The following is a 230,686-nucleotide window of genomic DNA, read 5'->3' as shown; positions in this document are numbered from 1 at the left end:
GTGATGAAATTCCTCAATAAGCTGCAAGGTTTTGATGCCGAGATGGTGAAATTGGTAGACACGCTAGCATGAGGTGCTAGTGCCTTTGGTGTGAGGGTTCGAGTCCCTCTCTCGGCACCATGTATTTACAAACTTGTAAATCACTTGTTTGCGAGTATAATGCTCAGCAAGTCGGACGCGGGGTGGAGCAGCTTGGTAGCTCGTCGGGCTCATAACCCGAAGGTCGTCGGTTCAAATCCGGCCCCCGCAACCAATCTCTTTCTTTGAATAAGAAATCGAGGGTTGGCAAGTTTGCGTAGTACTAACCACACTACGAGTTAAGGATAGCATTTTTATCTATTCTTAACGTATCAGGGTCCAGCAGCATAAAACCCCGACTATCGGGGTTTTTTGTTATCTGAGTTTTTTAAAAATCTCAGATTGCTGCTTGGTTTTTTGATTGGGCTCTGAGCCCTTTTTTTGTTTCTGGAGTGGTTTAAATGACTGGTTTAGAAAGACAACTTACTGAAATGCTTGAAGCTCCTGTTGAGGCGTCGGGCTATGAGTTGGTTGGATTAGAATTCATTCGAGCAGGCGCGCACTCAACGCTACGCATCTATATTGACCATGAAAATGGCATTAACGTGGACGACTGTGCAGAAGTTAGCCACCAAGTAAGTGCGGTACTAGACGTTGAAGATCCAATTTCTGTTGCTTACAGCCTAGAAGTGTCTTCTCCAGGTTTAGAAAGACCGCTTTTCAAAGCAGCACATTACGAGCAATTTATTGGTCACGAGGTCAGCATCGTTTTGAAAATGGCTGTAGCAAACCGTCGCAAGTGGAAAGGTATTATCCACAGCGTTGATGGCGAAACAGTGACAGTTACTGTTGAAGGCCAGCAAGAAGAGTTTGCTTTAAGTAATATTTCAAAAGCTAACCTGATCCCTAAATTTTAGTTCCCTAAAAAAGTTTAAGCTTAGAGGCTAAATACAATGAGTAAAGAAATTTTAGCGGTAGCAGAAGCGGTATCGAACGAAAAAGCGGTACCTCGTGAGCGTATCTTTGAAGCTCTTGAGATTGCTCTAGCAACTTCTACAAAGAAAAAATACGAAATCGAAATCGACGTACGTGTTGCTATTGACCGTAAAACGGGTGAATTCGTGACTTACCGTCGCTGGTTGGTGGTAGACAATGTTGAAAACCCAACCAAAGAGATCTCTCTAGAAGCTGCACAATATGACGATGATTCAGTTGAGCTAGGCGATTACGTAGAAGACGAGATCCAATCAGTAACGTTTGACCGTATTACGACTCAAACTGCTAAGCAAGTTATCGTACAAAAAGTTCGTGAAGCTGAGCGTGCACAAATCGTTGAGCAGTTCATTGATAACGAAGGTGACCTAATCACTGGTGTTGTTAAGAAAGTAAACCGCGACACTATCGTACTTGATCTAGGTAACAACGCAGAAGCGGTAATCCTGCGTGATGACCAACTTCCTCGTGAAAACTTCCGTCCAGGTGACCGTGTTCGTGGTCTTCTGTACAAGGTTGCTCCAGAAGCGCGTGGTTTCCAACTGTTCATCACTCGCTCTAAGCCTGAAATGCTAGCAGAGCTATTCCGTGTTGAAGTGCCTGAAATTGCTGAAGACATCATCGAGCTTAAAGGCGCGGCGCGTGATCCAGGTTCTCGTGCGAAGATCGCAGTGAAAACTAACGACAAGCGTATTGACCCTGTTGGTGCGTGTGTTGGTATGCGTGGTGCACGTGTACAAGCGGTTTCTGGCGAGCTTGGCGGTGAGCGTATCGATATCGTACTTTGGGATGATAACCCAGCTCAGTTCGTAATCAACGCAATGGCTCCAGCTGATGTTGCATCTATCATCGTTGATGAAGATGCGCACGCAATGGATATCGCGGTTGAAGCAGATAACCTAGCACAAGCTATCGGTCGTAATGGCCAAAACGTTCGCCTTGCGTCTCAACTGACTGGTTGGGAGCTGAACGTAATGACAGTAGCTGATCTTCAGAAGAAACACGCTGAAGAATCACAAGCGTCTATCGAAAACTTCATGAAGTACCTTGATATCGAAGAGGACTTCGCACAGCTACTTGTTGAAGAAGGTTTCTCAACATTAGAAGAAGTTGCTTACGTACCAGTAAACGAGCTACTTGAAGTCGATGGCCTGAATGAAGAGCTAATCGAAGAGCTACGTGGTCGTGCGAAAGATGCACTAACAACAATCGCATTAGCGCAAGAAGAGTCTTTTGAAGGTCTGGAGCCGGCAGAAGATCTACTAGGACTTGAAGGTCTTGAGCGTGAAATGGCATTTAAATTGGCAGCAAAAGGTGTAGCAACACTTGAAGATCTTGCTGACCAAGGCATTGACGATTTAGAAGGTATTGAAGGCCTGACCGAAGAGCGTGCAGGTGAGCTAATTATGGCCGCACGTAACATCTGTTGGTTCGGCGAAGAAGCATAATTCAGCAAGGAGGAAGCGGCATGACACAATTAACAGTTAAAGCACTGAGTGATGAGATTGGTACGCCAGTCGACCGCTTGATTGAACAACTTGCTGACGCTGGCATTAAAAAGGCGAGCTCTGACAATGTTACTGATGAAGAGAAGCAGCAGCTTCTCTCTCATCTGAAAAAAGAACACGGTGATAAGTCTGGCGATTCAGAGCCTACTCGCCTTACGCTACAGCGTAAAACTCGTAGTACACTTAGTGTAAACGCGGGTGGTGGTAAGAGTAAGAATGTTCAGGTTGAGGTGCGCAAGAAACGTACATACGTGAAGCGCAGCACAATTGAAGATGAAGCGAAACGTGACGCTGAAGAAGCGGCAAAACGTGAAGCAGAAGAAGCAGCAAAACGCGCAGCTGAAGAAGCCGCAAAGCGTGAAGCTGAAGAAGCTGCAAAACGTGAAGCTGAAGAAGCTGCAAAACGTGACGCTGAAGAAAAAGCGAAACGTGAAGCTGAAGAAAAAGCGAAACGAGACGTTGATACGAATGCACAACGTGAAGCTGAAGAAAAAGCGAAACGTGATGCTGAAGAGAAAATTAAGCAAGAAGCAGCGCGAAAAGAGGCCGACGAGCTTAAACGTCGTCAGGAAGAAGAAGCTAAGCGTAAGGCTGAAGAGGAAAGTCAGCGCAAGCTTGAAGAAGCTCGCGAATTGGCTGAAAAGAATAAAGAGCGTTGGTCTGCTGCAGAAGAGAAAAAGGGTGATATGGAAGATACAGATTACCATGTAACGACTTCACGATACGCACGTGAAGCGGAAGATGAAGCAGATCGCAAAGAAGAAGCTGGTCGTCGTAAGAAGAAGAAAAAACCTTCTCAAAAGGATGATCAAGCTCGTAATGGTGGTCGTACCCAACGTGGCGGTAAAGGTGGTCGTAAAGGCAAGCTAGCTAAGCCAACATCAATGCAGCATGGCTTTGATAAGTCAGCAACAGTTGCTAAACAAGATGTTGTGATTGGTGAAACTATCGTCCTATCAGAACTTGCTAACAAGATGTCTGTGAAAGCAACAGAAGTTATCAAAGTGATGATGAAGATGGGCGCAATGGCGACTATCAACCAAGTTATCGATCAAGAAACAGCTCAGCTTGTGGCTGAAGAAATGGGTCACAAAGTTGTTCTTCGTAAAGAGAACGAGCTAGAAGAAGCGGTTCTATCTGACCGTGACACGAATGCAGAAGCTGTTCCTCGTGCTCCAGTTGTAACTATCATGGGTCACGTAGACCACGGTAAAACATCAACACTGGACTACATCCGTCGTACACACGTTGCTTCAGGCGAAGCGGGTGGTATTACTCAGCACATCGGTGCATACCACGTTGAAACTGAAAACGGCATGATCACGTTCCTTGATACTCCTGGACACGCGGCGTTTACTGCAATGCGTGCTCGTGGTGCTCAAGCGACAGATATCGTTGTACTTGTTGTTGCAGCAGATGATGGCGTAATGCCACAGACAGTAGAAGCTATCCAGCACGCGAAAGCGGCAGGCGTACCTTTGATTGTTGCAGTGAACAAGATCGATAAAGAAGATGCTAACCCAGACAACGTTAAGAATGAGCTAGCTCAATACGACGTAATCCCTGAAGAGTGGGGCGGTGAGAACATGTTCGTTCACATCTCTGCAAAACAGGGTACAAACATCGACGGTCTACTAGAAGCAATCCTTCTACAATCTGAAGTTCTCGAACTTACAGCAGTAAAAGAAGGCATGGCATCTGGCGTAGTTGTTGAATCACGTCTAGATAAAGGTCGTGGTCCAGTAGCAACAGTACTTGTTCAGTCTGGTACGCTAAACAAAGGCGATATCGTTCTTTGTGGTCAGGAATACGGTCGTGTTCGTGCTATGCGTGACGAACTAGGTCAAGAAATCACAGAAGCTGGCCCGTCTATCCCAGTTGAGATCCTAGGTCTTTCTGGTGTGCCTGCATCAGGTGACGAAGCAACAGTAGTACGTGACGAGCGTAAAGCGCGTGAAGTTGCAAACTACCGTGCTGGTAAGTTCCGTGAAGTGAAACTTGCTCGTCAGCAGAAATCTAAACTAGAGAACATGTTCTCTAACATGACTGCTGGTGAAGTTGCTGAACTGAACGTAGTTCTGAAAGCTGACGTACAAGGTTCTGTTGAAGCTATCGCAGACTCACTACTTAAACTGTCAACTGACGAAGTTAAAGTGAACATCGTTGGTTCAGGTGTTGGTGGTATTACTGAGACTGACGTAGTACTAGCAGAAGCTTCAAATGCAATCATTCTAGGCTTTAACGTACGTGCTGATGCATCTGCTCGTCGTGCGGTTGAAGCAGCAGCTGTTGACCTACGTTACTACTCAATCATTTACCAATTGATTGATGAAGTGAAACAGGCAATGGGCGGTATGCTTGCTCCAGAATTCAAGCAAGAGATCATTGGTCTTGCTGAAGTACGTGACGTATTTAAGTCACCGAAACTGGGCGCAATCGCTGGCTGTATGGTTACTGAAGGTCTGATTAAGCGTAACAACCCTATCCGTGTTCTACGTGATAACGTTGTTATCTACGAAGGTGAACTAGAGTCACTACGTCGCTTTAAAGATGACGTTCAAGAAGTTAAGAATGGCTACGAGTGTGGTATCGGCGTTAAGAACTACAACGATGTTCGCGTTGGCGACCAAATCGAAGTATTCGAAATCGTTGAAATCAAACGTACTCTAGACTAATTGACTAAGATTACTCATATTGTCTTTGATAGATAAGTAGTAATTGGTTGTTGAATACACCATGGGGGGCTGGCTTAGACCAACCCCCCATTCTTTCTATATAAGAGAAAAGATATGTCAAAAGAATTTAGCCGCACGCAGCGCGTTTCACAGCAGCTGCAAAAAGAACTTGCCATGATCCTGCAGCGTGAAGTTCGTGATTCACGTTTGGGTATGGTTACTATTTCAGATGTTGAAGTATCTCGTGACCTTGCTTATGCCAAAGTATTCGTTACTTTCCTATGTGTAGGCGAGCAAACTCCAGAATCATGTCTAGCGGCGCTCCGTGAGCATGAAGTGCATATTCGCATGATGCTAGGGAAGCGTATTCGTCTGCGCCTTACTCCAGAAATTCGCTTCCACTACGACAATACTCTTGTTGAAGGTATGCGCATGTCTAACCTTGTGTCTGAAGTGGTTAGTGCAGATAAGCAAAAGCAAAAAGATTCTGGTCGTGAGGACGAAGAATAATGGCTCGTCGTCGTAAAGGTCGTCCAATCAATGGCGTTATCCTGTTAGATAAACCGACAGGTATCTCATCTAATGATGCGTTGCAAAAAGTGAAGCGCATTTACTTTGCTGAAAAAGCGGGTCATACGGGTGCATTGGATCCTCTAGCGACGGGCATGTTGCCGATCTGTTTGGGAGAGGCAACAAAGTTTTCTCAGTTCCTATTGGATTCAGACAAACGCTACCGAGTGATCGCGAAACTGGGTGAACGTACCAACACATCAGATTCTGATGGTGAAGTCGTAGAAACTCGTCCGGTCGATGTGGATCTTGAGAAGCTAGAAGCGTGCATTGACAAATTCCGTGGTGAATCGGATCAAGTACCTTCAATGTTTTCAGCGTTGAAATACCAAGGTAAGCCGTTGTACGAGTATGCGCGTAAAGGAATCGAAGTTCCGCGCGAATCTCGTAAAATCACGGTCTACGAAATCATCCTTCATCGTTTTGAAGGTGATGAAGTCGAGATGGAAGTACACTGTTCAAAAGGTACATACATTCGAACCATCGTCGATGACCTTGGTGAAATGTTAGGCTGTGGCGCTCATGTCACTATGCTTCGCCGTACTGGTGTTGCTAAGTACCCATATGAGAAGATGGTTACGCTTGAGCAACTTAACGAGTTACTGGAGCAAGCACACCGCCAAGAGGTCGCGCCACGTGAGCTTTTGGATCCGCTGCTTATGCCAATGGACACAGCGGTAGAAGATCTACCAGAAGTGAACCTGATACCAGAGCTTGCGGACATGGTTCAACATGGTCAACCGGTTCAAGTAAGTGGTGCTCCTACCGAAGGTTCTCTTCGCCTTACCATGGGAGAAGAGCGCTTATTCATCGGTGTTGGCGAGATGAACAACGACGGAAAAATCGCACCAAAACGTTTGGTGGTTTTTCGTGACGAAGAGTAATTTCGCACTACTTGAAAAATACCGGCCTTAGCGCCGGTATTTTTTATTGCGTGAATGCAGAAACTTCCCTATAATTCGCGCTTCTCGTGTCGGCTGAATCAGAGATTGGCTGGCACAAATATTAACTTACTCTTATTAGGAGAGAATTATGTCTCTGAATGCAGAAACTAAAGCAGCAATCGTAGCAGAATACGCACAATCTGAAGGCGACACTGGTTCACCAGAAGTTCAAGTAGCTCTACTTACAGCTTCTATCAACCACCTACAAGGTCACTTCAAAGCGCACAAAGGCGATCACCACAGCCGTCGTGGTCTTCTACGTATGGTTTCTCGTCGTCGTAAGCTTCTAGATTACCTAAAAGGTAAAAACCTAGCTCGCTACCAAGACCTAATCAAGCGTCTAGGCCTACGTCGCTAATCAGCGACTGCTTAGCAGTTTGTCGAAAAAGGGGCTTTATGCCCCTTTTTTGTTGCCTAAATTTAGCCAAATCATCCTTAAGCCGTTATAATACTGGCGGCTTAATCTTTTGATGCGGTTCTAGATAAGTGAATGGTCACTGTTTAGAACAGTACATCAGATTTTTCACTAAACTCTTTGCATTACAGTCAACCTCGTCGACCAAAAGGTCGCGGCTATTAAAAAGAAATTTGTTTGAGTTTCTTTTCACTAGTCGCGATTCGTAATGCCTTGAGTGTTTATTAACACACCTAAGCGGCTGATTGTCAGCGCGTTTAGAAACAAGGAATAACAATGTTCGAAAAACCAGTTGTTAAAACGTTCCAGTACGGTAACCACACGGTTACTCTAGAAACTGGCGTTATCGCACGTCAAGCTACAGCAGCAGTTATGGTTACAATGGACGATACAGCAGTATTCGTTTCAGTTGTAGGTAAGAAAGAAGCAGTTGCTGGTCAAGACTTCTTCCCTCTAACAGTAAACTACCAAGAGCGTACTTACGCTGCAGGTAAAATCCCTGGTGGTTTCTTCAAGCGTGAAGGTCGTCCATCTGAAGGCGAAACGCTAACAGCTCGTCTAATCGACCGTCCAATCCGTCCGCTATTCCCGGATGCATTCAAAAACGAAGTACAAGTTATTGCTACGGTTGTTTCTGTAAACCCTGACGTTCAACCAGATATCCCAACAATGATTGGTACGTCTGCGGCACTAGCTATCTCTGGTATTCCGTTTAATGGTCCTATCGGTGCAGCACGTGTTGGTCACATCGACGGTCAACTTGTTCTTAACCCAAGCCAAACTGAACTAGATGCATCTCGTTTGGATCTTGTTGTTGCGGGTACAGAGTCTGCAGTACTGATGGTTGAGTCAGAAGCTGACAACCTAACTGAAGAAGAAATGCTAGCAGCGGTTGTTTACGGTCACGATCAACAACAAGTTGTGATCAACGCAATCAACGAATTTAAAGCTGAAGTTGCAACTCCAGCTTGGGATTGGGTTGCTCCAGAAGAGAACACAGTACTTAAGAACAAGATTGCTGAACTAGCAGAAGCTAAGCTTGTTGAAGCTTACCAAATCACTGAGAAGATGGCTCGTTACGACCGTATCCACGCGATCGCAGCAGAAGTTAACGAAGTGCTACTAGCTGAAGATCCAGAAGCGGACACGAAAGAAATCCACACTATCTTCCATGACCTAGAGAAGACAGTTGTACGTCGTAGCATCATCGCGGGTAACCCACGTATCGATGGTCGTGAGAAAGACATGGTTCGTGCGCTAGATGTACGTACTGGTATTCTTCCACGTACTCACGGTTCTGCTCTATTCACTCGTGGTGAAACTCAGGCGATCGTTACAGCAACTCTTGGTACGCAGCGTGACGCGCAAATCATTGATGAGCTGACAGGTGAGCGTAAAGATCACTTCCTACTACACTACAACTTCCCTCCATACTGTGTAGGTGAAACTGGTTTTGTAGGTTCTCCAAAGCGTCGTGAAATCGGCCACGGTAAACTAGCTAAGCGTGGTATCGCAGCAGTAATGCCATCTGTTGACGAGTTCCCATACACAGTTCGCGTTGTATCAGAAATCACTGAATCTAACGGTTCATCTTCAATGGCTTCTGTATGTGGTACTTCTCTGGCTCTTATGGATGCTGGTGTGCCAATCAAGTCTTCTGTTGCGGGTATCGCAATGGGTCTTGTTAAAGAAGGCGACGATTTCGTTGTTCTTTCTGACATCCTTGGTGACGAAGACCACCTAGGTGACATGGACTTTAAAGTAGCAGGTACTAACACTGGTGTTACTGCACTTCAAATGGACATCAAGATCGAAGGTATCACTAAAGAAATCATGCAAATTGCGCTTAACCAAGCACAAGGTGCACGTAAGCACATCCTATCTGTAATGGATGAAGCGATTTCTGGTGCTCGTGATGATATCTCTGAGTTCGCTCCGCGTATTCATACAATGAAGATCAGCGCTGAGAAGATCAAAGACGTTATCGGTAAAGGTGGTGCAGTTATCCGTGCTCTAACTGAAGAGACGGGTACAACTATCGAAATCGAAGACGACGGTACGATTAAAATTGCAGCGACTGAAGGAGCAGCAGCGAAAGAAGCGATCCGTCGCATTGAAGAGATCACTGCTGAAGTTGAAGTTGGCCGTATCTACACTGGTAAAGTGGCACGTCTGGCGGACTTTGGTGCATTCGTAACAGTACTTCCAGGTAAAGATGGTCTAGTGCATATTTCTCAAATCGCAGAAAAACGTGTTGAGAAAGTGTCAGACTACCTAACTGAAGGTCAGGAAGTTCAAGTTAAAGTTCTTGAAATCGACCGTCAGGGACGTGTACGTCTAAGCATGAAAGAAGCAGTAGAAAAGCCAGCTGAAGAAGCAGCGGCTGAAGCACCTGCTGCTAAAGACGAGTAATCTAATACTCGACTTTCGGTCTTTTATTAGCTTAAGGGCCTGAAAGCATGCTATAAAAGGGGAGCAATTTTGCTCCCCTTTTTTTGTTTTGTTTCGAGGCGTTTACCCTCAGGTGAGGCAATTTATTCTACTATTGCATATAAAGATAAGGCATAAGAGAAACAGACTCGGAGCAGTCCAAATTAGGAGTATCAATTAGTGAAATGGTTTCAAACCGCAAGTTTATGTGTTGCTATCGCGCTGACCGGTTGTGCAAATACTTCTCAGCAATCGGCCATGCAGTGGGTTTACCCACCAATGGCGGTACCTCTGCAACCTAGCGTGCAGCAAGAGGTGCAAATTGCGCGTTTATCTCAGCTGCTTCAGCGCCCTGATCTGAGTGATGAAGTTCGTGCAAAAATGCACTATGAGCGCGGCAATTACTATGACAGTGTTGGCTTACGTGACCTTGCTCGTTTGGATTTCAACCAATCTTTACAATTGAACCCTGCTCAACCTGATATCTTCAATCTATTAGGGGTTTACTTTACTCAGGTTGGAGAGTTTGATGCCGCTTATGAAGCCTTTGATTCAACCTTAGAGCTGGCTCCTGATAACACGTATGCCGAAAGAAACCGTGCTATCGCATTGTATTATGGCGGCCGGATTGAACTCGCTCTGGAAGACATGAATAAGCACTACGAAGAGATGCCAAGCGATCCATTTCGTGCGTTGTGGCTTTACATCATTGAAGCTGAACAGGATCCGGAGCAAGCAAAAGTGAATCTGAAGAAGCACTATAAACGAGATCGAAGTGAAGAGTGGGGATGGGTCTTAGTGGCCATTATGCTGCGTGACGTTTCAGATGAGCAAGCGCTGAAATTGATCATGGATGGTACACGAGAAAACTACCGTCTTGCTGAGCGACTCACGGAGACTTACTTTTATTTAGGGAAGCGTCATCAGTTGCAAGGCGATTTGGCGAGTGCAATATCACTGTATAAATTGGCGATATCCTTCAACGTTTATGATTACGTGGAGCACCGGTACTCATTTCTCGAGTTAGCTCAGATTTATGAGCAGTTGCAGCAGGACAGGATGGCTAAGCTCAAAGCTGAGCAACAACCAGATAACTAGTCTAAAGCCGCTCACTGAGCGGTTTTTTGATGCTGGTGTGATTCGACGAATGTTCTTTTTCGGTAAGTAAAGGCGAGTGTCTTCTCTGGTTAGTCTTGCGTGATTAGAACCCATCACATTAGCTGTTCGTGTTTTGTTATACATGTGTTTGTCCAGACAGAACAAAATAATTATTAATATTAATCGGTTAGCTTTGCTAACTGCTGGTGGTTGTTATGCAAGGCTCGATATATAGACAGTTTTGGAAGTACACGATTCCAACCGTTGCTGCTATGTTGGTGAATGGTTTGTATCAAGTGATCGACGGCATTTTTATTGGCCGCTATGTTGGTGCTGATGGGCTGGCCGGAATTAACGTAGCGTGGCCTGTGATTGGTACAATCTTAGGCGTCGGCATGATGGCTGGCGTCGGCACGGGGGCTCTTGTTTCCATCAAACGTGGTGAACAAGACCAAGACGGTGCCAAACGCATTTTATCTACCGGGTTATTATTGCTCGCCGCATTGATGCCAGTCGTTGCGGCGGTTCTTTTCTACTTTGCGGACGATTTTATTCGTTGGCAAGGAGCGCAAGGTCAAGTATACGAGCTCGGTCTACAGTACTTACAAATATTAATTGTGTCGTGCATATTCACGCTTGGATCGATCGCAGCGCCATTTTTATTGAGAAACGATGATAGCCCTAACTTAGCCACGATACTGATGGTGACAGGTGCTGCGATAAACATCTCGCTAGATTATGTCTTTATTGCTTGGTTGGGGTGGGAGTTGACTGGTGCTGCCATTGCAACTGCGTTGGCACAGATGGTCGTTACGGTTCTTGGTATTGGTTACTTCTTCAGTTCCAAAGCCAAGCTGCGCTTACGTTTTAGCGATCTGCAAGTACAGCTTGATATTGTGCCTAAGGTCGTGATGATCGGAAGCTCGAGCTTTTTTATGTACGCTTACGGCTCGATCATGGTGGCACTGCATAATTCGTTGTTTGCTCAATATGGCAGTGCGTTATTGATTGGTGCGTATGCGATTCTCGGTTATATCGTCACGGTTTATTTCTTAGTTGCAGAGGGCATTGCTAATGGCATGCAGCCTCTGGTGAGCTATAACCATGGGGCGCGTAATCCGCAAAATATTCGTAAGCTGCTAAAGATAGCCATGGGCACCGCGGTGCTGGGAGGCTTTGCTTTTGTTACCTTGTTGAACGTTTTCCCTTATGAGGTCGTTTCTGTCTTTAATAGCTCGGATCAGCAGTTAATTGAAAGTGCAGTGATGGGTATCCGCTTTCACATGTTTGCCTTGTTCTTAGACGGTTTCTTAATGGTCTCGGCCGCGTATTATCAGTCGATGAATAAAGGCAGTAAAGCGATGTTCATTACAGTTGGTAATATTATGGTTCAGCTACCATTTCTGTTTATCATGCCTAAAATATTCGGCGTGGTGGGGATTTGGATTGCCTTCCCATTGTCTAACATTGCGTTAAGTTTGGTCGTAATGAGTATGTTGTGGCGTGATGTGAAGAAGTTGCTTAGTGAGAGCCCAGTTGAACCTAGCTTGCAATCGTCTTGACAGAAACAAGCAAAATAAAGCGAGGCATTGACCTCGCTTTATGTATATCTAGAGTCAGATATTTTTGACGTCCAGACCTGCTAGTTGGTGCCAGTAGCCATTGCATTGACGGTCTTCGAGTTTCTGAGGTTTTTCGCCCTGTTCATTGGCACGGAATTGATCTAATTCCGATAGAGTGCTGATACCAAGTGGGCTAAGTCGTACCACATCCACTAATCCCTGCATGCCAGGTAAGTCATTGATTAAGTTGTAGCAGTAACCAGATTGAGTTTGGATACCATTAAGGTTGAAAACTTCCTGACCCTCTTGGCTGCTTACCTGAATGCCTGTCGGGTACTTAATGCAGCAGGTCTCGCAATCGTCTTTTGCACGGTTTTCAGCGCGCGCCGTAAAGCAACGAGCCGAGTAGGCCAGTGGCAGATAGCCATGGCTGAACACTTCCACTTCAAATTTATTGCGGATACCAAGACTCTCACATTGCGCTAATGTATCACGTAACCAATCACGCGACAGTTCCACAGGCATACACCAGCGCGTCATACCCTGTTTGAGAAATAGGTTCAGTGTATGGGCATTGTAGGTATTAATCGCCGGGCCAACAACAAACGGCACTCGGTGCTCTGAGGCTAGCTGAACCGCAGAAACATCATTGGCCTCAATCGCGAAATCACCATTATCGATGTATTTCTTCATGATGTTGACTTCACTTGGTGCTTCTAACAGCGCCATGGTTGAGAGCACGACCTGTTTTCCGGCAGCGGAGAGTTCTTTTGCGATATCAAACCAATGGGCTGGTTTCATTTCTCGTCGTTTAGAGCAGACCGTTTCACCTAGATAGATGATGTCCGCAGTACTCTCTTTTGCTTGCTGATAGAACGCTTCCACATCTTGTTTTGGCCAGAAATAGAGTAATGGACCAAGTGCGTATTTCATTGAATTTTCCATTTTTACCTCTACTGCCATTGGCGGTGATAAGCGCCTAATGTGGTTTGCGTGCCTTCTGATACGTTAGCTAACGTTGCATTCCAGGCTTCTTCCACTTGGTACGCGGCAGGGTTTGCCTGATAACGGTCAATCGCAGCTCGCCAAGTGCGAGTTACTTGTTCTACGTAAGCAGGGCTTCGCTGACGGCCTTCAATTTTTACTGACGCAACATTGGCTGCAAACAGTTCCGGAAGCATAGACAGCGTATTCAGGCTGGTTGGCTCTTCCAGTGCGTGGTAGCGCTTTTTCTCACCTTCGATTTCCGCTTCAAAGCGGCCTTTACATAAGGTCGGATAACCCGCGTTTTCCCCTTCGCTGTAACGGTCAATCAGAATGTTATTGAGTCGCGATTCCAAACCTTGCTCGGTCTCTTGCCAGCGTACGTATTTTGCTGGTGAGCAAGCGCCAACGGTATTCGGTGATTCACCCGTCATGTACGACGATAAATAACAGCGGCCTTCAGACATGATGCATAAACTACCAAAGGCAAACACTTCTAGCTCTACATCGCTTGTGATATTACGCGATAACTGTTTAACCTGATGAATAGACAGGACTCGTGGCAGTACGACACGTTTAACGTTGAAATTCTGTTTATAGAACTCAATGGCTGCCACATTGGTGGCTGAGGCTTGTACTGATAGATGAAGCTCTAACTCTGGGTATTTTCGCGCCGCATACTCCAATACCGCGATGTCAGCGACGATAAGAGCATCAACGCCCAATGATGCGGCGTTGTCTACGGCATTTGTCCAGCGTTCAAAACCATTTGGATGGGCAAATGTGTTGAGCGCTACGTGGATTTTTTTGTTGCGGTCGTGAACGTATTGCACCGCTTTCTCTAGCTTCTTGCCATGAAAGTTTAATCCAGCAAAGTGACGTGCATTGGTATCGTCTTTAAAGCCGATGTACACGGCATCTGCGCCACAATCAATAGCAGTCTTTAATGCAGGCAGGTTGCCCGCAGGACACAAGAGTTCCATATGCTCATAATCATTGAGAAAAAGGTGTTCGCATTTTATGAAGGATTATGAATAGCAAAATTGACCTAAGTTAGGTTTAGCTCAATAAACTCAATATTTACTCTTTGGGAGTAACGAGTTAATTCTTGTGACGACGATTTTGTACAAAGAGCTCTTCAATTTCGTGTTTAGGTTGCGGGCGGTAAAAGTGGAAGCCCTGAATCGAGTGACATTGCAGGTTTGAAAGCAACGTCGCTTGCTGATGGGTTTCGACCCCTTCCGCGACCACGGATAAATCTAAGGATTTACCCAGGTTGATAATGTTTTCGATAACGGTTACTTGCTTAGGCAGTGTGTCAATATCACTAATAAAAGCGCGGTCTATTTTGAGTTCATCAATAGGGAAGCGGGCTAGGTAAGAGAGAGACGAGTACCCGGTTCCAAAGTCATCAATCGACAGGGCAAACCCCAGTTTTTTGATGGCGTTTAGCATTTGCAATGTATGTTCACTGTCGCTCATTACGGCGCTTTCTGTAAGCTCAAACGTAATACAGCTTGGATCGAGCTCTGTGGTGCGCAGTAACTTTTCCATAAAGTCGATAAGTTGTGGGTTGCCAAACTGCTCGGGAGATAAGTTAATCGCGACGCGTCCTGGCAATACACTTTGCTGCTTCCAGCGTTTTACTGTATTGAAAACATCACGCATCACCACTCGTCCAAGGTGCTCGATCAACCCAGCTCGTTCGGCGACGGGAATAAATGCGCCAGGGCTAATATAGCCCTCAACCGGGTGTTTCCAGCGCACCAGTGCTTCTGCACCGTTGATACTAAAATCGCGCGCGTTTACTTTTGGTTGATACCAGACTTCCAAACCATTTTGCTGTAGTGCTTTTTGTAGCTCAATTTCCAGCCACAAACGCATGCGCGCTTCTTTATTCATTTGATCGTTGAATTTGATCAGTCGGTTTCGCCCGCGATCTTTCGCCTCGTACATCGCAGTATCGGCGTTTTGCAGTAAAACTCTGGCATCTTGGCCATCTTCTGGATAGCGGACACTGCCAATTGAACAAGCAAGACGTTTGCTAAAGTGATGTAGATCGAAAGGCTGGTTGATCAGAGAGATAATGCGATCCGACAGAATTTCAGCCATTCGCGCATTTTCAGGCTCCGGTAACAGAATACCGAATTCATCACTCCCCAGGTGCCCAAGAATTGCCTGACTTGGTAATAATCGCTTCAGGCGTGCTGAGACCTCTTGGATCACTTTGTCACCAATATGATGGCCCAGTGAATCATTGATATTTTTAAAGTTATCGATATCCAGATAGAAGAGCAGTAGTGGTGTCTGCTTTTTGATCAGTTGTTCCAGGCGTTTAGTAAAACCAAAACGGTTGTACAACTTGGTCAGGGAGTCAATATTCGCATCTTCACCCAAAGACGCCGATAAATTCTTGGGTGCAGTGTCGGCATCCTGAATCAAAATGATTTGTGAGGCACTACCCAGAATGGCCGTTGAATCAGCATGAAGCTGTACTTTACGCTCAAACCCACATCGCGCGCTGGTTAGGCAAATAAAAGGTTTATCAGAAATCAGTGTACTTAAAGGGTGGCCGAAGACTTTTTTAGTATTTTCATCAATGAACAAACGGCTAAGCTTTTCGCCAAGCAGATCATGCGGTGAGTTTATCCCGAGCAACCTTGCCGATGCTGGATTCGCCGAAATAATTACATCTTCTTCGATAAGTAATAAACCATCGGGCAAAAGTTGGGTGAGTTTGGCAAACTTGCTCTCTGACTCTTCTAGGGAGCGGACAAGAATTTGTTTCTCTGAGGTATCGACAGCATGAAAAACCACATGCCGGATTTCATTACCCTCATATACAGGCGACAAACTAAAATGCAGGCTGGTTTCTAGATCCGTTTCATCCAGAGTAATCTCGGCTTCTATATGCGTACCATCGAAAGCGCGTTGATAATAAGGCGCTAGCTTTTTATAGAACTGCTCTCCCAAAACGTGAACATCGTTGAGTCCGATGATCTCTGCATTACTCAATCCGGCGATATCACAATAGCGATCACTCACCATTCGATAATTGTGTTTTTTATCAAGGATGGCGAAAAAGAAAGGGCTATTTGAGGTTAGCGTGGCAAACCAATGTTGTAATTGCTGGGAAGGCATTAGGTTGTTACCGATCTCCGATGAGCCAGATTGCTCGCCCGTTTTAAACGTGCTAGTTGAAAAAAGTCGCTACGGTGACGTTCAACGAGTTAACCGACCACCATTCGTTAAGTCATTGACTTATTTGAATTGCGTTGTTAATTGCCACCAAAATACGGTCGTTCACTATAACTTTGAAAATAGAGTTGTTAAAGCGTTTATCTCATTGTTCTCATCAATAATACACGTAAGGTCAAAAAACGAAGCATTTTTGGTCATCTGAAAACAAGCTGTTTATTGATGCATAACAGGAATCAGTTTCACACAATTGCTTAATATGATCGCCCTGATGATAAAGTAACGGATAATGAACGTGTTAAACAAGATTCGCAGTCAACTAGTCAAGAACGCAGCCAATATCTTGCGCTCTCCAGTCCAGTTATTACCTCAAACGGTTCAGAAAAAAGCCCTACTTGAAGGTTTGAAAATGATATTCAAAGAGGCGCTGGAAGATGGCGATTTTGAATTTCTGGAAGATAAGTGGTTAAAAGTTGCGATTAAAGACTTGAATTTAGCATGGTACATCAGCTATCAAGATGAAAACTTACTTGTTGCTGAAAAACCAGTTCAGGAAGATGTGAGTTTTAGTGGTAATCTAAACGACCTAGTATTAATTGCTGGTCGTAAAGAAGACCCTGATACGTTGTTCTTCCAACGTCGCCTTTCTATTGAAGGGGACACTGAGCTTGGCTTAGAAGTGAAAAACTTAATGGACAGTGTGGACTTAGAGCAGTTACCAAAAGCCATGCAAGTCGCTCTGAATCAATTGGCGGATTTTGTCCAAAAAGGAGTTCAAGAGCCTGCACAACAACCCGGAGTAGCGAATGCTTATTCGAACTGAAGCCCCTGCGGACATTCTAACCATTGACCGCTTATTGAAACACGCTTTTCCAACTGATGCAGAAGCTAATTTAGTGATGCGTTTACGTGAAAATGGCAAGCTGACCTTGTCATTGGTGGCGTGTACGGATGAGGGGGAAGTTATTGGTCATGCTTTATTTAGCCCAGTTACCTTAAATGGTGAAGATTTGTCATGGCAAGGACTCGCGCCATTAGCGGTACACGAAGACTATCGACGTCAAGGTATCGGAGCCGAGTTGATCAAAGAAGGCTTCGACTCTTTGCGTGATTTTGGTTATCCGGTATGTGTCGTGCTTGGCTCGCCAGATTACTATGCTCGTCAGGGCTTTAAAGCTTGTGATGAGATGGGGTTTGAATGCGCATGGGAAGTGCCTCAAGGTGCGTTCCGTATTGCTGAAGTTGTTGAAGGCCAATGTGCAGGACGTTCTGGTCGCATTGATTATTCGCCTGAGTTCGACGACTTATAAGCATCTGAGCAGCTGGTGGTTATGAACCGGCTGCTTTTACAATCGCTGTAGTAAATCGCAAAGTGATGGCTTTGCTATACGTATTAACGTCGAATTCTAGTTAAATCTTTTCCTTTCTTTTTATTTCCCTTATTCCTTCATCGATACATCCAATGTCTTTGGTTGTTAGGTATCGTCACTATAATTTGATAGAATTGCCTGGTTCAAACAGGTGACGAAAAATGTCGATTAACGAGAAACAGTACTTACATGAAATGGGAATCAGCACTTGGGAGTTGATTCATCCAGATAGGTTAGCGGGCTATCAATCACCAGTGATTGATCTGCCAAGTGCTTGCAAGCTTCTACTGGTTTCCCCAGTCTGTCCTGTGAATGAGTCAGCGATCCTATTCGAGAAAATACTTAAGAGTATGAAGTTAACCCTCGATCAAGCCATGCATCTGGAACCTGAACGCTTCTCTTTACTAGGGGAGCATCAGTTGGAGTGGGTATGGTTTGCCGGGTGTGATGTGAATGGGGATTCAAACATCAAGCAACTCACTTCACCATTACTTCAGGACATTGATGGGAACAACGAACAAAAAAGAGCACTTTGGCAGCAAATTTGTTCTTATTCGTAATGCTGATAAAAGCTCTGGTGTGCGATACGAATCTAAGGCGTATCACTAGCTAAGCATTAAATAGGTTAAATCATGACGATTGAAATTATTCCGATGTGTGAAGCGCATTTGGAACAGGTTTGGCAAATCGAACAGCAAGCGCATTCTCACCCTTGGGCTGAGTCATTAGTTCGTGACTTATCCAGCCGAGGTGCTTGTCACCATGTGATGGTAGAAGGTGACTCGGTCCTTGGTTATTTTTATGCTCAGAACATTGTCGGAGAAGTAACACTGCTGAATATTGCAGTCGATCCTTCGCAACAAGGCAAAGGCCATGGCCAAAAATTGCTGGATGCATTTCTATTTCACTGTGAGCAAGTAAAAGCAGAAAGTGCTTGGCTGGAAGTGAGAGAAAGTAACCACGCTGCCATCTATATTTATGAACAAGCGGGTTTTAATGAATTGGACCGCCGTTATAACTATTACCCTGCCAAAACAGGGAATGGTAAAGAAGATGCGATCATCATGAGTTATATCTTCTTCCATTAGTTACCCACAGACTTCATTCGGGATGTTGCCCCTAGAGCAATCAGTAGCCCATAAAGCGATCTGTTGCCCCTAAAGCAATAATAAGCGAGAATACCGCGCAAAATTGAATCTAAAATGTGTGTTTGCTTTTCAGGCAAGCATACAGACATCAAAGAAGACCAGTTTCATGTCAAATACACCTTTTCTAGGCGAAGTCTCTAAACGTAGAACATTCGCTATTATTTCTCACCCGGATGCGGGTAAAACAACCATTACCGAAAAAGTACTTTTATTCGGAAACGCGATCCAAAAAGCAGGTACCGTTAAAGGTCGTGGTAATGCTCAGCATGCTAAATCTGACTGGATGGAAATGGAAAAGGAACGTGGTATCTCGGTAACCACTTCTGTGATGCAGTTTCCTTACAACGATTGTCTGGTTAACCTACTGGATACTCCGGGGCACGAAGACTTCTCTGAAGATACTTACCGTACACTAACCGCGGTTGACTCTTGTTTGATGGTTATCGATGCAGCGAAAGGTGTCGAGGATCGTACTCGTAAACTGATGGAAGTTACGCGTCTTCGTGATACACCAATTGTCACTTTCATGAACAAACTTGACCGTGATGTTCGCGAACCAATGGAAGTTTTAGACGAAGTTGAAAACGAACTGGGCATGATGTGTGCGCCAATTACCTGGCCGATTGGCTGTGGTAAAGAGTTTAAAGGTGTGTACCACATTCACCGTGACGAGACGATTCTTTATGAATCTGGCCATGGTCATGAGATTCAGGAAGTTCGCATCATCAAAGGTTTGGACAACCCAGAACTTGATGAAAAAGTCGGTGCAGATCTGGCAGAAAGCGTACGTGAAGAGCTTGAACTCGTAATGGGTGCTTGTCCAGAGTTCGAACTGGAATCATTCCTGACTGGTGAGCTAACACCCGTTTATTTCGGTACGGCATTAGGTAACTTCGGTGTTGACCACATGTTGGATGGTTTGACAGAGTGGGCGCCTGCGCCGAAAACGCGTCAAGCGGTTGAGCGTGAAGTTGAAGCGACAGAAGAGAAGTTTTCTGGTTTCGTGTTTAAGATTCAGGCAAACATGGATCCAAAACACCGTGACCGTATCGCCTTTATGCGTATCGTATCGGGTACTTACACTCAAGGCATGAAGATGAACCACGTTCGTCTAGGCAAACAAGTAAGTATCTCTGATGCGGTAACCTTCATGGCTGGTGACCGTTCACGTGCAGAACACGCTTACGCTGGTGATATTATCGGTCTGCATAACCACGGTACTATCCAGATTGGTGATACCTTCACGCAAGGTGAATCACTTAAGTTCTCTGGTATTCCGAACTTTGCACCGGAATTGTTCCGTCGTATTCGTCTGAAAGATCCACTAAAACAGAAGCAGCTACTGAAAGGTTTGGTTCAGTTGTCTGAAGAGGGTGCGGTACAGGTGTTCCGTCCACTGCAAAACAACGATCTGATCGTTGGCGCGGTTGGTGTGCTTCAGTTTGATGTGGTTGTGGCTCGTCTGAAGTCTGAATACAACGTAGAAGCGATCTACGAAGGTGTAAACGTGGCAACGGCTCGTTGGGTTGAGTGCGGCGACGCGAAGAAACTGGATGAGTTCCAACGTAAGAATCAGAGCAACTTAGCACTTGATGGTGGTGACAACTTAACGTACATCGCGCCGACAATGGTTAACCTGAACCTAGCGAAAGAGCGCTTCCCGGATGTTGACTTCCGTGCGACTCGTGAGCACTAATCGACGTTAACTGAAGCTCGCTTACACCGCGACTGGATTTTAAAACGCCCTTGGCTATAGACTTAGTCAAGGGCGTTTTTATATCAGCAGAAATGATGTGGATTGGACTATATCCATTAAAGTTAATAAGTGATTAGAGATAGCGGAGTAAAAATGAACTGGTTGAAAAGAGGCATTAAGCGCTACGACGACTGGTGCAAAGAGATGGGGCTCACGCCGGATCAAAAACGCAGTTGTGTGCCTTATAGAAAAGATCCTGCTCATCAGAGTGAGGAGCCAAACGCAGCACCGAAATCTGCCGAGAGCAATAGAAAGTCACAAGATGAAGCTCTTTGATACGCACTGTCATTTTGATTTTGACGTGTTTCAGGATGATTTTGAGCACAACCTGGCTCTTGCTCAAGAGCAAGGGGTGAGCCGAATCCTGATACCCTCAGTCGGACCTTCAAACTGGTCACACATTCAAACCTTAGCCAAGCGACATTCCCACTTATATTATGCGTTGGGGTTTCATCCGTATTTTCTTGAAGAGAACTTTGAGCAGCACCTTGCTGAGCTGGAGCATTATCTCAAACAAAAGCCGCCACAGTGCGTTGCAATAGGCGAGTGCGGATTAGATTTTGCTATTGACGTCGATCCTCAGTTGCAAGAAAAGGTGCTTGAAACTCAATTTGAGCTCGCCAGACGTTTCGACCTACCGGTCATTTTACATAGCCGAAAAGCGCACAATCGACTTATTCAAATGGTCAAAGCGGCGAAGCTACCTAAAGGCGGTGTCGTACATGCTTTTGCTGGTAGCTATCAGCAAGCGATGGAGTGGGTCAGATTAGGTTTTTTCATCGGTGTAGGGGGAACTATTACCTACCCACGAGCCCAAAAAACCCGCGACGCAATTCAAAAATTAGCCCTAGAAAACCTACTTATCGAAACAGACGCTCCAGATATGCCTATACTTGGATATCAGGGGCAGCCCAACCACCCGGCGAAACTCATTCATGTATTAAATGTGCTCGTAGAGTTGCGTAGAGGAGAAAAGCAATCGATTGCGTCGCAACTGTGGAAAAATAGCAATTTTGCCTTCTCAATATGTGAATAGAATTCAAAGAAACTGTTTAGATTCGAAAACGTTTTCCTTTTTATTGTGAGTTCTATCACAAAGATTAGTGAATCAATAATGAATCTTATGGGAAAGTGTGAGGGCGGCATTACTTTAATTGATGATGCATGAGTATAATTGCCCCGCTTTTATAGCTCCATTTTGTTACACGCCAATAAATAACTTATAAGGAAGTCATAAACTATGAGCCTGTTTATGAGCCTGGTTGGTATGGTTGTGCTACTTGCTATCGCACTAGCATTCTCATCTAACCGCAAAGCTATCAACTTTAGAACTGTGGGTGGTGCATTCGCTATCCAATTCGCATTAGGTGCATTTGTTCTTTATGTACCTTGGGGCCGTGATCTACTAAACGGTTTCTCTAGTGGTGTATCTAACGTTATCAACTACGGTAACGATGGTTCATCATTCCTGTTCGGTGGTCTTGTTTCTAACAAGATGTTCGAAGTATTCGGTGGCGGTGGTTTCATCTTCGCATTCCGTGTTCTTCCTACACTGATCTTCTTCTCTGCTCTGATCTCAGTTCTGTACTACATTGGCGTTATGCAATGGGTTATCAAGATTCTTGGTGGTGCACTACAGAAAGCGCTTGGTACTTCTCGTGCAGAATCAATGTCAGCAGCAGCTAACATTTTCGTAGGTCAAACTGAAGCGCCACTTGTGGTTCGTCCATTCGTTCCAAAAATGACTCAATCAGAGCTATTCGCGGTAATGTGTGGTGGTCTAGCTTCTGTTGCTGGTGGTGTACTAGCGGGTTACGCATCAATGGGTGTACCTCTAGAATACCTAGTTGCAGCATCATTCATGGCAGCACCTGGTGGTCTACTATTCGCTAAAATTCTTCACCCTGAAACTGATCAGCCTCATGAAAGTATCGAAGAGGCAATGGACGGCGGTGACGACAAACCTGTTAACGTAATCGACGCGGCAGCGGGCGGTGCAGCTTCTGGTCTACAACTAGCACTAAACGTAGGTGCAATGCTAATCGCATTCGTAGGTCTGATTGCTCTTGTTAACGGTATGCTAGGCGGCATCGGTGGTTGGTTCGGTATGCCTGAGCTGACTCTTGAGCTAATCCTGGGTTACGCGTTCTCTCCACTAGCATTCCTAATCGGTGTTCCATGGGCTGAAGCAGTAACTGCTGGTTCATTCATCGGTCAGAAAATTGTAGTGAACGAATTCGTTGCATACTTGAACTTCACGCCTTACATCGGTGAAAACGCTCAAGTAATCGCAGCAACTGGTGAAGTAATGTCTGAGAAGACTACGGCTATCATCTCATTTGCACTGTGTGGCTTCGCGAACCTTTCTTCTATCGCGATCCTACTAGGTGGTCTGGGTGGTCTAGCGCCAAGCCGTCGTCCAGATATCGCTCGCATGGGTGTTAAAGCAGTACTAGCTGGTACGTTGTCTAACCTAATGGCAGCGACAATTGCAGGCTTCTGCTTAAGCCTAGCAGCTCTGTAATTTAGAACTGGTTTTTAATATATAGACGCCATATTAAATCATGCCCTGTAGCAAGAAATTGCTGCGGGGCTTTTTTCGTTTTCAGGGCTGAAAATTTTTAGTGCGTCAAATGTAAGGGGTCTTAACTGACGGACTAGAGAATAGAAACCTGGAAATTTTGAGATACAAACCGTTTGCGCTCTATTTGGTGCTACAGTTTTGCGATGAATATCTATAATGTAGACATCACAAGGTGGATACAACCTAATCGATGGGTAAATGAATTACCCTGAAATATTAGATCTCAACGGCATTTTGTTGGGGAGATATGATATTAAAGACACCGCAATCATAGATTGTTGTGCCATAGGCCAAATTGGTACTGTGCGGTGACAAGGATAGCAATTGGCATAAGAAATTTTCGCTGTATATGCCGAGTCTTCATGGAACCAAGTCCGTTCATAAATAGACTGCTGAGTCATTTTTTACACAATCTCAACTCGTTGATTATAGTTAGAGTTGCGATGTAAGGCTGAGTAGTGAATTTTTTGAATATTGATCGGAGATAGAAATGAGCGATTTAAAAGCAGCAGCACTACGTGCACTAAAACTTATGGATCTAACTACGCTGAATGATGACGACACTGATGCAAAAGTGATCTCACTATGTCATGACGCGAAAACAGCAGTAGGCAACACGGCTGCAATCTGTATTTACCCTCGCTTTATTCCTATTGCTAAGAAGACACTTCGTGAGCAAGGCACACCAGAGGTTCGCATTGCTACCGTTACCAACTTCCCACACGGAAATGACGACATCGAGATCGCAGTTGCTGAAACAAAAGCAGCGGTTGCTTACGGTGCAGACGAAGTTGACGTAGTGTTCCCATACCGTGCACTAATGGCGGGCGATGAGAAAGTGGGCTTTGAACTGGTTAAGCAATGTAAAGAAGCTTGTGGTGACATTCTTCTTAAAGTGATCATCGAAACGGGTGAACTAAAAGAAGAAGCGCTAATCAAAAAAGCTTCACAAATCTGTATCGAAGCGGGTGCAGACTTTATTAAAACTTCAACAGGTAAAGTGCCTGTGAACGCAACACCAGAATACGCACGAATGATGCTAGAAGTGATTCGTGACATGGGTGTAGCAGAAACAGTTGGTTTCAAACCTGCTGGTGGTGTGCGTACTGCAGAAGACGCAGCGGCTTACCTAGCAATGGCAGATGAAATCTTAGGTGATAACTGGGTTGATGCTCGTCATTACCGTTTCGGTGCATCAAGCCTGCTAACTAACCTGTTAAATACATTAGAAGTAACAGACGAAACGGCTGATCCAACAGCGTACTAACATACCCGTCATATTTGACGCTGCAGCGTTGTTGACTGTGTAAGTTCACCGGAGCGCCGGCCGCCCTAATCACATAGAAAACCTATGCTCATAGGGCTGAACTTACTTGTCGCCTAGCTGCAACGCCAACTATTTAGGGTATGACGAATAAAAACTTAACGTCTGTTTTAAATTTAGGGTGGTGGAACATCGCCCTCTGTTTTACCTCTGTCCTACTTTGACCACAGCTTTCATCGAGCTTGGGAGGCACTAATGTATTTACCGCAAGAAATCATTCGTAAAAAACGTGACGGCGAAGTTCTTTCTGCTGACGAAATCAACTTCTTTATTCAAGGTGTAGCGAACAACACAGTATCTGAAGGTCAGATCGCGGCGTTTGCTATGACTATTTTCTTCAATGAAATGACCATGGATGAGCGTATTGCCCTGACTTGTGCAATGCGCGATTCAGGCATGGTTATCGACTGGAGCCACATGAACTTTGGCGGCCCTATTGTCGATAAGCACTCTACAGGTGGCGTGGGTGATGTGACCTCCCTCATGCTTGGCCCAATGGTGGCGGCGTGTGGTGGTTTCGTACCAATGATCTCTGGCCGTGGCCTTGGTCATACTGGCGGTACGCTCGATAAATTAGAGTCAATCCCAGGCTACAATATCACGCCAACTAACGACGTATTTGGTCAAGTGACGAAAGATGCTGGCGTTGCGATTATCGGCCAAACGGGCGATCTCGCTCCGGCAGATAAGCGCGTGTACGCAACCCGAGATATCACGGCTACCGTTGATAACATTTCCCTAATTACGGCATCGATTCTGTCTAAGAAATTGGCTGCGGGCTTGGAATCTCTAGTGATGGACGTAAAAGTCGGCTCGGGCGCATTCATGCCAACTTATGAAGCATCAGAAGAGCTAGCCAAATCTATCGTTGCGGTAGCAAATGGCGCTGGCACAAAAACAACAGCAATCCTGACAGACATGAACCAGGTTCTAGCGTCTTCAGCCGGTAATGCGGTTGAAGTACGTGAAGCGGTTCGTTTCCTGACTGGTGAATACCGAAATCCACGTCTGCTTGAAGTCACAATGGCGTCGTGTGCGGAAATGTTGGTGCTTGGTAAGCTGGCAGAAAATACAGATGACGCACGTGCGAAACTGATGGAAGTGCTCGACAACGGTAAAGCGGCAGAATGCTTCGGCAAGATGGTTGCAGGTCTAGGCGGCCCAGCAGACTTCGTAGAAAACTACGAAAACTACCTAGAAAAAGCAGAAATCATCAAACCAGTGTATGCGACGGAAACAGGCATTGTCTCTGCGATGGACACACGTGCTATCGGTATGGCTGTGGTCGCGATGGGCGGTGGTCGCCGCGTTGCAACGGATGAAATCGACTACGCGGTTGGTTTTGATGAGTTCATCCGTTTGGGTGAGGTCGCTGATAGTGATAAGCCTCTGGCTGTTATCCACGCTCGCAGTGAAGAGCAGTGGGAAGAAGCGGCAAAAGCACTACGCAGTGCAATCAAAGTTGGTGGTGAATATACACCAACCCCAGAGGTTTACCGTCAGATTCGTGCAGAAGATATCTAGGTCACCAGACCCTAACTGATTAAGTAATTACATAAGGCCTACTCAACCATACTTATTCGCCGAGTGGGCCTAAGGAACGAGCAATGAAAAGAGCATTTATTTTAGTACTAGACTCATTCGGTATCGGTGAAACGGCTGATGCTAAAGAATTTGGTGATGTAGGTTCAGACACTCTAGGTCATATTGCGGACCAGTGTGAAAAAGGCTTAGCAGATAACGACAAACGTCAAGGTGCACTTCGTCTTCCAAACCTATCTAAACTTGGTTTGGCGATGGCACATAAAGAATCAACAGGTCGCTTTGCTCCTGGTCTAGACGCAGATGCAGAAATCATCGGTGCTTACGGTCACGCGGCTGAGCTGTCTTCTGGTAAAGACACTCCGTCTGGTCACTGGGAAATTGCTGGTGTGCCTGTTTTATTTGATTGGGGCTACTTTAGAGACAAAACTAACAGCTTTCCTGAAGAGTTGACGAATCGCATCCTTGAGCGTGCTGGCTTAGATGGCTACTTAGGTAACTGCCATGCTTCTGGTACTCAAGTATTGGATGATTTGGGTGAAGAGCACATGAAGACAGGTTTGCCTATCTTCTATACTTCAGCAGACTCGGTATTCCAGATTGCGTGTCACGAAGAGACATTTGGCCTGGATCGTCTATTAGATCTTTGCCAAATCGCTCGTGAAGAGCTCGCTGATTACAACATTGGCCGTGTTATTGCGCGTCCATTCATTGGCCCGGGCAAAGGTCAGTTTGAACGTACTGGTAACCGCCGTGACTTGTCAGTTGAGCCGCCATCAGCCACTGTTCTACAAAAATTGGTAGAAGAGAAGCAAGGCAATGTTGTTTCTATCGGTAAGATTGCCGATATCTACGCAAACTGCGGTATCACTAAGAAAGTGAAAGCAACAGGTATCCCAGCATTGTTCGAAGCTACGTTAGAGCAGATCAAAGAAGCAGGTGATAACACCATCGTATTCACTAACTTTGTTGATTTCGATTCAGCTTATGGCCACCGTCGTGATGTGGCGGGTTACGCTTCGGCTCTTGAGTACTTTGATGGTCGCATCAACGAAGTGCTAGAGCTGATGGATGAAGACGACGTACTTATCCTAACCGCGGACCACGGTTGTGACCCGACATGGCCAGGTACAGACCATACTCGTGAGCACATTCCAGTATTGGTTTACGGTCAAAAAGTGCCTGCTGGCTCTCTTGGCCGCCGCGAAACGTTCGCAGATATTGGCCAAACGTTGGCGAGTTACTTCGGTACTTCACCAATGGAATACGGTAAGAACTTCCTGTAATCGGGATACTAAAAACTGGGAGCCTAATGCTCCTGGTTTTATGTTTGCAGTATGAAAGTGCTGCTTGTCGGAAATGAGAAGACTCTGGCTGACAGCGCCTTAAGCGCGGAGCGCTAGAGAAAGGTTAAGGAGAAAAAAATGGCAACTCCACATATCAACGCTGAAATGGGTGCATTCGCAGACGTAGTACTGATGCCGGGTGACCCGCTACGTGCAAAATACATTGCAGAAACTTTCCTTGAAGACGTTGTTCAAGTGTGTGACGTTCGCAACATGTTCGGTTATACAGGAACATACAAAGGTCGAAAAATCTCTGTAATGGGCCACGGTATGGGCATCCCATCATGTTCGATCTACGCGACTGAACTTATCAAAGACTTCGGTGTGAAAAAGATCATCCGTGTTGGCAGCTGTGGTGCTGTGAATGAAGACATCAAAGTACGTGATGTTGTGATCGGTATGGGCGCGTGTACGGATTCAAAAGTAAACCGCATTCGCTTTAAAGGCCATGACTTCGCTGCTATTGCTGATTACAAAATGGTTCGTGCCGCAGAAGATGCAGCAAAAGCACGTGGCATTGATGTGAAAGTGGGTAACCTTTTCTCTGCAGAGCTTTTCTACACGCCTGATCCAGAAATGTTCGATGTAATGGACAAGTACGGTATTGTGGGTGTTGAAATGGAAGCGGCTGGTATTTACGGCGTAGCAGCAGAATACGGTGCTAAAGCACTAACCATCTGTACGGTTTCTGACCACATCAAAACTGGCGAGCAAACCACTTCAGATGAGCGTCAAACCACGTTCAACGACATGATGCTGATTGCACTGGATTCGGTATTACTTGGTGATAAAGAGTAAGCCCCAGTAATCGCAACTAAGCACCTAAAAAAACAGCCCGCACAATGCGGGCTGTTTTTATATTCAATTCTGATTACCGGTGAGTTATTTGGTTAGCAGAAGGTTTTCTGCCTTCTTTCTGCGAATTGGTTGCCTGCGTAAAATCATAATGAACAGCATGCCACACACAAAACTCATCAAGACCATCATGTACATGTAGCGATCACTTTTGCGATAGTGGTGGTCAGAAATCGCGGTAACACGGCCTGTTTCGAACGTCACTCGGACAAAACCGACAACAGAACCGTCAGCAATGACTGGCTCAACCAGTTGTTGTCGACCAATTGAAGCGGTTGCCAGTGGGGTGTCTAATCCCAAAACTTCTCGTACTGATAATGCTTCTTCACTAGAGGCCAGGCGCACGCCTTGTGCATCATAGATGGTTGCATCAAATACCAGGCGATCTTGTGCAAGTTGATTCGTCAACTGCAGTAATCGCTCCTGATCATTGTTCACAATCATTTCACTGGCAGACAAAGATGCCTGCGAGATCAAAACCTTGGTGAGTGTCTCAAGCTGATGTGCTTGAATTTTTTCGTTGCCCTTACTGATCACCACACTGTTTTTTATCGTGATAAATAGCATCACACACAGTAGTATTAGCGCCAGAATTCGTAGGGCATTCCTTACTGAGAACAAGGATTCACTCATGCTCTTTACTCATCCATTTAAAATAAAACAAAGACTTGCCTTTTTAGTTTGTTGAGGTAACGTTTTAGCAAAGTCACCAAGGATTATATACATGGACGCGTCAAAAAGCTTGCCTATAAGAAAACATACGACACTTTTAAATCGACTGCCTGAAACTCGCTTTGCCTCTCAGTTGGACAGAGCCAAAGCAAATTGGATTATTTTTTCTACTTACCTTTCACCGCGTCATTTTGAAGACATTGACTTTTATACTGGTTTTTACAATCCGGTCCTAGAAACATGGAAGGTGGGTCAGTACGAAGTCGCATTGATGTCAGGTGAACTTACGTCTCAACACGAAACGATTTTAAAAAGCCTTAACTTAGATTACGCATCACTCAATGAAGTTCCTGATTTATCGACTACAGGACTCATTGTGTTTGATATGGATTCGACAGCCATTCAAATTGAATGCATTGATGAGATTGCGAAGTTGGCTGGTGTTGGTGAAGAAGTCGCTGAAGTTACAGAACGTGCGATGCAAGGAGAACTGGATTTTGAACAGAGCCTTCGTCAACGAGTTGGCAAACTCAAAGGTGCTGACGAATCTATTCTTGAACAAGTACGCTCACAACTTCCATTCATGCAAGACTTTGAAGCACTGATTGCAACAATGAAAGCGTTGGGCTGGAAAACCGCGATTGCTTCTGGTGGCTTCGACTACTTCTCTGATTACATCAAAGATAAAGTGGGGTTAGATTTCGCTCGCTCGAACAAGCTGGAAATCATCAACGGAAAACTCACGGGTAAAGTGCTTGGTGACGTCGTCAACGCGCAAGTGAAATCCGATATCTTGGTTGAATTAGCGGATGAGTACGAAATCGAGCAGCATAATACGGTTGCGGTAGGTGACGGCGCGAATGATTTGGTGATGATGTCTGCTGCAGGTTTGGGTATAGCGTACCATGCGAAACCGAAAGTCGAGGCACAGGCTCAATCTGCGATTCGTTATTCTGGTTTGGGTGGTGTGCTTTGTATCCTGTCAGGGGCGCTGGTTAAACAACAGAAAATTAGCTGGAAGTCTAAGCCATAGCCTATTGGTAAAAGACAGCTGACTTGGTTCAATATTGAAACACCGCCGAACAGGGCGGTGTTTTTTATTCGGTTAGCTCTAGCCTAACGAGTACTTCTTCCGTGATGTCTTCAAACTCACTGTAACCGATAAGTGCAGTGAGCTCCTTTTCTAGTTTGCTTGCCTGATGCACACTAAACTGAGTTAACTCACTCAAGTCTCTTTGCAGTAGAGAGGTCATGGGTTCAAAAATAGGCGCGGTAGAGAGACGCAGAACATAGAAATCGCCCATCATGCGCGCTTTTTTTATAAACTGAATGCGCTCTTTCAGGCTGCTAAAATCCTGATGCAGCTTGGACTCTATACCAGTAACCTTGTTACCGATTTTTGAAGCGCTGATGTAAATGTCTTCGTGTTTTTCCTGTACGCCTTCTATACGTTTGATTAGGTCTGCGATCAGAGTGCTCGTACGACCTTTAAAGATCGGATCCAGAATAAACTTATTGTCATGACCAATCTGAGCAAAAATCTCAACATGCTTGGGTAAGGGCAGGTTTACACCGATAACCGGTGTTTTAAACGATCCCGTTGATGTTTTACTAATGAAAACCGGAGAACTCAGGCTTCTGGACAGAATAGTACTATGCAGCCTCTCCAGTAGCTCATGGCTTGGCAGCACATCTGCCTGCTGAAGCAACTTGTTCTTATTATGCTCAATGACTTTATTAAGAAATGCGATCACTCGACGTGCTTTGCTGCTTTGACCAATGACCAATTGAACTCTATGACCATCGGGGCTGACTCGCACGACTCGATAAGGCACGTCGGATAGCGGCAAGTTACTATCGTACAATTGCAGTTCACGAAAGTTAATGGCGACCTCTTGACCTGCGCGCAAGGAGGCTGGAGTTTCTAGCTGAATTCCGAGTCCTCGCTTCGAAATATCAACACTGTATCCCGAACTATTTAATTGCCCCGACATTAACGCGAGTGGCGTTTTAAATCGATATCGAGGCTCTTTACGCCGAGATTGCGCATCAAAATACATCCCTTTGGGTTGGCCGGTTATTCGTCTCGGATGTCGAAACGCATTTAAGGTATTTGAAGGCAAACGAGGCTTTTCGGTTAACAGATAGTCTTGTCCTGAAGCTTCGTCCGAGATTTCTTGCAAGATCCCCACGTGAGTAAGTAAATTCGAGGTTTCTGCCAGCTCAGAAGAGAATGAAGCGAGTTCCTCTCTTTCTTGCTCGGAAAGTTCAAAGATAGACACGCGAAACACTCGCCAGCTTTTTCGCTTTGCTCCTAAATGCCAGAATAGTTGGCGTTGCTCTCTGGTTGCTTCCGGTCTCAGCATCGAATAGAAATAAGTTTTGTTATCGTGCTCGTGAGTAAATGAATAGAGAACGTTAGTGGTGCCTTTTACTCCCGGTGTAATCAGCGATGTCATTCTTTCTTCATGGAACAGGGACCCAAAAACTTGTTGGTTGCGTTCATCGTGCCAGTATTGCCATAGCTTTTGATTATTCGGCGTTAGCATGGCAAGTTTGAGCTCGCTGCCTTGAAAGAACAGCGGCAAGTTGCTGGTGTGTTTAAGAGCCAAATGCTCATATCCGCGCGTACGAGCCCGAATGATTTTATCCTGATTATCATGACGTGTGCGTTTCGCATCGCTATTTAGCACTTCATCAATGACTCTGTCGATCACATTGGTTTCGGTTAGGAGAATGGTTCTCAGATATCGAATGGCATCATTTTCGTAGAAGTCTTCAACAGCTAGAATCCGATAAGTCAGAGGCTTTTCTATTCCGGCTAATTGAGATTTACTGGCAAAGTCGGTAAAAGTCACCTCAATGATTTCACCAAGGTTGTATTTAAAGGCGCTGGGCACTTTGAATTTTGCGCCAGAGCTGGATAGATCAATGCTCACACCGTGGAGCAGTTGGCCTTTTGAACGATGTATTTCTACTTGTGACTGGACTTTTAAACGCTTCTCCTGACGCTTTAAGTCAAAACCTAATTGGATAGGTACGGCACTAAACGGGCTTTGAGTCTCAGATAGGGAGGAGTGATGTTCTTCGACAGCTTGTTTGCCCATTACTCGAAAATTATTCCGGGTGCTAATAAGCGTTTCCCAGACGCCTTCGGTATAGCCACCATACTTTCTGGTGCTTTTGTGATAGGCATTGAATGCTACATCATCTAACCAGTGTGGAATGCCATCAAATATGTATTTTCTGCATTCCCCGTTAACACGACCGCGTAAATCAATGCTTTTTTTGCACGGTGCCATTAATCGGTTTAATTCTATCTTGACCAAAATTTTGGCTGAAGGTGGCGCGTCCTCGGTCAGTTGGCCAAGGACAAAATCAAAGTCTACAGAACCATAGACCGGGATGAGCCGTTCCGCGAGCGAGAGAATTTCAGATTGCAGCATTATTTCTGTTAGAGTATGTCGTTATTTGAATTGTATCGGCTAAGCGCAGTAAACCTTGAGTATATTCAGTTCTCAAGTCAGTTGGCAGTGCTTGGTCACATTTGTTAAAAATTGAGGCATCATGGCGAAAGCAAAACGAGCGTATGTTTGTAATGATTGCGGCGCAGACTTTCCGCGTTGGCAGGGGCAATGTAATGCGTGTGGTGCATGGAATACGATTACAGAAGTACGAATTGCTGCTTCGCCGACCGTCGCCCGCAATGAACGCTTAAGTGGTTACGCAGGTTCTGCGACAGAATCTCAGGTACAAACGTTATCAGAAATTAACCTGCAAGAAGTGCCACGCTTTACCAGTGGCTTTAAAGAGCTCGATCGTGTGCTTGGTGGCGGTGTCGTTCCCGGTGCTGCGATATTGATTGGTGGTAACCCCGGAGCAGGTAAGTCAACGTTGCTTTTGCAAACTATGTGCTCTTTGTCGGGACAAATGCCGACTTTATACGTAACGGGTGAAGAATCGCTGCAACAGGTTGCGATGCGTGCTTCTCGTCTTGGTTTGCCAAAAGATCACCTGAAGATGTTATCTGAAACCAACGTGGATAAGATCTGTCAAATTGCTGAGAAAGAGCAACCTCGCATTATGGTGATTGACTCGATTCAGGTGATGCACGTTTCTGATGTTCAGTCTTCGCCGGGTAGTGTCGCGCAGGTCCGTGAGTCCGCGACAGCGCTTACACGATACGCGAAGCAAAACAATGTTGCGGTATTTATCGTTGGTCACGTAACCAAAGATGGTACGCTCGCTGGCCCGAAAGTTCTTGAACATATTATTGACTGTTCTGTGTTACTAGACGGCGGCACTGATAGCCGATTCCGAACGTTGCGCAGTCACAAAAACCGTTTTGGTGCAGTGAACGAACTTGGCGTATTTGCAATGACAGGGCAGGGCCTCAAAGAAGTGAGCAACCCATCGGCGATTTTCCTTTCTCGCGGTGAAGAGGAAACCTCAGGGTCTTCAGTTATGGTCGTATGGGAAGGGACTCGTCCTCTATTAGTCGAGATACAAGCCCTGGTGGATTATTCGCAACTCGCTAACCCACGCCGAGTGGCTGTAGGCCTCGAACAAAACCGTCTATCTTTATTACTGGCTGTGCTGCATAAACACGGCGGGTTACAAATGGCAGACCAAGACGTGTTTGTTAATGTCGTCGGTGGTGTGAAAGTCACCGAGACCAGTGCGGATCTTGCGTTAGTCATGGCGTTGTTATCGAGCTTTCGTGATCGTGCTCTACCCAAAGATGTGGTTATCTTTGGTGAGGTTGGCTTAGCGGGGGAAATTCGTCCTGTACCGAGTGGGCAAGAGCGATTAAATGAAGCGTTTAAACACGGCTTTAAGAAAGCAATTGTTCCGGCTGCTAATATGCCAAAAGGTGGCATCCCGGGCATGCAAATTCATGGGGTTAAGAAATTATCAGAGGCAATCGAAGCTTTTGATGAGTTATAAAGCGCTAAACTAGGCGTTTCAAATATGTAAAATCCATTTTCAAAGAGAGCGAATAAAGCACACAAATCGTTATATTTGGCTATCCTTTGAGGATGGAAAATTTACGTTAAAAATTTTTTTCTTCCATCTGCACGCAAGGGTATCAGTATTGACAGAATATGATATACTCTGCGCGCACTTTATACCTTATTAACAGAGTAAGACAATGACTGATTTATCAAAATACAGAAACATTGGTATTTTTGCTCACGTAGACGCGGGTAAAACTACCTCTACAGAGCGTATCCTAAAGCTAACTGGTAAGATCCATAAGATTGGTGACACTCACGACGGTTCAACTACTACTGACTTCATGGAGCAGGAAGCTGAGCGTGGTATCACTATCCAGTCTGCAGCAACAACTTGTTTCTGGAACGATCACCGTCTAAACATCATCGATACTCCTGGACACGTTGACTTCACAATCGAAGTTTACCGTTCTCTAAAAGTACTTGACGGTGGTATCGGTGTATTCTGTGGTTCTGGTGGTGTTGAGCCTCAGTCAGAAACTAACTGGCGTTACGCTGACGAATCACACGTATCACGTCTGATCTTCGTTAACAAACTAGACCGTATGGGCGCAGACTTCTACAAAGTTGTAGACCAAGTACAAAACGTTCTAGGTGCAACTCCTCTAGTAATGACTCTACCTATCGGTATCGAAGAAGATTTCGTAGGTGTTGTAGACGTACTAAGCCAAAAAGCTTACGTATGGGATGAGTCTGGCCAGCCAGAGAACTACGAAGTTCAAGATATTCCTGCAGACATGGTAGACAAAGCTGCTGAATACCGTGAAATGCTAATCGAAACTGCTCTAGAGCAAGACGAAGATCTAATGATGGCTTACCTAGAAGAAGGCGAAGAGCCATCTCTAGAAGACATCCAACGTTGTATCCGTAAAGGTACACGTGACCTAGCATTCTTCCCAACTTACTGTGGTTCAGCGTACAAGAACAAAGGTATCCAACTTATTCTTGACGCGGTAGTAGATTACCTACCAGCGCCAACAGAAGTAGATCCTCAGCCTCTAACTGATTCAGAGACTGGCGAACCAACTGGTGAAGTTGCAACTGTATCTGCAGATGAGCCACTAAAAGCGCTTGCGTTCAAGATCATGGACGACCGTTTCGGTGCCCTAACATTCATCCGTATCTACTCTGGTAAGATGAAGAAAGGTGACACAATCCTTAACTCTGCAACTGGTAAAACAGAGCGTATCGGCCGTATGGTTGAGATGCACGCAGACGAGCGTAACGAGATCGATTCAGCACAAGCTGGTGACATCATCGCTGTTGTTGGTATGAAGAACGTTCAAACAGGTCACACTCTATGTGATCCTAAGCACGAATGTACTCTAGAGCCAATGATCTTCCCAGATCCAGTAATCTCTATCGCTGTTAAGCCTAAAGATAAAGGCGGCTCTGAGAAAATGGGTATCGCGATCGGTAAAATGGTTGCAGAAGATCCATCTTTCCAAGTTGAGACAGATGAAGAATCAGGCGAAACTATCCTACGTGGTATGGGTGAACTTCACCTAGATATCAAAGTTGATATCCTAAAACGTACTTACGGCGTTGAGCTAGAAGTAGGTGCTCCTCAGGTTGCTTACCGTGAAACTATCACTCAAGCAATCGAAGACAGCTACACGCACAAGAAGCAGTCTGGTGGTTCTGGTCAGTTCGCGAAAATCGACTACCGTATCAAACCAGGTGAGCCAAACTCAGGCTTCGCGTTCAAATCAACAGTTGTTGGTGGTAACGTACCTAAAGAATTCTGGCCTGCAGTTGAGAAAGGCTTCGCTGGCATGATGCAAACTGGTGTTCTAGCTGGCTTCCCAACTCTAGACGTAGAAGTTGAACTATTCGACGGTGGTTTCCACGCAGTTGACTCTTCAGCTATCGCTTACGAAATCGCTGCTAAAGGCGCATTCCGTCAGTCTATGCCTAAAGCTGGCGCGCAACTTCTTGAGCCAATCATGAAAGTTGACGTGTTCACTCCAGAAGATCACGTTGGTGACGTAATCGGTGACCTTAACCGTCGTCGTGGTATGATCAAAGACCAACAAGCTGGTACTACTGGCGTACGTATCAAGGGTGATGTACCTCTATCAGAAATGTTCGGTTACATCGGTACTCTACGTACAATGACTTCTGGTCGTGGTCAGTTCTCTATGGAGTTCTCACACTACGCACCATGTCCAAACAACGTTGCAGAGCAAGTAATCTCTGACGTTAAAGAGCGTAACGCTAAGAAGTAATTCTTAAGTTAACTCTATGATTTTAAAGCCCCGCCTAGTGCGGGGCTTTTTATTAATCTCAAAAAATAATTTTGTCATTCAATTGGAACGATTCAGTCTGATAGCGCGATGGTTTTAAAGTCTCGATTAACCGACTTTTCAAAACTGTCGATCTCTTCTTTTAACCACTTTGCAAACTGCTGTGCTTTAGGCCGTTGCAGGTATCCCTTTGGGGCACATAAGTAGTAAGCGAATTTAGGTTTGATGGCGATGTCGCCAATCCGTACCAACTTACCCGTTCGAAAATATTGATAGGCCAAACTGTGTTTCACGAGCGCCACCCCTTGTAATGATAAGGCGGCCTCTAGTACGAGATGGGAACCGCTGTATTTTAGCGCTGGTTTGGCAGCATGTTGTCCTAGTCTTTCTAACCACATATTCCAGTCGAGATCAGGCCAAAGATCTTCGATAAGCTCCGCTTTGCTCAAATCTTCGATGTTATAAATGCTGTGCTCTTTTTGATAAACCGGATGACAGGCAGGATAGAAAGCTTCATCCATTAACCATTGCGATTCTAAATTAGGGTAGTTTCCTGAACCGTAACGAACGCATAAATCTATTTGACTGTCTTGAAAAGAAACCAGTTCATTCGTTGGCTCCAGCAAAAGTGATAGTTCAGGATGACGTTGTCTAAAGGCCGTTATTTTAGGAACTAGCCAATGGTGTGCAAACGAGGGAAGTGTTGAGATAGAAAGTTGGTTTGGGTTGGGATCTTGGTTAATTAGACGAACACCTTGTTGTATGTGGCTAAATCCTCGTTCTGCTTGAGCAAATAGCAACTCTCCCTGAGGTGTTAGCAGTATCTTCCTGTGTTGGCGAACAAACAGGTCAGTACCCAAAAATTCTTCTAACTGCCGGATTTGTTGGCTAATTGCAGCGGGAGTAACAAACAAACTTTTGGCTGCGGATTTAAAGCTGCCTTCTTTCGCTGCGATGAAGAAATAGTATAAGCCTTGTAGAGGTGGCATCCGATCTTTCACATTAGTTTTCCTTAACTCAATGGCAGGTTCTATCGTTTGAGATTATTAAGGTAGTCGTTGATTATTAACTGGTCAACAGATTAAAAGGGTGAAAGAGATGGAAAACATCACGAACAGCTGTGAACGAGCTTTGCTAACGACACAACAAAATTGGATTCAGTTAATTTTTTCTAAACTCTACTTATGGAAAAGAAATCATAGGACTCGTCGTCATCTAAGAGAGTTACCTGAACATCTTTGGAATGATATTGGTTTGGAAAAGCATGAGGTGTTAAAAGAAAGCCATAAACCATTTTGGAGGCCGTAGTTTGAAGCAAGGTGAGTGGCACTCCTCAACGGCTATTGAGGAGTGCTAGCTTAATTATAAGTCTTCTTCCCAGAGTACTAATTGGCCTTTCGGCCAGTTATGACCAAGTTCGTGGTACTTTTGTTCAAGTACGTGGCGCTTTATTTTCAGAGTTGGGGTAAGGACGCCATTTTCGATATTCCATGGCTCTTTTATCATCAACACGCCTTTTATTTGCTCGTGAGATGCCAGCTCTTTATTCATTCGCTCAATGACTTTACGAGTGGAACGTTCATAACGCTCTTTGTCGAAGTGAGGGAAATCATGAGGCACGACCAACAATATTGGGCCTGGTAAGCCAAGACCAATCAGACACATCATTTCTATGCGACTGTATTCGAACAATTTCTTTTCTATCGGTACGGGAGAAACGAACTTCCCTTTCGCGGTTTTAAATGTGTCTTTTTTGCGGCCTTGAATCGTAAGATAACCATCAGCATCTATCGCTCCGATGTCACCAGTGTGCAGCCAGCCTTCTGAATCGAAAGATTCTTGAGTCGCGATATCATTTTTATAGTAGCCAGAGAATAATCCTTTACCTCGAACCATGATTTCGCTGTCATCAGCAATTTTAAGTTCTATACCAGGCCCCGCATTGCCGACAGTACCAATTTTATCGGCTCTAAAAGGATAATTAATCGTGCTGTAAGCAAAGGACTCCGTCATCCCCCAAGCTTCGGTAATATTAAGCCCAACGCTGTGGTACCATTCTAACAAAGCTGGTGATACGGGAGCAGAGCCACACCCCAATACTCTGGCTTGGTCTAAACCTAACCCAACGGCAAGTTTCTTCTTAATCAGCGAATTCACAAAGGGGATCTTGAGAAGAATGTTCAAAGACTTTTGCGGTAACTTATCCTGAATTCGCTGCTGGAATAATGTCCATAACCTTGGCACTGAGATGAACAAGGTTGGTCTATGCATTTTTACATCTTCAATAAATGTGTCGAGTGACTCTGGAAATGCTGTGGGTACGCCACCCATAATTGAAGAACCAAATATATACACTCGTTCAGTAATGTGTGCGAGTGGTAGGTAGGAGAACAATCGGTCGTTTGGTTGTATGCCAATATGATTGATCAGCTGTTGCACAGACCAACTGAATGCGCCGTAGGTCAACATTGCCCCTTTTGGTAAGCCTGAAGTACCGGATGTATAAACCAGCGACATGAGCTTGTCGTCGTAATGTTGTGGACGTTCTACACTTGGCACTTCATTTGCTATAAGCTCAGCATATTGATGCTGGCACATCGGTGCAGAGTTATATGGCAGTGCGATACTGATCAGACCGCCCATTTCATTAATTACTTGCTGAGTAGCCTTTGAGTCGTCCAACTTACCGCTGATAAGCACCTTACTTTCACTGTGCGTGAGGCAGTACTCGATAGTGTCTGCTCCAGCCGTTGGGAAGATGGGCACACTAACGTAATCACCCAGCATCATAGCTAGATCGCAGATAAACCACTCTGCGCAATTTTTGGAGATTAACGCTACCTTATCACCTGGATTAACACCAAGCTTGCGTAATGCGCTCACCAGCTTGAGAGCTTGGTCTGCGACTTCAGCGTAAGTGAATTCAACGAATTCCCGATTAATGATTTGCTTTAAGTAAACCTCATTTGGACGCTCTTCTGCCCATTTTAGAATCATTTCATTTGGCGGAGGGAGAGCGCAACCAGCAGAGGAGTTGGCTACATTCGGCTGTTGCATCATAAGTGACTCCATGTCTTCTCGTTTTTATATTTGTTAACATAATGTTAACTTTAGCATGTGAGTTACTGTACGGGAATGTATTTTGATGAAATATGCGGCCAAGGCAGTGCTATATCTTTTGCAAAACCTACCTAAAAAATGAGTTCTAAAACTGTTGTCGGTAGCTTGCTGGTGAGAAGCCAGTCTTTTTCTTAAAAATCCGAGAGAAATAAGAAACATCGTGGTAGCCGCATTGGTAAGCGATGTAAGCAATTTTCATTGAATTGTCTTCGGTGAGCATCTTCTTCGCTAATGCAATACGCTTCGCGGTAACATAATCACGAAAGCACATCCCAACCTTACGGCGAAACACTTTCGAAAAGTAGGTGGTAGAGTAGTGGCAGAGAGCAGCTGCATCTTCTTCGCGCAACTCTCGATGTATATTATTGGAGATATAATCAACGACCTCAGAAAAGTTGGCTTTACCATTCTTAGAGCATGATTTTTTTGGTAACGAAAGAGAGCTTTCAAAGCTATGATTGAAAAAGTATTTTAGCTTTATCTGAGATAACCAATGTGACAGATAGTTATCGTCTAATGCGTAGTATTCAGCGGTTACATGTTGTGGTGGTAGTTTGTTAGCTTCGATACCTTTCGTGTATACAACAATGAGTTTTTTATCTAGATTTTCACACAGTGTTACAACGCTTTGTAACAAGTCAAATGGATGATCCGTTGCGTAATAAAAAAAGTAATTGAATTCTTTATCGCTGATCACTGATATGTCATTGCTGTGGTCGAGTAATTCGAAGTACTGCGTAAATACCCATCGAAATTGCTCTGGCAGGGATGATAAGGCCCCCCCAATCCAACACGCTTTAACAAGCCTTTCCATATAAAATCCATTTAATTCATACTTATACAAGAATTTAACGTGGATCAACCCATCTGAACCTCAATCCTTGAGTGTTTAGATTAACCCTTTCGTTTATTAATTTCTGATTCAAATCATATTTTAGTTTTATCAATTAACTGATTATGGTGGGGATTTTAACGATTAAGTGTGATGTCTATCTCATATTTCATAGCCACTAATCTCATAGTTAATACAGCATACTGATAAATACATTGATAGCAAAAAAGTACCAATGAATGGCAAAAATATCCTAACGTTCTAACACTTTTCTAACCTAAATTGATTTCGAAACCCCTGCTAAAGTAGGGACGTTTCATGAGGGGTTAAACACTAAAATCAATATTAAAGATCTCTAAAACGGATCTTTAGGGGGCATTTAAAATGGATAAATTTACACAAGTACTTAAAGACTTTTGGAATGATGAAGAAGGCTTGACACTTCTTGAATACATTCTTGGTGCGGCACTGATTGTGGCGGCAATGCTAAGCTTGGGGTTCTGGTCAGCTTTAGCAACAACGTTCGGCACGATAGAGGGCAAGATCTCTGGTAAAGTTAGCTAAAACATTCCGTTTATTGATTCTGGTTTTGGTGTCTCTTATTCGGGGGCACCAAGTTACCAGATGAACAGTTGACCCGATGATTGTGGCGATGAGTGAAATTGCAACGGTAACGGTATAGTCAGTCACAGCAGTTTTGTTTTTTAGGGGGCAGGATTTTTAAATGAGCAATCTAGTAGATTTTCTCAAAGATTTTTGGGAAGACGAAGAAGGCCTTACGCTTCTGGAGTACATTTTGGGTGCAGCTTTGATTGTTACAGCGTTCTTGAGTTTGGGCTTCTGGACAGGTGTAAAAACCTCGTTTGGTTTAGTCTCCGGTAAAATAGCAGACGAAGCGAGTTAACCTTGCTTAAAGACTATTATATGAATTTACTTATCTGGGTTTTGTTATTCATCATTGGTGTGTCTGATGTCCAGAGGAATCGTATACCAAATAATCTTGTAATAATTCTATTATTGATAGTTGTTATAGATCTGTTTCAGACTCCTGGTTTGTTATGGACTTTGCATATTAAAGGTATGCTAATAACTTTGGGTGTGGGATTTGGCTTGTATGTTGTTAAAGCGATGGCTGGTGGAGATGTGAAGCTCCTAACGGTGGTAGGCTTGTGGTTGGGCGCAGAAGTAATGTGGCAGGTGACCGCGTATGTAGTTGTGGCTGGTGGTATTATTGGGGCGTTTTATCTCATGCTACATATGGCATCTTCAGGGCAATCTTTTAAAGAGCACGTTAAAGTTTATGCAGTTCAACGGGTAACTCGAGGGTGGAGCACCCAGTATCCTCTGGTTATTCCTTTTGCTCCAGCGATTGTAATTGGAATGGCTTATTATTTTTATATTTTTTAGTAAATCATCTTAGATGACATAAACAAGGACATCAACTTACATCTGTCAAGTGCCAATATTAGGAGGGTACCGTCTATGACTATGGTCTCTAAGGGCACTTTAGTGCCACAAATTGATCCACCACCTATACCTTCTTCTGAAGAACACCTAGATATTCCGGCTGCAGTCGTTGAGCATTTATTACTTAAGCATTTAATGGCATTTCCTAAATCTGATTTGATAGAGCTGTCTAATAGAATGTGTGTGGTTTCTTCCATTATCGAGTCGTCACTAGCCCATCTTCGGGGGCGTAGCTGGGTTGAAGTGTATCAGCCATTAAACGCGACAAGCTCTTACTCCAATATTCGTTATGGATTAACAGATCTTGGTTTGGCGGAAGCAGAACTTGCCTTTCGTAAAGAGGCTTATATCGGGCCTGTACCTGTGTCACTAGAACAATATTGGGATATTGTACGTAGACAGCATCTACGTAATCAACCTATAGCAAGAGCTGATGTAGAGAGGGCTCTTGATGATGTTTATGGTGCTGAACGCCTTATTCCAGTTTTGGGGCCTGCGATTAATTCAGGGCGAGCTCTATTACTTTACGGACATGCCGGTACCGGTAAGAGTTACGTTGCGGCTAGAGTATTAAACGCATTAAATACTTCGGTGTTCATTCCTCATGCTGTTTTTGCTGATGGAAATATTATTAAGGTGTTTTCACCGCACCACCATAAAAAACTCGACAACTCGGATACCAAGTCGTTTGTTAAGCTGAGTGATCATTATGATAAACGCTGGGTACTATGCGAAAGACCCAACATTCAAGTTGGTGGCGAGTTGACCATGGATATGCTCGAAGTCAATCATACTGAGCACAATCGAGTTTGGATAGCACCACTACAAATGATGGCCAACAACGGAATCTTAGTTATCGATGACTTAGGTCGTCAATCTATGCCAGTTGCAACTGTACTTAATCGCTGGATTGTGCCGATGGAGTATTTTGTAGATCACCTTGGTTTACCTAATGGGCAACAAATATCGGTCCCGTTCCTGCTTACTCTTGCATTTTCATCCAACCTTCCGCCGAGTTCTATCGCGGATCCGGCATTTTTAAGACGACTTGGCTACAAGATTGAATTTAATCCTCTAGAGTTAGAAGAGTACTGTCAGTTGTGGATGGATTTGTCAGAAGCTTATCAACTGGTTTTAGAAGACGGTTTTTTTGACCGATTAAAGCAGCTTCATGATGATACGGGTACTGGGTATTTCCCATGTCTACCAAAAGATATTTTAGGGATTAGTAGAGATATTTTGAAGTTTGAGGAAATAGGGGAGCTTGTGTCAACAAAGATTCTGACGCGTGCTTGGGGGCTCTATTTCACTGTTGATGAATAAAAGTGAGGGGATGTCATGAGCAGGACACAAATTGTCATGCTGCTATTGTTATCAATCGCGTTCGGTTTGGGGGCCGTGATGATTGCAAAGCAGTGGTTAGATAGTCAGACGCAACCTACCGTGAAGCTTGAAGAAGTTGAGCGACACCCGGTGCTCGTTGCTGCTATGGAAATAGAACCTGGCGTTATTATTGAAGAGAAACACCTTACAACTAAATTGATGGAAGTTGATTGGATAGAGGAAACAACACTAACAGATGCATCTCAAGCAGTGGGCAAAGTGGCTGCAAACTCCATATATGAGGGGGAGTTAGTCAACCCAAATAGAATTGCAGTATTGGGTGAAGGGGTGACATTAGCTGCTATGATACCTGAGGATAAACGAGCTTTAACTATTCGTGTAAACGATGTTATAGGTGTTGCTGGTTTTCTATTACCAGGAAACAAAGTTGATATTCTGAACACAAAGGGCGGCGGAACTAGCACCGTTTTGAAGAATATTAAAGTGTTGGCCGTGGATCAGACTGCTAGAACCAAGGATAACAAACCAGTAATTGTTCGCGCGGTTACCCTAGAAGTGTCACCAAAAGAAGCGGAAAAGCTGTTAACTGAAAATAGTAAAGGCCGAATCCAATTGGCGCTAAGAAACCCACTCACTGTAGATAAAGCACCGCCGAAGAGAACTTATACGCCACGACCAAGTGTAACTGTTATTAAAGGTTCTCAAACTTCCAATGTTCGCGTGAGTAATTAGGTGAATTGAATTATGAAAAGAACAATATTAATTTTAAGCCACTTATTCATGTTACTAGTAAGTGTAACAGTTCATGCGGCTGCGCAGTCCGGGCGAGTGGTAAGCGTACCTCACCACCAGTCAACTCAATTAATGATTTCGGGAAATGCTAAAAAAGTAACCTTAGGTGATCCTAGCATACTGGATATATTGGTACTCAAATCGAACGAGCTTTACTTAATTGGCAAAAAGTTGGGTACTACCAATGTATCGGTTTGGGATCGTAGTGGGCGAATTATTGAATCGTTTAATGTGGAAGTAACGCACGATCTCAATACGTTAAAGTCTAAGCTTTATCAGTTTTTGCCTGATGAGAATATTGAAGTACATAGCACTCAGGACAAAATTGTATTGAGGGGTTTGGTTAGCAATCAGCAAAACATGGATGTGGCTCTAAAGGTGGCTGAAACATTTGCCTCAGGTAAATCAGCAGATCAAAGTGAAGATAAAGAAAATAAAAGCTCAGTCATTAACTTGCTGTCTATTGGGGGCGCACAACAGGTGACGCTTGAGGTTACTGTTGCGGAAGTTCAAAGAACGTTAGTTCGCACCTTTGATTCCAACTTTCACTTTTTTCAAAAAAGCGGGGATATAACGTGGGGAGCTACGACAATAGGAAGCGCGATTGATGATATTGGGCCGATTTTGAGTGGTAACGCAGGTGTCAACGAGTTTGGTTTTTTAGGCTCTTTTCTCGACAGCAATACACTATTTACGTTTGCTCTTGATATAGCCAAACAAAATGGCGTAGCGAAGGTACTGGCTGAACCTAGCTTGACAGCATTGAGTGGCACTAAAGCCGAGTTTGTTGCCGGTGGTGAGTTCCCTATTCCCGTTCCTAACGACGATGGCATCACGATCGATTACAAAGAATATGGCGTAACACTGGACTTTATACCCTATATTCTTAGTGATAAAAAAATAAATTTAAAACTAAATGTCAGTGTGAGTGAGTTGGCGACTTCTGGTGTAGTGACCTATAGCGTTGGTGATACAAACGCTGCTTATTATATACCGCCTTTAACTACACGTAGTGCGGGAAGTACTTTAGAACTGGCTGATGGTCAAACAATGGGCATAGCTGGATTACTCAGTGAAAATGCTCGAAATGTAGATGAAGGTTTACCAGGCGTCGCTGATTTACCAATACTAGGACGTCTTTTCAAAAGTGAACAATTCACTTCAGGAGAGACGGAGTTGGTTATATTAGTTACCCCTCGGTTAGCAAAACCAGTTGATAGACGTAGGATTACATTGCCAACTGATGGGTTCGTCAGTCCAAATGATGTTGAGTTTTACCTACTTGGTAAAGGAGCGCATTTAGACTTCGATAAGTATCAACTTGACAGTAATGATAATACAGTGGAGCAAAACCATACTGATTATCAATTTAGCACTGGGGAAGGTGGTACTGATGGACAGTTTGGCCACAGTTTATAAGGGAGAACAAAATGAAAAAATTATTTAAATTAACTGCTTGTTTTGTATCCCTTTCCTTAGCAGGGTGTGCCAATGATCCTAATTTAGGGGTAGCTTTGAGCCAATTACAAGCAGAACAGACACTCAATTCAGATGCGTGGTACGAAAACATAGATTATCTACCAGACGGTAGTGGTGAGCGTACACAAAGAAGCTTAAAAGTGTACAACAGTAATAGTTCAGCCAAAAAGTAAGCGATCTATGAGTCGCTAATTGGCTAGGAGGTTGCTATGAGGTATACAAAACCAATAGCTACAAGACGATCTCAGCGTGGGATCACTCTAGTGTTAATTAGCCTAATAATGCTGATATTAATAGGCATGGGCGCATTTGCTATGGACTTAAATCACCAAGTTCTTAATAAAGCACGCTTGCAAAATGCGGTGGATTCGGCTGCTCTGGCGGCGGCTGTTGTTGCAGATAATACAAGTGACGTTGACCTCTCTGAAGCTGCCGCAATCAGTGCCTTAAATAGTTTTGCAGCAGCCTCCGGTAATCAAGAGCTTGTCTATACTGCAGAAGATATATCTGTAACCTTCTCCAACGACAAGCAATCCTTTGTTGATGCTGACAGTTTTTCCTTTAGTAGTGGAGATGACGATATTTATGTTCGTGTAGCAGTGAGTGACGTTTCTTTAACTCAATATCTAAGCTATGTATTTGGAGTGGGGAAAAATGTGTCAGCCAGTGCTGTTGCCGGACCTAGTTCTGCAATTCAGTACTCATGCAACATAACGCCTATGGCAGTGTGCGGTGACGCTACTGCAACTGATGAACAAGTATGGGGCTATAATCCTAGTGGCTATGACCCAGAAATATCAAAGGATCCTTCTACAATTAATGCACTTAAAGTAGGAGACCAAAGTAGTACTGATATGGGGCCGGGGAACTTCCAATTATTAGACTTTGGACAAGATACTACGGGAGGAGGTGCAGCTTTAGTAAAAGACGCTCTTACCGGAAATTATAATGCTTGTGCAACTATCGGAACAACAGTACAAACCAAGCCAGGTGGTAGTGTTGGTGCAGTAGCACAAGGCCTTAATCCTCGATTAAATGTTTACAAAGGCTCGATAAAAAATGATGGGACTGTACTCCCTGATATTTATGTTAAACAAGCCGATATCAGTAAAGATGCTGTAACTGGTGATATTACAGGTAGTGACTTCTATTACAAGGACTATAACGACTGTAAAACAGGTGGCTGCGGAGTTGCTTCAGATTACCCGAGTAATGGTACGGCAGAAAGAAGGATTTTAAGAGTCCCAATCGTTGACTGTACGGATTCTGGGTCGGGTAAAACCGACTTTGATGTCCTAGGGTTTGGTTGCTTTTTCTTGATGAAAGAAGTTGCCGGAGATAGTGGTACAGGCTCAGACGACAATGTGTATGGGCAATTCTTATATGATTGTCCAATAAACAACGGCTCTACCAGTGTGGAGCCTTCCGATTCAGGTTTTTATCGTATCCAGTTGTATAAAGATCCTCTAAGCGGAGTATCTTGATATGAGTAATGTACACAAATCTTTAGTTGGAGCTGGTAAATACAGCCAAACAGGCCTAGCGGCACTGGAATTTATTATTTGTCTGCCAGTGTTGCTTATGCTCGCGGTATTACTAATCGATGTCAGTCGGGCATTTATTCAGTACACTGAAATTAATAAAGCATTGCAAAATGGGGTTAGATACGCAGTAGTCGATACGTACGGGACGCTAGATTTTGGAAGTATCGCAGATGAGGCTCAAATTAAAAATATGGTGGTATATGGCAAGCCAATTACAACTGATGCTGATACGAAAGTTGTTAGTTATCTTAACACGGCAGATGTGATTGTTACTCCACCAACTGCTTCTTCGAAAGAAGTAATGATTTCTGCCAGCTATACATACGTGCCAATTTTTAGCAGTCTTCCTTTTACTGACAGTTCGCTTGCTTTTGAAATTGGTGCATCAAGTAAAATGAGGACTTCTCCATGAGTAGATGGTTGCTTCGTCAGAAAGGGGTTACTCAGGTTGAATTTACACTAATTGCATTAGCGGTATTATTAGTTATTTTCTCTATTATCGAGTTCGCACTTTATTTTTACTCTATTCAAATGGCAAATGAAGTCACGCGCAGGGCGGCTCGTTTAGCAACGGTTTGTTATATAGCTGATAGGGACGATATTAAGGAACTTTCTTCTGTTGAAGGTTTGTACCCTCCTGGTTTCAGCAAGGACAACTTGAAGATTAGTTATCTCAACGCGAATGGTAACGAAGTTAACGTGGACGCTTTTTTTTCTTCCTCTACTGACCCAGATGTCCTTAATTCAATTTTTGTGACGATTCGCTATGTGAAAGCCGAAGCTGATTACACCTTTAAATTTTTGGTTTTGTCTTTATTAATTGATGCCGTCGGTGCAACCCCTGACTTTAAGACCATTTTACCTGCCGAGAGCTTAGGGGTTTTAAGGCCGGAGTCAGGACTTGATGTTCATGAAGATTGTTAAGGGAATAGTCATGTTGAAACCAGTAGAAATGAATAAAGAAATTAAAACAAGCAGCATCCACTCCCTAAAAACGAATATTAATATTTGGGTGATTTATGCAACCGCTGAGTTTAAAAGTACGTTGGAAGCTGAGCTATCTAAGTGCGTCAACGTCAATATTGAATGGATAGATTTAAGTAAAATAGCGGTAACCGCCTTAGGCGATATAAGAATACCTGATGTCATTTATATTGAAGCGGGAAGCAGTTGGGCGCAGAAGATCTCCCATATTTACTCCAATGAAGGTAACTTACAGCGAAACCAGACTGCATTGGTAGTATTTGGTGATGAGCATGATACCACTTCACTTAAGTTAGCACTAAAATTAGGGGCTTCGGACTACTTACATCGTGAAGTCGGTTTCTATGAACTGCTGCCGCTGTTGGAGGATATCGCAAACGAAAAAGCTTCAAGCAGTGAGATTGGTGAATTATCTTTGTTTATTAATACCAAAGGTGGATCAGGTGCAACAACTGTGGCAATGAATACTGCCATTGCGTTATCTGAATATTCAAAAGGGAAAGTACTACTTATTGATCTGGGTATGCAATTTAGTGATGCGGCGGATTATCTTAATAGTAAGCCTAAATATAGTATTAATGACGTCATTGATACGATGAATGATCTTGATGACTTATCATTAGACGGCTTGGTATACAAGCACTCTTCTGGTGTTAACTATTTATGTTTTAGTGCTGATAGCATTAAAGATAATTATGATCGCGCGACAAAAGTCAGTGCTTTGGTTCCTTTATTACGTCAATACTATAAGCATATTATTGTTGATATGTCCCATGGAGTTGAACATGTTTTCCAACATGTAGTTGCTCCTGCTTCTTATGTTTATCTGGTTATGCAGCAAAATGTTACGTCAATTAAACATGCTGCGAATTATTTAAAGTCTCTTCAACTGGATTATGGCTTAACAAGTGGTCAGGTTAGGTTGATAATTAATCGTTATGAAAAGAAAACATCAATAACGATTAAAGACATCGAACAAGCATTTCCAAATCAAGACATTCTTTTAGTACCAAATAATTATTCTATTGCAATGGAGTGTTCAAACCTTGGTAAGCCCATTGTGCAATCAAAGAAAAATAGTGCAATTAAGTCCTCTCTAATTGATATTTCACATCAGTTAGAAGAACCAGCAGAAACACAGGTTCAAGGTTGGTTGGGTAAATTATTTTCTTAGCAGGGAGTTGCTATGTTTTTTAAAAGGAAAAATGTCGGCAGTAATTTTTCAGAAGCTGAACTGCTGAATACGAAATCAGAAGCTCAAGTAGAGCATGTTTCCAAGACTAAAAATAGTAGTATGGTTCACTCTTCAGCGATTGAAGAAAAAGTCCGTAAGATGGAAGCTGAAAGAAAGCAGTTAGAGCATGACCAAACGATAAAACATTACTATCACAGTAAGTTACTTGACACCTTGGATTTAGGATTACTTTCTCACCTTCAAGAAGATAGAGCCAAAGAAGAACTACGAGAAGCGGTGGTACATTTAATAGCCGAAGATCAGACTCATCCTTTAAGCTCAGAAGCTCGAAATAGGATGATTCGTCAAATTGAAGATGAGATCTTTGGTCTAGGTCCGCTTGAGCCTTTACTGGATGACTCCACAGTTTCGGATATTCTGGTTAATGGCCCTAAAAGTATTTTTGTTGAACGTTTTGGTAAACTTGAAAAAACACCCCACACATTTTTAGATGACCGCCATTTACGCAGTATTATTGATAGAATAGTCAGTCAAGTAGGCCGACGAATTGACGAGTCTTCTCCTATGGTAGATGCCCGACTTAAAGACGGTTCTCGTTTTAATGCAATCATCCCGCCTTTAGCCATTGATGGTGCATCTGTATCTATTCGTCGCTTTGCTGTCGAGCGACTAAATATGGATAACTTACTACACTTAAACTCTCTTTCAGAAGAGATGGCCAAATTTTTAAATGCAGCTGTGGTTGGCGAACTCAACATTCTTATCTCCGGTGGTACGGGTTCAGGTAAAACTACCACTCTTAATATCTTATCTGGCTTTATTCCTTCTGATCAGCGCATTGTAACCATAGAAGATTCAGCAGAGTTACAACTTCAGCAGCCTCATGTGGTTAGACTCGAAACTCGCCCTGCTAATATTGAGGGTAAAGGTGAAATTTCTCAGCGCGAGTTAGTAAAAAACTCTCTACGTATGAGACCAGACCGAATAGTTGTTGGTGAGGTGCGAGGCAGTGAAGCGGTCGATATGCTATCTGCAATGAATACGGGCCATGATGGCTCTCTCGCGACCATACACGCTAATACCCCAAGAGATGCTTTAAGTCGTGTGGAAAATATGTTCTCAATGGCGGGCTGGAACGTATCAACGAAAAACCTTCGCTCTCAAATTGCGTCAGCCATCAACCTGGTCGTGCAGATGGACAGGCAAGAAGACGGTAAGCGTCGTATGGTCAGTATTCAAGAGATTAATGGGATGGAAGGTGAAGTGATCACTATGTCTGAAATTTTTAAGTTTCAAAGACAAGGTGTGGATGAAAATGGCAATGTGGTTGGTGATTACATTGCTACTGGGATTGTACCTGATTGTCATGATCAATTGATTAAACGAGGTCTGGACGTTCCATTTGAGATATTTAATGAGAAGGTTCGTTAGGAGGGATTATGGACGGTCAATTACCACTGTTTTTACTCTTGTTATTCCTATCAGTATTTTTCATCAGCCAAGCGTTGATAATGCCGTCAGCTGGGAAAAAAGTAAAACATAGACATTTAATTCAACGCATTAAAGATAGCCATAAACACATTGATCAAGAGAGTGTTTCGTTATTAAAAGAAAACTCGCTCAAAAATTTATCAGGCATAGAGCGATTTTTAGTTCAGTTTTCTTTATTTGAAGTGTTTAAAAAGAAATTGGAGCTTGCAGGTATTGAAACAACATTTGGAAAATTCTTATTTTTATCCTTTATTTCAGGGGCTATAGTTTTATTGATCCTCGTTTTAATTGGACAACCTTGGTATATAGGGGTTGGTTGTATGATATCAATTTGGGTTGTTGAATATTTTATTGTTCAAAAGCGTATTGCTGATCGACTCATGAAGTTTGAAGAGCAATTGCCTGAAGCATTGGATATTATAAAGCGAGTACTTCAAGCAGGGCAGCCGATCAACCAGGCGTTTGGAGAAGTCGGAACAGAGATGCCAGCACCTATTGGACCTGAATTTAAGAACACCTTTAGTTTATTGAATTATGGTTATGACATGAGATTGGCCATAATGCAAATGAGTGAGCGCGTACCCACTGTTTCGATGATGGCATTTTCTAGTGCAGTTCTATTACAAAAAGAAACAGGGGGTAACTTAATAGAAAATATTGAAAAATTATCTCGTGTACTGAGGGATAGATTCAAATTAGCAAGAAAAATTAAAACCATTTCTGCTGAGTCTAGGATGTCAGCATGGGTTCTTGTACTTGCACCTTTTGCTATGTACATCATTATTGCAATATTAAAACCAGATTATATATCCACTCTACATAATCATCCAACAGGAATAAAAATGATTATAGGAGGAATGATTTCTTTGTTCTTGGGTTCTATATGGATTAGAAAAATAGTCAATTTTGAGGTGTAGTTATGGAGTTCATAAATAATATATTAGCTAATGCCAATATAAATAAAGAAACATTGTTTATGTTATTTGTTCTCGTAACGACAGTATTGTTTGTGATGACAGTTGGATATATATTTATAGGAGTAAATTCACCTGTTAAAAGAAAGTTAGCTGATTTGTCCGTAGGTCAAAAAGAAAGTCATTCTTCCGCTAATGAAAAACTTTTGAATAGACTGGAGTCTTTAGCTCCACTAACTTCATCTAGTAATGAAAAAGAACGAAACTCTACTCGTATGTTATTAATGCATGCGGGTTACCATCAGAAAAATTCACTCTCTCTTTTTTATTCGATTAAATCTCTAACCACTATTATAGGATTAGTAATTGCTATGGGGTTGTATATATTGCTACCTCAATCTAATAAGCTGTACATATACATGGCTGCTTGTGTATTTATAGGATTAATTTTACCCGATATTCTTTTAAAAAGAATGGTGAAAAAACGTCAGAACAGGATTCGTTCCGGAGTAGCAGATATGCTTGACTTGTTAGTTGTTTGTACTGAGTCAGGGCTCGGTTTTAATGCTTCTTTGCGTCGTGTAGCAAACGAAATGGTTATTTCTCATCCCGAGTTAGCTGAAGAGCTTGATACGGTCTGTATGAAAATTCAAGCGGGTAAATCCATGCCTGATAGTCTGAGAGAAATGATAGTTAGAACAGGATTAGAAGAGTTTCTAGGGTTAGTCAGTATGCTAAGTCACGCTTCACGAGTCGGTGGGAGCTTAGTGGATTCTTTACGAGAGTATACAGAAGACTATAGAGATAAAAGACAGCAAGCCGCAGAGGAAATAGCTGCTAAAATTCCAGTAAAAATGATGTTTCCTATGGTTATATTTATTTGGCCTTGCTTTTTTATTGTTGCAATTGGACCATCATTGATTACTCTGTCTGAAGCATTTTCAGGTGGAAACGCTTTAGGTTAATTTTTATTAAAGGGATTTTTTATGTGGAAGGTTTTTATATTTGTATGTGTCACCATCTTTATCTCTGGATGTGCAAGTAATGATACTAAACAAACAGCATTTGATAAAAGCTTGTATTCAGGTAAGCCTGTAGAAGCTTTGACTAACGAGCAACCTCCAAAGAATGAAGAAGAAGCAATATCTCGAGGAGATAGTGCACTAACGAGTAACAATACCGATCTTGCGTTGTATGAATATATACGCTCTCTTACATTTGAAGATGGTATTCATAAGGATAAAACATTGTATACCATTGGGCGTATTCACGAGTCACGAGGTGATTTTGAGCTCGCAGACAAGTCTTATAGAGCTTCTCTGGCTGAAAATCAAAATCATATAGGTTCACTAGAAGAATTAGGGAAGCTTTACACAAGGAAAGGTAGAAAAGGAGTAGGAAAAAGTTATTATCTGAGGGCCCTAAATGCTGATCAATTGCGCCTTGGCGGGGGGGGGGATATAACAGTAGACGATATATCTAGTGAGAGCATTTTATCTCTAAGATATGATGAGAAATCGCCTGTAAATGCCTACACTGGGTTGGGTGTGCTCTATGATATCAACAATAACCATGAGGTAGCCCAAGCATTTCTACGTAAAGCGATAGATATTAAACCTTACAATGAAAGTGCACTTATAAGTCTTGGTTACTCGTATTATATGGTTGGTGACTACAGAAAAGCATCTAACTTTACTAACGCAGCTTTGAATTTAAACAATAATAACGAAAAAGCTATTAATAATTTAGGACTAATAGCTATAGCTCAAGGACAGCCTCGTAAAGCTTTAGGTATTTTTGGGCAACATATGTCCACATCTGAAGCATTGAACAGTGTTGGATATTTCCTAATTCTCAGGGGAGAGCCTGGAGAAGCGATACCTTACCTTCAAGAGGCCATTGACCAGAGTCCATCCTACTATGCAAAAGCAAATGAAAATCTCGAGAGAGCGCTATCTATGGTTAGAGCAGATAGAGATACATCCAAAGCCATTATTCAGTGATAGAAGCATTAGTTAATGGAATTAGAAGGTAAGGGAGCAGAGGCTCTACCTCTATATTTAGAAATCAAGCATGTATTGCGAACTGATAAGTCGCTATTCATGCTTGTTCTTCTTTCAAGCATAATTACATTTTTTATCATTCATTATTTTGAAAATGAGATCACTTACGAGTATCAGTTTAGAGATTACTTGTCGATGGTAATTGGGTGTCTTTATGCTACCTTTCTCGCATGGTCAATTTATCTATATTTTAAGTTTATACTTAGTAGAGAAAATAAACCAACAAAAAAATATATACTTGCTATAAAGAATTTTTTTACCCCTATCAATAAACCTATTGTTTTTATAGTTAGAATTCTGATACTTAATATTTGCTTTTCGAACTATACATACCTGAAACAGATAATCCCAGATATAAACCCATTTAAGTATGATCAGCTATTCTCAAATTTAGACTTTTGGATTCATGGAGAAAAGTTTCCTTGGGAGTGGACACATACGTTCTTTTCCCATTCTATATTTACATACTTTTTTATGTTCTCCTACCAAATTTGGTTCGTATTAATTTGGGGGAGTTTTTTGTACTTTTTGTGTGCCTGTAAAATTGAAAATTATAGGCAGCAGTATCTGCTTAGCTTTCTTTTATCATGGTTTTTCTTAGGAAGTATAATGGCATTATTACTATCATCAGCAGGGCCTTGCTTTTTGAATCACCTTAAACCTAGTAATAATACTTATCTTCCATTATTAGAAATACTCGAAAGTCAAATGCAGTTTCTTGATAATATTCCATTTTATCAAGGGAATGTTATCAATGTACAAAACTACCTATGGGACATCTACGTAAATGGTGATACCAATATAGGAGCTGGTATATCAGCGATGCCAAGTATGCACGTATCTTCTTCTGTTCTTATGGCTTTAGGTGCTTATCAAGTTAATCGAACAGTGGGAATGCTATTTTGGATTTATGCATTAATAATACAAATAGCATCTGTTCATCTTGGTTGGCACTACGCGGTTGATGGTTACTTTTCTTTTATAGCTACGTTATTTGTTTGGTTTTCGGTGAAATTATTTCTTAGCTTGAAATTTCCTGCTAATACATAAGCTGTTGCTATAATAAATAAAATTACTGGTGGTGCATGGTATAATGTTCCGTCATATAAACCATGAATTGTTATTCCTACAACAACTCCGTAACAATAAACATTATTAATATTGTTATCCATTTTAACATTGCGTATAGCCATTCTAATTATATTATAGAGAATTGCTATAAATCCTATGGTCCCTAATATCCCAAACTCTAATAAAAATTGAAGAACAAAATTGTGAGGTTGTAATAAACCTATTTTAGTCTTGAATATATGCGCTTCTGGACCATGTCCAATAATTAGATTTTCTGATATCAAGTTTATCGACTCTATCCACAAGTCAAGACGCCCTGTAGACAATTTATCTAACGTCAAATCTGGGGATTGTGATAATCGGAAAAATCTATTCAGACCATTCCATTGGTATACATTAAAGGGGATAGAAATTATACATGATACAGTCATTAAGCCCAACGTATACAATACACTTTTAGCTTTTAAAATGAAGTTAATTGATATTAATGATATAGACAATAATGTACTAATCAGTAAGGCGAGTATTGCTCCTCGTCCTCCTAACCAAAAAAGTAATGAGAAGTTAATTACAAATAAAGCATTTAAATACATTTTTTTCTTAAAGCAACTCTCTAATGTCATAGATATTATACAGTATAAGCAACCAAGCATGGCAATATAACCTAAATATCTTATGTTGCTAGCTATAATTATACGGTTTTTCTCATAATTCATAATACTATTTGGATTAAAGTTATAATCCAAGAAAAGTACTAAAGCAGCTATACATATAGATAGACATACTGGAAGAAAAAAGTGCTTATTTTGTCTGTTGTAAGTAAAGTAGATAGATAGATAAAAACAAAATATTATATGAGTAACTATTTCTAAATATCTTATTAAACTATATAAGCTCCTAACTTCTCCCAAATAAACATACAATGATATCAAAGTAGAAATTGTAATTATGGTTAAAAATAATAATAAAATAATCAATTCTTTATAATAAATTGACTTTACATGATTTTTTATCTGTTTTTTGTATATAATATGAATTAAATTAATTACAGATATTTCAAAGAAAAGAACAAATAAAGACCCATAAAAAGGCGAATTAAAGTTAATAAAGGCTGCTATGGAAAGTATAAATAAAACCCTAATTTTTATATTGTCATAGTCTAGCTTATTCATATCCATCCTTAAGTATGATTTATAATTTTATGAGAGCTATATTTTGAATAAGAATATGAAGCTACAACACATAAAATAAAAAATGGTGGCGAGTAGTATAGTGTTCCTGAAATAAAAGCATTAGATATAATGCTTACTAGAATAGCGATAGAGAATAAATTATTAGTGCTTAGCTCATTTTTTATATTAATATAACTGGTTTTATTAATATAAATGATAAATGATAAGAATAGTATTAAACCTATTATACCATAATCAAATAACCACTGAACTATAAAATTATGTGGGTGTCTATATACTGTATCAGAGTTCAGTATGAAACTTTCAGCACCATAGCCAAAAAAAGGCTTTTCTTTTATGAAATTCCAGCTTGTTTCCCATAGCTCAATCCTATTAGTTGATAATGCATTGAGGTCTTTAACATAGTATTCTTTAGCATCTAATAGCCTGTTTAAACCATTCCAAGAATACACGTTGAAAGGTAACGATAAGATTAATGAAGTTATAATAAGACAAATTAAGGTTACCGAGTTTTTAATCTTTAACTCATTGTGTTTATAAATAAATATGATAACTAATGAAATCCCAATCAGATACGACAAAATTGCACCTCTTCCTCCCAACCAAATAATCAGTGAGATACTAGTTATTGTAGATAGTGTAAAGAGTATATTGTTTATCCGCTCACCCATTAATATCTTAATTGATAAGTACAAGGTGCTGATAATCACTATGTGACCTAGGTGTCTTATATTACTGGAAGTAATGATTCTTAGTCCCTCATTATAATCAATATTAGTTAAGTTAAAGTTAATATCAATGAATAACAGTGAGGAAGCTATCAGTATTGAGTGAGGAAGAAAATCAAATGGAAGTTTGTCACTAAGAGAAAAGTATTTAGCTAGACTCATAATAAAAACAACGTGTGTAACCATCACTAAGTATCGAAATATTGATACTACAGTTTCAGCGCTCCAACCCAGCCTATGGATCATTAACAGGCTTGATATAGTTATAGAAGTTATATATAAATATATAACTATATGGATTGGTTTTAATGATAGATAGGTATCATTATTTTTTAAGTTATTTACTAGCCATATTATTGATAACTGAAAGAAAAGTACAATGAACTCCCCTACTAATGGTAAATAAAAATGCATAAAAGGTGTTAGAAATACAGCCAATTTAAGTCTATTATCAATTTGAGACAAAATTGACTGCTGTTCCATTTTTGCTTCCATTCCTAGCCACCACTTTATCTTCTTTTATATTTAATCCTAATGCTAAATTTAATAGATATATTGTTGTTTTTCCAATAAATGTTTTTAAATTGAATTTTTACATAGTAAATGTGACTTAGAATCAACTTAGTTTGTTCTAATGAAAGAAAAAGAATGGTTTCAGCCTGTTTTTTATGATAGTTGCGGAATGAGGGAAGCCCCAACAAAAAACACAATCATCCACAGCACTGAAACATTCAACTTCTTAAGCAGATAGAAGCCAGCAATCACCAGGGCAATATCTATCGGGTCTGCGACTGCACTGCTAAACACAGGTTGATAGAGTGCTGCTAATAGCAGACCAACAACGGCCGCATTTACGCCACTTACAGCTCCGGAAATAGCGGGTTTCGCTGCTAGTTGTTGCCAGTTTTTTAGTACGGCAAGTAAGAGTAAGAAACCTGGCAGGAAGATAGCTAATGTAGCCACTAGAGCACCCAAAACCGGTGTCTCTGATAGTTGATAACCAATATACGTTGCGAATGTAAACATAGGGCCAGGTACGGCTTGAGCAGCGGCGTAACCGGTTAAAAATGCGTCCTGGCTGATTTGATCGCCAAGGATACTTTCCAACAGGGGAAGTACCACATGGCCACCGCCGAATACTAAACTTCCTGCCTGAAAGAAGTCATTAAACAGGCTTACCATTGGGGTTGTATGTGCAATGAGAGGTAGCCCGAACAGTAGCACTGCAAAGACCACAAGCGGTGTTAAGTTGGGCTTAAACGGTTGTGCAGGAATGGCAGATTCTTTCTTCAAGTAGCGTACACCGACCATGCCAGCGATAATCAAAACCAGCATCTGAGTTGCTATGCCTGGCACAAGCAAAAGTGCGTTCGCTGTTGCGACACATAACCCGGCCGTTAACTTAGTTTGGCAAAAGTTCTTGTGCATTCCCCATGTCGCATCGGCTACCACCACAACGGCCAGCAACTTTAATCCGTGTACGATGTTTTGAAACATAGCCGTATCGGTGACTTGGCTGCTTACCATAGCTAATACCAGCATGATCAGCACTGAAGGTAGCGTAAAGCCTATAAAAGCTGCGCATGCTCCCCCTAAGCCACCACGTTTATAGCCCAGTGCAAATCCCACTTGGCTTGAACCTGGGCCGGGTAAAAACTGGCTTAATGCTACGATTTGTGCATATTCGCTGTCATCCAGCCATTGGAGCTTTTCAACGAAAGTTTGGCGGAAGTAGCCAATGTGAGCGGCAGGGCCACCAAAGCTGATCCAACCGAGCCAAAAGAAAGTTTTAAAAATAGTGAACATGTTGAGCCTATTTATCTAAATAGAATTTTTATGTTGTTAATTTAGCGAGTGGTTTAAAATGACTCAAATTGATAATCTGAATTTAATTTATGAATAAAATAGGACAGGGAATCTAGTGAAAGACGACGTTCAATGGCGCAACATTGATTTGAATCTGTTGGTGACATTTTCTTACTTATATCGCTATCGAAGTGTCAGTTTAGCGGCTGAGAATAGCTATGTGAGCCAATCTGCAATGAGCTATAGTCTATCTCGTTTACGGTTACTTTTTGATGATCCTCTTTTCGAGCGTAAAGGACACAAAATGGAGCCAACAGAACATGCTCACAATATTGCTCCAATCGTACATAATCTTCTGGACTCCATAACAAAAGACCTACTGACTAAATCTGAGTTTCAGCCACAGAGTTACTCGGGTGTGTGTCGCATTGGTTTAACGGATTACGCTGAATTCATTTTTGCGCCAGCTATCTATGATGAAATTCATAGGCAGGCATCTGACGCGAAAATCAGCTTTATTAATGTTGATCGAAGTAATTACATGCAACGAACCGAGCGCGATAAGTTAGATCTTGTGATTGGTAGCATACCTGCTTCTGAAGAGGACTATTGTAGCCAGTACCTCTATACCGAGAAACATGTATGTTTATGTGATAAGAAGGTGTTGAACGGTAAGTCAGCGTTATCTGTCGTTGAGTTTGCCAATATCAAACAAGCATTAGTCAGTCCTGATGGCAGCTTAAAGACACAAGTAGACCAAAAGCTCGCGGAGCATGGTTTGAGCCGCCAGGTCACCGTGGCATCACGTAACTTTCTTACTATTCGTCACTTACTTAAACAGCGAGATCTTATAGCGATTGTGCCGGAAAAGATGGCGCTGTCTGAAGGTTTTTCAGATGATTTAGTAACGATTCAACCACCTATTTCAGTGGCGGATTTTGAGATTTCTATGATATGGCACACCAGTCGCGAAAATGATGAGAAAGGTATCTGGTTGAGAAAGTTGGTAGCAGAAACGATTACTTCTCAGTGATAACGTTTACCCTGTTTTGGTCGTGTTACGTAAAATTATCTCGCTAGGAACATAGACTTTAAGAGGTAACTTACGATCATCACGGTACTTTTCCACCAATAAGTTAACCCCTTGAGTCCCCATCATTTCAGAGTGGATACGTACCGTTGATAGTGGAGGGAAGGTAAAACTAGCGGTTGGAATGTCGTTCATACTGATCACAGCAATGTCGTTTGGAATGTGCAGTCCGCACTCATGGATAGCGCGTAAAATCCCGATTGCAATCGTGTCTGAGGTGACAAATATGGCAGTAGGAATATCTCCTTTAGCCAACATCTCTGTGCCTAAGTCATAGCCGGACTGGCTTGAACCGTCGCCGCAATAGATATCCGATTCTGAAACTAAACCTCTTAGGCTGGCGTATTCGACAAATGCAGTCTTTCGGCTATCAGTCGAATCTGTTTGGCTTTGACCGCCTATAAAGCCAATTCTCTGATAGTCCTGATTGTCATAAAAGTCGACGACTTGTTTGCTTATCCGCTCGAGATCGGCACTTACGCAATCATATGGATTATCTTGTTCAGAGACATCGATGCAGCAAATAAAGCTTTCTAAACGCTTAGGTAACTTATTGATAATCCTTTGCTCTATATCGCCAACAAGAAGGATACCTGTGATTTTCTGAGTATCGGTTTCCAACTCATTGTTGTAGCAGTTGGTGAGGGTAATACCGAGCTTCTCGCATTGGCTTTCAATACCATGACGAATCGACAAGTAGTAAGGATCACTACTTTCGAGTTCTTGTCGGTAATTATAAAGGGCTAAGAAATGATGCCGCTGGGTGCTTTTTACGGCCGAGCCTTTTGAACTTTTGGAGCGATATTCGAGTTTTTCTGCAATCTCTAAGATCCGACGTTTGGTTTCTTGTTTTACATTTAATGTCGGATCATTATTTAAAACACGCGATACCGTCGCAAGTGATACACCAGCCTCGCTTGCAACGTCTTTTAATTTTGCCATGTACCATTCCCGTAGACACAACGCGCGATCTCGATGAGAAAGCAGTAATACCGCTATTTTAAACAGTGGGTTATGCAGAAACAAATTTTCCTCACTGTTTTCTTTTTCCATTTCATTTGACCATCTACCTTAATGACTTTTCTCCCCAGTATAGAGCCCCTTGTTTTTCATCAACGGTGTTTAATTGATCAACTTAATCAATTCAATAATCATGTGGAAACGTTTACATGATTAGAGGTTGATCACGGATTTCGATCGATATTGGTTGCTAGAATTTAGCCAGTTCTTTTTCAACTATGCCCGTGTTGGGCTGATGGTCATGCAGAGCACACCGTTTAAAAAAACGGTACTCGATGAACTGGATTTGGAAACACAGTATTCGGTATTTGGGAAGACCAAATAAACCAAATGGGGGCTCAACAGTGGGGTGTTGAGCTCTGGGGGTTGCTATCAGCAGCAAACTGTTTATTAGTTTGAATTTATAGATAGCGTTTTGGGTGGGCGATTACCAGCTTAACTAAGTCGTTGATCATTGGTGTCCTAGACGAGATGAACAGCGACTTACCTAGGGTGGTAGTTAGCCCACTTTTTCTTACTAAGGCAGCTGCGCTCTTAATCACGTGTGGTCAACTGTTGTTGATAATTTATACTTTTGCCACAGAATCCCTGCGAACTAACGTAGGGCTAAAAATGATCGTCTCATCTTCAACTTTTTCGTTACGAGAAAGCGCTAATGCTAAACGAGTAGCGCGTTCAGCCATCATTTCAATAGGGTAGCGGATGGTAGTTAAGCCTGGATGGACAAAGCGAGCAATGAGTCCGTCATCAAATCCCACCATAGAGACTTGTTGCGGCACATCAATACCGTTTTGCTCCAATGTCGCTAAAGCGCCCGCTGCCATGTAGTCGTTATAGGCCACAACTCCTGTTATTTCGAGAGACTTAGTCAACAGGTTGGTCATTGCTACTTCGCCACCATCACTGTTAGGTTCGCCATATTCGACGTAGCTTTTTGACAACTCAATACCATGTTCTTTTAGTGCACTTTGATAACCTTGTAAGCGCTCATCGGTATCTTCGATGTCATGAGAAGAGGCGATACAGGCGATCTTACGATGTCCGTGACGAATCAAATATTCAGTGGCTAAGAAGGCACCTTTGCGGTTATCGAGAGAAATGCAGCGTTCGGCCAGCTCGGGAATATGACGATTGATCAGTACCAATCCTTTGACTTCTTTGGCATAGGCGATGAGTTCCTCGTCAGAAAGCCCTTTGGCGTGAATGACAAGAGCGTCGCATCGGCTGTTCGCTAATAAATCCAGAGCGCGGCGTTCATCGTCTGCATTATGGTAACCATTGCCAATCAGGATGTGCTTACCATTTTCACGTGCAACGTTATCAACGGACTTTACTAACGTACCAAAAAAAGGATCGGATACATCACCTACCAGTACACCAATAGTATTTGTACTCTGGCTTACCAATGCTCGGGCAGCGGCATTAGGGCGGTAGCCTAATTTACTCATAGCCTGTGTTACAGCATCAATGGAGTTTTGGCTCGCTTTTGGCGATTTATTGATTACGCGAGAGACGGTAGCAACGGATACACCAGCTTCTTTTGCAACATCTTTGATGGTTGCCATATTTGACCTTTATGGGCGAGAACATTTGACTGAAAGTATTAAACACCCATAGTGTAATCAGTTCAATTCAATAGAGAGTTTGCAGTTGGAAATGAGATCTTTACCACCTGTTTTTATTAAGTTTACTGTTAGTGTAAACGTTATACCTTTTATTAAAGTTTTAAAGAGTGTTTTATCATGGAAAACAGCTCTTACTCAGACTTTGTCTAGGTGAGTAGTGAGACGTCGGAATACATATTGTTATTTTAGAAATGCATGATGAATCTGAACGCGTGTTACTGACTTTTGAAGGCACGACGCTTGTTTAGGAAGTACGTTTAAATAGGTAATATTTATATCAACCATATTTATGTATTGCGTCGCATTTTATTCATCTATCAATATGAATAAGCTTCACTGTAATTATAATCCCTGCGCTTTTTGAAATCGTTTAAATACATGAAAGGTATAGGAAATTATAATGAAAAAAGTAATACCACTATTGGTTCTAGGTGCAGTGGTTGCGTCAGCGTCAGTTCAAGCAAATGATAACTGGTATGTTGGTGTTGATGTTCTTAATTCTGATCTTGAAGTTGAAGGGATCTCTTCTGATGATTCGGTGACGGGTTTGGGCATCGTTTTAGGTAGCGAAGTGCAATACTCAGAAAACTTCAAACTGGCTTTGGAAGCTGAGTACGTTAGCTACGGTAGCTTCGAGAAGAAAGAATCTTCCATGGGTGACTGGGTAAAGGTTTCTATTGATGGTTACGCTTTTAACTTGAATGCTAAACCTAAGTACCAATTCTCTGAGTCTGGTTTTTACATCGGTGCGCTAGCTGGCCTTGGTATAATTGGTGTTGACTTCGAAGTAGCTTCAAACATTTTGGATGCAAATGGCAAAACTGACGGCAGTGATGTGGGTTTTAACTACGGCGCTGAAGTAGGCTATGAATTTGATTCAGGTGTTATTGTTTCTGGCGGTTACCGTGTTTCTTCAGTAACGATTGATGTTGAAGGCGGTGGCGAACTCGATTTCGATTTCGACAGCGTTTATGTTGGCGTAGATTACAAGTTCTAATCTAAAACTAACTGAATACTAAAAAGGAGCCTTTAGGCTCCTTTTTCGATCAACGCATCAATCAGCTCATAATGATGGTCATGAACACCTGCGAGGTTTCCGTATTTCGGTTGATGACGATCATTCTCTTTCGCGTGTTGCCAACCCACGGTATGCCTAACAAAGTGTTCGGCAAAAGAGTGGGAAACCTCCAGACAACCAGCCAAAACGGTATCAACGTAGCTTTGCATTATCGGGCTGTTAGAGCAAGGTGGCAGTGGCTCGTCCTTTACATAAACCCAAATAGCGTGATCGGGATTAAATGGTTGGTCTGTTTCAATTTGATCGGGACTAAGCTGAATACGGTGATAGCCACGTTCGCGACGATCGAATTCTGCTAAAGCTTCATCATTGACTTCAAGTAGCACGCCGTTGACCTGTCCTTGTCCTTCGTTCACGACCAGCGGGGACAAGGTGTAACTTTCATCGATTTTGCCCCAATAACGAACTAATCCGTGTGCGATGACTGGAATCGCCGCGCCTGTTTGTCCTGTCAACTTTCGAGAAGCGGAATTAATCAAGCTGCCATAGCCGAATATGTACATCTGTTTACGTCCCTTACTTAATTGCGAACCGCCTTTCTTTATACCTAACCCTTCGTAGAAGCACAAACTTTACCCCCAAAGTATAGTCTTCTCATTAACATGTATTTTTAATGTATGTTTATGGTAGTATCCATTTTGTCGCTGAAAATATCTGGGCTGGCAAGAATGATCCGATCATTCAACCTGCATCGAAACAAGCTTGAGGGCCAAAAAATGCTGAATATCACCGATAAAAAAGTGGAAGAAAAAATCCCTGCATGGCTGCGTTTAGGGTTTCGACCGTTTTTCCTATTTGGCGCTATCTATGCCATCGTCGCGATTGCCTTGTGGGTGTGGATGTTCCAGACCGGACAGCCCAGTGCACTTCGCGTTCCTGCTCTTTGGTGGCATGTGCATGAAATGTTATTTGGTTTTTCAATGGCGATCGTCGCTGGCTTTGTGTTAACTGCGGTACAAAACTGGACGGGAATAAATGGCACCAAACATTACACACTGTTGGCTATTTTTGCCTTGTGGCTTGCGCCCAGAATTTTACTCTGGACGCCAATCCCTTTGTGGTTAACGAGTACTATCGAAGCGTTATTTTTATTGTTTGTCGCTTATGAAGTAGGGATCCGAGTATACCGCTCTAAAGGGTGGAGAAATCTGTTTTTTGTCCCACTGTTCTTATTGGCGATCTTTGCTAACTTTGCCAGCTACGCGACGGTGAAGGGCATGCCACCATTTTCCTCTTCAGCGGTTTGGCACGCTATGCTGTGGTGGTTTACCTTGTTATTGTCAGTAATGGGTGCACGGGTCATTCCGTTCTTTACTGCCCGCCGTTTTAATTTCGAAAAAGCGCAACCTTTGGTATGGCTTGATTGGCTGGCAAACCTTCCTTTGGTAATGTTGTTTATCTTAAGCTTCTTCCCTGTAACTTTTTCTCAACTTGGCCAACCTTTAATGGTGTTTGCCGGTTTAGCTCAACTTGCTCGCTTCTTACGTTGGAAGCCATGGCTAACCTTAAGTGAGCCTCTCGTTTGGTCGCTGCATGCGGCGTATTTGTGTTTGCCATTGAGCTTGATCTTACGTGGTGCTTGGGATGATGCCTTTGCGGCTCATAACCTGATTCACTTATTCGCGATAGGTGCTTTAGGCGGTTTGATATTAGCGATGATTTCGCGTGTCACCATGGGGCATACGGGGCGTATGATTTACAAAGGACCGAATATGAGTATCGCCTTCGCTGCCGTTATTGCCGCAGCCGTGGTTCGTAGTTTTGCTGTGATTTTCGACCCTGCCAGAATGATGTTGTGGATAGATATCAGCGGCGGATTGTGGATATTAGCATTTGGCATGTTTGTATGGCGATTTGGTTTTATACTGGTTACCCCGCGTGCCGACGGTCATCCAGGATAAAGCTACAGCGTAAAAAAGAGGAGAGCACATCTCCTCTTTATTGTATCTTCGCGAAACTATTCGTCGTCGCTTTTGTTAGTTAACCCGAAGCGTTTTAACAGCAGCCACTCCAGAGCAAATATAATAATTAATGCTACGCAGAACCAAGTGAAGGCAGTTGCAGAGTCCACGCCAGGCATGCCGCCGATATTAATACCCAGTAGCCCAGTTAAGAAACTGGTCGGTAAGAAAATAGTGGCAACCAGTGTAAATAGATAACTGTTCTTATTGGTTTTTTCATCGCGATTGTGCTTAATCTCTTCCTGGAACAATGCCACTTCGCCCAGATAAAAGTCGATGGTTTCGTTTATGCGTGTAATATTGTTGTGCGCAAATCGGTACTGGTGGGGCCTGGAAACTACGAGATCGGAGCTTGATTCAAGCAAATCACGGATCGCATATTGCTGCGGACGTATAAAGCGTTTGATGGAAATAAGCGCCTTTTGAGCGGAGATATGCTTATAGGTGGACTCATCGTTCACGTCGAAATGATTGAGAGTTTCTTCAATCGTATCCAGATAAAGATCAATCTTCCCGTTTAAGCCTTCGATGATTTGATTAAGCAGGCTTGCCAAACTCTTTGGTCCCTTCTGTTCAGCCAAGGCCTGGCGGATTTCCATAATCGCACGCGAAGGGATTTTCCGTGTTGAAATCAACGCACCTTGGAAATATAAAATCCGAATACTAAGCATATCTTCTGGAGACGCATTCTCATTCATATTGATGCCACGCAGAATCAACATGAAGTTTTCGTCGTCCAGAGGGTGAAAAGAGGGGCGACTTTCATCGGCGAGTAAATGATCGACGGTCGCTTTAGGCACTTGATTGTGCTCCAGCCAGCCACGAATATCTGGATGAAGTCTTTCGCAGTGGTACCAATGTTTCGCTTTGATTTCTTGTGATGTCGTTGCTTCTTGAGTTGCTATTGGCGTTGAAAAATCCCAATGCTCAATCATAAACCCCATATTCTTTTCCTTATCATGAGATTACTTGCAGTCTATTGAATGAGTATGATTGCATTTTTAGCGAAAAGTCTACGAAAAATTTCCGAAAGCGCTAAAACAACAAAGCCTGCACGAAGCAGGCTTGGTCACGGGATTGGAGTCATTAGCCCACTTGTGAGAGGTTCACGACTTTCTGTTGTAACTTTTCTTTTAAGTATTCTGCAAGAGATAGCTTTTCTTCGTCGCTCATGTAGAGCCCGAGCTTGGTACGACGCCATAAAATGTCTTCGTCAGTCAGGGCCATTTCATGGTTCATCAAGTAGTCAATTTCACGCTGATATACGCCACCGGCTTGTGTAGAGAAAGCTTGGCCTAAATCGGCTTCACTTGTCGCTCCCTTCATTAGCTCCCACGTTTGTGTTCCAAACTGAGTGACGTAACGCAAAATAAGCGCTTCTGATGCCCAGGCGTACTTGGCGTGGATCTGTTTCGCCAGTTGTTCGCGACTACAGCTGAAGTTACCGCCCGGCAGAGCTTGGTTTGCTGTCCAGTTACCGCCCATTTGTGGCAGGAATGGCGCCAGCTTTTTCATCGCCGCTTCACCCAGTTTTCGGTAAGTCGTTAGTTTACCGCCGAAAACCGAAAGTAATGGAGCCTGATCGAATTCCGCATCGAGTTCCAACGTGTAGTCTCGCGTGATCGCCTGTGGCGAGTCTGACTCATCATCGCACAGTGGGCGTACACCGCTGTATGTCCACACCACATCTTCGCGCGATAGCTGGTGGACGAAGTGCTGGTTAACAATGTCGATCAGATAATCGACTTCGTCATCAGAGATCGCAACTTCTCGTGGGTCGCCTTTGTATTCGACATCTGTGGTACCGACGATTGAGAACTTATCTAAGTACGGGATCATAAACACGATGCGGTTGTCTTTGTTTTGCAGAATATAAGCCTGAGGTTCGTTGTGGATACGAGGAACAACAATGTGCGAACCTTTGATCAAACGAATATTACGTGGAGAAGCTTGCTCTAGTCCTTCATCAAAGAACTGTTTTACCCACGGTCCCGCAGCGTTAACCAGTGCTTTCGCTTTACGTTCAAAACGTTGATCCGTCATTGTGTCGTGGATTGTGACATGCCAGATGCCGCTTTCGCGATGCGCTTTTTCTACTCGGCAGTAGTTACGAACTTCTGCATGGTTTTCACGTGCTGCGAGAACGTTAAGTAGAACTAAGCGAGCATCATCTACCCAGCAGTCGGAGTATTCGAAACCTGTTTTTATCTCTGGTTTTAATAAGCCAGACTTTGCCAGATTAACGGTCTTGCTGCCTGGGAGCGTAGTGCGTTTACCCAAGTTATCGTAAAGGAACAAACCACAGCGGATCATCCACGCTGGACGTAAAAATGGACGATGAGGTAAACGGAAACGCATAGGTAACGCAACATGAGGTGCTTTGCGAAGGATTACTTCACGTTCTGCGAGCGCTTCCGAAACTAAACGAAACTCGTAGTGTTCAAGGTAGCGTAATCCACCATGAATAAGTTTGGAGCTTGCTGAAGAGGTTGCAGATGCAAAGTCGTTAGCTTCATACAAACCAACACTTAATCCACGGCCTGCAGCATCAGCAGCGATACCAGCCCCGTTAATGCCGCCACCGATAATGATCAAGTCTAAAGGAGTGGATGAGTCAGTTGTGGAAGCATTTTTTTGTATACTCATAAATTTGACCTCTTTGGTGAGCGAACGAGCATTTTAGAACATGGTTTAATCCTATCTTAGGTTTCGTTTGTGGTCATCTGTTATTTTCGTTTTTGAGCGTTTTGTGTGATTTGGGCACAAAAAAACCTCTGTCTAAGTAAGGCAGAGGTCATTTAAAGGTTCAAGTTTGAGCGAATTATTTATTTTCTTCGTCTGTCGCCCCGTTTGCGTCGACAACTTCAAGAGGGATGGAGGCTTCTTTTAAAATAGACAGAATTTCTTCAGGTGGCTGCTTATTGGTAAATATCATGTTTAACTGAGCGATATTGCCCAGTTTCACCATCGCATTGCGGCCAAACTTAGTGTGGTCTACGGCCAGAAATACGCTGCGACTGTTATCGATGATAACCTGCTTTACTCGTACTTCATGGTAATCGAAGTCCAGCAGTGAACCATCGAAATCAATACCACTGATTCCGAGAATACCGAAATCGAGGCGGAATTGTTTTACGAAGTCCAGAGTGGCTTCACCGACAATACCACCATCGCGGTTACGAACTTCGCCGCCAGCCAGTATCACTTTGATTTCTGGGTTAGGGTAAAGAATGGTCGCAACGTTGATGTTGTTAGTGACCACTCGAAGTTGTTTGTGGTTTTTATTGAGTGCACGTGCAACGGCTTCCGGCGTCGTTCCGATATCGATAAAGAGCGTCGCGCCATCAGGTATGTGTTTGACCACCTCTTCTGCAATCACATCTTTTTCGTTGAAGTTAAGTGCCTTACGCGTGTTGTAAGAGGTATTTTCCGAGCTGAGAGGGATGGTGGCGCCACCGTGATAGCGACGAATTCTGTTATCGTCGGCGAGTTCATTGAGATCGCGTCGGATGGTTTGTGGGCTGACATTGAATCGTTCGACCAACTCATCCGTGCTGACATAGCCTTGTTTTTTCACCAACTCGACAATCTGCTGGTGTCTAGGTATTTGCTTCACTTACGACTCCATTGTGCACGGGTAGCTAGCTCCCAATGCTTAACATTCGAAATATATTGAGTAATTTGGAGATATTGTGCTCGAATTTGCGCGTTGTGAGAAGTAAAGCGATCAAGGAATCGGGGATAAGACGCAAAAAGAGCGCTCGAATGGCGCTCTTTGTTCGTGTTGGTAGGGATTAATCGTCTTCGTCGTGAAGTTCTGACCAGGTTTGAGCACATTTCACTGCACGCTTCCAGCCTTTGTAGCGACGATTACGTTTCTCTTCATCATCATGAGGTTCAAATGTACGATCAATTACCGCTTTACCTTGCAGTTCATCGAGGCTATCCCAATATCCTACCGCCAAGCCTGCCAGGTAAGCTGCGCCCAGAGCGGTTACTTCAGTGACTTCAGGGCGAAGTACTTGCGTATTTAGCACGTCAGACTGGAATTGCATCAAGAAGTTGTTTGCTACTGCGCCGCCGTCAACTCTTAGGTTAGCCAACTGGATTCCAGAGTCGGCTTGCATTGCATCCAATACGTCACGGGTTTGGTAAGCGATGCCTTCCAAAGTTGCACGAATAATATGGTTTGAGTTAACGCCTCGAGTTAAGCCAACAATGGTTCCTCGTGCGTACGCATCCCAGTATGGTGCGCCAAGGCCAGTAAAGGCTGGTACGACGTACACACCATTGGATGTGTCTACTTTTGTTGCGAAGTATTCAGAGTCTTCTGCGCCATTAAGAATCTTAAGCTCGTCACGTAGCCACTGAATAGACGCTCCGCCCATGAACACCGCGCCTTCGAGTGCGTATGCCGGTTCACCTTTCGGGCCACATGCCAGTGTTGTCAGCAGGCCGTGTGTAGAGGTCACTTTTTCCTGACCAGTATTCATCAACAAGAAGCAACCTGTACCGTAGGTGTTCTTTGCCTGACCCGCTTCAACACACATCTGGCCGTATAGCGCAGCTTGTTGGTCACCAGCAATACCAGCAATAGGAATACGCGTACCACCTTTACCACCAATGTTGGTTTTGCCATAGATTTCAGATGAACGTTTTACTTCAGGCATCATTGACGCAGGAATACCCAACTCATCCAACAGCTTTTGGTCCCAGCATAGGTCATTGATATTAAATAGCATCGTACGTGAAGCGTTGGTGTAATCAGTTACGTGTACGCGGCCTTGTGTCATTTTCCACACCAGCCAGGTATCAACCGTACCAAATAACAGTTTTCCTGCTTCGGCATCTTCGCGGGCACCTTCGACGTTATCAAGAATCCACTTCACTTTGGTACCAGAGAAGTAAGGGTCAAGCACTAAGCCTGTGTTATCACGTACGTAGTCTTCTAAGCCGCGGCGTTTTAAGTCTTCGCAAATTTCTGCGGTGCGTCGACATTGCCAGACGATAGCGTTGTAAACCGGTTTGCCTGTTTCTTTGTTCCAGACGATCGTTGTTTCACGTTGGTTTGTGATGCCAATAGCCGCTAATTGATCGCTTCGGATGCCTGACTTAGCTAAAGCTTCAACTAAGGTTGAACTTTGTGTTGCCCAGATTTCCATTGGATCGTGCTCAACCCAACCTGCTTGCGGATAAATCTGAGTAAATTCGCGCTGAGCGACGCTGACGATATTCGCGTCGTGATCAAGAATTACTGCGCGAGAGCTTGTCGTACCTTGGTCTAGGGCAACAATGTATTTTTGCTCAGTCATGGTAAGAATCCTTTTATTTCGTTATTTATATTTTAGTAAATGTTCGGGTTAAGTCGGTTTTAAGCGCGAGCTTGTTCTGTTTCTTCTGTGTCACACTGATTCGGGATCGTACAGCCGTGACCTTGTTGTGGAAGATAAGCTGCAATCGCTTTTGGATATAGCCAACCACCAAAGCAAGCACCTGCGATTGGGGCGAGAATTGGGACAATAAAGTAAGGGATATCTTTCGCGCCAGTCAGTGCATAATCCCAGCCAGCAACGTAGGCGAACAGTTTTGGTCCAAAGTCACGAGCTGGGTTCATCGCAAAGCCGGTTAGTGGGCCAAGTGAACCACCAATAACAGCAATAAGAATACCAATCAATAGTGGGTTCATTGCGCCGCGAGACGCACCGTTGCTTTCATCACCCAGAGCAAGAATCGCAAACATTAATACCGCAGTAATAACGAATTCGACAGCAAAAGCTCCCATGAAAGAAAGAGAAGCATTTGGGTAGGTAGAGAAAATTCCCGCTGTTGCTAAGGCCTCTTGGCTACTACGAACGAAATTGTGTGCGATTTCATAATCAGTAAAGAGGTTGGCGTACAAGCTGTAGACCAAAGCTGCGGAACAAAACGCGCCAAGTAATTGAGCGATGATGTATGGCAATACTTTTGCTTTATCGAAGCCATGGAACATGGCAAGAGCAATGGTCACCGCTGGGTTAATGTGAGCACCTGAAACGCCGGCTGTACAGTAAATAGCGATGGTCACACCTAAGCCCCATACTATGCTGATTTCCCACTGTCCAAAAGATGCGCCAGTTAACACTAGGGCTGCGACGCAGCCAACGCCGAAGAATATAAGTAATCCTGTACCGATAAATTCGGCCAAACATTCTCCGAACAGAGAAGGGTGTTTGTTGGTTGTCATGGTAAGAGTCCTTTAGTTAATTTTGCTTATCTAGCACGGTAGTATTGTGCATATAAATAATCTTTCGAAAACAAACGAGCGTTGAATTTGAGCGTTTGAGCATAAAAATGTTAATCAAACTCTTAATTTTTGTTAAATAGCGCATCTTTTAATCATAAAAGAAACTTACCGATCATCATTTTTTGAAGTTTAAGGTGTGATGCTTCATTCATGTTACCGATGCGTACAGGAATAGGAAACTGGTAAGAGGAGTTTTGTGAGGCTGCTGCGTGAAAGGTGATTTGTTGCACTGGTTTAGCATAATAAGTAACCCTAAATAGTTAGATCTTATAAGGAGTTATACGGGCTCTATTAAAGGGGGGGAGTAAGCGGCATTCCCGTTTTAGACCGGGATACGTGCTCGCAGAAGCCCAGTTTTGTCTAAACTCGCGTCTAATTTATGCTGCGCCATTGGGGAGGTGCTATCACGTTAGTCACTTTGTGTTCGTCGGATTAATTTCGCGATTTGGTGAGAGAATGCTCTTTTTCAAACATCCACAACATTAACGAAATATGCGTAAAGTTGAACGAAGTTCTAACTAATGAATTCTAATTGACTGTATTTACTACAATTTAATTCTTATACAACATTTGTCACAGAAATAGAGTTTTAACTTCATACAATGCGATGAGTTTCGAACGAATGTTTGTTTGCTTTCGTTTTTTTGGGTTTCTTACCATCGCATTATAAATAATGAGGTTCCTATGTTTGGAATATTCAAACCTAAGGCGCACATCGATCGTCTATCCCCGGACAGCATTGATAGCACCTACTCTCGTCTACGTTGGCAACTTTTCATTGGTATTTTTGTCGGCTATGCGGGCTATTATCTGGTCCGAAAAAACTTTAGTTTGGCGATGCCGTACCTAATTGAACAGGGCTTTAGCCGTGGTGATCTCGGGGTTGCGCTTGCGGCCGTATCTATCGCATATGGACTGTCTAAGTTCCTGATGGGCAGTGTTTCTGACCGTTCTAACCCTCGTTACTTCCTCAGTGGCGGTTTGTTGATGTCTGCGCTTGTCATGTTCTGCTTTGGTTTTATGCCTTGGGCGACGGGCAGTGTAACCGCGATGTTTATTCTGCTGTTTTTAAACGGTTGGTTCCAAGGTATGGGATGGCCAGCTTGTGGGCGAACCATGGTTCACTGGTGGTCACGTAAAGAGCGTGGTGAGATTGTTTCGGTTTGGAACGTTGCCCATAACGTGGGTGGCGGTTTGATCGGGCCACTATTTATCCTTGGTCTTTGGGCTTTTAACGACGACTGGCGTACCGCATTTTACGTTCCTGCTTTTTTTGCCACGTTGGTCGCGGTCTTTATCTGGATGACGGTTCGAGATACTCCTCAATCTTGTGGTCTTCCTTCGATTGAAGAGTACAAAGATGACTACCCAGATGATTACGATAAATCTCACGAACAGGAAATGACGGCGAAGGAAATTTTCTTCAAGTATGTGTTCAACAACAAGCTGTTATGGTCGATCGCGATTGCCAATGCGTTTGTTTATTTGATTCGCTACGGCGTGTTGGACTGGGCACCGGTATACCTAAAAGAAGCGAAGGATTTCTCGGTAGACAAATCGTCGTGGGCTTACTTCCTGTATGAGTGGGCGGGTATCCCTGGCACGCTATTGTGTGGTTGGATTTCAGACAAGATATTCAAAGGTCGTCGTGCTCCTGCGGGTATTCTGTTTATGGCTCTTGTGACTGTTGCGGTTTTGGTTTACTGGTTCAATCCAGCAGGCAATCCGACGGTAGACATGCTGGCTTTGATTGCGATTGGCTTCTTGATTTATGGCCCTGTCATGTTGATTGGTTTGTACGCTCTTGAGTTAGCGCCGAAGAAAGCAGCAGGCACAGCGGCGGGTCTGACAGGATTGTTCGGTTACTTAGGTGGTGCCGTGGCAGCAAACGCCATTCTTGGTTACACGGTTGACCACTTTGGTTGGGATGGCGGTTTTATCATCCTAATCGGCTCATGTATCACTTCTATTATGTGTTTGACTTATGCATTTTTAGGCGAACGCGCACATCACGATCAGAAAGCGCGCGAAAAGGAAGCAGTAGCGTAATATTTATTTAAAGAGGCAGTGGAATACTGCCTCTTCGCTTTATCAAGGAAATATCAATGAAAACAACGTCAGTATGTCTAACATTCTTAGCTCTGAGCTTATCGGCCGGAGCGATTGCCAAACCACTAGTGATTGCTCACCGAGGCGCCTCCGGTTATCTACCAGAGCATACGTTAGAAGCCAAAGCGCTTGCTTATGCCATGAAACCAGATTACATCGAACAAGATGTCGTGATGACCAAAGATGATCAGTTGGTGGTATTGCATGACCATTACCTAGACCGAGTTACCGATGTTGCAGAGCGTTTTCCCGATCGCGCACGTAAAGATGGCCGTTACTACGCGATTGACTTTACTCTGGCAGAAATAAAATCTTTGCGAGTGACAGAAGGGTTCAATATCGATGACAACGGTAATAAGGTTGCAGGGTATCCAACTCGATTCCCAATGTGGAAATCTGATTTTACTGTCCCTACGTTTGCTGAAGAAATCGAGTTAATTCAGGGGCTCAACAAAACTTTGGGTTACGATATCGGTATCTACCCGGAAATCAAAGCACCTTGGTTCCACCGTCATGAAGGGAAAGACATTTCAAAAGCGGTTCTGAAAGTTTTGAAACAGTATGGCTATGATTCGCAAGACGACAACGTGTATCTGCAGTGTTTTGACGCCAACGAACTTCAACGTATCAACAGCGAGTTGATGCCAGAAATGGGGATGGATCTAAAGCTTGTTCAGCTGATGGCCTACACCGACTGGAATGAAACTATGGTCTACAAGGGCGATACTGCAACGCCATATGACTACGATTGGATGTTCGAGGCGGGTGGTATGAAGAAAGTCGCCGATTATGCAGAGGGGATTGGCCCTTGGAAACCGATGCTGGTGGATGATAAATCAACCCAAGACAACATCATTATCAAACCTCTGATGAAAGCAGCAAAAGATGCCGGTTTACAGGTGCATCCTTATACTTTCCGTGCCGATCCGGGTCGTATTCCTGCTTACACCGATAGCTTCGAAGGCATGATGGATGTCTTCTACAATCAGGTGAAAGTCGATGGTTTGTTTACAGATTTCCCAGACAAAGCGGTAAGTTTCTTGAATAAGTAACGGATATCGCAAAGTAACAGAAACAAAAATCCCCCAACCGTTTCCGGCTGGGGGATTTTTTATTCTAATTCAAAAAATTAGTTGTTTGAGTGCAGTTCGCTGTTCAGTTCAACCGCGCTCTTGTTTGCAAGACACTCAACCTGACCCGTTTGAGAGTTACGACGGAATAGCAGGTCAGAGACGCCAGCAAGGTCGCGAGCTTTAACGATTTCTACTTCGTTACCTTCTTTATCCAGCATACGAACTTTAGTACCAGCCGTCACGTAAAGGCCTGACTCAAGAGTACAGCGGTCGCCTAGTGGGAAGCCAAGACCCGCGTTCGCGCCTAGTAGTGAGTTTTCACCGATAGAAACAACCACAGTACCGCCACCTGATAGTGTACCCATGATAGATGCACCACCACCGATATCTGAACCGTTGCCTACCACAACACCAGCAGAAATACGGCCTTCAACCATGCTCACGCCTGTTGTACCTGCGTTGAAGTTGATGAAACCTTCGTGCATAACCGTTGTACCTTCGCCCACGTGTGCGCCAAGACGTACACGAGATGTGTCAGCGATACGAATACCAGTTGGTACCACGTAGTCGACCATTTTAGGGAACTTGTCGACACAGTCTACGCTTAACGTGCGGCCAGCCAGACGAGCTTCGATTTGACGATCTGCCAGTTCAGGCAGGTCGATTGGGCCTTCGTTTGTCCATGCGATGTTGTGTAGCAGACCGAAGATGCCATCCAGAACGGTGCCGTGTGGCTTAACCAGACGGTTAGAGATAAGTTGTAGCTTTAGGAAACCTTCAGCAACAGATTGTGGCTGCTCGTCAGAAGCTAGGATAACCAAAACAAGTGGTTGTGCAGATTCTGCTGCTTTAGTTGCGAAAGATGCGTTTGCAGCATCGCCGTTCGCTTCGAAAGCTGCTGCAAGTTCTGCGCTTTGTGCTGCAGAGATCTCGATAGCTTGGTTGCCTTGCTCGTATCCAGCTACTGCCGCTAGCGCGTTTACTAGCTCGTCGCTTGGGTTAAGAACTGGGTTAGGAAAAAACGCTTCGATGATTTTACCGTCACGGTTTTTAGTTGCCGTACCAAAGGCTAGAGAAAAGAAAGCCATAGTTGATCTCCGTCTGTTGAGTCTGGTCTCGTCGTTCGCTGACAAGAAATTAATTATGCCAATCACAGTAAATAAGGGTTCAGAGATTGCGCTGGAAAAATGCTTAAGGACAAGGCAAAAATTTTTTGATGAGTTGTTACTCTACAATCAAAATTTTTAACGCAGTTATCACGCATTTTAACAAGCTAGAACGACCGGTTATTTACTACTGATTGGTATCAGTTGATAGTCATCATAAAGACACTGTTGGGGAGTTTAAAGAGGTGAAATACAGAAAGTCCGTAGATGGATACCTTTTGTCTTTTAAGAGATATGTCTGTCTGATGAGAAATGTGACCTAAACGCAGCATCTCGCTTGAACAATAAGAAGTCCAAGGCTCTGAAATGAAACAAGCCAAGTCAAAAAGACTTGGCTTCGTGAACTAACAAATTACTCGGATATTATCCATCCAGAAGATGGGAATTACTTAACCCTGACCAGTTCAGGTTGCGCATATTCCCAACTAGTCGTGTAGTCATTCAGTGATTTAATCATGTAGATTTCTCCGCCATCAGCGACAAAGGCAAACTGAATATGCTCTTCACCTGCCCCCCATGAACCTTCACGATTAGTTGCAGCAAAAGTCTCAATTACCGTGTTGCTCGCTTTGTCAATCACACGGAGCTGGCGACTTTGCTCACCTTCAGCAATTACATACTCACTGCCTGTATCAATAAACGCAGTGATGGATGGCTTGTACGTGTCACTCAATTCAGATAACGGAAGTTGACCAGCCCACTTCAGATCTAAGTGAGTGCCATCTTTTAGCGTATAGTAGTTGCCGTTGCCGTCGATATAGTATTCACCTGCTTTATCAAACCAGAATATCCCTCCATGTGAATGGTCTCCATGATACTCATCTTCGGTGTTCTGCAAGTTCCATTGCCCTGACTCAACGAATACGCCAGTAAAACTTTGTGGCGAAAGATTGGCCTCTAAGCCTAACAATACGTCCCCGTTACTACCCAGTTTAATATCGGGGGAATACCAATAGACTCCTTCAGAGATCTCACTACTTTTCGTGGAAATATCGATCACTTCTAGGTTTGAACCCGCAGCGAATAGATCATCACGACGCACTGCAATGCTTGGAGAATTATAACTCGTCGAGATCTGTTGGCGGGTTGGCGTCGCTAAATCTGCGGAATTAAAATCAAATACTTCAGCTTGATATTCCGTCGCGACAACAATGCGACCTTGCTTGGCAAGAGTATCAACAGTTAGAGAAACAGGCTGGTTAGAAAGGCTAAAGCTGTGTGTCTTTCCCGTTGCTAAATCATATACATGCAGCTGACTAGCTGGTGATTTTGAAGTCATTACTAACAGATTTAAGCCTGGAACGTAAGCCGCTTGTAACACTTCATACCCGAACTTCAAGCGTTCGTTTACCGCTAGCGCGTTACTTAAGGCTTGTGTTGGTGCTTCAATCACAAAGTCCATTGGCACCTGAAGTGGGCTACCTGCTACAGGGTAGTCACATTGCTCGTCGTAACATACATTGAGTTCTAAATCTCCACTATAATCGCCAACAGCGAGGTTATGTGGCAACTTTAAGTCAATTAAAGCAGCGTATTCATCATAGGCTTTTGGTGTCAGAGACAGCTGGTTGACCCGCACTTCACCGTCTGAACGTGATAGCTTGAGCTGATCGCCATGGTTACCGCGAAGACGGATGGTGCGCTGCTTGAGATTATTATCCACGAGAGCGTTGGTTGCCGCGTGGTAGTGGATCGTCTCGTTTTCTAACAGGATCGCCTGTTCGTTAAGCTCGACACTATAGTTAATCATTGCGTTAATTGGAGAGCCAGGAACATGCTCATTACAATACTCATCAAAGCAGGCCAGCATAGAAATCTGATGCTGGGTTGTGCCATTGCCTGCTTTGTAGCCAGGCTCTAAGTCAATCTTTAGTATCCCGCCAGTTTCAGAAGTAAACACAATCTCAGCGTTTTTCACCAGAGGACTTTCTGAAGCAACACCCACATGGATCTGTTGTGCGGTCACTCCTTTTGAATCAAATGCGATATGTGCGGTTAATGGCAACATCGTATGACCGACAATATCGACCGTCGGCTGTGGGCTGAACACGCGAATATTACCGCTGCTATCACCACCACTACCACCACCTCCGCAGCCGACCAAAAATAACGCAATAACCAAAGAACTAAATTTGTACATAATTTCACCTCTCTGAAAAGTGTCGATATTTTGTATCGCTAATTAATTAGCAACAACAATTACTTATCGCCATTGGAGGTTGTGGGTGCGAATTTCGAGTCATATCAATTAATGGGCAGGATGTCACAATTTTGGAGTGCAGTTACTCAACTAAAAGGGATGATTTCAGCCTAGGAAAGAAGTTTTAGGTGGGTGTTTTTACTAAACTAAATGCGTATTGAATATTTTAATTTAGAGCAAATGAGGCCTTGTTTACATGTTTCATCTGCGGTCTACAGGCATAAAAAAACGCCACAATATGCAGCGTTTTTGAAAAGCTTGGCAATCTTATGCGGCGTCTTCGTTTTTGTCTTCTTCGACAGCTTCAAGTTTCTTCGCTTTCTTGGGTGCAGGTCTACGTTTTGCACCTAAAGCATAAAGCACTTCTTCTTTGTTTTGCGCAAGGAACATGGCAAGATCTTCCTGCTTATCTTCCTCTTCAAGAAGTTCACTCTTACCTAGCAGAGAGAATAGCTCGTCCGCCATATCCAGCATTTTGTCATATGCGTCAGCTTCCGCTTTAGAGGTAAAAGTCATTTTCTCTTCTCCATTGCGTTCTACCACGTACTTGACTATTACAGCCATGGTTAGTCCCCTAATTTGGTGAATTGATACTGGCTTTTTATACAGTTTTTAACCAGCTAAGTCTAGAGCAGTAAAGCCTGGTGAGTTAAGAGTGCGAAGCGAGTAGAGCTAACTGACCAGCTATTGAACTATTTATTATTTACGGGAGACTGCCAACTCTGGCAAAACTCGATAAAGGTTTTTAGCAGGGGACTTTGATATTTTTCTTTGTGCACTAATAGCCAGAACCGACGTTTCATATCCAGCGGCATTTCAAGAACCTTTACGCGGCCTTCGCGAATTGCCGGATCGGCTGATAAACGTGACAAACAGCCAAGCCCTAAACCTGCAGATACGGAGTTGATAAGCGCTTCAGTGGTATTGAGCTGAAATGCCTCGTGCCAGTGCTCTAGACGAGGTGCGATGACACGCAAAAAGAACTCACGTGACCCAGAACCAGCCTCGCGCAATATCCATTCGCTGTTTTCCAGCTCTGCCAGATTCATCATTCCCTCGTGCGCTGCGGGATATTCTGGCGAGCAGATCACGCACATCTCATCTTCACTAAATTGTGACGACTGAAGCTCGGGGTGCAGTGTTTTGCCTTCGATCAGGGCGATATCCAGCTCGTAGTCGGTCAATTTGTCACATATTTGCGCCGAGTTTGAGATAAACAGGCTTTGAGAACGGTGGTTGGTGTGCTGGCGAAATGCGCTTAAGAGAAAAGGAGCGACTTGATTGCCGATGGTATCACTCGCTCCAATTCGTAGTTGCCCGGTTAGGGCGTGATCACCTTCAAAAATGCTCTCAATATCTTTAGCACGGTTTAATAACTCATCCGCTAAGGGCAGCAACTTTTGCCCTTCTTGATTGAGAATCAATCGGTTATTGACCCGATCAAACAGATGATGACCGATCTGCTTTTCCAGTTCAGACAGCGCCATACTTACCGCCGCTTTAGAAAGGAAGAGGCTCTCAGAGGCGGCCGTCAGCGTTTTGTGCTGAGTGATGGTGGTAAATACCTTGAGCTGTTTAAGAGAAATATGACTTGCCATAGAATTATGTTTAGTAAACCTGAACGTGTGTTCTAAATAATTAGATAGTTTGGAACGAAGTGCAAGCGTATTATTAGCCACATCGAGACTGGCTCTGATAGAGGTTGTGATGATTCAGAAAACAAAAGCAAAACTAATCGACGCACCGACTCCGATGGCGGGGTTAGCACTTGGTATTGCGAGTTTGGGTTGGAGTTGGGAAAACTTCGCTGAATTACATGGCTATGGACAGTGGGTGAGTGCTGGCATTGCCAGTGTATTGCTGACCATTTTGGCGATTAAATTCATTCTACATCATCAATTGTTAAGGCAGGACCTTGCGCACCCAGTCGTGGGAAGCGTTGTACCAACATTTGCAATGGGAACGATGGTGGTTTCTAACTCATTAGGTCAGTGGTTACCGCTTGCGGGTGACGCACTCTGGCTGGTCGCGGTTGTTCTGCACATCGTGTTTTTAGTGAGTTTTGTTTACCATCGAGCAAAAGAGTTTGAATTGCACCACATGGTTCCAAGCTGGTTTGTACCACCTGTAGGCATCATCGTTGCAGATGTGTCGTTCTCGGGTAATCCGGTTTTAGCACCAGTGGCTCAAGGCGCGTTGATGTTTGGCATGGTAGCGTATGCGATCATGTTACCGATGATGATTTACCGTTTCATGTTTACCCATGAAATTCCAGATGCAGCGAAACCAACGATGGCAATCATGGCTGCGCCAGCGAGCCTGTCTTTGGCGGGTTACCTAACCGTCACTGCGACGCCATCGCCAGTGATCATCGCTATGCTATTTGGTATCGCGGTATTGATGACAGCGATCATCTACCTAGCATTCTTTAAATTACTCAGACTGCCATTTAGTCCAGGCTATGCAGCGTTCACTTTCCCAATGGTGATAGGTGCGACAGCGTTGTTTAAAATGGCGAACTGGATGGAGACACAAGGTTTAGCATCGGATTATGTTCAACAAGTGCGAGCCTTAGCGGGTCTTGAACTGATTGTGGCGACATTTGTTGTCTCTTATGTGGCATTACAATACATCAACAACTTGTTGATTCAGCCTCGCTTAATACAAGCGCATCACGCCTAAATAGCAAGATATGAAAAAGCCTCTTGGTGTTACCGCCTAGAGGCTTTTTTACTTTTAAAGGGAAGCGAATATGGACTCAGCCTTTTTTATAAAAACGCGACATCTCGTCGAGAAAATGACGAATAATATTAACCGGAATATGGTGTTCTTTTTCGACGTTTAACTGGTTGTCCAGTTGCTGAGAATGACCGCCTGGATTTACCACCAGCATCAAATCTTTTCCGACCAAAGCATAGTTATAGTAACTGCCCGCGATGTACCAATCACGAGGGGCAGAGCTATCCAGTAAGTTGTGGCCCACGCTGTAGGCGCTTGTTTTACCCTGTACATCAAACAGCATATTCATCAAGGTTGGTACGACGTCAAAATGCGTAGTACGGTAATCAATTTTCTCAGGTTGATGATTGGGTATGGATACGTAAAGAGGAACATGCACCTGAACGTCACTGTAGTTCCCCGTATGGCCCCAGTAGTTCATCTTGTGATCGTTAAACTCCTCGCCATGGTCAGAAGAAATCACCACGATAGTGTTGTCTAAATCGACGCTCTTCAGTACTTCACCAATCAAACTATCAATATAATACAACGAGTTTTTGTAGCGGTTGTGATAAAGCGAAGCGTCAAAATCGTTGTTTAAAAGAATGTGATCGACGCGTTCCCAGTACGGTTTGAATTTAGCGAACTCAGGTTCTGGGAACAATGTGCCGTGTGCAGAATCATAGAACAGAAAGCCAAAATATGGCTGTTCACTGTCCTGCTTTTGGAACTCGATGAACTTGTCCGTGATCTGTTTATCTCGTTCTACTGCCGTTTCACCTGTCTGTTTCAGGATTAAGTCGGATACTTTTTTGAATACCGTGCGAGAAAGCGGTGGGCTGGTCAATGGTGCAGAGCCAAAAATACCCATGCGGTAGCCTTCTTGTTGCAGTGTATCCATAAATAGTGGGGAGCGTTGGCTCGCGTAAAAGCTTTCCCAATAGGTGGCAGGTAAACTATAAAATAGGCTAAAGATGCCAGCTTGAGTCGAGTTACCACCGCTCATATGTTGAGTAAAACTCACTGTTTGTTTAGCGAATTCACTGACATTTGGCATGACTTCAGGAGTTGCATCACTGTAGCGCCAAGCATCCACCAAAATAAACAAAACGTTTGGGAGTGTCTTTTTACTTTGCACTTGAACAGGCTCAAGCGGATAGTTTAGAGAGCTACTTTCCACGTTGGATAACTCCACCCGGTTCTTCGACGCGATGCTTTCATCAACAAGGTTGTGTTTGTAGATAAATTTACGAGCAGTAAGCGGATAGTAAAGCGGCCAGTTGTTCGAATACTGACTGACTTCATCATCGTAAAGTGCGTTTTTGTACGCATGGATCATTTGTGTGCTAAGCAACATGGCAAACCACACACTGATCAACAAGAACTTTGCTCGGCTTTCTGCGAGCTTATTACTCAGCCAAACGGTACATGCAAGTCCTAGTACAAGCACGGTGACTTCACTGCCGAAAATGAGCCAGCTCATCCAGGAAATATCAAACACATCGCTACCACCCTCAAAAAACATGCGGATTAATAGAGCATTGATGTGGAATTTATATTGTTGAAAAACAAGGATATCGACTTTGAATATGATCAGAAGGCAGATAGAGATAGCGATAACGATGCCTTTGAACAAACGAGTCGGTAGAAAAGAGAGCAATAAACTCAACAACATAAATGGGAAAACAACCAAACCTAGCCACCCCAATTGAGTGGAAGCTAAGTAATAACCTTGCAATAAGGTTAGCGGTTCATTCTGATTGCTAGACAACACGAACGGATAGCAAGTGAAAGACAGATACACTGCAAAGCAAGCAAAAAAAGCAATCAGCCAAGCGCTGTTGGACGACGGTTTGCGAATCATATTTTTCATATTTATAAATTATAGGTGGTTAGATTATAAAACAGTGTTTTTTATTTTGGAATGGATGTGATGAATGTCACGTTATGTGTGGGTTTAATCGGAGCTTATTACGTCATTGAAAAGTGGTGTTTTATGCTCAAACTGCGCGATATCTAGCCTTTTGTTATTCCAAGCAAAGAGAACACTGCGGGTTTAAATAGCGCTGTGCTAAGCTAGCTAACAGTTTCAATCGGCACTCGGTGTTCCCAATTTGTTTACTGTTTATCACTCCAACCAAGTTGACGTTCTCAAATCACTTCTAGTTGAACTGATTCGCATCAGTCCGCTGGAAAACCCGTTCGAGAAAGAACAAATACTGGTTCAAAGCCCCGGTATGTCTCAGTGGTTAAAAATGGAACTGGCCAAAGAGTTTGGTGTGGCGGCGAACATCGATTTTCCGCTCCCTGCGACCTTCATTTGGGAAATGTTCACTCAGGTATTGCCTGATGTGCCAAAACGCAGTGCATTTAACAAAGAAGCCATGACGTGGAAGTTGATGCACCTGTTACCAGGGCTTCTAAACCAAGAGACGTTTTCACCGTTGGCGCAATATCTCAAAGACGACAGTGATAACTCCAAGCTGTATCAGCTGGCAGAAAAAATTGCCGATATATTTGATGGCTACCTGGTATACCGTCCGGAATGGATCGCCAGCTGGGAAGCGGGTCAGAGTGTGCCAGAGCTGGAAGACGAGCATCCGTGGCAGCCAATTTTGTGGCAAGCATTGTACGACCACACGGTTTCTCTGGGGCAGTCTCCTTATCACCGAGCTAACCTTTATGAACACTTTATCGACACGTTAGACAATTTTAACGGCAACTTCGATCATTTGCCCAAGCGTTTGTTTGTTTTTGGTATCTCCTCTTTACCACCACGTTACATGGATGCGCTAAAAGCGATTGGCGAACACATCGACGTGCATTTGATGTTCACCAATCCATGTCGTTATTACTGGGGTGAGGTTCGAGATCGCAAGTACCTGGCTCGCTTGGCAGCGAAACATCGTCAGCATGTAGTTTGGCAGGATGACCACTCTGAAGTGCAAGGTGAAACCGAGCAGTTGAAAGGGTCTGTAGAAGATAATGTGCTCGACGAACTGCACACTGATGTGGTCGGAAACAGTCTATTGGCTTCGATGGGGAAACTTGGCCGCGATAACATGTATCTGCTATCTCAGCTGGAGTCCCATGAGATTGAAGCGTTTGTTGATGTCGAGCGTGATAGTCTGCTCCATCAACTGCAAGCAGATATTTTAAACCTTGAAGAACACCAGGACGACCAGCAGATTGAGCATAGTGGCCACAAGCAAGTGGTTAGTCTGGGCGACAAATCGCTAAGTCTACACGCCTGTCACAGTCCAATGCGTGAAGTCGAAGTGCTTCATGATCAACTTCTGGCGATGTTCGATGCTGACCCAACGTTAAAGCCACGCGATATTATCGTCATGGTTGCGGACATCAACGCCTACAGTCCCGCAATTCAAGCAGTATTTGGTAATGCGCCGGGTGAGCGTTTTATTCCGTATTCGATTTCAGACCGAACGGCGGATCAGGAGAGTCCGATTCTTGCGGCATTTATGCAGTTGGTAAACCTACCGAACACGCGCTGCTTGGCATCGGAATTACTTGAACTGCTGGAAACTCCGGCGATCTTGAAGCGTTTTGAACTCAGTGAAGACGATTTCTTACAAGCCAAACAGTGGGTTGAAGCCTCGGGTATTCGTTGGGGATTGGATGCCAATACCGGACGCGAATTTGAGCTGCCGGAAACGCGTCAAAACACCTGGCAGTTTGGCATTCAGCGAATGTTACTGGGTTATGCGATGCCAGAGTCGGCAGGTTTGTTTGAAACCGAGCAAGGCAGTTTGTCTCCGTACAACGAAGTGCAAGGTATGGGCGCAGAGCTTGCGGGCAAGTTAGCGCACTTTATCCAGCAAGTCAGCACCTATCGCTGCAAACTCGCACATGTTCAGACGATTGATGGCTGGCGAGAAACTTTAGTTACACTGCTGGATGATTTCTTCTCAGTCGAGTTGGAAGGCGAAATGGCGCTCAAATCCATCCGCGATACGCTTAGCCAACTGAAAGAACAGCTCACTGATGCCGCATTCGAAGAGGCATTGTCACCAGCAATCATCAGCCAATATTTGCAAGATAAACTGTCCGGTACGCGGGTCAGCCAGCGTTTCCTTGCCGGACAAGTGAACTTCTGTACCCTGATGCCAATGCGTTCAATTCCATTTAGAACCGTATGTCTGCTTGGAATGAATGATGGCGTGTATCCGCGTTCCATGCCGCCGGAAGGCTTTGACTTGATGACGGGCAGAACTAAGCCGGGTGACCGTTCTCGCCGAGATGATGACCGTTACCTGTTCTTAGAAGCGATGTTGTCTGCTCAGCAAACGCTGTACATCAGTTATGTCGGTCGTTCGATTCAAGACAACACCGAGCGCGTACCGTCAGTGCTGGTTTCTGAGTTGATGGAATACTGTCACCAAAATTACTGTTTAGGCGGTGATGAAGGTTTACCGGTTGATGAGTCTGGCGATAATTTATTGAAAGCGCTGGTCAATACGCACGCCATGGTGCCATTTAGCCCAAGTGCCTTTCAGGGGATGCACTCCAGCTACGCCAAAGAGTGGATTCCCGCGGCGTTAACCCAGAGTAGCCAATCTCAAGGCTACGTTCGTCATGACTTTAATCGCGCATTGGACGATTATCTGCTGGGAGCCACGTTCCCACTAGAGCTCGATTTAGTCGAGCTGCAACGTTTCTGGCGTTTACCGGTACAGTACTTTTTTAATCGCCGCTTAAAAGTGGTATTTGAGCCGCCATTGCCAGTCATGGAAGACGATGAACCATTTGTACTCGGTGGTTTGGAAAGCTATCAAATGCGTGATGAGCTGTTAGAAACCTTGCTCGAAACCACGTTGACACAGCCAGAGAAGAAAACAGATGTGCTTAAGCACTTTATGAGTCAACAACGTGCACAAGGTAAGTTACCAGTCGGTGCGTTTGGTGATATCGAGTTTGAAACTAACCGAGTTCAGGCTGAAGAGCTGGTGGACAAACTGGCGTTTCTATCTGGCGCACCGCAAGACGATTTAGAAATCGACCTGACCTTTGACTCGTTATTCGAAGGCAATGAAGGCGATGAGAAAAAAGTTCGCCTGACAGGTTGGCTTACTCAGTGTTACCAATCCGGGTTGATTCGCTACCGTAGCGGTAGGGTTCGTTCACAGGATTATCTGGCCGCTTGGATTGATCATCTTGCCATGTCAGCCTCGGGCCATGCCAAAAAAACCCATATTATTGGCTATGACCGCAAAGAAGGTGCGGTTCATTTAATCTACCCGGAAATTGCTGACGCGCAGTATGCCAAGCAATTACTTACGGAATTGGTTCGTCTGTTCTTTGAAGGCATGACTAAGCCTTTGCCTTATTTCCCGCAAACGGCGTTAGCATGTGTTGAAGCCGGATTTAGTCGTGGACAGTGGGCTGACGACGAAGAAAAATCTTTGAAGAAAATGGCAGATATATTCAACGATGGCTACATGAGTTCAGGCGAAGGAAACAATGCGTATATTGCACGTATTTGGCCAGCTTGGAATGATGATTTGGCGAAAGAAGTACGCTTATTGACGGCGTTGGTGCTGCAAGGTGCGCGTTTAGCGGTTCAAGATGCGGACGATATAAAAGCGTAGCAAGGACAGTTGGATAGAGTAAAGGGAGAGTAGGGTGGCCGCCAGAAAATCATTATTTTTTGTAGGGCGTTCGCTGTACGGCCACAAGGTCAGAGGGACCATGATACTTTTGCTTAATTCATTTGAGTGTTGCCGCCTTAAAGGCTTGGCTTATCTCGTGAGGCGCATACTAACGGTGCAACAGATGGATAACCGTGAGAAAGATCCCACAAAGCCCTAAATTATCCAACTTGGTAAACATATAAATAGAATTTTTAACGATAGATCACACTTCTATCAGTTGATAATCCGGAGAGATTCAGCGTTATGGATCAAATGTCAGGTGCAGAGCTACCTAACCATGATTTAGAAGCCACTGGGCAACCGCAGCCAACACCACTAGAAGCGATGACGTTTCCTTTACATGGTGCGAGGTTAATTGAGGCATCCGCGGGTACGGGCAAAACCTTCACTATTGCGGGTTTATACCTGCGCCTTTTGCTTGGTCACGGCAGTGCAGAGACCAAACATCGCGTCCCGCTTACCGTTGATCAAATTCTGGTTGTGACCTTTACCGAAGCGGCGACAGCGGAGTTACGCGATCGTATCAGGGCGAGAATCCATGATGCGCGTATCGCTTTTGCTCGCGGACACAGCTCCGATCCAGTCATTCAGCCTTTGCTTAGTGAGTTCGACGATCACAAGCAAGCGGCGGAAATTCTTCTCCAGGCAGAGCGTCAAATGGATGAGGCTGCGGTCTACACCATTCACGGTTTTTGCCAGCGCATGCTGACACAAAATGCTTTTGAATCCGGCAGCCGATTTAATAACGAGTTCGTGACGGACGAAAGCCACCTTAAAGCTCAGGTGGTAGCTGACTATTGGCGACGTAACTTCTACCCATTGCCATTCACTTTAGCGGGGGAAATTCGTCAGTTGTGGGGTTCTCCATCTGCACTGTTGTCTGACATCAGCAATTACTTAACAGGCGCACCGTTAAGCCTTTCTGTACCTGCGATGAAAGGTAGTTTGGCCGATGTTCATACTGAGAATCTGAAAAAAATTGATCAGCTGAAAGCACAATGGCGAGATAGCCAGGATGATTTTTTAGCACTGATTTCGGATTCAGACATCAACAAACGCAGCTACACCAAAAAGTCTCTGCCGACCTGGTTAGAGGCAGTGAATGCTTGGGCAGCAACAGAAACCACAGGTTATGACTATCCTGACAAGCTGGAGAAGTTTGCGCAAAATGTCCTGTCGGAAAAAACACCTAAAGGTAGTGCGCCGCAGCACGCCGTTTTTGAAGCGATTGAGGCTTTTCTTGCCAATCCTATTAGCTTAAAAGCGCCACTGTTGGCTCATGCGATTGAACACTGTCGCGTGATGTTAGCAAATGCAAAAAATCAGAAGCAGTGGCTATCTTTCGATGACTTACTGACTCAACTTTCTGCTTCTATCGATACCGATGAAAGCGAGCTACTGGCTGAGCGAATTCGCACTTTGTATCCGGTCGCGATGATTGATGAATTCCAAGATACCGACCCGCTGCAATACAGTATTTTTAGTCGTATCTATCTGAACAATCCAGAATGTGGTTTGTTTATGATCGGTGACCCGAAACAGGCGATTTATGGTTTCCGTGGCGCAGACATTTTCACTTATATTAAAGCTCGTAACCAAGTAAGTGCCCACTACACGCTAGGAACGAACTGGCGTTCAAGTGCGGATATGGTGCAGGCAGTGAACCAAGTGTTTGCCTTGCCAGACAGCCCATTTATCTATGATTCGGACATTCCTTTCTTACCCGTAAACTACAGTCCAAATGCCGAAAAACGCATTTGGACTATGGGTGGTCAAAAGCAACCAGCACTGACTTATTGGTTGCAAAACGCTGAAGAAAAACCGCTGCCAAAAGGCGAATATTTAACTCGAATGGCGGAGGCAACGGCAAGCCAAATCCGAACGATTTTGACTCAGGCTCAGCAGGGGCAAGCGTGTCTGGTGAACGGTGAAAAAGAGAAAGCTGTTCAAGCTGGCGATATCGCAGTACTGGTTCGTACTGGTAGCGAAGGCCGAATGATTAAACAGGCGTTGGCAGATCAAGGCATTGCCAGCGTATATCTGTCTAACCGAGACAGCGTGTTTACCAGCTCGGTTGCTCAAGATCTGCAGCGTCTTCTGCAAGCGGTACTGACACCGGAAAATGACCGAGCGCTGCGTGCAAGTCTCGCCTCTGAACTGTTTGCATTGGATGCCGCCAGCTTGGACGCACTCAATAACGATGAAATTGTATGGGAAAATGCAGTTAATGAGTTCAAAGAATATCGCAAACTTTGGGTTCAACGTGGGGTATTACCCATGCTGCGCGCGGTGATCAGCAAGCGCCATATTGCAGAACGATTGTTAGAAGAGGGCGCAAGCTCACAAGGAGAAAATGGTGAGCGAGTACTTACCGATTTAATGCACATTGGTGAACTCCTTCAGCAAGCCAGCAACGAATTAGATAGTGATCATGGGCTGCTGCGCTGGTTAGCTCAGTCTATCAGTGATGCGGAAAATGGGTTGGGTGGTAGTGATGACCAAATCCAACGTTTGGAATCTGAGCGTAATTTGGTACAGATCGTCACTATTCACAAATCAAAAGGTCTGGAATATGACCTGGTCTTTCTGCCGTTTGTGTTCAGTTACCGAGAAGCCAGCGAAGCCAAATATTACGATGCGGCCACTGACCGCACTGTACTGGATATTACGGGCAATGATGCATCAATGATGCAAGCGGACAAAGAGCGTTTAGCGGAAGATCTGCGTCTGATATATGTAGCGTTAACGCGCGCCGTGTATGCTTGCTTTATTGGTGCTTCGCCTTTGCGTAACGGACGCTCAACCAAAGAACCAACTGGTGTTCACCGCAGCGCAATCGGCTATTTGGTGCAAAATGGCCAAGAAGGCGGAATCAACGATTTGTACCAAGGTTTAAAACAGCAGCAAGATAAGCTTGATTGCGTCGCTTTAGGTGAACCGCCACAGCAGCTCGAAGAGATGTATGTAGCGCCACAAGAAGAAGTGTGTGATCTCACTGCGAAAGAACTACAAAATCCTATCGACAGAAACTGGCGTATCACCAGTTATTCGGGTTTGGTCAAGCAGTGCTCTCATCAGACTGAACACGACGCCACCATTGAGATTACTGGCTTTGATATTGACTCTTCTGACGAGCAAGACGAAGAGGATTTGGTTGAGCCTGAGCGTTCTATTTTCACCTTCCCAAGAGGCGCGCGTCCGGGGACGTTCCTTCACAGCTTATTCGAGGAAATTGAGTTTACTCAGCCAGCCACGACGGAAGAGAATACCCAAATCATTCTCGGTTTGATGGAAAGTGAGCAGTTGGATGAAGAGTGGTTGCCCATTTTACAACAGCTGATTGATACTGTGCTTGCCACACCATTAGACGGAAAATCATTGCTGCTTAATCAAAAAGCACCATCGCAGCGTTTGGTGGAGATGGAGTTTCTTCTGCCAATTGAAGTGTTGTCCGCTCCGGCGCTGAACCGTGTGATTCAACGACATGACCCATTGTCTGCCAAAGCGGGAGATTTAGGTTTCCAAACGGTTCAAGGCATGCTCAAAGGCTTTATCGACTTGGTGTTTGAGCATCAAGGCAAGTACTACGTGCTGGACTGGAAATCGAACCACCTTGGCGACGATGTGACTCACTACCATGGTGAAGCACTAAAATCTGCCATGGCGGACCACCGTTACGATTTGCAGTATCAGATTTATGCTTTAGCACTGCATCGCTTTTTGCGCAGTCGGCTGGCTAATTATCAATACGATCAGCATTTTGGTGGCGTGTATTACTTGTTCTTACGCGGTATGGATGGGCAAAGCGATCACGGCATATTTTCCGCCAAACCAACGTTAGAATTTTTACATGAGATGGATCGTTTGATTGATGGTCAAACACTGGAAACACGATCGACTCAGGCTGGGCAGATGGAGCTACTGTAATGACGACCAATAACAATCTTCCATCGCACCAAGAGAGCCTGCTGGCAACACTTGAACGGTTAGCACACAAAGGTGCGATTCGTCAGCTCGACTACCAATTCGCACGTTTTCTTTATGCTCAAACTGATGATGCGCAGAGTGAATCACAATCAGACGGTCAGGCGCTGGCCTTTATCGCTGGTGTCGTCAGTAGTGAGCTTGGTAAAGGACATATCTGTTTGCCTCTCTTCGATGCGCAAGGTCAGCCGACTGATTTGGCCAGTAAGTTGGGGCTGTTCGGTGAGGCAGCGTTAACGCTTAATACTCAACTGCAAGGTATTAATTGGCCACAATTATTGGAAAATTCCAGTTTGGTTGGCGCACAGGGAGAAGCGCTGCCGCTGATGTTCGATGGTGAGCGTTTGTATTTACATCGTTACTGGCACTATGAAGTGACACTGGCGGAAAAGCTCAATCAACTGGGCGCGGCGGTTAGCTTGCAACCGCAAGAATTTACGCGATTATCTGAGCTGCTTAACCATCTGTTTGCGCGTCAATATCACTTTCTTTTTAACGCGATTGCCAAAGCCACTGAAGCTGGGAGTAGCACCCAAGTTCTGCGTCAGCAATTGGTGTGTGACCACCTTGATGTTGTCGCAAGCGACGCATTGGATTGGCCAGCGATTGATGAACTTTTACGCCAAGCCAATAAAGTTCAGGACTTACAACCTCTGGATGACCTCGTGCCACTTTCTGCTTGTGTAAACTGGCAAAAAGTCGCGGCCGCAGTCGCGCTAACCCGTCGATTTGCAGTGATTTCTGGTGGACCGGGCACCGGTAAAACGACTACGGTAACCAAATTGCTTGCTGCGCTGATAGAGCAGGCCGCACAAGAGAAGAATTTAACCATCAAGCTGGTGGCTCCGACGGGTAAAGCGGCTGCACGATTAACCGAATCAATTGGCAAAGCAGTGCAAGAGTTACCGGTTTCTCCTGAGTTAAAAGCCAAAATCCCGACTGAATCGAGCACCTTGCACCGCTTGTTGGGCGCGATCCCTAATAGCGCAGAGTTCCGTCATAACAAACAGAATCCGCTGCATCTGGATATCTTAGTGATTGATGAAGCGTCGATGGTCGATTTACCCATGATGTACAAAGTGGTCGATGCATTGCCTAAGCATGCACGACTGATCCTGCTTGGTGATAAAGATCAGCTCGCCTCGGTAGAAGCGGGGGCAGTGTTGGGTGATATTTGCTCGTTCCATGCTTTGGGTTATGGCAAAGAGCAGGCTTCGGCCATCGCAAAGCTGACCGGTTTTGACACCTTGGCCCACAGTAGCAACAGTGCGTCCAGTATTGCGGACAGTCTGTGTATGCTGCAAAAGAGTTACCGGTTTGATGCACGATCTGGCATTGGTCAATTAGCAAAAGCGGTGAACTTGGGTTCTGCGGCCAGTGTGGACAATGTCTGGGCGCGAGACTTTTCAGATATCGAACATTTTGCTCTGAGTAGCCAAAACTACAATCAGATGATGCAGACGTTGGTACAAGAGTACGGTCGTTATCTGAAGCGTATTGGGCAGCAAGAGCAGGATCCAAATACGGGAGAACCTGAAACGTTAACCCGAAAAGCCAAAGTGGTGTTAGACACATTTAACCAGTGCAGACTGCTTTGTGCGATCCGCGAAGGTGACTTTGGTGTGGCTGGGTTAAACCAGCGCATAGAGAAAGCACTTGCAGCGCGTAAGCTGATTAAGGTGCAGGATGAGATTTGGTATCACGGCAGACCTGTGATGGTTACGCGCAATGATCACGGTTTAGGTTTGTATAACGGTGATATTGGTATTTGTATGCGGGATGACAGCGAAGAAGAGCAGCGTTTGAAAGTCTTTTTCGAACTCCCTGATGGTAGTGTTAAGTCGGTACTGCCAAGCCGAGTGCCAGAGCATGAAACGGCCTACGCCATGACAATTCATAAATCGCAGGGCAGTGAGTTTGATTACACCTTAATGATTCTGCCGCCAGATTTTAGCCCGATATTAACCCGTGAGCTGATTTACACAGGCATCACCCGAGCGAAGAAACGTTTAGCGCTTTACGCGGAGCTGAATGTGCTTAAACGAGGAATAAAGGTGAAAACAACGCGAGCCAGTGGATTGGTGCAGCGACTAGCCAACTAGAAACTAAAAGACCGAGTATGCACTCGGTCTTTTTAATCTTTATAAATCCAAAGCTAAGATTTTTGATTTGCGCTGGAAGTTGTATAAACCTTGCTTTGCTCCCGGTAAGTAATCCACGCCCACTTCGTAAAAGCCTTGCTCTCTGAACCAGTGCAGGCTGTGGGTCGTGAGCACAAAGATCTGATTAATGTTTTCTGACTTTGAGCGGTGCTTCATGTAATTCAGTAATAACAATCCACGGTTACCATCGCGGTAATCTGGATGAATCGCTACGCAAGCCATCTCCGCTTTGCGCTCTTCGGCGTATGGGTACAACGCAGCGCAACCAATGATGAGCCCATCTTTTTCGATGATGGTGAATTTTCCAATTTCTTGTTCCAATTGCTCGCGTGAGCGCCTCACCAATATACCTTGTTCTTCCAGAGGGCGGATTAAGTCTAAAATGCCGCCGATGTCGTCGATGTTGGCTTGACGGACTTGCTCAGCACTGGCCATGACCACTTGCGTACCAATACCATCGAAAGAGAACAGTTCCTGAATTAAGGCACCGTCGACTTTATAACTGATCAAATGGCTGCGTGGTACGCCCGCACGACAAGCGGCAATCGAGCCTTTCAAGAAACGTAGTGTACCGGTGTAGTAGTCTGAATCTGGTGAGCTTTTTTCCGTTAATGTTTTAATAACATGCTCTGCCTCGATAGGAAGCAGCTCAGCGACCGCATTGCCGTTGTCATCAATGACACCTTGTTCTGAACAAAAACCGATCAATTTGTCCGCGCCTAATTTAATCGCAAGCTGGGTGGCGACCTCTTCAGAAAGTAAGTTGAAACACTCACCCGTGACGGAGCTGGCAATTGGACCAAGCAGAACAATCGAACCTTGGTCCAGAGTGCGATTAATCGCGTCAGTATCGATGCGGCGAATCCGTCCGCTGTGGCAGTAGTCGACACCATCATCCACACCCAGAGGTTGAGCAATAATATAGTTCCCGGATACAACGCTTAGCTCTGTCCCAGCCATAGGTGTATTGTTCAGGCTCATGGATAGGCGTGCAGTTATCGCCAGCTGTAGTTGACCTGCGGCTTGCATAACTACTGATAAGGCTTCTTCATCAGTAATTCGGATGTCTTTATGGTATGGCGTAGTAAGGTTTTGTTTTACCAATAATTGGTTAATTTGCGGACGAGCGCCATAAACCACCACCACTTTAATGCCAAGGCTATGCATTAATGCAATGTCATTGATAATGTTTCCAAAGTTGTTGTGGGCGACCGCTTCTCCACCGAGCATGATCACCATGGTTTTGCCACGGTGTGCATTTACATAGGGGGTTGATTGGCGGAACCCTTTAACGAGTGCGGTACTACGAATTTTCACTACAGCCATTCCTTGTGTTTATTTATGCTTAAATAATGTCTTTTTATTCATCTAATGGCAAGGTGAATTTTTTGGAATAAAGGACAAATATATGAAGAGTGGTCCTTTGGGGAATAATAGGATGAAGGATAAAATGCCTCAATCTTTCCGCTATCAGTGGTCATCACATCTTCAGCCCCAGAGAGGAATGCTACGATTACTACTCAGCCCCAATCTGACTCATCCAAAAAATCCCAACTTCGAAAAGGCGTAGAGCGCTTTCTGATGCTTATCGCAGTAGTTGGTACAATTATCGCTGGTATGTTGTACAGTGACTGGATTTCTCGTTATATCAACCCGCCTGTTGAAAAATCAATTATTTATGGCAAATGGGTAGAGCAAGAGGTCGCACCATACGCTCGTGAGGTTTTTGAGTTAAGCGAAAGAGGTGTCACCGTTAATGGTTCTACAGTTGCGACCGATTTTGACTTCGATGGGGAGGCTTTGTCTTTTAAGTTTGGTTCGAGTGTTCGCCGGTTTAGGTTTATTGGCCAGCAACACACAGAAATGAAGTTAGACGCTAACGTGCATTATCTGCCAATTTTTCGTTTAGAGCGAAGTTTCGACAGCACCCTGCGCTGAACGTGACATTCATTCCCGTTCCATTTTGGACAGCTCAAATAACGTATATTCAAACACTTTCTGGACAATTGCGTATTCGTCCCCCTGCTATCATGTTGTTAATTCGAAACTAATTGGATGGAATTACAGCATATTTAACAGTTGACCTAGTTTTGAAACACTTTGACGCGGCTTTTCAATTGCGTTGCCTGTCTTTGTTTGCCATCCTTTTGCTATCTTTTATTACGGAATAATCACGTGCTAAAACAACTTCTTCCTATTGTTACTCTAGGCCTTCTGTTTGGTTGTGCTCAGAAAAACGATCTTGCCCATCAATACATCGATGGTGAATTTCCTCAAATTCTCAATAAAGTGGACGTGGTTGAGTCGAACAAGCCTCGCGACTTTACCGAGTTCAACAAGCAAGTTGAGCAGGTTTTGATTAAATCTCCCTCTATGGCGAAGATGTACCAACCGCTGTATCACAGATTGAGTGAGTGGGCTCAGCAAAGTGGCGACACCAGTGTGCTTAGCGCTTACGGTATTCAAGCGGCGCAACTAGGTGGGGGCGATAAAAAAGGCAATGTGTTGTTTACGGGATATTTCTCTCCGGTGATGGAGTTGCGTCATCAGCCAAATAACATCTTTAGATATCCAGTTTATGGTAAGCCGAATTGTTCATCTGATTGCCCGACGCGTGCCGAGATTTACGATGGTGCCTTAGACGGTAAAGGTCTGGTGCTTGGCTATGCCCCAAACCGAATTGATCCTTTCATGATGGAAGTGCAGGGCAGTGGCTATGTGCATTTCGAAGACGATGACACGTTGGAGTACTTTGCCTATGCAGGAAAGAACAACAAAGCCTACGTCAGTATCGGGCGAATTTTGATTGAGCGCGGTGAAGTGCCGCGTGAAGAAATGTCGATGAAAGCGATTAAAGATTGGGTGATGGCTAATGATGAAGCGACCGTGCGTGAGCTACTTGAACAGAATCCATCTTACGTGTTCTTTGCCCCTAAATCAGAAGCGCCAGTGACCGGAGCCGCGGGCATTCCACTGTTACCAATGGCAGCAGTAGCGGGTGACCGTTCAATCTTGCCAATGGGGACGCCAGTTCTGGCAGAAGTACCATTACTTAATGCGGATGGAACGTGGAGCGGCGCACATCAATTACGCATTCTGCTTGTACTCGACACAGGTGGTGCAGTTAAACGTAACCACTTAGATCTGTATCATGGTATCGGTGCAAGAGCGGGAATCGAAGCGGGTCATTACAAACACTTTGGTCGTGTTTGGAAACTTGGCTTAGAGAACACGCCGACTCAAGCGCCTTGGGCTTTATCACCAGAAAAGATACAATAGTGGATTGATAAGTAGAGAGGAACGTCCTCTTGTCTAGACATTTTCTCAAAGAGTGCGTATAAATCGCACTCTTTGTTTTTCTATCGATCATCTGGATTTCAATATGCGCGAACTCGATACTCCGGCATCTGACAACTACAATCAACGTTTTGGCGGCACTCGTCGTCTTTATGGTAACAGCGAAGTCGAAATTCTTCGTGCCGCGCATGTGTGTGTGATTGGTATCGGTGGCGTTGGTTCCTGGGCGGTAGAAGCGCTGGCGAGAACTGGAATTGGTGAGCTGACGTTGATCGATATGGATGATGTGTGTGTAACGAACATTAACCGTCAAATCCATGCTATGTCTGGAACGGTTGGCCAAAGCAAAATTGAAGTGATGGCCGAGCGCGTTAAGTTGATTAACCCAGAATGTAAGGTGAATCTGATTGATGATTTCATCACTCCAGACAACCAGCATGAATACTTGAGCAAAGAGTTCGATTACGTGTTGGATGCGATCGACAGTGTGAAAGCAAAAGCGTCTCTATTGGCTTACTGCCGTAGTAACAAGATCAAAGTGATCACGACGGGTGGCGCTGGTGGTCAGGTCGATCCAACACAAATTATGGTGGCGGATCTGACCAAGACGATTCAGGATCCACTGGCCAAAAAAATTAAAGACACCTTACGTCGTCATCATAACTTTCCGAAGAATCCTGCGCGTAAATTTGGCATTGACTGCGTGTTCTCTACCGAGCAGCTAAAATACCCACAGGCAGACGGTTCGGTATGTGGTGTGAAGTCTACGGCAGAAGGTCCTAAGCGAATGGACTGCGCAAGTGGATTTGGCGCGGCAACCGTTGTGACAGCAACGTTCGGCTTTGTTGCGGTTTCACGCATAGTAGAAAAGCTGATTCAAAAGTATAAGAAGTAATAACAAAGAGAAGTACGCACCATGACTGATTTCCCAGTTTCACCATTTGGTTCTGAGATAACAAGTGACGATATTGTCGCGACGATGCAGCAGTTTAAAGGCTGGGAAGATCGCTACCGCCAAGTTATCCAGTGGGGAAAGAAATTACCTCAAATGCCCGAAGCGCTGAAATCAGAACAAGTCACGGTGTCAGGCTGTGAAAGCTTAGTTTGGCTGGTTAGTCAGGAGCAGGATGGTGTTTGGCATTTCTGTGCGGATTCTGATGCGCGTATTGTCCGTGGCTTGATTGCCTTGGTGATGGCCGCGTTTGACGGAAAAACTGCTAAGCAGATCCAAGCGTTCGACATTGATGCGTATTTTGAGCAGCTCGGTTTGATTGCACACTTAAGTCCATCTCGTGGCAACGGCCTGAAAGCGATTGTTGAGCAGATCAAACAAACCGCTAAATAACAGTTTCGTTGGTTCTGAAAGGCGCTGAGTAGCGAAGTTACTCGGCGCTTTTTTATTTGGGCGAAGGGGATGGAAGAAGGACTTGAAACCATTCCACTACGTCGGCGGTTTTGGCTTTAGTTATTGTTCGTTATTGATCTCATTTCTCGGCGCACAGTCCGGTTTTACACCAATATTTGTAGTTACAATTTGTCTGCATTAGATGATAGATATATTCTTAAAGAGGTTTTTATTTTCCCGTTGTAGAAGGTTTATAGGCAATTGGGTTAGTTAGTACAAATACTAGGAACCTCTCTTTTATGCGATTCTCCTTGGAACATGCGCAAGACGTGTTATCCGGAATGCCAGACCCCACTTTTATACTGAGTGAAGATGGTCTCTATATTGATGTTTTTGGTGGTATAGATAGAAACGCCTATCATGATGGCAGTAGTTTGATTGGTGAAACTCTGCATAGTGTGCTTGAAAAAGAACAAGCAGACTGGTTTATTAAGCAGATTAATCGCTGTCTGACGGAAGACAGTATTATCACCATAGAATACAAGATGTCCGCCGACAACGTTCAGGGCATTGATCCCACCACAGGGCCAAACGGATTACTCTATTATGAGGGGAAAGTATGTCCTCTTGGTATAACGTACCAAGGTCGCAGAGTCGTGCTTATCCTTACCCGCAATATTTCTAACCGTCATCAAGTTGAAACTATTCTGCGTCACCAAAGCCAAATCGACGCTTTAACAAACATCTATAATCGTCGTGTTTTCTTCGAAAAAGTGTCCGAAGAAATCACCAAGTGCGAAGCTCAAAGTTATCAAGCCGCCTTACTGTTTTTTGATCTCGATTTCTTCAAATCTATTAATGATGAGCGAGGTCACGATGCCGGTGACTACGTCTTAGAAACGTTGGCTGAGTTAGTTTCTAGTCTTTTAACAAAAGATGAAACCTTCTCGAGAGTGGGAGGGGAAGAGTTTGCGATTATCCTGCCTGATGTTTCATTGTCTTCGGCAACAGAGATCGGCGAGGAAATTCGTTCAAATATTGAAAAAAATCAGTTTGAGTTTGAAAATGTTCAAATCCCTGTGACAGTCAGTGTTGGCGTGGTGAACATTATCGGTTATGAATCGACAAAGCGATTGTATGCAAGGGCAGACAAAGCACTCTATGCGGCAAAACGTAATGGTAGAAACTGTGTGATAACGATAGAGAGCGAATCGTAGCAACCAAATCGGTTACTACGATTTCGTGGTTTGGTTAGAGCATATCGACGGCTTTTTCTACCGCGGCAATCAGCCTCTCAACGTCTTCTAAGGTGTTGTAAATTCCAAACGAGACACGCACTGTTCCTTTAACCTTCAGTGCATCCATTAGCGGGTGGGCACAATGGTGTCCGGCGCGTACTGCAATACCTTGCTGGTCGAGTAGTGTCGCAATGTCTTGGTGATGAACGCCGTCCATGACAAATGTCAGTACCGATGCATTGGGCTGGTAACCAAGAATGTGAATATCATCCAGCTGACTAAGCGCTTGATAGGCTTTGTTTTGTAAAGTGTGCAGGTGCGCTTCCACTTGTTGATGATCAAAACCCTGATACCAATCAATGGCTTTTGCGAGTGCGATAGCCCCAGCCACATTTGGTGTGCCTGCTTCGAATTTACCGGGTAACGCAGAAAAGGTGGTTTTTTCAAACGATACTTTCTCGACCATTTTTCCGCCACCATGCCATGGAGGCATCGCTTCTAATAACGCTAATTTACCGTAAAGTACGCCAATCCCTGCAGGGGCATAGAGCTTATGTCCTGAGAATACATAAAAATCAATATCCAGCTCAGCAAGGTTTAAGGGCTCATGCACGATACCTTGAGCACCATCCACCACGACAACAGCACCAAACTGATGTGCCAGGGTGGTAATTTCTTCGATAGGCTGACGTGAACCGGTGACGTTAGTGATTTGTGCACACGCCACAATCTTACAGCGTTCAGACAACAGCGACTTAAATGCTTCCAAATCAAACTGACAGTTGGAAGTCATTGGCACTTTTACGACTTTTGCTCCGGTCTGTTCAGCAACAATTTGCCATGGCACGATGTTGGCGTGATGCTCCATCTCGCTGATCAATATCTCATCGCCTGCTTGTAAGTTGCTACGAGCATAGGTCTGAGCGATCAAATTGAGCGCTTCTGTCGCTCCACGTGTCCAGATGATTTCTTTTGAGCTGGCTGCGCCGATAAAACGGGTGACGGTTTCACGAGCCGCTTCGAACTGGCTGGTGGCATTGGCGGTTAAGCTGTGACTGCCACGATGCACGTTAGCATTTTGAGCACTGTAATAATGACTGATAACGTCAATCACACATTGAGGCTTTTGTGTGGTTGCAGCACTATCAAGGTAGACCAAAGGCGTGTCATTAATTGACTGATTTAAAGCGGGAAACTGCTTACGAACCGCATTGACGTCAAACATTACTCTTCACCAATTTTGTGATAATGCAAAGTCGGAATGGTCACCATAGGTTCGGCGATAGTCCACGCATGTTTTTTGCCAGAGAGTTTGATGATCACTTCCATTGCAAATTCTAACGCTGTTCCCGGCCCCTGACTGGTGATCAGATTATGGTTAATATCGATAGTCACGCGTTTGCTACGCCAGTTTGCTTCAGGAATGTGTGACTGGAAACTTGGGTGACAGGTCATTAGGGCGTTAGGGAATAGATCATGATGTTGTAGCACCAACGCTGGAGCTGCACAGATAGCCGCAACCAGTTTTCCTTCATAAATATGTTGTTTGAGGATTTCTATCATGACTGTGCTGTCGCGAAACACTTCCGAACCACCGACACCACCCGGCAGTGCAATGACATCAAACTCGTCATCGGCGATATCGACCAGTTTGCAATCTGCGGTTAGCGTGACGCCACGAGAAGCTTTCATCGTTAAAGCCCCATCGAATGCTGCACTGGCTACCGTCACGTCATATCCAGCTCGAACCATCATATCGATGATGGTCACGGCTTCCATTTCTTCGGTACCTGGAGCGATAGGTACTAAGATTTTTACACTCATTGTTCTGTCCAGCTTTTTTCTATCTGTTTAATGCGTTGGTAAAGACTGAGGTTCTCAGGCGTCTCGATATGGTGTTTCTCTGCAGTTTGCAATAAATAACCAGTAATAAAGTCGATTTCGGTGCGTCGCTGGTGGTAAACATCCTGTCTCATCGAAGAGTAATTCTCAGCGGTAGCATTGACGACTTGCATGATAACCCCGAACAAATTGTCGAACTCAGTATCGAGCCCTTCTTTATTCATTACCTCAATCAATTCGCGCGTAATGTTTCTCAGCGTATCCTGAAACTCCTGCTGTGCAAGTGCGCCATTTTTGCATTGATGGATAGCGGTTAATGGATTAATTGCACAGTTGATAGCGAGTTTAGTCCACAATGCTGCATTGATATTTGGGTTCCATCCCACTTCAGGTAGGGCGTGATGCATTACTTCCTGTAAAAACTGACACTGTTCGCCCAAATTATTGAAGCCGCCTAACTGCGTGTTGCCATGACCTGTATGCAACACTTTTTGTTTGCAAGGTTTATAGGCTCCGTGAGTCGTGGTCGCTAAAACGATAGGGTTATTTTTAAGCGATTCTGAAACGCGTTGTGCGGTTCCCATGCCGTTATGCATCAGCATCACGATTGTGTCGGGGTGGATATGCCCAAGCAAAGGCGAAATGGATTCTTCGACTTGCCACGCCTTGACGGTCACCACAATCAAGTCAGCACTTTTTACAGAAAGAAGGTGATTATTTAGGAAAGTGTCACCGACTGAGTCATCAAGTTGCAACGAAAGCTGAGTTTCTGAACTTCTGCTCCAAAGAGACACATGATGTCCTGCTTGCTTTAATTTTATTGCCCAGAGTGAGCCGATAGCTCCAGGGCCTAAGATGACAATATTCACCAAACGCTCTCATTGAAAAGGTTTGCTGCAAGGATAATGAGGGGAAAAAGGAAAGCAAATAAAAAATGGCGCCAATGGGCGCCATTTCTGAAGAAACTTATTGGTTCAATTAGAACTTGTAAGTTACCGCTACGTAGTGACCGAAACCAGTAGAGTCTACGCCACTAACGTCTTTGATGCCGTAGATGTTTTTGAAGCCTTTCAGGCCGTAACCAACAGCGAAGCGGTCTGAGTGCCAGTAAAGGCCGTTGAACATTGCGCCGCCGTAGCTAGAGCTTGCGTATTCATCTTTCATACCAAATTGCCAGTCGATGTAACCTTGGTAAGAGATGAATGAACCGTTCTCGAAGAAGTAGAATGGTTTGAACCAGTTGGTTGCAAAGTGGTAACCGTTCCAGTCTTTATCGTTGCCGCTGTAGGTTCCGTATAGGTTTACACCTACTTTACCAAGCCATGGAACCATAACATCAGAACCTAGACCGATTTTCTGATTGTTTACACCAGAGTTACCGCCCCACTCGATAAGAGATGCAACGTAAAGCTCTTGAACTGGACCAAAAGAAAGATCTTTACCAGTTAGTGCGTCCAGAGACATACGTGGCGCGAACTTCATGAACATTTTTTCTGCGCCAGCTTTATCACTGCCTGGATCTGAAGTTAGGTTGAATACATCAACGTAACCGTAAAGATCGAAAATACCAGAGCGACCGCCAAATTCCATTTCTAGGTAGTCATGGTTTGAGCCATCAGGGAAACCTGGAAGTTCGTTAAATGCACCCATCAGGTTGAACTGCATCCACTTGTAATCGTTTTTGTGGATATCGCCGTCAGAGTAATCAGCTGCCATAACTGGAGCTGAAGTAGCCGCTAGAAGGCCAAGAGCTAAAAGTGATTTACGCATAAGGGGACTCTCTATGTTTGTAAGATTTTAGAATATGCAATCTAAGCTGCGTTTTCCAAGTGGCGGGAATAATAGCGATAATAATCCCAAAAGAAAGTGATAAAAGGTGCAAAACTAAACCTTTTTAGTGATCGAAATCACAAACGTGTTTTTATTTACGGAACTTTTTATTTATTGCATTTTATTGCAATAAATATGTGATTTAGATCGTTTGCGTGGCGATTTTCGTGACTTTTTAAGCCAGTCGATTAACCAACAAAAACCGTTAGTGATCGGAGTGAACAGAGTTTCGTACTAGTCGATGAACCAAAGAGGACTTATTGATGAACGAAGTTATGTTATTTCCACTTACTTCAGTTGTACTCCCTGAAGGAAAGATGAATCTGCGTATTTTTGAGCCTCGTTACATACGTATGGTGAAAGAGTGCAGTTCGAAAAATATGGGTTTTGGCGTCTGTCTGGTAGGTAACGACGGCGATCCGAAAGAAGTTGGAAACGTTTCTTCGATAGGTTCGTTAGTACGGATTGTTGATTTTGAAACATTAAGTGATGGGCTTCTTGGAATCACAGTGGTTGGTGAAAAACGCTTTAAGGTACTGCGCGTTAGAGCAGACTCCGATGGTTTAAGGCATGCCGAGGTTGAGTGGATGGACAACTGGGCTGTTCCGAAAGGGCTGCACAGCTTTGATTACTTAAGTCAACAGCTGGCTTACGTTTATGAGGAGTTCCCTCAGCTTGGGTCACTTTATGATCACCGCTTTTATGACGACCCATCTTGGGTTACACAGCGTTGGCTTGAGCTACTGCCGTTGGAATGTCACCTGTTCGATATGTTGGCAGGAGCAGAGGATTGTCTTCCAGCTTTGCATTTTCTACACCAAGCACTTGAAGCCCCTAAAAACAAAGAGGCACGGTTATGAAACTAACAAGTAAAGCGGTTCTGGTTGTAATGGGAACTCTGGGATTGGCTGCGTGTGGTTCAGACAGCGATACAATAGAGTTCTCCAATGTTCAGGCAGTGCATGCATCAGCCGATGCACCAATGGCGAATGTATGGATTAACGACAAAGCTACGCTAACTGGCATAGATTATGGTGTTGGATCAGGGTACATGATGGTTCGTGAGGGCAGTAATGCAGTTCAGGTCGATGTGCAGTTGCCAGGCAGCGAGGTGGCAACAGTAGTGCCAAGAACGTTGCTCGATCTCGATTCAGACCTCAAGTACACCGTGTTTGTGGTCGGTGATGCCGACGGTAACCCAAATCCTGTTGAGCCACTAATCGTGACACGCAACGCGGAGTCGATGGCGGATGAGAGCTCTCTGGATGTACAAGTTGTGCACGCTGCTTCAGGCGTTCCTGCTGTGGATGTGTACGTGACAGAACCAGGGGCTGATTTATCGACAGTCATGCCTTTAACTAATCTTGCTTATAAAGCGGCAACAGACACGCTTAATATCCAGGCTGGTGATTATCAAGTGAGATTGGCGGTTGGGGATGATGTCGTGTTTGATTCTGGAACGCTTTCATTGGCAGGAAATGCCAACTTAACTATCGCTGCCATTAAAACCGGCGACTCCAGCAGCTCTTCTCCCGTTAAGTTGTTGGTTTTAGATGGTTCGGGATCTTCTATAATTCAGGATATGGGCAGCCAAGCTGAAGTTCGGGTTGGGCATGTCGTGGATGGTGCACCTGCTGTAGACGTGAATGTAAATGATGCTCCATTCGCTCCACTTGCTGATTTAGCCTTCAAAGAAATTCGCGGCTATTTGGATCTTGATCCTCAGTCTTATGACATCGATGTTTTCGTTGATGGTACCACCACAGACCCCATTTTCAGTATTGACGATTTATCTGTGGAAGCAGGGATGGATTACAGTATCTACGCTGTTGGCGTCGTGAGCCCTTCGGTCGCTGTGGAACCTTTGATTGTCGAGGACATGAGAAGAGCAGTGGCAACCAGTGCGACATTGAATATCACTCATGCAGCGGCAAATCCGGTTGCTGAGAACGTGGATATTTACCTCACTACCAGCGCTGGTATAGACGGTAGTGATCCAACCGTTTCTGATTTTACGTACAAAAATAGTCTGAAAGGACTTTACGTTGAGGAAGGAACCTACTTTGTCACTGTCACTGCAGCAGGCGAGCCTAATACTGTTGCAATAGATTCTGCTCCTGTGGATTTGATGAACGGTGTGGTCTATCAAGTCGTAGCGATAGACGATGGCAATAGTGGTGGTTTCAACCTGTTAGTTAATGACATCACAGACTAGGACGGAGTGGGAGGGGGAGACTCCTCCCTACGATAAGGCCGATATGATGAGTGATAGCCGACAAAAACTGGGACGGCATGAATGGAACGCGTATATGGACAAAGTCAAAGCACGAGATCAAGACGCCTTTGCTTTTGTATTCCAATTCTATGCTCCCAAATTAAAACAGTTCGCTTATAAGCACGTAGGGAACGAGCAAGTCGCAATGGAAATGGTACAAGAAACCATGGCCACGGTTTGGCACAAAGCTCACTTGTACGATGGAAAGAAGAGTGCGTTATCTACTTGGATATACACCATCATCCGCAACTTGTGCTTTGACTTATTACGAAAGCAAAAGGGCAAAGAGCTACACATTCATGCGGATGACATCTGGCCTTCAGAATATTATCCACCAGATCTCGTCGATCACTACTCTCCCGAGCAAGACATGCTGAAAGAGCAGGTGGTGAAATTTTTAGATACATTGCCGAAAAATCAAAGAGACGTTTTGCAAGCGGTATATCTTGAAGAGTTGCCGCATCAGCAAGTGGCAGAACTGTTTGATATTCCACTTGGCACCGTTAAATCTCGTCTAAGACTTGCGGTAGAGAAATTAAGACATTCAATGCATACGGAGCAACTATGAACAATCATCCAGATAACAAATTGCTAGACGCTTATGCTTTGGGCAGCATTGATGCGGTTTCTGGTCTTGTGGTCGCGACGCACTTAGAAACATGCTCCAAGTGCCGAGACTACGTCAATCGGGTAGAAGCAGAGCAAGCGAATGTCGTCAGTGACGTTCCCTGTGTTTACGTGCCTGAATTTGATGACATGTTTAATGACATTGTTACGGCCCCTCCCATGCGAGACAGTGTCATTATTAGAGACTCAGCAAAAGTATCCGTGGCAGGCAAAAGCTTTGAGTTACCCAAAACTCTGAGCCGTTTCTCTGATTTGGTCGGCTCTTGGAGAAGTTATGGTGGCAAAGTATATAGTGCCCAAATTGATTTGGGCGAAGATGCCAGAGTAAATCTCATGTATATCAGTGAAGATGTGCAGATTCCGCAACATACGCACAAAGGAATAGAGTCAACCTTGGTTTTACATGGCGGATTTAGCGATGAGGATGGTGAGTACGAAGAGGGAGATCTGATGATTCGTGATGCGTCTGTAAAGCACAGCCCGTATACGAAAGCCGGGGAAGACTGTTTGTGTCTTACTGTCTTAACTGAGCCAATGATATTTACTCAGGGTGTGGCAAGAATCTTCAATATGTTTGGTAAGGGGCTTTACCCTTAAACTCCAGCAGCTTTTCACAATGCTGTTTTTAAAAGAACCACCGTTTTGCGGTGGTTCTTTGGTTTCTAGTGATTTAGTGTTTATGGCGTGCTTTTTCTAGCAGGTCATCAAAGTAGTGGCGTAGTGAATACAGCATGATCAAACTTGGTATTACCATAACCGCGGTAAGAATGAAGAAGGTACTCCAGTCATTAAGGTAATCTACTAGCTCACCACTGAATGAGGCCAGAGTGGTTCGTCCAAAGTTGCCTAAAGACGCCAGCAATGCGTATTGTGTTGCTGAAAACGCTTGTCCGGTTAATAACGTTAAGAAAGAGACAAACGCCACGGTTGAGAATGCTGTAGTAAAGTTATCGACAATGATAGTGGCTAAGTACAGGTGTTCATTAGGACCTACTGAAGCAATCCAAGCAAACATTAGATTACTTGCCGACATGGCAATGCCACCGATCATCAGGCCGCGAACCAGGCCAAACCTCACATTGAACATACTGCCTACTAAGGTAAAGAATATTGTCGCACCCCAGCCGATTAGCTTGGAGTAGTAGCCAATTTGCTCATTGCTAAAGCCGATATCTTTATAGAATGCAATCGACATCCGGCCTAAGAAGGCTTCGCCAATTTTGAACAAGAATACGAAGAGCAATAAGGTTATCGCGACGCGCACCCCATTTCGGTTGAAGAAATCCAGGAAAGGCTCAACGACGGTTACTGTAAACCACGCAACGATTCTAGAACCAACCACTTCTTTGTGACGTTGTTCTGCTTCAGACTGTAACTGCTCACGTTGAGTTTTAGGTTCTCCGACTAAGAGTGTAAACACCATTAAAACAACAACGATAAATGCCATTCCGTAATAAACGCCATTCCAGCCGATGCTATCGGCATTAATAAACGCTAAATAGCCAGGCAGGGAGTAGCCAGTCCACCATCCGATGACTGCCATTGCCGACGCTTGTGGCAGTTTAGAGGCTTCAGATTTTGGGAAGGTATCAATACGAAAAGCGTCGATGGCGATATCTTGTGTTGCCGATGCCGTCGCAATACACAGGGCTAAAACTGACGCAAAAGCCAGGTTTTGTGCCGGGTTTACATCTGCAATAAGAATGGTGGCGACAAGTACGATGCTTTGACAAAAGAAAATCCAGCTGCGTCGCTGCCCAAGAAGACGGTGCAACAGTGGGAGTTTTAGCCGGTCTACCAGTGGAGCCCAGAGGAAGTTAATCGCATACACGGCAAAGACGCTACCAAAATAACCAATCGCAGAAAGCGTTAAGCCTGCATCTTTAAGCCAGCCAGACATGTTAGATCCGATTAATACCCATGGGAAGCCGCTTGAGCATCCCAGCATAAAGACCCATAACAAACGTTTATCGAGGTAACTTTTTACCGTTTCCAACCAGGTGATGGAAGGTAATGAAGACATAGACTAATCCAATAAAATGACGCCGTTGAAAGAGAAAACCCTTCGAATATTCAAAGGGTTTATGATGGCTATTTGAGTAATGTTGCTTTCGTGATGACGATTTGAGTTTCTGGTACGTCACGCATTCGGCCAGATGAAGATGTTGGCTGTTTTGCCATGTTTTGGATGACGTCAAAGCCTTCAGTTACCTGACCAAAGACTGCATAACCCGGTGGTCGAGCGCCGTAGTTAAGAAAATCGTTATCCACCAAATTAATGTAAAATTGGCGAGTAGCCGAGTCCGGCGCGTTGGTGCGAGCCATCGCGATAGTCGCCTGGTCGTTATTTAAGCCGTTATTACCTTCATTTTTGATAGGCTCGTACGTATCAACCATTTGCATCTCTTGGTTGAAACCGCCACCTTGCGCCATAAAACCCGGTATTACACGGTGGAAAATCGTGCCTTCGTAGCTGCCATCCTCAACATATTTAAGGAAGTTCGCCACCGTTATTGGTGCTTTCTCTTCATTTAACTCAACGGTAAATGAGCCCAGTGTTGTTTCAAACGAGACCTTAGGTCCAGCCCAAACGCTACAACTGAGTAGCGCCAGAGAAAGAATAGCTTTGCGTATCATTAGAATCGCTCCTGCATGTACTGACGAAGTTCTGGGTCGTTGGCGATTTCTTTCAGAGTTAGATCAACCACATCGTTTAATGTCTGTTCGATATCTGAGTCTGAAGCGCTGAACGTACCGGAGCGATTTGCACTACCCGTATACGTTTTGACTAATCGGCCTTGTGGGTTTTCTGCTGTGATTTCTAATACAACCTTAGCACTCATCTCTTTTTCCATGACCGAATGCTTTACGTTCACGAGCGCTTCCTGAACTTTAAGTTCAATCACATTATTACTGTTAAGGTCTGAGTGGAATCCTTGGGATGAGAACTGTTTCTCCAACGCTTGCTCTAGAGCAATACGTAAATTCTGCTTCGCGTGGAGAGGAAGAATGTTAGAACGTCCATTATCCACCAACGCAACGTATTGAGCGGCACGTACATCTTTACTGATTAAGCTGTATGTTTTGCCTTGTACAATAGGATTGGTGCTAAGTGTGCTTTCAGGCATCAGGTTCAGTTGTACCTGTTGTGGGGCTGAACATGCAGCCAGCAAGGCAACTGAAGCCGCGATTACCAATTTTTTCATTTGATTATTCCTTGTAAACATTCTTCTCAGTAAGGAGCTTTTTTATTTTGCGTTTAATTTAGCAGGATTTTTTGTTGCCTGTAAAATCACGAACTTATTGTTAGACGCGACAAGATTCACATTGTTGGCACCAAACAGACGCTTGAGTTTAGCGTCGTAGCCAAGGTGTCGATTCCCTATGACAAGTAATCGACCGCCTTTGTTCAATACCTGCTTTGAATCACAGAACATTTGCCATGCGATATGGTCGGTGATGGCTTGCTGCTGATGGAAGGGTGGGTTGCACATGATAAGAGAGCAGCTATCGTGTTCAAAACCATCTAAGCAGTTGTTCGCGATGCATTGTACTTCACGCTCTTCGCCTAAGTTATCCAGTAAATTCTGCTTAGCCGACTCCAGCGCCATAAAGCTTTCATCAACACAGGTCAGGCGAGCATTTGGGTTTAACTGCCCCGCTTTCACTGAGAGTACGCCGTTACCGCATCCAAGGTCGACAATATGAGTGATGGAAGCATCTTGAGGAATATGCTGCAACATAAATCGGGCACCCAAGTCTAAACTTTCGCCTGAGTATACATTTGGCAGATTTTTGAGCTGAATATTCTCGCCATCCACACTCCACGCCGTAATCGGGTCGACTTCGACAATCGGCTGAGCATTGGCTTGGGAGAAAACCAGTCGGTGCTTCTTCCAGGCAAGGGACGTTTTCGTTTCACCTAAATGCTTTTCAAAGAGTTTGAGCGTCGAAGTGTGGATCTCTTTGACCTTATTAACGCCAATAACCGGGCATGACTCAGGGAGCGCATTTCTAAGCTGGCTGAGTATCCAAGTCAGGTGACGATTGCTTTTTGGAAGTTGCAGCAAAACCAAGTCAGCATCTGCTGGAATGACATCCATCGTGCTAAGAAATGTCACGTCTTTACATTGATTCGCTTCAAGGTTTACTTGAGTACCTTTATGAGAAATAAAAGAGTCGCTCATAAACGTCACACGATGTTTTTCAGAAAACCAGCAAGCCAAAGCGCCAAAGCTGTCATTGATTACCACAATATGTTGATTGTCGTTTAGCGCCAGCTCTTCGACATGATTAATCAAATATTCATCACCAGCGTCCCAAGCCTGCAGTGTTTCGTTGGAGCGCTTAGGGAAGCGGTGAAGCGTTAGGCTTCTGCCGTGAAGGTTCAGTTCGGTTTTCATAAGTAAACGTAGGTTGATTCAATAAACTAGGGAATATTGTCGCAAATGATGGCAAGTGTAGATACAAAAAGCTGTTAAATTTTGAGTTTACTTGCTTTTACGTTATTCAGTGGCTCAGACATGACTCAACTCTGAGTTTTAAACTATTGCGTTGATTGACGTTAGGATTTAATTTTTAGACTTATACTTCAACAGCGAGAGCTGGATACTGCAAGTTACCGTGAGTTGGGTATATACTTATGAAATTCGAATCGATGAGGAACGAATATGATCCAAGAAATCATAGAGAAAAAGCTGCATAGTGAGCTGCAACCTAGCTACTTAAAAGTGATCAATGAAAGCTATATGCATAATGTACCGCCAGGTTCAGAAAGCCACTTTAAAGTCATCGTTGTTAGCGACTCGTTTGCTGGACATAGACTGATTGGCAGGCACCGACAGGTTCATCAAATTCTCGCAGATGAGTTGGATAATCACATTCACGCATTAGCGATTCATACTTACACCGATGAGGAATGGAAGAGCGAGCAAAATGGCGCGCCTGATAGCCCAATGTGTGTCGGTGGTGGTCGTTAAAGCCATTAAAAATAGATTTTTGAAAGATGGTGGAAACCATCTTTTTTTTCGTTTTACCAAGCGTAACACCAAAGAATAGAGCTATCCCGGTTAAAGAAATTACGTTAACAGTGTTTCAACAAATGAATGAAAATCAAAGATTGTTTCAGCCGGTGAATGTTGCTTTACCATACGGTATGTGTGGAATATTGTATTTGTGCGATTGGTCAAAGTTATGAGTATTCTTTGACCTTTTAGACCTTATTCTACCTAAATATCCGCTCTATTCTTATGATTGGTCATGGCATCAAGTTCCTAAAAAATGCTAGAATATTGCACCTGAGAAATCTCGAGTATTTCTTGTAACGAGATTTTTAATAGGATGTTGCGATTTTAGTGTTTAAAACAACACTGAAACCGGACACTAATGTCGTGTCTAAAAGTTACGCAATCAAAAGAATCTTTTTCCCGATAAAAGTAGTGCAAGTGCGTATGATTACAATAAAGAAGGGCTTGGATCTTCCTATCGCAGGAACTCCATCCCAGGTGATTAATGATGGTAAGACCATCAAAAAAGTCGCCTTGCTTGGCGAAGAGTACGTTGGCATGCGTCCAACCATGCATGTCCGCGTTGGTGATGAAGTGAAAAAAGCGCAAGTTCTTTTTGAAGACAAGAAGAACCCTGGCGTGAAATTCACTGCACCGGCAGCCGGTAAAGTGATCGAAGTTAACCGTGGCGCTAAACGTGTCCTTCAATCAGTAGTGATTGAAGTGGCAGGTGAAGAGCAGGTGACATTCGATAAGTTCGAAGCCTCTCAACTTTCTGGTCTAGATCGTGAAGTGATCAAGACTCAATTGGTTGAATCTGGCCTATGGACCGCTTTACGTACTCGTCCGTTTAGCAAGGTTCCAGCAATCGAGTCTTCAACTAAGGCGATTTTTGTAACTGCAATGGATACTAATCCACTAGCAGCTAATCCTGAGTTGATAATTAACGAGCAACAAGAAGCATTCGTTGCTGGTCTAGACATTCTTTCAGCCCTGACAGAAGGCAAGGTTTACGTATGTAAATCTGGCACTAGCTTGCCACGCTCTTCACAGTCTAACATTGAAGAACACGTCTTCGATGGCCCTCACCCAGCAGGTCTTGCTGGCACCCACATGCATTTCCTATACCCAGTAAATGCTGAAAATGTGGCGTGGAGCATCAACTACCAAGACGTTATTGCGTTCGGTAAGTTGTTCCTAACTGGTGAACTTTACACTGACCGTGTTATCTCTCTGGCTGGTCCAGTAGTGAATAACCCTCGTCTAGTTCGTACGACGCTAGGTGCTAGCCTAGACGACGTGACAGACAACGAGTTAATGCCAGGTGAAGTTCGTGTGATTTCTGGTTCGGTACTAACAGGTACTCATGCAACTGGTCCTCACGCTTACCTAGGTCGTTACAACCTACAAGTGTCTGTTCTACGTGAAGGTTATGAAAAAGAGCTGTTCGGCTGGGCAATGCCTGGTAAGAACAAGTTCTCTGTAACTCGCTCATTCCTTGGTCACCTATTCAAAGGTCAGTTGTTCAACATGACAACCACGACTAATGGTAGTGACCGTTCAATGGTTCCAATTGGCAACTACGAACGCGTAATGCCACTAGATATGGAACCTACTCTGCTACTTCGTGATCTATGTGCAGGCGATACAGATAGTGCAGCAGCACTTGGCGCTCTAGAACTAGACGAAGAAGACGTAGCATTGTGTACCTTTGTTTGTCCTGGTAAGTACGAGTACGGTCAGCTACTTCGTGAATGCCTAGATAAGATCGAGAAGGAAGGGTAATTTTCATGTCTCTTAAAAAATTTATTGAAGACATCGAGCATCACTTTGAGCCTGGTGGTAAACATGAGAAGTGGTTTGCCCTTTATGAAGCAGCAGCAACGCTGTTTTATACTCCGGGTCTTGTAACAAAGAGAAGCTCACACGTTCGTGATAGCGTTGACCTAAAACGTATCATGATCATGGTTTGGTTCGCGGTATTCCCAGCAATGTTCTGGGGTATGTACAACGCGGGTGGCCAAGCTATCGCAGCACTGACTCACATGCACGCTGGTGACCAACTAGCGACAGTAGTAGCAGGCAACTGGCATTACTGGCTAACCGAAATGTTTGGTGGAACCATCTCCGCTGATGCAGGGGTTGGCAGTAAGATGCTACTAGGTGCGACTTACTTCCTACCAATCTACGCAACAGTGTTTATTGTTGGTGGTTTCTGGGAAGTTCTGTTCTGTATGGTGCGTAAGCACGAAGTTAACGAAGGTTTCTTTGTAACTTCTATCCTGTTCGCACTTATCGTTCCGCCAACACTTCCTCTATGGCAAGCTGCACTAGGTATTACCTTCGGTGTTGTTGTTGCGAAAGAGATCTTCGGTGGTACAGGTCGTAACTTCCTAAACCCTGCACTAGCAGGCCGTGCATTCCTATTCTTCGCTTACCCTGCGCAAATCTCGGGTGACGTAGTGTGGACTGCTGCTGACGGTTTCTCTGGTGCGACTGCTCTTAGCCAATGGGCTCAAGGTGGTAACGGTGCTCTGGTAAACACAGTTTCTGGTGCTCCTATCACTTGGATGGATGCTTTCATCGGTAACATCCCTGGCTCAATTGGTGAAGTATCGACTCTTGCTCTGATGATCGGTGCAGCGATGATCGTGTACATGCGAATCGCTTCATGGCGCATTATTGCGGGTGTAATGATCGGTATGATCGCGACAGCAACGCTGTTCAACGTTATCGGTTCTGATACTAACCCTATGTTCAACATGCCATGGCACTGGCACCTAGTTTTAGGTGGTTTTGCATTCGGTATGTTCTTTATGGCGACAGACCCTGTATCTGCTTCATTTACCAACAAAGGTAAATGGTGGTACGGCGCTCTAATCGGTGTAATGTGTGTTCTTATCCGTGTAGTTAACCCAGCGTACCCAGAAGGTATGATGCTGGCGATTCTATTCGCGAACCTGTTTGCACCTCTGTTCGACCACTTAGTTATTGAGAAGAACATCAAGCGGAGACAAGCACGCTATGGCAAGTAATAACGACAGCATTAAAAAGACGCTGGGTGTTGTTGTCGGGTTGAGCCTTGTTTGTTCAATCATCGTATCAACAGCAGCAGTAGGTCTACGCGATAAGCAAAAAGCTAACGCTGTACTAGATAAGCAATCTAAGATCGTTGAAGTTGCGGGCATTGATGCTTCAGGTAAAAAAGTACCTGAGCTATTTGCACAATACATTGAACCACGTCTGGTTGACTTTAATACTGGTGACTTTGTAGAAGGTAACGCTGCAACTTACGATCAGCGTAAAGCTGCAAAAGATCCTGCTGAGTCTATCAAGCTATCTGCTGAAGATGACAAAGCGAAGATCCTTCGTCGTGCGAATACAGGTGTTGTATACCTAGTGAAAGACGGCGACGCAGTATCTAAAGTTATCATTCCGGTTCACGGTAATGGTCTTTGGTCTATGATGTACGCATTTGTTGCTGTTGAAACAGATGGCAACACAGTATCTGGTATCACTTACTACGAGCAGGGTGAAACTCCTGGACTTGGTGGTGAAGTTGAGAACCCAAGCTGGCGCGCACAATTCGTAGGCAAGAAACTGTTTGACGAAAACCACAAACCAGCTATCAAGGTTGTTAAAGGTGGTGCGCCAGCAGGTTCTGAGCACGGTGTTGACGGCCTGTCAGGTGCGACACTAACTAGTAACGGTGTTCAACACACATTTGACTTCTGGTTAGGTGACATGGGCTTTGGTCCATTCCTAGCAAAAGTTCGTGACGGAGGTCTGAACTAATGTCTAGTGCACAAAATGTTAAAAAGAGCATTCTAGCGCCAGTATTGGACAACAACCCAATCGCGCTACAGGTTCTTGGTGTATGTTCTGCTCTGGCAGTAACAACTAAACTAGAAACTGCGTTTGTTATGACGCTGGCAGTAACGTTTGTAACTGCTTTGTCTAACTTCTCAGTGTCTCTAATCCGTAACCACATTCCTAACAGCGTACGTATCATCGTTCAGATGGCTATCATCGCATCGCTAGTAATCGTGGTAGACCAGGTGCTAAAAGCTTACCTTTACGATATCTCTAAACAGCTATCAGTATTCGTAGGTCTTATCATCACGAACTGTATCGTAATGGGTCGTGCTGAAGCATTCGCAATGAAATCTGCGCCAATCCCATCTCTTATCGATGGTATCGGTAACGGTCTTGGTTACGGTTTCGTTCTTATCACTGTTGGTTTCTTCCGTGAGCTATTCGGCTCGGGCAAACTATTTGGTATGGAAATCCTACCTCTAGTGAGCAACGGTGGTTGGTATCAGCCAAACGGCCTGATGCTTCTAGCGCCATCAGCATTCTTCCTAATCGGCTTCCTAATCTGGGCAATCCGTATTCTGAAACCAGAACAAGTAGAAGCGAAGGAGTAAGGACGTCATGGAACATTACATTAGTCTGTTAGTTAAATCGATTTTCATCGAAAACATGGCTTTGTCTTTCTTCTTAGGTATGTGTACGTTTCTTGCGGTATCTAAGAAAGTTAAGACATCTTTTGGTCTAGGTGTTGCGGTTGTAGTAGTACTTACTATCGCTGTTCCAGTAAACAACCTTGTTTACAACCTAGTATTGAGAGAAAACGCTTTAGTTGAAGGTGTCGATCTTAGCTTCCTAAACTTCATCACCTTTATCGGTGTAATCGCTGCACTTGTACAGATCCTAGAAATGGTTCTAGACCGTTTCTTCCCACCTCTGTACAACGCGCTAGGCATCTTCCTACCGTTGATCACAGTAAACTGTGCGATCTTCGGTGGTGTATCTTTCATGGTACAACGTGACTACAACTTTGCTGAATCTGTTGTTTACGGTTTCGGTTCTGGTGTGGGCTGGATGCTAGCAATCGTTGCTCTTGCAGGTATCCGTGAGAAGATGAAGTACTCTGACGTACCTCCTGGTCTACGTGGTCTAGGTATCACGTTCATCACTGTAGGTCTAATGGCGTTAGGCTTTATGTCTTTCTCTGGTGTTCAACTGTAAGTCGGGTAAACCGCAACAATTAAGGAATAGTCAATGGACATTATTCTTGGTGTAGTGATGTTTACTCTGATCGTACTTGCTCTAGTACTAGTGATTCTTTTCGCTAAGTCTAAGCTTGTACCAACAGGTGACATTACAATTTCTGTGAACGACGACCCTAATCTGGCGATCGTTACACAACCAGGCGGTAAACTACTAGGCGCTCTTGCTGGCGCTGGTGTTTTCGTTTCTTCTGCCTGTGGTGGCGGTGGCTCATGTGGTCAGTGTCGCGTAAAAATTAAATCTGGTGGTGGTGATATCCTTCCTACCGAGCTTGACCACATTACTAAAGGTGAAGCACGTGAAGGTGAGCGTCTAGCATGTCAAGTTGCAATGAAAACAGACATGGACATCGAACTTCCAGAAGAAATCTTCGGCGTTAAGAAGTGGGAATGTACAGTTATCTCTAACGATAACAAAGCGACATTCATCAAAGAGCTTAAGCTACAAATTCCAGATGGCGAATCAGTACCTTTCCGTGCTGGTGGTTACATCCAGATTGAAGCGCCTGCTCACCACGTGAAATATGCTGACTTCGACGTACCAGATGAGTACCGTGAAGATTGGGACAAATTTAACCTGTTCCGTTACGAGTCTAAAGTAAACGAAGAGACAATCCGCGCTTACTCAATGGCTAACTACCCAGAAGAAGAAGGCATTATTATGCTAAACGTGCGTATCGCTACGCCGCCGCCTAATAATCCTGACGTACCACCTGGTATCATGTCTTCATACATTTGGTCTCTTAAAGCAGGTGACAAGTGTACGATTTCTGGTCCATTTGGTGAGTTCTTCGCGAAAGACACTGATGCTGAAATGGTATTCATTGGTGGTGGTGCTGGTATGGCTCCGATGCGTTCGCACATCTTTGACCAACTTAAGCGTCTGAACTCTACGCGTAAGATGTCTTTCTGGTACGGTGCACGTTCTAAGCGTGAAATGTTCTACGTAGAAGATTTCGACGGCCTACAAGCAGAAAACGACAACTTTGTATGGCACTGTGCTCTATCTGATCCAATGCCAGAAGATAACTGGGATGGTTACACTGGTTTCATCCACAATGTACTGTACGAAAACTACCTGAAGGATCACGAAGCTCCTGAAGATTGTGAATACTACATGTGTGGTCCACCGATGATGAACGCGGCTGTTATCGGCATGCTGAAAGATCTCGGTGTAGAAGATGAAAACATCCTTCTAGATGACTTCGGTGGTTAATCCACCTAAGTAATTGAAATTTGTGGCTGACTCTTACGGGTCAGCCATTGTTTTTTCTGAATATTAATTGATATAGAAAATCGGTTTATATCGACACAACTTATTCTCTATATCCATTTCAATTTTCCATAGGAGTTAAACAAGTGAAAAAGTGGCTTGTTGCTTTTGCTTCTCTTTTAGTTCTTGCAGGTTGTGAACAGCCAGCAGAGCAAGTACATCTAACTGGCCCTACAATGGGGACGACTTACAACATTAAATACATTGCTGCGGAAGGTATTCCAGCTGCGGCTGAACTACAAAAAGAAGTCGACCGTTTACTCGAAGAAGTGAACGATCAAATGTCGACTTACCGTAAAGATTCAGAGCTAAGTCGTTTCAACCAGTACACCGAATCTGATGCATTTGAAGTATCACCTCAAACCGCGACCGTTGTAAAAGAAGCGATTCGATTGAATAAACTAACTATGGGTGCACTGGATGTGACCGTAGGGCCTCTGGTTAACTTATGGGGCTTTGGCCCGGAAGCTCGCCCTGAAGTCGTGCCAAGTGATGAAGAACTAGCGGCGCGTCGCGCTATGACAGGTATCGAACACCTAGAAGTTGCAGGCAACACATTGAAGAAAGACATTCCAAACCTATACGTAGACTTGTCTACCATCGCGAAAGGGTGGGGCGTTGACGTTGTGGCAGATTACATTCAATCTCAAGGCATCATGAACTACATGGTGGAAGTCGGTGGTGAAATGCGTGTGAAAGGTATTAACCGTGAAGGTGTATCTTGGCGTATAGCGATTGAGAAGCCGTCTGTTGAAGAGCGAGCTATCCAAGAGATCATCGAGCCGGGTGAGATGGCTATTGCGACCTCTGGCGATTACCGTAACTATTTTGAGCGTGATGGTATTCGTTACTCACACATCATTAATCCAGAAACAGGGAAACCGATCAACCACAAAGTGGTCTCAGTAACGGTACTGGACAAATCGTCGATGACTGCAGACGGTCTAGCGACTGGCCTGATGGTGATGGGCGAAGTAAAAGGGATGCAAGTAGCACAAGAAAACAATATTCCGGTGCTAATGATTGTTAAGACCGAAGATGGCTTTAAAGAGCTGGCATCAGATGCCTACAAGCCATACGTAAGCCAATAATTACATAAGTGAGCATGTCTTTATGAGTACATTTCTAATTACATTTGCCGTGTTTGTCGCTGTGATTGCGGCAATGTCGATCGGCTATATCATCCAGAAAAAAGTTGTAAAAGGTAGCTGCGGCGGCCTCGGTGCTGTAGGCATTGAAAAAGTATGTAACTGTCCGGAGCCTTGTGACGCTCGTAAAAAGCGCGAAGCTCGTGAAGCTGCCCGCGCAGAGAAGCTGGCGGCTTGGGAAAAAGACCGAATCGCATAACTCTGTAAAGAGTAATTATCAGACATTAATAACCCAGCTATATGCTGGGTTATTTTTTATCGTCTGCCTGACAGGGTATATACTCTTGGTTAGTGATCCTGTTTGAGGAGGTAGATATGGAAATGCATCAACACGGAATGACCGAATTGTTTGAGCAGCTCGGTTTAGGTAGTTCACCAAGGGAAATTAAAGACTTTGTTAATAACCATCGACATAAACGTGATTCTGCGCCGATATATGAAGCGAGCTTTTGGACACGCTCACAGTCAGCTTTCTTGAAGCAGGCTATTGAGCAAGATGCGGATTGGGCTGAGTTGGTCGATCAACTGGACGTTATGTTGCGGGACTAACAGATGCAATAACCGCTCAGTCAATGACTTACCAAGCGTAGTGAGTTTGACGGTTAATTCGCCCGTTAAACTTTCATTTTCTTCGGCTATGAAATTATCTATACTGTATTTTTAAACAGTATAATGTGGTTTATGTCAGAGCGAATCAGAAAAATCATTCATGTCGATATGGATTGTTTTTATGCTGCCGTAGAGATGAGAGATAACCCAAATTACCGAAACGTCGCACTGGCTGTCGGTGGCCATGAGAAACAGCGTGGGGTGATTAGCACCTGTAACTATGAAGCACGTAAGTATGGCGTGCGCAGTGCGATGCCGACTGCTCGGGCGTTACAGTTGTGTCCCAATCTGGTTGTTGTGCCGGGACGCATGCATGTTTACAAGCAGGTTTCTCAGCAAATTAGAGCGATTTTTGAACGTTATACCCCTATTATTGAACCCCTATCTTTAGATGAAGCCTATTTGGACGTGACTGATGCCACAGCATGTCACGGTTCCGCGACACTTATCGCTGAAGCCATTCGAAAAGATATCTGGAATGAGCTTAGTTTGACGGCTTCTGCAGGGGTCGCACCAATCAAATTTCTCGCCAAAGTCGCGTCAGATATGAATAAACCCAACGGCCAGTTCGTGATTCCTCCAGACAAAGTTCAGCAAGTCGTGGACAAATTACCATTGGAGAAAATTCCGGGAGTGGGCAAAGTCAGCTTGGAAAAACTGCATCAAGCGGGTTTCTACCTTTGTGAAGACATTAAAAACAGTGACTACCGAGAGTTGCTGCGTCAATTTGGCCGCCAAGGTGCGTCATTATGGAAACGGAGTCAGGGAATTGATGACAGAGAAGTGGTCGTTGAACGAGAGAGAAAGTCTGTCGGTGTAGAGCGTACGTTTAGCCAGAATATCTCCACTTACGACGAATGTTGGCAGGTAATAGAAAGTAAACTTTATCCCGAGCTTGAGAAACGATTAGAGCGCGCTAGCCCTGACAAGTCGATCATCAAGCAAGGCATAAAAGTGAAGTTCGCCGATTTTCAGCTCACGACGATTGAGCACATCCATCCACAGCTTGAGTTAAATGACTTCAAAACTCTGCTTAAAGATATTCTCAAGCGCCAGCAGGGACGAGAAATCCGCCTTTTAGGCCTGAGTGTGATGCTCAAGCCGGAAACACAAGCTCGCCAGCTCAGCTTCTTCTAAGCGTGGTTTTTATTAACAACTGTTTCCTTTAAGCACGGGCTTCATTCACCAGCTCGATGACTTTATCGAAGGATACATTGGCCATCGCGCCATATCCGGATTTTTTTGTCGCTTTGAGTTGGCTGATAAGCGGTGTGCTAATCCCACATAGGAACCGGGCAACTGCCTCATTGCTGATGGTGGTCGGAGACAATTGTACAAATTCCCTCACCCAGGATACGACCTGTTCATGTTCTGGTGGTTCATTTGACTGAGCCGGAAACACCGCGATTTGGCCACGGCAAACAGAGCAATGACCGCACTCTGTAGGCGCGTTGAGATCAGCAAAGTAGTGTGCCAGCTGATAGCTTAAGCACTCTGACGATTGAAATAAGCCCAACATCGTATGAATACGCTCGATATCTTTGCGCTCTTTAGATTGAAACAGGTCGTAAAGATGTTGTTCCAGCGTCTCTGAGCTTTGTTGAGTAGGAAGAACCGCGTACACATCGGTTAACTGTTTGCTCTCCAGTTCAATCCATCCGTTTTGATGAAAATAATCCAGTGCCGCAACCACACGGCTTCGCTCTGATTGATAGTGCATCCAGAGTGCGTCTAAATCTACCTGACACCATACTTTGGCCTTTGTTGAGCAAGTGAAAATGGCTTCTACAAACTGGCGTCGTTCCCCTTGAAACTGATTAAGAATAAATTGCTGATCTTGGAGAAACTTGAAGCGATATTCAGCAAAGTAGCTGTATTTGGCCTCGATAACTTTTTTTAACTCCAGATACACCAAGAGTGTTTTTAGCGGTAACTGGCGTATATTGCTGTCGCGAGACAGGCGCAATGGCACGACTTCCCACTGAGGAGTGTGTTCACGCGCTTGCTCTAATACATAGCTGATGGAGGTACGTTCAGGGGTGTCACCATAGACAAAGTTCTCCAGTACCGTCAGACCAGATGTATTACCAAGTAAAATACATTCAGAGCGTTGACCATCACGTCCGGCTCGACCAATTTCCTGTGCGTAGTTCTCAATTGATTTCGGCAGGTCGAAGTGAATCACACGGCGGATATCCGATTTGTCCACGCCCATACCAAAGGCAATCGTTGCGACAATACAGTCGATTTGGCTATCCATAAACTGCTGCTGAATTTTTTCCCGGACGTCACTCTTCATTCCAGCATGATAAGCATGGGCGTTAATGCCGATGTGAATTAGCGATTTTGCCACCTGCTCAGCTGTTTGTTGTTGAGTCACATAGACAATGGTTGGCAAGGTAGGCTGGGCTGCCACGATAGTATTTAGCTGAGTCTGCTTTTCTGATTCCTGGCTTGGCACCACTGAAATATCTAAGTTGGGACGATAGAAGCCCGTAACGGTAATATGTTCACTGGCGATATTGAATTTCTGCTGCATATCGTCAATAACGGCGGGTGTTGCTGTAGCGGTAAGCAGCAAGGATTGGGAAATGTTCAGCTCACGCTGATATTGCGGCAATTTCAGGTAATCAGGGCGAAAGTTATGCCCCCATTCGGAAATACAGTGTGCTTCGTCTACCACCATTAATGATATTGGGATCTGACGGATAAACTCACGAAAGCGTTCATTCTTGAGACGCTCTACTGAAATCATCAGAATTTTTATCTGGCCGTTTTTCACGCCGGCCATGACTTTCTGAGACTCTTCCCGACTTTGGCTACTATCAATGGATGCTGCCGCAATGCCTCTACTTTGTAAAAAGCTAAGTTGGTCTTTCATTAGGGCAAGTAGGGGAGAGATCACCAAAGTAAGGTTTGGCAGCTGAGTTGCGGGTAGCTGATAGCAGAGTGATTTACCGGAACCTGTCGGAAAGATTGCCGCTGCTGAGTTGCCACTCATCACGGCTTCAATGACAGGTTGTTGGCCTGAGCGTAACGAGTCAAAACCAAACACAGATTGAAGTGTTTGTTGCAACGGAATACTTTGCATAATAGGTAAACCTTCCTTTGATGATAAACTAGGGCACAATACCATAATCTTTGTGCTAAAAGTGCGTCTTAAAAGTATGAACAAAGCAGAGTTAGTCCAAATAATCATTCAAAAGCTGGAAGAAAAACTTCAGGTTGCACACGCTTCTACTCAGAGAGCTATTGATGCCGCGACGGATGAAGAAACGGTACCAGAACACAAGTACGACACTTTGGCGTTAGAGGCTTCCTATCTTGCTCATGGTCAGGCAATGCGAGTTCAGGAGAGTGAAGAAGAATTGCGCCAGTACCGTTCGCTAGTGGTTAAAGACTTTACAGATGCACCGATTGGCGTCGGAGCTGTCGTCTTACTGGAAGACGATGACTTGACTGAAAAGTGCTTTTTCATCGGCCCTTGCTCTGGTGGGTTAACCGTTGAGTGGCAAGGTAAACAAGTTTTTGTCTTAACGGCGAAGTCCCCGCTAGGTCGAGCACTCATGGGGAAAGAAGAGGGTGATGATGTCAATATTAAAATTTCCGACAAAACAATTAGTTATGCCGTGGTGACGGTTTTCTGACATCAAATCTATAACCCAGTGTTATGTTTAACATTAGTAAGGTTGAATTAAAGAGAAAGACATGAAGAAACTGCTTACATTTTCATTGCTGGTAGTGAGTGCTTCTGGCTATACAGCACAGTGTCGTGTGGACATCAATAATGAAGTTCGCCTGGATGGACAGAGTTTGGAAATTCATCAGACTACTGGCGATAGTGCAGTTGTCGATGAAGATAACAACCTGTTTATTAAAGGGGAGCAAGTTGAACTTGATTTTGACCAGAAAGCCGCGCTTGAAGGTTATCGAGAGAAAATGAACGCTTACATCCCTCAGGCTAAACAATTGGCGAGTGATGGTTTAGAGCTGGCGAATGCCATCATCGATGATGTCGCGGCGAGTCTGGATGCACCTGACGCATTTGACAATGTAAAAGCATCGGTCAAAACATTTTTTGAAGACGTAGAATCGCGCTACTACAAAGACGGTGACTTTATTTTGCCTGCTGAAAGTTTTGAATCGATGACTCAAAGCTGGACGGACGATTTTGCTAAAGCTCAGGAAATCTTCAACAAAGAGTTTTTGGCAAGTGCGTTTGAAGCGTTGTCGAAAAAGATGCAAGAAGAAGACGGGCTTAATCTGACGGCGCTGTCTGAAAGTATGACGGAGTTGAGTGCAAAAGTTGAACAACGTATCAATGAGCACTCGCAAGGTATAGAGCAGAAAGCGGAAGAGTTGTGTGACTCACTCGATGATATGGCCGCTCAGGAGGATAACGTCCTGAAGAAAATCCCAGAGCTGAAAGATTACCGAGTCTTTACTATTTAGCTTCTGAACATAACCAAAGAGAGCGCCATTGTGCGCTCTTTTGCTATATGGGCATTTAAACCATCACATGCAGCTGACGTTTTATTGAGCGTTCTGCTAGGTAATCTCTGATCATCAAATGCATCATTACGACAAACTTTGAGATGTACGTAATATTTTACAAACTGAATTTCTGCTGATCGTTCTTGTTGTCGAGTATTTAACCTACTTGCTCTTGCTGATTAGTTGATATTTCTATAATGTACTAGCCAACTAGTTCATTGATGTATTGTGTGAGTGGTATGACACAACAAAATTCTTCTCAGCCTCGTGAGCATTTTGGCTCTCGTCTCGGATTCATTTTAGCTGCAGCAGGTGCGGCAGTGGGTCTGGGCAATATTTGGGGCTTTCCAACGCAGGCTGCCAGCAATGGTGGTGGTGCATTCTTGTTAGTTTACTTGGTGATGATTCTAATCGTCGCTTTCCCGATGCTTGTGGTTGAAATGGCGATTGGTCGTCATGGTCAGGCAAACCCAGTCGATAGCATGCGTGCGTTGACGCATAACCCTGTCGCTAAGAAATTTGGTGGTCTGGTCGGTTGGATCGGTCTGAGTGTACCAAGCGCGGTATTAGCGTTTTACTCCATTGTTGGCGGTTGGTTGATCTGCTTTTTACTTGGTGCGATCACTGACATCATGGGCTTGGTAGAAGTGACCGCTTGGTTCAAAGGATTCAGTGTAGAGCGCAACCTGTTCGGTACGATTACTTTTTATGTTCTTACCGTTTTGATCGTACAGGGTGGCGTTAAAGAAGGTATCGAAAAATGGTCAACGCGTTTGATGCCTGCACTGTTTGTGCTGTTTGGCTTGCTGTTTGTGTACATCATGACACAAAACGGTGCAATGGAAGGCCTTAAGCATTACCTGGTACCGGACTTTGAAAAAGTTTGGGACAGAAAGCTTATCTTGGCTGCAATGGGGCAGGGTTTCTTCTCACTGACCATTGGTGGCTGTTCGATGCTGATTTACGGTTCTTACTTAAGCAAAAAAGAGAACCTGCCTAAAATGGCGATGAACGTGACTCTAGTCGATACCGCCGTAGCATTTATTGCTGGTCTGGTCGTTATGCCTGCGATGTTCGTAGCGATGCAGAAAGGTGTTCAGATTTACGCGGATGATGGCTCGTTGCTTAGCTCGGATACCTTGGTATTTACGGTATTACCATTGATGTTTGATAGCCTGGGCCTCCTTGGCCAGTTGTTCTCAATCGTGTTCTTCTTATTGCTGACAATTGCTGCGCTGACATCATCTATTTCTATGCTTGAGTGTCCGGTAGCGCTGGTAAGTGAACGCTTTAATACCAAACGCAGCGGAACCAGCTGGGTTCTTGGCGGCTTAATTGCTCTGTTCAGTGTCGTGATTGTTTATAACTTCGGTGCAATGTTCGGCTTGGTGGCAACTGTGGCGACTCAGTACTTACAACCAACGGCGGCGTTACTGTTCTGTCTGTTTGGTGGCTGGGTATGGAGCCGTAACTCGAAGATTAAAGAGCTCGAACAAGGCTTCCCAGAATTTACTTTAGGCTGGTTTGGTAAAGTATGGCCAGCTTATGTGAAGTTTGTTTGTCCGGTGCTTGTGGCTACCGTTATCTGGGCTTCATTCGGATAATCGACTGATTCATAGATAAAAGAAAAGGGCTTGATGATTGTTCATCAAGCCCTTTTTGTATTCTTTCGGTTAGCTAACGTATTAACGGAACTGACCAGCTTCCGGAAGGAAATCAAAACCTGCAGTTGCCAGCTTTGCTTCCAGCGCTGCACGGTCAATATCAAAGAAAGCCACTAGCTTATCCAAATCGCCGCCAAAGTCATCACGTAGCTTCATGTTGACGATGCTCATCAGCATCACAGGATCCATAGACTCAAAATTCGCTAGATTCATTACTTATCCTCAAAATCAGAAATCAGTAAGTTTGCCGCGGCAAATGCTGCAGCTTCACGAGTTTCTTGCGGTAATGACTCGTTTGCAGCAACGTCATTCAACGCTTTTACTGCACAAGAAATTGCTTGTGGCACATAAGCTTGATCGCCACTGCCGATTTGAGCGTAAAGCTCACGAACTAGTTCACAACAGCCGTATACTTGCATTGCATAATCCTTAAAAGTGATAACTGGTCTCAAATATACACATAGCCGATTTGAAACTCAAAGCAGAGACTTGTCTTGCCTCAATTAGTTGTTCGCATTGAGCATGGATTAATCAAAGGTGGTTCATGGTGGGCTATAGGTACAAAAAAAGGGCTGACCGAAGCCAACCCTTTCTAACAACAAGATTTGTTTAGAACTTATTGTAGTTGAGCTTTAATGTGCTCAACAATATCAGCCATTGCTACGGCTGTTTTCTCACCACTACGACGATTCTTGTACTCGAAGTTGCCTTCTTTCATTGAACGATCGCCAATGATGATCGTGTGCGGTACGCCTAGTAGCTCCATATCAGAGAACATTACGCCCGGACGCTCTTTACGGTCATCAAACAGTACTTCGACACCCATAGCGGTCAGTTCTGCGTACAGCTTCTCAGCCGCTTCTTTCACTTCTTCTGACTTGTGCATGTTCATTGGTACGATTGCTACCTGGAACGGCGCAAGCGCGTCTGGCCAGATGATACCGTACTTATCGTGGTTCTGTTCAATAGCAGCAGCAACTACGCGAGTAACACCAATGCCGTAACAGCCCATCTCCAGAATAACGTTCTTACCATCTGGACCAAGCACGCCACAGTTCATCTTCTCAGAGTAGTTCTTGCCTAGCTGGAAGATGTGGCCAACTTCGATACCACGTTTAAGCTGTAGAGTACCTTTACCACATGGGCTTGGGTCGCCTTCAACCACGTTACGTAGATCTTCAACTTGGCCAAGCTCAACGTCACGACCCCAGTTAATACCGAAGTAGTGTTTATCGTCGATGTTAGCACCGCCAGCGAAGTCACTCATTACCGCGACGCTGCGATCAACGATGAATGGCAGTTTAAGGCCAACCGGACCAAGTGAACCTGGACCTGCGCCAACAAGAGCACGAATTTCTTCTTCTGTCGCCATTTCTAATGGAGCTGCAACTTGTGGAAGGTTTTCTGCTTTTACCTCGTTAAGTTCGTGGTCACCACGTACGAGTAGGGCAATGATCGGTGCATCAACTTCATCAGACGCTTTAACGAATAGTGTCTTGATGGTTTTTTCGATCGCAAGACCGTGTTGTTCTACCAGCTGTGCGATGGTTTTCGCATCTGGTGTGTCTACCAGTGTCATTTCTTGAGTTGGCGCTGGAGCTGAGTCCGCAGGTGCCAAAGCTTCTGCTTTTTCAAGGTTCGCTGCGTAGTCTGACTCAGTAGAGAAGGCGATAAGGTCTTCACCACTTTCAGCCAGTACGTGGAACTCTTGAGAGCCGCTACCACCAATTGCACCGCTATCTGCAAGTACAGGACGGTAATCCAGACCCATACGGTCAAAGGCTTTACAGTAAGCATCGTGCATTGCGTCGTATGACTTTTGCAGACCTTCTTTGTCGATGTCGAAGCTGTAGGCATCCATCATAGAGAATTCACGAGAACGCATTACGCCAAAGCGTGGGCGTCGTTCGTCACGGAATTTAGTCTGGATTTGGTACAGGTTCAAAGGAAGCTGCTTGTATGAGCTTACTTCGTTGCGTACCAAGCTGGTGATCACTTCTTCAGCGGTCGGGCTAAGAACAAACGGACGTTCATGGCGGTCAGTAAAGCGAAGCAGTTCAGGACCCATTTTCTCGCTGCGGCCTGTCTCTTCCCAAAGTTCAAACGGCTGAACAACGGGCATCAAAGTTTCGATTGCACCTGCATTGTCGATTTCTTGACGAACGATGTTTTCGACTTTACGCATTACACGTAGACCAGTAGGTAGCCAGGTGTATAGACCTGAAGCCAGCTTACGGATCATACCTGCACGTAGCATGAGCTGGTGGCTCACTACTTCTGCGTCGTTTGGAGTCTCCTTCAGAGTAGAAAGAAGATAATTACTGGTACGCATTAAATTTATCCGTTTATTTAAGTTAATAACTCATGTCAGTGCTGACGAGAGTATGGAAGTCCCACAATGGGAAATTTGTTAGCCGCCTATAATATCAGCCAATTGGCTTTGTCAAAAGCTTTCGATCGCGGTAACCGTTATTAAGTTGTCCTTAACCGTAAACTTGACGTTTAAATCGAACAAATTTACCGCATATTCTTTGCTGTCTGGCTTGTTTTTCTTGTACGCCGGACGAGGATCCTGCGCTAAGACTTGTTCTATCACTGACAGTACATTATCGCTATTGGATTGCTTTTTCACCATTGCTAACGCTCGTGATGAGAGAGCTTGCGAAGAAAAAGTAACAGGCAATTTTTCTGGTTCTTCTCCCGCATAACCACCTTGCGCATCTGGAATTGAATCCGAGTAGGGGATATAGGGCTTAATGTCGATAATCGGTGTGCCATCAACTAAATCGACACTGCCTAGATCCAGGTAGATTTGGTCACCCTGCTTGATCACGCCTTTTACTTCCACGGCTGACATACCGATGCCATTTGGTCGAAAAGTCGATCGAGAAGCAAACACGCCCACTCTTTCGTTGCCGCCTAAACGTGGTGGTCTGACTGTCGGTTTCCAGCCAGCCTCTAAATTTTGATCGAAGAGAAACAGCAACCACACATGAGAAAACTGCTCTAATCCTCTGACCGCTTCTGGGCTATTTGCTTCGCCTAATAGTTTTACTCTTGCTTTTGCGGCGGGAACCAAACGTGGCTGGCGAGGAACCGCGAATTTTTCTTTATATGGAGTTTCAATGATGCCAATTGGCTCAATGGAATATATAGTGGACATCTTTAAGTATCTTCACGCAAAAACTATTAATGCAGAAAGTACCACATATTTCTCTTGCATTTCTTTATGAGAATAGTTATTAATTAAAATGTTATAACATAACATAACATTAAATCTCAAAAGGAAAACACGATGAAACAAGGTATCCACCCTGAATATCGCCCAGTGGTCTTCCACGACACCAGCGTAGATAAATATTTTGTTGTTGGTTCAACCCTTAAAACTGACCGAACCATCGAATGGGAAGACGGTAAAACGTACCCGTACATGACTTTGGACGTGTCGTCAGCATCTCATCCGTATTATACGGGCAAACAGCGTGTGGTTCAGGCTGAAGGACGTATTGCTAACTTTAATCGTCGTTTTGGGCAATTTACTAAAGAATAAGGAGAAAGACATGAAAGTGGTTAAATCATTAAAGAGTGCGAAAAGCCGTCATCCTGACTGCCAGATAGTGAAACGAAGAGGGCGTCTGTACGTTATTTGCAAAACGAACCCTAGATTCAAGGCCGTACAGAAGTAGCAATATATTATCTCGGTTGATTATGGTTTTGTTTAATTGATAGTGTTGATTTATCTGTTTTATATGGATGAAATATCTGCATTTTTAATGTTAAGTGGTTAAATGTTTGTCTATTAGTTACACTTTGTAACGTTTTTGACTTTGAATTGACTCTTTACTCAAGTACCCTTCGCTCGCTTTTTGACAACTTTGTCACATTTGCATAGGAATAAAAACAAGGAGGGAACAGATGAGTTCATCTGCTTCAATTAAACAAAACACGCCTAAAAAGCCGCTGTTTACGCGCTTTTTGGATACTGTCGAATATTTGGGGAACCTTTTACCCCACCCGATTACACTATTTGCCATTTTCTGTTTAGCCATTTTGGTGATGTCGGGCATAGCTGGTTACTTCGAAGTTTCAGTTATGGACCCTCGTCCAGAGGGTGCAAGTGGTCGTTCCGCAGACGGTATGATTCACGTTGTCAGCTTACTTAACGCTGATGGTCTACAACTTATCGTTACTAACCTAGTGAAAAACTTTGTTGGTTTCGCACCGTTAGGTACAGTACTTGTAGCAATGCTTGGCGTTGCAATTGCAGAATACTCAGGCCTACTTTCAGCAGCGATGCGTGGTCTTGTAATGGGTGCTTCTCAGCGCATGGTTACAGTGACGGTCGTCTTTGCTGGTATCATTTCTAACACAGCATCAGAGCTTGGCTACGTGGTACTGATTCCACTGGCTGCAATGCTTTTCCACTCATTAGGTCGTCATCCTCTTGCTGGTCTTGCTGCTGCATTTGCTGGTGTATCCGGTGGTTACTCTGCAAACCTACTTATCGGTACGGTCGATCCACTGCTTTCAGGTATCACTGAAACTGCAGCTCAAATGATCGATCCAAACTACACAGTAGGCCCAGAAGTAAACTGGTACTTCATGTTTGTCTCTACTTTCTTTATTGCAGGCATGGGTGCATTTGTTACTGAGAAAATCGTTGAGCCAAAACTTGGCAAATACAACGAAGAAGAAGCCTCAGAAGATCTGTCTAAAGACAAAATGGGTGGCCTGACAGACCTAGAAAAGAAAGGTCTGAAACTGGCAGGTATTGCAATTCTGGCAGTATCAGCACTATTGGCTTGGACAATCGTTCCAGAAGACGGCGTTCTACGCTCTGACGCAGGTACTATTGCTGGTTCACCATTCCTGAAAAGTATCGTTGCTTTCATCTTTGTATTCTTTGCTATCCCTGGCTTTGTATACGGTAAAGTTGTAGGCACGATGAAAACTGACCGCGATGTTATCGATGCGATGTCTAAATCTATGTCTTCTATGGGCATGTACATCGTACTGGTATTCTTTGCAGCGCAGTTTGTTGCTTTCTTTAAATGGACGAACTTTGGTCAGGTATTCGCAGTTGCGGGTGCAGACTTCCTGCAAAGCATCGGTCTGACTGGTCCTATGTTGTTCTTCGCATTCATTCTAATGTGTGGCTTCATCAACCTGATGATCGGTTCTGCATCGGCACAGTGGGCTGTAACAGCGCCAATCTTCGTACCAATGCTTATGCTAGTGGGTTACGCACCTGAAACTATTCAGGCTGCTTACCGTATCGGTGACTCGACAACCAACATCATCACACCAATGATGAGTTACTTTGGTTTGATTCTAGCGGTTGCAACTCGCTACATGAAGAATCTAGGTATCGGTACGTTAATCGCGACCATGCTACCTTACTCAATCTGCTTTATCGTAGGTTGGAGTGTGCTGTTCTACCTATGGGTATTCGTATTTGGTCTACCAGTAGGTCCAGGCGCGGCAACTTACTACACGCCGTAATAAAAAGCACCTCACACAGCTCCAAAAAAGCCTGCGAACTTCGCAGGCTTTCTTCGTTTTGGACGTTTGGTTAACGCTTGGCGAGAATTCTATCTAAGTGATTGGCAAATTCTCGGCGTTCAGTTTGTGACAGTGAAGCAGGACCACCGGTTTGGATGCCACTAGAACGCATGGTGTCCATAAAATCACGAATGTTGAGGCGTGCTTTAATGGTGTCTTTGGTGTAAAGCTCTCCACGAGAACTCAATGCCAGTGCGCCCTTGGTTATCACTTCATCGGCGAGTGGGATATCGGAGGTGATCACCAAATCATTGGCTTCCACTCGTCTCACAATTTCGTTATCGGCAATATCAAAGCCTGCCGGCACTTGAAGCGAATGAATATTTGCTCTTTTCGGAACAGGTACAATGTGGTTGGCGACAAAAGTGCATTCAACACCAGTGCGTTCTGCTGCGCGAACAATGGTCTCTCGAATGACCTTTGGGCAAGCATCTGCGTCTACCCAAAGCTTCATGATTTTTTCTCGCTCAGTTTTTTTTCTAGCGCTTCAATACGTGCCGTCAATTGGGCGATTGTATTTTCAAGCGTAGTCAGACGGTCTTCTTCCGATGTTTTTTGTGCGGCGATTTCAATTTTTGGAACACGATTAGCGCTCTTCCAGCTCTTAAGCGCAGTGATGAGTGCAGGCATAGGGACTGGCGTTTTCATTCGTGCTTTAACTAGAGCCACACTCGGTTCTTTGCCCTCTTGTTGGAGCTGTTCCATTACCGTTTCCAGTTCTTTAGTGACGTCTTGGGTTAACATTTTCAATCCTTAACAACGATATTGTTATCATCATACGTCGAGCGGCTACATTTAGCGAATGGCAATTTGGATCGCATCTTGTGAGAGATCTCTTACAAGCGGTGTGAGAGAAAACGATTTCTTTAGCAGATAAACAGAAAGACCTTGTTGTAATACATTGATATATTTGATTTTAACTTTTATTTAACAATTAAATTCTGAAAAAATGTTAGTGGGCATGATTGTGATTGCAAAAGAAAAGAGTAAATTAAACCTTGTCAGCAGGATGCAGACACGGAACAGGAAAGCACCACGGATTGGTTGTCGTCAGGAAGACGATTTGGTCACTTGGGATGAGTGAACAAGCACGGAGCACTGGACATTGTACGGACACAATCATCAATAGGATGTTGATGACTAAGGATAGACAATGGACCCCTCATAGGATTGAGGCAGGACAGCATCAGGACGATGCAATGGACACCGCTCAAGGAACAAGTGAAGTGCGCTAACGGGGAATGTTGGCTATCAGGATTGATAAGGACACCGCTAGGACGGCGACGAAGGACAGTACTGATGGATTCAGTCACTATTATGGATGATGCATGGAGCATTATTTAGTAGCCGGACTGCTGCGAGTAAGATCATGACCCCGATACTTTTGTGTCGGGGTTTTTCTTATTTAAAGTAAATGCTTTAAATTTGGTCAGTATGACGTTATTGGTGAGAAGAGGCGATTAATTACGCTCGAATGGCTGATATAACCAAAAATAAGGAAGTCGTTAAGAACTGACAACATTGTCAGACGATTCCTACATAAGCATTTAGTGACTGTAATAAAATTATTATCATAAGATAAGAACAATATAATAATAAATTGCAATTCAACATGTTGTTAATTAAGCAATTATCGAATAGTGCCCATTCCAATCAGTTGGTTTACTTTTGGCTTTTCTACAAAGTTTTATGCCCCGCAGGTGATGAATCGTATCTTTAGAATACGCGATATGCGGGTATTTTTGGTTTGTTGTAATCAAGGAAATGATGTGGCCATAGTGACCAGAAGAATGCTTCTTCTACCCTACGATGAGTCGTTACAACTCGAGTTTGTAATGCTTAACTGCTGCGCAAAAAACCGCGCCGAAATGAACGGTCCGCATACTGTAGCATCTGCTAAACAGCTATTTGAAAAAATACTGGATGATAGAAATATTTATAGCCTGGCTGTTCTCGAAAGTTCCAGCCGTGATTATATGGGGCATATCTTTATTTCTCAGCTCGACTCTGAGCCAGAGCTAGGATTTATCTTTGATAAAGCTTACTGGGGGAAAGGTTTAGCGACAGAAGCGCTGAAGGCTTTCTTCCCGAAAGCTTGTCGAGAGTTAGGCCTGCACAAAGTTACCGCAAATGTTAATAGTGGCCATCACGCTTCATTGGCTGTTTTGGAAAAACTTGGTTTTGTTGTCACCCGTGAAAGTAAGGACTTATACGGTCCTTACTTAGAAATGACCTTTACAAGCGATGAGGCGGTAGGTGAAAGCTCTGCGGCCTGAAACCAACCATAGTCAATTCCCCTTGGTAGCAGTCATCGCCAAGGGATGAAAACTCAAATTGATACACAGTATGCCAACGCCAGAGTCCATCTGGCGTTTTTAGTTTATGCGCACCAAAAGCGATGCTCACCAATTGGAGATCCAACTGATCACATTTCCTTGTTATTGCTGCTTTTGCCAGTTCAGATTGACGGCGCTGTTGCCAAAATAGAAAACAGAAAAAGCACAGTCCCAATATTGCCAGTAGATCTCCTATCATCCCTAACCCTTTATTAACCCTTTGTCGCTTGCTGTAAATTGACGAGCGCACGCGTCAATTCTTCGGATGGACTGGAATGCAGCAATGGCAGAAATACCATTCTCAGTTCTGGCAGCATAACTAAATCAGCAAAGAGTTGATTAAACAGGGTTTGATTGCCAGTTTGAGCAAGACGCAGTAAGAATTGTTCTGCGATTTCTGCGTCGGCTAGTAGATGCCAAGTACGGCCTGCAATGCCAATCAGTACTTCTTGGTGGCTGAGACGAGGGCTTTGCAGAATCGCTTTTAACACAGGAAGAGCGATGTTTGTAGGTGCTCCTGCTAATGCTCGAATGAGTGCAGACAGCAAGAATAGATCGGGTTCGTTACTCTCTATCTCTTTGTGTGCTTTTTCAGCGATACGCTCTGCAAGACGCTCTTGAAGGTCTACGTGTTCTAGTGCCCCTAACAGTGCATACAAAGGCTCGTTTGGTAGATGGTGAATGGCTTTGCGCAAGGCTACCGCATTTTGTTCTTTGCCTAAGCGAGCAGCCATGTCGGTAATACCTTGCACGCCGACAGTCTGCCAGTTTTCCCAGCCAAGACCACCAGAGAAATAGTGCTGTGTATGTTCGTAATACTGGCTGGTGGGCAGATCCAAACTAGAGCGAATTAAGCTATGGAATACCGCCATTTTGTCTTCAGAAGGTTTAAAGGTATATGGGTTATTGGACAGCTTTTGTTGCTGATCTTCAGACATATCGTCACTCAGGCGTGTCCCCATGGCTTCAACCACGTATTTTATGAAGTTACCAATATCAGACTGCTTCAATAGGCCGCGTTCATCGAGCTCGAACTTAAGAAACCAAATCCAAGGTTGCTTTTGCTCATTCCAGTAAGCGATGGCCAGATGTGCTTTGCGCTGCATCGGGAAAGGGTACGGGCACTGTCCTTTTTCCACATCGGCAAAGACTTGTGGCTCAATGGCCTTGATGCGACGACCAAGGTCGAAGATTTGATAATCACAGTTGCTGTTGTGCAGCAATTGAGTGAGGGTCTGAATGTTTTCCATTAAATACGACGTCCTAACGTTCTTTTCACAAGAGATGGTATCATTCTCGGCTAATTCAAGGTTCGATATGTAAAAGTTAATGACTACAAGCACAAAATTGGCGGAATTACTTCACCAACTTGAAGGGCAACTGCACAAGCACCGACTTTGGCAACAAACGATGCCATCGCCACAAGCATTACAAAGTGTGGAGCCGTTTGCGATAGATACCCTTCATCCACATGAATGGTTACAGTGGATATTTATTGCCCGAATGCGCGTTTTGGTTGAAAGCAACCAGCCTTTGCCACGTGGTTTTTCAATTGAACCCTATTTTTCAGAGGTGTGGAAACAAGAGCCGCAATACGCTGAGCTATTGGTCACCATCCGAACTATCGACGAACTATGTAAGTAACCTCAATGTCAGAACAAGAAACATCACAAGCCGTTTCTCCAGTGGAATTGGAGATTGTTTATCAAGATGAATACTTTGTAGCGGTGAACAAGCCTGCCGGTATGCTGGTACATCGTAGTTGGTTAGACAAACACGAAACCCAGTTCGTCATGCAAACGTTGCGTGATCAAATTGGTCAGCACGTTTTTCCTCTGCACCGTTTAGATCGACCAACGTCTGGAGTACTAGTGTTCGCACTTTCCAGTGAGGTCGCATCTCAAGTGATGCCGATGTTTGCTGAGCATAAAATGGAAAAAACCTATCATGCCATCGTGCGCGGCTGGATTGAGGAAGAGGGTGTTTTAGATTACGCGCTTAAAGTCGAATTGGATAAAATTGCGGACAAGTTCGCTTCTCAGGAAAAAGAAGCGCAAGAAGCTGTCACGGCTTATAAACCTCTGGCAAAAGTTGAAGTGCCGTACTCTACCGGGAAGTTTCCAACCACGCGCTATTGTCTAGTGGAAATGAAACCCAAAACGGGACGTAAGCACCAGCTTCGTCGTCATATGGCCCACTTACGTCATCCGATCGTGGGTGACACTTCTCATGGTGATGGTAAGCACAACAAACTGTATCGAACTGAATTTGATTCTCACCGTTTGTTATTGCATGCATCAGAGCTTCGTTTTGTTCATCCGTTTACCAATGAAGAGATCGTGATGAAAGCGAATATCGATGAGACATGGCAGCAGTTATTTGCTCGATTTGAATGGGATGAAGGGCTTGTTAGTCCAAAGAGCTAACGGACTCGTTCATTCTTAAAAAACGAAAGAAAAAGGGGTTGGTGAACTTACCAACCCCTTTATTATTTTTATGTATTTAAATCGTTACTTGAGTTTTTCTAGATCCGCTTCGATCTCTGCGATCTTGCTTGATACGACTTTTTCTAAATGGCGAAGATCAGACAAGATTTTCTCTTTGACGTCGACTTCAGCCACTTTGGTTGGTTTAGTGATTTTATTTAGTTCGTCAATAACTAAAGTAAGGTTGCGATTGATTTCGGTGACTTCTTTGTATTGATGACTGCCACTGTCTACAAGTACATTTTTGATTTGGCGTGGGTATTTAAATTTGACACTTTTGGCGAAGAGCTCGCCTTTTTGTTTTTGGAAGTAGATTTTCAGCACATCTTTATGTGCCTCTTGACGAAGGGAATAACGTTCAATCTGTTTTGGGTCTTGAATGCCCAAACCAGTGAGGTGTGGAAACATAGGCTACCTCTATATACGGAAATGATACCAGTTTTACTTTAGCAGCCTATGTACGTGCTAGATAGCTGATAATTAGTTAAATTGCTCAACTTGTGGGCAAGATCGCTATCACTCTTGCCCACGTTAATCGAGTTCCTTTACTTAATCGGTGACCGCCTCAGAAAGTGTCTCAATGAGCTGCTCTCGCAACGCATTTTGTTGCTCTTCACTGAGTCTTCCGCCTGTACCGCTGGTGAGAATGAATAAGTCTTCCGCTCGTTCTCCGATAGTCGTAATTTTTGCGCCGTGAATATTAATATTCAAATCCGCAAAAGTACGCCCGACTTTGGCCAGTAAGCCCGGGGTATCTAACGCAACAAATTCCATTAAGGTGTGTTTCTTACCTCTGGTCGGCAAGAAATCCACTTTGGTTTTGACATTAAAGTGTTGGAGTTTATGCGGGGTGCGACGGGTTTTAATCTTTGTTGGCCTGCCGTCTTCTAACACATGAGTTAAGTGTTTGATCACCGCCGCATGGCGAGACTCATCGATTGCTTCACCGTGTTGGTCAAGAACAATGAAGGTATCGATGACATGACCGTCTTTACTCGTCATGATCTGCGCGTCATGTACGTTGAAGTTACGTCTGTCCAGCTCTGCTACGACGGTCGCAAATAACGCTGGTTGGTCTTTGCTGTAAACGAAAACTTCAGTACCACCACGAGTGGCTTTTTTACTGATCAGCACCAATGGTTTGGTTAGATCGTCCATACGCAGTAAGTGCGCACAGTGCCACGCAATCTGAGTATGAGTGTGACGCAGGAAGTAATCGGCCTTGAAGCGTTGCCACAACACTTCTATCTCACGCGCTGAGAACCCTTCTTTGCGCAACAGCGCTGATGCCATTTGTTGATTGTGGCGAATGCGTTCACGCACATCAACCGGGTTTTCCAGGCCTCGACGCAGAGCACGCTGTGTAGAGTAAAATAGCTCCGCAAGTAGGGTACGTTTCCAGGCGTTCCAGAGTTCTGGATTGGTCGCACTGATATCCGCGACTGTCAGACAAACCAAGTATTCCAGTGACTCTTCATCACGAACCTTTTTGGCGAATTCAGTAATCACGTCCGGATCGTAGATGTCGCGTCGTTGAGCGGTAACAGACATCAGCAAGTGGTGTCTTACCAGCCAGCTGACGAGTTTCGCTTCTGGTTTCGATAGCCCATGCTCTATACAGAAATCATACGCTTCTCCCTCACCAATTACCGAGTGATCGCCACCTCGTCCTTTACCAATGTCATGGAAAATTGCTGCAATGATCAGCAGCTCTTTCTTTTGCATGCGAGGGTAGATATCGCAACAAATTGGATGCTTCTCGTGATTCGCTGGATCGTTAAACGTATGAATGTGCTTAAGCAAGCGGATGCTGTGCTCATCAACGGTATAAGCGTGGAAAAGGTCAAACTGCATCTGGCCAACAATTTGGCTCCACTGCGGCAGATAAGCGGCCATGACGCCAAGTCGGTGCATCAAACTAAATGCTTTGTGCAATGCATTTGGGTGTCGGCACAACGCGATGAATTTTTCACGCGCAGCGGGGATGGTATGCAGGAACTTATTTAAGCGGCGGCGAGCGGTTCGCAACTGACGTAAAGTAGGGGGGCTGACCCCTTCAATAGTGGAATCATTCGCGATGTGCAAGAACATATCGAGTATGGTTTCTGGTCGAGCCTGAAACAAAGCTGGCTTGCGGGCTTCAATCAATGAGCCGCGTCGCTGAAAATCGCCATCTAATATTTCAGCATTTTCAGTGATGCCACCATTGATGATCGCTTGGTCAAACAGCTTGAGCAGCATTTTGTTCAGCTCTGCCACGCGACGAAGGGTACGGTAAAACTCCTTCATCATCATTTCGACTCCACGATTGCCCTCGCCAACGTAGCCAAGGCTCTCTGCAACTTGAGCTTGATGAGCGAAAGTCAGGCGGTTGTCGTAGCGACGTAACTCTAGGTGCAAAGCAAAGCGAACACGCCATAAGAAATCCTGACACTCGACCAGCTCGCGGTACTCAGCATCGGTCAAAAAGCCATAACGACTCATCTCCAGCAAAGAGGTAGCACCAAAGTGTCGGCGAGCAACCCAGCTAAGCGTATGAATATCGCGCAGGCCACCAGGTGTTGACTTTATATCAGGCTCTAGGTTGTAAGTGGTGTCGTGATAACGAGCGTGACGCTCTCTCTGTTCTTGTATTTTGGCACGATAAAAGGTTTCACTTGGCCAAAACGAGTCGGATAACACGACTTTTTTTAGCGCCTGGAAGGTGTCTTCGCTGCCGCACAGCAGCCGAGCTTCCTGAAGGTTGGTGGCGACAGTAAGGTCATGGCGACCAATTTCCGCACACTCACTAACAGTTCGAACAGAATGACCAACTTCCAGTTTAAGATCCCATAAAAGCGTAATGAACTCGCTGATTTTTGCTTCTAGTGAAGTCGGTAGTTTTTTATTCGAAAGAATCAGGATATCAATGTCAGATAATGGATGAAGCTCTCCGCGACCATAACCACCTACGGCAACCAAAGAGATATTGTAAATATCGTTGAAGCCAAAGTGTTGCCACAAACGCTTTAGAAGCAAATCCATGTACTCCGCTCGGGCGAGAACCAAGCTCGTAACAGGATGGTGATTAAGAAATTCTTGTTTTTGTTCTGAGCCAAATCTCTCTAGCTCTTGTTTTAGTTCCCCGATATTGATTTGTTCATCGGTAAACGTAAGAGGGGACTGAAGTGACATATTTGCTATCCGTGCAAGCTAAAACTATTAGCAATCTAACAAATTTGATGCAGATAAAAAATATCCCCGCGAGGGCGGGGATATGATTGAGTGAAATTATTACGCGTTTTTCATCAGGCGAGGAATGGTATCGTCGCTGCGAAGTGTCAGGACTTCACAACCTTCTTTCGTTACCACAATCGTGTGCTCGTATTGCGCTGAGTTTTTGCCATCACCTGTGTATACCGTCCAGTCGTCTTGTGCATCGACACTGCAACCAAACTTACCGGCGTTAATCATCGGCTCGATAGTGAAACACATACCTTCTTTCAGGACACGACGATCTTTGTTCTTGTAGTGAACCACTTGTGGCTCTTCATGGAACTCATCACCAATGCCGTGACCACAGAAATCCTTCACAATAGAGAACTTGTTGCGAGGGTTGTTCTTATTGTTTTCTTTAATGTACTTCTCGATAGCTGTACCGATATCACCAACCGTAGCACCTGGCTTAACCTGACGCATGCCCACGTAAAGCGCTTCTTGCGTTACCATGCACAGACGTTTATTAGCAGGCGATACTTCACCAACCAGGAACATCTTCGACGTGTCACCGTGGTACCCTTGAGGGCGAACGCTCAGGTCTGCGTTTTCATCGTTAGGAACGATAACCGTAATGTCGACGTTAATAATGTCGCCATCTTTTAGTACTGCAGGTTTAAGTTGCCCGTTGCTGCCAACCTCATCTTGCTCGGCTGGAATGCCGTGACAGACGATGTGGTTGATAGACGTACAAATCGATTTAGGGAATCCATGGTAATCAAGTGGTGCCGAGTACGCGCCTTTTTCTAGTGCGTATTCATGACAAATTTTGTTGAGTTCTTCTGTCGTCACGCCGACCTTAATGTGCGGTTCGATCATCTCTAGAACGTCAGCGGCAAGCTTGCCCGCAATGCGCATGCGTTCGATTTCTTCAGCAGTTTTAATCTTGATTGACATTGGCTTTCTCTACTTATTCGTAAGCACGTAAACGTGCGAATGGCCGCATTCTAACAGACATCGGGCGATGAACCCAAGCCAGTTAAGAATATGAGTCATTCTTACTTGAAGTGTAGTAAGAGAATTAAGGCTGAGTAGGGAGGTATCGTGCCTAAAATGAAAAGTATAAGAAACAATTTTTACTAGCCATCTTGAGCTAAAATATGATATAAAGCGCGCCGGAATAGAGGTCTGTTCTCTTTGCTTAGTCAAAGCTAAAGCAACGAAGCTGGTTTCATCCGACAAACTTTTATCTTTAAATCACACACATTCCGTCACATATTCCGGGGTGCTGAGCAGAAGCTTGGTCGGAGTTATGGGGGATGTGGAGGCCTAACCCCATAGAGGATTTTAAAATGGCAACTGTATCAATGCGCGATATGCTGAAAGCTGGTGTTCACTTCGGTCACCAAACTCGTTACTGGAACCCAAAAATGAAGCCATTCATCTTTGGCGCTCGTAACCGCGTTCACATCATCAACCTAGAAAAAACTGTACCAATGTTCAACGACGCTCTAGCTGAAATTGCTAAAGTTGGCGAGAAAAAAGGTAAAGTTCTTTTCGTAGGTACTAAGCGCGCTGCATCTGAAGCTGTTAAAGAAGCTGCTATCGCAAGCAACCAGTACTACGTGAACAACCGTTGGTTGGGCGGTATGCTAACTAACTACAAAACTGTTCGTCAGTCTATCAAGCGTCTAAAAGACCTAGAGACTCAGTCTCAAGACGGTACTTTCGACAAGCTAACTAAGAAAGAAGCTCTAATGCGCACTCGTGAAATGGAGAAGCTAGAGAAATCTCTTGGTGGTATCAAAGATATGGGCGGCCTACCAGACGCTCTATTCGTAATCGACGCTGATCACGAGCACATTGCAATTAAAGAAGCTAACAACCTAGGTATTCCAGTATACGCTGTGGTAGATACTAACTCTAACCCAGACGGCGTTGACTACGTTATCCCAGGTAACGACGACGCGATCCGCGCAGTACAGCTATACCTAAACGCTGCTGCTTCAGCAGTAACTGAAGGTCGTAACAAAGACGTTGCTGTAGTTGCTGAAAAAGACGGTTTCGTAGAAGCTGAATAATAGCGGCTCTAGTCACACTTGGTCTATGTGAAACCTTTGTGTAGCATAAACTAAGTTATAGTTAGTAATGGGGGCCAACAATGTTAGGCCCCTGTTTTTTACCTTATTTCGAATCAAACGAGGAATACAGAATGGCAACTGTAACTGCTGCTCTAGTTAAAGAACTTCGCGAGCGCACAGGCGCTGGCATGATGGAATGTAAGAAAGCGCTTGTAGAAGCAAACGCAGACATCGAACTAGCAATTGAAAACATGCGTAAATCAGGCGCAGCGAAAGCAGCTAAGAAAGCTGGTAACGTTGCTGCTGAAGGCGCAATCATCATCAAAGAAGAAAACGGCGTTGCTGTTCTTCTTGAAGTTAACTGCCAAACTGACTTCGTTGCTAAAGACGGTAACTTCACTGCATTCGCAGACGAAGTTGCAGCTGCAGCTCTAGCTTCAAAAGCTACAGTTGAAGAACTACAAGCTCAATTCGAAGAAACTCGCGTAGCTCTAGTAGCTAAAATCGGTGAGAACATCAACATCCGTCGCGTACAGTACGTTGAAGGTGCTGCAATCGCTTCTTACCGTCACGGTGAGAAAATCGGTGTTGTTGTTGCTGGTGAAGGCGACGCAGAAACTCTTAAGCACGTTGCAATGCACGTTGCAGCTTCTAAGCCAGAGTACGTTAACCCAGAAGACGTACCAGCTGACGTAGTAGCTAAAGAGAAAGAAGTTCAAGTTGAAATCGCTATGAACGAAGGCAAGCCTGCTGAGATCGCAGAGAAGATGGTTGTTGGCCGCATGAAGAAATTCACTGGCGAAATCTCTCTAACTGGTCAAGCATTCATTATGGAACCTAAGAAAACTGTAGGTGAAATTCTGAAAGAAAAAGGCGCTTCAGTTGCTACATTCGTTCGCCTAGAAGTAGGTGAAGGTATCGAGAAAGCAGCAGAAATGAGCTTTGCTGAAGAAGTTGCTGCGGCTCAAAAAGGTTAATCCTTAGAGACTGCATAAAAATTAGACCGTAGCCTTGGCTGCGGTCTTTTTATGAGCAGTAGACGATTTGCCGTGATGAATAGCTATAAGCAAGCTTGTGGCTATCCATGACTGTTAATCAACAACTCTCTTGTTAAGGTAAACTCCATGACTACGAACCCTAAACCAGCGTATCAACGTATTCTATTAAAACTGAGTGGTGAAGCTCTTCAAGGTGAAGACGGTTTTGGTATTGATCCAGCGATCCTTGATCGTATGGCGCAAGAAGTTAAAGAACTTGTTGAACTAGGTGTTCAGGTTGGTGTAGTTATCGGTGGCGGTAACCTGTTCCGTGGTGCTGGTCTTGCAGAAGCTGGCATGAACCGTGTAGTGGGCGACCACATGGGTATGCTTGCTACAGTAATGAACGGCCTTGCAATGCGTGATGCTCTGCACCGTGCATACGTAAACGCGCGTGTAATGTCTGCAATTCCTCTTAAAGGCGTATGTGACGACTATAATTGGGCTGACGCGATTCGTGAACTTCGTCAAGGCCGCGTTGTTATCTTCTCTGCAGGTACAGGTAACCCATTCTTTACAACGGATTCAGCAGCGTGTCTACGTGGTATCGAAATTGAAGCAGACGTAGTTCTAAAAGCGACAAAAGTTGATGGTGTATTTACTGCTGACCCAGTAGCAAACCCAGACGCAGAGCTGTATGATAAGCTATCTTACGCAGAAGTTCTGGATAAAGAGCTTAAAGTAATGGATTTGGCTGCGTTCACACTTGCTCGTGACCACAAAATGCCTATCCGCGTATTTAACATGAACAAGCCAGGCGCACTACGTCGCGTGGTGATGGGTGAAGAAGAAGGCACGCTGATCAACTCTGACGCATAATTCTAGACGCCATCCAAGAAGTGTTGGATGGCGTATCGCTTTGCTCAACCCTTTTAAGCTTTCTTCAGGAAAGATGACATTTTTAAGGTGAAACCGTGATTAACGAAATCAAAAAAGACGCTCAAGAGCGCATGGACAAAAGCGTTGAAGCGCTAAAGAACAACCTTTCTAAAGTTCGTACTGGTCGTGCACACCCAAGCCTACTATCTGGTATCTCTGTTGAGTACTACGGTGCTGCTACTCCTCTTAATCAAATTGCGAACGTTGTAGCTGAAGACGCACGTACTCTAGCAATCACAGTTTTCGACAAAGAGCTAACTCAAAAAGTTGAAAAAGCGATCATGATGTCTGACCTTGGTCTAAACCCAATGTCTGCTGGTACTATCATTCGCGTTCCACTTCCACCGCTAACAGAAGAGCGTCGTAAAGACCTTGTTAAGATCGTTCGTGGTGAAGCTGAAGGTGGTCGTGTTGCAGTACGTAACATCCGTCGTGACGCAAACAATGATCTTAAAGCGCTTCTAAAAGATAAAGAAATCTCTGAAGACGAAGATCGTAAAGCACAAGACGAGATCCAAAAACTGACTGACGTAGCAGTTAAGAAGATCGACGAAGTTCTTGCTGCAAAAGAAAAAGAGTTGATGGAAGTTTAATACTCCCACCTACATCACTGTTGGAAAACGCTGTGCTCACAGCTCAGCGTTTTTTTATGTTAGTCTGTCCAACTGATGGAACTCAATTAACTCCTTATGCAAAATTCTCAAGCCTTCTCTGACTCCCTTCCTAAACATATTGCCATCATAATGGACGGTAATGGTCGTTGGGCTAAGTCCAAAGGAAAACCTCGTGTATTCGGCCACAAAAAAGGCGTAAGTGCGGTTCGTAAGACGGTCGCAGCGGCTTCTCGGCTTGGTATAAAATCCATGACGTTATTTGCTTTCAGCAGCGAAAACTGGCGTCGTCCCGAGGAAGAAGTTGGCCTATTGATGGAGCTGTTTATCTCAGTTCTGTCCAGTGAAGTAAAAAAATTACATAAAAACAACTTACAGTTGCGAGTGATCGGTGATACCAGCCGGTTTAGCGAGCGCCTGCAAAAGAAGATTATCGAAGCAGAAAAGCTAACGGCAGAAAACACTGGTATGGTGATCAACATTGCAGCCAATTATGGCGGCAAATGGGATATCACACAGGCAACCAAAGCGTTAGCACAAAAAGCACGTAATGGTGAAATACGTGTAGAGGATATAAATGAGCAATTAATCACCGAGCATTTGACCATGGCAGACTTACCTGAGGTGGATCTTCTTATCCGCACCAGTGGTGAGTGCCGCATTAGCAACTTCATGTTGTGGCAAATGGCATATGCTGAGATGTACTTTACACCAGAATACTGGCCAGAATTCGATGAAGACAGTCTGGTCGAAGCAGTAACCTGGTTTATTAACCGAGAGCGCCGTTTTGGCTGCACTGGTGAACAAGTAAAGGCATTGATGGCAGCTCAATAAGGACTAATTAGTTTGAAACAGAGAATAATAACGGCACTAATTTTAGCTCCCCTGGTTATTTTAGGCATTTTTAAGTTACCCCTGATGGGTTTTATCATCGCATTGACAGCGATAACCTTGTTAGGATTTTGGGAGTGGACCCAGTTTACAGGCAGTCGTTCTAGAATTGCAGCGCTTATTCCGGCTGCAATTGTTACCGGACTCAGTTTTTTTTACATCTCACCTGAGGCAAATAGTCTCAATCACTTATCAACGCCGCACTATGTTATGCTTGGACTTGGTTTCGTATGGTGGATTATTGCCAGCTTAATGGCGATCACCTACCCAAAAACCACTAAAACTTGGCAGAGTAGCCTTGTTCTAAGGCACATTTTTGGCTTCCTGACGTTAATTCCTTTTCTTTGGAGCGTCATTATCCTGAGAGCTTCCGATATCACGGTAGATCCATACCACGGCGCAAAGCTGGTTCTTTTCGTTTGTTTCTTGGTATGGGCTGCAGACAGCGGAGCTTACTTTGCTGGTAAAAGTATGGGTAAGCGCAAAATGGCGCCAAATGTTAGTCCAAATAAGACCATCGAGGGCTTAATTGGAGGCATCATTGCTGCTCTGCTCGTTGGTTGGTTATTCGCTGACTGGTTTGATATTCATTTCACGAGTTCAGTTCATATGGTGATCATCACGCTTATCACGGTTGTCATTTCCGTGCTTGGCGACTTGGTTGAAAGTATGTTCAAACGCGTCTCAGGCATTAAAGACAGCAGTAATATAATTCCAGGACATGGCGGCGTGCTTGATCGCATCGATAGCCTAACCGCTGCATTTCCCGTCTTTGCTCTTCTTTACTACGTATTCTAATTTATCGGGAGCGGCTTTACGCTCCTGAGTTTTTATAACGGTCTTACAACATGCAAAAGTTAACGATTCTTGGTGCAACAGGTTCAATAGGTGCAAGCACACTTAAAGTGGTCGAACAGAATCCAGAGCTATTTTCTGTCGTAGCACTTGCAGCCGGTACTAACGTTGAAAAGATGGTGGCACTTTGTCGTAAATGGCAGCCTAAATACGCTGTTATGGCGGATAAGTCTGCGGCCACTGCACTGAAGTCTGAACTCGATTCTTTAGCTCCGGGTACAGAGGTACTTGGTGGTGTTGACGCTCTTTGTCATGTTGCTTCATTAGATGAAGTCGATAGCGTAATGGCGGCGATTGTTGGTGCTGCTGGTTTATTGCCTACGATGGCCGCGGTAAAAGCAGGTAAACGAGTGCTACTGGCGAACAAAGAAGCATTGGTCATGTCAGGGCAGCTATTCATTGATGCGGTTGAGCAGTATGGCGCAGAGTTGTTGCCTGTCGATAGCGAGCACAATGCTATTTTCCAGTGTCTTCCAGAGCAAGTTCAAACCAGTTTAGGTCGATGTCATCTAGATGTGCATGGAATTTCTCATATTTTACTGACAGGCTCTGGTGGGCCATTCCGTTATACTGACATTGCTGAGTTAGAAAAAGTTACGCCAGCACAGGCTATTGCACACCCTAATTGGTCAATGGGGCCAAAAATCTCGGTTGACTCTGCGACAATGATGAACAAAGGCTTAGAGTACATCGAAGCGAAATGGCTATTTAACGCCTCACGCGAGCAGTTAAAAGTAATTATTCATCCGCAGTCAGTGATTCATTCTATGGTGCAATATCGCGATGGTTCTGTTTTGGCTCAAATGGGTGAGCCAGATATGGCAACGCCAATTGCGCTGACCATGTCTTACCCGTCTCGCGTGCATGCAGGGGTTAAACCGCTGGATTTCACTCAGGTTGGTGAGCTGACTTTCTTGCAGCCTGACTTTGCGCGATACCCATGTTTGAAACTGGCGATTGATGCGTGTTACGAAGGTCAACATGCGACGACGGCACTTAATGCAGCGAATGAAGTCGCTGTTGATGCATTTCTAAATAATCGCCTTGGTTTTACTGACATAGCTCGCATCAATGGGGCTGTGTTGAATAAAATCAGTGCAAGCTGCAAAGCTGAGAATGTGAATAGCTTGGAAAGCTTGTTAGAGCTAGATAGAATGGCTAGAACTATCGCCCTTGAATTGATACGCGAGCGTGGCTAATGACTGGTATTTTGTGGAATCTCGTTTCTTTTATCGTTGCACTTGGCATCCTTGTGGCTGTGCACGAGTTTGGTCACTTTTGGGTTGCGCGTCGTTGCGGCGTTAAAGTTGAAAAGTTTTCAATCGGTTTTGGTAAGTCAATCTGGAAAAAGATGGGCAAAGACGGAACCGAATACAGCATCTCAATGATCCCTCTTGGCGGCTATGTCAAAATGGTGGATAGCCGCGTTGATGACGTTCCCCAACATGAAAAGCACTTAGCTTTTGATCAAAAGCCGCTTTGGAAGCGCACCTCGATTGTGGCTGCTGGTCCCATCTTTAACTTCTTATTTGCTATCTTTGCTTATTGGCTGGTTTTCCTCATTGGTGTACCTGCAGTTAAGCCTGTAGTGGGTGATGTTATGCCCAATTCGATTGTTGCTGAGGCAGGAATTGAATCTGGGATGGAACTAAAAGCAATCTCTGGTATCAAAACTCCGGACTGGGAATCAGTAAATATGGGATTGATTTCCCATATTGGTGATGATTTGATGACAGTTACCGTGGAAGCAAATGATGAAATCGGCTCTGAGGTGACAAAGACGCTCGACCTTCGTGATTGGAAATTTGATCCGGAAACAGAGTCTGCGATGCACTCTCTAGGCTTTGAACCGTATACACCGGAAATTTATACAACGATCCAGCAAGTTACAGAAGGTGGTGCTGCGGAGCTAGCCGGAGTAATGCCAGGAGACGAAATTGTTTCGATTGCTGGTAAGACGGTGGCCGTTTGGGATGATGTGGTAGAAGCAGTTCGCTCTAACCCAAATACACCAATCGAGTTGACCGTTCTACGTGACGGTTATCATCAGACATTAACGTTGACTCCAGGCAGTCGTGAGCTGGCTAACAAAGACGTCATTGGCTTCGCGGGCATCGCCCCTGAAGTCGCAGAATGGCCCGAAAGTTATCGCTTCGATTTACAGTTTGGTGTATTCGAATCAATTGGCAAAGCGATTGATAAAACGGGTCAAGTTGTCGGACTGACAGTCAGTATGCTCAAGAAACTGATTGTCGGCGACGTTGGCCTGAATAATCTGAGTGGCCCTATTTCGATTGCGAAAGGGGCAGGGGCGACGGCAGACTATGGTCTGGTCTATTTTTTAGGTTTTCTCGCTCTAATTAGTGTTAACCTAGGTATTATTAACCTCGTACCTTTACCAATGTTGGATGGCGGTCATTTGTTGTTTTTTGCAATTGAAGCGGTTATTCGACGCCCAGTTCCAGAAAGAATACAGGAAATGGGATACCGAATTGGTGGTGCGATCATCTTCTCGCTCATGGCGTTAGCGCTATTTAATGATTTTACTCGTCTGTGAGAGTTCAGAGACAAAGCAGTAGCAAGGAATAATTAGAACAAGTATGGCGATTAAGCGAATTCTATTTGCAAGTTTACTGGCGACCAGTGTGTCTGCAAATGGAGCAGAGAACTTCGTAGTTCAAGATATTGAAATCGATGGATTGCAGCGTGTTGCACTAGGTGCTGCGTTGCTGAAAATGCCTGTCCGCGTCGGTGATACCATTGGCCAAGGCGATGTTGCAGAAATTATCCGCGCACTGTACGCATCTGGTAACTTTGAAGATGTGAGAGTACTGCGTGATGGTGAGGTGCTTGTTGTTCAAGTAAAAGAGCGTCCGACCATTGCTAGCATCTCATTTTCAGGCAACAAAGCAATCAAGGACGAGCAGCTACAAGAAAACCTGAACGCATCAGGTATTCGTGAAGGCGAAGCGCTTGACCGTACAACGCTGAGCAATATCGAAAAAGGCTTGGAAGACTTTTACTACAGTGTGGGTAAATATAACGCGACAGTAAAAGCGGTCGTTACTCCATTGCCACGTAACCGTTCCGATCTGAAGTTTGTCTTCACCGAAGGTGTATCGGCAAAAATTCAGCAAATCAACTTTATTGGTAATGAAGTCTTTTCTGACGAAGAACTATTGTCCCGTTTCAACTTGAATGTTGACGTGCCTTGGTGGAATTTCCTAGCTGATGAAAAATACCAAAAGCAGGTACTTGCTGGTGATATCGAAGCGCTGAAGTCTTTCTATCTTGATCGTGGTTACCTGAAATTTAACGTTGATTCAACACAGGTAGCAATCTCTCCTGACAAGAAAGGGGTATACATTACTCTTGGCTTGGAAGAGGGAGAGGTGTACACCGTTAAGGACGTAAAATTCCGCGGTGACCTTGTAGGTGAACAAGATGCGTTCGAAAGCATGGTGCCATTTGACAGCAACGAAACTTACAATGGTTCGCTTGTCACTTCGATGGAAGAAGGCGTTAAGCGCGTTTTAGGTGAGTCTGGTTATGCGTATCCGCAGGTAAATACCATTCCTGAATTTGATGATGAAAACAAAGAAGTTTCATTGGTCGTAAACGTTGACCCGGGTAACCGAATTTACGTTCGTGATATCCGCTTTACGGGTAACAACGCGACAAAAGATGAAGTGCTTCGTCGTGAGATGCGTCAGATGGAAGGCAGCTGGTTGAATTCTAAGTCGATTGAAACGGGTAAAACTCGTCTTAACCGTCTTGGCTACTTTGAAAATGTTGAAGTACAAACCGTTCGTGTTCCAGGAAGTGATGATCAGGTAGATCTTGTTTACTCAGTGAAAGAAGCGAACTCAGGTAGTGTCAACTTTGGTGTTGGCTACGGTACTGAATCTGGTGTCAGCTTCCAGGTTGGTCTACAGCAGGACAACTTCTTAGGCAGTGGTAATCGCGTTGGTATTAATGCAATGATGAACGATTACCAAAAGAACATCAGCTTAGATTACCGCGACCCATACTGGAACCTCGATGGGGTAAGTTTGGGTGGTAAGATCTTCTACGATGAGTTTGAAGCCTCTGAAGCGGGTATTGTTGACTACACCAACCAAAGTTACGGTGGTAGCCTGACATGGGGTTTCCCATTCGATGAGCTAAACCGCTTTGAGTTTGGTGTTGGCTACACCCACAACAAGATCGGTAACTTATCGCCTTACTTACAGGTAGAGCAGTTCTTGCGTGCGCAAGCGGACAATATTGATTCAGATGGTTCATTGAACACTAACGATTTTGACATCAATATCTCCTGGACACGCAATAACCTGAACCGTGGTTACTTCCCGACGGCAGGTAATCACCAACGCGCGTTTTACAAAATGACGGTACCTGGCTCTGACGTTCAGTACTTCAAAATGCAGTACGATGTTCGTCAATACATGCCTTTGACCGAAAAACACGAGTTCACGCTCTTGTTCCGTGGTCGTCTAGGTTATGGTAATGGCTACGGTGAAACGAATGGTAACGATAACTTGTTCCCATTCTACGAAAACTACTACGCAGGTGGCTTTACATCGCTACGTGGTTTCGGCTCCAACTCGGTTGGTCCTAAAGCGGTATACCGTGATTACTCGGGCTCAAACAATGGTGCTGATACGGCAACAGACGATGCTGTAGGTGGTAACGCCGTCGCATTGGCAAGCCTGGAACTTATCGTTCCAACGCCGTTCGCATCGGATGAAGTTCGTAATCAAATTCGTACCAGTATCTTCTTCGATATGGCAAGTGTCTGGGATACGGAATTTGACTACCGCGACTCTGGTGCGGAGTATGGTGATAAATACTATTACGACTACTCAGATCCAACCAATTACCGCTCATCTTATGGTGCGGCGTTGCAATGGATGTCTCCAATGGGGCCTCTAGTATTCTCACTAGCGAAACCAATTAAGAAATATGATGGCGATGATGAAGAATTCTTCACCTTCACTATCGGTCGAACCTTCTAAAGAGGAAAATATTTTGAATAAAATGATCAAAGCGGCTGGGATTGGCCTTCTTGTACTTAGCTCATCAATGTTTGCAAACGCGGCAGAAGCGGCACAAAAAATTGCATACGTGAATACCGCTCAAGTTTTTCAAGCACTTCCTCAGCGTGAAGTTGTTTTGCAAAAAATGCAGAAAGACTTTAAAGGTAAAGCCGACGAACTTAAGAAAATTCAATCTCAAGCAAAAACAAAGATTGAAAAGCTACAGCGTGATGGCGAGCTTCTAGGTCAGGACGAGATTGAAAAGCTACGTATCGATATCGCAAAGCTAGACAGTGAGTACAAAGTAAAAGCGCAAGCACTAGATAAAGCAAGCGCTCGTCGTGAAGCGGAAGAAAAAGCGAAGCTGTTTAAAACGATTCAAGATGCCGTGACAAAAGTTGCTAAGAACAAAGGTTACGATCTCGTTATTGATATCTCTGCACTTCAATACGGTAAGCCAGAATACAACATCTCTGAAGACGTAATTAAAGCTCTAAAATAAGAAGTTATGAAGACATTAACATTAGCCGAGTTGGCAACAATTACTGGTGGCGAATTATTTGGTGATGACACGCTTGTTGTTAGCCGTGTCGCTCCAATGGATAAAGCACGAGAAGGTGATGTAACCTTTTTGTCTAACCCAAAGTATGCAAAGCACTTATCTGAGTGCCAAGCAACGGTTGTGATGGTAAAAGCAGAGCATAAAGACAAATGTTCAGGTAATGCACTTGTTGTTGCGGATCCTTACGTTGCTTTTGCGCACGTTGTTCAGGCAATGGACACAACCCCACAACCTGCACAAGATATTGCGCCAAGTGCCGTGATCGCATCTGACGTTAAGATGGGTGATAACGTTGCAATTGGGGCAAACGCTGTCATTGAAACGGGTGCAGAACTTGGCGACAACGTGATTGTTGGCGCAGGTTGCTTTATCGGTAAAAATGCCAAGCTGGGTAGTAACACCAAGCTTTGGGCTAATGTGACTATCTATCATGAAGTTTCTCTGGGCGATGATTGTTTGGTTCAATCAGGCACAGTGATCGGCTCTGACGGTTTTGGTTATGCGAATGACAAAGGCGAGTGGATTAAAATCCCTCAACTTGGCTCTGTGCGTATCGGAAACCGTGTTGAGATCGGCGCATGTACGACAATTGACCGTGGTGCATTAGAAGATACGGTTATTGAAGACAACGTGATTCTTGATAACCAGCTTCAAATCGCGCACAACGTTCACATCGGATATGGTACCGTGATGCCTGGTGGTACTATTGTGGCGGGCAGTACTACAATTGGTAAGTACTGTCAGATCGGCGGCGCGTCGGTTCTTAATGGCCACATCACCATTGCAGATGGTGTCGCTATCACCGGTATGAGCATGGTCATGCGCAGTATCGAAGAAAAAGGCCTTTATTCATCGGGTATTCCACTACAGACGAACAAAGAATGGCGTAAAACCGCAACTCGAGTTCACCGTATTGATGAAATGAATAAACGCTTGAAAGCCGTTGAGAAACTGCTAGAGCCAAAAGAAGAATCTTAGTTCCATATTCTGAGCAAAGACTCGCGAAATGCGAGTCTTTTTCTTCTATAATGACGCGCTATTAGTATATTGAATATCAATCACAGTAAGTAAGTGGTCAAAAATAGCGTATTAACAAGCTAGAATGAACAGCTGTTTACTACGATTGATATAACATCAAGCTGGTATACACTTTGCAGGCATTTTAATTTTTTGCGGCTATTGCCGCTGCCTTGCCATCTTGGTTATAGAGAATTTATATAGGAATACGACTTTGACTACTGAAAAGAAAACGATGAACATCTCTGAGATTCAAGAGCTTTTACCTCATCGCTACCCATTCTTATTGATCGACCGTGTGACTGACTTCCAAGAAGAGAAATACCTTCACGCGCTTAAAAATGTGTCGGTTAACGAACCTCAGTTCACAGGTCACTTTCCTCAACTACCCGTATTCCCAGGTGTTTTGATTCTTGAAGCGATGGCTCAGGCTACGGGTCTATTAGCATTTAAATCATTTGGTGCACCAACAGAGAATGAACTGTACTACTTTGCTAGTGTAGATGGCGCGAAATTCCGCAAACCAGTCGTTCCAGGTGACCAGTTGGTGATTGAAGTTGAATTTCTGAAAGAGCGCCGTGGTATTGCTGCATTTCGTGGTGTAGCGAAAGTAGACGGCGAAGTAGTATGTTCAGCTGAGCTGAAGTGTGCTCGTCGAGAGTTTTAATATGATTCATGAAACCGCTAAAATCCACCCGGCAGCGGTGGTAGAAGAAGGTGCCAAAATTGGCGCTAATGTGACCGTCGGGCCATTCACCTACATTACCTCAACGGTAGAAATTGGTGAAGGCACAGAAGTCATGTCTCACGTTGTAATCAAAGGTCATACCAAAATTGGTAAAGATAACCGTATATTCCCGCACGCTGTCATTGGTGAAGAAAACCAGGACAAGAAATACGGCGGCGAAGAGACAACAGTGGTTATCGGTGACCGAAATGTGATTCGCGAAGCGGTTCAGGTTCATCGTGGTACTGTTCAAGATAAAGCAACCACAGTGATCGGAGACGATAACCTTCTGTGTGTGAATGCTCATATTGCGCACGACGTTGTTGTAGGAAATCACACTCACATCGGTAACAACTCGATTCTGGGTGGCCACGTGACGGTAGATGACTACGCTGGCGTAATGGCGCTTTCTGCGATTCACCCATTCTGTACAGTCGGCGCTTATGCTTATGTTGGTGGTTGTTCTGCGGTTGTTCAGGACGTTCCAGCGTATGTGCTTGCGCAAGGTAACCACGCTACGCCATTTGGCTTGAACTTAGTTGGGCTAAAGCGTAACGGTTTCGAGAAGCCAGAAATTCGTGCTCTTCAAAAGGCGTACAAAGAAATTTACCGTTCAGGTAAAACTCTGGAAGAAGTGAAGCCAGTTTTGGCTGAAATGGCACAAGAGTTTCCTGCAGTGAAGCGTTTCTCTGACATTCTGGAAACCACGGAACGTGGTATCATTCGTTAATTCACGGATGTTCAAATAAATTGAAAAGATCGCGCCCCTAATTGGGCTGCGATCTTTTTGTGTTTTATGGATAGGGAATTACCTTATCCATAGTACATAGAGCGGGAACGATATGGAAAAACCATTACGTATTGGCATCATTGCCGGAGAACTTTCTGGTGACACTCTGGGCGAAGGCTTTATTAAAGCTGTGAAAGCGCAGTATCCAAACGCCGAGTTTGTCGGTATTGGTGGTCCTAAAATGATTGCCCAAGGCTGTGAATCCCTCTTCGATATGGAAGAGTTGGCTGTAATGGGTTTGGTTGAAGTCCTGGGACGCTTGCCTCGCTTACTAAAAGTGAAAGCAGAATTAGTGAAGTACTTCACTGAAAATCCACCAGACGTCTTTATCGGTATTGATGCACCGGATTTCAACTTACGACTTGAGTTGGATCTGAAACAAGCGGGCATTAAAACGGTTCATTATGTCAGCCCTTCTGTTTGGGCCTGGCGTCAAAAGCGTATTTTTAAGATTGAAGCCGCGACGAATCTGGTTTTGGCCTTTCTTCCGTTCGAAAAAGCGTTTTACGATAAGTTTAATGTGCCATGTGAATTCATTGGTCACACGCTGGCCGACGCCATTCCGCTGCGCTCAGAGCAAGCACCGGCAAGAGAGTTACTTGGTTTAGATCAAGATAAAAAATGGTTGGCCGTATTGCCAGGTAGCCGTGGTAGTGAATTAAAAATGCTATCACAGCCGTTTATTGAAACCTGTAAATTACTGCATCAGAAATACCCGGATTTAGGGTTTGTGGTGGCTCTGGTCAACCAAAAACGTCGTGAGCAGTTTGAGCAAGCTTGGAAAGAGCATGCGCCTGAGCTGAATTTTACGCTGGTGGATGATACTGCACGTAACGTGATAACTGCTTCAGATGCGGTCATGTTGGCATCAGGCACCGTTGCATTGGAGTGCATGCTGCTAAAACGCCCAATGGTGGTTGGTTATCGTGTTAATGCGTTAACGGCATTTTTAGCTAAACGTCTGCTGAAGACCAAGTATGTGTCATTACCTAACATCCTTGCTGATGACGAACTGGTAAAAGAATATTTACAGGATGAATGCACGCCAGAGAACCTGTTCGAAGAAGTCTCTCGTCTATTGGAAAGCGATAATAGAGAAATGATCGACAAGTTTACTGAAATGCATTACTGGATCCGCAAAGATGCAGATCAACAAGCCGCAAGCGCGGTATTAGAACTGATTAAGAAATAGAGAACCACATGGTTGCGAAAGCTAAGTCCACCAAAACCAAGACGACAAAAACAAAGGTCGAATTACCACCGTTTGAAATGCCACAAGGCTATCAGCTTATCGCTGGTGTCGACGAAGTAGGGCGTGGCCCTTTAGTCGGGGATGTCGTGACCGCCGCGGTTATTTTAGATCCGAGTAACCCGATCGAAGGGTTAAATGACTCCAAAAAGCTTAGCGAGAAAAAGCGCTTAGCTTTGCTTCCGGAAATCAAAGAAAAAGCGCTCGCTTGGGCGGTGGGTCGTTGTTCGCCACAAGAAATTGATGAGTTAAATATTCTTCAAGCGACTATGGTGGCAATGCAACGTGCGATTGCTGGCTTAAATGTTCAGCCAGATCTTGTGCTTATTGATGGCAACCGTTGTCCTGAGTTGCCAATGGATGCACAAGCGGTGGTCAAAGGTGACCTGCGAGTCGCTGAGATTAGCGCTGCGTCTATCATTGCTAAAGTCGTACGTGATACAGAAATGGAAGAGCTCGACAAACAATACCCTCAATTTGGCTTTGCAAAGCACAAAGGGTATCCAACTAAAGCGCACTTTGATGCAATAGAACAACATGGTGTGATTGATGAACATCGCAAGAGCTTCAAGCCGGTAAAGAGAGCACTCGGCATAGAATGCTAAATTAATTGGATGGGTGTTATAAACCCGACTCCCTTTAGGTTAGAATCCCAAACAAAATAGAGTTACACGGTACCTGTTAATGTCAGATCCCAAGTTCATTCACCTTCGAGTTCACAGTGATTTTTCGATGGTGGATGGTATCAGCAAAGTTCCACCGATAGTTAAGAAAGTCGCCGAGCTTGGCATGCCTGCAATGGCATTGACCGATTTCACTAACCTGTGTGGTTTGGTGAAGTTTTACGGCACAGCACATGGCTGCGGTGTAAAACCGATCATCGGTGCAGATTTCAAAATGCAATCTGATGAGTTCGGCGAGGAGCTGACACAGCTAACAGTACTGGCAGCCGATAATGTCGGTTACAAAAACCTGACGCTGCTTATCTCCAAAGCGTATTTACGTGGTCATATCCAGCATCAGCCAGTGATTGATAAGTCTTGGTTAGCCGAGATGTCAGAAGGGTTAATCGTCCTTTCTGGCGGTAAAAATGGTGATATCGGCAAAGCGTTGCTCAAAGGTAACCGTAACTTAGTCCAGAGCTGTGTAGAATTTTACAAACAGCACTTTCCAGATCGTTATTACCTAGAATTACTCCGTACTGGCCGTCCGGATGAAGAAACCTACTTGCACTTCGCCGTTGAACTGGCAGAGCAAGTGGATCTGCCTGTTGTTGCAACAAACGAAGTGGTCTTCCTTAGTTCTGATTTGTTTGATGCCCATGAGATTCGCGTAGCGATCCATGATGGCTACACATTAGAAGATCCTCGCAGACCAAAAAATTACAGCCCACAGCAATACCTCCGCAGTGAGGAGGAAATGTGTGAGCTGTTTGCGGATATTCCTGAAGCACTGGAAAACAGTGTTGAGATAGCCAAGCGTTGTAACGTCACCGTTCGTTTGGGTGAGTACTTCCTGCCTGCGTTCCCAACTGAGGGAATGAAAGAGACTGAATTCTTGGTAATGAAGTCTCGCGAAGGTCTGGAAGAGCGTCTGGAGTTCCTGTTTCCGGATGAAGAAGAACGCAAAAAGCGTCGTCCTGAATACGATGAACGTTTGCAAATCGAGCTGGATGTTATCAACCAGATGGGCTTCCCGGGATACTTCCTGATCGTAATGGAGTTCATCCAGTGGTCGAAAGACAATGATATTCCTGTAGGTCCAGGGCGTGGTTCGGGTGCGGGCTCTCTGGTGGCATACGCACTGAAAATCACAGACCTTGACCCACTAGAATATGATCTTCTCTTCGAACGTTTCTTGAACCCAGAACGTGTATCCATGCCCGATTTCGATGTCGACTTCTGTATGGATAAACGAGACCAGGTGATTGATCACGTAGCAGAAATGTACGGTCGCGATGCGGTATCTCAGATCATTACCTTTGGTACGATGGCTGCCAAAGCGGTAATTCGTGATGTGGGCCGTGTCCTCGGTCATCCGTTTGGTTTTGTCGACCGAATCTCGAAGCTTATCCCGCCAGATCCGGGTATGACGCTGGATAAAGCATTCAAAGCCGAGCCAGCACTTCCTGAGCTCTATGAGGCAGATGAAGAAGTTAAAGAACTCATCGACATGTGCCACATCTTGGAAGGTTGTACGCGAAACGCAGGTAAGCACGCGGGTGGTGTTGTTATTTCACCAACCACGATTACGGACTTCGCGCCAATTTATGCGGATTCAGAAGGTCATTTCCCGGTAACACAGTTTGATAAGAACGACGTTGAAACTGCGGGTTTGGTTAAGTTTGACTTCCTTGGTCTTCGTACACTGACCATTATTGACTGGGCGCTTGGGTTGATTAACCCGCGTTTAGAGCGTGAAGGTAAAGCGCCGGTTCGTATAGAATCTATCCCGCTCGATGATCAGGCGTCGTTCCGCTTGTTACAAAACTCAGAAACCACCGCCGTATTCCAGTTGGAATCGCGTGGGATGAAAGAGCTTATCAAGCGACTTCAGCCAGACTGTTTTGAAGACATTATCGCACTGGTGGCACTTTTCCGTCCGGGTCCATTGCAATCAGGCATGGTAGATAACTTTATTGACCGTAAACACGGTCGGGAAGCGATCTCTTACCCTGATGAAAAGTGGCAACACGAGTCATTAAAAGAAATTCTCGATCCGACTTACGGCATTATCCTGTATCAGGAACAGGTAATGCAGATCGCGCAGGTACTGTCTGGCTACACGCTTGGTGGCGCGGACATGCTTCGTCGTGCGATGGGTAAGAAGAAGCCGGAAGAGATGGCCAAGCAGCGTGCTACCTTCGAGGAAGGCGCGGTGAAGAATGGCGTCGACGGCGAGTTGGCGATGAAAATCTTCGACTTGGTAGAAAAGTTCGCTGGCTACGGCTTTAACAAATCGCACTCTGCCGCATACGCATTGGTTTCTTACCAAACGTTGTGGCTAAAAATGCATTATCCAGCAGAGTTTATGGCTGCGGTAATGACAGCCGATATGGACAACACTGAGAAAGTGGTTGGTCTGGTCGACGAATGTTTCCGTATGAAGCTTACCGTATTGCCACCGGACATTAACTCAGGGTTGTATCGCTTTAATGTTGATGAAAACGGCGCTATTGTTTACGGTATCGGTGCAATTAAAGGCGTGGGTGAAGGTCCAATTGATGCGATTTTGGAAGCGAGAAACAAAGGTGGTCACTTTAAAGACCTGTTTGATTTCTGTGCTCGAATCGATCTGAAACGTGTTAACAAACGTGTCATTGAAAAATTGATTTATGCAGGTGCCTTAGACAGACTTGGTCCACATCGTGCTGCGATGATGGCATCACTCAATGATGCTGTTAAAGCCGCAAGCCAACACCATCAGGCAGAGGCATTTGGTCAGGCGGATATGTTTGGTGTACTGACTGATGCACCTGAAGAAGTGGAGCACAAATATACCCAGGTTCCGCCTTGGCCGGAAAAAGTTTGGCTAGAAGGTGAACGCGAAACTCTCGGTCTATATTTGACTGGGCACCCCATTAACGCGTATTTGAAGGAACTAAATAAATACACCAGTTGTCGACTAAAAGACGCGACACCAACACGTCGTGATCAATCAGTGACGGTAGCTGGTTTAGTCATAGCCGCTCGTGTGATGACAACCAAGCGTGGAACACGTATTGGTATCATGACATTGGATGACCGAAGTGGTCGAATGGAGGTAATGCTATTCTCCGATGCGCTTGATCGGTATGCTGAACTTCTCGAAAAAGACAGAATTTTGGTCGTTTCAGGACAGGTCAGCTTTGATGACTTCAATGGTGGCCTTAAAATGTCGGCGCGTGAAGTTATGGATCTCGGCAGCGCGCGTGAAAAATACGCTCGTGGTCTGTCGGTATCGATTGATGCAAATCAGATCAATGATCAATTCTTTGAGCAGTTCAGTCGTATTTTAGAACCGCACAAAGCCGGAACCGTACCCGTCAATGTATACTACCAGCGTGCCGACGCCAGAGCGCGGTTAACATTGGGCACCGAGTGGCGAGTAACGCCAAGTGATACATTAATAGACGATTTAAAACAGTTACTTGGAACAAACCAGGTAGAACTTGAATTTAACTAAAAAATTCAGCGTATTATCTTAGACGCTGAGTAAACAAGGATTCATAGATGAGCCTAAACTTTCTTGAATTTGAAAAGCCAATTGCAGAACTTGAAGCAAAAATTGAAGCCCTGCGCGATGTATCTCGCCACGGTGGTGATGCTGCGGTTGACCTGGATAAAGAAATCGAACAGCTTGAGAAGAAAAGCCTGGAACTGAAGAAAAAAACATTCAGCAACCTAGGCGCTTGGGAAACAGCTCAACTGGCTCGTCACCCATTACGTCCATACACTTTGGACTACATTCAGCATGCATTTGAAGAGTTTGATGAACTAGCGGGTGACCGTGCTTTTGCGGATGACAAAGCGATTGTTGGTGGCATTGCTCGTCTGGAAGGTCGACCAGTGATGATCATTGGTCACCAAAAAGGCCGTGAGACCAAAGAAAAAGTGAAACGTAACTTTGGTATGCCAAAGCCAGAGGGTTACCGTAAAGCATTACGCTTAATGGAAATGGCAGAGCGTTTTAACATGCCTATCATCACATTCATCGATACCGCTGGCGCATACCCAGGTGTTGGTGCAGAAGAACGTGGTCAGTCTGAAGCGATCGCGAAAAACCTGAAAGTGATGTCAGGTCTGAAAGTACCAGTAATCTGTAACGTTGTCGGTGAAGGCGGTTCAGGTGGTGCACTTGCGATTGGTGTGGGTGACTACGTGAACATGCTTCAGTACTCAACTTACTCAGTTATCTCTCCTGAAGGTTGTGCTTCTATCCTATGGCGTGATTCAGATAAAGCACCTCAGGCAGCAGAAGCAATGGGTCTGACAGCTCCGCGTCTTAAAGAGCTTGAGCTTATCGATGAGATCATCGAAGAGCCGCTAGGCGGTGCGCACCGTAACCACGCTGAAATGGCTGCAAACATGAAAGCAACATTGCTTCGTCAGTTGGAAGATCTAGAACAGCTTGACGAAGAGTCGCTACGTGAGCGTCGTTACCAGCGTCTGATGAGCTACGGTTACTGCTGATATCTGGTTAGATAACGGATAAAATAGAAAGGGTTGGATGTGAGTCCAGCCCTTTTTTGTATCGATCGGATTGCTTATGGAATCGCTTTATCAGCACTTTACACAATTACTGACTGCCAATTACCAGCCTCAGACGAAAGTTGTCTTAGCGTTTAGCGGAGGTGTGGACTCGCGTTTATTGTTGGCGCTACTGAGTCGCTTTCAGCGCGATCACGAAATACCCTGCCAAACGGTATACGTTCACCATGGATTAAGCAGTAATGCGGACGACTGGGCTGAAAAATGTAAAGCGTGGGCGAAGCAAGCGGGTGTATCGCATTCAACAGAGTATGTACACCTAGATATTAACAGTGGCGAAAGTATTGAATTACTTGCCCGCGAAGCGCGTTACCAAGCGTTAGCAAAATACATTGAGAGCGGCGACCTTCTTCTCACTGGGCAGCACGCCGATGACCAGCTTGAAACCTTTCTCCTAGCGCTTAAACGTGGCAGTGGCCCTAAAGGGTTGTCGTGCATGGCAGAAAGCGCGCCTTTTTCTGCTGGCACTTTAATTCGACCATTACTGACGACTCGACGTGAACAAATTGAGCAAATTGCGCACTCGTTAAATCTGGAATGGGTTGAAGATGAAAGTAATCAGGATACGCGCTACGACCGAAACTTCCTGCGTCACCACGTGGTGCCTGAATTGTCTCAACGCTGGCCGAGTATTCACCAGGCCGTACAACGCAGTGCGTCTCTCTGTGCTCAGCAAGAAACGTTATTAGACGAACTACTTAACGACGTTTTTTATCGTGCGTTGCAAGCAGATCTCAGTCTGGATATTGCGGAATTAGCCTCTCACAGTGAACTTGCCCGCGCTCGATTAATCCGTATGTGGTTAGCTAAGCAGAACGCTCAAATGCCAACTCAAGTACAGCTTAGCCTGATTTGGAAAGAAGTTGCGTTGGCCCAACAAGATGCCAACCCAAAGCTTAAGTTAAAACAAGGCGAAGTTCGTCGATTCCAGAATAAGCTTTACTGGGTGTGCGATAAAGCAGAGGTTTCCGGTTGGCAGGTTCACATTCAAGTTGATTGTGCGCTTGTTCTTCCTGAAGGTTTGGGCCAGCTCATGTTAAGTACGACATCAGAACAAGCGACCATTGCTTTGCCGCCGCTGCCGGAGTTGTTGAGCGTCACGTTTAATCCTGAAGGGTTAACTGCGCATCCAGTGACGCGTAATCACAGTCGTAAATTAAAAAAACTGTTTCAAGAGTACCATGTGCCGAGCTGGCTACGTCGCCAGATACCGATTCTTATGTATCAAGATCAGGTGGTTGCGGTAGCCGACTTGTTTGTTGATAAGGCATTTAGTGGTCAGGATTGTGAGCTAATTTGGCGTAAGCCTTTGTAATTCGTGACACAATATCGCACGCAAATTGTACTCATAAATAAAAACGATTAGGTGAAGCAATGAAGAAAACAGTAATAGGCGCAGTAATGGCGTTAACTATGTTATCAGGGCAAGCATTCGCTGCGGGCGATGTCGCGGCTGGGCAGGCAAAATCGGCAGTGTGTGCTGCCTGTCATGGCGCGGATGGTATGGCAACCATTCCCGGATACCCAAACCTGAAAGGGCAGAATGCTCAATACATCATGAGCTCCATTAAAGCTTATAAAAATAAAGAACGTACTGGTGGGCTTGCTCCAGTGATGCAGGCACAAGCATCACTGCTGTCTGATGATGATATTGCCAACTTAGCGGCATACTACTCTAGCTTATAGTCGCTACCTAGCACTAACGAAAAACAAAACCAGAGCAATGTTCTGGTTTTATAATTTTCGCTTTAATAAATTTCATCAAACTCAAGATTTTACGATACCAAAACGAGACAAAGATTGAATGTTGTAAGACGGTAAACGATAATATCCGCATACGATTAAAGCTTAAGGGATGAACATGAAGAAGATTGAAGCGATTATCAAGCCATTTAAACTGGATGATGTTCGAGAAGCGTTAGCTGAAGTTGGCATCACAGGGATGACCGTTTCTGAAGTCAAAGGTTTTGGTCGTCAGAAGGGTCACACGGAATTATACCGTGGTGCAGAATACATGGTGGACTTTCTACCTAAAGTGAAACTTGAAATCGTAGTTACTGAAGATGTCGCAGACAAATGCGTTGAGACCATCATCGAAACCGCTCAAACCGGTAAAATTGGCGATGGTAAAATTTTCGTCACTGATGTTGAGCGTGTAATCCGCATTCGTACTGGTGAAGAAGACGAAGACGCGATTTAACATTTCACTCTAAATTTATTTTTGATTAAGCTAAAAGGGAGCCTGATACGGCTCCTTTTTTATTCTGTAACCGTCAGTCAGGTTAAACACATTCAGGTACGCCTTTATGCTTAAGCGTTTCGTCCTAGCAGTAGTCTTTTTTTTCATGGCAGTTGTACTTGGCTTTCAAGTCATTTTCACGGTTCCTGACCATCCACAAATTATCACCCAAACTGGTGATGAAATTACTGAAGATATTCAATGCATCGAGTTTAATGATTCGCAAGTGTTAGATGATCAGGGTGAGCTCAATGTGTTGATTTGGAATATTTACAAGCAAAGCAAAGACAATTGGCAAAGTGCACTTAATGCGCTTTCAACGGACAAGCAATTGTTATTACTTCAAGAAGCCAGCATGACTGAGCCGTTCAAACAGTGGCTGGTGGACGGAAACTGGATGAGCAATCAAGTAAGTGCGTTTAAAGCTTTGGGCAGTGGTGCTGGTGTGATTAACATTGCGCAAAGGTTGCCTCAGAAAGCCTGTGCGTATACTTCCACAGAACCTTGGCTTCGTTTACCAAAATCCGCACTCTACAGTCAGTATCGTTTGAGTAATGGTAGTACGCTTGCGGTCGTAAATATACACGCGATTAATTTCACTGTTGGAACGGAAGAATACCACTCTCAAATAGCGGCTTTGGAGGCATTACTAACGCAACACTCCGGGCCTATTATATTTGCTGGTGATTTTAACAGTTGGAATGAATATCGTCTCGAAGCCATGAAGCAGGCGTTACAGAAGGCAAACTTACAAGAAGTGTCGTTTTCACCGGATCATCGAACCCAGTTTTTTACTGGTCAGCGTCTCGATCATGTGTTTTATAGAGGGCTTGTGCTCAAAAACGCGAAAGCGCCGCAGAGCGACGCTTCCGATCATAATCCATTACTGGTCTCGTTTACTTTGGACGACTAACTCACGACGATATAAAGCGCCCAAATGACGTAAAACGTCACCCAAGGCAGGCTAGCGATAACCAAAGCTTGCCCACGTTCAAACTCGGTCCAGGTCAAGACAACACCGTAACCTAAAACGATGTACCAAGGTAACAGCAGTGGCAGTGAACTTGCGAAGTTAGACCACTCATTGGTTAGCGGCAGTTTCAGCAAGCCGTTGAGGCTGTTGAGATCTGCAGCGTAAGTCATGACTTCGCCATGGTTGAGTATTAAGCTCGCGTAGCTTGCAACATCACCAAGTACCGCTGGGAATAATATTGCACAAGCGGCAGCGAACCACTTCCAATAACCGTATTGCTGTTTGCTGGCTTTCGTCGCAAGGAAGAACCAAAATGCGAGCAGAAGCAGGGTAGCAAATCGGTTAACCACATCATTGATGATCGCGCTCGCCATTAGCGTGTTTGGCTCCAACAAGTCGATCTGTTGAGGATTGATTTGTTGCAGCTGTGGGGTGAGCTGCTCACTCAACCAAGTAAAGTCTACGTTAGAGAAGTACGCTCCCCAGAACAGAAACGGGCTGATCATCAAAATAATAAAGAGTTGCCAACCCCAACCACCACGTTGGTATAACGCCAAAAAGCATGAAGTAGGTGAACGAAATACATCCAACAACATCACAAGCGGATTGCTTGATGGTTTCATACACTTACCTTAGTGACGTCAACGTACAGCTTAAGTTTTTGACCTGGTTGTAGGTATTTTTTCTGTTGGAGAGAATTCCATTTCACAATGTCAGTACTCTTCACTTTAAATTTGCTTGCGATACCACTGATCGTGTCGCCAGAACGAACATTGTAGAATACCGTACGAATGACTGAGTCATCGGCCGCTTTCTTCCAAATGACGATCTTTTGGCCTTTTCTTAATGTGTCTTTTGGTCCCATGCCATTCCATTTAGCAAGAGATTTGTACGACACGTTATTGTCACGAGCAATTGACCACAAGCTTTCACCAGACTGTACTACGTGCGTCAGTTTAAGCTGGCCGCGCGCTGTAGATTGCGTTTTGCTCAAACGGTTGCTCGCCGATAACGCGTATTTCGAGTCATCTTTCGTCGATGTTGGGATCAGCAGGTGTTGGCCAATACGGATATTATCATTCGACAAGCCATTAGCTCGGCGAATTACTTTTGTCGTCGTGCCATACTTACGTGCCAAAACACCGAGCGAGTCACCCGATTTTACCTTGTAGCGAGCAACTTTAACGCCTTTGCCACGGTTTTCTGCTACCTGAGCAAGGAACGCATCCTTCTTTTCGATCGGGATCAGCAGTTTTTGTGGACCGTTTGGTGATGTAGACCACTGATTGTAAGCTGGGTTGTAGCTTTGCAGCTCTTTGACACCGATGCCTGCATAGTCAGCTGCGATCGCGAGATCGAGTTGCTCTTTAGGATCTACGAGTGCTAATACCGGCTTGTTAGGGATAGCAGGAATATTAAGACCATACTTATCCTGATTTGCGACCACATCAGCAAGCGCTAAGAGTTTAGGTAAGTAGCTGCTGGTCTCTTTAGGTAAATCCAAAGAGAAAAAGTCAATCGGCTTACCAAGGCTCTTGTTTTTGCGAATAGCTCTGGATACACGACCGCCACCGCTATTGTAGGCTGCGATAGCGTGTTCCCAGTTACCATCAAATTGCTTGTTCAGTTGAACTAAATAGTCTAATGCTGCTTCTGTCGAGGCCGCTACATCGCGACGTCCGTCATACCAGTAATTTTGTTCAAGGCCCATCATTTTTCCGGTACCCGGAACAAATTGCCAAAGGCCTGCTGCACTACCATGTGAGTAGGCAAAGGCATCGAACGAGCTTTCAACCACTGGCAACAAAGCCAGTTCCATTGGTAAATCTCGTTTTTCAATTTGCTCAGCGATCATGTACAGAAATGGTTCTGCACGTTGTGACACTGTTTTAAGATGATTTGGGTGTTTTAGATACCAGGTACGGTAGTAATCCACCTTTTTATTGTGTGGGATGTCCATTTCAAGCTGCATAGCAATACGTTGCCATACATCTTCTTGTTCCTGAGGAGAAAGCACCTTTGGCGTCTCTTTGACAGCATCTGTCAAAGATTGCTTACTTTTTGCTTGTTCCTTAGCTGCTTTTTGTTTAGCCGCTAGCTCTGATTTGTTGGTCTCTGGTGTTGACGTTGTTGAATCTGGAGAGGTCATCTGACAACCAGAAAGCAATAACGCCAAAGCCAAACTGTACTTCAAACGCATGGATTCAGCCTATTTAGGGCCTTTTTATCTTCTCCAGCCTGTCGCGTAGCAAGCGCTACGTGGCAATCGCAAGATAATAGACATATTTCTTTAAACACTAATAAATGAGGTTAAAACCTCTGAATATGCAATGGGTCGACATAAAATTAGATTTATATTCTACCCAAAACGCAGAGAAGCGCCGAAAGCGCCTCTCTGAAAAATCAATCCATGATAATACTGGGGTCTTGTAAACTTACAAGTAAAAATTGGTTAAAATTCGTTCTTCCACACTCTTAATGCCGTAAAAACAGAGCATGGATCGTCATTTTTTATGCGATTCGTCACAGACTTAATGACTTCTGGGTTATTAGTGCGCAAAAATGGATTGATCCATTTCTCTTGACGTAACGTGGTTGGAAGGGTAGGGATGTTCAGTGCACGTAGTCGATTTACATCATCGCGGTACTGGCGAAGCTTCTCATTGTCTGGCTCGACAGCAAGCGCGAACGCGACGTTGCTGGCAGTGTACTCATGCGCGCAATAGACTTGGGTTTCATCAGGAAGCGCAGCGATTTTGCTCAGTGAATCAAACATTTGTTCTGCTGTGCCTTCAAAAATACGACCGCACCCTGCAGAAAATAGCACATCACCGCAAAACAATTTGCCATCACCAACATAGCCTATATGACCTAGCGTGTGACCTGGTAAACCCATCACCATAAAGATTTCGCCGAACAGCTCTAGTTTGTCACCTTCTTCCATTGGTGCGGTTAGCGTTGGGATAGGCTCTGCTTTAGGGCCAACAACGGTAACATCAGGAAATGCACGGACTAAATCTGGAACGCCACCAATGTGATCATTGTGGTGGTGCGTAATCATAATCGCTTCTAAAGTTAACTCGTTAGCTTGTAAGTATTCCAATACAGGCTTTGCATCACCCGGATCAACAACGGCACAACGTTTATCGCTATTTTGTATTAGCCAGATGTAATTATCATTAAATGCGGGTATGCTTTTGATCTCTAACACGATTCGTTCTCCGTCACCCATTATAGTTAGGTGGTTAATGAAACCAGCACTCAGCAACAAAACTATACCACACCCGTCGACTTGGTCCGATCTGAATAATGGACCTTGGGTGCTTGAGTCAATCCAAACTCGGTTTGATGAGTGGTGTCCGAAACTCTTCGGATACCACATGCTCAAACTGGGCGGGTTGAGCTGTGAGCTAACCAGCAGTAATTGTAACATTCAACACCAAGTCAACGTAGATATCCAGAACCCGTTGCATAATGTCGTTGCGGATGGTTACGAATTACCCTTTTTGGAAAAAAGCTTTGATGTGGCAATTCTGGCTCATCAGCTAGACTACGCACGTGATCCTCACCGTCTATTAAGAGAAGTGGACAGAGTGATGATGGATGATGGCTACCTGATCATTACTGGTTTTAATCCATTTAGCTTTACTGGCTTGGCGAGTCTTTTCCCGTGGCGTAAAAACAATTTGCCTTGGAGTGGCCGAATGTTCTCATCGAACCGTGTTCAGGACTGGCTGGGGCTGCTTAACTATCAGGTGATTCATCGTGATCGCTATGCACTTTTCCCTATGACACGCTACCGCACAATGTGGACTTGGTTTGAAAACAGTTTAGGGGAATGGGCATCGCCAGCGGGCAGTCTGTATTATATCGTTGCCCGTAAACGAACATACCCTCTCAAGCCAATCAAGCCGCACTGGCGTTTAAAGAAAAAGCTCACACCACTAGGGGTTATGAATCGAGAGGGTGCTGGAGTGAAAAAGATGTCGAGCGATAAGCGCTAGGAAGCTTGATAGCCAGTGTCTTCTTCAGTCGGGTTTTCTGCTGCTGTTCGGGCTAATTCATCACAGATTTCGTTTTCTCTGTGGCCCGCATGACCTTTTACCCAATGCCATTCAACTTCATGGCGGGGGGGTTCTTTATCGAGCGCCTGCCATAAATCTGCGTTCTTCACTGGCTTTTTATCCGCTGTTTTCCAACCACGTTTTTTCCAGTTATGAATCCACTGAGTAATGCCTTGACGGACATATTGGCTGTCGGTTGTTAATGAGACTTTGCAAGGTTCTTTTAGCGTTTGCAGCGCAACAACTGCAGCGAGCATTTCCATACGGTTGTTGGTCGTTAGGGTGTAGCCTTTAGATAGTGTTTTTTCCACGTCTTTGTAGCGCAGAACGACGCCGTAACCACCCGGTCCAGGGTTACCTAAACAAGATCCGTCAGTGAAAATCTCAACGTGTTTGGTCATATTTTTTGGTACTATTAGCCGAAACATTTATTAAAGCATAGTCTGACACATATAAGCTTATGAATACCAGCAGCAATTCTGAATATAATCGCATTGTGGTTCTCGATACCGAAACCACGGGTATGAACCAAGAAGGCGGTCCTCACTACATGGGGCACCGTATTATTGAGATCGGAGCCGTGGAGATCATTAACCGCAAGTTGACCGGGCGTCACTTTCACGTTTATCTAAAGCCTGATCGTGAAATTCAGGCAGAAGCGGTTGGGGTTCACGGTATTACCGATGAATTCTTAGTTGATAAGCCTGAGTACGCCAGTGTGCACCAAGAGTTTATCGACTTCATCAAAGGTGCCGAGCTGGTTGCCCATAATGCGCCCTTCGATACCGGCTTTATGGACTACGAGTTTGAAATGCTCGATCCGAATATCGGTAAAACAGATGATTTCTGTAAGGTAACCGATACCCTTGCCATGGCGAAGAAGATCTTCCCGGGCAAGCGAAATAACCTCGATATCTTATGTGAACGTTACGGCATTGATAACTCGCACCGTACACTCCACGGGGCTTTGCTCGATGCGGAGATTCTGGCTGACGTTTACCTATTGATGACTGGTGGACAAACAAGCCTTGAGTTTAACGCCAACAAGCAAGAAGGAGGCGTAGAAAGCGTTCGCCGAGTTGAGGGAAGAAAAGCGCTAAAGGTTTTGCGAGCAAGTGCCGATGAAATAGATGCGCACCAGAAAAGGTTAGAGCTGGTGAACGACAGTATTTGGCTTCAATAGGAGAAACTATGCTCAGGGCTTTGTCGGTTGCTATCCTGGCAATCTGGAGTTGTCTTGCGAGTGCTGCGAGTGAATCTACGATGTCTCTGTTAGATAATCGCTTTCGTGTCGATCCTAGTATCGAGCAAATCACATTTCTGGTCCATCGTGAGCAAAGTTCTCAACCCGTTGTCTTAGTTCGTCCTGACGGTAAAAAATACTATGCTTGGGGCTCCTACGATAATATTCGTTGGTATCAGGAGCCTGCACTGGATATTGTCTCGATCGATCAGCCGATGCCGGGTCCATGGCAAGCGGTGGGTAAAGTCACGCCTAAGAACAACATTCGTTTAATTTCTCATTTGAAGTTAAGCACTGACGCTTTTCCGAATCATCTCTATCACGGTGAAGCACTCAAATTTACCTCACGACTGACTTCAGACGACAAGCCTCTGGTGTTAAGAGATTTTCTCGACCGAGTTAATTTACAGGTCACCTTTACCAAGTTTGTTGAAAACGAAGATGAGCTGATTAACGAGGAGCGACCAGTTCCATTAGTGATTGGTGATTTCCAGGATGACGGCCGAGATTTGGATGAGCAAGCTGGTGACGGTGTATTCACCGTTCAGCTGCCAATTGAAGTTCAACCGGGAAAATATCGTGCACGTATTGTCTCTGGGAATGGCGTCTTCTTGCGTGCTGAAGAGCAGGTAGTACTTGTATATCCGAACCCTATTTCGCGTACCTTTATTCAATCTCGTGAACAAAACCAACCTCATCAGCTGGTGGTTAGTGGCGAGCAAGGCATGATTGCCCCCGGTTCACTCCTGGTGAGCGTGGAAAAAAATGCGCCCGATGGTTTTAAGAGTTATGGCCAAGGTCAAGTTTCTCAAGACGGTCTGAAAGCGACGTTGAATTTGGATAATGACCCTGAGCTTGGTAAATACGCTTGGCAAGGCGTTATCTTTGCGACGGATTTTGCCACTCAACGTCCTCTGATTTTCCCAATTCAGGAGCAGACATTCAGTGTCGTTGATGACGTTGATTTGGAGGCCGCGCGTAAAGCCAAAGAAGCCGAACTTGCCGAGCAGCACCGAATCGAGACAGAAAAGCGCATCCTTGCTGAACGAGAAGCAGAACGTAAGCGCAGTCTACTAATGATCGCGGTAGGTAACGTCGTGATGTTAATTATCGGTATCTTAGTTTGGCTGATATGGCGAAAGCTAAAAGCCAAAAGAGAAGCCATTCCTGAAATGCAGCTGCAAATGCCAAAGAATTAGAAAAAGCGGAACCGATTGGTTCCGCTTTTGGTTTGGTCATGGTCAGCATTGAAGGTCTCAAGCCATTGGACTGAATTAATCTCGCCAGTACTAAGCCACTTCGGGAATCGGCTTCGGAGTTTGTTCCAAATCGGGTTCTTTTTGCACGGCTGGAACTTGCCCTTCGCCAACAGCGCTGATGTAGCATCCGCTGAGTTTGATGGCGAGATACATATCGGCACGCAGTAAGATCCCGCCATCGCTGGTGCTGATGCCCGTTAGATCACACCATTGGCGTAAGCGGCGTTTTCGACCAGCAAGAATCAATCGTATGCCGCGTTTTTTCAGCATTTCATGAAGATCTGACAGGGTTGCCATCACGCTTAAATCAAGGTGAGTAAAGCTGGATACGGCGTCTACCACCACGCAACTGACGTCTTTTGTATGTTCTGCTTGTTCCAATACCCGGCGTTTAAAATAAGGGGCGTTAAAATACGTCAGTGGCGAGTTAAACCGGTAAATCACCATCCCTGGTATCGGAGTGGCTTTACCTGTGCCATCGACAGTTCGTATTGTGCCTTTCTCATCCAAACCCAGGATTTGATCGCTCGGGCGCATGACGATCCGTAAAAATTGAAATAGCCCCAAAAGCACCGCTAGTGTAATCCCCGGAATCACCCCAATAACCAATACGGAGATGAAGGTGATGCCTGCCAGGTTGAAGGCATCTTTGTCGCGCTGACGTAATGTCCATATCGCTTTGAGGTCGAGTAACGACAATGAAGCGATGATCAATACTACGCCAAGTGAAGCGATAGGGATAAACTGTAAAGGCTCATAAATAAAGATCGCGATGACCGCGATAGTCAGTGCGGCAATAATAGAGACCAACTGTGATTTGCCGCCATTGGCATCGTTGACTGCCGTCCGAGAGTCGGCACCACTGATAGCAAAACCTTGTGAAAATGCCGACGCGATATTGGCAAATCCTAATGCTCTGAATTCTTTGTTTGCATCAATGTCATAGCCATTTTTCGCTGCGAAGCTACGTGCAGTGAGCATCATGCTTACAAAGCTGACAATAGCAAGGTTCAATGCAGGGACCACCAGTTCACGCACCTCACCGAGTTCAAACTTTGGTGCTTGAAATTGAGGGAACCCACCCTGAGTAATGCCCACCACCGACACACCCATGTCTTGTAAATGGAGTAGCCAAACCGAGCCTGTTGTAACCAGTATCGCGAGCATCGCTGCTGGCCAAGCGGGGCGAAAATGTTTGGTGACCAGATAAACGACGACAGTGGCAATACTTAACGAGACGGTAGGCCAGTGAACTTCAGTTAAGCGTTGAGGCGCTTCCCATAAACGTTCCAATAGGTAACGCTGTTCGTATCTCCAGCCGACAACTTTAGCGAATTGGCTGACAATGATGGTCAGTGCAACGCCGTTAAGTAATCCAAGCAGAATAGGGCGGGAGAGAAAATCCGCAAAAATCCCTAACTTAAATCGGCTCGCCACGACACACCAAATGCCCGTCATGGCTGTCATGGTCATCACTAACTGCCAGTGTTTGGTTGGGTCGCCAGCTGCAAGCGGAGTGACAACAGCAGCAATCACCGCACAGGTAGCGGCATCAGGGCCAACAATGAGTTGTCGTGAAGTCCCCATCAAGGCATAAACCAACATCGGTAACACACATGAATAGAGGCCGACAACAGCAGAAACACCGGTTAGTTGTGCATAAGCGATGGCTACAGGTAAGGCGACGGCAACGACAGAAAATGCGGCTCGAAAGTCATTAGTGAACCATTCACGCTGATAATGCTTAAGCTGAACGAGGCCAGGGAACCACTGCGAGAATAATTTTTTGGCCACAGATGCACCCCCTAAAAAATGGTTTATTTACAGTAAAGTATACATCGTTCTGTTATTGCGTCCGTGAGCTATTTATCACTCATCAGCGCACAAGCCGCATATCGCTATCAATCTAGGAACAGTACAAACAAAAAACCGAGAGCCATTTGGCTCTCGGTTTTCTTATTACTACGATGTTATTGTCTTAGGCGACGCTGTCCATGTGAGGATAATTCGGCTTTGCCGCCAATTGCTCTGGCTCAAAGTCATCGACATTGATGGTATCCAAACGGTGCTGCTCTGCTTCTCTGAGAAGTTCCGCTTCTTCCTGACTAATAATGCCTTGCGCTAGCCCTTCTTCCGCAATCATATCCAGACGTAAGAACGGGCGACGTTTGCCTTGTGCTTTACACACTTTGTCGAATACTGGCTCGGCTTGAAGAATCACAGACAATGCTAATTCAATCTTACCTGCCGGGTTATGTTCTGTTGGTGCCAGATACTGACCACGACCAATGCGCGAACGCGTTGCGCTAGGTGTTTGCAAAATACGTGCGACTTTGCTGTCGAGCTTGTCACTTGGCGCTTTGCGTACACGACCAAACGGCATGATTAATACGCGCAGCGTACGAGCAATGGCTTTGTTCGGGAAGTTAGCCAAAAACTCATCAACGGCGGTTTCTGCTTGCTTCAAGCTGTCTTGCAGAGCCCAATGAACCAAAGGCAAATCTTCAACCGGACGGCCATCTTGTTCAAAGCGTTTTAGCGCTGCTGAACTTAAGTAAAGTTGGCTAAGGATGTCACCAAGACGAGCAGATAGACGCTCTTTACGTTTCAATGAGCCGCCAAGCACTGCCATCGAAATATCAGACAGAAGTGCTAAGTTAGCGCTGTAACGGTTAAGTTGTTGGTAGTAACGTTTGGTCGCGTCTTTGGTTGGCGCGGATGAACCCAAACCATCGCTCAAACCAAACCAAATACTGCGTACAAGGTTACTCATGGTGAAGCTCACGTGACCTGCCAATGCCTTATCAAACTTTTCGACGGCATCACTTGCATCAGAGTAGGCCGCGTTCATCTCTTCGAGAACGTATGGGTGACAACGGATGGCACCCTGACCAAAGATGATCATTGAGCGAGTCAGAATATTTGCACCTTCTACAGTCACCGCAATTGGTGAGCCTTGGTAGCCACGAGCGAGGAAGTTTGACGGGCCAATACAGATGCCTTTACCACCGACAATGTCCATGGCATCAATGATGCTCTGTTGACCACGGTGGGTACAGTGGTACTTCACGATGGCAGAAATAACAGACGGTTTCTCGCCAAGGTCGATACCCGCAACCGTTAAGTTACTCGCAGCATCCATTACGTAGGCGTTACCACCAATACGTGCCAAAGGCTCTTCGATGCCTTCCATGTGGCCGATAGGCTGTTTGAACTGACGACGAATACGCGAGTAAGCGCCAGTTGCCAGTGCAGCTGTTTTAATGCCACCCGTTGAGTTTGAAGGAAGTGTGATACCACGACCAACCGACAGACACTCAACCAGCATTCGCCATCCTTGGCCTGCCATCTTCTCACCACCGATAATGAAATCGATAGGAACGAAGATATCTTTACCGCGTGTTGGGCCATTCTGGAAAGGGACGTTAAGAGGGAAGTGACGATTTCCGATTTCAACGCCTTTAACATTGGTTGGGATCAGTGCACATGTGATACCCAAGTCTTCTTTATCACCTAGCAGTCCTTGTGGATCGCGCAGTTTAAATGCAAGACCCAGAACAGTTGCCACAGGAGCAAGCGTGATGTAACGCTTATTCCAGGTCAGGCGCATGCCGAGTACTTCTTTGCCTTCCCATTGACCTTTACACACCACACCATAGTCTGGGATAGAGCCCGCATCGGAACCCGCTTCTGGGCTGGTTAAAGCAAAGCATGGGATCTCTTTACCTTCTGCCAGTCGAGGTAAATAGTAATCTTTTTGCTCTTCTGTACCGTAATGTTGCAGTAGCTCGCCCGGCCCCAAAGAGTTAGGTACGCCAACGGTAGAAGAAAGCACGCCGGAAACACCAGTCAATTTTTGTAGCACTAACGACTGTGCGTAAGCAGAAAATTCCAGACCGCCGTATTTTTTCTTGATGATCATGGCGAAGAATTTGTGGTCTTTTAGGTATTGCCAGACTTCTGGTGGCAAATCCGCAAGCTCATGCGTTACCTGAAAGTCGTTGACCATGGCACAGACTTCATTAACAGGACCATCAAGGAAAGCTTGCTCTTCCGCACTCAGCTTGGGAGTCTGAATCGCATGCAGATTTTTCCATTCAGGTTTACCCTTAAATAATTCTGCTTCCCACCAGACCGTACCTGCATCTAAGGCTTCTTTCTCGGTTTGAGACATCGCCGGAAGGACTTTTTTGAAAACAGCTAAAGCCTTACGACTGATAAGAGATTGACGAATACCTGATACAGCAAATACGGCGATGGCAAGGATGTAAATAGCCCAGCCAATAAAGCCTGCAGAACCAGCGATGGTCAGCACTAACATGGCAGCAGTTAGAAGGCTGACGGATTTTACGAGTGACATTCGGTGATAGAGCGTAATGCCTAAGACGATTGTCATCGCAACGATTGAAAGCAAGATGTCCATATATGTTTTCCTTTTCAGACGTTATAAATGTTGTGCGTCTGTATTCTGATAAGAGGTCTAACCAGTTCTTGTAATTGTAATCAGAATATTAATAAAATGTAAAACTTGGTTTTGGGTAAAAAGTGATCTAAGTAGAGTAAAAATTCTAAAAGTGCGATTTTGGTGCTGTTTTCTTGAGCAAGTTACTAAGTTTATTACTTCTACCAATCCAAATCTGTTGGTTCGCTATCGACACTAATTCTCGTTTGTGGGTAAACTCTCTGTAACGAAATGTCTGGTGTCAGATTGGCAACAGAACCATTTGCCAAGGTAATGTGATTGCATACCAAGGGCCGAAATAATAAAGAGAACGTCTTATGTACCAAGATCTGATTAAAAGTGAGTTAAACGAAGCTGCTGAAGTGCTCAACAAATTTTTAAGCGATGACCATAACATTGCTCAAATTGAAGCCGCTGCGAAATTGATTGCTGATTCTTTTAAACAAGAAGGCAAGGTGCTGTCATGTGGTAATGGTGGTTCACACTGTGATGCAATGCATTTCGCTGAAGAGTTGACAGGTCGTTACCGTGATAACCGTCCGGGTTATGCTGGTATTGCGATTTCTGACCCAAGCCACCTTTCTTGTGTGAGTAACGATTTTGGTTACGACTTTGTCTTTTCTCGCTATGTTGAAGCAGTCGGTCGTAAAGGCGATGTACTGTTTGGTTTATCGACATCTGGTAACTCAGGCAATATTCTTAAAGCCATTGAAGCCGCGAAAGCAAAAGGCATGAAGACCATTGCACTGACAGGTAAAGACGGTGGTAAAATGGCAGGTCTGGCAGACGTTGAAATTCGTGTGCCTCATTTTGGCTACGCTGATCGTATTCAGGAAGTACATATTAAAATTATTCACATCGTCATTCAGTTGATTGAAAAAGAGATGGAATAATTAGGACGGCAGTTCCTGTTTAAGGTTGGTATTTTAGGTAAGGAGTTCTTTAAACCATGTGTGAATTGCTCGGCATGAGCGCCAACGTTCCAACGGATATTTGTTTCAGTTTTACTGGGCTGATGCAGCGTGGAGGCCGAACTGGCCCGCACCGTGATGGGTGGGGAATCACTTTCTATGAAGGTAAAGGATTTCGGACGTTTAAAGATCCGAAGCCAAGCTGCGATTCAAAAATTGCGGAACTGGTTCAGAACTACCCAATCAAAAGCCGCGCTGTAGTCAGTCATATTCGACAGGCTAATCGTGGCGGAGTCAACCTGGAAAATACGCATCCATTTACACGTGAGTTGTGGGGTAAGTATTGGACATTTGCTCACAATGGTCAGTTGTCAGATTATCAGGATTTACATACAGGTCGGCATCGTCCGGTAGGTCAAACTGACAGTGAACTGGCGTTTTGTTGGCTGTTAAAGCAGATGGAAGATCGATACCCAGAGCCTCCAGAGGATATGGCGTCGGTTTTTGTCTATGTTGCGAAGTGCTGTGATCAACTGAAAGAGAAGGGCGTATTTAACATGCTGCTGAGTGACGGTGAGTTTGTCATGACGTATTGCACCAATCACCTGTATTGGATTACGCGACGAGCTCCTTTTGGTAAAGCGGCATTACTGGATGAAGATGTTGAAATCAACTTCCAGGAAGAAACAACACCAAATGACGTTGTGTCTGTGATCGCGACTCAGCCACTGACCGGTAATGAAGCATGGCAGCGAATGAAGCCAGGCGAATATGGTCTGTTTCATTTAGGTGAGTTGGTTGATGGTAATGCAGCAGCGCTGAAAGACGTCGCATTCGCGCCAAAGAAAGTAGCCAGCCAGGCTCCGACGGAACCGTTAGAATAATCAATGCTTTCCAGCTATGAATAAAAAGGCAGTCATCAAGACTGCCTTTTTTGATTTGGTTTTGAGTTTGCCGAAGAGCGTTACTCTTCTTCAGCGGCTGCATAGCCGTGAGCACCAAGCTCTTGGCCATCTAACCACGCTTTACCGTCTTGCATCTTTAATCTGTCTTCAACCAGCCATTTGGTGACGATTGGATAGATAGTGTGCTCTTGAGTTTGAACTCGAGCCGCAAGGGTAGCTGCATCATCATCTTCAAATACAGGTACTTTTGCCTGCAGAACAACCGGACCACCGTCGAGCTCTTCCGTCACGAAGTGAACACTGGTGCCGTGCTCTTTATCTTTCGCGTCAATCGCACGTTGGTGAGTGTGCAGCCCAGGGTACTTTGGCAACAGTGAAGGGTGAATATTGATCATCTTACCCATGTAGTGTTGCACAAATTCGCTGCTGAGAATGCGCATGTAACCAGCCAATACGATAACATCTGGTTGATACTGGTCGATTTGCTTCATCAATTCTGCATCAAATGCTTCACGAGACTCAAATGCTTTTGGGTCGACAAAATGGCCTTCAACATTAAATTGTTTCGCGCGCTCCAATCCGTAAGCGTCCGCTTTATTTGAGAAAACGGCAGCGACTTGCGCGTTAGGCATATTTGCTTCACACGCTTCCAATATCGCTTGTAGGTTACTGCCACTACCAGAAATTAGGACCACTATATTTTTCATGATGTTGAGACTGCCTTACTACTGTAGGTTTTTTAAATTATATCAATGCTAGCAAGAATGATTATCTCATTACGGAATTGATATCACCTACTATTGAAATGGTTTTCGAGTTCCAGATAGCAAAATGAGGACATAGCGTCCTCATTCTTTTTACTTTGTGAGCAAGAATCGCAAGTTATTTGATTTCAACTTGTTCTTCATTTGCTTCCGCTTGAGCGATTTCACCAATCACCCATGCGTTTTCGCCTTCTTCTTGCAGAAGTGCAACCGCTGCTTCTGCTTGATCTTTAGGTAGAGCAACGATTAGACCAACACCACAGTTAAATGTACGGTACATTTCGTGTGTTTCAACGTTACCTTTCTCTTGTAGCCATTGGAAAATCACTGGCCATTCCCAGCTGTTACCGTCGATCACTGCTTTAGTGCCTTCTGGTAGAACGCGTGGGATATTTTCCCAGAAACCACCACCTGTGATGTGAGAAATTGCATGAATGTCGTGCTTCTCAATCATTTTAAGTGCTGATTTGATGTAAATCTTAGTTGGTTCTAGAAGATGCTCACCGATAGTGCGACCTTCTAGCATTTCGTTTTTGTCTGCGCCAGATACTTCAAGGATCTTGCGAACCAAAGAGTAACCGTTTGAGTGAGGGCCGCTTGAACCTACTGCGATAAGAGCATCACCTGCCGCTACTTTCGTACCGTCGATGACTTCTTCTTTTTCTACCACACCTACACAGAAACCAGCTACGTCGTAGTCTTCACCTTCGTACATGCCTGGCATTTCAGCAGTTTCGCCACCGATTAGGGCACAACCTGCTTGCACACAGCCGTCTGCAATACCAGATACAACGTCAGCCGCTGTATCGACATCTAGCTTGCCTGTCGCGTAGTAATCTAGGAAGAACAATGGCTCTGCGCCTTGCACGATAAGATCGTTTACACACATCGCAACTAAGTCGATACCGATAGTGTCGTGCTTGTTCATATCCAGTGCGAGGCGAAGTTTTGTACCTACACCGTCAGTACCAGAAACCAATACAGGTTGTTTGTATTTCGTCGGCAATTCGCATAAAGCGCCAAAACCACCGATACCACCCATCACTTCAGGGCGACGAGTACGTTTTACCGCACCTTTAATACGATCTACAAGCGCGTTGCCTGCATCAATATCAACACCAGCGTCTTTATAGCTAAGAGAAGAGTTATTACCACTCACAGGGAAGTCCTCGGTATTTAAGTTGGATATGAAAACGGCGCTATTCTACCAGTGCTTAAATACAGATAGCAAACGTTTGCGCAGGTTTTTTTCTTCAGTGATATATCCTGATTTCCTAGCAGAAATCGTGTATAATCTGAAGGTTTGTTTAAATATTGCCTATTATAGCCGGAGATGGACATGAAAGTTGTTGAAGTAAAACACCCTCTAGTAAAACATAAAATTGGTCTAATGAGAGAAGGTGACATCAGCACAAAACGTTTTCGTGAGTTAGCGACCGAAGTCGGTAGCCTACTTACTTACGAAGCGACAGCAGACTTTGAGACAGAGAAAGTTACTATCGAAGGTTGGAACGGTCCGGTAGAAGTTGACCAGATTAAAGGTAAGAAAGTAACGGTTGTACCAATCCTACGTGCTGGTCTAGGTATGATGGATGGTGTTCTTGAGCATATGCCAAGTGCACGTATCAGTGTGGTAGGTATCTACCGTGATGAAGAAACGCTTGAGCCAGTTCCATACTTTAACAAGCTTGCTTCTAACATTGATGAGCGTATCGCACTGGTTGTTGACCCAATGTTGGCAACTGGCGGTTCTATGATCGCGACGATCGACCTTCTGAAAGAGAAAGGTTGTAACCAAATTAAAGTTCTTGTTTTGGTAGCGGCACCGGAAGGTATCGAAGCGCTAGAAAAAGCACACCCAGATGTTGAGCTATACACAGCGGCAATCGACGAGAAACTAAACGACAAAGGTTACATCGTTCCTGGTCTAGGTGATGCGGGTGATAAGATTTTCGGTACTAAATAAGCGTCTAACATAACGCAGATTCAGTTCTGAACAAAAAAACAAAGGCTTGGTTATTACCAAGCCTTTTTTGTAAGTGTCGAATTGAACCTACGAATTAGTTCGCTTTGTCTTCTTCGATCTGAGCGTTATCTACAACGTGGTTTTCGCCTAGGTCGTGTGGAAGAACCAGGTTCAAAATGATTGCCACAATACCGCACAAGCTAACGCCTTGAAGGCTGAATTCACCAATGCCGAAAGCCATGCCACCAATACCAAATACTAGCGTAACAGCAACGATAACCAGGTTACGAGACTTGTGTAGATCAACGTGGTTTTTGATCAGCGTGTTCAGGCCTACAGTAGCGATAGAACCAAACAGTAGGATCATGATACCACCCATTACAGGAACAGGGATGGTTTGCAGGATAGCGCCTAGCTTACCAACCAAAGCCAGAACAATAGCGGTCACTGCTGCCCATGTCATGATCTTCGGATTGAATGCTTTCGTCAGCATTACCGCGCCAGTTACTTCGCTGTAAGTCGTATTTGGTGGCGCGCCAACCATTGCCGCCGCCATCGTCGCTACCCCGTCACCCGCGATAGTACGGTGAAGACCTGGCTTTTTAAGGTAATCTTTGCCTGTCACGTTAGAAATGGCCAACATGTCACCTACGTGTTCTACAGCAGGAGCAATCGCAACCGGAATCATGAACAGAATCGCGTTGATATTGAATTCTGGCGTGGTGAAGTTTGGCAATGAAAGCCAAGCTGCTTGAGCGACAGGGGTAAAATCAACAACGCCATAGGCAAGAGACACGGAGTAGCCTGCCAAGATACCACCAACAATTGGTACTAGCTTTAAGAAGCCTTTCGCAAACACGCTCAGTGCAATAGTTGTTAATAGTGAAACGGCAGAGATCATGATCGCTGCATCACCATTGACTAGTTGAGCTGCGCCGTCACCAGTTTTACCAATCGCCATATTCACTGCGGTTGGAGCCAAGCCCAGGCCGATTACCATAATCACTGGACCAACAACCACAGGTGGCAGAATCTTATGAATAAAGCCTACGCCACGAACTTTAATCGCTGCGCCCAGGGCAATATAAACCATACCTGCTGCCATTAAGCCACCCATAGTTGCACCGATACCCCATGTTTGGATACCGAACATAATAGGAGCAATAAACGCAAAAGAAGAAGCAAGGAAAATTGGGACAGAACGTTTAGTGATTAATTGGAAGAGGAGGGTACCAACACCAGCGCCGAAGAGTGCTACGTTTGGATCGAGGCCAGTTAGAAGTGGCACGAGTACCAAAGCACCAAAAGCGACAAAGAGCATCTGAGCGCCTTGTAACGCATTTTTCATAATCATTTCCTATTTAAAGATACGCAGACAAATCCGGCGAATAGTACCACTCGGCAAACGTTTGCGACAATGATCAGATCAAAATTTTCGATGATTTTAAGTGGTTAAAATATGCTTTTAGAGCGGTTTTCTTACAAAAGTGCCTGTTTTACGAGCTAAAGTTCATATTTTGTTAGATGAATTGCAAAGAAAAAGATGTAATCGTCTGCTACTCACAAGGTCAGGCTTAATGTTGGTGATGGGGTTTTCTTCTATCTAGTCCGCCCAGGGAACTCAGTTTTTGTATACGCATATAGATTGATAAGAATAAGGATGACTCATTAATTGACACTGAATACTGCGCCGCAATTGACGTAAGTTGCTCAAATTTTAGGCTACTTTCTTGTGGCTCCCCTTGCTCAAGGTTTGATAGTTGCTTATTATGCTTTCTCTTATTTAGAGGAAAATGAAAACTATGCGCTATTTAGCTCTTTTACTGATAGGTTGGTTGTCTCTGCCCGTTTACGCATTAACGCAGGTAGATATCTATCGTGCTGAAGTGGTTATCGACAGTGAGCAAGATAACGGTGAGTCTTTGGCTCGTGAACAAGGTATGAAAGAGGTGATTGTTCGAGCAACTGGTTCTCAATCTTCTTTAAGTAATACCGTTATTCAAAAAGCGCTGAGCTCAAGCTCACGTTACATTTCTCAACTTGGTTACGGTCAAGTTGACGGCAAACCAAGTCTGGATATGCGCTTTAACAGTGGTCAGATTCATTCTCTTTTGACTCAAGCACAGTTGCCATCGTGGTCGCCTCATCGCGCCAATATTCTTGTCTGGGCGATTGAAGAGCAAGCTTATGAACGCACCATTGCTTGGGAGAATTCCGACTCAGCGCAGGTTTCTGCATTGCGCGTTGCAGCGGAAACACGAGGCCTGCCGATTACTGTCCCAGTGGGTGACTTTGATGATGTGACTGGCGTTGATGTCTCTGATCTATGGGGCGGATTTGTTGAACCCATCGCGAAGGCGAGTCAACGTTACCCCGTTGATGCGGTGATGGTACTTAAAGCTCAGGGCGATCAAATTCGCTGGACGTTATACGACCAATCACCATCGGCGATTCTTGTGTCGCAGCGTTCTCCTCGTAGTGGTTCGGCAACAGGGGTGAATGCGATGGCAGAAGTGGTTGATGCTATTTCCGACTATTACGCAGGCAAGAGTGCCGTAGTTGTGTCGGGCGAGTCTTCTGACGGGATCACGATGAAAGTGGTTAACATCCATTCAGCGAAAGATTTTTTCCACTTAGAAAGCGCGTTAAAGAAACTTAACTCCGTTGCTGGCACTGAGGTTAAGCGAGTTCAGGGGAATGAACTGACGCTTAAACTTCATCTATTGGCTTCTAAAGAGGCGTTTGAAAAGGAAGCGTCATCGATTTCGCAACTGGGTGACTACCAAGAGCCAGTAACGCCAGTGGAAGCCGCCGCGCCTTTACAACCTGTTCAAGAGCCAACTCAATCTGAATTGGCAACGGAAGAGGCACCATTGGCTTCAGATGTTGTGACCGCTGACGTCGCAGTTGAAGAAGTGAAAGAATCTGAGCCTGTTGTAGTCCAGCCAGTGCAAGAGCAGTATGACGTTATTTATGAATGGACTTCTAGTCAACGTTCATAGAATGCTAACGTTTTGAAAATAATAAAAAAGAGTCGCAAATCGCGACTCTTTTTTGTTTCATCGTTGGCCTTACTTGTTGAACTTCGCTTTTTCTTCTTTCTCTACTTGAGATAAGCGTTTGAGTTTGAGGCCCAACTCTTTGCCTCTTGCTCTCGCAAAGAGAATGTTGCCAAAAAAGCCTAGCGTCGTTAGCAGAAGCTCGACTGCTGCAAGCCAACGTTCTCCGCCATCGACATATAAGATGGTTAATGCATGAAGGAAATACAGCATTAACACAAAGTTTGCCCAAGCGTGAGTGTAGGGTTTGCCCGCCAATATACCCGGCAACGGAAGCAATAATGGAATACACCATGCAATCGCTAGCGTTGTACTACTCAGGTGAGGGTGAGGAGACAGCGCGAGTTGCCATATCGCTACCCAAGCCAGTAAAGCCAAGTTGCCAAACAAAGCCAAGTAACGATAGCTTTTCGTTTGTGCACTAAGTGCAGGTTGGTCAAAAGATTCAGACATCGATTTACTATCCTTGAATTTACTAGCTGCTCTTCAGCTTTAGTGCTGCTGTTGCTAGTCGTTTACCCAACTTCTGTGCCAGACGAGCCTCATCATTGGTTAGCGTTGGCTCTTTGCCGACACTGCTCGCGCCATACGGTGTACCACCTGACTGAGTTAAGTGCAGCTCTGGTTCTGCATAAGGAATTCCCAATACCATCATCCCGTGATGCAACAATGGAGTCATCATGCTTTGTAGTGTGGTTTCCTGACCACCATGCATCGAAGAGGATGAGGTAAATACACACGCTGGCTTATCGATTAAGTCTCCGCTTACCCACAAAGGTGTGGTTTGATCCCAGAAGTGCTTTAACGGCGCTGCCATGTTGCCAAACCAGACGGGACTACCAAATGCAAGACCATCGCATTTTTTCAGTTCTTCTAGAGTAACAATTGGATCGGAAGGGGTATGTGAGTGAGGTGACAATTCTTCAACTGTACGCAAAATTGCTTCGCAGTGAGGAGTCGATTCGACCCCTCTTGCTATCTGTCTTGCCAGTTGTTTTGTTGCGCCGTGACGGCTGAAGTACAAAATAAGGATCTGGCAATCCATTTATAGAATATCCAACACTTGCTCTGGTGGACGACCGATTTTCGCTTTGCCGTTTGCGACAACAACAGGGCGCTCGAATAGTTTTGGATTTTGTGCCATTGCTTCGAACAGTTGTTCATCACTGACAGACGCCTCACCCAAGCCTAATTCTTTGTACTCGGCTTCTTTTGTACGCATCATGTCACGAACAGCTGAGAACCCTAGTTGAGCGTAGAGTGCTTTTAGTTCTTCCACGGTAAGTGGGTTATCCAAATATTTTACGACTTCAGGTGTAACACCATTTTGTTCCAGCAGCTCAAGAGTTTGACGGCTCTTTGAGCAACGAGGGTTGTGATAAATCACGACTGACATGGTTTTCTCCATTTCGTTATTGTAATGCCATGAATCGATCTCTTTGGATCATGAGCTGGTCAATTCGAGCATCGTATCGTGCTTGCTCTAAACTGCCCAACTTGGCCATTTTACTTGCTTCACTGTAATATTGAATTGCTTTATTCCAATTCGCTCGCAACGCTAAAATCTCGGCGCGTGCAGCCAACTCTTCATCGTTACGCCCTAACTCGTTGTAGGTCTTCGACAACAGTTGCCAACCATTGGTATCTTCAGGGTTGTCATGGGTGTATCGTTGAAGAATACGCACAGCTTGCTCATCTTTATTGTCTTCGAGCAGCGCATTCGCGTAGTTAATCGTCAAAACTTTATTTTGCGGATTACGTGCGAGTGCTTTACTCAACATATCGGCCGCTTTTTCGGGTTGTTTTTTCTCGATATACAGATCACTCATCGCATCAAGATAAAAGGGATTTCCCGGATCTTGCGCCAACAGTTTCTTCAATATTGGTTCGGCTTTCGATAACTGTTTGCTGTCCAAATGAACCAGCGCACGCCCATAATCAAATGCCGGCATGATATCGGCTGTGGCTTTCTTCTGCGTACGCTCAAACCAGCCTAAAGCGGCTTGCGAATCAATGCTTGCATAACGGGCTACGATACGCGCACGGGCGAGGTGATAGTCAATCGACGGAAGTATACGCAGCGGAGGATAAGCCTGCGCGCGTTGTCGACTGTCTGTGATTCGGTCTTCTGGAAGCGGGTGAGTAAGCAGCATCGGAGGCGGCTTACTCGCATAGCGATATTCGTCGGCTAAGCGTCCGAAGAAGCGAGGCATGGCCTGAACATCAAATCCTGCTTTCGCCAGTGTAGAGATGCCAAAACGGTCGGCTTCTTTCTCGTTTGCGCGCGTGTAGTTTATTTGGCTCTGCATGTTACCAGCCGTTGCCGCGGTAATAGCGGCAATCCCCGCTTCTGGTGCCGCAATTGAAAGTAGCAGAGCTCCCGCTAACGCCGCCAATGAGGCTGGTGAACGTCTTGCTTGCTCTTCCATACTACGAGCAAGGTGTCGCTGCGTAACGTGCGCGATTTCGTGGGCAACCACTGAGGCGAGTTCACTTTCACTGCGAGCGTGCAGAAATAAACCGGAGTGCAGAGCGACATAACCGCCAAAAAACGCAAAAGCGTTGATGTTGCGGTCACGAATCATGAAAAAATGGAACGGTGTCTTTACGTCATTTGCATTGGCCACTAAACGGTGGCCAAGAGAATCAATATACTCATTAATCACAGGATCGTTAACAAGCGGCTTGCTCGCTCTGAGCATGCGCATGTAGGCATCACCATAAATCAACTCTTGGTCTATCGATAGAGTGCTACCTGCGGCTGTCCCAATATCGGGTAAGTCGATACTATTAGCGTAGGTTGTTGGCGAACTAATTGCTGCAGCAATACATAAGCAAACTAGCGATCGAGTGCGTTTTAACATACGTTTTAAAGGTTCTCCCAAATACCTGAGCATGTGGTAGGAGGTCGCGAACCTCACAACGTCACCACTATACTGTACGGTCATCCTGTTATTAGTATGCCCAAATAACCTCGAGAAACTCGCGGTATCATGCACCTTGAAGTCATTTGGGTATATGCTAGCAATAAGACCGAGAATAAACGAATTGGTTTCGTAAATTGTTTATATCTGAGTGATTTCAGGATCTGGTTAAATCATGTCAGAAGTGCTAGCACCAACTTAAAAAGCCGTTACAATACAACCCTATCATAAGTGCAGAGCAATACAATGGAATCCATGCTACTTGATTTGCGCAAGCAACGCTGCCCCTTAGCGCTGTTACTTGCAAAGCGTCACACTGTTGAGGCATTTGAAGGAGAAAATCCGCAATATCAAAAGCTTGTCATTCAAGTTACGGATAACAGCTCTAAACAAGATATTGTGAAATACCTAAATGCTCAAGGGTACGTGGTTGATTGCCAACCAACATCAGATCACTACACATTGACTGTTTTCAATAAGGAATCCGCTTAGATGTTCGAAATGGTAAGTCGTTGGTATCAACGTCGATTTTCTGATCCACATGCAGTGAGCCTGGTAGCGATTTTGCTGTTTGGTTTTATCACTATTTACTTCTTCGGTCATCTCATTGCTCCACTATTGGTGGCGATTGTACTCGCTTACCTGCTGGAGTGGCCGGTAGTGCAAATGTGCCGTATGGGGGTGCCGCGTACACTCGCTGTCATCATTGTATTGCTGATCTTCATTAGTTTGATGTTGATTGCTTTGTTTGGTTTAGTGCCGACTATCTGGACTCAGGTTGGCAACTTAATTAACGATATCCCAAATATGTACAATGGATTACAGAAGTTCATTGTTACGCTTCCAGAGCGTCATCCCGAACTGGCGAACCTAGAAATTGTAGAAACTATCGTAACCAATGCGAAAAACCAGGCTTTAGGGCTTGGAGAGAGCGTAGTTAAAGGGTCTTTGGCTTCTCTAGTCAGCCTCGCGACGTTAGCGGTATATTTAATTCTGGTGCCTTTGCTGATTTTCTTTTTGCTCAAAGACAAAGAGGAAATGCTTGGTATGGCCAGTGGTATTCTGCCTAAAAACCGCAGACTAGCGAACAAAGTTTGGCACGAGATGAATGAACAAATCTCAAACTATATTCGTGGTAAAGTGCTCGAAATCCTGATTGTCGGTGGAGTAAGTTATGTCACCTTCGCGATTCTGGATTTACGTTATTCTGCGTTGTTAGCCGTCGCGGTCGGTTTGTCCGTTCTTATCCCATATATTGGCGCAGCAGCGGTCACCGTCCCTGTAGCTATCGTCGGGCTGTTCCAGTGGGGGCTTACACCACCATTCTATTGGCTACTGCTCGCGTACGGGATTATCCAGGCATTGGACGGGAACGTATTGGTTCCGGTTCTGTTTTCTGAAGCAGTAAACCTTCATCCCGTTGCTATCATTATTGCTGTGCTGGTCTTTGGCGGACTGTGGGGGTTTTGGGGCGTCTTCTTTGCTATCCCATTGGCGACGCTAGTAAAAGCCGTTTGGAATGCGCTACCGAGTACAGAAGAGAGTGAACCTGCGGAGCAGGAATAGCGATACCAACCTTATCTGCATTGAGAGAATTAATTCTCACTGTCTGAGAGAAAAAAGAAAGCCCAGCTTGTACTGGGCTTTCTTGTATTTAGGAGTTCGGTTCAAGCCGACGGTTTACGCGTTTTCGTTGAGGTAATTTAAAACCACTTCATGGTGATCTTTGGTTTTAAACTTATTGAACACGTGCTCAATCACGCCTTCTTCGTTGATAAGAAAGCTGATGCGATGTAGACCATCGTAGATCTTACCCATGAGCCATCACCCTTGGGAATATTCTAAGACAGTATTATTGACGTTTTCATATAAAACCATAGCTTAACAGTGATTTATGTGAAATAGGTTACTCAAATATCTTTCATTAAAGCAACTGTCATATTTTTTTGTAAATCGGGCAGCTTTTAACGATTTTATAAGTGCAATCTTGTCATAAAAAACTTGAGTAATGCTATAAGGAGATACTACTTGTCATATCGATTGAATTGTCATGTGATTAAAGTTAACGCATGTCTACCCGATTATATCAAGATCCGACTTCCATAATTTTAGAACTAGTATGTGTAAGCACAGTTTAAATCCAATACTTGCAACCCGATAAAAGATTAAAGAGCTATTGACTTACTTTCTTCATGGCCGAGCGCTTCTTCACTCTACTAGGCGTTTTTCCGGGTGTTAAAAATGGTATTGTGAAAGCTTCTTTGATATTTCCTGCTGCTTTGGCTGGAACTCTCTCTCCTTCTTCATTCTTTACGAAGTTCGCTACACGTCGAACAGATACTTTTTTTCCTACCACCGGAATATTGAAGTACATGTTCCACCCTTTGAAAATGCATGATAGACGGCATAGCAGTGCATAAGATGTTGATTCTTTTCTTATCGATTCAAGATAGTCTCGTACCTGATATTCAATGCTCTCTATTGAAGTTTGCCCCAACCCTGAAATTACATTAGATATGTACATATCAGGAGTAATAGGGATCTCATCGCCTTCATAGGTTTTTAATTTTTCGTTGATAAGGAAGTGCGCAAATGCCAAGGTTGCCTGCGGTGCTTGAATTTGTTGCCTATGTTCCCTTGCTAAAGACGCAACCAGATTAACTGACCATGCCAATTCATCCTTACCCTGTACGTAATCAAGTATTTCAGCGGGTTTAAATGAAGTGCCCTGAGTGCCTCGAAAAGCATACGGGTTGGTTGTCATATCAAAAGCCTTTGAAAGCATGGCAACTTGAGAAAGAATCTTTGCATCTACGCTAACACCCGCCATTTCAAGGACGTTAGCTCTTGAACGAACGTTCCCTGTATCTGTGTGAGCAAATGCTAGAGCATCAGATATCCCCCAGATAATGATCGCAATAAAACCGTAAGTTGATTTCGAAGCGGCCTCTAGCCTTGTGTGACCATCCAGTATTTCACCATCATGACCTATAATGATCGGCTCTCCAGTAAGACACCACCGTCCTTCATTCATGTCTTCGGTGAACTTTTTGACTGTGCTTCGGTTCACTCGACGGTTGCTTAAGTCGGTATTAATTTTTCCTCTTCTTGAAAACTTGAGCATGTCTCTGGCTACAGTTGGAGAAATATGTACAACCTCATGCCGAATAGGAGTCTCTAGATTTATGATCTTGAGTTGAGGGTAGTACTGGGAATTCGATTTAAAGATTTCGTCCATTACCCTCCTATCTAGCTTGAGAGTGGATGATTCAATTAACTGCTTTGAGCTAGCTAAGTATTCACTGGGGGATTTTTGATATTTATCCATTAATCCCTGAACAATGGATTCTTCTATCTCATTGTTTTCTTGATCTTTATCTATTTCTCTAGTCATTTACTTACCTCAAATCTATCAGGTTTATAAGTCTAAAACCTTCCAATTCCACAATTTTTAGGCGTTTAATTATTGATCGGACGGGCCGTCCGATCAATGTTTATTTTAATCTCAATTTAGAATGCAGGCTCAACATAATGAGGGGGTCATTCATTGCAAAAGAAATCAGTTAAGTTGGAAGGCTTGTGCTCAATGCACACGTTTGGGAAAGTTCAGCAATTAATAGCGAATGTTAAAGTTATTGATTTATTTAACTTATTTTCGTTATTTGACGTGCCAAATGAACTTGAAGAAGCTTTTCAAACTATACACAGCCGAAACAACCAAAAGAGGATAGAGCTAGCAAAGAATGCTATTGAATCAGGTTTAGATAACACAGTGGAGGTGCCCCCCCCATCTCTCACTTTTGTTGTGGTGGAAGTCTTAAGTCATAAGGCTTTAGGTCGAGGAATAGTCGAAATAGAATATGATCCTCTAGATACTATGATTGTGGATGGTGTAATTACGTTGTTTGCTATGATGCAGATTAGTGGTTTCAGTCATCCGTTTGAGAAAAAGCGTATCTCTAAGGATTTAACTCAGAAAAATAGTCGAGTTAGGCAAGAACTCGCAAGTTATCCTGTGCAAGTCAACTTGTTGTTCTCACCGACAGAGCCGCTGTCACAAAAGGCATGTATCACTCTTTATAAAAAATACAGTCAAGCTAAAAACAACATTTATGCACCTTTAATTGAAAGTCTAAATGCTGAATTGCCTTTGAATACTTATGTGAAAGAGATTGCGGATGATATCGCTCTTGAATCTTTTGGGGGAATGAAAACATCGTCAGTTAGGCTTTCGGTAAAAGATCCACATGTGACTACTGAGGCAACAATGATTCGTCTAGTTCTTGGTGCAATCGGCGGCGCAGATTACCAAGATAAAAACAAAGTTGATTTGTTTGGTTCTGGGCCATTTAGTGTCGAGCATATTGATACTATAAAGCCCTATATTTGTATATTTATGGAAGCGTGGTTGAACTCAGTAAAGGATCAACTGTTTTCACACAAAAATGGCTTTCATTACTCAACGACACTTTGGCAATCACTAGGGTTGGTAATACATAAACTTTTCCTTGAGAAAAAAACTTTAGAAGAATTTGCTAAAGCTGGAGCTGTTTTAGGTCGTTTGGATTACTCCAAATCAGCTAAGCATTGGGGAAAGTGTGATGCACTGGAACTTGACGTGTCGGGGCAAAGCTATAAAAACGTTACGGGGGGGGGAAGAGCTTTTCGTATTGCCTTAGCTAACTACCTTTTTGAATATTTATCAGATCATGAAAAGTAAGAATGCTTCTATTGTCCACGCGTGGACAATGATGGTCAATGGTGAATAATTGTGCAATTGAAGTGGGAAAAATCCACCGTTGTTCAATCACTTTAAATGTTCCTGTTATATAGACTCTTGTGTATTAGCTAGTGCTTAATTTCACTATGCTACAGTTAATCTAAGGTTGAACTTGGGAAAAGAGCGGGGATAAGTCGAATAAACTTGTTCGAAGTCTTCGGTGTGCTTTCATAGTAGATATGAAGGTAGAATTGTATGGTTGCTCTCGACGGCGCAAAGCAAGCTTTGAATAAATCAATTGATGGACCTAAAGCTTACCTATATCTGTTGATGATCCACTTTCAGCCCCTATTGGGGTAGGTACTATATGTACTGGAATGATGCTATCATCGTACAAAAAACAAGTCATTGATGCATTGGAGCGAGCTATATCTTTTGCACAATTTGAACAAGAAACATCACTTTCACTCAAATTTTTCGGTGAAAATTTAGCCGAATACGACCTAAAAATGATGAGGAACCTTGGCTTTACACAGTAAGGTATTATCGGGGTTTCTTTCTTGAAGTGAAGGTAAGATGTATTTTGGTTTGCTTCGTAAAAATATATTTGCGTAAATGTACAAACTTAATTGCATTAGTCTGAATGCAATCTGCCAGTTTCGTTTCCACGATGTGACTAGATCTGACAGGTCACCCTAAATAGATTCAGCCCCATTGTCATTTTCGCTCATTAAATCTCTTGCCGTTCGGGTTCTAAGTTTCCCACAATAAAATTCATGTGAGAGGAATACGTGCAGTTGAAGAATTATTCACTTTTAATGAGTGATAGGTAATGGGTTGTCTGGAGGTATGCTGAAAATGATTTTGAGTCACTTCGGGACAGAAGCGCCTTAGAGTCTGTAACCTAAATGTTTATATTTCGAATGTGCTGCATTAGGGGATAAAGCAGCCCCCGTACAAAGTTCGAAAGCTGCTTTTACTATTAACTAGTAGTTATGTTGGTTGAAAACCTTTTGAGCTTCTGCCTTCGCTTTCAGCTCCAATTCTTTGCTTACTTTAGGAAGCGATATGCCTGCATAAAGGATGAATACTGGCCCATAATCTTCATCATTATCAGCAATCGATTGGGTCGGGTAATAACCATAAAGGTTGGCTAGCTCGTTCAAAAAAACGAGTTTATATTGTTCAATTTCTTTTGAGGAATGTTCGTATTTTTCCATGAGGTTAAGAATAGCTTCTGTATTTCCACTAAATGCAAGCAATTCCTCATATTGAGTGTCACTATAGACTTCATAAGCAAACTCAATTGCTGGATAGTAACCTTGTTTCGCCAACTCTCGAATTACCTCTACGTCCTCAGTGTTTTCAGCGAGTTGCATCATTGCTTCTTTACTGCCTAACTCTGCCGCTCTTTTTAGTAGTGATAGATACTCGGATTGGACAGATAGTTTTTCTTCGTATTCTTTTGCAAAGCGGAGTGCGCCCCCTTCCAAAACCTCGCCAGAAATGTACCTTTTATACCAGTAGTCCTCGTGTGGGCCTGCATTGTCGTCTATTTCAATCCCATCGAAGTGATGAACAGCATATGAATACGCAGCGGACGCGTTACCTTCATGGCTCAATTTTTCAACTAGTTCCTCACCTAAACTATCTACCATCCATGGTTCGATCTCATTCCAACTGTAGAACTTACAGTTCTTTAGAAACAGGTTATTACGTATATGTAGAAGGACTTGCTCTTCTAATCTTGCATCTGCTAGTACAGCTTTAGATAGCCTTCTAAGGCGATGTCGAACGTTTTTTTCGTTGGTGAATAATAATCGTGTTTCATTGTGTTGGTTAAATTCATCGTCATAAAAATCTGCTTGTCTGCTATCAAGGTCATACTCAGATAGCACGAAACCAGCCTTAATTAAGCTAGCCGCAGATTTAAATCCATAAAAAGATGCAACCACTTCTCTGGATTGACCTAATTTAAGATCCGGTAAGTAATTTTTTAATGATTGATGAAAGGCATGTACGAGTTGCTTGTCTAACATGATTAATGCTCCGACTTTTAGATCGACTCCGGGCGCACGTTTAAACCTTTTGAGTCGATATTAATCAGCCAAAGGTCATTAAAATTAATTCATTAATAGATAATCATTTATTGAAATGTCTGTTTTTACTCATACGCAAGTAAGGCGGACGCCCTATTACAAGAGTACTCTTCGAATGGGGGATGTCAACAGTCCATAATCAAGACTTAGAAGTGGCCTATTGGGGTTTCTAGTGTTCCTCAGGAACAAAAGCAACTTTGTCTGCGTATTTCTATCTGATACGTGCTTGGGGGCAGTTCTGCCAATTAAGCATTGCTATACTTCTTTTTTGGGGATACCAACTAAACAATGCGATCAAGAGGAAGCCTGTATTGTGAAGATTGAAATAGCAGAATCTCTTTTGCGCTCATGGCTACGACATGTCCGTGGTTGTGAGTTTGCTGAGTTAAACTGGAAAGCATCGCCTGAATGGTTGCCTAAATCTGATGAGATAACGGAACTTTTTGATACGGCTCATGAGCTTTGGCCGGAAGCTTTTGGCAAAAATAGTTACGAGCAACTATTGCGTCAAGCAGAGGTTGATGTACTAGGACTTTCATTCTACGACAACCGACTATATTTCATAGATGTAGCTTTTCACCTTGGTGGGTTGAATTATGGTGATAAATTAACAACGGCAATGAGGGTCTATAAAAAGTTAGTGAGATCAGCACTAATTGCGAAGCGCTATTTCCCCGATCAAACATCTTCTATTTATTTTGTCTCACCATTCACTAACGCGAATGTTTGTTCTGAACTTGATGTTGTGAAGGATAAACTCCAAGAAATATCGGCGAATGATGAAAAGATAAACTTTGATTTTGTTCTCACAAGATCCGAATTCAAATCAGAAGTGATGGAACCACTATTGTCATTGGGAAATGGTGTGGCTGATACATCTGAACTGTTTTTACGCAGTTGGCAATTGATAGAACCTTTCTTCAATATCCAACTACAAGGAAATGAGTCAGAAATATTCACTCCTAAGAAAGACACTTTGCGTACCCCTATGCCCACGTCAGAAGTTAATAGAACAGACCTGTTAATATCGGCGCTTTATTTGGCAAAATTTGGTCATCTTAATCGATTGGGTTTTGGGAACCAGACAAGAACGATTAAAAGCTTGGCGGATATAATAGGTTGTTCAGCAAACTCGTTAAAAGGCTTTCGAGATAGGTATGACCGATATGTTGAGAGTCCTCGTGTGGGTTATGATTTGCCACTATCTGACGAGTTGACGATGGCTTTAGATAAGTATGGTGATTTTTCAGAACTAGAATTACGGGCTAAGCTACCAACCTAAAGTTACTCGCAGTCATTCTTCATTGTGACCTTCCGGTCTACTTGGGACACAAGCAAGTTAGCTGCAACTTGCTACCACCCAGTCGTAAACTGGCTGCAACGTGTTGAATCCCTTTTTAATATTAGCGCTAATGTCACCCTCCAAACTAATTGCTGTCCAAACTGTTAGGTGGGGAGATACGTCTTTCGAAAGTTTTCTGCCATCGGAAACCAAGGTGACGCTTTGAGACTTCTTACGTGAACGGAAGTTTCTAGTTTCATCTAAGCAAGAAAGGGCTTCTTGTAAAATTTGATGCCAATGCCTTTGAGACATTTCTGACAAGAGATACTCTCTGCCTCCAAAAAATTTTTCAACGATGTTTAAGCGACTTGGGCCTTGCCATGCATCTCTCATAAAACGGAGCGTGATTAGTTCTGGTGAAGAGACACTTGATTTGAGAATTTCTATGTCCGGTAGATTAAGGATAAAGGGTGAAATTAACCACTTTCCAGTATTTTGGCTACCCTCAAGATTAACGCCCAATCTTACCAGTCCATTGCTCGTATCGACGGCAAGATTCCATTGAACACCTTGGTTACCGTCACTAATACCAAACAATGGTGTATTTAGTTGTCCAAAAGGCTTTCCTTTGACCGAGAGTTGAGCGTTGAACTCCTGCAAAACCTCAGTGTACTGGGAGTCAACGCTATTAAACTGTGGTTGATGCTTTTTCTTTTTTCTAGTCGGTTTCTCGTCTTCAACAAACTCAATTTCTGTAGGATCAATCATATGAATAAGCTCTTGCTTATCTATGATCGATTTGATTGCAATGTTGGCATCATCTGCGCTTAAATTGAAAAATTCTCGCCTAACCTGCCTTAAGGGTGCAAGTTTTTGATGAATTAGGGACTCAAATGTTTTGCAATCGTTGACAGGGAAATAGTACGCAACCGACCAGATAAAATCTCCTGTCGAGCTATTATTAATTTCCTCACATCTTTTATGGGGACTACGTGTAGTCATTCCTATCTTGCATACCGGAAGAACAATGTCTTTCACTTCCAATATGTAAACGTAACCTTTTGATTGCATTGTCTTGAATTGACCTTAAATGAAACATAAGGTTTAAAGTACAAGGTGGAGTGTGGATGAGTCAATCTCATTGTCTCCAAACACGATCTTAGGCTATCTTATCTTACGTCTAGCTATCAACGGGACAGAAGCGCCTTAGACGCACTTAACTTGGTGTCCAAAACTAGTAGTGCGGATCATGGGTATCTAAGCCCAGTTAACTTTGAACAACAAAATGTCGCTTAATGTGGTGTCCAGTCTTGCTGGAGCGGATCAGTATTCGGGTTGATTTCTCTAGGCGACACCATGCTTCAAGAGCCACTACCATGGTTTCATAACAGGATTCATCCCATATCGTTTGTAGCTGCTCTTTTAGCGTATAAATAACGCATAACGTCTTGTTACCATACCACACCGAATTTAACACTGAACTGACCGCAACATCTTTTTCAGCAACAGCATTCCTAAGAACAAGCAAGACAACCATGATTTAAGTTCTTAATTTTCAGCTTATTACATAATAATAAATCCATATAGACTTACAGCACCTACAAATATCACAAATGAGAACTAATATTGATAGATTGGTTAATATTAAATGCAGCCCTTACAGGGTCTTTGGCAAGGAGATTATCCAACAAGGTAAAGGGTGATAAGTTATGACGATCGGGTTAGTAAAACCTGAACAGGTTTTAGAGCTGATAGATGACATATATAGCGCTGCTAGTGATCCTCTTCAATGGATACCTATGGCTGAAAAGATCCAATCTTCAGTTGGAGGTCATAGTGTTAACTTTTGTTTAGAAGATACTCGAAAGCCCGAATTCAGAAACATTTATAGTAATGGGGTTAGCTTATCCGATATAGAATTGTACGAAAAAAATTATATTGGTAGGGATAATTTTACTGAAATATATGAAACCATACCTGCTAGTAGTGCCATTTTGACTCAAAATGTATGGGATTCTACAACTCTTTATCAATGTTTTCCGTATGAAGAGTTTTATAAAAATCTGGGCTATGCATTTTTTAATTGTTGTTTATTTTATAAAGATGAGGAAAAAAGAGGATGGCTATCAGTAGTAAGGAGCGAAAATGATTCCGTTTTCACTATAGCTGATTTAGAAATGATGAAATGTTTAACACCTCATTTAAAAAGAGCTTTTCTAATCAATATGCATTTGTTTGATTCTAAGATTGCACAGCAGATGTGTTTGGATGCTCTTGAGCACTTATCAGCTGGCGTAATATTCCTTTCGAGTAATGGACAACTTGTTCACAGCAATAGCAAGGCTCAAAAATATCTGCGAAATATGAATAACATGAAACAAAATTTTCGTGTCATACTGCCAGACCATTCAGCAAATATTGCATTACAAAAAACGATTTCTGAAACCTTGTACTCAAACAAAATACTTCTTGGGCGCTTTATCCCATTCAAAGAGGACGACCATCAAAATATGGTAATTTGCCTTCCTTGGAGAATGAATGAACAGTCTTACGACTGGTTGAACCATCAAGTTGGGTGTTTGTTATTTATTCTGCCTTCAAGTCGAAATTTTGGTTCTCCAGATAGACTAATGGAGGCATTTGATGTTAGTAGAGCTGAGTCTCATATTTTGAGTGGCATAGTGAACGGTCTATCTACTAAACAACTTGCTAATAAATTATGTGTTTCTGAAGCTACCGTACGCTTTCATATAAAAAATCTACTAAGAGTATTCTCTTCCAATAATCAGGTGGAAATGCTATCTAAGGTTAATAAATTACTGAGACTGAATGTAGATTTTTAAATTCACATTCTAGTAAGGTGATAACGATAGAGTTGGCTCATTTCTTTTATATGTAACATCCCACTTCGAAGTTTTTATTGGCTTATTGATAGTCTGACAAACCTATATGAATGATATTATAAGTATCTTGATTATCTAAAAACCACTTGTTTCTATTTCCTTGAATTTTACATATTATACCAGTGATCATTGAAGATGTTTGATTTCCGATGAAATCGGGATCATGCTACGAGCCATGAAATATTACTGACTCCCCAACAGAAACTGCAACTCGAACAAATGCACGATTCAACTCGTGATGGTCGAGTGCGTGATCGCATCAAAGCTGTCTTGCTGGCTTCTGAAGGCTGGAGTCTATGTATGATTTCTCAAGCACTTCGTATCCACTAATCTACTGTTGCTCGCCATCTCAGTGATTTTATTCTTTCTGAGAAACTGAAACCTGAAAATGGTGGTAGTCAGAGTCGACTTTCTGCTGTCCAAACGATGCAACTGATCGAACATCTGGCTGAGAAAACTTACTTTCATACCCACCAAATTGTCGCTTATGTAGAAGCTGAGTTTGGTATTCGCTATACCGTTGCGGGTATGAACAAGTGGCTACATCACAATGGATTCTCATACAAGAAGCCCAAAGGTGTGCCTCACAAGTTTAGCTTTGAGCAACAACAGGTTTTTGTTGAGTATTATCAAGCCCTAAAACAGAGTAATGCACCTGTGTTATTTATGGATGCGGTTCATCCGACTCAATCGACTAAGTTGAGCTGCGGCTGGATACGCAAGGGTCAGGACAAGCTCATTGAAACAACAGGTAGCCGTACTCGTCTTAATATTATCGGTGCCTTATCTCTGGAAGATATTGGTGCAACAGTCACTGAGAACTACGACACTATCAACAGTGAAAGTATTGTTCGCTTTTTCTGGAAACTGAAGAAAGAACATTACCCATTTGAGCAGAAAGTTCACCTCATTTTGGATGGTGCAGCTTATCACCGAACAGAACTGGTGATAAATGCAGCAAAAGTACTCAATATCGAACTCCATTACTTACCACCATACAGTCCGAGTTTAAATCCGATAGAGCGACTCTGGAAAGTAATGAATGAGCATGTTCGGAACAACGTTTACTTCTCATCGAAGAAGACGTTTATCTCCGCCATCAAAGAATTTTTCGATGTGACATTGCCGGAAGTTGCAGGTTCGCTAGTATCCAGAATTACGGATAATTTTCAGTTAATAAAACCTGCATCTTCAAGTTAAACGGGTATATACGATTTTGCAATACCTATCAGTAAGTTATGATGTAAATGGATTTTTAAAAATTATTACTAATTATAAATATAAAAACTATCAAAATTGATAGGTAATAACCTACGCTCTTGGTCTACTGTTGTTTAAGACAGTGTAGTTAAGGCTTTGTCGTATTAGTGAGCCCGTCCGTTAATATTTTCTAAGTAGATACTGATGAAGGTGTTAGAGGTACATGTCAATATGCTTCGACAAGTTAGGTCTAAAACTCGATACTCAAATTTGTAATGATATAACGCAGCCGAACCTTATCGTAAGTTCGCTAGTAGTTTCAACGAGATGTTGAAGAAGTAGGAGACTTACATCACTCACAGAAAAGGAAACATAAAGATGAATTTACAATTAACTATAACACTACTATTTCTTTCTGGTTTTTTAGGCTCCGCGACGGCCTCACAGAACGATGAAAAATTTTTAAATGGTAAACCTTTCGCTAAAGTAAATGAAGCTATTCAAACTAATGCTGATGCCATTGCAGCTAATGCAGAAGGAATTGAAAATAATGCAAATAGTATAGATTTAATTGAAGGGGAAATTATAACACTTAAAACAAGCTTAAATCTCATTAATACGGAAATGGTGACATTACAAAATCAGGTAAATGCAAACTTAGGAAGTATAAACGAATTACTAGCCAACGATGAACAGCTAAGTAGCGCTATCGCTGCTAATTCTAACTTGTTATCAGATTTAAGAAATCGCCATAATCAAGATGTCGCAGATATAAACGAAAAAATGGGTGTTTTAGAAGGGGATATTATCGCCCTTCAACAGTATATTAATACACAAATTCTTGCTGTTAATTTAGTTATTACCGAGTTACAGGCATCTCAATCTGGCGTTGATGAAGTTCAAGATGCAGCAATTTTGGATCTTCAGAGCAAGTCTTTGGGGTTAATGTCTAGCATCTTGACTCTTAATGCATCCTTATCTTCCCAAGCTTCAAGTTTAGCGTTCTTAGAGGCTCGAATGAATAATGCTGACGCACAGATAAATGAGCTAGGATTAAGAGTTACAAAACTCGAGTCTGATGTTGCGACCCTTAACTGCCTTCCAGACCATCCAGACTACCCTTGTGAAGTAAAAATCACTAGTTTAGGTGAAGCATACGGACATCACGGATCCTGTGATTTTAGCTGGAATGGCTGTACAGATGCTGCGACATGTGCTCAATGGGCATGTGAAGTTAATGGATATGCAGAAGTTAGTAGATGGGGAGAGGATAAACCATGTACCGAGTTTGATAATTGCCACTTATTTTGGAGTCAAGGCTCAATACAATGGAACTGGGGAAACTGGTGTGATGTGCAAGGCGTAACGGACATTTATTGTAAAGAGTAGGATTCCTAATTTGAAGCCAGTTTAGCTTAACGTTACGTAGCAGTTCCTAAACCTCATAGTTATACTGGCTCTTTTATTTCCAGATATGAGAGCTTCTATTTTGACCCTGAAGTTTAGTTTTGGCACTAAGTTGGGTTAATCACCCGTTCGGTACTTTTGATTCAAAGGCATTGAAAACAGAAGAGAACTAGTTTGATAACCAACAAAAAAGGTCGGTTGTACTGACCTCGATTAAGATTATATGCATACTAACTCATTGGTAAGCCGAGTTTACTTAGAGAGAAAAAGCTCGAAAAATTCTATTAAATGGCGACAACTCACCACAGCTACTCAATTTGACTCTAAGAAGGTTCTGTCCAGCGCCAGATGCGTCTCACAACGCCTAGCTTGGGGACAAAAGCGCCTTAGATTAGTTAACCTTAATTCTTGTTGTAAGGCATATCTTTGGCGCTATTTTAACAGATAAATTAATCTCGGTTTTGCCACTCTTCAACGATTGGCTGCCAGTTTACTTCACGTGGCTCAGTTGTGGAGTTAGACCATACGTTCCAAAAGTCTGGATCATCAGATTGTGGTCTTTGTTCTTCAGTAAGTTCTTTCATTCGAACTAAAACGGGGAGTTCAGAAGCCCATCCGAGTAAAATTGCATGTCGTGATGGTAGTGATGGTAGCTCTCTTAATAATCCCCTCATGTTATCGGGAACAAGCCTATGGACTTGTTCTTGGTCTCTATCATTGCTAATTCTGTGCAATAAAAAAGTATTACATTGAGACAGAACAGTGGGAGATAGCTCAGAAGGTCGTTGGGATGATACTACTAGACCTAAACCAAATTTCCGCCCTTCGCGAGCGATCTTTTCAAAGACTTTGCAGCACACATCAGAGACTGACTGACTCTCACTTTCTTCTTTGTATCGTTTGATAAATGTATGGGCTTCCTCTGCAACCATTACTGTCGGTAATGGTTTTCCATTCATTTTCCTGTATCGTTGAAGAGCTTCAAAAGTCACTCTAGAGATTACTGCTGTTACAAGATGGATAATTTCATTTGGAACGAGTGAAAGGTCGATAACTGTGATAGCACCATGAGTGTCCTTCCCAAGAAAAGTATCTAACCAATTAGTTAAACTGATAGGTTCCTCCGAATCTTTAGTGACGGCACTAATTCGGGTGTCACCTAACATTGTGCGAATTCGGGTCAAAAGAAATTCCACGAATTGCTCTGTTCCTGTTTCTTGTGCTAAAGCTTCGAGATATGCTACGAAGTCATCACCTTCAAAACGAATAGGCGTATCTTCACTTTTCGGGAGAAGTTCTTGTTCATCGCCGCCAAGTGCAACATGAGCTTGTTTTAAGTCAGCAATCAACCTGTCTGTATCACCGACATCAGGCTTAGCAGGCCACTGTATTCCTCTTCTGGAGGATAGATACGCATTTATCGTACTTATTAGGTTATCGAAAGGTTGGTTGTCGATTTTTTCGTTTAGTGTTAAAAGGCTACTTTCCCATGACGTTAAACTTTCAACTAAGCCTTTGGCAGGGCCAGCATTCACATATATCTGCCCTTGACTTGCTAGTTGCCTTATTGAAACGAGAAGTATTCCGCAAAAATGTTTTGCTTGAATTGTTACGTCATCTTCTGACAACACATCATTTCTCATCGCCCTCAAAGCTCGTCGTAGCAATGGGAGTTGAACTTTTGAACTTGCTTGAGTGAACGCTCCCCACTCAGAACTATTCCATAGCCATGATGGTACTTTAAGATCTAGCTCACCATCATCTGAGTTAGCTTCTACGCGTAATAACTTACCCTTGTATTTTGACTTTGGGCCAAATGCTCGGCTGTACTCCCCATTAGGATCAAGTATTATGAATCGAGCATTTGGGGTCTTTCCCTGTTGTAAAACTGCGTCCAAAGACCATTGAATTAGCCCCGCCACAGAACAAGACTTACCACTACCCGTATTGCCCAAAACAGCTATATGTCGCCCAAAAAGCCTATCGGGATCGATTTTTATTTCTGCATTGTTAGCTAGAGGACTATCTCCTATTTTAACCCTTCTGTTTTCACCTGATTCGATTATTGAGTTTAATTGTTTATCAGTAGGTAGGAGTACTGAATCACCAACCGAAGGAAATGCATCTGTTCCTCTAGTGAATCTGAAGCCATCGTTTTTTCTATCGCTTCTCAATGTCCCAACGGGGTTGATACTGAGCTTTTTTAGTGGAAAAGGTAGATCTATCAAGCCAAAATCTTGCAAGCCTCTTCTCTTTGGATATGGCGAGTGTTCTACTGCGATCCACTCAACTTGACCAACGAGAAACCCATCATCACTGTTTATCAGTACATAGCTATTTATCCGGGGAAAGTTGCGAGGAGAACCTCCTTGAAGAGACACTGAGTCTGGAGAATCAATTTCTAAGGAAACTCTAATTTCACTAGGCGATACAAAACCAACGGTTCCGATTCGTAGCTGCTCTAGTCTTTCTATAGGCAAGTAACTCATAGTGTTACCTCGGTGGTAGTTGCATTACCTGAGTGTTCTGACTGGATAAAGCCTCGCTGCTTTAGTAGTTCGGCCATCTTTATTGATGCTTTATCTATGGCTGGTTTAGGTAGATAGTTATCAACCAAAGTTTTGAGGTCACCTAAATGGTCACCCATTAGTAAAGTGATTTGAGCTTTTCTTCCACTTTTACTAATGAAGTTCATAATTCTTCCGAGCGGGTCACCGAAAGCAATGATGACGAGATGGGTAGATGGAACGGTAAGCATATCTTCAATTACTCGGTTTATATGCTCATCACCAAAGCTATAGCCATACGTGACTAATGTACTGTTTGGACGGCTAGTCGCTGCTGCTAAGTCTCTAAATAGCTCTACATAGGGGTACTCTGCGGTTTCTCTGTCTTTGACTGAATTAGGGTAAATCATTAGTTGTTCATAGCTATTGCTTTCGTGACCTTCTGCTTCTAAAAACGGTTCAACAGAGCGTGCTCCAAAAGGTAAACCAAAGCGCCTAATCGCACCATCTTGTTCGTGCCAATCAAGAGAACCGTGAAGCTTGGTAAAACGAGCCACTCCTTCCAAATATCTTGGTTCACCACGTATTCCCGGAGGGTTATAGTGATAATCAACTTCTAATCTTGAGGATCTAAAAACGGGAGCGATACTTCCAACAAAACGATCTATGAGTCTTAAACCTGCAAGTTCAGCACCAACCTCGATAATTCGGTCGTAGTTCGTTGTAAAAATATGCAATCTATCGCGTGTAGCGGTTCTACTTGCAAAGCTCATTAAGAAGCTCACAAGATAGTTGAAAGTTTCCTCTTTTCGTTTTGGTTCAGCACTTTTAATTAAGTGTTCTCCGTTACTGACAGATTTTGAAAACTCACCTAGACATCGAGACAACTCCCCCTTAATTGCATCTAAATCAGCTTTTAGGTCTCTATAGGCTACAAATGGAGCTGGAGGGTTTTCAGGTTGTGGGTTATTTAACACTGTTAGAATTTCAAGCCCTTTGATAAGTTCATTAATAGCTCTTATTTGATCTTCTATATTTCCTTTATCGCGACCAGCCGCTGTGGCAGCTTTTGTAGCGAATGCATTTATTTCGCTTTGACAGACGGCTAGATCACTGATCCACCCCATTCCAGCAGGAGGCGCACCTGTTGCCGACATTTGAATAGACGTACTCAAACCTGCACCGATCAATAGATTTAAATGTTCGGATTGGAAAAGAGCTGTTAACCAAGGCTCGATATTTTGACGCAATTTCTCTATCGATACTTCGGAACCTTGTTCTCCCCATGTACTATTCGTTGAGAGGGTAAAAGGATAAGAATCACTTTGCTCATTGGGGTTTGGCATTAGCTCAATAATATCGGGAACACTGCCAACTTTAATGTGCTGAGTAGTCATAAATACACTTCTTATATTTGTATGAAAGATATAGTGTTGGGGACACAAACAACTGCCATTAATGTTTACAACTTAAGCCGTTGGCATTAAATCTTACGTCTCACAACTCTCCGAAATCCTTAGCGCATCCTCAATCTCAACACCAAGGTATTCAATCGTGCTTTCTAACTTAGCATGACCCAGAAGCAACTGGATAGCACGTAAGTTCTTGGTTTTGGCGTAGATCAAAGAAGCTTTTGTACGCCTTAATGAATGCGTGCCGTATTGAGTTTTATCTAAACCGATATCCATTACCCATTTGTTAACCATAGTCGTGTAGTAATGGTAAGAGATTGGTTGCCCTTCACGGCGTGGGCTTGGGAATACATAGTCGGTTGGTGTCAGACCATTCAGGATTATCCATTGAGATAAGGTTTGCTGAGTCTTAGGCGTGATCTCGAAGTGCACTTCTTGATGGGTTTTCTGTTGCTTCACAATCGCTCGTGACATCACGCAGCCACTGCGGCTAACGTCTTGTACCTTTAGGTTACGCAAGTCACATGCTCTGAGTTTGCTATCGATGGCAAGGTTAAACAGCGCCAATTCAAATAACCGTTCCTCAAGCTCCAACCGAATTCGAATGCGCCAAATGTCTTCCAATTTGAACGCTTTCTTCTGCCCAACTCTTTTTCCTTTATTCCAAGCAGCCATAATGTGCTCCTTACTTCATAAAAATCACTGTTAAGTAAGGCAGAACTCAAGGAAGTTTGCTTAGTTACTGGTATCATAAGGTAAATTTTTCGAATTCAAGAAATCAGCAATGAACGAACAAGAACAACTATTCCTCAAAGAGCTTGAAAGCAAGCTCTGGACAGCCGCAGACAAACTCCGTGCGTCACTTGATGCCTCACAATACAAACATGCGGTGCTTGGCTTAATTTTCGTTAAATACGTGTCTGACGCCTTCACGCTTCGCCAAGAAGAACTAAAACAAGACTTTGCTAACCCTGATCACGAGTATTTCCTCGATCCTGAAGGTTATACGGCTGAAGAACTTGAACAAGAAATCGCGATTGAGCTGGAACAGCGCGATTACTACAAAGAGAAAAACGTGTTTTGGTTGCCTACTGAATCTCGTTGGAAATTCCTGCAAGACAACGGCCCGATGGTCATTGGTGGTGCGGACTTAGTGATTGATGATAAGACGAAGAAAATCACGTCTGTTGGGCATCTGATTGATAACGCCTTGGAAGGCATTGAGCGCGACAACCAGAAGCTAAAAGGTGTACTCAACAAGCACTACGCCTCGCTAAAAATTGATCAGGCAAAACTGAATGAGCTGATTAACCTAATCGCGACCATTCCATTCAATCATAAGTCGCTTAACAGCAAAGATATTCTTGGTCATATTTACGAATACTTCTTAGGCCAATTTGCTCTTGCTGAAGGTAAGAAAGGCGGTCAGTTCTATACGCCTGCATCAATCGTTTCGCTTATTGTTGAGATGATTGAGCCGTTTGAAGGCCGTGTGTATGACCCTGCAATGGGTTCCGGCGGTTTCTTTGTGCAATCAGAGAAATTTATTGAACGTCGCGCTAACCAAAAAGAGATTGACCCGCTAACGCAAAAACAAAGAATCTCGATTTACGGTCAGGAATACAACTACACCACTTGGCAGCTTGCTGCGATGAACATGGCAATCCGTGGGCTGGATTATGATTTTGGTAAGGAACCAGCAAGTACCTATACCAATGACCAACATCCAGATTTACGTGCGGATTTCATCATGGCTAACCCACCTTTCAATATGAAAGAGTGGAACACAGGCGTCGATGATAATGATCCGCGCTGGGTATACGGCAAACCACCCTCAGGTAACGCCAACTTTGCTTGGATGCAGCATATGCTTTACCACCTTGCACCTGATGGCTCTCAAGCCTTGTTACTTGCCAATGGTTCGATGAGTTCGACCACTAACAACGAAGGCGAAGTTCGTGCGGCACTGGTAGAGAACGATTTGGTGGAGTGTATGGTCGCGCTTCCGGGGCAACTGTTTACCAACACCCAGATCCCTGCTTGTATTTGGTTCTTAACTAAAAACAAAAAAGCTCGTACCGATAAATCGGGTCGAAAACTGCGTGATCGTAAAGGCGAGGTATTGTTTATTGATGCTCGCAACCTTGGCTATATGAAAGACCGCGTACTTCGCGATTTTACCCAAGATGATATTCAGAAAGTCGCTGACCTTTACCACGCTTGGAAAACAGGTGAAGAAGTTAATGGTGTAGCGTATGAAGACCAAGCAGGCTTCTGCAAATCTGCAACTTTGGAAGAGATTAAGAAACACGATTTTGTGCTCACTCCGGGACGTTACGTTGGCGCGACTGAAGAGCTAGATGACGGCATTCCATTTGGTGAGAAGATGGCAACGCTAACCGCTAAGTTGAGCGAGCAGTTTGCCGAATCGGCAACGCTAGAAGCAGAGATCAAGAAGAACCTAGTGGGGTTGGGTTATGAGCTTTGAACTGACAACGTTAGGTGAAATTGCACTAGGTAGCAATGGAGCTGTTGATGGCCCATTTGGTTCAAACTTAAAAGCATCAAGCTATACAGAATCTGGTATACCAGTAATTCGAGGCAGCAACTTATCGTTAGGCTTGGATGAATTCAAATCTGATGAATTTGTTTACGTAGGTGATGATACATATAGTCGCTTAGCTCGTTCCGAATGTTTACCTCAAGACATTATATTTACAAAAAAAGGGACGTTGGGGCAGACTGGTTTTGTGCCTCAAGAGCCATATCCTTCTTATTTGATTTCATCTAATCAAATGCGTTTGAGAGTAGACCCAGCAAAAGCAAATCCAAAGTATGTTTACTACTGGGTTTCTTCAAAGAAGGCGATCGATAAGATTCGAGGCGAGTCTGAACATACTGGTGTGCCGAAGATCAATTTGGATTACTTGAAAAAATTCCCCATTAGTCTTCCATCAGTGTCTTATCAAAATTCCGCAGTAGAAATTTTGGATAATTTGAATGACAAGATAGCTCTCAATACTCAAACCAGCCAAACCCTAGAAGAAATGGCACAAGCCATCTTCAAGTCATGGTTTGTCGATTTCGATCCCGTCAAAGCCAAGATGAATGGTGAGCAGCCTGATGGAATGGATGCAGCCACTGCCTCGCTATTCCCTGAAAAGCTCGTTGAGTCTGAGCTGGGGTTGATTCCTGAGGGATGGGATGTATTGCCATCCGAAAAGGTTGCGACTGTTGCTATAGGTAAAACACCGCCACGCAAAGAACCTCAATGGTTTTCAGAAGACAGTAAAGATGTTACTTGGATTTCCATCAGAGATATGGGCAATACAGGGACGTTTGCGCTTGATTCTTCGGAGTATCTAACGCAAGAAGCTGTCGATAAGTTTAATGTTAAGGTTATCCCAGACAACACTTTGATTCTTAGCTTTAAATTGACTGTCGGTCGTGTAGCTATTACTCATGGTGAAATGACGACCAATGAAGCTATTGCTCATTACAAATTGAGTGATAACGCTAGGGTTTCAACGAATTATTTATATTCTTACATGAATCAGTTTAACTTCGAGTCATTGGGTAGCACGTCATCAATAGCAAAAGCTGTTAACTCTAAGATTATCAAAGCTCTTCCTGTGATAGTGCCATCGAAAGAGATCCTAGGTAGTTTCGATAGTCTAGTGAAACCTTTATTCGACAAAATAAAGTCAAATCAAATTGAAAACCAGAACCTAGAAGATCTTCGTGACACCTTGCTTCCTAAATTGCTTTCCGGCGAAATTGAGTTATAGAACAATAAGTTAGCTTATAATAATGAAAACGGAGAACTATTTTTTGGTTTGGCTTTGGAAAAAATAACAATGAATATCCACACAATATTAGAAAAATAGTTTTATCTGGTTAAACGTACAGGTGAGTTTTGTGAATTGTGTTCAAAGTAAAACAGGGGAGTACCCCACCACTGAAAAGTTAGAGGTTGCACTATGAGTTTTCAGGCTTACAGAGCTAGCCCCTTTGAGTTTACACATGAGAATAAAGTGTTCAATCAGCTCTATGATCTCTTGCAGACAGCATGGGAAGGTAGAGAAGAACCGCTGCATTTAATTGGTAATGTGTATGTAGCTGGACGTCCGGTGGATGCCCTTGTCATAAAGTCTCATGCTGTTATCGTGATCGATTTTAAAGATTATGGCGGGGATGTTACATTCAGTGAAAATGGCAGTTGGTATGCGAACGATGTGATTGTAAAAGGTGGTGGCAGCACTAACCCCTATCAGCAAATTCGTAACAACAAGTTTACCTTGCTGAACTATCTGCGAGAGAACGTGGTATTTCAATCAGAGCCGCAGCTTGGGCATATAGCTGGGCTGTGTCTCTTCCATCAGGATATTCATTTTGATGACAAGCAGATTCCAACTGGGATTAACCGCTGGTTTCATGTCTCGGATATGAGTCATGTTGTTAGAATCATTGATGCTATAACTAGTAACGCAATTGACTTATCTGGCACTGATATAGACAAAATTATAACGAGTTTAGACATACCGTCGTTTAATCCTGATGGTAACGCACCTATCATTACTACTATCACTCAGAGTTCAACAGATACTGAGAAGCGTGTACATTTGACTCCAATCCAGCAACGAGCTATCGATAGCGCTACCTCTTGGCTTGCTGGCGATCAAAATGCGGTATTGTCAATTACTGGAGCAGAGAATAGTGGCAAGAAGACAATACTTAAGATCATTAAAAATTTACTCTCCGAACAAGGAAAAAGCCCACTATTCCTAAGTCCTAATGCTCGTATCGCGAATAAATACAAAGGACTAGGTTTTTCTGATGTGCAATCTATTTATTCTTGGTTGTACGCGAGTCGACCAAGTAGATTTGAGAAAGATAAAGCTTGCTACGATGTTTCGTTGACAATACCGGACGCAACCAGAGAAGTGCTCATATTTCTTGATGCACATTTGTTGGGTGATGATAAGTTTGAAACAGAAACAACACGGTACGGTACGGGTTACTTACTACAAGATATGTTGACAGCATTGACTGAAAACAACGAAGCCTTGCCCAAGATGTTATTGGTTGGTGACCCATTCCAATTAACACGAGGAAGTATTCAACGAAGCTTGCTCATTGGCGAAGTGTTTAAAGATAAGAACATCATGTTTTCAACTTGCGAGTTGAATGAACAAGTTAGCTCCGGTGACCTTTCACGGTTTCAATTACCACTTATTTCTGCATTGTCAAATAACACATTTAATTGCTTGCCGGATGTTGAAGGGCAACAGGTTGAAGAAGTGATTGTAGGCGAGCATACCGATGAAATTGGTCACGCTCTCGTTGCGTGGCCCAAACGCACTGTATTCTTATGTGCCAAAAACGTTGATGTCTATAAGGTAAACCGTGGTATTCGCAGAAAGTTTTTAATGACGCAAGATATGTCAGTTCTGATTGTTGGTGATATCGTTGATGTCCACAATAGGACTGCTGGTATCAATGATGGTTTTACTGATAGCACATGGGTAAATTCTGGTACTTTTGGGCAAGTTGTCCATGTTGATCCAGAAATAGAAACGAAATCTATCCTACTCAAAGGAAGAAAAGCAGGGACAGTATTGCATTTTGCAACAGCAACTATTCATTTCGAGGGAGTTGGAAATGTTAGGGTTCGTTACATTCCTGAATATCTTTCTTCTGAAACTCCAGACTTGACACCTGACCAGCTTGTTGCCCTTAATATTTTTGCGCGTGAAGAAGCTACTGAAAAGCTGAAAGATCAGAAACGCATACTAGATGAAGCCAAAAATCACTTACCAGTTCAAGAATATCGCTTGAAGCAGGAGGAATATCAAAAGCAACTAGCATACTTAATCATGGACAGCTCCTACTTCAATGCAGCTCGACTCCGATTTGCATATGCCCTCACGGTACATCGTGCTCAAGGCTATATAGGATGGGAGCAGGTATACGTTGATGCCTCTTGTTGCCATGATAATGCTAACTATTCGTCAGATAGTTATTTTCGTTGGCTGTATACCGTTACTTGCTGCTCAACAGAAAACATAGGGCTACTGAATTACCCCACTCTAAACCCAATCTCGAATGCAAGTTGGCAGCTAAGTCCAAAAAAAATCAGTCCAATTATAGTTAAGCCTCGTTTTTATTTTGATTCTGAGCAATCTGCAAGCGATAAATTGCCAGTAGGCTTTGATGTTTCTAATAAGTTATTCTCGAAGATTTATCTGACTATTAGTCGATTACTCAAAGGTAGTGAATGGTATATTAGAGATGTAATTCAAGGACGACCCTATCAGCAAGTATATGAGCTTGAAAAAAATGATGGTTCATCCGCTACCGTTCAATTCAGTTTCAACAAGAAAGATGAAGTCACCATTCAATCGGTGAGATTAAAGCCGGAGTCTGTTGATTATCAAACTGTAGTGTCAATGTTATCTACACAGCCAAGCTATCAACACGAAGCTATTGAATCTGCTGCGAATGAATTAATCCGACACCTGAACAGCAAAGGGTGGAATACTGTTTTGGTTGAGGAAAAAACACAGTACAAAGCTTTTTTGACTTTCGTTGGTGTTAATGGGCAAATTAAGCTGGACTTAAATGTTGGTGGTAAAGGGTTGGTATCGTCGATTAAAGTTGAACAGGTGGACAGTGAAATTGTTTTAAACGAATTTAGGGAGGGATTAAATTATGTCAACTGAACAACCCTTTCGGATCGTCGGGAATCTACGTAAATCAGGTCAACTCCAAGAGGCTTGGGATTATGGCTTTTCCGTATTAGAACAGTACCCACAAGACTCATATTTGAAAGGAGCCTTGTTTTGGGTCTGCTATGAGTTTATCAAGCAACAACAAGAGAAGATAGTCAAGCGTGGTGCGTCCTCAAACAACTATCGTCCTAGCGATTTTGAATTTGAGCAAATAGAAAGCCTACTGCAAACAATAGTGAACTTAGAAATCCCCACTGGCGGATTAGAATACAAAATGTTGCTGGTTCAGTTTAAAAAGGATCTTGAGTGGTTTCCAACATTGATTCACCTTGTGCTTAGACATCAAACAGCGCTGTTTGATAATGAAGATAAAACACCTTTTCAAGGTGAAAAAGGTGAAGTGCCAAGTTTGATGCTCTCAACAGCACGCCAAGTGGCAAGTGCGTGGCTTAGAGCACGAGAGTATTGGCAGCTAGATCTTAACCAAGTAATGGCATTTATTAACCAAACACGCGAGCAAGCCTCTGACACTAAACATATGATGTGGCTTGATTACGACCAAGCGAAGTGCCTTGTTGTTGCGGGCCAATACGATCAGGCTCGCGAACTCATTCTACCCATTTTAAGAAAGAAGCAAAAAGAGTCTTGGGCTTGGGGAGCGTTGGCGGCTACTTATTCAAAACAAGATCAGCGTTTAGCAATGAAGTTTTTTGCTAGGGGAATAGTATCCGCACATGACGTTACTTTTAGTTTGCGTTTATTACAGGGAATTATTCCTTTATTACTTGCAAATCAACAGCAAGCTGAAGCCTCAATGTGCCTAAAAACGGCTATTGCGGCTTATCAAACACATGGGTGGAAGCTAAAGCAAGAGTTAGAACAGCTATCTATGCAGCCTTGGTATGATTCTGGTGTTGATGAAAAGCAACTGAGTCCTTTTTTAAACTCTATTTCTCACGACGCTTTGAATTACTTGCATGGGCCGATGGAGAAGGTTGTTGCTATCGTAGAGAATATCCATAAATCCGGTAAAGGCTTTCAAGTATTCGTAAATAAGTCGACATCACTATCAGTTCGCATGGGGGTTCATAAAGGTAAGCAGAAACCTCAGGCTGGTGACTATGTTGAGCTATCTGTAGCGAGTGTTGATGGAAACAAAGAAGTGGTGGCTTCCTCATCGTCCAAGCAAATAGAAATGGCTGATGTTTCGTATGTAGAGGGTACGCTTCGAATAGCACCTAAAGGTTTCGGATTTGTTGAGGATACTTTTGTTCCTCCCTTTGTTATTGGTAATGTAAAAAATGAATCGAAAGTAAGAGCACTCCGTATCATGAGTTGGGACAAATCTAAAGGTCGCCACAACTGGAAAGCTATTAAGTTAACGGAACTAAATTTTTAATGAATGATAAGTCGCTTTCCGGCGAAATCGAGTTAGACGTCGAAAGGGTTAATGCTAATGACTGAGCAACTATTGACTGCCATTGAGTCTGGTAATTTGGCGTTATTGAATGATGTACTTGAACATCAGCCAGAGTTAGTTAACACCGTCTTTGAAGAATTAGAAGCAACGCCATTTGAGCTTGCTTTGAAAAATGGGTTTTCGACACTCTCCCAGAACATCATTAACAGCGTCGGTTTTGATATCAATCATGCAGGTCATAACCCACTTCGGTTGGCGATTGAACTTGGTTTTTTGAATATTGCTCAAACACTGTTACACAAAGGCGCAAACCCTAACTATCGACCACAACAAATGAGCAGCGCATTGTTGCTTTGTTTAGACAATGAATACCTTGAACTCGCAGAGTTGATGGTAGAAAAAGGCGCTGAAGTTAACATCCGAAACGACAAGGGCTGGACACCTTTAATTTGGGCCTCAATGAAAGGCCGAGTCAAAGCGGTTGAATTTCTGCTTAAGCACGGAGCTGCCGTCGATGTTTGCAATAACGATGGCTGGAATGCGGTTACGGGCGCTTATTTCAAACAACGTTTAGAAGTAGTCGATAAGCTCCTTTCTCAAGGTGCGGTATTCAGCGCCAAGTACTCAGAAGCCGCTATGTTGTCAGCGTATCAAAATGGGCATGTCAACATCGCTAAGAAGCTACTAGCTAATGGCGTTAATCCAGATGTGGAAAACGAAGATAATGAAACGATGCTGATTATCGCCGTTACTAAAGGTGATGATGAAATGATCAAAGCGCTCGTTACTGCTGGTGCGAATCCTAACGCAAGAAACAAAGACTCACATACAGCGTTATCTTTATTGGCTCAAAATGGCAAAAATGAACTCATTTCGTTGCTGATAGATAAAGGTGCGGATGTAAATCTTCAGAGTAAGTCTGGAAGAACTGCCGCTTATTGGGCAGCAAGTTATAACCAAGCATCAACATTGGAACTTATCCATAGTAAAGGTGCCAATCTTGATTTGCGAAATGAGGATGGATGGTCACCTTTAATGGTTGCAGCTAGTAGTGGCTACCTTGAATCCGTCATGAAACTGGTTGGACTTGGAGCTAATACTGAATTTGAAACTAAAAAGGGTAATTCTGCCCAAGATATTGCGAAATTAAATGCACCGACGCATGGAAATTTGAGCAACGTAAATGGGCACCGTATTTATCCAATGCTTAATACTAGCTTCAAGCAAATTGTTGACTACTTATCAGGAGCGCGTCAGCAATGATTGCTCAAAGCTCAGTTTTTGATGCAGTCCGTCGTGGTTATAACGAGTTAGAACTCGCAAGTAACGACGACATTCTTGATTACTTCTCTGATGTCGACCCCGATGCGATGTCGGGACATATCAGCAATATCAAAGGCATTGTGTTTGAGCAAGAGGTTGTCACTGCACTCAACGATCAAGGTATGGATACCTTGTTATTTGAAGCAACTAATCACCCCGTTTCGGATATTGCTCTGATGAGTGATGGTGATATTGCCGCAGAAGTTCAGCTAAAAGCGACAGACAGCGTCAGTTATATCAATGAGACGCTTGCTGAAAACTCAGACATCCCAATTATTGTCACTAGTGAGGTCGCCGATAGCTTGGATAGCACGTTGGTGATTGATTCGGGGATCGACAATGTTGTATTGGATGATACCGTGTCAGAGGTATTAACAGGTGAAATTTTTAACAATGTTGGTGAATCCGTAGCAAGTGACGTTGTAAGTGAAGGACTAGCAGATCTTGTCGGTGATATAGCTTTACCTATTAGCCCTATTGGGATTATTGGTGCTTTGTTTGGACTCCCTTTTTTGTAAGTAAATAGTTATGTATTCAAGTTCGCTTCACGTTTAGTGAGTTAGGTTTTCGAGAGCGAGAACATTTACAAGAATGGCCTGTTCATCAACCACATGCAATCGGTGAAGGGATGGTAATCATTCAGAAAGGGGGTGATGGCTTTGATGATACCTGAGTTCGCCCAGACCTGTTGGTATTAGATAAAAATAGCAACTTGGTGATAATCTAAATCGAGTTAGGCTAACAGAACTAATAATAAACATATAATAGCCTCAGACTTGGCTAAAAGTACTGAGGCATCATGGAATCATTGATATGGAAAGTTTACTTGTTAACGTCAGCAAATATGCATCAAGTCATCAAACATCCCCTACAGAAAACTTCATTACCGAAGCGTTTGCTTGGCTACTTAAGTATGATGAAGTGGTCAGAAAAGCATACGCTCAGCTACTTGCTGAAAAATCCCCACAGTATAGAGCGGAGATCTTAAATCTATCCACTTCCACAGATATAGATACCCAAGTCAATTTTGGTGGAAAGTATCCTGATCTGTTGTGGAACTCCACCGATGAGGACTTTTGCCTTGTTTTTGAGCACAAGGTTTGGTCTGAACTACACAATAAGCAACTCAGTAATTATCGAAAATTCGCTAAAGCGCATCTGAATAAGTCATTCCTCATCGCTCTCGTTACTGCTCATTCTGGACAACACCGCCAATCACCGGATATCGCTTTGTGTTGGTATGAAGTCGCCAAAATTATTGAGTCGCTAGGTGAAGGTGATAATAAAGAGAGCTGGTTGCGCGCTGAGTTCGTTAACTTAATAAAAAGCAATGGATTAGTTAATTCAACACCGCTAAATCCTTTGGCGATCGCCTATTACAATGACGTTAAAAATATAGATAAGCAGCTTTATGAAATAGCGCGTCGCTCTCTGCATCGGTCATGGCCTGTTTATCAGGAAAGTAATAAGGTTAAATTTCACATTCCTCCTAAACACCGTAACGCGCGTGGTCGCTACGATGCCTTCGGTCGAATTGGTTTGAAGTTTTCTTCAATCAATGCAGGCAATGACGAAAGTGGCTGGATACCCGGAATATTCTGCGGGTTTATTATGGACGGGTATGATCATCAAGTCGAAGATTTGATGGGAAATGGGCCTATTGCATCGCTAGTGTTGAGTGTTAATAAAAGCATCCAGTCTAGTTTAAAATCTCAAGGGTATTATGACCTTCTGGTCAATGAAATTAAGGCGAAATTACCCACAGATTGGAAGCTAAGTGATAGAACTATTGCAGGGCATAAATTAAACCCGTGGCATCCTTTAATTATATATCGCGAGCTTACGAGTTTTATTCAGGGTGCTCAGACGTTAGAAGAGCAGACGGAAGTATATTTTACTCAAATGGCAATGTTACAAAGCGTTTTTCTTGAGAGTGACGCGTTTAATTCCTTTTGCACCGAGATGCAGCGCTTAAGTAGCGAGGAACCAAAGTGATAACAGAAGACCAACTAGAACAACAATGCCTCGATTGGTTTAAAGAGCTAGGCTACCAATACCAAAATGGCTATGACATCGCACCGGATGGAAACACACCCGAGCGTGAAAACTACCAGCAAGTCACGCTGCAAGCACGTTTAGTCTCTGCCTTGGAAACCTTAAACCCTAATGTACCCAGTGACACTTTAATCGAAGTGGCTAAAACCGTTGCTACGCCGCAAACGCCAATCCTGATCAAAAACAACAAAGCTTTTCATCAATATTTAATTGAGGGTGTGCCCGTTGAATACTCGGTGATGGAGCACGAACAATGGGTGACTAAGCATACTCATGTTCGATTAATTGACTTTGACGACCGTGAGAATAACGAATTCTTAGTGGTCAATCAGTTCACTATCACGGGTACCAAAGTCAATCGTAGACCCGATGTAATCGTCTTTATCAATGGCTTGCCGATGGCGGTCATCGAACTGAAAAATCCCGCCGATGATCACGCCGATATCTGGAATGCCTACAATCAAATTCAAACTTATAAAGAAGAAATCGCTGATCTCTTTGTGTTCAATGAAGCTCTGGTCATTTCTGATGGCTGGACGGCACGAGTCGGCTCGTTAACGGCTAATAAAGAGCGTTTCCTGCCATGGAAAACCATTGAGGACGAAGACGATAAGCCGTTACTCGAATTCCAATTAGAGACCATGGTGCGTGGCTTCTTTAAGCCAGAATTGCTGCTCGATTACATTCGCTACTTCGTATTGTTCGAAAATGATGGCGACAAGATCATCAAAAAAATCGCAGGTTATCACCAATTCCATGCCGTACGTGCTGCGGTGAAAGCGACTGTCATCGCGGCCACAACCTCTGACCAAGTCACCGAACCACGAGCCAACTATGCCAATACCGTGGTGCCCGGAAGCAAAAAAGCAGGCGTGGTTTGGCATACCCAAGGCAGCGGGAAAAGCATTTCGATGGTCTGCTACGCGAGTAAGTTACTTCAACAGCCGGAGATGAACAACCCAACCTTAGTGGTGGTGACTGACCGTAATGACTTAGACGGTCAGCTATTTAATACCTTCACGATGGCGCAGGAAACGCTAAAACAGATCCCTCAGCAGGCAGAAGACCGTGACTCATTGCGCGATTTACTGCTCAATCGTCAGTCCGGTGGCATCATCTTCACTACTGTGCAGAAGTTTGCTTTACTCGACGAAGAAATGGCACATCCTATCCTTTCTGAACGCTCGAATATCGTGGTAGTTTCCGATGAGGCACACCGTAGCCAGTATGGCAATAAAGCTCGCCTAGTAGATGTTAAAAACGAAGGTGGCAATGTGGTTGATCAGCGTTATGTTTATGGTTACTCCAAATACATGCGTGACGCGCTGCCAAATGCCGCTTTTATTGGTTTTACAGGTACACCAATATCAATGGATGATAAAGACACTCGCGGTGTCTTTGGTGATTATGTTTCTATCTACGATATTCAAGACGCGGTCGATGATGGCGCGACAGTGCCGATTTACTACGAATCCCGATTAGCCAAGCTCGATATTAATCAAGATGAAATCGAAGCGCTTAACGATCAGGTCGAAGAGGAAATAGGCGAAGACGAAGAAACGGAAAGTCGCGAGAAAATAAAATCGCAGTGGTCAGCACTTGAGAAACTGGTTGGTGCAGAGCCACGTATCAAACAGGTAGCGAAAGATCTAGTCGAGCACTTTACCACCCGCTGTGAAACCTTTCCGGGCAAGGCGATGATTGTTGCCATGAGTCGCGAGATTTGTGTCGATTTATACGATGCCATTGTGGCTATCAAACCCGAATGGCATAGCGATGATCCAAACAAAGGCGCGATCAAAATTGTTATGACAGGCAGCGCCGCTGATAAAGCCAAAATGCAGCCGCACATTCATGATAAAAAAACCAAGAAGCTGTTCGAGAAACGTTACAAAGATACCGATGACGAATTGCAATTGGTTATTGTGCGCGATATGTGGTTAACAGGTTTTGATGCGCCTTGTTGTCATACCATGTATATCGACAAGCCAATGAAAGGTCATAACCTGATGCAGGCGATAGCGCGTGTGAATCGTGTATTTAAGGATAAGCCCGGAGGTTTGGTTGTTGACTATATTGGTATTGCCAATGAGCTTAAAAACGCACTTAAGACCTATACCAACAGTCAAGGGAAAGGTCAGCCTACCGTCGACACCGCCGAGGCTTTCGCTGTCTTCATGGAAAAAATAGACGTGATTCGCGGAATGTTTGCCACTCCCGTCGATGGTGATGTATTAAATTATCGTCCAGATTTTGAAACCAAACCACTGCAACTGCTTCCGGGAGCCGTGAACCATATATCTGGTCTCTCACACCGGAACAGCAAAGGCGAAGAAGTTCGTGATGGTAAACGCCGTTTCCTTGATGTCATGGCTGCACTGATGAAAGCGTTCTCGCTATGTAATACCTTGGATGAAGTGGACGGCTATAAGAGCGAAATTGCCTTTTATGGAGCGATTAAAACAGCATTCCTAAAACATTCTACGGTTGACAAAAAACGCAGCGACGAACTACGCAACTCTGCTTTGCGCCAGATCCTCAACAATGCCATTGTGGCAGATGGAGTCGATGACATCTTCAAAACCGTTGGCTTAGATAAACCTAATATCGGTTTGCTATCGGAAGAGTTTCTCGAAGATGTAAAACATATGAAGGAGAAGAACCTCGCGGTCGAGTTACTGGAAAAATTACTGCGTGATGAAGTCAAAGCACGGATGAAAAACGATGTGGTGCAAGAGAAGAAATTCTCGGAACGCATTATGTCGACGCTGCAAAAATACCATAACCGCAGTATCGAAACCGCACAGGTAATTGAAGAGCTGATCCAGTGGGCTAAAGAGATGCAAGCCGACGCTGAGATGATGGATAAGCTCAACCTGTCTACTGATGAAATTGCGTTTTACCGTGCATTAGTCACCAACGAAGCCTCCGTGCGAACCCTAGGCGATGACAACCTACGCCAACTAGCAATTGAACTCACTCACCAACTGCGTAAATCCGCTACGGTAGACTGGCAGAAACGAGAAAGCGTGCGTGCACGGATGCGCAACCTTGTACGTCGTCTACTGCGTCGCTGGAAATATCCACCTGATGCGGCTGAAGAGGCGATTAAGCTGGTTCTGGATCAAGCTGAAGTACTGGCTGATGGATGGTATGCGGCTTAACTTAATTAAAGGCAAGGTGTGAAAACCTTGCCTTTTGTATTTATATTCAGTATTAACTTTTAAAAGTTAGTCTCATAGTCAAAATCACGAAAGAAAATCTAATACTATTGAAGCGATTTAGAGTGACTTTTCTAAATGATTTCTTTCCACGGGCGTTTCAGTTCGTTATGACTGACAGTTACCACGACAGCAACACTATTAGTTGATACGCCAGACTCTATGTTGGTAAATAACACCTGAGAGGAGGTCAATATGAAAAAGTTATCTTCGGTAAAGTGCAGCGCATTAAAAGACCATTTAAAGCGTTTAATGTGGATTCCCAATGTTCGGCATTTTTGGTTTGCTTCAGCTTAAGTGTTTACGGCACAATGGTTTAGTTAGGTGGTTGGCGTTATTCTTCCCTTAGTGCGGCGTTAAGTTTATGGAGAAAGGTAGTTGGAACATGATATTTTATATTCACAAGAGCAAATTCCCGCATTTAAATGCCCATCATGTAATCAAGGGGATATGAGTCCCGTTGGAGAACTAAATATTCGTCAGATAGCAGATGCTCGAACTGGTGGGGATACAAGGGCAATTTTACGATCAGACTTACTGTGTCAAAATCAAGAATGTGCTGATGTGGGCATTCTGGTAATGTCAGGTGAGGTTTACTCTGATGAGGAATGTGGGTACGAAATGCTATTTACACCCACATACATAAATCCAGCTCCTAACTTTTTCCCTTTAGATCCAAAATATCCATACAAAATCAGAATGTTGTTGGAGTTAGTGTTTTCACTTTTCTGGATTGAACAAGCATCGTGTGGTAACAAACTAAGAGTTGCTGTTGAAGAGTTATTGACTCAGTTGGGTATTGAACAGCATAGAACTAAAAGCGGTGTAGCCGTCCTTAGTAGTAAAGGGTATCCAAAACCTATTCCACTACAAGAACGTTTGGATAAATGTAAAAAACTAGGGAAAGTTGAGCGTAAATGTATTGCAGCACTTGAAGCTATTAAGTGGCTAGGTAATGAATCTAGCCATAATGCAGATGGCGTGTTTCAGCATACGACTTATCACGCAATAATGGTATTCGGTGCGGTGCTGCAGCAAATTTATTTAGGTGTAGCTCTACCAGAGGACATGGTTTTCTCCGTAAACAATATCAACTTTCTTTACAATCCAAACGAGCAAGAAGTAAGACCGAAAAAATAAACTCAAAAGTACCTCGTTGCTAGTTTGTGTGATTTTGCAATTGTTTAAGGATAAACGGTAACTCACTATCCGCTTCAGTGTATGGACTTACAAACTGCTTGACTTCAATCCACTGTTTTTCTTGCCCCGTCGCTATATAGGCTGCCACATCATCAACCAACACGGCTTCTGAAACTTTGGAGTCAGGGATAAAATTTAGGTCTTTTGTTTTACCGTGCCAGTTAATATATTCGATTGTCGAAAACCATTCCGGGGCTACAGCTTCCGATACAAGCAATTGAGCTATTTTACGAAATCTTTCTTCTTTTACTGTAGTAAACATAACTACGCGATCGGTTATGTCTTTGCATCCGTCGAGAAATGTATGCAGATGGGGACGGGGAATTTGGCTGATAGCATTAGAGATCAATGTCCCTTCCAGATCTAATGCAATTACCGCTATGGTCTGACTCATTACCGTGTTTCCCTTAGCTAAGAATTATTCTTTGCTATTTTTCCTATGATAACTTATTGAAACCCGAATTATTTATGTCCAAAAATGAGCTGTGGGATGTCGAGTGTGGGTGTACGATTAAGTCACACTGTATAATCAAAACTGTCAGATTGTGTATGAGTTAGTACATTTACGCACTAATGCAATTAAGTTCTGTCTTGGTGGCAGACATATGCTCTTCGATCCAATCTGATATTTGTATGCTATGTTTAGCGGCGTACGTCTTGATTGCTTCTCGTTGAGATTCGCCATCGGCTCTCTGTGAATCTGCTACTCGAATGTAACCAATCATGCCTGCCCCCAAGTTGAAGAGTTAATTGTTCATGGACGGTTATTTGTTGTTTAGGTAGTCCAATACAACTTCATGGTGATCTTTGGTCTTAAACTTGTTAAACACATGTTCAAGGTTTCCAGATTCATCAATCAGGAAGCTTGTTCTTACAACGCCCATATTTTCACGGCCCATGAACTTCTTGAGTTGCCAAACACCATACTTCTCACATACTTCGTGTTCTTCATCGGATAGTAGAGTGAAGTTCAGCTCTTGCTTGTTGATAAAGTTCGTCAGCTTTTTTGGGGTGTCGGGGCTAATACCAAGCACAACAACATTGTGAGTATCTAGTTCAGCTTTAGTGTCACGCAACCCTTGAGCCTGAACGGTACAACCGGGTGTTGAAGCTCGTGGGTAGAAGTACAGCAGCACCTTCTTTCCTTGAAGCTCAGATAGCGTCACTGGGTTATTGTCTTGGTCATTCAGGGTAAAATCTGGTGCAGTTTGTCCAGCTTCTATTGTCATCGGTCTAATCCTTACTTTCTCAATTAGTGGTGTGTGGCGTAGCGTTATTCGCTACGTCCTTTTTAGGGCATTTTTATTACGTTAGAGTGTACATTTTTATCGATAACTTAGTGTCCTGTCTAGTGATTACACTAAACGGGACAGTTTTGATGTTACAGTCCTAAAGGTTACTTTGGCTGTTTAAATTGCGCAGCAATAATATTATCTGAACGAGAAGAGACGATTTTATCCATTGCTTTCTCTCGCTGACTTTCATGTAACATATCCATTAGTTCTTGAACTATCTTTATATGAGTGGCAGCTTGAACCGCTAACGCATCCTTATGGCTTTGAGCTTCGTCGTAATATTCTTTTTTCTTTTTATTCGCTTGCGCTCTTTCACCCTTCAGTGACTTTATTTCTTTTTGAAGAACCTCAATGGGGGAGTCAGTTGTTTTATCTTTAGCAACTTGTACTTCTAATGACTTGTTTTTTATCATTAAAACAACGTCATCATGCCTTCTGAGCGCGCCAGCAGAAAGTCCTGCTTCTTTTTCAACATTGCTGTTGATTATTTTGAGCTTGCCCTTTCGTGCTTTATTACGCACCTCTTTCGATGTTAACTTGGTTACATCACCGTCTAAAAGTCTTTCCAATGCTTTGATTAGCTTATTTTTGGTTACCTGTGACATTATGATGTTACTCCGTATGGGATAAGCAAACTCTTAACTTCATCAGGAAAAATGACAGGCTCATAGTCGATATTTAAATCTTTCATAATACGCTCAGCGGCTTGAATTTTTATATAAGATTCAGAAGCGGTTTGAGGGGTTAGTTCATCATTTTCAATATCATAAAGCATGTGTATTTCTGCCTCTTTACGCTTTGCTTCGGCAAATACAGCATCAACGATGTAATCATTCTTGCAGTCTACACATTCCATCAGGTTAACTAGCGTTCTTAAACCACAGGTAGTCGAAGTGCAATATACTCCCGGTGCAACGGCATGAATGTGGCGATTTTGACTGCGAATTTGCTTTTTCCAGTAGCTTAGAGAAAGCATGTCATTGTCCACCTTATCCTTGAATAAGTTGCGGTCTGTTTTCATCATGTTCTTAGCAAACTCTTTGCCTTTTCCTCCGGCAACTCGCTCCTTGTTTGCCAGTTTCTGATAGATACTCAAGTATATACGGGCTTTCTGGTCGATTCTTTCCTCATCAATTTCGTTAGCAAGAGTTTTTTTCTTTTGTCTAATCTTTTGGAATTTACTGGCGTTCTTAGCATAGTGCCGAGTCATTGCCATAGATACATGGCTGAATTGCTGTTTCAGTTGCGGAAAACTGCAAAGCTCAAAACCAATTAAGTAGTAGGCAAAAGAGCGACGAAGCTGATGCCCTGAAAATTCATAATCATCACCCACTTCAAACGATAAATTTGGGTCAGATGTTTTTAGATCAATAATGTCTTCATTGGTAAGCGCAAGTTCTTCTCCCATCGCATTTTTAAACCAATCTTGAGAATGTTGAAGTAATGAAGTTTTTGCTATTTTACTACAGTCCTGTCTGATCTTATGGAAAAAGGAATGTGAGTCTGGGTGCAGCTTTCTTAGTGGCGTATGTAGTGCCTGAAGAACCTCATACGCCTTCATGCCCGTATCAGTGGTGACAAACTCGTCTTGCTTTGATTGAGAGCCTTTGGCTGTCTTCGATAGGTTGGTATGGATAACGTGTATCTTCTGTCTTTTTATTATCTCAGTCGTGCAGCCCTGAGCTGTGTTTAGGTCATACATCTCATCGGCTCTCATTCCTGTTCGAGCCATTAAACCCCATAGGCAGCCACCATTGAGTTTTTTAAAAAGCGATTGAGCCTCTCTGAGATTGCTGATTGTCCATTGTCCAACCGTTATCTTACGTTCGGTGTGGAACTTATCAATGTAGTTTCCCTTTATCACTGGTTTATGAAGCCGTATAAGATCAAGTGTTTCTTTTTCATTTGGAGAATGAAGTGCTGCAAAGGATTCTTGAAAAGCAAGGGTGCGCTTTTTAATTGATTTATGTATATATAAACACCATTGAATGTTGCCGTTTTTTAATCTGGCTTCATCATTGACAAGATGCTTGGCATAGCCTTCATACAGCTTATCAAAGTGTGTGGCGATGTATTCTGCAAGTTGCCCTAGCTCAAAACGAAGGGCATAAGCTTCATTAATAAGGGCTTCTGACCTTTGAAGACCAAGATAGTAGAGCCTCTGTGGAATGACGGTGTGCTGCTCAGCTTCTTTGATTACTAAATCAAAGTCAGAGGCGTTGAGCTTTTTGTTTAGGTTGACTTTAAACGGCAAACCTCTAGCTTCTTTGTAAAGGCGATTTAATCCGTTGTAAATCGCTTCTCTTTCAAAGTCGATGCTGGTAGAACCCGTTAGCACCCAAGTTTCAAGTCTGTCAAAATTTAAAGCAGATAAAGTGTTATACCCTTCATTTAAAAGTGGAATAATGACTTTCTTTAGGTCTATTAATGTTTCCTTAAGAATCAGGAATGAATGGTTATGAGGTGATAGCCACATCATTTTTAGTAGGAGGGCTTTAAGCTGATTTTTAAGATTACGTTCTATAACTTTGCCATCGAGTGTAAAATCAATGGTTAAGGTTGTTTTTGCTCTTGGTTCAAAATAAGGTTGTAGGTTTCTCCAAGCTTTATCGTCGCCAATTTTTCCCAGTGATTCACCCGAAACATTAAAGCCAATATCAAGGCTTTCGAGTTCATCCCAATCACCACGCTCAATAGCTGGCTTTAGTACATCTATTAAGTAATTTGTCTGAGCGCCAACATTTTTTTGTGCTTTAAGAAGCTTATTTTGATGCTCTAGGTCATTTAGCTTTATCATTGTAGCCTCCGCAACTATAAGGATAAAAGAGCGTGGTCGATAGAAACTCTTGGGTGGCGGCCTTGGGTGTTAAATAGCTCCATAGCCCCATCAAATACATCGTCACTAGCACTATCTAGCGTGTATTCAAACTGTTCAATTTTTTCATGAATATCACTTTTTGCATCAGGGTACATATCAAGGGCTTCTTTAAGAACATCTATGTGTGAAATGAGCTTATAGACAGCCTCAACATCATCTACCGCCTTTGCTGATTGGCACTTGTAACACATATCAAATTCAGCACAAGGTAAGCTGATGCCTAGGGCATGGTTCGTTTCTCGCTGCGTGTTTTTGCCATCGCTAATGACTTGTTTTCCATCACAAACCAACCCGTTGGGGTTGGTTTTAGTATTGTCTTCTGCGCGCTTTTTCTTCCCCTCATCGTGTGACAGCATCGGAATACCACGCCTTGTCACCACAATGTCTTTTGCGTGCTCTAAGTTCGTTTTATCATTGAGGTTTTGCAAAACCTCCAAGCCCTGAGACACAATAACCTTATTAAGTAATGGGTCCCCGTTAAGGTAATCCCTCTCTAACGTTTCCTTCGTGTTTTGGAGTAAACTTTGAGCAACCTGAATGCCACCTTCGGCATAGGCTTGATTGCTAGTCATCTCTCGCCATCGACTCGATTGAAGAGAGATGTAATAATGGTTTGTCTCAATAGACCAAGTAATCATTAACGCTGATGAAATAGGGCTGATACCTTCCCAATCTTTAGGGACGTAGCGGCTACTTTTTGCTAAAAGCAGACGTTCATATTTCTTTGCCTGTTTGTCTGCGTTTTCATTAGCATATTGCTCAATATCTTTGATTAAAGCTAGATCAGAGGCTGGTACTTTAAAGAAACCACCTATGCCATTTCTATAGTGAAAAGAAATAGTAATATTGCCATCACTATCTTTTTCAGAGTACGTGAGTGGAAGTAAAATACCTTTGAGTGGTAGGTCTGTGTAGCAAGACAAAATACAGTAGGCACTATTGTTCGCCCCTTGTCTTGCTTTGGTTTTGGAGGCTGCTTTTACTTCTTTATGAACAACAGTGCGACCCAGATGATTAACTACTTTCTTTAACGTGATTGCTTGTTGGTTTCGATAGGTGTAAAACAGCGCCTTAAACCAAGGCAGGTTGCCATCCCGATACGGAGATAACAGGTGTAGTTGGTTAACTAGTTTTTTATTAATCTCTTTTAAATTAAAACTATCACTCACATCAGCGTTATTATTGAGGGTAAAAAGCAACTCAGAGCCATCTTCTGTATTTCCATATAGCTTAGATAGCCTCTCTAACAGCATAATAAATTTCACACCATCACGCTTATCAACATCAAATTGCTCACCCACCAACAGAGCATCGGTCTCTTTGTTCGCTCTAGGCTTATAGCTTGAGACTCTCACAGTCTGTAGGCTCTTATCTCGCTCTTCTGTATGAACCTCAATTGGGTGGGCAATATCTCGAATGTTGCTGTCATTCAGTGAAGTGAAATAGCACATCAAATGATATGCAGCGCCCATCGTGAGATTAAAAGCTGCGCCACTGTTAACGCTTATGCCATCGCTACACACTCTGCGTCTTTTCGAATCCAATGATGTTGGAATTTGAACCACTTCCTCATGCTCCCCAAGGGCAATAATAATAGGAAGAGCTTCTAGCAAAGGTGTGGCTTTTTCTTTGGCTGCAATAAGCTGTGGTGCGAGAGCGAAGAATAAATTGCTCAAACGTGTCACTAGCAGCTCTTCTTCTTCTTCCGAATACCCCTTATATGGCGTATTTTCCCCTGAAAACCCTCGGTGGAGCAAAGCCCAATCGGAAGCGGGCAAGCCACACCAATCGAGCGCATTACGAAGAGATGAAAGTGTATTCGTAGCTGTCGATTCTTGAATGCCTAACTCATCACCATGATTGTATTCCCATAGGCGTTTTGAAGGACTAAATATCTTGATAAGCTGTCTTAATTCGCCATCGTTGCCAGCAAACTTTAAATAGCCACTTTCCGTAAATGGGTCAACATCTACCGCATCACAAAAAACAAGATAGGAGCGTAATTTTTCGTAGGTTGCTACGGTGGTGCGTTCTGACTTACCATTGCTGACATATTGATTGGCTTTCTTGCAAAAGCGCCTAATAAATACTGTTCGGCCGTCTATTTTCTCGCTTTCCTTGTTACACCCCAAATGCAATAAGTGAGAAACATCGAACTGCTTTGGTATATTTAACCTCCCATCTTGATATGGAATCGTCAGGTTCAAAGGAACGACATTTTGACTGTTGCGCACAGGTTTAACAGATTTGGATTGTCTTGCAATTTTACTTTTCGCCATTACGCCCAACCTCCGTTAATTTTGCGGTTTTTCGCTTTAGCTGTGCTGATTTGGTCGTCCACTTTATTCATGAACTTAATGTATTTTTCAGTGGTTGAAGTGCTAGCGTGTCCCATTAATTCAGCTAATTCATCTATAAGGTAGTCATAGCCGACATCACGCTCTTGTGATTCCCTCCAAAGCCAGTGAGTTGCAAAGGTAGAACGTAAATCATGAATGCGGTAATACCAAGTCGAGTCGATTTCACGTATCTGTTTTCTAAGGTTTGAAAAGTGCGTTTCTAAAGTACTGCCGGAGTAGGGGGTACCTTTATTTGAAATAAATAGGTAATCTACGGCATCTAAAATCTCACCTGCCTGAACAAGCTCATTGCGTTTGTTTAGGTTCGTAAGCCGTGCGTTACTTTCTTTGTATATCTCTAGCTCTTCGTACAGCTCAATGGGAATTTCTACGGTACGAGGCTTACTGAATTTTGTGCGAGTAATTTTGATTGGTACTACATCTAAATCACTGTAGTCAGCTTTTCCTATGTCGTGAGCGGGGAAGTGGATAGCTTCGTCAATTCTTAGCCCAGCCTCGACACATAGCCGAAAGATTAATCCTGTCGCCTTTGGGAGTAAATTGACATGTTCATTAAAAAAAGCCTTGTGCTCAGGGTGCATGGGCTTTAGCTTTTTATGGGCTGGAGTGTTGTCTTTTTTAGGAAACATCCTCATGATATTGGATGTTTCATAAGTACGGTTAGAGCTTGATTTTGTGTGAGCCAACATATCGTACTGGTTTAAATCTTGATGCTTTGTTCCAGTTGTGTAGTGGGTGACAATATTCTGATCGTCATTTTTTATGTAGCCGTATTTTTGCATCCACTTATAGAACCCAATGATGGCACTCATATAGCTTCTAGCTGTAGATAAACTAAAAGCTTCATCGCCATTAGCACCTTCAATATTATTGCAGTTCGCAAGTAGGAACTCAGCAAATCTCCAAGGTGCACCTTCTTCTTCATACTTCGATAGTGTTTTATAGGTTAGGTATTCAGGTGGTATTTCATTACCATCTTCATCAACCTGAGAGTGGTGAGTGGAATCTAAGTAACGAGTATAAGCAAGAAGCCCCTTTGCAATTGAGCCTGTGTCTTTGACTGCTGCTTCGCCTCTTAGCTTTGACACTAGGTAAAGAGATTGCGGGTAAACAATAGTCCCTTCAGGAGCAATGATGATATCAGTTTTCTTTAGTCGTGACTGTAGGTTGGATGGGGACAACTGTGGCGTCAAGACCACTTCCCCAGAATCATTTTTTATAATCTCCGTGATTTTAAGTTTAGCAAGGGTATCAACTGCTATTTCTAGCAACCAAAAATCATTTTCAGAGCCTTCATTGTCATTTTTGTGTTCTATATACATAAACACCTGCCAGCTAATGCTCAGTGTGCCTCAGAGCGTGAATCTAGAATGCTTTACGTGCGATGAAAGGGAGTTCTTTAGAGGTTCTTACTCGCCTTGTCTGAGCCTATAGGGCTTCGACTTTTGGTTACCTAATGCTTCACCGTGTTCACGCAGTTAAGGCATAATAGATCTGACATTGAGAGGTTTTCTTCTGGCCTCCGCTGACAATAATATATGTCAGTGGCTCTTGCATTTTGTGCAGTTATGCTTTGACAGAGCCCCTTAGATAGATTCTTAAATGATTTGATTACGTAAGACGCGCTTATTGGAGCAGCGTTTGCTTTTGAGCTTGAGTCGAATAGAAAAATAGAATCCGGATTGTCATTTTTTATTTTATTGATAAAGAGAGCGGCTTGCTCAGTTAATTGAACTGTTTGTACTTTACTTTGCCGCTTCTTTTCAATTAGTAGTCTATCCGTCTGAACATCAACCATTCTTATGCTCAGTAGTTCATTCAACCTTAGACCTGTTAGTTGTGCTAGGTGCCAAATATTTGCGATCATAGAATCTGGCAAGTCCATTAAATCCAACGTTACAGAACGCAGTAAATGACGTGGAATAGGGGGAGTTGTATCAGCTAATTGGCCTGATAACAGGAGTTCCTTACGTTCTATCTGCCCCATTTTTGTCACAGCAAGTTCTATTTCTACTTGAGTAACAGATAATTGTGAGGCAAAAGTAGATTTAATTTTCGAAGAAAAGTAGCGACTTTTCGAAAAAATAACTAGTTGAGAGTTTCTGTCTGAGAGAGTTCGCTGCTTTGATGCTTGAACGAGATCGCTGTGGCCCTTGTAGCCAATGGCTACTGCTAGCCAATCGTTTCGATTGAATGATGAAATTCGTTTACACCCAATTGTATCCTCAATGATTGATGAGAATTGCTGAGCTTTAGCTTTAAAGTCAGCTAACTGGGATGGGAAGATGGGAAGCTTCTTCGTGTACATATTCTATTACCTCATATCCGAGTGGGCGTTCACAGTTTGCGATGTGGCTCTCACGCAAAGTACCCAATTAGACTAAGGAAGATAAAATATGATCGCCTTGACCAGTGAGCCGGGTCTAGGTGGCGAAAAACCCAGCTTCAAGATATCAAAGAAGTGAAACCTGTAATGTGCTCAAGCTCAAATTTTGCGCTCATCGTGTAATATGCGGTGATTGTTTATGAGTTGAATAAAAAGGAAGGTTTTATATTGCCAAGAAGTGAACAACTACTGATATTGAACGTTGTTCGTGTAGTCCCACTTTCTTTAAGCCTTAAGTATTACGACCATTGCGACCAGAAGACAGCTCAACCGAGAGTCAGTGTGTCATAGATAATAACCAAGGTTATTTGTCATAGTTTTTTTCCAAGGGTGAACTTCTTTTCGCCCCAAACACCAAACTGGTCAGCAACCGCGTGGTCTTCGTCAGACAGTAGCGTGAAGTTAAGCTCATCGCGCTCGATAAATTTGCCCAGACGTTTTACCGGGTCAATGCTGACGCCAAGCACAACAACATTGTGCGCGTCGAGTTCTGCTTTAATGTCACGCAGGCCTTTTGCTTGCGTTGTACAGCCCGGAGTCATCGCTTTCGGGTAAAAGTAGAAAAGTACTTTCTTGCCTTTAAAATCACCAAGTGTCACTGTGTTGCCGTCTTGGTCGAGCAAAGAGAAGGCTGGCGCTGGCGAGCCTGCTGTCAGCGTATTCATTATGATTTCCTTTACTTTATAGTGTGTTTTTAATGAAATTCAGAGAACCTTGTACGTTGAGCGACTTACAAAGTTCATCGAAATCTTCTTGTAATTGCATCAGATTGCAATCGGCACTCACCGATGCAGTAATGGCGATGTGGAATTGATCAACATCGGCCTGAATCTTTGACTTGCTGATGGTTTGTGCGCTCAGTGAGTCCAGTCCAATCTGCTGGTCAGCAAAAAACTGAGTGAATTTCTCAGTGAGCCCAGGACGGTCTTCTGACTCGATAAACACTTCCATGGTGTAGCTGTTGTCGAGTAACTCGTGAGCAGCGGTACGCTTCATTATCGTGATCAGGTCGTGTTCTTGCCCCAGTAAAGGCATCTGTGTTTCGACGCGAGTGATACTACTGGTGCTACCTGTCAGCAGCATGATTAGGGTAAATTCATTGCCAAAAATAGCAATTCGGCTATCGACAATATTACAGCCAGCTTGCGTAACGAGCTTTACGACTTGGTTACAGATACCTGGACGATCCGTTCCAACTGCTGTAAGTACCAGATGTTGCTTCATAAATGAGCTTCTTGTCCTTTCTTCAATAGAAAGATGTTAGCACAGATACGCCAGAGAAAGATCGAGTCAGTCCGCTTTTGTTTACAACATGGTTTTTTTATTCACTCAAGTCTGACTTGATTCAGCGCGCCGAAGAGTATATTTCTGAGCATAATAAAAATGAGGTCTTTCTTTTGCTCACGCCTTGTTCTCCAAAATTGAATCAGTTAACTAACGCTGTTATCCAGTTTTGTGGGAGTCAGGCCAAAGCGAGCATTTAATTTGCTAGATCTCTAACATCTGATAATTATTCACTCATTTGTACTTTGTAAGCGAGTTTGCGCTCTTGTGTTTTTCAATCGCATTACAGTACCATGCAGAAAGAACTAAATAAGGGAGATAAACATGTTTTCAGGAAGTATCGTAGCGCTGATTACGCCATTCAAAGCGGATGGCGAAGTAGACTTTGATAGTCTGCAAAAGCTAGTGGAATACCATATCGAATCTGGTTCCGATGGTATTGTGGCAGTAGGCACAACCGGAGAGTCAGCGACACTGACGATTGAAGAGCATGTAAAGGTTGTTAATAAGACGGTAGAGTTTGCCAATGGTCGTATCCCGGTGATAGCGGGTACGGGTGCAAATGCTACCCACGAAGCCGTGACGTTCAGTAAACTACTGGCGGATTCTGGTATCGCTGGTTTCCTAAGTGTAACGCCTTACTACAATAAGCCGACACAAGAAGGTTTGTACCTGCACTATAAAGCTATTTCAGAAGCGAGTGATGTACCGCTCATTCTTTACAACGTACCAGGTCGCACGGCGGTAGATATGAAGCCTGAGACAGTGGCACGTTTGTCAAAGCTTGATAATATAGTTGCTCTAAAAGATGCGACAGGCGATTTGGACAGAGTTGCAATTCACCGTGAACTTTGTGGCGAAGATTTTATCTTACTAAGTGGTGATGATGCGACGGGCTTAGATTTTGTTAAGCTTGGTGGCAATGGGGTTATCTCGGTAACCAACAACATCGCGGCAAAAGATATGGCAGACATGTTCCATTTGGCAAGCGAAGGTAAGTACGAAGAAGCAGAAGCGATTAACGAGCGTTTAATGACTCTGCATAAGAATCTATTCGTTGAAGCAAGCCCGATCCCAGTCAAATGGGCAGCAGAAAAGCTGGGTTTGATCGAGGATGGTAGCTTACGTCTTCCTCTAACCACGCTTTCTGAAAATCTGCAGCCTATCGTGGAACAGGCGTTAATCGACGCCCGTATTTATAAAGATTGAGCTACTAGGATTGACGTTCATACTGGGGGCCACTGAGCCCTCAGTGTTTTAGGAGTATAAATGAAGCTTTCAAGCCAGTTAGTGTTAAGTTCATTAGCTGTATTCGTATTGACTGCCTGTACAGGTGGTGCCAACCAACGTCGTCAGGCAAAGGACGATTTCGAGTATTTAAACACCCCAACGCTGGGTGAGTGGAATACGCCACAAGGCGTTCAGCCTCAGCTCTACCCAAACTACGAGATCCCTCAGGGTGCTTATGCTGGTGGCGTGGGTAAAGACGTTGATATTCGTCCACCACAGCAAGTGTTAGAACTTATTCCTGGCGCTCGCTTGGATCGCAGTCAAAATGGTGAAGTGACGTTGTGGTTGCTCCGTAAAGACGAGTTGGACAAGGTTTGGCAAACTGTACAAGGTATGGTTGAGGCCAGAAAAATTCCCGTTGAGAGTCAGACCGATTCACGTATTGAAACGGGTTGGGTAACTTGGGATTCTCCTGATGAAGACATGGAGATTGGCAGCCGATACGAGATCTTGCGTACACAGCAAGGTGGTCGTTATGGATTTAAAGTCGGTCTTATTGACTGGCGTGAAGGTGGCCAAGTAAAAGAAGTCACTCCGACAAACCGTGAGCGTTACAATGTGTTCATGACTAACCTGGTAACCGCTCGCTACGATCAGCAAGTCCGTGAAGATGCTCAGCGTAAAGCTCAGGAGCTGGTAAAACAGATTCCTGTGACGATGGGTACAGACCGAAGTGGACTTCCAGTCATCATCGCTCGTGCTCAATATGACGTATTGTGGCCGCGTCTGCCTGTGATTCTGCCTAAGATGGGTTTCACGGTTGAAGATCGCACCCAATCCCAGGGTACAGTAGAAGCGAGATACGCATCACCGGATGATGAGTTCTGGAATGATATTGGCGTTAAACCTGTTGACCTGAAGGCGGGTAAATACACCTTCCTATTTGGCGACTTGGGTAACCGTACGTCAATCAACATTACCGACTCTTCAGGTAAGCCTGTTGAAGAAGAATTCCTTAAATCACTAGCACCAGTTCTGGCAGAAGTAGTGAAGCAGTAATTGTTCAGTGCATAAGTATTTGTACAGTGCATAGAGAAAAGGGACCGTTTGGTCCCTTTTTTAATGGCATTCATTAACGAGAACGGTCGTCTTTGTTCTCTTTATCCCCGTAGCGTTCCTGGTCGAGCTCATTCAGTTTATCCAAGTCGTTTTTACGGCTTTTATCCATTTGATTAAACTTCATTTTGGCTGTGTATTTCAGGGCGGCAATATTACCGATGATGACACTTAACACGACAATAATGATAACCCAAGGGTTAGTGAGCAGCTCTATCATGGTGCCTCCGGCGGTGGTGCAATGTTACGAATAAACGTAGACATGATCTTATCTAGATTATTGAGTATTGAATCTATTCCCGCAATCTTGTGCTGCTCGTTTTGCTTAATCAGTTCACTTCTTAGCAACTCAGACGTTAGCTGTGAGCAACATTGCTGACCGACAATTTTGTGGCTAATGTGCCATGGTTCAATAGCGACGCCACCAAGATCGTCTTTGTATGGGAAGAAAAAGCCAAACTCATTGAGGTGCGTTTTCAGCCATAGATAGAACTCATTCTGGTGGCCTTCTAGATACTCCCACGGTTCCAGTTGCAGATCTGTACCTTCAGGTAACAAGTTACGAGCATAGACATCAAAATCGCATCCCCAGTGGTGACGGCTTCCACCTGGCAGAGCTGACCATCGCAAAATCGCCATTAGCTTCTCTTCATCACTCAACGCAGACTTATTCAGTGGCTTTGAGTCTGAATCAAGAATTGGCAACCCACCAGAAAACTTTCCGTTCCAGATTGAGCGCTGACGTGAAAAATCTCGAAAGCCACTGGCAATCTCCATTTTAAAACCAGCATCCGTTGCTGCCTTAATCATTCTGAGCAGGTCATGAGCCACTTCTGGATGAAGCAAAAAGGCTTTTTGACCCACCATCGTTGATTGAAGGTGAGAATCGGTGGTTCCTGTAAGTTGCGATGGTGTCATGTTGTTCTCGTTAACTGTCTGTTAGCGGCCGATTACTTCGCCAATAAATGCTTAAGCGTATTTTGGTACATGTCCGTTAACTTTTCTAAGTCATCTACTTTCACGCACTCGTTCACTTTATGAATGGTTGCATTCACAGGACCAAGTTCCACGACTTGACCACCCATTCGAGCAATAAAACGGCCATCCGAAGTTCCGCCAGTTGTCAGTAGTGCTGGTTTGGTGTGGTTTACTTCATTTACTGCAGCAACGACGGCGTCCAGTAACGCGCCT

200 protein-coding genes, 2 tRNA genes and 5 pseudogenes (2 of these 207 only partly in view) are annotated in these 230,686 nt (G+C 43.9%); 128 read left to right on the top strand and 79 right to left on the bottom strand.

The features are described 5' to 3' along the window. From secG to VEJY3_RS12675, 12 genes are all read left to right on the top strand, one after another. Window positions 1–20 carry the 3' end of a preprotein translocase subunit SecG gene (secG, locus tag VEJY3_RS12730; RefSeq protein ID WP_014232888.1) on the top strand. The gene continues 319 nt to the left of window position 1, outside the view, so 20 of the gene's 339 nt are visible here — the last part of the coding sequence; its start codon lies off the left edge, out of view; its stop codon occupies window positions 18–20. Between the two features lie 16 nt (window positions 21–36). Beyond that, a tRNA-Leu gene (locus tag VEJY3_RS12725) sits at window positions 37–120 on the top strand. 56 nt (window positions 121–176) lie between these two features. Continuing rightward, window positions 177–253: transfer RNA gene (locus tag VEJY3_RS12720), tRNA-Met, on the top strand. Between the two features lie 226 nt (window positions 254–479). Then, window positions 480–935 carry a ribosome maturation factor RimP gene (rimP, locus tag VEJY3_RS12715; protein WP_014232887.1) on the top strand — a complete coding sequence of 152 codons (456 nt, stop codon included), beginning with the start codon at window positions 480–482 and terminating at the stop codon, window positions 933–935. 36 nt (window positions 936–971) lie between these two features. After that, window positions 972–2,459: a transcription termination factor NusA gene (gene nusA, locus VEJY3_RS12710; RefSeq protein ID WP_014232886.1), complete on the top strand. Its 1,488-nt coding sequence runs from the start codon at window positions 972–974 to the stop codon at window positions 2,457–2,459. A gap of 20 nt (window positions 2,460–2,479) precedes the next feature. Beyond that, a complete protein-coding gene (gene infB, locus VEJY3_RS12705; RefSeq protein WP_014232885.1) occupies window positions 2,480–5,194 on the top strand; it encodes a translation initiation factor IF-2 in 2,715 nt (904 codons plus the stop codon). Between the two features lie 114 nt (window positions 5,195–5,308). After that, a complete protein-coding gene (gene rbfA / locus VEJY3_RS12700; protein ID WP_014232884.1) occupies window positions 5,309–5,704 on the top strand; it encodes a 30S ribosome-binding factor RbfA in 396 nt (131 codons plus the stop codon). Then, a complete protein-coding gene (truB, locus tag VEJY3_RS12695) occupies window positions 5,704–6,648 on the top strand; it encodes a tRNA pseudouridine(55) synthase TruB (RefSeq protein ID WP_014232883.1) in 945 nt (314 codons plus the stop codon). The genes rbfA and truB overlap by 1 nt, the downstream gene beginning before the upstream one ends. A 148-nt stretch (window positions 6,649–6,796) precedes the next feature. After that, window positions 6,797–7,066, top strand: a complete 270-nt coding sequence (gene rpsO, locus VEJY3_RS12690; protein ID WP_014232882.1) for a 30S ribosomal protein S15 — start codon at window positions 6,797–6,799, stop codon at window positions 7,064–7,066. 333 nt (window positions 7,067–7,399) lie between these two features. After that, on the top strand, window positions 7,400–9,535 hold the full coding sequence (gene pnp / locus VEJY3_RS12685; RefSeq protein ID WP_014232881.1) for a polyribonucleotide nucleotidyltransferase: 2,136 nt from the start codon (window positions 7,400–7,402) through the stop codon (window positions 9,533–9,535). Between the two features lie 198 nt (window positions 9,536–9,733). Further along, window positions 9,734–10,651: a lipoprotein NlpI gene (gene nlpI, locus VEJY3_RS12680; RefSeq protein ID WP_014232880.1), complete on the top strand. Its 918-nt coding sequence runs from the start codon at window positions 9,734–9,736 to the stop codon at window positions 10,649–10,651. Window positions 10,652–10,866: 215 nt separating this feature from the next. Then, the gene (locus VEJY3_RS12675; protein WP_014232879.1) at window positions 10,867–12,213 is read left to right on the top strand and encodes an MATE family efflux transporter; all 1,347 of its coding nucleotides are present in this window, start codon (window positions 10,867–10,869) and stop codon (window positions 12,211–12,213) included. A gap of 54 nt (window positions 12,214–12,267) precedes the next feature. Here the strand turns inward: VEJY3_RS12675 and VEJY3_RS12670 are convergent, their stop codons facing one another. From VEJY3_RS12670 to VEJY3_RS12660, 3 genes are all read right to left on the bottom strand, one after another. Further along, entirely contained in the window at window positions 12,268–13,146 is an 879-nt protein-coding gene (locus VEJY3_RS12670; protein ID WP_014232878.1) for a U32 family peptidase, read from the bottom strand. 20 nt (window positions 13,147–13,166) lie between these two features. Beyond that, a complete protein-coding gene (locus VEJY3_RS12665) occupies window positions 13,167–14,180 on the bottom strand; it encodes a peptidase U32 family protein (RefSeq protein WP_014232877.1) in 1,014 nt (337 codons plus the stop codon). A gap of 118 nt (window positions 14,181–14,298) precedes the next feature. After that, complete coding sequence (locus tag VEJY3_RS12660) at window positions 14,299–16,338, bottom strand: bifunctional diguanylate cyclase/phosphodiesterase (RefSeq protein ID WP_014232876.1); 2,040 nt, start codon at window positions 16,336–16,338, stop codon at window positions 14,299–14,301. 352 nt (window positions 16,339–16,690) lie between these two features. Here VEJY3_RS12660 and VEJY3_RS12655 point away from each other — a divergent pair, with 352 nt between their 5' ends. The 12 genes from VEJY3_RS12655 to deoD all read left to right on the top strand — a co-directional run bounded on the left by VEJY3_RS12655 (window position 16,691) and on the right by deoD (window position 28,263). Beyond that, complete coding sequence (locus VEJY3_RS12655) at window positions 16,691–17,218, top strand: SCP2 domain-containing protein (RefSeq protein ID WP_014232875.1); 528 nt, start codon at window positions 16,691–16,693, stop codon at window positions 17,216–17,218. After that, a complete protein-coding gene (locus VEJY3_RS12650) occupies window positions 17,202–17,705 on the top strand; it encodes a GNAT family N-acetyltransferase (protein ID WP_014232874.1) in 504 nt (167 codons plus the stop codon). The genes VEJY3_RS12655 and VEJY3_RS12650 overlap by 17 nt, the downstream gene beginning before the upstream one ends. A 221-nt stretch (window positions 17,706–17,926) precedes the next feature. Beyond that, window positions 17,927–18,325 (top strand): DNA polymerase III subunit psi, encoded by a 399-nt coding sequence (locus VEJY3_RS12645; RefSeq protein WP_014232873.1) that lies wholly within the window; start codon window positions 17,927–17,929, stop codon window positions 18,323–18,325. Between the two features lie 72 nt (window positions 18,326–18,397). Then, window positions 18,398–18,853 carry a ribosomal protein S18-alanine N-acetyltransferase gene (rimI, locus tag VEJY3_RS12640; protein WP_014232872.1) on the top strand — a complete coding sequence of 152 codons (456 nt, stop codon included), beginning with the start codon at window positions 18,398–18,400 and terminating at the stop codon, window positions 18,851–18,853. A 166-nt stretch (window positions 18,854–19,019) separates the two neighbouring features. Continuing rightward, window positions 19,020–20,609 carry a peptide chain release factor 3 gene (gene prfC, locus VEJY3_RS12635; RefSeq protein WP_014232871.1) on the top strand — a complete coding sequence of 530 codons (1,590 nt, stop codon included), beginning with the start codon at window positions 19,020–19,022 and terminating at the stop codon, window positions 20,607–20,609. A 153-nt stretch (window positions 20,610–20,762) separates the two neighbouring features. After that, window positions 20,763–20,945, top strand: a complete 183-nt coding sequence (locus tag VEJY3_RS12630; RefSeq protein WP_014232870.1) for a DUF5363 family protein — start codon at window positions 20,763–20,765, stop codon at window positions 20,943–20,945. Beyond that, window positions 20,932–21,705: a TatD family hydrolase gene (locus VEJY3_RS12625; protein ID WP_014232869.1), complete on the top strand. Its 774-nt coding sequence runs from the start codon at window positions 20,932–20,934 to the stop codon at window positions 21,703–21,705. Before VEJY3_RS12630 ends, VEJY3_RS12625 begins: the two co-directional genes overlap by 14 nt. A gap of 204 nt (window positions 21,706–21,909) precedes the next feature. Then, complete coding sequence (locus VEJY3_RS12620) at window positions 21,910–23,193, top strand: NupC/NupG family nucleoside CNT transporter (RefSeq protein WP_014232868.1); 1,284 nt, start codon at window positions 21,910–21,912, stop codon at window positions 23,191–23,193. Between the two features lie 550 nt (window positions 23,194–23,743). Next, window positions 23,744–24,520, top strand: coding sequence for a deoxyribose-phosphate aldolase (deoC, locus tag VEJY3_RS12615; RefSeq protein ID WP_014232867.1), 777 nt, complete (start codon window positions 23,744–23,746; stop codon window positions 24,518–24,520). 252 nt (window positions 24,521–24,772) lie between these two features. Then, complete coding sequence (gene deoA / locus VEJY3_RS12610) at window positions 24,773–26,101, top strand: thymidine phosphorylase (protein WP_014232866.1); 1,329 nt, start codon at window positions 24,773–24,775, stop codon at window positions 26,099–26,101. Window positions 26,102–26,184: 83 nt separating this feature from the next. Continuing rightward, on the top strand, window positions 26,185–27,405 hold the full coding sequence (locus VEJY3_RS12605; protein WP_014232865.1) for a phosphopentomutase: 1,221 nt from the start codon (window positions 26,185–26,187) through the stop codon (window positions 27,403–27,405). 138 nt (window positions 27,406–27,543) lie between these two features. After that, window positions 27,544–28,263 (top strand): purine-nucleoside phosphorylase, encoded by a 720-nt coding sequence (gene deoD, locus VEJY3_RS12600; protein WP_014232864.1) that lies wholly within the window; start codon window positions 27,544–27,546, stop codon window positions 28,261–28,263. An 84-nt stretch (window positions 28,264–28,347) separates the two neighbouring features. Here the strand turns inward: deoD and VEJY3_RS12595 are convergent, their stop codons facing one another. Then, a complete protein-coding gene (locus VEJY3_RS12595) occupies window positions 28,348–28,953 on the bottom strand; it encodes a YtjB family periplasmic protein (RefSeq protein ID WP_014232863.1) in 606 nt (201 codons plus the stop codon). 91 nt (window positions 28,954–29,044) lie between these two features. Here VEJY3_RS12595 and serB point away from each other — a divergent pair, with 91 nt between their 5' ends. Beyond that, on the top strand, window positions 29,045–30,025 hold the full coding sequence (serB, locus tag VEJY3_RS12590; protein ID WP_014232862.1) for a phosphoserine phosphatase: 981 nt from the start codon (window positions 29,045–29,047) through the stop codon (window positions 30,023–30,025). Between the two features lie 64 nt (window positions 30,026–30,089). On the opposite strand, the gene VEJY3_RS12585 is transcribed toward serB, so the two are convergent. Further along, window positions 30,090–32,438, bottom strand: coding sequence for a PilZ domain-containing protein (locus VEJY3_RS12585; RefSeq protein WP_014232861.1), 2,349 nt, complete (start codon window positions 32,436–32,438; stop codon window positions 30,090–30,092). Window positions 32,439–32,559: 121 nt separating this feature from the next. On the opposite strand from VEJY3_RS12585, the gene radA reads away from it, so the two are divergent. Beyond that, on the top strand, window positions 32,560–33,939 hold the full coding sequence (radA, locus tag VEJY3_RS12580) for a DNA repair protein RadA (protein ID WP_014232860.1): 1,380 nt from the start codon (window positions 32,560–32,562) through the stop codon (window positions 33,937–33,939). Between the two features lie 205 nt (window positions 33,940–34,144). Beyond that, entirely contained in the window at window positions 34,145–36,235 is a 2,091-nt protein-coding gene (fusA, locus tag VEJY3_RS12575; RefSeq protein ID WP_014232859.1) for an elongation factor G, read from the top strand. 92 nt (window positions 36,236–36,327) lie between these two features. Here fusA and VEJY3_RS12570 read toward each other — a convergent pair whose 3' ends face one another. Then, a complete protein-coding gene (locus VEJY3_RS12570) occupies window positions 36,328–37,254 on the bottom strand; it encodes a LysR substrate-binding domain-containing protein (protein ID WP_014232858.1) in 927 nt (308 codons plus the stop codon). A gap of 97 nt (window positions 37,255–37,351) precedes the next feature. On the opposite strand from VEJY3_RS12570, the gene VEJY3_RS24830 reads away from it, so the two are divergent. Then, the gene (locus VEJY3_RS24830) at window positions 37,352–37,561 is read left to right on the top strand and encodes a DUF1127 domain-containing protein (protein ID WP_014232857.1); all 210 of its coding nucleotides are present in this window, start codon (window positions 37,352–37,354) and stop codon (window positions 37,559–37,561) included. Window positions 37,562–37,615: 54 nt separating this feature from the next. On the opposite strand, the gene VEJY3_RS12565 is transcribed toward VEJY3_RS24830, so the two are convergent. Together VEJY3_RS12565 and VEJY3_RS12560 are read right to left on the bottom strand one after the other, a co-directional pair. After that, window positions 37,616–39,310 (bottom strand): AMP-binding protein, encoded by a 1,695-nt coding sequence (locus VEJY3_RS12565; RefSeq protein ID WP_014232856.1) that lies wholly within the window; start codon window positions 39,308–39,310, stop codon window positions 37,616–37,618. Between the two features lie 148 nt (window positions 39,311–39,458). After that, a complete protein-coding gene (locus tag VEJY3_RS12560; RefSeq protein WP_014232855.1) occupies window positions 39,459–40,187 on the bottom strand; it encodes a helix-turn-helix domain-containing protein in 729 nt (242 codons plus the stop codon). Between the two features lie 402 nt (window positions 40,188–40,589). Between VEJY3_RS12560 and VEJY3_RS12555 the strand changes: the two genes are divergently transcribed. The 16 genes from VEJY3_RS12555 to VEJY3_RS12480 all read left to right on the top strand — a co-directional run bounded on the left by VEJY3_RS12555 (window position 40,590) and on the right by VEJY3_RS12480 (window position 54,528). After that, window positions 40,590–40,769 (top strand): Flp family type IVb pilin, encoded by a 180-nt coding sequence (locus VEJY3_RS12555; protein ID WP_014232854.1) that lies wholly within the window; start codon window positions 40,590–40,592, stop codon window positions 40,767–40,769. Between the two features lie 160 nt (window positions 40,770–40,929). After that, complete coding sequence (locus VEJY3_RS12550; protein ID WP_014232853.1) at window positions 40,930–41,109, top strand: Flp family type IVb pilin; 180 nt, start codon at window positions 40,930–40,932, stop codon at window positions 41,107–41,109. A 20-nt stretch (window positions 41,110–41,129) separates the two neighbouring features. Then, window positions 41,130–41,612, top strand: coding sequence for a prepilin peptidase (locus VEJY3_RS12545; protein ID WP_014232852.1), 483 nt, complete (start codon window positions 41,130–41,132; stop codon window positions 41,610–41,612). 75 nt (window positions 41,613–41,687) lie between these two features. Next, window positions 41,688–42,995, top strand: coding sequence for an ATPase AAA (locus tag VEJY3_RS12540; protein ID WP_014232851.1), 1,308 nt, complete (start codon window positions 41,688–41,690; stop codon window positions 42,993–42,995). 15 nt (window positions 42,996–43,010) lie between these two features. After that, window positions 43,011–43,748, top strand: a complete 738-nt coding sequence (gene cpaB, locus VEJY3_RS12535) for a Flp pilus assembly protein CpaB (protein WP_041170265.1) — start codon at window positions 43,011–43,013, stop codon at window positions 43,746–43,748. Window positions 43,749–43,760: 12 nt separating this feature from the next. After that, window positions 43,761–45,227, top strand: a complete 1,467-nt coding sequence (locus VEJY3_RS12530) for a type II and III secretion system protein family protein (RefSeq protein ID WP_014232849.1) — start codon at window positions 43,761–43,763, stop codon at window positions 45,225–45,227. 11 nt (window positions 45,228–45,238) lie between these two features. Then, complete coding sequence (locus VEJY3_RS12525) at window positions 45,239–45,460, top strand: hypothetical protein (RefSeq protein WP_014232848.1); 222 nt, start codon at window positions 45,239–45,241, stop codon at window positions 45,458–45,460. 36 nt (window positions 45,461–45,496) lie between these two features. Further along, window positions 45,497–46,771: a pilus assembly protein TadG-related protein gene (locus tag VEJY3_RS12520; RefSeq protein WP_014232847.1), complete on the top strand. Its 1,275-nt coding sequence runs from the start codon at window positions 45,497–45,499 to the stop codon at window positions 46,769–46,771. Window position 46,772: 1 nt separating this feature from the next. Then, the gene (locus VEJY3_RS12515; protein ID WP_014232846.1) at window positions 46,773–47,243 is read left to right on the top strand and encodes a TadE/TadG family type IV pilus assembly protein; all 471 of its coding nucleotides are present in this window, start codon (window positions 46,773–46,775) and stop codon (window positions 47,241–47,243) included. Further along, the gene (locus VEJY3_RS12510; protein ID WP_014232845.1) at window positions 47,240–47,755 is read left to right on the top strand and encodes a TadE/TadG family type IV pilus assembly protein; all 516 of its coding nucleotides are present in this window, start codon (window positions 47,240–47,242) and stop codon (window positions 47,753–47,755) included. The genes VEJY3_RS12515 and VEJY3_RS12510 overlap by 4 nt, the downstream gene beginning before the upstream one ends. A 10-nt stretch (window positions 47,756–47,765) precedes the next feature. Then, the gene (locus VEJY3_RS12505; RefSeq protein ID WP_041170264.1) at window positions 47,766–48,989 is read left to right on the top strand and encodes an AAA family ATPase; all 1,224 of its coding nucleotides are present in this window, start codon (window positions 47,766–47,768) and stop codon (window positions 48,987–48,989) included. A gap of 120 nt (window positions 48,990–49,109) precedes the next feature. Then, window positions 49,110–50,441, top strand: coding sequence for a CpaF family protein (locus VEJY3_RS12500; RefSeq protein ID WP_374953218.1), 1,332 nt, complete (start codon window positions 49,110–49,112; stop codon window positions 50,439–50,441). Between the two features lie 8 nt (window positions 50,442–50,449). Next, window positions 50,450–51,418, top strand: coding sequence for a type II secretion system F family protein (locus VEJY3_RS12495; protein ID WP_014232842.1), 969 nt, complete (start codon window positions 50,450–50,452; stop codon window positions 51,416–51,418). Between the two features lie 2 nt (window positions 51,419–51,420). Then, window positions 51,421–52,380: a type II secretion system F family protein gene (locus VEJY3_RS12490; RefSeq protein WP_014232841.1), complete on the top strand. Its 960-nt coding sequence runs from the start codon at window positions 51,421–51,423 to the stop codon at window positions 52,378–52,380. A 21-nt stretch (window positions 52,381–52,401) separates the two neighbouring features. Further along, the gene (locus VEJY3_RS12485) at window positions 52,402–53,418 is read left to right on the top strand and encodes a lipopolysaccharide assembly protein LapB (RefSeq protein WP_014232840.1); all 1,017 of its coding nucleotides are present in this window, start codon (window positions 52,402–52,404) and stop codon (window positions 53,416–53,418) included. A gap of 15 nt (window positions 53,419–53,433) precedes the next feature. Next, on the top strand, window positions 53,434–54,528 hold the full coding sequence (locus tag VEJY3_RS12480; RefSeq protein ID WP_014232839.1) for a phosphatase PAP2 family protein: 1,095 nt from the start codon (window positions 53,434–53,436) through the stop codon (window positions 54,526–54,528). On the opposite strand, the gene VEJY3_RS24825 is transcribed toward VEJY3_RS12480, so the two are convergent. From VEJY3_RS24825 to chrA, 3 genes are all read right to left on the bottom strand, one after another. Beyond that, a complete protein-coding gene (locus tag VEJY3_RS24825) occupies window positions 54,447–55,721 on the bottom strand; it encodes an O-antigen ligase (RefSeq protein ID WP_041170263.1) in 1,275 nt (424 codons plus the stop codon). The genes VEJY3_RS12480 and VEJY3_RS24825 overlap by 82 nt on opposite strands. 8 nt (window positions 55,722–55,729) lie before the next feature. After that, on the bottom strand, window positions 55,730–56,965 hold the full coding sequence (locus tag VEJY3_RS12470; protein ID WP_014232837.1) for an O-antigen ligase: 1,236 nt from the start codon (window positions 56,963–56,965) through the stop codon (window positions 55,730–55,732). Window positions 56,966–57,136: 171 nt separating this feature from the next. Next, window positions 57,137–58,276: a chromate efflux transporter gene (chrA, locus tag VEJY3_RS12465; protein WP_014232836.1), complete on the bottom strand. Its 1,140-nt coding sequence runs from the start codon at window positions 58,274–58,276 to the stop codon at window positions 57,137–57,139. Between the two features lie 115 nt (window positions 58,277–58,391). Between chrA and VEJY3_RS12460 the strand changes: the two genes are divergently transcribed. Next, entirely contained in the window at window positions 58,392–59,309 is a 918-nt protein-coding gene (locus tag VEJY3_RS12460; protein WP_014232835.1) for a LysR family transcriptional regulator, read from the top strand. A gap of 6 nt (window positions 59,310–59,315) precedes the next feature. Here the strand turns inward: VEJY3_RS12460 and ebgR are convergent, their stop codons facing one another. Together ebgR and VEJY3_RS12450 are read right to left on the bottom strand one after the other, a co-directional pair. Next, on the bottom strand, window positions 59,316–60,308 hold the full coding sequence (gene ebgR / locus VEJY3_RS12455; RefSeq protein WP_014232834.1) for a transcriptional regulator EbgR: 993 nt from the start codon (window positions 60,306–60,308) through the stop codon (window positions 59,316–59,318). 644 nt (window positions 60,309–60,952) lie between these two features. Continuing rightward, window positions 60,953–61,951, bottom strand: a complete 999-nt coding sequence (locus VEJY3_RS12450; protein WP_014232833.1) for a substrate-binding domain-containing protein — start codon at window positions 61,949–61,951, stop codon at window positions 60,953–60,955. 460 nt (window positions 61,952–62,411) lie between these two features. Between VEJY3_RS12450 and VEJY3_RS12445 the strand changes: the two genes are divergently transcribed. Then, complete coding sequence (locus VEJY3_RS12445) at window positions 62,412–63,008, top strand: outer membrane beta-barrel protein (protein WP_014232832.1); 597 nt, start codon at window positions 62,412–62,414, stop codon at window positions 63,006–63,008. A gap of 32 nt (window positions 63,009–63,040) precedes the next feature. Here the strand turns inward: VEJY3_RS12445 and VEJY3_RS12440 are convergent, their stop codons facing one another. After that, window positions 63,041–63,592: a gamma-glutamylcyclotransferase family protein gene (locus VEJY3_RS12440; protein ID WP_014232831.1), complete on the bottom strand. Its 552-nt coding sequence runs from the start codon at window positions 63,590–63,592 to the stop codon at window positions 63,041–63,043. 213 nt (window positions 63,593–63,805) lie between these two features. Between VEJY3_RS12440 and VEJY3_RS12435 the strand changes: the two genes are divergently transcribed. Continuing rightward, window positions 63,806–64,990, top strand: a complete 1,185-nt coding sequence (locus VEJY3_RS12435) for an NnrS family protein (protein WP_014232830.1) — start codon at window positions 63,806–63,808, stop codon at window positions 64,988–64,990. Window positions 64,991–65,046: 56 nt separating this feature from the next. On the opposite strand, the gene VEJY3_RS12430 is transcribed toward VEJY3_RS12435, so the two are convergent. The 5 genes from VEJY3_RS12430 to VEJY3_RS12410 all read right to left on the bottom strand — a co-directional run bounded on the left by VEJY3_RS12430 (window position 65,047) and on the right by VEJY3_RS12410 (window position 71,273). Beyond that, window positions 65,047–65,994, bottom strand: a complete 948-nt coding sequence (locus VEJY3_RS12430) for a CorA family divalent cation transporter (protein ID WP_014232829.1) — start codon at window positions 65,992–65,994, stop codon at window positions 65,047–65,049. Window positions 65,995–66,136: 142 nt separating this feature from the next. Continuing rightward, entirely contained in the window at window positions 66,137–67,696 is a 1,560-nt protein-coding gene (gene glpD / locus VEJY3_RS12425; RefSeq protein WP_014232828.1) for a glycerol-3-phosphate dehydrogenase, read from the bottom strand. A 175-nt stretch (window positions 67,697–67,871) separates the two neighbouring features. Then, window positions 67,872–68,666, bottom strand: coding sequence for a DeoR/GlpR family transcriptional regulator (locus VEJY3_RS12420; RefSeq protein WP_014232827.1), 795 nt, complete (start codon window positions 68,664–68,666; stop codon window positions 67,872–67,874). Between the two features lie 178 nt (window positions 68,667–68,844). Beyond that, window positions 68,845–70,362 (bottom strand): glycerol kinase GlpK, encoded by a 1,518-nt coding sequence (gene glpK, locus VEJY3_RS12415; protein WP_014232826.1) that lies wholly within the window; start codon window positions 70,360–70,362, stop codon window positions 68,845–68,847. Between the two features lie 59 nt (window positions 70,363–70,421). Then, window positions 70,422–71,273: an MIP/aquaporin family protein gene (locus VEJY3_RS12410; RefSeq protein ID WP_014232825.1), complete on the bottom strand. Its 852-nt coding sequence runs from the start codon at window positions 71,271–71,273 to the stop codon at window positions 70,422–70,424. 744 nt (window positions 71,274–72,017) lie between these two features. Here VEJY3_RS12410 and glpT point away from each other — a divergent pair. Both glpT and glpQ read left to right on the top strand, forming a co-directional pair. Then, window positions 72,018–73,382 carry a glycerol-3-phosphate transporter gene (gene glpT, locus VEJY3_RS12405; protein ID WP_014232824.1) on the top strand — a complete coding sequence of 455 codons (1,365 nt, stop codon included), beginning with the start codon at window positions 72,018–72,020 and terminating at the stop codon, window positions 73,380–73,382. Between the two features lie 56 nt (window positions 73,383–73,438). Further along, on the top strand, window positions 73,439–74,494 hold the full coding sequence (glpQ, locus tag VEJY3_RS12400; protein ID WP_014232823.1) for a glycerophosphodiester phosphodiesterase: 1,056 nt from the start codon (window positions 73,439–73,441) through the stop codon (window positions 74,492–74,494). Between the two features lie 77 nt (window positions 74,495–74,571). Here glpQ and dapD read toward each other — a convergent pair whose 3' ends face one another. The 4 genes from dapD to VEJY3_RS12380 form a co-directional block, all read right to left on the bottom strand. Beyond that, window positions 74,572–75,603: a 2,3,4,5-tetrahydropyridine-2,6-dicarboxylate N-succinyltransferase gene (gene dapD, locus VEJY3_RS12395; RefSeq protein WP_014232822.1), complete on the bottom strand. Its 1,032-nt coding sequence runs from the start codon at window positions 75,601–75,603 to the stop codon at window positions 74,572–74,574. A 463-nt stretch (window positions 75,604–76,066) separates the two neighbouring features. After that, window positions 76,067–77,821 (bottom strand): PKD domain-containing protein, encoded by a 1,755-nt coding sequence (locus VEJY3_RS12390; protein WP_014232821.1) that lies wholly within the window; start codon window positions 77,819–77,821, stop codon window positions 76,067–76,069. A 327-nt stretch (window positions 77,822–78,148) separates the two neighbouring features. Then, the gene (locus VEJY3_RS12385; protein ID WP_014232820.1) at window positions 78,149–78,445 is read right to left on the bottom strand and encodes a YebG family protein; all 297 of its coding nucleotides are present in this window, start codon (window positions 78,443–78,445) and stop codon (window positions 78,149–78,151) included. A 128-nt stretch (window positions 78,446–78,573) separates the two neighbouring features. Continuing rightward, window positions 78,574–79,479 (bottom strand): LysR substrate-binding domain-containing protein, encoded by a 906-nt coding sequence (locus VEJY3_RS12380; RefSeq protein ID WP_014232819.1) that lies wholly within the window; start codon window positions 79,477–79,479, stop codon window positions 78,574–78,576. A gap of 109 nt (window positions 79,480–79,588) precedes the next feature. On the opposite strand from VEJY3_RS12380, the gene VEJY3_RS12375 reads away from it, so the two are divergent. Then, on the top strand, window positions 79,589–80,563 hold the full coding sequence (locus VEJY3_RS12375; RefSeq protein WP_014232818.1) for a TDT family transporter: 975 nt from the start codon (window positions 79,589–79,591) through the stop codon (window positions 80,561–80,563). A 76-nt stretch (window positions 80,564–80,639) separates the two neighbouring features. Here the strand turns inward: VEJY3_RS12375 and VEJY3_RS12370 are convergent, their stop codons facing one another. Further along, window positions 80,640–82,463 (bottom strand): DUF3413 domain-containing protein, encoded by a 1,824-nt coding sequence (locus VEJY3_RS12370; RefSeq protein ID WP_014232817.1) that lies wholly within the window; start codon window positions 82,461–82,463, stop codon window positions 80,640–80,642. 250 nt (window positions 82,464–82,713) lie between these two features. Between VEJY3_RS12370 and recC the strand changes: the two genes are divergently transcribed. The 3 genes from recC (at window position 82,714) to recD (ending at window position 92,354) form a co-directional block, all read left to right on the top strand. Then, entirely contained in the window at window positions 82,714–86,205 is a 3,492-nt protein-coding gene (gene recC / locus VEJY3_RS12365; protein ID WP_014232816.1) for an exodeoxyribonuclease V subunit gamma, read from the top strand. Between the two features lie 315 nt (window positions 86,206–86,520). Beyond that, on the top strand, window positions 86,521–90,195 hold the full coding sequence (recB, locus tag VEJY3_RS12360; protein WP_049794668.1) for an exodeoxyribonuclease V subunit beta: 3,675 nt from the start codon (window positions 86,521–86,523) through the stop codon (window positions 90,193–90,195). Beyond that, complete coding sequence (recD, locus tag VEJY3_RS12355; RefSeq protein WP_014232814.1) at window positions 90,195–92,354, top strand: exodeoxyribonuclease V subunit alpha; 2,160 nt, start codon at window positions 90,195–90,197, stop codon at window positions 92,352–92,354. The genes recB and recD overlap by 1 nt, the downstream gene beginning before the upstream one ends. Before the next feature lie 39 nt (window positions 92,355–92,393). Here the strand turns inward: recD and argA are convergent, their stop codons facing one another. Beyond that, entirely contained in the window at window positions 92,394–93,731 is a 1,338-nt protein-coding gene (gene argA / locus VEJY3_RS12350; RefSeq protein ID WP_014232813.1) for an amino-acid N-acetyltransferase, read from the bottom strand. A 264-nt stretch (window positions 93,732–93,995) separates the two neighbouring features. On the opposite strand from argA, the gene VEJY3_RS12345 reads away from it, so the two are divergent. The 5 genes from VEJY3_RS12345 to VEJY3_RS12325 all read left to right on the top strand — a co-directional run bounded on the left by VEJY3_RS12345 (window position 93,996) and on the right by VEJY3_RS12325 (window position 98,273). Next, window positions 93,996–94,352 (top strand): DUF2850 domain-containing protein, encoded by a 357-nt coding sequence (locus VEJY3_RS12345; RefSeq protein ID WP_014232812.1) that lies wholly within the window; start codon window positions 93,996–93,998, stop codon window positions 94,350–94,352. Window positions 94,353–94,589: 237 nt separating this feature from the next. Continuing rightward, complete coding sequence (gene mltA / locus VEJY3_RS12340) at window positions 94,590–95,693, top strand: murein transglycosylase A (RefSeq protein WP_014232811.1); 1,104 nt, start codon at window positions 94,590–94,592, stop codon at window positions 95,691–95,693. Window positions 95,694–95,796: 103 nt separating this feature from the next. Further along, the gene (gene tcdA / locus VEJY3_RS12335; protein ID WP_014232810.1) at window positions 95,797–96,606 is read left to right on the top strand and encodes a tRNA cyclic N6-threonylcarbamoyladenosine(37) synthase TcdA; all 810 of its coding nucleotides are present in this window, start codon (window positions 95,797–95,799) and stop codon (window positions 96,604–96,606) included. A gap of 21 nt (window positions 96,607–96,627) precedes the next feature. After that, window positions 96,628–97,056 (top strand): cysteine desulfurase sulfur acceptor subunit CsdE, encoded by a 429-nt coding sequence (gene csdE / locus VEJY3_RS12330; protein WP_014232809.1) that lies wholly within the window; start codon window positions 96,628–96,630, stop codon window positions 97,054–97,056. Between the two features lie 299 nt (window positions 97,057–97,355). Beyond that, on the top strand, window positions 97,356–98,273 hold the full coding sequence (locus VEJY3_RS12325) for a sensor domain-containing diguanylate cyclase (protein ID WP_014232808.1): 918 nt from the start codon (window positions 97,356–97,358) through the stop codon (window positions 98,271–98,273). Window positions 98,274–98,307: 34 nt separating this feature from the next. Here VEJY3_RS12325 and csdA read toward each other — a convergent pair whose 3' ends face one another. From csdA to VEJY3_RS12305, 4 genes are all read right to left on the bottom strand, one after another. Beyond that, on the bottom strand, window positions 98,308–99,519 hold the full coding sequence (gene csdA, locus VEJY3_RS12320; protein WP_014232807.1) for a cysteine desulfurase CsdA: 1,212 nt from the start codon (window positions 99,517–99,519) through the stop codon (window positions 98,308–98,310). Beyond that, window positions 99,519–100,118, bottom strand: a complete 600-nt coding sequence (locus VEJY3_RS12315; protein WP_014232806.1) for a DJ-1 family glyoxalase III — start codon at window positions 100,116–100,118, stop codon at window positions 99,519–99,521. Before VEJY3_RS12315 ends, csdA begins: the two co-directional genes overlap by 1 nt. Beyond that, complete coding sequence (gene panE / locus VEJY3_RS12310; protein WP_014232805.1) at window positions 100,115–101,005, bottom strand: 2-dehydropantoate 2-reductase; 891 nt, start codon at window positions 101,003–101,005, stop codon at window positions 100,115–100,117. The genes VEJY3_RS12315 and panE overlap by 4 nt, the downstream gene beginning before the upstream one ends. Before the next feature lie 109 nt (window positions 101,006–101,114). Further along, window positions 101,115–101,906 (bottom strand): outer membrane protein OmpK, encoded by a 792-nt coding sequence (locus VEJY3_RS12305; RefSeq protein ID WP_014232804.1) that lies wholly within the window; start codon window positions 101,904–101,906, stop codon window positions 101,115–101,117. A gap of 323 nt (window positions 101,907–102,229) precedes the next feature. Between VEJY3_RS12305 and VEJY3_RS12300 the strand changes: the two genes are divergently transcribed. From VEJY3_RS12300 to VEJY3_RS12285, 4 genes are read left to right on the top strand one after another with little or no spacing between them, the layout of a single operon-like run. Further along, a complete protein-coding gene (locus tag VEJY3_RS12300) occupies window positions 102,230–102,826 on the top strand; it encodes an LON peptidase substrate-binding domain-containing protein (RefSeq protein WP_014232803.1) in 597 nt (198 codons plus the stop codon). After that, on the top strand, window positions 102,823–104,181 hold the full coding sequence (locus VEJY3_RS12295; protein WP_014232802.1) for a DUF4397 domain-containing protein: 1,359 nt from the start codon (window positions 102,823–102,825) through the stop codon (window positions 104,179–104,181). The genes VEJY3_RS12300 and VEJY3_RS12295 overlap by 4 nt, the downstream gene beginning before the upstream one ends. Before the next feature lie 43 nt (window positions 104,182–104,224). Then, window positions 104,225–104,809, top strand: a complete 585-nt coding sequence (locus VEJY3_RS12290; protein WP_014232801.1) for an RNA polymerase sigma factor — start codon at window positions 104,225–104,227, stop codon at window positions 104,807–104,809. Next, window positions 104,806–105,465, top strand: a complete 660-nt coding sequence (locus VEJY3_RS12285) for a ChrR family anti-sigma-E factor (protein WP_014232800.1) — start codon at window positions 104,806–104,808, stop codon at window positions 105,463–105,465. Before VEJY3_RS12290 ends, VEJY3_RS12285 begins: the two co-directional genes overlap by 4 nt. Window positions 105,466–105,538: 73 nt before the next feature. On the opposite strand, the gene VEJY3_RS12280 is transcribed toward VEJY3_RS12285, so the two are convergent. The 4 genes from VEJY3_RS12280 to VEJY3_RS12265 all read right to left on the bottom strand — a co-directional run bounded on the left by VEJY3_RS12280 (window position 105,539) and on the right by VEJY3_RS12265 (window position 109,271). Then, window positions 105,539–106,891 carry an MFS transporter gene (locus VEJY3_RS12280; protein WP_014232799.1) on the bottom strand — a complete coding sequence of 451 codons (1,353 nt, stop codon included), beginning with the start codon at window positions 106,889–106,891 and terminating at the stop codon, window positions 105,539–105,541. 68 nt (window positions 106,892–106,959) lie between these two features. Continuing rightward, window positions 106,960–107,505, bottom strand: a complete 546-nt coding sequence (locus VEJY3_RS12275) for a peptidylprolyl isomerase (protein WP_014232798.1) — start codon at window positions 107,503–107,505, stop codon at window positions 106,960–106,962. After that, the gene (locus tag VEJY3_RS12270; RefSeq protein ID WP_014232797.1) at window positions 107,505–108,074 is read right to left on the bottom strand and encodes a YajG family lipoprotein; all 570 of its coding nucleotides are present in this window, start codon (window positions 108,072–108,074) and stop codon (window positions 107,505–107,507) included. Before VEJY3_RS12270 ends, VEJY3_RS12275 begins: the two co-directional genes overlap by 1 nt. A gap of 42 nt (window positions 108,075–108,116) precedes the next feature. Next, complete coding sequence (locus VEJY3_RS12265) at window positions 108,117–109,271, bottom strand: methyltransferase (protein ID WP_014232796.1); 1,155 nt, start codon at window positions 109,269–109,271, stop codon at window positions 108,117–108,119. Between the two features lie 267 nt (window positions 109,272–109,538). Here VEJY3_RS12265 and bolA point away from each other — a divergent pair, with 267 nt between their 5' ends. From bolA to dinB, 11 genes are all read left to right on the top strand, one after another. Beyond that, window positions 109,539–109,847 (top strand): transcriptional regulator BolA, encoded by a 309-nt coding sequence (gene bolA, locus VEJY3_RS12260; RefSeq protein ID WP_014232795.1) that lies wholly within the window; start codon window positions 109,539–109,541, stop codon window positions 109,845–109,847. A gap of 471 nt (window positions 109,848–110,318) precedes the next feature. Continuing rightward, a complete protein-coding gene (locus VEJY3_RS12255; RefSeq protein WP_014232794.1) occupies window positions 110,319–111,659 on the top strand; it encodes a Na(+)-translocating NADH-quinone reductase subunit A in 1,341 nt (446 codons plus the stop codon). A 5-nt stretch (window positions 111,660–111,664) separates the two neighbouring features. Continuing rightward, entirely contained in the window at window positions 111,665–112,909 is a 1,245-nt protein-coding gene (locus tag VEJY3_RS12250) for an NADH:ubiquinone reductase (Na(+)-transporting) subunit B (RefSeq protein WP_014232793.1), read from the top strand. Next, window positions 112,899–113,669 (top strand): Na(+)-translocating NADH-quinone reductase subunit C, encoded by a 771-nt coding sequence (locus tag VEJY3_RS12245; protein ID WP_014232792.1) that lies wholly within the window; start codon window positions 112,899–112,901, stop codon window positions 113,667–113,669. Before VEJY3_RS12250 ends, VEJY3_RS12245 begins: the two co-directional genes overlap by 11 nt. Next, on the top strand, window positions 113,669–114,301 hold the full coding sequence (locus VEJY3_RS12240; protein WP_014232791.1) for an NADH:ubiquinone reductase (Na(+)-transporting) subunit D: 633 nt from the start codon (window positions 113,669–113,671) through the stop codon (window positions 114,299–114,301). The genes VEJY3_RS12245 and VEJY3_RS12240 overlap by 1 nt, the downstream gene beginning before the upstream one ends. A gap of 7 nt (window positions 114,302–114,308) precedes the next feature. After that, window positions 114,309–114,905 carry an NADH:ubiquinone reductase (Na(+)-transporting) subunit E gene (gene nqrE, locus VEJY3_RS12235; protein WP_014232790.1) on the top strand — a complete coding sequence of 199 codons (597 nt, stop codon included), beginning with the start codon at window positions 114,309–114,311 and terminating at the stop codon, window positions 114,903–114,905. A 33-nt stretch (window positions 114,906–114,938) separates the two neighbouring features. Beyond that, window positions 114,939–116,162 (top strand): NADH:ubiquinone reductase (Na(+)-transporting) subunit F, encoded by a 1,224-nt coding sequence (gene nqrF, locus VEJY3_RS12230; protein ID WP_014232789.1) that lies wholly within the window; start codon window positions 114,939–114,941, stop codon window positions 116,160–116,162. A gap of 143 nt (window positions 116,163–116,305) precedes the next feature. Then, the gene (locus VEJY3_RS12225; RefSeq protein WP_014232788.1) at window positions 116,306–117,310 is read left to right on the top strand and encodes an FAD:protein FMN transferase; all 1,005 of its coding nucleotides are present in this window, start codon (window positions 116,306–116,308) and stop codon (window positions 117,308–117,310) included. 22 nt (window positions 117,311–117,332) lie between these two features. Beyond that, window positions 117,333–117,566: a (Na+)-NQR maturation NqrM gene (gene nqrM / locus VEJY3_RS12220; protein WP_014232787.1), complete on the top strand. Its 234-nt coding sequence runs from the start codon at window positions 117,333–117,335 to the stop codon at window positions 117,564–117,566. A 116-nt stretch (window positions 117,567–117,682) separates the two neighbouring features. Continuing rightward, window positions 117,683–117,916, top strand: coding sequence for a DUF2789 domain-containing protein (locus VEJY3_RS12215; protein WP_014232786.1), 234 nt, complete (start codon window positions 117,683–117,685; stop codon window positions 117,914–117,916). A 168-nt stretch (window positions 117,917–118,084) separates the two neighbouring features. Beyond that, the gene (gene dinB / locus VEJY3_RS12210) at window positions 118,085–119,113 is read left to right on the top strand and encodes a DNA polymerase IV (protein WP_231119388.1); all 1,029 of its coding nucleotides are present in this window, start codon (window positions 118,085–118,087) and stop codon (window positions 119,111–119,113) included. A 28-nt stretch (window positions 119,114–119,141) separates the two neighbouring features. On the opposite strand, the gene VEJY3_RS12205 is transcribed toward dinB, so the two are convergent. Beyond that, window positions 119,142–121,067, bottom strand: a complete 1,926-nt coding sequence (locus tag VEJY3_RS12205; protein WP_014232784.1) for an ATP-dependent DNA helicase RecQ — start codon at window positions 121,065–121,067, stop codon at window positions 119,142–119,144. A 76-nt stretch (window positions 121,068–121,143) separates the two neighbouring features. On the opposite strand from VEJY3_RS12205, the gene VEJY3_RS12200 reads away from it, so the two are divergent. The 3 genes from VEJY3_RS12200 (at window position 121,144) to VEJY3_RS12190 (ending at window position 124,074) form a co-directional block, all read left to right on the top strand. Then, window positions 121,144–121,623: a GreA/GreB family elongation factor gene (locus tag VEJY3_RS12200; RefSeq protein ID WP_014232783.1), complete on the top strand. Its 480-nt coding sequence runs from the start codon at window positions 121,144–121,146 to the stop codon at window positions 121,621–121,623. A gap of 61 nt (window positions 121,624–121,684) precedes the next feature. Beyond that, window positions 121,685–122,428, top strand: coding sequence for a YggN family protein (locus VEJY3_RS12195; protein ID WP_014232782.1), 744 nt, complete (start codon window positions 121,685–121,687; stop codon window positions 122,426–122,428). 281 nt (window positions 122,429–122,709) lie between these two features. Beyond that, a complete protein-coding gene (locus tag VEJY3_RS12190; protein WP_014232781.1) occupies window positions 122,710–124,074 on the top strand; it encodes a sodium-dependent transporter in 1,365 nt (454 codons plus the stop codon). A gap of 81 nt (window positions 124,075–124,155) precedes the next feature. On the opposite strand, the gene VEJY3_RS12185 is transcribed toward VEJY3_RS12190, so the two are convergent. From VEJY3_RS12185 to tsaA, 4 genes are all read right to left on the bottom strand, one after another. Further along, complete coding sequence (locus tag VEJY3_RS12185) at window positions 124,156–124,347, bottom strand: DUF4250 domain-containing protein (protein ID WP_005456636.1); 192 nt, start codon at window positions 124,345–124,347, stop codon at window positions 124,156–124,158. Beyond that, complete coding sequence (locus tag VEJY3_RS12180; protein ID WP_014232780.1) at window positions 124,347–124,553, bottom strand: YaeP family protein; 207 nt, start codon at window positions 124,551–124,553, stop codon at window positions 124,347–124,349. Before VEJY3_RS12180 ends, VEJY3_RS12185 begins: the two co-directional genes overlap by 1 nt. Before the next feature lie 197 nt (window positions 124,554–124,750). After that, window positions 124,751–126,466, bottom strand: coding sequence for a proline--tRNA ligase (locus VEJY3_RS12175; protein ID WP_014232779.1), 1,716 nt, complete (start codon window positions 126,464–126,466; stop codon window positions 124,751–124,753). 111 nt (window positions 126,467–126,577) lie between these two features. Further along, window positions 126,578–127,288 carry a tRNA (N6-threonylcarbamoyladenosine(37)-N6)-methyltransferase TrmO gene (gene tsaA, locus VEJY3_RS12170; RefSeq protein WP_041170370.1) on the bottom strand — a complete coding sequence of 237 codons (711 nt, stop codon included), beginning with the start codon at window positions 127,286–127,288 and terminating at the stop codon, window positions 126,578–126,580. Between the two features lie 141 nt (window positions 127,289–127,429). Here tsaA and VEJY3_RS12165 point away from each other — a divergent pair, with 141 nt between their 5' ends. The 3 genes from VEJY3_RS12165 (at window position 127,430) to VEJY3_RS12155 (ending at window position 129,636) form a co-directional block, all read left to right on the top strand. Continuing rightward, entirely contained in the window at window positions 127,430–127,684 is a 255-nt protein-coding gene (locus VEJY3_RS12165; protein WP_014232777.1) for a type B 50S ribosomal protein L31, read from the top strand. Window positions 127,685–127,694: 10 nt separating this feature from the next. Further along, the gene (ykgO, locus tag VEJY3_RS12160; RefSeq protein WP_005380299.1) at window positions 127,695–127,820 is read left to right on the top strand and encodes a type B 50S ribosomal protein L36; all 126 of its coding nucleotides are present in this window, start codon (window positions 127,695–127,697) and stop codon (window positions 127,818–127,820) included. A gap of 229 nt (window positions 127,821–128,049) precedes the next feature. Next, the gene (locus VEJY3_RS12155; RefSeq protein ID WP_014232776.1) at window positions 128,050–129,636 is read left to right on the top strand and encodes an AbgT family transporter; all 1,587 of its coding nucleotides are present in this window, start codon (window positions 128,050–128,052) and stop codon (window positions 129,634–129,636) included. Between the two features lie 70 nt (window positions 129,637–129,706). On the opposite strand, the gene VEJY3_RS12150 is transcribed toward VEJY3_RS12155, so the two are convergent. Together VEJY3_RS12150 and VEJY3_RS12145 are read right to left on the bottom strand one after the other, a co-directional pair. Then, window positions 129,707–130,150, bottom strand: a complete 444-nt coding sequence (locus tag VEJY3_RS12150; protein ID WP_014232775.1) for a YaiI/YqxD family protein — start codon at window positions 130,148–130,150, stop codon at window positions 129,707–129,709. Next, window positions 130,147–130,440: a hypothetical protein gene (locus VEJY3_RS12145; RefSeq protein WP_014232774.1), complete on the bottom strand. Its 294-nt coding sequence runs from the start codon at window positions 130,438–130,440 to the stop codon at window positions 130,147–130,149. The genes VEJY3_RS12150 and VEJY3_RS12145 overlap by 4 nt, the downstream gene beginning before the upstream one ends. A gap of 1,046 nt (window positions 130,441–131,486) precedes the next feature. Here VEJY3_RS12145 and VEJY3_RS12140 point away from each other — a divergent pair. Continuing rightward, complete coding sequence (locus tag VEJY3_RS12140) at window positions 131,487–131,972, top strand: GNAT family N-acetyltransferase (protein WP_049794640.1); 486 nt, start codon at window positions 131,487–131,489, stop codon at window positions 131,970–131,972. On the opposite strand, the gene VEJY3_RS24815 is transcribed toward VEJY3_RS12140, so the two are convergent. Further along, window positions 131,932–132,231, bottom strand: coding sequence for a DUF3301 domain-containing protein (locus VEJY3_RS24815; protein WP_014232771.1), 300 nt, complete (start codon window positions 132,229–132,231; stop codon window positions 131,932–131,934). The two genes, VEJY3_RS12140 and VEJY3_RS24815, sit on opposite strands and share 41 nt — an antisense overlap. Window positions 132,232–132,244: 13 nt before the next feature. Then, window positions 132,245–133,282 carry a DUF3549 family protein gene (locus VEJY3_RS12135; protein ID WP_014232770.1) on the bottom strand — a complete coding sequence of 346 codons (1,038 nt, stop codon included), beginning with the start codon at window positions 133,280–133,282 and terminating at the stop codon, window positions 132,245–132,247. A gap of 79 nt (window positions 133,283–133,361) precedes the next feature. On the opposite strand from VEJY3_RS12135, the gene VEJY3_RS12130 reads away from it, so the two are divergent. Next, complete coding sequence (locus VEJY3_RS12130) at window positions 133,362–133,676, top strand: YqcC family protein (protein ID WP_014232769.1); 315 nt, start codon at window positions 133,362–133,364, stop codon at window positions 133,674–133,676. Window positions 133,677–133,681: 5 nt separating this feature from the next. Further along, complete coding sequence (truC, locus tag VEJY3_RS12125) at window positions 133,682–134,458, top strand: tRNA pseudouridine(65) synthase TruC (RefSeq protein ID WP_014232768.1); 777 nt, start codon at window positions 133,682–133,684, stop codon at window positions 134,456–134,458. Between the two features lie 84 nt (window positions 134,459–134,542). Here truC and VEJY3_RS12120 read toward each other — a convergent pair whose 3' ends face one another. The 3 genes from VEJY3_RS12120 to map all read right to left on the bottom strand — a co-directional run bounded on the left by VEJY3_RS12120 (window position 134,543) and on the right by map (window position 138,670). Next, window positions 134,543–134,926 carry a DUF3461 family protein gene (locus VEJY3_RS12120; protein WP_014232767.1) on the bottom strand — a complete coding sequence of 128 codons (384 nt, stop codon included), beginning with the start codon at window positions 134,924–134,926 and terminating at the stop codon, window positions 134,543–134,545. A gap of 141 nt (window positions 134,927–135,067) precedes the next feature. Then, window positions 135,068–137,692: a bifunctional uridylyltransferase/uridylyl-removing protein GlnD gene (gene glnD, locus VEJY3_RS12115; RefSeq protein ID WP_014232766.1), complete on the bottom strand. Its 2,625-nt coding sequence runs from the start codon at window positions 137,690–137,692 to the stop codon at window positions 135,068–135,070. A 99-nt stretch (window positions 137,693–137,791) separates the two neighbouring features. Then, window positions 137,792–138,670 (bottom strand): type I methionyl aminopeptidase, encoded by an 879-nt coding sequence (gene map, locus VEJY3_RS12110; RefSeq protein ID WP_014232765.1) that lies wholly within the window; start codon window positions 138,668–138,670, stop codon window positions 137,792–137,794. A 395-nt stretch (window positions 138,671–139,065) separates the two neighbouring features. Here map and rpsB point away from each other — a divergent pair, with 395 nt between their 5' ends. The 21 genes from rpsB (at window position 139,066) to VEJY3_RS12005 (ending at window position 161,849) form a co-directional block, all read left to right on the top strand. Continuing rightward, entirely contained in the window at window positions 139,066–139,794 is a 729-nt protein-coding gene (rpsB, locus tag VEJY3_RS12105) for a 30S ribosomal protein S2 (protein WP_014232764.1), read from the top strand. A 131-nt stretch (window positions 139,795–139,925) separates the two neighbouring features. Further along, entirely contained in the window at window positions 139,926–140,771 is an 846-nt protein-coding gene (gene tsf / locus VEJY3_RS12100; RefSeq protein ID WP_014232763.1) for a translation elongation factor Ts, read from the top strand. 147 nt (window positions 140,772–140,918) lie between these two features. Beyond that, window positions 140,919–141,650, top strand: a complete 732-nt coding sequence (gene pyrH, locus VEJY3_RS12095; RefSeq protein ID WP_005494271.1) for a UMP kinase — start codon at window positions 140,919–140,921, stop codon at window positions 141,648–141,650. Between the two features lie 95 nt (window positions 141,651–141,745). After that, window positions 141,746–142,303: a ribosome recycling factor gene (frr, locus tag VEJY3_RS12090; protein ID WP_014232762.1), complete on the top strand. Its 558-nt coding sequence runs from the start codon at window positions 141,746–141,748 to the stop codon at window positions 142,301–142,303. Window positions 142,304–142,399: 96 nt separating this feature from the next. Beyond that, window positions 142,400–143,155: an isoprenyl transferase gene (locus VEJY3_RS12085; RefSeq protein WP_014232761.1), complete on the top strand. Its 756-nt coding sequence runs from the start codon at window positions 142,400–142,402 to the stop codon at window positions 143,153–143,155. A gap of 12 nt (window positions 143,156–143,167) precedes the next feature. Then, on the top strand, window positions 143,168–144,010 hold the full coding sequence (locus VEJY3_RS12080) for a phosphatidate cytidylyltransferase (protein WP_041170259.1): 843 nt from the start codon (window positions 143,168–143,170) through the stop codon (window positions 144,008–144,010). Between the two features lie 50 nt (window positions 144,011–144,060). Further along, entirely contained in the window at window positions 144,061–145,266 is a 1,206-nt protein-coding gene (gene ispC / locus VEJY3_RS12075; RefSeq protein ID WP_014232759.1) for a 1-deoxy-D-xylulose-5-phosphate reductoisomerase, read from the top strand. Further along, window positions 145,266–146,624: a sigma E protease regulator RseP gene (gene rseP, locus VEJY3_RS12070; RefSeq protein ID WP_014232758.1), complete on the top strand. Its 1,359-nt coding sequence runs from the start codon at window positions 145,266–145,268 to the stop codon at window positions 146,622–146,624. Before ispC ends, rseP begins: the two co-directional genes overlap by 1 nt. A gap of 43 nt (window positions 146,625–146,667) precedes the next feature. Further along, window positions 146,668–149,082, top strand: coding sequence for an outer membrane protein assembly factor BamA (gene bamA / locus VEJY3_RS12065; RefSeq protein ID WP_014232757.1), 2,415 nt, complete (start codon window positions 146,668–146,670; stop codon window positions 149,080–149,082). Between the two features lie 13 nt (window positions 149,083–149,095). Next, a complete protein-coding gene (locus tag VEJY3_RS12060; RefSeq protein WP_014232756.1) occupies window positions 149,096–149,605 on the top strand; it encodes an OmpH family outer membrane protein in 510 nt (169 codons plus the stop codon). Window positions 149,606–149,611: 6 nt separating this feature from the next. Next, window positions 149,612–150,643 carry a UDP-3-O-(3-hydroxymyristoyl)glucosamine N-acyltransferase gene (gene lpxD, locus VEJY3_RS12055; RefSeq protein ID WP_014232755.1) on the top strand — a complete coding sequence of 344 codons (1,032 nt, stop codon included), beginning with the start codon at window positions 149,612–149,614 and terminating at the stop codon, window positions 150,641–150,643. Window positions 150,644–150,896: 253 nt separating this feature from the next. Beyond that, window positions 150,897–151,349, top strand: coding sequence for a 3-hydroxyacyl-ACP dehydratase FabZ (gene fabZ / locus VEJY3_RS12050; protein WP_014232754.1), 453 nt, complete (start codon window positions 150,897–150,899; stop codon window positions 151,347–151,349). Window position 151,350: 1 nt separating this feature from the next. After that, window positions 151,351–152,139 carry an acyl-ACP--UDP-N-acetylglucosamine O-acyltransferase gene (gene lpxA, locus VEJY3_RS12045; RefSeq protein WP_014232753.1) on the top strand — a complete coding sequence of 263 codons (789 nt, stop codon included), beginning with the start codon at window positions 151,351–151,353 and terminating at the stop codon, window positions 152,137–152,139. A 112-nt stretch (window positions 152,140–152,251) separates the two neighbouring features. Next, window positions 152,252–153,391 (top strand): lipid-A-disaccharide synthase, encoded by a 1,140-nt coding sequence (gene lpxB, locus VEJY3_RS12040; RefSeq protein WP_014232752.1) that lies wholly within the window; start codon window positions 152,252–152,254, stop codon window positions 153,389–153,391. Window positions 153,392–153,399: 8 nt separating this feature from the next. Next, window positions 153,400–154,053: a ribonuclease HII gene (gene rnhB, locus VEJY3_RS12035; RefSeq protein ID WP_014232751.1), complete on the top strand. Its 654-nt coding sequence runs from the start codon at window positions 153,400–153,402 to the stop codon at window positions 154,051–154,053. A 79-nt stretch (window positions 154,054–154,132) separates the two neighbouring features. Beyond that, complete coding sequence (gene dnaE, locus VEJY3_RS12030) at window positions 154,133–157,612, top strand: DNA polymerase III subunit alpha (RefSeq protein ID WP_014232750.1); 3,480 nt, start codon at window positions 154,133–154,135, stop codon at window positions 157,610–157,612. A 47-nt stretch (window positions 157,613–157,659) separates the two neighbouring features. Continuing rightward, on the top strand, window positions 157,660–158,619 hold the full coding sequence (gene accA / locus VEJY3_RS12025; protein ID WP_014232749.1) for an acetyl-CoA carboxylase carboxyl transferase subunit alpha: 960 nt from the start codon (window positions 157,660–157,662) through the stop codon (window positions 158,617–158,619). Between the two features lie 76 nt (window positions 158,620–158,695). After that, window positions 158,696–160,012 (top strand): tRNA lysidine(34) synthetase TilS, encoded by a 1,317-nt coding sequence (gene tilS, locus VEJY3_RS12020; RefSeq protein ID WP_014232748.1) that lies wholly within the window; start codon window positions 158,696–158,698, stop codon window positions 160,010–160,012. A gap of 59 nt (window positions 160,013–160,071) precedes the next feature. Continuing rightward, window positions 160,072–160,383, top strand: a complete 312-nt coding sequence (locus VEJY3_RS12015; protein WP_014232747.1) for a cytochrome c — start codon at window positions 160,072–160,074, stop codon at window positions 160,381–160,383. A 175-nt stretch (window positions 160,384–160,558) separates the two neighbouring features. Further along, window positions 160,559–160,897: a nitrogen regulatory protein P-II gene (glnB, locus tag VEJY3_RS12010; RefSeq protein WP_014232746.1), complete on the top strand. Its 339-nt coding sequence runs from the start codon at window positions 160,559–160,561 to the stop codon at window positions 160,895–160,897. 106 nt (window positions 160,898–161,003) lie between these two features. Next, the gene (locus VEJY3_RS12005) at window positions 161,004–161,849 is read left to right on the top strand and encodes an endonuclease/exonuclease/phosphatase family protein (protein ID WP_014232745.1); all 846 of its coding nucleotides are present in this window, start codon (window positions 161,004–161,006) and stop codon (window positions 161,847–161,849) included. Here VEJY3_RS12005 and VEJY3_RS12000 read toward each other — a convergent pair. The 3 genes from VEJY3_RS12000 to gloB form a co-directional block, all read right to left on the bottom strand. Next, window positions 161,846–162,532, bottom strand: a complete 687-nt coding sequence (locus tag VEJY3_RS12000; protein WP_014232744.1) for a YIP1 family protein — start codon at window positions 162,530–162,532, stop codon at window positions 161,846–161,848. The two genes, VEJY3_RS12005 and VEJY3_RS12000, sit on opposite strands and share 4 nt — an antisense overlap. Beyond that, window positions 162,529–164,109, bottom strand: a complete 1,581-nt coding sequence (locus VEJY3_RS11995) for a LysM peptidoglycan-binding domain-containing protein (RefSeq protein ID WP_014232743.1) — start codon at window positions 164,107–164,109, stop codon at window positions 162,529–162,531. Before VEJY3_RS11995 ends, VEJY3_RS12000 begins: the two co-directional genes overlap by 4 nt. A 252-nt stretch (window positions 164,110–164,361) precedes the next feature. Beyond that, on the bottom strand, window positions 164,362–165,120 hold the full coding sequence (gloB, locus tag VEJY3_RS11990) for a hydroxyacylglutathione hydrolase (protein WP_014232742.1): 759 nt from the start codon (window positions 165,118–165,120) through the stop codon (window positions 164,362–164,364). A gap of 37 nt (window positions 165,121–165,157) precedes the next feature. Between gloB and VEJY3_RS11985 the strand changes: the two genes are divergently transcribed. Beyond that, window positions 165,158–165,913 (top strand): class I SAM-dependent methyltransferase, encoded by a 756-nt coding sequence (locus tag VEJY3_RS11985; protein WP_014232741.1) that lies wholly within the window; start codon window positions 165,158–165,160, stop codon window positions 165,911–165,913. On the opposite strand, the gene rnhA is transcribed toward VEJY3_RS11985, so the two are convergent. Further along, window positions 165,910–166,374, bottom strand: coding sequence for a ribonuclease HI (rnhA, locus tag VEJY3_RS11980; RefSeq protein ID WP_014232740.1), 465 nt, complete (start codon window positions 166,372–166,374; stop codon window positions 165,910–165,912). The two genes, VEJY3_RS11985 and rnhA, sit on opposite strands and share 4 nt — an antisense overlap. Before the next feature lie 59 nt (window positions 166,375–166,433). Here rnhA and dnaQ point away from each other — a divergent pair, with 59 nt between their 5' ends. Together dnaQ and VEJY3_RS11970 are read left to right on the top strand one after the other, a co-directional pair. Then, the gene (gene dnaQ / locus VEJY3_RS11975; RefSeq protein ID WP_014232739.1) at window positions 166,434–167,156 is read left to right on the top strand and encodes a DNA polymerase III subunit epsilon; all 723 of its coding nucleotides are present in this window, start codon (window positions 166,434–166,436) and stop codon (window positions 167,154–167,156) included. Between the two features lie 8 nt (window positions 167,157–167,164). Then, window positions 167,165–168,415: a TIGR03503 family protein gene (locus VEJY3_RS11970; RefSeq protein WP_014232738.1), complete on the top strand. Its 1,251-nt coding sequence runs from the start codon at window positions 167,165–167,167 to the stop codon at window positions 168,413–168,415. A 90-nt stretch (window positions 168,416–168,505) separates the two neighbouring features. Here the strand turns inward: VEJY3_RS11970 and VEJY3_RS11965 are convergent, their stop codons facing one another. Together VEJY3_RS11965 and fadE are read right to left on the bottom strand one after the other, a co-directional pair. Then, complete coding sequence (locus VEJY3_RS11965) at window positions 168,506–170,269, bottom strand: SulP family inorganic anion transporter (RefSeq protein WP_014232737.1); 1,764 nt, start codon at window positions 170,267–170,269, stop codon at window positions 168,506–168,508. A 184-nt stretch (window positions 170,270–170,453) separates the two neighbouring features. Next, a complete protein-coding gene (gene fadE, locus VEJY3_RS11960) occupies window positions 170,454–172,898 on the bottom strand; it encodes an acyl-CoA dehydrogenase FadE (RefSeq protein ID WP_014232736.1) in 2,445 nt (814 codons plus the stop codon). Between the two features lie 356 nt (window positions 172,899–173,254). Here fadE and lpcA point away from each other — a divergent pair, with 356 nt between their 5' ends. Together lpcA and VEJY3_RS11950 are read left to right on the top strand one after the other, a co-directional pair. Continuing rightward, a complete protein-coding gene (gene lpcA, locus VEJY3_RS11955) occupies window positions 173,255–173,830 on the top strand; it encodes a D-sedoheptulose 7-phosphate isomerase (protein WP_014232735.1) in 576 nt (191 codons plus the stop codon). Window positions 173,831–173,886: 56 nt separating this feature from the next. Beyond that, a complete protein-coding gene (locus tag VEJY3_RS11950) occupies window positions 173,887–174,732 on the top strand; it encodes a class II glutamine amidotransferase (RefSeq protein ID WP_014232734.1) in 846 nt (281 codons plus the stop codon). 80 nt (window positions 174,733–174,812) lie between these two features. Here the strand turns inward: VEJY3_RS11950 and purN are convergent, their stop codons facing one another. Both purN and purM read right to left on the bottom strand, forming a co-directional pair. Next, window positions 174,813–175,460: a phosphoribosylglycinamide formyltransferase gene (gene purN, locus VEJY3_RS11945; protein ID WP_014232733.1), complete on the bottom strand. Its 648-nt coding sequence runs from the start codon at window positions 175,458–175,460 to the stop codon at window positions 174,813–174,815. 175 nt (window positions 175,461–175,635) lie between these two features. Continuing rightward, a complete protein-coding gene (purM, locus tag VEJY3_RS11940) occupies window positions 175,636–176,676 on the bottom strand; it encodes a phosphoribosylformylglycinamidine cyclo-ligase (protein WP_014232732.1) in 1,041 nt (346 codons plus the stop codon). A 180-nt stretch (window positions 176,677–176,856) separates the two neighbouring features. Between purM and upp the strand changes: the two genes are divergently transcribed. After that, window positions 176,857–177,483 carry a uracil phosphoribosyltransferase gene (upp, locus tag VEJY3_RS11935; protein ID WP_014232731.1) on the top strand — a complete coding sequence of 209 codons (627 nt, stop codon included), beginning with the start codon at window positions 176,857–176,859 and terminating at the stop codon, window positions 177,481–177,483. Window positions 177,484–177,577: 94 nt separating this feature from the next. Here the strand turns inward: upp and VEJY3_RS11930 are convergent, their stop codons facing one another. Further along, window positions 177,578–178,831 (bottom strand): uracil-xanthine permease family protein, encoded by a 1,254-nt coding sequence (locus tag VEJY3_RS11930; protein ID WP_014232730.1) that lies wholly within the window; start codon window positions 178,829–178,831, stop codon window positions 177,578–177,580. Between the two features lie 454 nt (window positions 178,832–179,285). Between VEJY3_RS11930 and VEJY3_RS11925 the strand changes: the two genes are divergently transcribed. Then, the gene (locus tag VEJY3_RS11925; protein WP_014232729.1) at window positions 179,286–180,485 is read left to right on the top strand and encodes a DUF2066 domain-containing protein; all 1,200 of its coding nucleotides are present in this window, start codon (window positions 179,286–179,288) and stop codon (window positions 180,483–180,485) included. Window positions 180,486–180,554: 69 nt separating this feature from the next. On the opposite strand, the gene VEJY3_RS11920 is transcribed toward VEJY3_RS11925, so the two are convergent. From VEJY3_RS11920 to VEJY3_RS11905, 4 genes are read right to left on the bottom strand one after another with little or no spacing between them, the layout of a single operon-like run. Beyond that, complete coding sequence (locus VEJY3_RS11920; protein WP_014232728.1) at window positions 180,555–180,995, bottom strand: DUF2069 domain-containing protein; 441 nt, start codon at window positions 180,993–180,995, stop codon at window positions 180,555–180,557. 22 nt (window positions 180,996–181,017) lie between these two features. Beyond that, the gene (gene wrbA / locus VEJY3_RS11915) at window positions 181,018–181,587 is read right to left on the bottom strand and encodes an NAD(P)H:quinone oxidoreductase (RefSeq protein ID WP_014232727.1); all 570 of its coding nucleotides are present in this window, start codon (window positions 181,585–181,587) and stop codon (window positions 181,018–181,020) included. After that, window positions 181,588–181,938, bottom strand: a complete 351-nt coding sequence (gene arsC, locus VEJY3_RS11910) for an arsenate reductase (glutaredoxin) (protein WP_014232726.1) — start codon at window positions 181,936–181,938, stop codon at window positions 181,588–181,590. Window positions 181,939–181,954: 16 nt separating this feature from the next. Next, on the bottom strand, window positions 181,955–183,406 hold the full coding sequence (locus VEJY3_RS11905; protein WP_014232725.1) for a M48 family metallopeptidase: 1,452 nt from the start codon (window positions 183,404–183,406) through the stop codon (window positions 181,955–181,957). Window positions 183,407–183,721: 315 nt separating this feature from the next. Between VEJY3_RS11905 and VEJY3_RS11900 the strand changes: the two genes are divergently transcribed. Together VEJY3_RS11900 and VEJY3_RS11895 are read left to right on the top strand one after the other, a co-directional pair. Further along, window positions 183,722–183,958 (top strand): sulfurtransferase TusA family protein, encoded by a 237-nt coding sequence (locus VEJY3_RS11900; protein ID WP_014232724.1) that lies wholly within the window; start codon window positions 183,722–183,724, stop codon window positions 183,956–183,958. Continuing rightward, on the top strand, window positions 183,959–185,032 hold the full coding sequence (locus VEJY3_RS11895; protein ID WP_014232723.1) for an AI-2E family transporter: 1,074 nt from the start codon (window positions 183,959–183,961) through the stop codon (window positions 185,030–185,032). A 114-nt stretch (window positions 185,033–185,146) separates the two neighbouring features. Here the strand turns inward: VEJY3_RS11895 and VEJY3_RS24810 are convergent. Next, window positions 185,147–185,284, bottom strand: a pseudogene (locus VEJY3_RS24810) (thioredoxin-dependent thiol peroxidase); the annotation flags it as partial. Window positions 185,285–185,639: 355 nt separating this feature from the next. Then, window positions 185,640–186,860 carry a chromosome partitioning protein ParB gene (locus VEJY3_RS11890; RefSeq protein ID WP_014232721.1) on the bottom strand — a complete coding sequence of 407 codons (1,221 nt, stop codon included), beginning with the start codon at window positions 186,858–186,860 and terminating at the stop codon, window positions 185,640–185,642. A gap of 153 nt (window positions 186,861–187,013) precedes the next feature. Here VEJY3_RS11890 and VEJY3_RS11885 point away from each other — a divergent pair, with 153 nt between their 5' ends. Then, complete coding sequence (locus VEJY3_RS11885) at window positions 187,014–188,186, top strand: hypothetical protein (RefSeq protein WP_237708165.1); 1,173 nt, start codon at window positions 187,014–187,016, stop codon at window positions 188,184–188,186. A gap of 986 nt (window positions 188,187–189,172) precedes the next feature. Here VEJY3_RS11885 and VEJY3_RS11880 read toward each other — a convergent pair. Next, the gene (locus VEJY3_RS11880) at window positions 189,173–190,225 is read right to left on the bottom strand and encodes a hypothetical protein (RefSeq protein ID WP_014232719.1); all 1,053 of its coding nucleotides are present in this window, start codon (window positions 190,223–190,225) and stop codon (window positions 189,173–189,175) included. A 373-nt stretch (window positions 190,226–190,598) separates the two neighbouring features. Between VEJY3_RS11880 and VEJY3_RS11875 the strand changes: the two genes are divergently transcribed. Beyond that, a complete protein-coding gene (locus VEJY3_RS11875; protein ID WP_014232718.1) occupies window positions 190,599–191,567 on the top strand; it encodes a hypothetical protein in 969 nt (322 codons plus the stop codon). A 57-nt stretch (window positions 191,568–191,624) separates the two neighbouring features. On the opposite strand, the gene VEJY3_RS11870 is transcribed toward VEJY3_RS11875, so the two are convergent. Next, on the bottom strand, window positions 191,625–192,638 hold the full coding sequence (locus VEJY3_RS11870; RefSeq protein WP_014232717.1) for a GIY-YIG nuclease family protein: 1,014 nt from the start codon (window positions 192,636–192,638) through the stop codon (window positions 191,625–191,627). Between the two features lie 253 nt (window positions 192,639–192,891). Further along, a pseudogene (locus VEJY3_RS26205) lies at window positions 192,892–193,098 on the bottom strand (ISL3 family transposase); the annotation flags it as partial. Window positions 193,099–193,276: 178 nt separating this feature from the next. Here VEJY3_RS26205 and VEJY3_RS11860 point away from each other — a divergent pair. From VEJY3_RS11860 to VEJY3_RS11850, 3 genes and pseudogenes are all read left to right on the top strand, one after another. Continuing rightward, a complete protein-coding gene (locus VEJY3_RS11860) occupies window positions 193,277–194,410 on the top strand; it encodes a helix-turn-helix transcriptional regulator (protein ID WP_014232715.1) in 1,134 nt (377 codons plus the stop codon). Between the two features lie 279 nt (window positions 194,411–194,689). Continuing rightward, window positions 194,690–195,670: pseudogene (locus VEJY3_RS11855) on the top strand (IS630 family transposase). A 378-nt stretch (window positions 195,671–196,048) separates the two neighbouring features. Next, window positions 196,049–197,059, top strand: a complete 1,011-nt coding sequence (locus tag VEJY3_RS11850) for a chromosome segregation ATPase (RefSeq protein WP_014232714.1) — start codon at window positions 196,049–196,051, stop codon at window positions 197,057–197,059. 467 nt (window positions 197,060–197,526) lie between these two features. Here the strand turns inward: VEJY3_RS11850 and VEJY3_RS11845 are convergent, their stop codons facing one another. From VEJY3_RS11845 to VEJY3_RS11835, 3 genes are all read right to left on the bottom strand, one after another. Further along, window positions 197,527–199,566, bottom strand: a complete 2,040-nt coding sequence (locus VEJY3_RS11845; RefSeq protein ID WP_014232713.1) for an ATP-binding protein — start codon at window positions 199,564–199,566, stop codon at window positions 197,527–197,529. After that, the gene (locus VEJY3_RS11840; protein ID WP_014232712.1) at window positions 199,563–200,981 is read right to left on the bottom strand and encodes an SIR2 family protein; all 1,419 of its coding nucleotides are present in this window, start codon (window positions 200,979–200,981) and stop codon (window positions 199,563–199,565) included. The genes VEJY3_RS11845 and VEJY3_RS11840 overlap by 4 nt, the downstream gene beginning before the upstream one ends. A 93-nt stretch (window positions 200,982–201,074) precedes the next feature. Next, complete coding sequence (locus VEJY3_RS11835; protein ID WP_014232711.1) at window positions 201,075–201,671, bottom strand: tyrosine-type recombinase/integrase; 597 nt, start codon at window positions 201,669–201,671, stop codon at window positions 201,075–201,077. A 109-nt stretch (window positions 201,672–201,780) separates the two neighbouring features. Here VEJY3_RS11835 and VEJY3_RS11830 point away from each other — a divergent pair, with 109 nt between their 5' ends. From VEJY3_RS11830 to VEJY3_RS11790, 9 genes are all read left to right on the top strand, one after another. Further along, window positions 201,781–203,484: a class I SAM-dependent DNA methyltransferase gene (locus VEJY3_RS11830; RefSeq protein WP_014232710.1), complete on the top strand. Its 1,704-nt coding sequence runs from the start codon at window positions 201,781–201,783 to the stop codon at window positions 203,482–203,484. Beyond that, on the top strand, window positions 203,474–204,784 hold the full coding sequence (locus VEJY3_RS11825; RefSeq protein WP_014232709.1) for a restriction endonuclease subunit S: 1,311 nt from the start codon (window positions 203,474–203,476) through the stop codon (window positions 204,782–204,784). The genes VEJY3_RS11830 and VEJY3_RS11825 overlap by 11 nt, the downstream gene beginning before the upstream one ends. Before the next feature lie 192 nt (window positions 204,785–204,976). Beyond that, window positions 204,977–207,718 (top strand): NERD domain-containing protein, encoded by a 2,742-nt coding sequence (locus VEJY3_RS11820; protein ID WP_014232708.1) that lies wholly within the window; start codon window positions 204,977–204,979, stop codon window positions 207,716–207,718. After that, on the top strand, window positions 207,708–209,126 hold the full coding sequence (locus tag VEJY3_RS11815) for a M48 family metallopeptidase (protein WP_014232707.1): 1,419 nt from the start codon (window positions 207,708–207,710) through the stop codon (window positions 209,124–209,126). Before VEJY3_RS11820 ends, VEJY3_RS11815 begins: the two co-directional genes overlap by 11 nt. Before the next feature lie 57 nt (window positions 209,127–209,183). After that, a complete protein-coding gene (locus VEJY3_RS11810) occupies window positions 209,184–210,410 on the top strand; it encodes an ankyrin repeat domain-containing protein (protein ID WP_014232706.1) in 1,227 nt (408 codons plus the stop codon). Further along, on the top strand, window positions 210,407–210,988 hold the full coding sequence (locus VEJY3_RS11805) for a hypothetical protein (RefSeq protein WP_014232705.1): 582 nt from the start codon (window positions 210,407–210,409) through the stop codon (window positions 210,986–210,988). Before VEJY3_RS11810 ends, VEJY3_RS11805 begins: the two co-directional genes overlap by 4 nt. A gap of 295 nt (window positions 210,989–211,283) precedes the next feature. Further along, entirely contained in the window at window positions 211,284–212,465 is a 1,182-nt protein-coding gene (locus VEJY3_RS11800; RefSeq protein WP_014232704.1) for a PD-(D/E)XK nuclease family protein, read from the top strand. Then, complete coding sequence (locus tag VEJY3_RS11795) at window positions 212,462–215,689, top strand: type I restriction endonuclease subunit R (protein ID WP_014232703.1); 3,228 nt, start codon at window positions 212,462–212,464, stop codon at window positions 215,687–215,689. The genes VEJY3_RS11800 and VEJY3_RS11795 overlap by 4 nt, the downstream gene beginning before the upstream one ends. 435 nt (window positions 215,690–216,124) lie before the next feature. Beyond that, entirely contained in the window at window positions 216,125–216,886 is a 762-nt protein-coding gene (locus VEJY3_RS11790) for a DUF4145 domain-containing protein (protein WP_014232702.1), read from the top strand. Window positions 216,887–216,905: 19 nt separating this feature from the next. On the opposite strand, the gene VEJY3_RS11785 is transcribed toward VEJY3_RS11790, so the two are convergent. The 10 genes and pseudogenes from VEJY3_RS11785 to VEJY3_RS11745 all read right to left on the bottom strand — a co-directional run bounded on the left by VEJY3_RS11785 (window position 216,906) and on the right by VEJY3_RS11745 (window position 227,089). Continuing rightward, complete coding sequence (locus tag VEJY3_RS11785; RefSeq protein WP_014232701.1) at window positions 216,906–217,340, bottom strand: NIF family HAD-type phosphatase; 435 nt, start codon at window positions 217,338–217,340, stop codon at window positions 216,906–216,908. Window positions 217,341–217,524: 184 nt separating this feature from the next. After that, window positions 217,525–217,671: pseudogene (locus VEJY3_RS24800) on the bottom strand (recombinase family protein); the annotation flags it as partial. Window positions 217,672–217,710: 39 nt separating this feature from the next. Continuing rightward, entirely contained in the window at window positions 217,711–218,175 is a 465-nt protein-coding gene (gene bcp, locus VEJY3_RS11780; protein WP_014232699.1) for a thioredoxin-dependent thiol peroxidase, read from the bottom strand. 167 nt (window positions 218,176–218,342) lie between these two features. Next, window positions 218,343–218,846 (bottom strand): hypothetical protein, encoded by a 504-nt coding sequence (locus VEJY3_RS11775; RefSeq protein WP_014232698.1) that lies wholly within the window; start codon window positions 218,844–218,846, stop codon window positions 218,343–218,345. Continuing rightward, on the bottom strand, window positions 218,846–221,038 hold the full coding sequence (locus tag VEJY3_RS11770) for a site-specific integrase (protein ID WP_014232697.1): 2,193 nt from the start codon (window positions 221,036–221,038) through the stop codon (window positions 218,846–218,848). Before VEJY3_RS11770 ends, VEJY3_RS11775 begins: the two co-directional genes overlap by 1 nt. Window positions 221,039–221,052: 14 nt before the next feature. Further along, a complete protein-coding gene (locus VEJY3_RS11765; RefSeq protein ID WP_014232696.1) occupies window positions 221,053–223,398 on the bottom strand; it encodes a hypothetical protein in 2,346 nt (781 codons plus the stop codon). Further along, window positions 223,398–224,801: a site-specific integrase gene (locus tag VEJY3_RS11760; RefSeq protein ID WP_014232695.1), complete on the bottom strand. Its 1,404-nt coding sequence runs from the start codon at window positions 224,799–224,801 to the stop codon at window positions 223,398–223,400. Before VEJY3_RS11760 ends, VEJY3_RS11765 begins: the two co-directional genes overlap by 1 nt. A 131-nt stretch (window positions 224,802–224,932) precedes the next feature. Further along, window positions 224,933–225,787 (bottom strand): tyrosine-type recombinase/integrase, encoded by an 855-nt coding sequence (locus tag VEJY3_RS11755; protein WP_014232694.1) that lies wholly within the window; start codon window positions 225,785–225,787, stop codon window positions 224,933–224,935. A gap of 398 nt (window positions 225,788–226,185) precedes the next feature. Beyond that, a pseudogene (gene bcp / locus VEJY3_RS11750) lies at window positions 226,186–226,530 on the bottom strand (thioredoxin-dependent thiol peroxidase); the annotation flags it as partial. Window positions 226,531–226,546: 16 nt separating this feature from the next. Next, complete coding sequence (locus VEJY3_RS11745; protein ID WP_014232692.1) at window positions 226,547–227,089, bottom strand: glycine cleavage system protein R; 543 nt, start codon at window positions 227,087–227,089, stop codon at window positions 226,547–226,549. A gap of 384 nt (window positions 227,090–227,473) precedes the next feature. Here VEJY3_RS11745 and dapA point away from each other — a divergent pair, with 384 nt between their 5' ends. Further along, window positions 227,474–228,358, top strand: a complete 885-nt coding sequence (gene dapA / locus VEJY3_RS11740; protein WP_014232691.1) for a 4-hydroxy-tetrahydrodipicolinate synthase — start codon at window positions 227,474–227,476, stop codon at window positions 228,356–228,358. A gap of 60 nt (window positions 228,359–228,418) precedes the next feature. Further along, a complete protein-coding gene (gene bamC / locus VEJY3_RS11735) occupies window positions 228,419–229,438 on the top strand; it encodes an outer membrane protein assembly factor BamC (RefSeq protein ID WP_014232690.1) in 1,020 nt (339 codons plus the stop codon). Between the two features lie 73 nt (window positions 229,439–229,511). Here bamC and VEJY3_RS11730 read toward each other — a convergent pair whose 3' ends face one another. The 3 genes in view from VEJY3_RS11730 to dapE are tightly spaced (at most 32 nt apart) and all read right to left on the bottom strand, a layout consistent with a single transcriptional unit that may run on beyond the window. After that, on the bottom strand, window positions 229,512–229,715 hold the full coding sequence (locus VEJY3_RS11730; RefSeq protein ID WP_014232689.1) for a DUF2897 family protein: 204 nt from the start codon (window positions 229,713–229,715) through the stop codon (window positions 229,512–229,514). Continuing rightward, window positions 229,712–230,413, bottom strand: coding sequence for a M15 family metallopeptidase (locus tag VEJY3_RS11725; protein ID WP_014232688.1), 702 nt, complete (start codon window positions 230,411–230,413; stop codon window positions 229,712–229,714). The genes VEJY3_RS11730 and VEJY3_RS11725 overlap by 4 nt, the downstream gene beginning before the upstream one ends. Before the next feature lie 32 nt (window positions 230,414–230,445). Continuing rightward, on the bottom strand, window positions 230,446–230,686 hold the 3' end of the coding sequence (gene dapE, locus VEJY3_RS11720; RefSeq protein WP_014232687.1) for a succinyl-diaminopimelate desuccinylase. The gene runs 896 nt beyond the window's last position; the window shows 241 of its 1,137 coding nt (coding positions 897–1,137); its start codon lies beyond the right edge, outside the window; its stop codon occupies window positions 230,446–230,448.

Source organism: Vibrio sp. EJY3 (genome assembly GCF_000241385.1).
GTDB classification, from domain to species: domain Bacteria; phylum Pseudomonadota; class Gammaproteobacteria; order Enterobacterales; family Vibrionaceae; genus Vibrio; species Vibrio natriegens.
This window is presented reverse-complemented; position numbering and strand designations above follow the sequence as displayed.

Bases quoted from the DNA above. Each gene is read 5' to 3' on its own strand.
- rimP (WP_014232887.1), top strand. From the start codon at position 480: ATGACTGGTTTAGAAAGACAACTTACTGAAATGCTTGAAGCTCCTGTT.
- nusA (WP_014232886.1), top strand. From the start codon at position 972: ATGAGTAAAGAAATTTTAGCGGTAGCAGAAGCGGTATCGAACGAAAAA.
- infB (WP_014232885.1), top strand. From the start codon at position 2,480: ATGACACAATTAACAGTTAAAGCACTGAGTGATGAGATTGGTACGCCA.
- rbfA (WP_014232884.1), top strand. From the start codon at position 5,309: ATGTCAAAAGAATTTAGCCGCACGCAGCGCGTTTCACAGCAGCTGCAA.
- truB (WP_014232883.1), top strand. From the start codon at position 5,704: ATGGCTCGTCGTCGTAAAGGTCGTCCAATCAATGGCGTTATCCTGTTA.
- rpsO (WP_014232882.1), top strand. From the start codon at position 6,797: ATGTCTCTGAATGCAGAAACTAAAGCAGCAATCGTAGCAGAATACGCA.
- pnp (WP_014232881.1), top strand. From the start codon at position 7,400: ATGTTCGAAAAACCAGTTGTTAAAACGTTCCAGTACGGTAACCACACG.
- VEJY3_RS12675 (WP_014232879.1), top strand. From the start codon at position 10,867: ATGCAAGGCTCGATATATAGACAGTTTTGGAAGTACACGATTCCAACC.
- VEJY3_RS12670 (WP_014232878.1), bottom strand. From the start codon at position 13,146: ATGAAATACGCACTTGGTCCATTACTCTATTTCTGGCCAAAACAAGAT.
- VEJY3_RS12665 (WP_014232877.1), bottom strand. From the start codon at position 14,180: ATGGAACTCTTGTGTCCTGCGGGCAACCTGCCTGCATTAAAGACTGCT.
- VEJY3_RS12660 (WP_014232876.1), bottom strand. From the start codon at position 16,338: ATGCCTTCCCAGCAATTACAACATTGGTTTGCCACGCTAACCTCAAAT.
- VEJY3_RS12650 (WP_014232874.1), top strand. From the start codon at position 17,202: ATGCTTATTCGAACTGAAGCCCCTGCGGACATTCTAACCATTGACCGC.
- VEJY3_RS12645 (WP_014232873.1), top strand. From the start codon at position 17,927: ATGTCGATTAACGAGAAACAGTACTTACATGAAATGGGAATCAGCACT.
- rimI (WP_014232872.1), top strand. From the start codon at position 18,398: ATGACGATTGAAATTATTCCGATGTGTGAAGCGCATTTGGAACAGGTT.
- prfC (WP_014232871.1), top strand. From the start codon at position 19,020: ATGTCAAATACACCTTTTCTAGGCGAAGTCTCTAAACGTAGAACATTC.
- VEJY3_RS12630 (WP_014232870.1), top strand. From the start codon at position 20,763: ATGAACTGGTTGAAAAGAGGCATTAAGCGCTACGACGACTGGTGCAAA.
- VEJY3_RS12625 (WP_014232869.1), top strand. From the start codon at position 20,932: ATGAAGCTCTTTGATACGCACTGTCATTTTGATTTTGACGTGTTTCAG.
- VEJY3_RS12620 (WP_014232868.1), top strand. From the start codon at position 21,910: ATGAGCCTGTTTATGAGCCTGGTTGGTATGGTTGTGCTACTTGCTATC.
- deoC (WP_014232867.1), top strand. From the start codon at position 23,744: ATGAGCGATTTAAAAGCAGCAGCACTACGTGCACTAAAACTTATGGAT.
- deoA (WP_014232866.1), top strand. From the start codon at position 24,773: ATGTATTTACCGCAAGAAATCATTCGTAAAAAACGTGACGGCGAAGTT.
- VEJY3_RS12605 (WP_014232865.1), top strand. From the start codon at position 26,185: ATGAAAAGAGCATTTATTTTAGTACTAGACTCATTCGGTATCGGTGAA.
- deoD (WP_014232864.1), top strand. From the start codon at position 27,544: ATGGCAACTCCACATATCAACGCTGAAATGGGTGCATTCGCAGACGTA.
- VEJY3_RS12595 (WP_014232863.1), bottom strand. From the start codon at position 28,953: ATGAGTGAATCCTTGTTCTCAGTAAGGAATGCCCTACGAATTCTGGCG.
- serB (WP_014232862.1), top strand. From the start codon at position 29,045: ATGGACGCGTCAAAAAGCTTGCCTATAAGAAAACATACGACACTTTTA.
- VEJY3_RS12585 (WP_014232861.1), bottom strand. From the start codon at position 32,438: ATGCTGCAATCTGAAATTCTCTCGCTCGCGGAACGGCTCATCCCGGTC.
- radA (WP_014232860.1), top strand. From the start codon at position 32,560: ATGGCGAAAGCAAAACGAGCGTATGTTTGTAATGATTGCGGCGCAGAC.
- fusA (WP_014232859.1), top strand. From the start codon at position 34,145: ATGACTGATTTATCAAAATACAGAAACATTGGTATTTTTGCTCACGTA.
- VEJY3_RS24830 (WP_014232857.1), top strand. From the start codon at position 37,352: ATGGAAAACATCACGAACAGCTGTGAACGAGCTTTGCTAACGACACAA.
- VEJY3_RS12565 (WP_014232856.1), bottom strand. From the start codon at position 39,310: ATGCAACAGCCGAATGTAGCCAACTCCTCTGCTGGTTGCGCTCTCCCT.
- VEJY3_RS12560 (WP_014232855.1), bottom strand. From the start codon at position 40,187: ATGGAAAGGCTTGTTAAAGCGTGTTGGATTGGGGGGGCCTTATCATCC.
- VEJY3_RS12555 (WP_014232854.1), top strand. From the start codon at position 40,590: ATGGATAAATTTACACAAGTACTTAAAGACTTTTGGAATGATGAAGAA.
- VEJY3_RS12550 (WP_014232853.1), top strand. From the start codon at position 40,930: ATGAGCAATCTAGTAGATTTTCTCAAAGATTTTTGGGAAGACGAAGAA.
- VEJY3_RS12545 (WP_014232852.1), top strand. From the start codon at position 41,130: ATGAATTTACTTATCTGGGTTTTGTTATTCATCATTGGTGTGTCTGAT.
- VEJY3_RS12540 (WP_014232851.1), top strand. From the start codon at position 41,688: ATGACTATGGTCTCTAAGGGCACTTTAGTGCCACAAATTGATCCACCA.
- cpaB (WP_041170265.1), top strand. From the start codon at position 43,011: ATGAGCAGGACACAAATTGTCATGCTGCTATTGTTATCAATCGCGTTC.
- VEJY3_RS12530 (WP_014232849.1), top strand. From the start codon at position 43,761: ATGAAAAGAACAATATTAATTTTAAGCCACTTATTCATGTTACTAGTA.
- VEJY3_RS12525 (WP_014232848.1), top strand. From the start codon at position 45,239: ATGAAAAAATTATTTAAATTAACTGCTTGTTTTGTATCCCTTTCCTTA.
- VEJY3_RS12520 (WP_014232847.1), top strand. From the start codon at position 45,497: ATGAGGTATACAAAACCAATAGCTACAAGACGATCTCAGCGTGGGATC.
- VEJY3_RS12515 (WP_014232846.1), top strand. From the start codon at position 46,773: ATGAGTAATGTACACAAATCTTTAGTTGGAGCTGGTAAATACAGCCAA.
- VEJY3_RS12510 (WP_014232845.1), top strand. From the start codon at position 47,240: ATGAGTAGATGGTTGCTTCGTCAGAAAGGGGTTACTCAGGTTGAATTT.
- VEJY3_RS12505 (WP_041170264.1), top strand. From the start codon at position 47,766: ATGTTGAAACCAGTAGAAATGAATAAAGAAATTAAAACAAGCAGCATC.
- VEJY3_RS12500 (WP_374953218.1), top strand. From the start codon at position 49,110: ATGGTTCACTCTTCAGCGATTGAAGAAAAAGTCCGTAAGATGGAAGCT.
- VEJY3_RS12495 (WP_014232842.1), top strand. From the start codon at position 50,450: ATGGACGGTCAATTACCACTGTTTTTACTCTTGTTATTCCTATCAGTA.
- VEJY3_RS12490 (WP_014232841.1), top strand. From the start codon at position 51,421: ATGGAGTTCATAAATAATATATTAGCTAATGCCAATATAAATAAAGAA.
- VEJY3_RS12485 (WP_014232840.1), top strand. From the start codon at position 52,402: ATGTGGAAGGTTTTTATATTTGTATGTGTCACCATCTTTATCTCTGGA.
- VEJY3_RS12480 (WP_014232839.1), top strand. From the start codon at position 53,434: ATGGAATTAGAAGGTAAGGGAGCAGAGGCTCTACCTCTATATTTAGAA.
- VEJY3_RS24825 (WP_041170263.1), bottom strand. From the start codon at position 55,721: ATGAATAAGCTAGACTATGACAATATAAAAATTAGGGTTTTATTTATA.
- VEJY3_RS12470 (WP_014232837.1), bottom strand. From the start codon at position 56,965: ATGGAAGCAAAAATGGAACAGCAGTCAATTTTGTCTCAAATTGATAAT.
- chrA (WP_014232836.1), bottom strand. From the start codon at position 58,276: ATGTTCACTATTTTTAAAACTTTCTTTTGGCTCGGTTGGATCAGCTTT.
- ebgR (WP_014232834.1), bottom strand. From the start codon at position 60,308: ATGGCAAAATTAAAAGACGTTGCAAGCGAGGCTGGTGTATCACTTGCG.
- VEJY3_RS12450 (WP_014232833.1), bottom strand. From the start codon at position 61,951: ATGGCAACCATCAAAGATGTTGCAAAAGAAGCTGGTGTATCCGTTGCT.
- VEJY3_RS12445 (WP_014232832.1), top strand. From the start codon at position 62,412: ATGAAAAAAGTAATACCACTATTGGTTCTAGGTGCAGTGGTTGCGTCA.
- VEJY3_RS12440 (WP_014232831.1), bottom strand. From the start codon at position 63,592: ATGTACATATTCGGCTATGGCAGCTTGATTAATTCCGCTTCTCGAAAG.
- VEJY3_RS12435 (WP_014232830.1), top strand. From the start codon at position 63,806: ATGCTGAATATCACCGATAAAAAAGTGGAAGAAAAAATCCCTGCATGG.
- VEJY3_RS12430 (WP_014232829.1), bottom strand. From the start codon at position 65,994: ATGGGGTTTATGATTGAGCATTGGGATTTTTCAACGCCAATAGCAACT.
- glpD (WP_014232828.1), bottom strand. From the start codon at position 67,696: ATGAGTATACAAAAAAATGCTTCCACAACTGACTCATCCACTCCTTTA.
- glpK (WP_014232826.1), bottom strand. From the start codon at position 70,362: ATGACTGAGCAAAAATACATTGTTGCCCTAGACCAAGGTACGACAAGC.
- VEJY3_RS12410 (WP_014232825.1), bottom strand. From the start codon at position 71,273: ATGACAACCAACAAACACCCTTCTCTGTTCGGAGAATGTTTGGCCGAA.
- glpT (WP_014232824.1), top strand. From the start codon at position 72,018: ATGTTTGGAATATTCAAACCTAAGGCGCACATCGATCGTCTATCCCCG.
- glpQ (WP_014232823.1), top strand. From the start codon at position 73,439: ATGAAAACAACGTCAGTATGTCTAACATTCTTAGCTCTGAGCTTATCG.
- dapD (WP_014232822.1), bottom strand. From the start codon at position 75,603: ATGGCTTTCTTTTCTCTAGCCTTTGGTACGGCAACTAAAAACCGTGAC.
- VEJY3_RS12390 (WP_014232821.1), bottom strand. From the start codon at position 77,821: ATGTACAAATTTAGTTCTTTGGTTATTGCGTTATTTTTGGTCGGCTGC.
- VEJY3_RS12385 (WP_014232820.1), bottom strand. From the start codon at position 78,445: ATGGCTGTAATAGTCAAGTACGTGGTAGAACGCAATGGAGAAGAGAAA.
- VEJY3_RS12380 (WP_014232819.1), bottom strand. From the start codon at position 79,479: ATGGCAAGTCATATTTCTCTTAAACAGCTCAAGGTATTTACCACCATC.
- VEJY3_RS12375 (WP_014232818.1), top strand. From the start codon at position 79,589: ATGATTCAGAAAACAAAAGCAAAACTAATCGACGCACCGACTCCGATG.
- VEJY3_RS12370 (WP_014232817.1), bottom strand. From the start codon at position 82,463: ATGATTCGCAAACCGTCGTCCAACAGCGCTTGGCTGATTGCTTTTTTT.
- recB (WP_049794668.1), top strand. From the start codon at position 86,521: ATGTCAGGTGCAGAGCTACCTAACCATGATTTAGAAGCCACTGGGCAA.
- recD (WP_014232814.1), top strand. From the start codon at position 90,195: ATGACGACCAATAACAATCTTCCATCGCACCAAGAGAGCCTGCTGGCA.
- VEJY3_RS12345 (WP_014232812.1), top strand. From the start codon at position 93,996: ATGCTTATCGCAGTAGTTGGTACAATTATCGCTGGTATGTTGTACAGT.
- tcdA (WP_014232810.1), top strand. From the start codon at position 95,797: ATGCGCGAACTCGATACTCCGGCATCTGACAACTACAATCAACGTTTT.
- csdE (WP_014232809.1), top strand. From the start codon at position 96,628: ATGACTGATTTCCCAGTTTCACCATTTGGTTCTGAGATAACAAGTGAC.
- VEJY3_RS12325 (WP_014232808.1), top strand. From the start codon at position 97,356: ATGCGATTCTCCTTGGAACATGCGCAAGACGTGTTATCCGGAATGCCA.
- csdA (WP_014232807.1), bottom strand. From the start codon at position 99,519: ATGTTTGACGTCAATGCGGTTCGTAAGCAGTTTCCCGCTTTAAATCAG.
- VEJY3_RS12315 (WP_014232806.1), bottom strand. From the start codon at position 100,118: ATGAGTGTAAAAATCTTAGTACCTATCGCTCCAGGTACCGAAGAAATG.
- VEJY3_RS12305 (WP_014232804.1), bottom strand. From the start codon at position 101,906: ATGCGTAAATCACTTTTAGCTCTTGGCCTTCTAGCGGCTACTTCAGCT.
- VEJY3_RS12300 (WP_014232803.1), top strand. From the start codon at position 102,230: ATGAACGAAGTTATGTTATTTCCACTTACTTCAGTTGTACTCCCTGAA.
- VEJY3_RS12295 (WP_014232802.1), top strand. From the start codon at position 102,823: ATGAAACTAACAAGTAAAGCGGTTCTGGTTGTAATGGGAACTCTGGGA.
- VEJY3_RS12290 (WP_014232801.1), top strand. From the start codon at position 104,225: ATGATGAGTGATAGCCGACAAAAACTGGGACGGCATGAATGGAACGCG.
- VEJY3_RS12285 (WP_014232800.1), top strand. From the start codon at position 104,806: ATGAACAATCATCCAGATAACAAATTGCTAGACGCTTATGCTTTGGGC.
- VEJY3_RS12280 (WP_014232799.1), bottom strand. From the start codon at position 106,891: ATGTCTTCATTACCTTCCATCACCTGGTTGGAAACGGTAAAAAGTTAC.
- VEJY3_RS12275 (WP_014232798.1), bottom strand. From the start codon at position 107,505: ATGATACGCAAAGCTATTCTTTCTCTGGCGCTACTCAGTTGTAGCGTT.
- VEJY3_RS12270 (WP_014232797.1), bottom strand. From the start codon at position 108,074: ATGAAAAAATTGGTAATCGCGGCTTCAGTTGCCTTGCTGGCTGCATGT.
- VEJY3_RS12265 (WP_014232796.1), bottom strand. From the start codon at position 109,271: ATGAAAACCGAACTGAACCTTCACGGCAGAAGCCTAACGCTTCACCGC.
- bolA (WP_014232795.1), top strand. From the start codon at position 109,539: ATGATCCAAGAAATCATAGAGAAAAAGCTGCATAGTGAGCTGCAACCT.
- VEJY3_RS12255 (WP_014232794.1), top strand. From the start codon at position 110,319: ATGATTACAATAAAGAAGGGCTTGGATCTTCCTATCGCAGGAACTCCA.
- VEJY3_RS12250 (WP_014232793.1), top strand. From the start codon at position 111,665: ATGTCTCTTAAAAAATTTATTGAAGACATCGAGCATCACTTTGAGCCT.
- VEJY3_RS12245 (WP_014232792.1), top strand. From the start codon at position 112,899: ATGGCAAGTAATAACGACAGCATTAAAAAGACGCTGGGTGTTGTTGTC.
- VEJY3_RS12240 (WP_014232791.1), top strand. From the start codon at position 113,669: ATGTCTAGTGCACAAAATGTTAAAAAGAGCATTCTAGCGCCAGTATTG.
- nqrE (WP_014232790.1), top strand. From the start codon at position 114,309: ATGGAACATTACATTAGTCTGTTAGTTAAATCGATTTTCATCGAAAAC.
- nqrF (WP_014232789.1), top strand. From the start codon at position 114,939: ATGGACATTATTCTTGGTGTAGTGATGTTTACTCTGATCGTACTTGCT.
- nqrM (WP_014232787.1), top strand. From the start codon at position 117,333: ATGAGTACATTTCTAATTACATTTGCCGTGTTTGTCGCTGTGATTGCG.
- VEJY3_RS12215 (WP_014232786.1), top strand. From the start codon at position 117,683: ATGGAAATGCATCAACACGGAATGACCGAATTGTTTGAGCAGCTCGGT.
- dinB (WP_231119388.1), top strand. From the start codon at position 118,085: ATGGATTGTTTTTATGCTGCCGTAGAGATGAGAGATAACCCAAATTAC.
- VEJY3_RS12205 (WP_014232784.1), bottom strand. From the start codon at position 121,067: ATGCAAAGTATTCCGTTGCAACAAACACTTCAATCTGTGTTTGGTTTT.
- VEJY3_RS12200 (WP_014232783.1), top strand. From the start codon at position 121,144: ATGAACAAAGCAGAGTTAGTCCAAATAATCATTCAAAAGCTGGAAGAA.
- VEJY3_RS12195 (WP_014232782.1), top strand. From the start codon at position 121,685: ATGAAGAAACTGCTTACATTTTCATTGCTGGTAGTGAGTGCTTCTGGC.
- VEJY3_RS12190 (WP_014232781.1), top strand. From the start codon at position 122,710: ATGACACAACAAAATTCTTCTCAGCCTCGTGAGCATTTTGGCTCTCGT.
- VEJY3_RS12185 (WP_005456636.1), bottom strand. From the start codon at position 124,347: ATGAATCTAGCGAATTTTGAGTCTATGGATCCTGTGATGCTGATGAGC.
- VEJY3_RS12180 (WP_014232780.1), bottom strand. From the start codon at position 124,553: ATGCAAGTATACGGCTGTTGTGAACTAGTTCGTGAGCTTTACGCTCAA.
- VEJY3_RS12175 (WP_014232779.1), bottom strand. From the start codon at position 126,466: ATGCGTACCAGTAATTATCTTCTTTCTACTCTGAAGGAGACTCCAAAC.
- VEJY3_RS12165 (WP_014232777.1), top strand. From the start codon at position 127,430: ATGAAACAAGGTATCCACCCTGAATATCGCCCAGTGGTCTTCCACGAC.
- ykgO (WP_005380299.1), top strand. From the start codon at position 127,695: ATGAAAGTGGTTAAATCATTAAAGAGTGCGAAAAGCCGTCATCCTGAC.
- VEJY3_RS12155 (WP_014232776.1), top strand. From the start codon at position 128,050: ATGAGTTCATCTGCTTCAATTAAACAAAACACGCCTAAAAAGCCGCTG.
- VEJY3_RS12150 (WP_014232775.1), bottom strand. From the start codon at position 130,150: ATGAAGCTTTGGGTAGACGCAGATGCTTGCCCAAAGGTCATTCGAGAG.
- VEJY3_RS12145 (WP_014232774.1), bottom strand. From the start codon at position 130,440: ATGTTAACCCAAGACGTCACTAAAGAACTGGAAACGGTAATGGAACAG.
- VEJY3_RS12140 (WP_049794640.1), top strand. From the start codon at position 131,487: ATGCTTCTTCTACCCTACGATGAGTCGTTACAACTCGAGTTTGTAATG.
- VEJY3_RS24815 (WP_014232771.1), bottom strand. From the start codon at position 132,231: ATGATAGGAGATCTACTGGCAATATTGGGACTGTGCTTTTTCTGTTTT.
- VEJY3_RS12135 (WP_014232770.1), bottom strand. From the start codon at position 133,282: ATGGAAAACATTCAGACCCTCACTCAATTGCTGCACAACAGCAACTGT.
- VEJY3_RS12130 (WP_014232769.1), top strand. From the start codon at position 133,362: ATGACTACAAGCACAAAATTGGCGGAATTACTTCACCAACTTGAAGGG.
- truC (WP_014232768.1), top strand. From the start codon at position 133,682: ATGTCAGAACAAGAAACATCACAAGCCGTTTCTCCAGTGGAATTGGAG.
- VEJY3_RS12120 (WP_014232767.1), bottom strand. From the start codon at position 134,926: ATGTTTCCACACCTCACTGGTTTGGGCATTCAAGACCCAAAACAGATT.
- glnD (WP_014232766.1), bottom strand. From the start codon at position 137,692: ATGTCACTTCAGTCCCCTCTTACGTTTACCGATGAACAAATCAATATC.
- map (WP_014232765.1), bottom strand. From the start codon at position 138,670: ATGTCAATCAAGATTAAAACTGCTGAAGAAATCGAACGCATGCGCATT.
- rpsB (WP_014232764.1), top strand. From the start codon at position 139,066: ATGGCAACTGTATCAATGCGCGATATGCTGAAAGCTGGTGTTCACTTC.
- tsf (WP_014232763.1), top strand. From the start codon at position 139,926: ATGGCAACTGTAACTGCTGCTCTAGTTAAAGAACTTCGCGAGCGCACA.
- pyrH (WP_005494271.1), top strand. From the start codon at position 140,919: ATGACTACGAACCCTAAACCAGCGTATCAACGTATTCTATTAAAACTG.
- VEJY3_RS12085 (WP_014232761.1), top strand. From the start codon at position 142,400: ATGCAAAATTCTCAAGCCTTCTCTGACTCCCTTCCTAAACATATTGCC.
- ispC (WP_014232759.1), top strand. From the start codon at position 144,061: ATGCAAAAGTTAACGATTCTTGGTGCAACAGGTTCAATAGGTGCAAGC.
- rseP (WP_014232758.1), top strand. From the start codon at position 145,266: ATGACTGGTATTTTGTGGAATCTCGTTTCTTTTATCGTTGCACTTGGC.
- bamA (WP_014232757.1), top strand. From the start codon at position 146,668: ATGGCGATTAAGCGAATTCTATTTGCAAGTTTACTGGCGACCAGTGTG.
- lpxD (WP_014232755.1), top strand. From the start codon at position 149,612: ATGAAGACATTAACATTAGCCGAGTTGGCAACAATTACTGGTGGCGAA.
- lpxA (WP_014232753.1), top strand. From the start codon at position 151,351: ATGATTCATGAAACCGCTAAAATCCACCCGGCAGCGGTGGTAGAAGAA.
- lpxB (WP_014232752.1), top strand. From the start codon at position 152,252: ATGGAAAAACCATTACGTATTGGCATCATTGCCGGAGAACTTTCTGGT.
- rnhB (WP_014232751.1), top strand. From the start codon at position 153,400: ATGGTTGCGAAAGCTAAGTCCACCAAAACCAAGACGACAAAAACAAAG.
- dnaE (WP_014232750.1), top strand. From the start codon at position 154,133: ATGTCAGATCCCAAGTTCATTCACCTTCGAGTTCACAGTGATTTTTCG.
- accA (WP_014232749.1), top strand. From the start codon at position 157,660: ATGAGCCTAAACTTTCTTGAATTTGAAAAGCCAATTGCAGAACTTGAA.
- tilS (WP_014232748.1), top strand. From the start codon at position 158,696: ATGGAATCGCTTTATCAGCACTTTACACAATTACTGACTGCCAATTAC.
- VEJY3_RS12015 (WP_014232747.1), top strand. From the start codon at position 160,072: ATGAAGAAAACAGTAATAGGCGCAGTAATGGCGTTAACTATGTTATCA.
- glnB (WP_014232746.1), top strand. From the start codon at position 160,559: ATGAAGAAGATTGAAGCGATTATCAAGCCATTTAAACTGGATGATGTT.
- VEJY3_RS12005 (WP_014232745.1), top strand. From the start codon at position 161,004: ATGCTTAAGCGTTTCGTCCTAGCAGTAGTCTTTTTTTTCATGGCAGTT.
- VEJY3_RS12000 (WP_014232744.1), bottom strand. From the start codon at position 162,532: ATGAAACCATCAAGCAATCCGCTTGTGATGTTGTTGGATGTATTTCGT.
- VEJY3_RS11995 (WP_014232743.1), bottom strand. From the start codon at position 164,109: ATGCGTTTGAAGTACAGTTTGGCTTTGGCGTTATTGCTTTCTGGTTGT.
- VEJY3_RS11985 (WP_014232741.1), top strand. From the start codon at position 165,158: ATGAAACCAGCACTCAGCAACAAAACTATACCACACCCGTCGACTTGG.
- rnhA (WP_014232740.1), bottom strand. From the start codon at position 166,374: ATGACCAAACACGTTGAGATTTTCACTGACGGATCTTGTTTAGGTAAC.
- dnaQ (WP_014232739.1), top strand. From the start codon at position 166,434: ATGAATACCAGCAGCAATTCTGAATATAATCGCATTGTGGTTCTCGAT.
- VEJY3_RS11970 (WP_014232738.1), top strand. From the start codon at position 167,165: ATGCTCAGGGCTTTGTCGGTTGCTATCCTGGCAATCTGGAGTTGTCTT.
- fadE (WP_014232736.1), bottom strand. From the start codon at position 172,898: ATGGACATCTTGCTTTCAATCGTTGCGATGACAATCGTCTTAGGCATT.
- lpcA (WP_014232735.1), top strand. From the start codon at position 173,255: ATGTACCAAGATCTGATTAAAAGTGAGTTAAACGAAGCTGCTGAAGTG.
- VEJY3_RS11950 (WP_014232734.1), top strand. From the start codon at position 173,887: ATGTGTGAATTGCTCGGCATGAGCGCCAACGTTCCAACGGATATTTGT.
- purN (WP_014232733.1), bottom strand. From the start codon at position 175,460: ATGAAAAATATAGTGGTCCTAATTTCTGGTAGTGGCAGTAACCTACAA.
- upp (WP_014232731.1), top strand. From the start codon at position 176,857: ATGAAAGTTGTTGAAGTAAAACACCCTCTAGTAAAACATAAAATTGGT.
- VEJY3_RS11930 (WP_014232730.1), bottom strand. From the start codon at position 178,831: ATGAAAAATGCGTTACAAGGCGCTCAGATGCTCTTTGTCGCTTTTGGT.
- VEJY3_RS11925 (WP_014232729.1), top strand. From the start codon at position 179,286: ATGCGCTATTTAGCTCTTTTACTGATAGGTTGGTTGTCTCTGCCCGTT.
- VEJY3_RS11920 (WP_014232728.1), bottom strand. From the start codon at position 180,995: ATGTCTGAATCTTTTGACCAACCTGCACTTAGTGCACAAACGAAAAGC.
- wrbA (WP_014232727.1), bottom strand. From the start codon at position 181,587: ATGGATTGCCAGATCCTTATTTTGTACTTCAGCCGTCACGGCGCAACA.
- arsC (WP_014232726.1), bottom strand. From the start codon at position 181,938: ATGTCAGTCGTGATTTATCACAACCCTCGTTGCTCAAAGAGCCGTCAA.
- VEJY3_RS11905 (WP_014232725.1), bottom strand. From the start codon at position 183,406: ATGTTAAAACGCACTCGATCGCTAGTTTGCTTATGTATTGCTGCAGCA.
- VEJY3_RS11900 (WP_014232724.1), top strand. From the start codon at position 183,722: ATGCTACTTGATTTGCGCAAGCAACGCTGCCCCTTAGCGCTGTTACTT.
- VEJY3_RS11895 (WP_014232723.1), top strand. From the start codon at position 183,959: ATGTTCGAAATGGTAAGTCGTTGGTATCAACGTCGATTTTCTGATCCA.
- VEJY3_RS11890 (WP_014232721.1), bottom strand. From the start codon at position 186,860: ATGACTAGAGAAATAGATAAAGATCAAGAAAACAATGAGATAGAAGAA.
- VEJY3_RS11880 (WP_014232719.1), bottom strand. From the start codon at position 190,225: ATGTTAGACAAGCAACTCGTACATGCCTTTCATCAATCATTAAAAAAT.
- VEJY3_RS11870 (WP_014232717.1), bottom strand. From the start codon at position 192,638: ATGCAATCAAAAGGTTACGTTTACATATTGGAAGTGAAAGACATTGTT.
- VEJY3_RS11860 (WP_014232715.1), top strand. From the start codon at position 193,277: ATGACGATCGGGTTAGTAAAACCTGAACAGGTTTTAGAGCTGATAGAT.
- VEJY3_RS11850 (WP_014232714.1), top strand. From the start codon at position 196,049: ATGAATTTACAATTAACTATAACACTACTATTTCTTTCTGGTTTTTTA.
- VEJY3_RS11845 (WP_014232713.1), bottom strand. From the start codon at position 199,566: ATGAGTTACTTGCCTATAGAAAGACTAGAGCAGCTACGAATCGGAACC.
- VEJY3_RS11840 (WP_014232712.1), bottom strand. From the start codon at position 200,981: ATGACTACTCAGCACATTAAAGTTGGCAGTGTTCCCGATATTATTGAG.
- VEJY3_RS11835 (WP_014232711.1), bottom strand. From the start codon at position 201,671: ATGGCTGCTTGGAATAAAGGAAAAAGAGTTGGGCAGAAGAAAGCGTTC.
- VEJY3_RS11830 (WP_014232710.1), top strand. From the start codon at position 201,781: ATGAACGAACAAGAACAACTATTCCTCAAAGAGCTTGAAAGCAAGCTC.
- VEJY3_RS11825 (WP_014232709.1), top strand. From the start codon at position 203,474: ATGAGCTTTGAACTGACAACGTTAGGTGAAATTGCACTAGGTAGCAAT.
- VEJY3_RS11820 (WP_014232708.1), top strand. From the start codon at position 204,977: ATGAGTTTTCAGGCTTACAGAGCTAGCCCCTTTGAGTTTACACATGAG.
- VEJY3_RS11815 (WP_014232707.1), top strand. From the start codon at position 207,708: ATGTCAACTGAACAACCCTTTCGGATCGTCGGGAATCTACGTAAATCA.
- VEJY3_RS11810 (WP_014232706.1), top strand. From the start codon at position 209,184: ATGACTGAGCAACTATTGACTGCCATTGAGTCTGGTAATTTGGCGTTA.
- VEJY3_RS11805 (WP_014232705.1), top strand. From the start codon at position 210,407: ATGATTGCTCAAAGCTCAGTTTTTGATGCAGTCCGTCGTGGTTATAAC.
- VEJY3_RS11800 (WP_014232704.1), top strand. From the start codon at position 211,284: ATGGAAAGTTTACTTGTTAACGTCAGCAAATATGCATCAAGTCATCAA.
- VEJY3_RS11785 (WP_014232701.1), bottom strand. From the start codon at position 217,340: ATGAGTCAGACCATAGCGGTAATTGCATTAGATCTGGAAGGGACATTG.
- bcp (WP_014232699.1), bottom strand. From the start codon at position 218,175: ATGACAATAGAAGCTGGACAAACTGCACCAGATTTTACCCTGAATGAC.
- VEJY3_RS11775 (WP_014232698.1), bottom strand. From the start codon at position 218,846: ATGTCACAGGTAACCAAAAATAAGCTAATCAAAGCATTGGAAAGACTT.
- VEJY3_RS11770 (WP_014232697.1), bottom strand. From the start codon at position 221,038: ATGATAAAGCTAAATGACCTAGAGCATCAAAATAAGCTTCTTAAAGCA.
- VEJY3_RS11765 (WP_014232696.1), bottom strand. From the start codon at position 223,398: ATGGCGAAAAGTAAAATTGCAAGACAATCCAAATCTGTTAAACCTGTG.
- VEJY3_RS11760 (WP_014232695.1), bottom strand. From the start codon at position 224,801: ATGTATATAGAACACAAAAATGACAATGAAGGCTCTGAAAATGATTTT.
- VEJY3_RS11755 (WP_014232694.1), bottom strand. From the start codon at position 225,787: ATGTACACGAAGAAGCTTCCCATCTTCCCATCCCAGTTAGCTGACTTT.
- VEJY3_RS11745 (WP_014232692.1), bottom strand. From the start codon at position 227,089: ATGAAGCAACATCTGGTACTTACAGCAGTTGGAACGGATCGTCCAGGT.
- dapA (WP_014232691.1), top strand. From the start codon at position 227,474: ATGTTTTCAGGAAGTATCGTAGCGCTGATTACGCCATTCAAAGCGGAT.
- bamC (WP_014232690.1), top strand. From the start codon at position 228,419: ATGAAGCTTTCAAGCCAGTTAGTGTTAAGTTCATTAGCTGTATTCGTA.
- VEJY3_RS11730 (WP_014232689.1), bottom strand. From the start codon at position 229,715: ATGATAGAGCTGCTCACTAACCCTTGGGTTATCATTATTGTCGTGTTA.
- VEJY3_RS11725 (WP_014232688.1), bottom strand. From the start codon at position 230,413: ATGACACCATCGCAACTTACAGGAACCACCGATTCTCACCTTCAATCA.